This is a genomic window from Pseudomonas sp. TWI628 (genome assembly GCF_039673865.1).
Taxonomy (GTDB): domain Bacteria; phylum Pseudomonadota; class Gammaproteobacteria; order Pseudomonadales; family Pseudomonadaceae; genus Aquipseudomonas.
Genome location: NZ_JBDJMM010000003.1, coordinates 57,672 through 247,312, shown reverse-complemented (window position 1 = coordinate 247,312; position 189,641 = coordinate 57,672). Strand labels below are relative to the sequence as shown.

The 189,641-nt window shown below is 63.6% G+C and carries 181 protein-coding genes and 1 pseudogene (1 of these 182 only partly in view); 88 read left to right on the top strand and 94 right to left on the bottom strand.

Annotated features, from left to right (window positions below):
• From bamA to ABE528_RS03905, 5 genes are all read left to right on the top strand, one after another.
• The coding region (gene bamA, locus ABE528_RS03925; protein WP_346652269.1) for an outer membrane protein assembly factor BamA at positions 1-1,240 on the top strand (1,240 nt) is incomplete at its 5' end.
• 102 nt (positions 1,241-1,342) lie between these two features.
• Complete coding sequence (locus ABE528_RS03920) at positions 1,343-1,699, top strand: hypothetical protein (RefSeq protein WP_152957764.1); 357 nt, start codon at positions 1,343-1,345, stop codon at positions 1,697-1,699.
• Between the two features lie 108 nt (positions 1,700-1,807).
• A complete protein-coding gene (locus ABE528_RS03915) occupies positions 1,808-2,416 on the top strand; it encodes a hypothetical protein (protein WP_346652268.1) in 609 nt (202 codons plus the stop codon).
• Positions 2,413-2,757 (top strand): hypothetical protein, encoded by a 345-nt coding sequence (locus ABE528_RS03910; protein ID WP_346652267.1) that lies wholly within the window; start codon positions 2,413-2,415, stop codon positions 2,755-2,757. The genes ABE528_RS03915 and ABE528_RS03910 overlap by 4 nt, the downstream gene beginning before the upstream one ends.
• A 175-nt stretch (positions 2,758-2,932) precedes the next feature.
• Complete coding sequence (locus ABE528_RS03905) at positions 2,933-3,325, top strand: hypothetical protein (RefSeq protein ID WP_152957761.1); 393 nt, start codon at positions 2,933-2,935, stop codon at positions 3,323-3,325.
• An 81-nt stretch (positions 3,326-3,406) separates the two neighbouring features.
• On the opposite strand, the gene ABE528_RS03900 is transcribed toward ABE528_RS03905, so the two are convergent.
• Positions 3,407-4,177 carry a hypothetical protein gene (locus tag ABE528_RS03900; RefSeq protein ID WP_346652266.1) on the bottom strand — a complete coding sequence of 257 codons (771 nt, stop codon included), beginning with the start codon at positions 4,175-4,177 and terminating at the stop codon, positions 3,407-3,409.
• Between the two features lie 87 nt (positions 4,178-4,264).
• Positions 4,265-4,753 carry a cysteine hydrolase family protein gene (locus ABE528_RS03895; protein ID WP_152957759.1) on the bottom strand — a complete coding sequence of 163 codons (489 nt, stop codon included), beginning with the start codon at positions 4,751-4,753 and terminating at the stop codon, positions 4,265-4,267.
• Between the two features lie 119 nt (positions 4,754-4,872).
• Here ABE528_RS03895 and ABE528_RS03890 point away from each other — a divergent pair, with 119 nt between their 5' ends.
• Entirely contained in the window at positions 4,873-5,724 is an 852-nt protein-coding gene (locus tag ABE528_RS03890; protein WP_152957758.1) for a GGDEF domain-containing protein, read from the top strand.
• A gap of 85 nt (positions 5,725-5,809) precedes the next feature.
• Complete coding sequence (locus tag ABE528_RS03885) at positions 5,810-6,106, top strand: DUF3144 domain-containing protein (RefSeq protein ID WP_152957757.1); 297 nt, start codon at positions 5,810-5,812, stop codon at positions 6,104-6,106.
• A 3-nt stretch (positions 6,107-6,109) separates the two neighbouring features.
• Here the strand turns inward: ABE528_RS03885 and ABE528_RS03880 are convergent, their stop codons facing one another.
• The 7 genes from ABE528_RS03880 to ABE528_RS03850 form a co-directional block, all read right to left on the bottom strand.
• Positions 6,110-7,735, bottom strand: a complete 1,626-nt coding sequence (locus tag ABE528_RS03880; RefSeq protein ID WP_346652265.1) for a methyl-accepting chemotaxis protein — start codon at positions 7,733-7,735, stop codon at positions 6,110-6,112.
• A 153-nt stretch (positions 7,736-7,888) separates the two neighbouring features.
• Positions 7,889-9,850, bottom strand: coding sequence for a heavy metal translocating P-type ATPase (locus tag ABE528_RS03875; protein ID WP_346652264.1), 1,962 nt, complete (start codon positions 9,848-9,850; stop codon positions 7,889-7,891).
• 37 nt (positions 9,851-9,887) lie between these two features.
• Complete coding sequence (locus ABE528_RS03870) at positions 9,888-10,928, bottom strand: protease modulator HflK (protein ID WP_346652263.1); 1,041 nt, start codon at positions 10,926-10,928, stop codon at positions 9,888-9,890.
• Positions 10,915-11,937, bottom strand: a complete 1,023-nt coding sequence (locus ABE528_RS03865; RefSeq protein WP_346652262.1) for a protease modulator HflC — start codon at positions 11,935-11,937, stop codon at positions 10,915-10,917. The genes ABE528_RS03870 and ABE528_RS03865 overlap by 14 nt, the downstream gene beginning before the upstream one ends.
• Complete coding sequence (locus tag ABE528_RS03860) at positions 11,934-13,913, bottom strand: protease modulator HflK (protein ID WP_346652261.1); 1,980 nt, start codon at positions 13,911-13,913, stop codon at positions 11,934-11,936. Before ABE528_RS03860 ends, ABE528_RS03865 begins: the two co-directional genes overlap by 4 nt.
• 225 nt (positions 13,914-14,138) lie before the next feature.
• Positions 14,139-14,843 carry an SDR family oxidoreductase gene (locus tag ABE528_RS03855; protein ID WP_346652260.1) on the bottom strand — a complete coding sequence of 235 codons (705 nt, stop codon included), beginning with the start codon at positions 14,841-14,843 and terminating at the stop codon, positions 14,139-14,141.
• A 101-nt stretch (positions 14,844-14,944) separates the two neighbouring features.
• Positions 14,945-15,838, bottom strand: a complete 894-nt coding sequence (locus tag ABE528_RS03850; protein ID WP_346652259.1) for a LysR substrate-binding domain-containing protein — start codon at positions 15,836-15,838, stop codon at positions 14,945-14,947.
• A 140-nt stretch (positions 15,839-15,978) separates the two neighbouring features.
• On the opposite strand from ABE528_RS03850, the gene ABE528_RS03845 reads away from it, so the two are divergent.
• Positions 15,979-16,920: a LysR family transcriptional regulator gene (locus ABE528_RS03845; RefSeq protein WP_346652258.1), complete on the top strand. Its 942-nt coding sequence runs from the start codon at positions 15,979-15,981 to the stop codon at positions 16,918-16,920.
• Here the strand turns inward: ABE528_RS03845 and ABE528_RS03840 are convergent.
• Positions 16,917-18,107 carry an MFS transporter gene (locus ABE528_RS03840; protein WP_346652257.1) on the bottom strand — a complete coding sequence of 397 codons (1,191 nt, stop codon included), beginning with the start codon at positions 18,105-18,107 and terminating at the stop codon, positions 16,917-16,919. The two genes, ABE528_RS03845 and ABE528_RS03840, sit on opposite strands and share 4 nt — an antisense overlap.
• A 137-nt stretch (positions 18,108-18,244) precedes the next feature.
• Positions 18,245-18,688: a tetratricopeptide repeat protein gene (locus ABE528_RS03835; RefSeq protein ID WP_346652256.1), complete on the bottom strand. Its 444-nt coding sequence runs from the start codon at positions 18,686-18,688 to the stop codon at positions 18,245-18,247.
• 113 nt (positions 18,689-18,801) lie between these two features.
• Here ABE528_RS03835 and ABE528_RS03830 point away from each other — a divergent pair, with 113 nt between their 5' ends.
• The 5 genes from ABE528_RS03830 to ABE528_RS03810 all read left to right on the top strand — a co-directional run bounded on the left by ABE528_RS03830 (position 18,802) and on the right by ABE528_RS03810 (position 23,476).
• Positions 18,802-18,984 (top strand): DUF2986 domain-containing protein, encoded by a 183-nt coding sequence (locus ABE528_RS03830; protein WP_152957748.1) that lies wholly within the window; start codon positions 18,802-18,804, stop codon positions 18,982-18,984.
• A 332-nt stretch (positions 18,985-19,316) separates the two neighbouring features.
• Positions 19,317-21,038 (top strand): ABC transporter permease subunit, encoded by a 1,722-nt coding sequence (locus ABE528_RS03825; RefSeq protein ID WP_152957747.1) that lies wholly within the window; start codon positions 19,317-19,319, stop codon positions 21,036-21,038.
• A gap of 9 nt (positions 21,039-21,047) precedes the next feature.
• Positions 21,048-22,349: a nitrate/sulfonate/bicarbonate ABC transporter ATP-binding protein gene (locus tag ABE528_RS03820; protein WP_346652255.1), complete on the top strand. Its 1,302-nt coding sequence runs from the start codon at positions 21,048-21,050 to the stop codon at positions 22,347-22,349.
• A 245-nt stretch (positions 22,350-22,594) separates the two neighbouring features.
• Positions 22,595-23,086, top strand: coding sequence for a GNAT family N-acetyltransferase (locus ABE528_RS03815; protein WP_346652254.1), 492 nt, complete (start codon positions 22,595-22,597; stop codon positions 23,084-23,086).
• A gap of 36 nt (positions 23,087-23,122) precedes the next feature.
• On the top strand, positions 23,123-23,476 hold the full coding sequence (locus ABE528_RS03810) for a hypothetical protein (protein ID WP_346652253.1): 354 nt from the start codon (positions 23,123-23,125) through the stop codon (positions 23,474-23,476).
• A gap of 372 nt (positions 23,477-23,848) precedes the next feature.
• On the opposite strand, the gene ABE528_RS03805 is transcribed toward ABE528_RS03810, so the two are convergent.
• Together ABE528_RS03805 and ABE528_RS03800 are read right to left on the bottom strand one after the other, a co-directional pair.
• Positions 23,849-24,145 (bottom strand): hypothetical protein, encoded by a 297-nt coding sequence (locus ABE528_RS03805; RefSeq protein ID WP_346652252.1) that lies wholly within the window; start codon positions 24,143-24,145, stop codon positions 23,849-23,851.
• A gap of 250 nt (positions 24,146-24,395) precedes the next feature.
• On the bottom strand, positions 24,396-25,169 hold the full coding sequence (locus ABE528_RS03800; protein ID WP_346652251.1) for an alpha/beta hydrolase: 774 nt from the start codon (positions 25,167-25,169) through the stop codon (positions 24,396-24,398).
• Positions 25,170-25,258: 89 nt separating this feature from the next.
• Here ABE528_RS03800 and ABE528_RS03795 point away from each other — a divergent pair, with 89 nt between their 5' ends.
• Complete coding sequence (locus ABE528_RS03795) at positions 25,259-26,698, top strand: HD domain-containing phosphohydrolase (RefSeq protein WP_346652250.1); 1,440 nt, start codon at positions 25,259-25,261, stop codon at positions 26,696-26,698.
• Positions 26,699-26,729: 31 nt separating this feature from the next.
• On the opposite strand, the gene ABE528_RS03790 is transcribed toward ABE528_RS03795, so the two are convergent.
• Positions 26,730-27,644, bottom strand: a complete 915-nt coding sequence (locus ABE528_RS03790; protein WP_346652249.1) for a LysR family transcriptional regulator — start codon at positions 27,642-27,644, stop codon at positions 26,730-26,732.
• Between the two features lie 117 nt (positions 27,645-27,761).
• On the opposite strand from ABE528_RS03790, the gene ABE528_RS03785 reads away from it, so the two are divergent.
• Both ABE528_RS03785 and ABE528_RS03780 read left to right on the top strand, forming a co-directional pair.
• On the top strand, positions 27,762-28,091 hold the full coding sequence (locus ABE528_RS03785) for a nuclear transport factor 2 family protein (protein ID WP_346652248.1): 330 nt from the start codon (positions 27,762-27,764) through the stop codon (positions 28,089-28,091).
• Entirely contained in the window at positions 28,088-28,861 is a 774-nt protein-coding gene (locus tag ABE528_RS03780; protein ID WP_346652247.1) for an SDR family oxidoreductase, read from the top strand. Before ABE528_RS03785 ends, ABE528_RS03780 begins: the two co-directional genes overlap by 4 nt.
• A gap of 132 nt (positions 28,862-28,993) precedes the next feature.
• Here ABE528_RS03780 and ABE528_RS03775 read toward each other — a convergent pair whose 3' ends face one another.
• Positions 28,994-29,515, bottom strand: coding sequence for an AAA family ATPase (locus ABE528_RS03775; RefSeq protein ID WP_346652246.1), 522 nt, complete (start codon positions 29,513-29,515; stop codon positions 28,994-28,996).
• Between the two features lie 937 nt (positions 29,516-30,452).
• Between ABE528_RS03775 and ABE528_RS03770 the strand changes: the two genes are divergently transcribed.
• Complete coding sequence (locus ABE528_RS03770) at positions 30,453-30,758, top strand: MafI family immunity protein (RefSeq protein ID WP_346652245.1); 306 nt, start codon at positions 30,453-30,455, stop codon at positions 30,756-30,758.
• A 419-nt stretch (positions 30,759-31,177) separates the two neighbouring features.
• Positions 31,178-31,483 carry a hypothetical protein gene (locus tag ABE528_RS03765; RefSeq protein WP_346652244.1) on the top strand — a complete coding sequence of 102 codons (306 nt, stop codon included), beginning with the start codon at positions 31,178-31,180 and terminating at the stop codon, positions 31,481-31,483.
• A 186-nt stretch (positions 31,484-31,669) separates the two neighbouring features.
• Here the strand turns inward: ABE528_RS03765 and ABE528_RS03760 are convergent, their stop codons facing one another.
• On the bottom strand, positions 31,670-32,179 hold the full coding sequence (locus ABE528_RS03760) for a GNAT family N-acetyltransferase (protein ID WP_346652243.1): 510 nt from the start codon (positions 32,177-32,179) through the stop codon (positions 31,670-31,672).
• Positions 32,173-32,607, bottom strand: coding sequence for a rhodanese-like domain-containing protein (locus ABE528_RS03755; RefSeq protein WP_346652242.1), 435 nt, complete (start codon positions 32,605-32,607; stop codon positions 32,173-32,175). The genes ABE528_RS03760 and ABE528_RS03755 overlap by 7 nt, the downstream gene beginning before the upstream one ends.
• A gap of 95 nt (positions 32,608-32,702) precedes the next feature.
• On the opposite strand from ABE528_RS03755, the gene ftrA reads away from it, so the two are divergent.
• Positions 32,703-33,662, top strand: coding sequence for a transcriptional regulator FtrA (gene ftrA, locus ABE528_RS03750; protein WP_346652241.1), 960 nt, complete (start codon positions 32,703-32,705; stop codon positions 33,660-33,662).
• A gap of 135 nt (positions 33,663-33,797) precedes the next feature.
• Here ftrA and ABE528_RS03745 read toward each other — a convergent pair whose 3' ends face one another.
• The 8 genes from ABE528_RS03745 to ABE528_RS03710 form a co-directional block, all read right to left on the bottom strand.
• On the bottom strand, positions 33,798-33,923 hold the full coding sequence (locus ABE528_RS03745; RefSeq protein ID WP_346652240.1) for a GNAT family N-acetyltransferase: 126 nt from the start codon (positions 33,921-33,923) through the stop codon (positions 33,798-33,800).
• Positions 33,924-33,945: 22 nt separating this feature from the next.
• The gene (locus ABE528_RS03740) at positions 33,946-34,143 is read right to left on the bottom strand and encodes a hypothetical protein (protein WP_346652239.1); all 198 of its coding nucleotides are present in this window, start codon (positions 34,141-34,143) and stop codon (positions 33,946-33,948) included.
• Between the two features lie 43 nt (positions 34,144-34,186).
• Positions 34,187-34,630 carry a hypothetical protein gene (locus tag ABE528_RS03735; RefSeq protein WP_346652238.1) on the bottom strand — a complete coding sequence of 148 codons (444 nt, stop codon included), beginning with the start codon at positions 34,628-34,630 and terminating at the stop codon, positions 34,187-34,189.
• Positions 34,631-34,797: 167 nt separating this feature from the next.
• Entirely contained in the window at positions 34,798-35,433 is a 636-nt protein-coding gene (locus tag ABE528_RS03730) for a LysE family translocator (protein ID WP_346652237.1), read from the bottom strand.
• 53 nt (positions 35,434-35,486) lie between these two features.
• A complete protein-coding gene (locus ABE528_RS03725) occupies positions 35,487-35,687 on the bottom strand; it encodes a DUF1289 domain-containing protein (protein WP_346652236.1) in 201 nt (66 codons plus the stop codon).
• A 64-nt stretch (positions 35,688-35,751) separates the two neighbouring features.
• Positions 35,752-37,917, bottom strand: a complete 2,166-nt coding sequence (locus ABE528_RS03720) for a methyl-accepting chemotaxis protein (RefSeq protein WP_346652235.1) — start codon at positions 37,915-37,917, stop codon at positions 35,752-35,754.
• Positions 37,918-38,162: 245 nt separating this feature from the next.
• A complete protein-coding gene (locus ABE528_RS03715) occupies positions 38,163-38,909 on the bottom strand; it encodes a cache domain-containing protein (protein ID WP_346652234.1) in 747 nt (248 codons plus the stop codon).
• 42 nt (positions 38,910-38,951) lie between these two features.
• The gene (locus ABE528_RS03710) at positions 38,952-39,701 is read right to left on the bottom strand and encodes an FCD domain-containing protein (RefSeq protein ID WP_152956661.1); all 750 of its coding nucleotides are present in this window, start codon (positions 39,699-39,701) and stop codon (positions 38,952-38,954) included.
• A 215-nt stretch (positions 39,702-39,916) separates the two neighbouring features.
• Between ABE528_RS03710 and ABE528_RS03705 the strand changes: the two genes are divergently transcribed.
• The 9 genes from ABE528_RS03705 to ABE528_RS03665 all read left to right on the top strand — a co-directional run bounded on the left by ABE528_RS03705 (position 39,917) and on the right by ABE528_RS03665 (position 48,703).
• Positions 39,917-41,341, top strand: a complete 1,425-nt coding sequence (locus ABE528_RS03705; RefSeq protein ID WP_152956660.1) for a gamma-aminobutyraldehyde dehydrogenase — start codon at positions 39,917-39,919, stop codon at positions 41,339-41,341.
• A 142-nt stretch (positions 41,342-41,483) separates the two neighbouring features.
• Positions 41,484-42,089, top strand: a complete 606-nt coding sequence (locus ABE528_RS03700) for a dimethylamine monooxygenase subunit DmmA family protein (RefSeq protein ID WP_346652233.1) — start codon at positions 41,484-41,486, stop codon at positions 42,087-42,089.
• Positions 42,086-43,054 (top strand): PDR/VanB family oxidoreductase, encoded by a 969-nt coding sequence (locus ABE528_RS03695; protein WP_152956658.1) that lies wholly within the window; start codon positions 42,086-42,088, stop codon positions 43,052-43,054. Before ABE528_RS03700 ends, ABE528_RS03695 begins: the two co-directional genes overlap by 4 nt.
• A gap of 17 nt (positions 43,055-43,071) precedes the next feature.
• A complete protein-coding gene (locus ABE528_RS03690) occupies positions 43,072-44,118 on the top strand; it encodes a DUF3445 domain-containing protein (RefSeq protein WP_346652232.1) in 1,047 nt (348 codons plus the stop codon).
• Between the two features lie 72 nt (positions 44,119-44,190).
• Complete coding sequence (locus ABE528_RS03685; protein WP_152956656.1) at positions 44,191-45,396, top strand: MFS transporter; 1,206 nt, start codon at positions 44,191-44,193, stop codon at positions 45,394-45,396.
• 167 nt (positions 45,397-45,563) lie between these two features.
• A complete protein-coding gene (locus ABE528_RS03680) occupies positions 45,564-46,241 on the top strand; it encodes a histidine phosphatase family protein (RefSeq protein WP_346652231.1) in 678 nt (225 codons plus the stop codon).
• A 2-nt stretch (positions 46,242-46,243) separates the two neighbouring features.
• Complete coding sequence (locus tag ABE528_RS03675; protein ID WP_346652230.1) at positions 46,244-47,065, top strand: phosphatase PAP2 family protein; 822 nt, start codon at positions 46,244-46,246, stop codon at positions 47,063-47,065.
• Positions 47,066-47,092: 27 nt separating this feature from the next.
• Positions 47,093-47,761 carry a class I SAM-dependent methyltransferase gene (locus ABE528_RS03670; protein WP_152956653.1) on the top strand — a complete coding sequence of 223 codons (669 nt, stop codon included), beginning with the start codon at positions 47,093-47,095 and terminating at the stop codon, positions 47,759-47,761.
• Positions 47,762-47,818: 57 nt separating this feature from the next.
• Entirely contained in the window at positions 47,819-48,703 is an 885-nt protein-coding gene (locus tag ABE528_RS03665; RefSeq protein WP_346652229.1) for a DMT family transporter, read from the top strand.
• On the opposite strand, the gene ABE528_RS03660 is transcribed toward ABE528_RS03665, so the two are convergent.
• A complete protein-coding gene (locus tag ABE528_RS03660) occupies positions 48,700-49,578 on the bottom strand; it encodes a hypothetical protein (RefSeq protein WP_346652228.1) in 879 nt (292 codons plus the stop codon). The genes ABE528_RS03665 and ABE528_RS03660 overlap by 4 nt on opposite strands.
• 190 nt (positions 49,579-49,768) lie before the next feature.
• On the opposite strand from ABE528_RS03660, the gene ABE528_RS03655 reads away from it, so the two are divergent.
• From ABE528_RS03655 to ABE528_RS03640, 4 genes are all read left to right on the top strand, one after another.
• The gene (locus ABE528_RS03655) at positions 49,769-50,740 is read left to right on the top strand and encodes an aliphatic sulfonate ABC transporter substrate-binding protein (protein WP_346652227.1); all 972 of its coding nucleotides are present in this window, start codon (positions 49,769-49,771) and stop codon (positions 50,738-50,740) included.
• A 16-nt stretch (positions 50,741-50,756) separates the two neighbouring features.
• Positions 50,757-52,121, top strand: coding sequence for an LLM class flavin-dependent oxidoreductase (locus ABE528_RS03650; protein WP_346652226.1), 1,365 nt, complete (start codon positions 50,757-50,759; stop codon positions 52,119-52,121).
• A 132-nt stretch (positions 52,122-52,253) separates the two neighbouring features.
• On the top strand, positions 52,254-53,090 hold the full coding sequence (locus tag ABE528_RS03645) for a bifunctional allantoicase/(S)-ureidoglycine aminohydrolase (RefSeq protein ID WP_027918838.1): 837 nt from the start codon (positions 52,254-52,256) through the stop codon (positions 53,088-53,090).
• A gap of 91 nt (positions 53,091-53,181) precedes the next feature.
• Positions 53,182-53,781 (top strand): START domain-containing protein, encoded by a 600-nt coding sequence (locus tag ABE528_RS03640; protein WP_346652225.1) that lies wholly within the window; start codon positions 53,182-53,184, stop codon positions 53,779-53,781.
• 13 nt (positions 53,782-53,794) lie between these two features.
• Here the strand turns inward: ABE528_RS03640 and sodC are convergent, their stop codons facing one another.
• Positions 53,795-54,310 (bottom strand): superoxide dismutase [Cu-Zn] SodC, encoded by a 516-nt coding sequence (gene sodC, locus ABE528_RS03635; protein ID WP_346652224.1) that lies wholly within the window; start codon positions 54,308-54,310, stop codon positions 53,795-53,797.
• A gap of 127 nt (positions 54,311-54,437) precedes the next feature.
• Here sodC and ABE528_RS03630 point away from each other — a divergent pair, with 127 nt between their 5' ends.
• The 5 genes from ABE528_RS03630 to ABE528_RS03610 all read left to right on the top strand — a co-directional run bounded on the left by ABE528_RS03630 (position 54,438) and on the right by ABE528_RS03610 (position 58,691).
• Positions 54,438-55,301 (top strand): LysR family transcriptional regulator, encoded by an 864-nt coding sequence (locus ABE528_RS03630; RefSeq protein ID WP_346652223.1) that lies wholly within the window; start codon positions 54,438-54,440, stop codon positions 55,299-55,301.
• A gap of 99 nt (positions 55,302-55,400) precedes the next feature.
• Entirely contained in the window at positions 55,401-56,318 is a 918-nt protein-coding gene (locus ABE528_RS03625; protein WP_346652222.1) for an AEC family transporter, read from the top strand.
• Positions 56,319-56,366: 48 nt separating this feature from the next.
• Positions 56,367-56,978, top strand: a complete 612-nt coding sequence (locus ABE528_RS03620) for a cell wall hydrolase (protein WP_346652221.1) — start codon at positions 56,367-56,369, stop codon at positions 56,976-56,978.
• A 165-nt stretch (positions 56,979-57,143) separates the two neighbouring features.
• Positions 57,144-57,995 (top strand): CAP domain-containing protein, encoded by an 852-nt coding sequence (locus tag ABE528_RS03615; RefSeq protein ID WP_346652220.1) that lies wholly within the window; start codon positions 57,144-57,146, stop codon positions 57,993-57,995.
• Positions 57,996-58,079: 84 nt separating this feature from the next.
• Positions 58,080-58,691, top strand: coding sequence for a LysE family transporter (locus ABE528_RS03610; RefSeq protein ID WP_152956643.1), 612 nt, complete (start codon positions 58,080-58,082; stop codon positions 58,689-58,691).
• A gap of 4 nt (positions 58,692-58,695) precedes the next feature.
• On the opposite strand, the gene ABE528_RS03605 is transcribed toward ABE528_RS03610, so the two are convergent.
• The gene (locus ABE528_RS03605; RefSeq protein ID WP_346652219.1) at positions 58,696-59,895 is read right to left on the bottom strand and encodes an MFS transporter; all 1,200 of its coding nucleotides are present in this window, start codon (positions 59,893-59,895) and stop codon (positions 58,696-58,698) included.
• A 113-nt stretch (positions 59,896-60,008) separates the two neighbouring features.
• Entirely contained in the window at positions 60,009-60,908 is a 900-nt protein-coding gene (locus ABE528_RS03600; RefSeq protein ID WP_152956641.1) for a LysR family transcriptional regulator, read from the bottom strand.
• A gap of 118 nt (positions 60,909-61,026) precedes the next feature.
• Between ABE528_RS03600 and ABE528_RS03595 the strand changes: the two genes are divergently transcribed.
• The 3 genes from ABE528_RS03595 to ABE528_RS03585 all read left to right on the top strand — a co-directional run bounded on the left by ABE528_RS03595 (position 61,027) and on the right by ABE528_RS03585 (position 65,412).
• A complete protein-coding gene (locus ABE528_RS03595; RefSeq protein WP_346652218.1) occupies positions 61,027-61,380 on the top strand; it encodes a cupin in 354 nt (117 codons plus the stop codon).
• Between the two features lie 218 nt (positions 61,381-61,598).
• Positions 61,599-64,016 (top strand): glucose/quinate/shikimate family membrane-bound PQQ-dependent dehydrogenase, encoded by a 2,418-nt coding sequence (locus ABE528_RS03590; protein WP_346652217.1) that lies wholly within the window; start codon positions 61,599-61,601, stop codon positions 64,014-64,016.
• A gap of 127 nt (positions 64,017-64,143) precedes the next feature.
• Positions 64,144-65,412 carry a carbohydrate porin gene (locus ABE528_RS03585; protein WP_346652216.1) on the top strand — a complete coding sequence of 423 codons (1,269 nt, stop codon included), beginning with the start codon at positions 64,144-64,146 and terminating at the stop codon, positions 65,410-65,412.
• A 73-nt stretch (positions 65,413-65,485) separates the two neighbouring features.
• Here the strand turns inward: ABE528_RS03585 and argE are convergent, their stop codons facing one another.
• Positions 65,486-66,646 carry an acetylornithine deacetylase gene (gene argE / locus ABE528_RS03580; protein ID WP_346652215.1) on the bottom strand — a complete coding sequence of 387 codons (1,161 nt, stop codon included), beginning with the start codon at positions 66,644-66,646 and terminating at the stop codon, positions 65,486-65,488.
• Positions 66,639-67,316 (bottom strand): DUF1028 domain-containing protein, encoded by a 678-nt coding sequence (locus tag ABE528_RS03575; RefSeq protein ID WP_103447616.1) that lies wholly within the window; start codon positions 67,314-67,316, stop codon positions 66,639-66,641. Before ABE528_RS03575 ends, argE begins: the two co-directional genes overlap by 8 nt.
• A 293-nt stretch (positions 67,317-67,609) precedes the next feature.
• On the opposite strand from ABE528_RS03575, the gene ABE528_RS03570 reads away from it, so the two are divergent.
• Positions 67,610-68,926: an NAD(P)/FAD-dependent oxidoreductase gene (locus ABE528_RS03570; RefSeq protein ID WP_152956636.1), complete on the top strand. Its 1,317-nt coding sequence runs from the start codon at positions 67,610-67,612 to the stop codon at positions 68,924-68,926.
• Entirely contained in the window at positions 68,926-69,342 is a 417-nt protein-coding gene (locus tag ABE528_RS03565; RefSeq protein ID WP_152956635.1) for a RidA family protein, read from the top strand. The genes ABE528_RS03570 and ABE528_RS03565 overlap by 1 nt, the downstream gene beginning before the upstream one ends.
• 86 nt (positions 69,343-69,428) lie before the next feature.
• On the opposite strand, the gene ABE528_RS03560 is transcribed toward ABE528_RS03565, so the two are convergent.
• The gene (locus ABE528_RS03560) at positions 69,429-70,334 is read right to left on the bottom strand and encodes a LysR family transcriptional regulator (protein ID WP_103447619.1); all 906 of its coding nucleotides are present in this window, start codon (positions 70,332-70,334) and stop codon (positions 69,429-69,431) included.
• A 141-nt stretch (positions 70,335-70,475) separates the two neighbouring features.
• On the bottom strand, positions 70,476-71,396 hold the full coding sequence (locus tag ABE528_RS03555; RefSeq protein ID WP_103447620.1) for a LysR substrate-binding domain-containing protein: 921 nt from the start codon (positions 71,394-71,396) through the stop codon (positions 70,476-70,478).
• 151 nt (positions 71,397-71,547) lie between these two features.
• Here ABE528_RS03555 and ABE528_RS03550 point away from each other — a divergent pair, with 151 nt between their 5' ends.
• The 4 genes from ABE528_RS03550 (at position 71,548) to ABE528_RS03535 (ending at position 75,539) form a co-directional block, all read left to right on the top strand.
• Positions 71,548-72,297 (top strand): SDR family NAD(P)-dependent oxidoreductase, encoded by a 750-nt coding sequence (locus ABE528_RS03550; RefSeq protein WP_346652214.1) that lies wholly within the window; start codon positions 71,548-71,550, stop codon positions 72,295-72,297.
• Positions 72,298-72,373: 76 nt separating this feature from the next.
• Entirely contained in the window at positions 72,374-73,672 is a 1,299-nt protein-coding gene (locus tag ABE528_RS03545) for an MFS transporter (protein ID WP_346652213.1), read from the top strand.
• A gap of 23 nt (positions 73,673-73,695) precedes the next feature.
• Positions 73,696-74,544, top strand: coding sequence for a transketolase (locus tag ABE528_RS03540; protein WP_152956631.1), 849 nt, complete (start codon positions 73,696-73,698; stop codon positions 74,542-74,544).
• A complete protein-coding gene (locus tag ABE528_RS03535) occupies positions 74,541-75,539 on the top strand; it encodes a transketolase family protein (protein ID WP_103447624.1) in 999 nt (332 codons plus the stop codon). The genes ABE528_RS03540 and ABE528_RS03535 overlap by 4 nt, the downstream gene beginning before the upstream one ends.
• Positions 75,540-75,657: 118 nt before the next feature.
• On the opposite strand, the gene ABE528_RS03530 is transcribed toward ABE528_RS03535, so the two are convergent.
• Positions 75,658-75,921: a hypothetical protein gene (locus ABE528_RS03530; protein ID WP_152956630.1), complete on the bottom strand. Its 264-nt coding sequence runs from the start codon at positions 75,919-75,921 to the stop codon at positions 75,658-75,660.
• A gap of 170 nt (positions 75,922-76,091) precedes the next feature.
• Between ABE528_RS03530 and ABE528_RS03525 the strand changes: the two genes are divergently transcribed.
• Together ABE528_RS03525 and ABE528_RS03520 are read left to right on the top strand one after the other, a co-directional pair.
• Positions 76,092-76,478 carry a VOC family protein gene (locus ABE528_RS03525; RefSeq protein WP_346652212.1) on the top strand — a complete coding sequence of 129 codons (387 nt, stop codon included), beginning with the start codon at positions 76,092-76,094 and terminating at the stop codon, positions 76,476-76,478.
• A gap of 75 nt (positions 76,479-76,553) precedes the next feature.
• Positions 76,554-77,123, top strand: coding sequence for a hypothetical protein (locus ABE528_RS03520; protein ID WP_346652211.1), 570 nt, complete (start codon positions 76,554-76,556; stop codon positions 77,121-77,123).
• A gap of 63 nt (positions 77,124-77,186) precedes the next feature.
• Here the strand turns inward: ABE528_RS03520 and ABE528_RS03515 are convergent, their stop codons facing one another.
• The 3 genes from ABE528_RS03515 to ABE528_RS03505 all read right to left on the bottom strand — a co-directional run bounded on the left by ABE528_RS03515 (position 77,187) and on the right by ABE528_RS03505 (position 80,473).
• Positions 77,187-78,860: an MFS transporter gene (locus ABE528_RS03515; protein ID WP_346652210.1), complete on the bottom strand. Its 1,674-nt coding sequence runs from the start codon at positions 78,858-78,860 to the stop codon at positions 77,187-77,189.
• 189 nt (positions 78,861-79,049) lie between these two features.
• Entirely contained in the window at positions 79,050-79,484 is a 435-nt protein-coding gene (locus ABE528_RS03510) for a VOC family protein (protein WP_346652209.1), read from the bottom strand.
• A 62-nt stretch (positions 79,485-79,546) separates the two neighbouring features.
• Positions 79,547-80,473, bottom strand: a complete 927-nt coding sequence (locus ABE528_RS03505) for an alpha/beta hydrolase (protein ID WP_152956625.1) — start codon at positions 80,471-80,473, stop codon at positions 79,547-79,549.
• A gap of 174 nt (positions 80,474-80,647) precedes the next feature.
• Here ABE528_RS03505 and ABE528_RS03500 point away from each other — a divergent pair, with 174 nt between their 5' ends.
• Positions 80,648-85,522 carry an NEL-type E3 ubiquitin ligase domain-containing protein gene (locus ABE528_RS03500; protein WP_346652208.1) on the top strand — a complete coding sequence of 1,625 codons (4,875 nt, stop codon included), beginning with the start codon at positions 80,648-80,650 and terminating at the stop codon, positions 85,520-85,522.
• On the opposite strand, the gene ABE528_RS03495 is transcribed toward ABE528_RS03500, so the two are convergent.
• A complete protein-coding gene (locus ABE528_RS03495) occupies positions 85,523-88,039 on the bottom strand; it encodes a UvrD-helicase domain-containing protein (RefSeq protein WP_346652207.1) in 2,517 nt (838 codons plus the stop codon). It abuts the gene before it with no gap.
• A gap of 175 nt (positions 88,040-88,214) precedes the next feature.
• Between ABE528_RS03495 and ABE528_RS03490 the strand changes: the two genes are divergently transcribed.
• Positions 88,215-88,913: a pirin family protein gene (locus ABE528_RS03490; protein WP_152956623.1), complete on the top strand. Its 699-nt coding sequence runs from the start codon at positions 88,215-88,217 to the stop codon at positions 88,911-88,913.
• A 36-nt stretch (positions 88,914-88,949) separates the two neighbouring features.
• Here ABE528_RS03490 and pgm read toward each other — a convergent pair whose 3' ends face one another.
• The 6 genes from pgm to ABE528_RS03460 form a co-directional block, all read right to left on the bottom strand.
• A complete protein-coding gene (pgm, locus tag ABE528_RS03485) occupies positions 88,950-90,587 on the bottom strand; it encodes a phosphoglucomutase (alpha-D-glucose-1,6-bisphosphate-dependent) (RefSeq protein WP_152956622.1) in 1,638 nt (545 codons plus the stop codon).
• A gap of 86 nt (positions 90,588-90,673) precedes the next feature.
• Complete coding sequence (locus ABE528_RS03480) at positions 90,674-92,935, bottom strand: ATP-dependent DNA helicase (protein WP_346652206.1); 2,262 nt, start codon at positions 92,933-92,935, stop codon at positions 90,674-90,676.
• A complete protein-coding gene (locus tag ABE528_RS03475) occupies positions 92,932-94,581 on the bottom strand; it encodes a VRR-NUC domain-containing protein (RefSeq protein WP_346652205.1) in 1,650 nt (549 codons plus the stop codon). Before ABE528_RS03475 ends, ABE528_RS03480 begins: the two co-directional genes overlap by 4 nt.
• An 84-nt stretch (positions 94,582-94,665) precedes the next feature.
• On the bottom strand, positions 94,666-95,979 hold the full coding sequence (locus ABE528_RS03470) for an aminotransferase class I/II-fold pyridoxal phosphate-dependent enzyme (RefSeq protein WP_346652275.1): 1,314 nt from the start codon (positions 95,977-95,979) through the stop codon (positions 94,666-94,668).
• Positions 95,979-97,352 carry a hypothetical protein gene (locus ABE528_RS03465; RefSeq protein WP_346652204.1) on the bottom strand — a complete coding sequence of 458 codons (1,374 nt, stop codon included), beginning with the start codon at positions 97,350-97,352 and terminating at the stop codon, positions 95,979-95,981. Before ABE528_RS03465 ends, ABE528_RS03470 begins: the two co-directional genes overlap by 1 nt.
• A 460-nt stretch (positions 97,353-97,812) precedes the next feature.
• The gene (locus ABE528_RS03460) at positions 97,813-98,835 is read right to left on the bottom strand and encodes a zinc-dependent alcohol dehydrogenase family protein (protein ID WP_152956620.1); all 1,023 of its coding nucleotides are present in this window, start codon (positions 98,833-98,835) and stop codon (positions 97,813-97,815) included.
• A 206-nt stretch (positions 98,836-99,041) separates the two neighbouring features.
• On the opposite strand from ABE528_RS03460, the gene ABE528_RS03455 reads away from it, so the two are divergent.
• The 4 genes from ABE528_RS03455 to ABE528_RS03440 all read left to right on the top strand — a co-directional run bounded on the left by ABE528_RS03455 (position 99,042) and on the right by ABE528_RS03440 (position 101,211).
• On the top strand, positions 99,042-99,956 hold the full coding sequence (locus ABE528_RS03455) for a LysR family transcriptional regulator (RefSeq protein ID WP_346652203.1): 915 nt from the start codon (positions 99,042-99,044) through the stop codon (positions 99,954-99,956).
• A 71-nt stretch (positions 99,957-100,027) separates the two neighbouring features.
• Positions 100,028-100,267 (top strand): hypothetical protein, encoded by a 240-nt coding sequence (locus ABE528_RS03450; protein WP_346652202.1) that lies wholly within the window; start codon positions 100,028-100,030, stop codon positions 100,265-100,267.
• Between the two features lie 215 nt (positions 100,268-100,482).
• On the top strand, positions 100,483-100,728 hold the full coding sequence (locus ABE528_RS03445; protein ID WP_152958282.1) for a hypothetical protein: 246 nt from the start codon (positions 100,483-100,485) through the stop codon (positions 100,726-100,728).
• Between the two features lie 126 nt (positions 100,729-100,854).
• Positions 100,855-101,211 (top strand): hypothetical protein, encoded by a 357-nt coding sequence (locus ABE528_RS03440; RefSeq protein ID WP_346652201.1) that lies wholly within the window; start codon positions 100,855-100,857, stop codon positions 101,209-101,211.
• A gap of 58 nt (positions 101,212-101,269) precedes the next feature.
• Here ABE528_RS03440 and ABE528_RS03435 read toward each other — a convergent pair whose 3' ends face one another.
• A complete protein-coding gene (locus ABE528_RS03435; protein WP_346652200.1) occupies positions 101,270-102,157 on the bottom strand; it encodes a MerR family transcriptional regulator in 888 nt (295 codons plus the stop codon).
• Between the two features lie 151 nt (positions 102,158-102,308).
• Here ABE528_RS03435 and ABE528_RS03430 point away from each other — a divergent pair, with 151 nt between their 5' ends.
• Complete coding sequence (locus ABE528_RS03430) at positions 102,309-102,749, top strand: PAS domain S-box protein (RefSeq protein WP_346652199.1); 441 nt, start codon at positions 102,309-102,311, stop codon at positions 102,747-102,749.
• Between the two features lie 43 nt (positions 102,750-102,792).
• Here ABE528_RS03430 and ABE528_RS03425 read toward each other — a convergent pair whose 3' ends face one another.
• Genes ABE528_RS03425 through ABE528_RS03410 form a run of 4 tightly spaced genes read right to left on the bottom strand, consistent with a single transcriptional unit; the run spans position 102,793 to position 105,705 of the window.
• On the bottom strand, positions 102,793-104,319 hold the full coding sequence (locus ABE528_RS03425; protein WP_346652198.1) for a cryptochrome/photolyase family protein: 1,527 nt from the start codon (positions 104,317-104,319) through the stop codon (positions 102,793-102,795).
• A gap of 8 nt (positions 104,320-104,327) precedes the next feature.
• Positions 104,328-104,633: a DUF6482 family protein gene (locus ABE528_RS03420; protein WP_152958277.1), complete on the bottom strand. Its 306-nt coding sequence runs from the start codon at positions 104,631-104,633 to the stop codon at positions 104,328-104,330.
• The gene (locus tag ABE528_RS03415; protein WP_346652274.1) at positions 104,630-105,166 is read right to left on the bottom strand and encodes a DUF3833 domain-containing protein; all 537 of its coding nucleotides are present in this window, start codon (positions 105,164-105,166) and stop codon (positions 104,630-104,632) included. The genes ABE528_RS03420 and ABE528_RS03415 overlap by 4 nt, the downstream gene beginning before the upstream one ends.
• Positions 105,167-105,168: 2 nt before the next feature.
• Positions 105,169-105,705 carry a chalcone isomerase family protein gene (locus tag ABE528_RS03410; protein ID WP_346652197.1) on the bottom strand — a complete coding sequence of 179 codons (537 nt, stop codon included), beginning with the start codon at positions 105,703-105,705 and terminating at the stop codon, positions 105,169-105,171.
• A 96-nt stretch (positions 105,706-105,801) separates the two neighbouring features.
• Here ABE528_RS03410 and ABE528_RS03405 point away from each other — a divergent pair, with 96 nt between their 5' ends.
• Positions 105,802-106,293, top strand: a complete 492-nt coding sequence (locus ABE528_RS03405; protein ID WP_346652196.1) for a DUF1543 domain-containing protein — start codon at positions 105,802-105,804, stop codon at positions 106,291-106,293.
• Positions 106,294-106,435: 142 nt separating this feature from the next.
• Positions 106,436-106,738 (top strand): antibiotic biosynthesis monooxygenase, encoded by a 303-nt coding sequence (locus ABE528_RS03400; protein WP_346652195.1) that lies wholly within the window; start codon positions 106,436-106,438, stop codon positions 106,736-106,738.
• Positions 106,739-106,834: 96 nt separating this feature from the next.
• Here the strand turns inward: ABE528_RS03400 and ABE528_RS03395 are convergent, their stop codons facing one another.
• The 5 genes from ABE528_RS03395 to ABE528_RS03375 form a co-directional block, all read right to left on the bottom strand.
• Positions 106,835-108,688 (bottom strand): DUF1302 domain-containing protein, encoded by a 1,854-nt coding sequence (locus ABE528_RS03395; RefSeq protein ID WP_346652194.1) that lies wholly within the window; start codon positions 108,686-108,688, stop codon positions 106,835-106,837.
• Between the two features lie 174 nt (positions 108,689-108,862).
• On the bottom strand, positions 108,863-109,297 hold the full coding sequence (locus tag ABE528_RS03390; RefSeq protein WP_346652193.1) for a thioesterase family protein: 435 nt from the start codon (positions 109,295-109,297) through the stop codon (positions 108,863-108,865).
• Position 109,298: 1 nt separating this feature from the next.
• The gene (locus tag ABE528_RS03385; RefSeq protein WP_346652192.1) at positions 109,299-110,462 is read right to left on the bottom strand and encodes an iron-containing alcohol dehydrogenase; all 1,164 of its coding nucleotides are present in this window, start codon (positions 110,460-110,462) and stop codon (positions 109,299-109,301) included.
• Positions 110,463-110,505: 43 nt separating this feature from the next.
• A complete protein-coding gene (locus ABE528_RS03380; protein ID WP_346652191.1) occupies positions 110,506-112,290 on the bottom strand; it encodes an acyl-CoA dehydrogenase C-terminal domain-containing protein in 1,785 nt (594 codons plus the stop codon).
• Positions 112,287-113,525, bottom strand: coding sequence for a 3-hydroxyacyl-CoA dehydrogenase NAD-binding domain-containing protein (locus ABE528_RS03375; protein WP_346652190.1), 1,239 nt, complete (start codon positions 113,523-113,525; stop codon positions 112,287-112,289). Before ABE528_RS03375 ends, ABE528_RS03380 begins: the two co-directional genes overlap by 4 nt.
• A gap of 100 nt (positions 113,526-113,625) precedes the next feature.
• Here ABE528_RS03375 and ABE528_RS03370 point away from each other — a divergent pair, with 100 nt between their 5' ends.
• Both ABE528_RS03370 and ABE528_RS03365 read left to right on the top strand, forming a co-directional pair.
• Complete coding sequence (locus ABE528_RS03370) at positions 113,626-114,525, top strand: LysR family transcriptional regulator (RefSeq protein WP_346652189.1); 900 nt, start codon at positions 113,626-113,628, stop codon at positions 114,523-114,525.
• Positions 114,526-114,626: 101 nt separating this feature from the next.
• The gene (locus ABE528_RS03365) at positions 114,627-116,585 is read left to right on the top strand and encodes an alkyl sulfatase dimerization domain-containing protein (protein WP_346652188.1); all 1,959 of its coding nucleotides are present in this window, start codon (positions 114,627-114,629) and stop codon (positions 116,583-116,585) included.
• 32 nt (positions 116,586-116,617) lie between these two features.
• On the opposite strand, the gene ABE528_RS03360 is transcribed toward ABE528_RS03365, so the two are convergent.
• On the bottom strand, positions 116,618-117,955 hold the full coding sequence (locus tag ABE528_RS03360; RefSeq protein WP_346652187.1) for a DUF1329 domain-containing protein: 1,338 nt from the start codon (positions 117,953-117,955) through the stop codon (positions 116,618-116,620).
• Positions 117,956-118,105: 150 nt separating this feature from the next.
• Between ABE528_RS03360 and ABE528_RS03355 the strand changes: the two genes are divergently transcribed.
• Positions 118,106-119,068 carry a LysR family transcriptional regulator gene (locus tag ABE528_RS03355; protein ID WP_346652186.1) on the top strand — a complete coding sequence of 321 codons (963 nt, stop codon included), beginning with the start codon at positions 118,106-118,108 and terminating at the stop codon, positions 119,066-119,068.
• On the opposite strand, the gene ABE528_RS03350 is transcribed toward ABE528_RS03355, so the two are convergent.
• From ABE528_RS03350 to ABE528_RS03320, 7 genes are all read right to left on the bottom strand, one after another.
• The gene (locus tag ABE528_RS03350; protein WP_346652185.1) at positions 119,053-120,363 is read right to left on the bottom strand and encodes an MFS transporter; all 1,311 of its coding nucleotides are present in this window, start codon (positions 120,361-120,363) and stop codon (positions 119,053-119,055) included. The two genes, ABE528_RS03355 and ABE528_RS03350, sit on opposite strands and share 16 nt — an antisense overlap.
• 63 nt (positions 120,364-120,426) lie before the next feature.
• Entirely contained in the window at positions 120,427-121,590 is a 1,164-nt protein-coding gene (locus tag ABE528_RS03345) for an acyl-CoA dehydrogenase family protein (protein ID WP_346652184.1), read from the bottom strand.
• A 16-nt stretch (positions 121,591-121,606) separates the two neighbouring features.
• A complete protein-coding gene (locus ABE528_RS03340) occupies positions 121,607-123,154 on the bottom strand; it encodes an AMP-binding protein (RefSeq protein ID WP_346652183.1) in 1,548 nt (515 codons plus the stop codon).
• Between the two features lie 138 nt (positions 123,155-123,292).
• Entirely contained in the window at positions 123,293-123,652 is a 360-nt protein-coding gene (locus tag ABE528_RS03335; RefSeq protein ID WP_346652182.1) for a cupin domain-containing protein, read from the bottom strand.
• Entirely contained in the window at positions 123,649-124,242 is a 594-nt protein-coding gene (locus tag ABE528_RS03330) for an N-acetyltransferase (RefSeq protein WP_178120126.1), read from the bottom strand. Before ABE528_RS03330 ends, ABE528_RS03335 begins: the two co-directional genes overlap by 4 nt.
• A 193-nt stretch (positions 124,243-124,435) precedes the next feature.
• Positions 124,436-125,044, bottom strand: a complete 609-nt coding sequence (locus ABE528_RS03325) for a DsbA family protein (protein WP_346652181.1) — start codon at positions 125,042-125,044, stop codon at positions 124,436-124,438.
• Positions 125,045-125,137: 93 nt separating this feature from the next.
• On the bottom strand, positions 125,138-126,040 hold the full coding sequence (locus tag ABE528_RS03320; RefSeq protein ID WP_346652180.1) for a LysR family transcriptional regulator: 903 nt from the start codon (positions 126,038-126,040) through the stop codon (positions 125,138-125,140).
• A gap of 317 nt (positions 126,041-126,357) precedes the next feature.
• Here ABE528_RS03320 and ABE528_RS03315 point away from each other — a divergent pair, with 317 nt between their 5' ends.
• From ABE528_RS03315 to ABE528_RS03285, 7 genes are all read left to right on the top strand, one after another.
• Positions 126,358-127,626 (top strand): cytochrome c, encoded by a 1,269-nt coding sequence (locus tag ABE528_RS03315; RefSeq protein ID WP_346652179.1) that lies wholly within the window; start codon positions 126,358-126,360, stop codon positions 127,624-127,626.
• Entirely contained in the window at positions 127,623-128,096 is a 474-nt protein-coding gene (locus ABE528_RS03310) for a (2Fe-2S)-binding protein (RefSeq protein WP_346652178.1), read from the top strand. The genes ABE528_RS03315 and ABE528_RS03310 overlap by 4 nt, the downstream gene beginning before the upstream one ends.
• Positions 128,089-130,308, top strand: a complete 2,220-nt coding sequence (locus tag ABE528_RS03305; RefSeq protein ID WP_346652177.1) for a molybdopterin cofactor-binding domain-containing protein — start codon at positions 128,089-128,091, stop codon at positions 130,306-130,308. Before ABE528_RS03310 ends, ABE528_RS03305 begins: the two co-directional genes overlap by 8 nt.
• Before the next feature lie 49 nt (positions 130,309-130,357).
• Complete coding sequence (locus ABE528_RS03300) at positions 130,358-131,326, top strand: XdhC family protein (RefSeq protein WP_346652176.1); 969 nt, start codon at positions 130,358-130,360, stop codon at positions 131,324-131,326.
• 157 nt (positions 131,327-131,483) lie between these two features.
• Positions 131,484-132,596, top strand: coding sequence for an alkene reductase (locus ABE528_RS03295; protein WP_346652175.1), 1,113 nt, complete (start codon positions 131,484-131,486; stop codon positions 132,594-132,596).
• Positions 132,597-132,882: 286 nt separating this feature from the next.
• Entirely contained in the window at positions 132,883-134,286 is a 1,404-nt protein-coding gene (locus tag ABE528_RS03290; protein WP_346652174.1) for a DUF2252 domain-containing protein, read from the top strand.
• A 3-nt stretch (positions 134,287-134,289) separates the two neighbouring features.
• Positions 134,290-135,987 (top strand): SulP family inorganic anion transporter, encoded by a 1,698-nt coding sequence (locus ABE528_RS03285; protein ID WP_346652173.1) that lies wholly within the window; start codon positions 134,290-134,292, stop codon positions 135,985-135,987.
• A 56-nt stretch (positions 135,988-136,043) separates the two neighbouring features.
• Here ABE528_RS03285 and ABE528_RS03280 read toward each other — a convergent pair whose 3' ends face one another.
• From ABE528_RS03280 to ABE528_RS03225, 12 genes are all read right to left on the bottom strand, one after another.
• Positions 136,044-136,742: an ion channel gene (locus tag ABE528_RS03280; RefSeq protein WP_346652172.1), complete on the bottom strand. Its 699-nt coding sequence runs from the start codon at positions 136,740-136,742 to the stop codon at positions 136,044-136,046.
• A gap of 111 nt (positions 136,743-136,853) precedes the next feature.
• Positions 136,854-138,218, bottom strand: coding sequence for an ATP-binding protein (locus ABE528_RS03275; RefSeq protein ID WP_346652171.1), 1,365 nt, complete (start codon positions 138,216-138,218; stop codon positions 136,854-136,856).
• Positions 138,215-138,877, bottom strand: coding sequence for a response regulator (locus ABE528_RS03270; protein WP_152958250.1), 663 nt, complete (start codon positions 138,875-138,877; stop codon positions 138,215-138,217). Before ABE528_RS03270 ends, ABE528_RS03275 begins: the two co-directional genes overlap by 4 nt.
• 2 nt (positions 138,878-138,879) lie before the next feature.
• Positions 138,880-139,521 (bottom strand): hypothetical protein, encoded by a 642-nt coding sequence (locus ABE528_RS03265; RefSeq protein WP_346652170.1) that lies wholly within the window; start codon positions 139,519-139,521, stop codon positions 138,880-138,882.
• Positions 139,518-140,324 carry an SDR family oxidoreductase gene (locus ABE528_RS03260; RefSeq protein WP_152958248.1) on the bottom strand — a complete coding sequence of 269 codons (807 nt, stop codon included), beginning with the start codon at positions 140,322-140,324 and terminating at the stop codon, positions 139,518-139,520. The genes ABE528_RS03265 and ABE528_RS03260 overlap by 4 nt, the downstream gene beginning before the upstream one ends.
• Positions 140,311-140,991, bottom strand: coding sequence for an iron-containing redox enzyme family protein (locus tag ABE528_RS03255; RefSeq protein ID WP_152958247.1), 681 nt, complete (start codon positions 140,989-140,991; stop codon positions 140,311-140,313). Before ABE528_RS03255 ends, ABE528_RS03260 begins: the two co-directional genes overlap by 14 nt.
• An 8-nt stretch (positions 140,992-140,999) precedes the next feature.
• Positions 141,000-142,463, bottom strand: coding sequence for an AMP-binding protein (locus tag ABE528_RS03250; RefSeq protein WP_346652169.1), 1,464 nt, complete (start codon positions 142,461-142,463; stop codon positions 141,000-141,002).
• On the bottom strand, positions 142,453-143,130 hold the full coding sequence (locus ABE528_RS03245) for a thermostable hemolysin (RefSeq protein WP_346652168.1): 678 nt from the start codon (positions 143,128-143,130) through the stop codon (positions 142,453-142,455). The genes ABE528_RS03250 and ABE528_RS03245 overlap by 11 nt, the downstream gene beginning before the upstream one ends.
• 141 nt (positions 143,131-143,271) lie before the next feature.
• On the bottom strand, positions 143,272-143,700 hold the full coding sequence (locus ABE528_RS03240) for a DUF6691 family protein (RefSeq protein WP_152958244.1): 429 nt from the start codon (positions 143,698-143,700) through the stop codon (positions 143,272-143,274).
• Position 143,701: 1 nt separating this feature from the next.
• Entirely contained in the window at positions 143,702-144,139 is a 438-nt protein-coding gene (locus ABE528_RS03235) for a YeeE/YedE family protein (protein ID WP_152958243.1), read from the bottom strand.
• 81 nt (positions 144,140-144,220) lie between these two features.
• Positions 144,221-145,414 (bottom strand): cation:proton antiporter, encoded by a 1,194-nt coding sequence (locus ABE528_RS03230; protein ID WP_152958242.1) that lies wholly within the window; start codon positions 145,412-145,414, stop codon positions 144,221-144,223.
• Between the two features lie 128 nt (positions 145,415-145,542).
• A complete protein-coding gene (locus ABE528_RS03225; RefSeq protein WP_346652167.1) occupies positions 145,543-146,421 on the bottom strand; it encodes a universal stress protein in 879 nt (292 codons plus the stop codon).
• 162 nt (positions 146,422-146,583) lie between these two features.
• Here ABE528_RS03225 and ABE528_RS03220 point away from each other — a divergent pair, with 162 nt between their 5' ends.
• A complete protein-coding gene (locus tag ABE528_RS03220) occupies positions 146,584-147,480 on the top strand; it encodes a universal stress protein (protein ID WP_346652166.1) in 897 nt (298 codons plus the stop codon).
• A gap of 50 nt (positions 147,481-147,530) precedes the next feature.
• Here the strand turns inward: ABE528_RS03220 and ABE528_RS03215 are convergent, their stop codons facing one another.
• A complete protein-coding gene (locus ABE528_RS03215; RefSeq protein WP_346652165.1) occupies positions 147,531-148,022 on the bottom strand; it encodes a BCAM0308 family protein in 492 nt (163 codons plus the stop codon).
• A 155-nt stretch (positions 148,023-148,177) separates the two neighbouring features.
• On the opposite strand from ABE528_RS03215, the gene prs reads away from it, so the two are divergent.
• A complete protein-coding gene (prs, locus tag ABE528_RS03210) occupies positions 148,178-149,125 on the top strand; it encodes a ribose-phosphate diphosphokinase (RefSeq protein WP_346652164.1) in 948 nt (315 codons plus the stop codon).
• Between the two features lie 14 nt (positions 149,126-149,139).
• Here the strand turns inward: prs and ABE528_RS03205 are convergent, their stop codons facing one another.
• Both ABE528_RS03205 and ABE528_RS03200 read right to left on the bottom strand, forming a co-directional pair.
• Positions 149,140-150,030, bottom strand: a complete 891-nt coding sequence (locus tag ABE528_RS03205; protein ID WP_346652163.1) for a universal stress protein — start codon at positions 150,028-150,030, stop codon at positions 149,140-149,142.
• A gap of 190 nt (positions 150,031-150,220) precedes the next feature.
• Complete coding sequence (locus ABE528_RS03200; protein ID WP_110634624.1) at positions 150,221-150,475, bottom strand: outer membrane lipoprotein OprI; 255 nt, start codon at positions 150,473-150,475, stop codon at positions 150,221-150,223.
• A gap of 152 nt (positions 150,476-150,627) precedes the next feature.
• Between ABE528_RS03200 and ABE528_RS03195 the strand changes: the two genes are divergently transcribed.
• From ABE528_RS03195 to ABE528_RS03185, 3 genes are read left to right on the top strand one after another with little or no spacing between them, the layout of a single operon-like run.
• Positions 150,628-151,272, top strand: coding sequence for a BON domain-containing protein (locus ABE528_RS03195; RefSeq protein ID WP_346652162.1), 645 nt, complete (start codon positions 150,628-150,630; stop codon positions 151,270-151,272).
• Positions 151,273-151,298: 26 nt separating this feature from the next.
• Positions 151,299-153,140, top strand: a complete 1,842-nt coding sequence (ftsH, locus tag ABE528_RS03190; RefSeq protein ID WP_152958232.1) for an ATP-dependent zinc metalloprotease FtsH — start codon at positions 151,299-151,301, stop codon at positions 153,138-153,140.
• 28 nt (positions 153,141-153,168) lie between these two features.
• Positions 153,169-153,594, top strand: a complete 426-nt coding sequence (locus ABE528_RS03185; RefSeq protein ID WP_152958231.1) for a potassium channel family protein — start codon at positions 153,169-153,171, stop codon at positions 153,592-153,594.
• Between the two features lie 36 nt (positions 153,595-153,630).
• On the opposite strand, the gene ABE528_RS03180 is transcribed toward ABE528_RS03185, so the two are convergent.
• On the bottom strand, positions 153,631-154,095 hold the full coding sequence (locus ABE528_RS03180; protein ID WP_346652161.1) for a CBS domain-containing protein: 465 nt from the start codon (positions 154,093-154,095) through the stop codon (positions 153,631-153,633).
• A gap of 57 nt (positions 154,096-154,152) precedes the next feature.
• Positions 154,153-154,713 (bottom strand): Hsp20/alpha crystallin family protein, encoded by a 561-nt coding sequence (locus ABE528_RS03175; protein WP_346652160.1) that lies wholly within the window; start codon positions 154,711-154,713, stop codon positions 154,153-154,155.
• A 190-nt stretch (positions 154,714-154,903) separates the two neighbouring features.
• Between ABE528_RS03175 and ABE528_RS03170 the strand changes: the two genes are divergently transcribed.
• Positions 154,904-155,638: a hypothetical protein gene (locus tag ABE528_RS03170; RefSeq protein ID WP_346652159.1), complete on the top strand. Its 735-nt coding sequence runs from the start codon at positions 154,904-154,906 to the stop codon at positions 155,636-155,638.
• On the opposite strand, the gene fnrB is transcribed toward ABE528_RS03170, so the two are convergent.
• On the bottom strand, positions 155,607-156,338 hold the full coding sequence (fnrB, locus tag ABE528_RS03165; protein ID WP_152958227.1) for a Crp/Fnr family transcriptional regulator FnrB: 732 nt from the start codon (positions 156,336-156,338) through the stop codon (positions 155,607-155,609). The two genes, ABE528_RS03170 and fnrB, sit on opposite strands and share 32 nt — an antisense overlap.
• A gap of 181 nt (positions 156,339-156,519) precedes the next feature.
• Between fnrB and ABE528_RS03160 the strand changes: the two genes are divergently transcribed.
• Positions 156,520-157,089, top strand: a complete 570-nt coding sequence (locus ABE528_RS03160) for a GNAT family N-acetyltransferase (RefSeq protein WP_346652158.1) — start codon at positions 156,520-156,522, stop codon at positions 157,087-157,089.
• Positions 157,090-157,149: 60 nt separating this feature from the next.
• The gene (locus tag ABE528_RS03155; RefSeq protein ID WP_152958225.1) at positions 157,150-158,517 is read left to right on the top strand and encodes an erythromycin esterase family protein; all 1,368 of its coding nucleotides are present in this window, start codon (positions 157,150-157,152) and stop codon (positions 158,515-158,517) included.
• On the opposite strand, the gene ABE528_RS03150 is transcribed toward ABE528_RS03155, so the two are convergent.
• The 4 genes from ABE528_RS03150 to ABE528_RS03135 form a co-directional block, all read right to left on the bottom strand.
• The gene (locus ABE528_RS03150) at positions 158,499-159,194 is read right to left on the bottom strand and encodes a phosphoribosyltransferase (protein WP_346652157.1); all 696 of its coding nucleotides are present in this window, start codon (positions 159,192-159,194) and stop codon (positions 158,499-158,501) included. The genes ABE528_RS03155 and ABE528_RS03150 overlap by 19 nt on opposite strands.
• Before the next feature lie 64 nt (positions 159,195-159,258).
• Complete coding sequence (locus ABE528_RS03145; protein ID WP_346652273.1) at positions 159,259-159,765, bottom strand: hypothetical protein; 507 nt, start codon at positions 159,763-159,765, stop codon at positions 159,259-159,261.
• Between the two features lie 158 nt (positions 159,766-159,923).
• Entirely contained in the window at positions 159,924-161,291 is a 1,368-nt protein-coding gene (locus tag ABE528_RS03140; protein ID WP_152958223.1) for an MBL fold metallo-hydrolase, read from the bottom strand.
• A gap of 2 nt (positions 161,292-161,293) precedes the next feature.
• Positions 161,294-162,208, bottom strand: coding sequence for a universal stress protein (locus ABE528_RS03135; protein WP_346652156.1), 915 nt, complete (start codon positions 162,206-162,208; stop codon positions 161,294-161,296).
• 184 nt (positions 162,209-162,392) lie between these two features.
• Between ABE528_RS03135 and ABE528_RS03130 the strand changes: the two genes are divergently transcribed.
• Positions 162,393-162,941, top strand: coding sequence for a GNAT family N-acetyltransferase (locus ABE528_RS03130; protein WP_346652155.1), 549 nt, complete (start codon positions 162,393-162,395; stop codon positions 162,939-162,941).
• Between the two features lie 29 nt (positions 162,942-162,970).
• On the opposite strand, the gene ABE528_RS03125 is transcribed toward ABE528_RS03130, so the two are convergent.
• Positions 162,971-163,897: a universal stress protein gene (locus ABE528_RS03125; protein ID WP_346652154.1), complete on the bottom strand. Its 927-nt coding sequence runs from the start codon at positions 163,895-163,897 to the stop codon at positions 162,971-162,973.
• A 356-nt stretch (positions 163,898-164,253) separates the two neighbouring features.
• Here ABE528_RS03125 and ABE528_RS03120 point away from each other — a divergent pair, with 356 nt between their 5' ends.
• The 7 genes from ABE528_RS03120 (at position 164,254) to ABE528_RS03090 (ending at position 170,339) form a co-directional block, all read left to right on the top strand.
• Positions 164,254-164,463: a hypothetical protein gene (locus tag ABE528_RS03120; RefSeq protein WP_152958220.1), complete on the top strand. Its 210-nt coding sequence runs from the start codon at positions 164,254-164,256 to the stop codon at positions 164,461-164,463.
• Between the two features lie 2 nt (positions 164,464-164,465).
• A complete protein-coding gene (locus tag ABE528_RS03115; RefSeq protein WP_152958219.1) occupies positions 164,466-165,287 on the top strand; it encodes a helix-turn-helix domain-containing protein in 822 nt (273 codons plus the stop codon).
• Between the two features lie 195 nt (positions 165,288-165,482).
• Entirely contained in the window at positions 165,483-166,685 is a 1,203-nt protein-coding gene (locus ABE528_RS03110) for a zinc-dependent alcohol dehydrogenase (RefSeq protein WP_346652153.1), read from the top strand.
• Between the two features lie 20 nt (positions 166,686-166,705).
• Positions 166,706-168,034, top strand: coding sequence for an SDR family oxidoreductase (locus ABE528_RS03105; RefSeq protein WP_346652152.1), 1,329 nt, complete (start codon positions 166,706-166,708; stop codon positions 168,032-168,034).
• Between the two features lie 46 nt (positions 168,035-168,080).
• Positions 168,081-168,620 carry a type 1 glutamine amidotransferase domain-containing protein gene (locus ABE528_RS03100; protein ID WP_152958216.1) on the top strand — a complete coding sequence of 180 codons (540 nt, stop codon included), beginning with the start codon at positions 168,081-168,083 and terminating at the stop codon, positions 168,618-168,620.
• Positions 168,621-168,846: 226 nt separating this feature from the next.
• Positions 168,847-169,704 (top strand): glucose 1-dehydrogenase, encoded by an 858-nt coding sequence (locus tag ABE528_RS03095; RefSeq protein WP_346652151.1) that lies wholly within the window; start codon positions 168,847-168,849, stop codon positions 169,702-169,704.
• 170 nt (positions 169,705-169,874) lie between these two features.
• Entirely contained in the window at positions 169,875-170,339 is a 465-nt protein-coding gene (locus tag ABE528_RS03090; RefSeq protein WP_346652150.1) for a hemerythrin domain-containing protein, read from the top strand.
• Between the two features lie 62 nt (positions 170,340-170,401).
• On the opposite strand, the gene ABE528_RS03085 is transcribed toward ABE528_RS03090, so the two are convergent.
• A complete protein-coding gene (locus tag ABE528_RS03085) occupies positions 170,402-170,698 on the bottom strand; it encodes a hypothetical protein (protein WP_152958213.1) in 297 nt (98 codons plus the stop codon).
• Between the two features lie 197 nt (positions 170,699-170,895).
• Here ABE528_RS03085 and ABE528_RS03080 point away from each other — a divergent pair.
• Positions 170,896-170,997 (top strand): annotated as a pseudogene (locus ABE528_RS03080) (AraC family transcriptional regulator); the annotation flags it as partial.
• A 5-nt stretch (positions 170,998-171,002) separates the two neighbouring features.
• On the opposite strand, the gene ABE528_RS03075 reads toward ABE528_RS03080, so the two are convergent.
• A complete protein-coding gene (locus ABE528_RS03075) occupies positions 171,003-171,911 on the bottom strand; it encodes a LysR family transcriptional regulator (RefSeq protein ID WP_152958212.1) in 909 nt (302 codons plus the stop codon).
• A 104-nt stretch (positions 171,912-172,015) separates the two neighbouring features.
• Here ABE528_RS03075 and ABE528_RS03070 point away from each other — a divergent pair, with 104 nt between their 5' ends.
• Positions 172,016-172,459 (top strand): cupin domain-containing protein, encoded by a 444-nt coding sequence (locus ABE528_RS03070; protein ID WP_346652149.1) that lies wholly within the window; start codon positions 172,016-172,018, stop codon positions 172,457-172,459.
• 5 nt (positions 172,460-172,464) lie between these two features.
• Complete coding sequence (locus ABE528_RS03065) at positions 172,465-173,145, top strand: carboxymuconolactone decarboxylase family protein (protein WP_346652148.1); 681 nt, start codon at positions 172,465-172,467, stop codon at positions 173,143-173,145.
• A 22-nt stretch (positions 173,146-173,167) separates the two neighbouring features.
• Here the strand turns inward: ABE528_RS03065 and ABE528_RS03060 are convergent, their stop codons facing one another.
• A complete protein-coding gene (locus ABE528_RS03060) occupies positions 173,168-174,112 on the bottom strand; it encodes a GlxA family transcriptional regulator (protein ID WP_346652147.1) in 945 nt (314 codons plus the stop codon).
• A gap of 106 nt (positions 174,113-174,218) precedes the next feature.
• Between ABE528_RS03060 and ABE528_RS03055 the strand changes: the two genes are divergently transcribed.
• Both ABE528_RS03055 and ABE528_RS03050 read left to right on the top strand, forming a co-directional pair.
• On the top strand, positions 174,219-175,016 hold the full coding sequence (locus tag ABE528_RS03055) for an SDR family oxidoreductase (protein WP_346652146.1): 798 nt from the start codon (positions 174,219-174,221) through the stop codon (positions 175,014-175,016).
• 155 nt (positions 175,017-175,171) lie between these two features.
• On the top strand, positions 175,172-176,179 hold the full coding sequence (locus ABE528_RS03050; protein ID WP_152958207.1) for a zinc-binding alcohol dehydrogenase family protein: 1,008 nt from the start codon (positions 175,172-175,174) through the stop codon (positions 176,177-176,179).
• Between the two features lie 97 nt (positions 176,180-176,276).
• Here the strand turns inward: ABE528_RS03050 and ABE528_RS03045 are convergent, their stop codons facing one another.
• The 6 genes from ABE528_RS03045 to ABE528_RS03020 form a co-directional block, all read right to left on the bottom strand.
• Positions 176,277-177,752 carry a TolC family protein gene (locus ABE528_RS03045; protein ID WP_152958204.1) on the bottom strand — a complete coding sequence of 492 codons (1,476 nt, stop codon included), beginning with the start codon at positions 177,750-177,752 and terminating at the stop codon, positions 176,277-176,279.
• A gap of 50 nt (positions 177,753-177,802) precedes the next feature.
• On the bottom strand, positions 177,803-186,916 hold the full coding sequence (locus ABE528_RS03040) for a DUF4347 domain-containing protein (protein ID WP_346652145.1): 9,114 nt from the start codon (positions 186,914-186,916) through the stop codon (positions 177,803-177,805).
• Positions 186,917-187,005: 89 nt separating this feature from the next.
• Positions 187,006-187,677 (bottom strand): tail fiber protein, encoded by a 672-nt coding sequence (locus ABE528_RS03035; protein WP_346652144.1) that lies wholly within the window; start codon positions 187,675-187,677, stop codon positions 187,006-187,008.
• A gap of 45 nt (positions 187,678-187,722) precedes the next feature.
• On the bottom strand, positions 187,723-188,064 hold the full coding sequence (locus ABE528_RS03030) for a hypothetical protein (RefSeq protein ID WP_346652143.1): 342 nt from the start codon (positions 188,062-188,064) through the stop codon (positions 187,723-187,725).
• Positions 188,061-188,561, bottom strand: a complete 501-nt coding sequence (locus ABE528_RS03025; protein ID WP_346652142.1) for a GNAT family N-acetyltransferase — start codon at positions 188,559-188,561, stop codon at positions 188,061-188,063. The genes ABE528_RS03030 and ABE528_RS03025 overlap by 4 nt, the downstream gene beginning before the upstream one ends.
• 114 nt (positions 188,562-188,675) lie before the next feature.
• Positions 188,676-189,641: the 3' portion of a site-2 protease family protein gene (locus ABE528_RS03020; protein WP_346652141.1), read on the bottom strand. It continues 1,134 nt past the right edge of the window; the window shows 966 of its 2,100 coding nt (coding positions 1,135-2,100); the start codon falls outside the window, past its right edge; it ends in the stop codon at positions 188,676-188,678.

The following is a 189,641-nucleotide window of genomic DNA, read 5'->3' as shown; positions in this document are numbered from 1 at the left end:
GGCTTCGACCTACCTGATCGACCAGTCCAAGACCCGTCTTGAGCGCCTGGGCTTCTTCAAGGAAGTCAACGTCGAGACCCCGGCGGTGCCAGGCACCGACGACCAGGTCGATGTCAACTACAGCGTCGAAGAGCAGGCCTCCGGCTCGATCACCGCCAGTGTCGGTTTCGCCCAGAGCGCCGGCCTGATCCTCGGTGGTTCGATCAGCCAGAGCAACTTCCTCGGTACCGGTAACAAGGTGTCCATCGGCCTGACCCGTTCGGAGTACCAGACCAAGTACAACTTTGGCTTCGTCAATCCTTACTTCACCGAAGACGGCGTAAGCCTGGGTTACAACCTGTTCTACAGCAGCACCGACTATAGCGACTACTACAGTGACGGCGTGTCCTACTACGCCATCAACAGCTACGGCGCGGGCGTCAACTTCGGCTACCCGATCAACGAAACTTCGCGCCTGACCTACGGCCTGACCCTGCAGCACGACGACATCAACCCGGGCACCTACAGCGCCGACGAGATCTACGACTTCATCCAGCGCGAAGGCAAGAGCTTCAACAACCTCAAGGCCTCGATCGGCTGGTCCGAATCGACCCTGAACAAAGGCGTACTGGCCACTCGCGGCCATTCCCAGGCCCTGACCCTGATGGCGACCACGCCAGGCAGCGACCTGTCCTTCTACAAGTTCGACTACAACGGCCAGACCTTCCTGCCCGTGAGCAAGGACACCACCCTGCGCCTGCACACCACCCTGGGCTACGGCAACGGTTACGGCTCCACCGACGGCCTGCCCTTCTACGAAAGCTACACCGCAGGCGGCCAGGGCTCGGTACGCGGTTTCAAGGACGGCACCCTCGGCCCGCGCAGCACCCCGGCCACCGGCACCTATTCAAGCGCCGGCCAGGCCTATTACTCCGACCGCGACACCGACGTGCTCGGCGGCAACATCCTGGTCACCGGCGGCGCCGAATACATCTTCCCGATGCCATTCATCAAGAACCAGAGCCAGCTGCGCAGCTCGGTGTTCGTCGACGCCGGCAACGTCTACGCCGACACCTGTTACCTGTCCACCACCCAGGGTTGCGGCAACATCGACCTGAACCAGCTGGCGGTGTCGCTGGGCGTGGGGGTGACCTGGTACAGCCCGATGGGGCCGCTGAGCTTCAGCCTGGCGGCACCGCTGAAAAAGCCAGACAACGCCGAGACGCAGATCTTCCAGTTCTCCCTGGGGCAGACCTTCTGACTCGGCGCGGACAAATTACCGGTTTTTACCCTCGCTTAACCCAAGTTGACAGTCACCTTGCCTAAGCTGAGAGACATATGAACATGCCTTGCAGGTAACCCCATGCCCCCCTTCGCCCCCTCCGCCCTGGCCTCGGCATTGCACGAAGACAGCCATGCCTCGTTGCTCGACCTGGTGCAGCAGCGCCTCAGTTGCGTGCTGGGCCCACGCTACACGGTGATTCTCGCCGCCAGCGGCGATAACGCCAGCCACTACCACCTGGCGATCCAGCACAGCCAGAGCGGCCTGTCGCTGGAGGACAACGGCAGCATCGGCCCGGGCTGCGCCGAGCGGCTGCTGGCCCTCGGCGGGCAGGTCAAGGCCATGCTCGAGTCGCAAACCTTCGCCCGCATGGGCAGCGACGACCCGACGCGGCCACTGGTATGGCTGAGCGACATGGCAGATTCAGCCGGGGACTGATTGCATGAAACCGCCCAAAATCCTGAAAGCTTTGTAACCTTTTCAACTTGTTCCTCATTCCAGCTGCTCCCTATATTCCCTGCCGACCGCGATTCACGGAAGCGCAGAATGAACATCTTGAGCAAGGCAATCATGGCCTCGGCAGTGTTTACCATACCGCTGCTCGCAGGCTGCACGCTGAAACTGGTTCAACCGCACGATGCGCAGCTCTATACCAACACTGAGCAATTCTACAAAAGCGCAGCCAGCCTGTTGTCCAAGGGGGAGCAATCAAGCCCTGCAAACCTGCAGCAACTGGCAGCGTTGTCGGCTCAGCACGTCAACCCGCACCCTGGGCATTACAGCCAATTCCAAGCGGCCTACGAGCAGCTTGTGATCGAAAGCAATGCCCTCATCCTGCGCTCACTGGCCAACACTGGAACGCTGAGTACACCCGGCAAGCAGTTGCAGGCCGGCGTCGAGCGATTGCTGCAGCAAGGCCTCAGCACACAGTGCGACGCGCTGCAGCGCGACTTTCCCGACGCAGACCTGACCACACGCAATTACATCGACCTCAAGTGCCTGGTCGTCAAATGGCAAGGCGAGCACCGTCAGGCCAGCCAGCAAATTCTGTACAAGGCCACCTGGCAAGCGCGTAACAACACACTCTTTGACGGGATACTGGCCATCCAGTCTGCCGAAACTTCCAAGCACCGTGCGACAGGGGACAATCGATGAGCAACCTTATCAACGGTGTCGACTTCGATCGTGTCACCGCAGAGGCGATCACTGCAGCACGAGGCATTATTCGAAACGATTGGCCAAGGCTCCAGGCCTGTGTGGAAATGCTCGGTCGGGGCATGGCCAACGATGCGCGCTTTCTGAAGCGTCAGCTGGAAGCGGGCGCACTGGATCATGCCGCAGCCCGCACCTTCCTGGAGGACCGCAAGATCGTTGCGCGCCTACAACTTCGCGCCCTGGCCATTATCACGCTGCAACTGGCCGAAGACATACTCGATGCCATGACTGCGGTATTCACGTCGGCCATCAACCGGATGCTGGGCTGGGACCTGCTTTAGGCAAGTGCTCAAGGAAGCAGCGCTACAGCACCCACGGTTGCAGCTAAAGCGCTGAACGGCCTGAACTTTTCCACGGCAACTTGTCTATCTGGACATGCTCAAGCTCGCGGTGGGCGCAGCCTTACGGCGCCGCGCAACCGCATGTTCAATGACAACCTGGGGGTTGCCTACGCTCATGAAACGCCATATCCCGAGAATCCTCTTCGCCGGCCTGTTCGCCCTGGTGGCCATGGGCTCTGCAACCGCAACGCCCATGCACGCCACGCATGCGGCCTTGGCCACTGAAAGCAATGTTCAGGCGCCGGCCAAGCCCGCCCAGAGCCCGTGGCCGAACCTGGCCAGCATCGCCGATGGCCAATCCGGACCGCTGCTCGCCCATGATGATGACCGTTACTGGCGCGACGGCCGCTGGCACTACCACAGCGAGGACCGCCGCCGCGAGGAATGGCGCCGGGCCCAATGGCGTCGGGAAGAGGCGCGTCGTGAGGCCGAGCGCCGCCGCGACTGGGAACGCCGCAACGAACGCGCCCACCACTACCATGATGACCACCGCTACTACCGCCGCTAAGCGCTGGCGGCCAGTTGTGCCCGGCAGCTCAGCGATGTGCAGCACCCGGCCGCTGTCGGGCTGTGCAATGAACCGTGACGATTACGCCCGGCGGCGGTCCAGCAGTTTGGCCAGCGTGAAGGTGGCAACCACCGCCAACACCACGGCAGCGGCGATGGACGGCACGGTGCCCCACTGCGCGATGAAGCTGTTCAGCGTCAGGTAGAACCCCAACACGCCCACACCACCAATGGCGTTACCGCGCACAATCGCGCCCAGCTCGTGGTGCCCGCCCTGAACATGGGCGAACACCGCCAGGGGCCAGGCGATCACCGGGATCGGCGCCAGCAGGCCGCTGGCCACCGGCCCCAGCCATTCGGCGCTGGCGGTGATCGCCAGCAGCAGCGCGGTGGCCGTGAGCATGCGCATCGGGATCACCCAACGCGGCAGCTGCACCACCTTGGCGGTGCTGGTGGGTGCCGGTTGCGAGCTGACGACAATGATCAGGGTGAGCAGCGCCAGGGTAACCACCACCGACAACGCTACCCAGCCCAGGTGGCTCATCAACGCAGCCATGGCCGCGTAAACCGCCAGCGCGGCGATGCAACCGGGGAATGCACCGATCCGTCGCGTCACCTGGTAGTAGAACAGGTAGGTCGCCTGCACCGCCGCCAGGCCGGCCAATGCCCCGGGCACTGCCTGCAAGGCAAAGCCTGGGCCCTGTTCAAGGCTCAGGAACAGCACGACCAAGGCGGAAGTGACCGGCAGACCGGAGAGCAGCCCGCCGATTTGCGTGCCCCAGCGCTTGGCTGCCAACGAGATGGCCAGCATGAGCGTGGGGGTGATGAGAAACTTGAGGTAAAAGGCAGTCATGGGGAGCTAGAGCATTTCGACAAGGGAGGGGCCAGGTGCATCGGCGCCCCCATGCTAAACGATGCGCGCTGGCTTTTCGCGGTTTTCTCAGCCGCCCGACTGCGCGACCTCGGCCATTACCTCGGCCCGGGTGGTCACGTTGCCGAAGTGGTGCTTCCAGAGGTCGGTGCCCAACTTGCCGGAGCGGTCCAGCGATGAGCCGACGGTCAGGTCGGTCACCAGGGTTGGGCAGAGCCCGGCATCAAACAGCGCAAAGCCTGCCGCCAGCACACAGGTTTCAGTCTGCATGCCGCACACCAGCACGCGCTCCACGCCCAGTTGGCGAATGTGGGCGATGGCCTCGGCGGTCTGGCCATAGCCATGCTTGATGAACACCTGGTCCACCTCGACCAGGCACTCGTCCTCGGCTGCCGGGTGCCAGCCGAGCTGGCGCTGGAACGGCGTCACCTGCTCATCGTGCAATTCCACCGAGGCGATCGACGGAATCCTCGCTGACAACAGACGAATCCCGTCCACCAGCCATTCGGGGGGGCTGAAGGTGGATTGGACATCAACGATGAGCAGAACCTGCTGCATGAACGACTCCTGAATGCTTAAAACGACCGCGGAGTATATCTGTTTGAATGGCTGCTGGTGGAACCTGCCCGGCACTGTGTATGCTGGCCACGCCCGAGCCCGATGCACCGGAAGCCCCTATGCCCGTTGACCTGCAAGCACTTTACCCCAAGCTGATCCAGCTGATGCTGGACACCGTGTTCGTGGTCGACCGGCACAACACCATCGTGTTCGTCAGCAATGCCTGCGAGGCACTGCTCGGCTACCGCGCCGACGAGCTGATCGGCACCCCGATCACCCGCTACATGCACCCCGAAGACCTGGAAGCCACACGGGCTTCGATCATCCGGGTGATGAACGGCCAGCCCCACAGTGACTTCCGCAACCGCTACCTGCGCAAGGACGGTGGCGTGGTGCACATTCTCTGGTCGGCCTTCTGGTCCGAAGAGGTGGGCGCGCGCATCGGCGTGGCGCGCAATGTCACAGCGCTCACCCAGGCCGAGCTGGAGTTGCGCTTCCTCGCCCACCACGACCCGCTGACCCGGCTGTGCAACCGCTCGCTGTTCAACGAGCGGCTGGCCAGCGCCTTGCGCCAGGAGCGCCCATTTGCACTGCTGTTCCTGGACATCAATGACTTCAAGGGCATCAACGATGTGCACGGGCATGCCATCGGTGACCAGGTGCTGTGCGCCGTTGCACGCCGCCTGGAGGACTGTGTCGGCCAGCAGGACACGGTGGCGCGCATGGGCGGCGACGAGTTCACCGTGCTGCTGACCGGCTTGAGCGCGGCAGGCGCGGTAACCGAAAAAATGGCCCAGATCCTCACCGCCATGGCAGCGCCACTGGCCAGCGGGCCGCGTGCGCTGCCCATGCCGTCCTGCAGCATCGGCGTGGCCTGCTACCCGGCCGACGGCGCCGACATCGATACCCTGCTCAACTGCGCCGATGGCGACATGTACCGCAAGAAGCGGCGCCGTTCCGCGCTTGGGTAAACCTGCGCCGTTAATTGCTGCCGGTGAGGTAGCCGCTGTGGCATGCTTTGCGCCCCGCACGACCGGCCCACACAGGTACCCCGCCATGACCCAAGCCACCGACCAGGCATTCTACGACCGCGCCGATGCGCATATCGACCTGGCCAACCAGCAACTCGACACACTCGCCGACATCGGCAAGGTCAGCGCCTCGATGACCTTTGCCGCCAGCCGCTTCAGTGCCTGGCTCAGCGCCCGCAACTTCAAGTCCGGCGCCGAAATGGCCGCCGCCCGCGAAGAAATCCTGAAGTACTTCAGCGAACAGTACCGGATGATGCTGGAAGACAACGTCGATGAGTACATCGAGCAGTTCGACCGCTACGTGCTGGGCAAGGAAAACTAAGCTTCAGACCCTGAACCGCCCCACCAGCGCCGTCATCTCCCCGACCAACCCTGACAACGCCTGGCTGGCCACGCTGGTCTGCTGGGCACCCACCGCCGACTGGCTGGACAGCTCGCGGATGTTCAGCAGGTTGCGGTCCACCTCGCGCGCTACCTGGGCCTGTTCCTCGGCTGCGCTGGCGATCACCAGGTTGCGCTCGTTGATCTCGCCGATGGCGCTGTAGATGCCTTCCAGCAACTGGCCTGAAGCCAAGGTGACGTCGAGTGTCGACTGAGCGCGGCTGGTGCTGGCCTGCATCGAGGCGACCGCCGCCTCGGTACCTTGCTGCACGCGGCCGATCATCTGCTCGATTTCCTGGGTCGAGGCCTGGGTGCGGTAGGCGAGCGTGCGCACCTCATCGGCCACCACGGCAAAGCCACGCCCGGCATCGCCGGCGCGGGCCGCCTCGATGGCCGCGTTGAGTGCCAGCAGGTTGGTCTGCTCGGACACCGAGCGGATCACCTCAAGCACCTTGCCGATATCCCGGACCTGCCCCACCAACTGCTCAAGATGGCCGCTGCTGGTCTGGATCTCGCGGGTCATGGCCTGGGTGCCGTCGATGTTTTCGCTGACTTGCTGACGGCTTTGCTCTGCCAGCTGATTGGACTCCTGGGTCGCCTGGGAGGTCGTGACGGCATTGCGGGCGACCTCCTCCACCGCCGTGGTCATTTCGGTAACGGCGGTGGCCGCCTGCTCCAGCTCCTGACCTTGCTGGCGCAGGTTGTTGGCGCCTTCTTCGGTAATCGTGTTCAGTGCACCCGCCGCCTCGGCCAGCTGCCGGGTGCAGCTGCTGATCTTGCCCAGGGTATCGCGCTGGCTCTGCTGCATGCGCTCCAGCTCATGGAACAGCTGGCCGATCTCGTTGCGTTGCTGAGCCTGCACCGGCACGCTCAGGTCGCCACTGGCGATGCGCTGGAAATGCTGGCCAGCTTCGCGCAACGGGTGCAGCACACGCTGGGCGATAAAGGCCCAGCACAGGCCGGCGAGCAGCAGTGTCACGGCCAACAGTCCCAGGCTCAGCTGTTGCGCATGCTCCAGGCGACGGTCGGATTCCTGCATGATCTGCTGCCCGCGCTCGCTCAAGGCTGCGACCAGTTGCTGGCGCAGCGCCTGCAGCCGGCCCATGGCATTGCCGGCATCGGTGTTGACCTTGAAGTACTGCTCCAGCGAGCGTTGGCGCGTGGCTTCGCGCTGCCCGGCCACCGCCTTGGCGTACTCGCCGAAGGTGGCTTGCAGCTCGCTGGCCACTGCGTGCAGCGCCGGCTCGCGTACGTTGTCGACGAACTCGTCGACCAGCTTCTGGCTCTTGTCGTTCAGCTCGACCGACATCGCCATGCGCTTGTTTGCACTCTCATCGTGGCCGCCCAGTTGCTCGATGAACCCCGAAGACACGTTGGCACTGGCGCGGATGGCCATCAGCAGCGCATTGTTCAGCCGGTCCGACTGGTGCGCGGTCTGGTCGAGTTCGGTGATCTGCTGGTCGCTGCCCAGCGCCGCCCGCCAGGCACTGACGGTTGAAAACAGCAAGGTCAGGCTGAACAGCAACAGCACCCAGAACATTCCGGTACGGATCTTCAGGTCGGCAAACATGCGGGCGGTACTCCTTTTGTGCTTGTAGACGCCACTTCTGGTCGAGGTTTCGACGGTGGGTCAGCAGCTATCGGAGTTGCCGCCGCAGGCTTGAGTGCGCCAATGCGGCTTGTGTTCGGTAATCGAACGGTTGTTGTTGCCGCACGCCTCGCGCTAGGGCTGCAGCACCGGCACTGGGTTGCTCTGCCCGAGCCGTTCGTCATAGCGCAACAGGCGCCCCGCGTTGGTCAGCACCAACAGCGTGCTGAGGTTGTGCAGCAGCGCGGCGATCATGGCGCCCGCCGCCCCCAGCAGGCCGAATGCGGCGGCAACGACAATCGCCAAGGTCCAACCCAGGCCGATCAGCACATTCACCTGGAGTGTGCGTCGGCACTGGCGGCTAAGGCGGATACAGGTGGCCAGGCGCCGCAGGTCGCCGTTGATCAGCACGATATCCGCTGCGGCCAGGGCAATGTCGGCACCGTTGGCGCCCATGGCCACCCCGACCACACCGGCCTTCAGGGCCAGCGAGTCATTGATGCCATCGCCCACCACCAACGGGCGGAAGCCCAGCTGCAGTTCCTGGTTGACGTGATGCATCTTGTCCTCTGGCAGCGCTTCGGCCACCACACGCGTCATGCCAACCTGCTCGGCAATGGCTTCGGCGACACGGCTGCGGTCACCGGTCAGCAGCAACTGGCGCTGCAGGCCGAGCTCGCGCAACTGCTGCATGGCCTCGGCAGACTCGGCCCGCACGTTGTCGGCCAGCAGCAGCCAGGCGAGGAACTGCCCGTTCAGCGCCAGGCCGGCAATCGGGCCGTCATGCTCGGGCACGGGTGGCACCGGCATGCCCAGCTGGCGGAACAGTTCCGGGCGCCCCAGTGCCGCTTCACCCTCGGCCGTGTGCGCCACCACACCAAAGCCCTGGCGTTCGTGGATATCCAGCAAGGCCAGGTGCTGCTCATGGGGCACCAGCGCCGCCAGGGCCCGGCTGACCGGGTGGCTGCTGGCGGCGCCGAGGCTGGCCGCAAGGTTGACGATTTCGGCCTGGGGCACTGCCGCCGCAGTGCTGACCACGCTGCGCAGACGCAGGTCGCCGTAGGTCAGTGTGCCCGTCTTGTCGATCACCAGTGAAGACAAGTCGGCCAGTTCTTCGAGGAAGGCCGAACCGCGAATCAGGATGCCATGCCGGGCAGCGACGGCAATCCCCGCCACCGCCGTCGCCGGCGCCGACAGCACCAGCGCACAGGGGCAGGCAGCCACCAGCACGGCCAGCATGGCCTGGGCATCGCGGGTGATGAACCAGGTCACGGCGGCAATCAGCAAGACCAGCACCAGGTAGCGCCCGGCGTGGCGTTCGAGCAGCCGGGTGATGGGCGGTTTGGCTTGTTCGGCGCGCTGCATCAGGGCGATGACCTTGCCCAGGGTGGAGTCATCGCCAACACGGGTCACCTCTACCCGCAGCAACCCGTCCAGGTTGATCGAGCCACCATGGATGTCCATGCCGCTGGCCACCTCAAGCGGTACTGCCTCGCCAGTGATCGGCGCGGTATCCAGGCTGGCCTGGCCCTGCAGGACGCGGCCGTCGGCTGGCACACGGTCACCGGCGCGCACCTCGACCTGGTCGCCTGGCTTGAGGCTGGCGTTATTGACCTCGCGCACCTGGCCATCGGCGTCGATCAGCCGCGCATGGCTGCGGGTCAGCTGCCCCAGCGCGGCAATGGCCTCTTGCGAACCCAGCACACTGCGCTCTTCGAGCATGTGGCCGAAGATCATGATGATCGGCAGCAGCGCCGCCGTGGCCAGGTCGCCAGTAGCCCAGGCCCCCAGCATGGCCAGGGCGATCAGTTGATCGGTGAGGCCATGCAGGCTGGGGTGCAGCAGGCTGTACCAGGCCGAGCGCAACACCGGAACGGCCACCAGCAGCGAGGCGCCGCCCAGCAGCAGTTGGCTGACCCCCTCTTGCGTCGGTGCCAGCCAGCGCCAGACCAAGCCCAGCGCCAGTAACCCGAGGGCCAGCATCGCCAGGCTAAGCTGGCGTGCGGCCGTGCGCTGCTCGGCCTGGGACAGCAGGCCGGACGTGAGGTGGGTGTGGGCATGGTGATGATGCCCGTGACCACAATGATGAGTACTCATCGCGAGCAGCTCCAGAAATGGGAAAAAGGCATCGAACTCATTGTGCGGGCCCCTGCAGGATCATGTGCCCGGCGTCATCTTTGTTGACGGTGGTGACCGACCCGGCACGCGCCAGTATCGCCGGCACTCGCTCGCGGTAGAGGCGCAGCAGCAATTGCGGATCCTGTTGCTGGGTCAGGCCAATGATCGTCGCGGTGGCGGCCTGGGCGCGGGACAGCCGCTCGCTGGCTTCGGCCTGGGCCACTTGCACGGTGCGGTCGGCGGCCTGGGTGGCCTGCTGCAGTTGATGCGCGGCATCATTACGGGCCCTGGCCACCGCCTGCTCGGCCTGCTGGCTGGCAGTGAGCACGGCGTTGAAGGCGCTGACGGCCGACCATGGCAGCGATGACTGGATGTCAACCCGCACCACCTCGACACCCAGGCTGGCACTGGCCGCACGCAGCCGCGCCAGGCTGGCGTTTATGCCTTGCTGCAGGTCACCACGCAGCCGCTCACGCTGGTCAGCCAGCCCGGCGTCACCGCCGACCAGCTCAGGGCGTGCGACCAGGATCGCATCCATGTCGCGCGAGGCGCAGATCTGCACGGCGTTACGTTCCACCAGGCGGTCCAGTGCGGGCTCTACATGCTGCCCCTGGCGCGCATAGGCGTAGGGGTCACTCACCGTGTAGAACACCCGCACGTCCAGCTGCACGGCCCCGGCATCGCCGGTCAGCAGGTAACCGGAGCCCGCCGTGGCATCGCTGGCCAGCGTGCCGTCCTTGTCGGCTTTCTGCGCAAGCTCCGAGCGCAGCAGCAATCCCACCCGGCGTTCGGTGACCCGCGCTGCCGAGGGCAGCATCACCACCTGCTCGAAGGGCTCAGGCCAGGCCAGCAACAAACCTGCGTTCTGGATGCGCTCCTCGGCCCCCAGGCGCAACACAACGGCACGGTTTTCCGGGCCTATCTGACGCACATTGCCAAACAGCCAGCCCACCGCCGCCAACAGCGCCACCCCATACAGCGCCAGGAAGCCGATACGCCCCGCTTGCAGCCAGGGGCCGGCGGGCAGCCTGGCCGACAACGGCTCACGGCTGGCCATGGTCAGCCCCCGCCGGCAGCACAGGCCCCTCTACCAGAGCGCGGAACGGTGCCGCGTCGGTGCGCAACACCAGCTTGGTACCGGGGTTGATGACCGAGCCGAGGGTGTCGAGCGACCGCAGCAAGGTGTAGAGCTGCGGCGCACCGGCATAGGCCTTGGCGTAGATGTCCGCCGCCTGCACCTGCGATTGCGCCTGGATCTGCGCGGCCTTGACGCTGGCATCGGCCTGCATGATGCGGGCATCACGCTCGGCGGCCGACTGGATCTCGGCCGCCTTGCGCTTGCCTTCGGCCGTGCGCTCGGTGGCAATGGTCTCGCGTTCGGCGCGCATACGGTCAACGGTGGCTTCGAGGGTGACCTTGGGCAGGGTCAGGCGCTCGATGCCCACTTGCACCACGCGCACCCCATAGCTGTTGATCAGTTGCTGCTCGATCTGCTCACGCAGGCGCTGCTCGAAGCCATCGATGCGCACTCGGCTGGCATCGACGTTGACCAGGTCGGCCAGTTCGAAACCGCTGGCCGTGGTTTCCAGGGCCGAGCCCACCAGGGTGCGGATCTGCCGCGCCGCCTCGTCGGGCTGGTTCTGCACCGCGCGCATGAACAGCTGGATGCTCTGCGGATCGGCCGCCACCTGCCAGGCGACATAGGCCTGGACGATGATGCGCAGGCCATCCCGCGTGCCGACATCCTGCAGCCCGCTGGACGTGGTGCGCAGGCGCAGGTCGACCGGTACCGCGGCCTCGAACGGCACGGGCCAACGCCAGTTGAGCCCGGGCTCGATCAGCACCCGCGACGGGTTGCCGAAGCGCGTGATGACCGTGGCTTCGCCGACACGCACCTGTACCAGACAGGCCGTCGCGGCCATGATCAGGACCAGCAGCAGCGCGACCCCGACACGCAGCCAGGCGGGCCGGGCACGGTCATGGTTATCGGCATGATCGTGGTCGTGATGATGGTCATGATTGTGTTCGTGGTCATGGTCATGACCCTGTGCAGTATGGGAACTCACTGGTTACGCTCCTGGGTACGGCCGGATGCGGGTTTCGCTTGCGAAGGGTCGATGGGTGCGGCAAAGCTACGCAGGTCCAGGGTCGGCGCCTGGTTCGCCGCCAGCCGGTGATCGATGATCAGGCTGCTCGCGTGCGCCATGCCTTGGGCCAGCCGCTCCAGGTACTGTTCGAGGATGAACGCCTGGCCGGCATGCAGCCAGGCGGTATGCTCGGCGTCGAAGCGCAGCGCGGCGGTGTCGGCTTTGGTCTGGGTTTCATGGGCTTCGGCCATGGCCTTGTCGGTCGCCGACGTAGCGTTCTGGCGAGCCTCGTCAAGTTTCTGCGCGGCGTGCCCACGGTCACGGGCGACCAGCGCCTGGGCGGTGATCTGCGCGGCCTGCACGGCATGGTAGGCATTGGCCGCACCGGCTGGCGGGTGGATGGCCTCCACCGAAGTCGCCAGCAGTTCCACCCCGGTATCCATGCGGTCGAGGTCGGCCTGCACCGCACGGCCGATGTCACGGCCGAGCTCGGCACGCTCGGCACCCAGCAGGCCATCCAGCGAGCGACCGGCAAAATCGTGGACCAGCACGCGGTTGGCGACGCTGCGCAATAGTTGCTCGACATTGGCCGTGTGATAGGCCGCCGCCAGGGCGGCCGCGTCGCTCAGGCCGATGCGGTAGATGAAGCGCACATCCATATTGACGATCTGGAAGCCCTGGCGCCCGCCATCGGCCCCGGCAATCACCTGCGAATTCTCGCTCAGGTGCGTGGCGTCCCACAGGCGGTTGGCGGTTGCCGGCGGCGCACCGTCGGCAGCCGCCAGCGGTTCGCTGACACCCTCGGCCGTCGTGGTTGCCAGTTCATGGATGGTGCTGTTGTCCACCTGCAACACCTTGCCAAACGGCCAGGGCAAACCGACATGCAGGCCTGGCGGATACACCGCCACGGGGTTGCCAAAGCGCTCGTAGACCCCGCGATTGTTGGTCGGTACCTCGACGATGCCGGTCAGCAGCCAACCGACCAGCGCCACCAGCGCCGCCACCGGCAGGAACGCCCGGCGCATGAAGGCGAAGGCCCAGACCTGGCGCAGGTCGATGCCCAGGCGCTCATGCAGTTCGTCTTGCAGCACGGCCAATGGCCGCGGTGGCCATTGCAGGAAGTCGCCCGCCAGGCTGCGCGCCACAAGCGCTGGCTCTTCGCCTGGGCGCGAGGGGCGGAACATCGCCAGCACTGCCCGTATCAGCAGTTCGAGCGCGGCCAGGCCTGGCAGCAGGCCGATCAGCACCGCCAGGCGGGCCGGCCACAGCCGCTCGCCGTCAACCCAGACCAGACAGGCAATGGTCAGCACCTGCACCGCGATGACCAGCCGCACCGTGGCGGCAAGCGCCGTGGCCTCGGGCCAGGTCGCCTCGCTTTCAGCCATCAGGTGGCGTTCGAGCACGACCAGGCAGAACGCAAAAACGGCCAACAGGCCGATGGCAACCCAGGTCACCTGCCCTGCTACCGTCGGTATCGGCAAGTCGAAGCGCCAGGCCCCGTTGACCAGCAGCAGTGCCAGGCACGCCAGGCCAATCAGCCAGGGGGTTTCTGAGCCAAGCCTGCGCCATTGCCGTCGGCAGGCATCTGTCATGTCCCGGCACCAGCGATCGAAGCGGCTGAGCGACTCCGGCTCGGCGGTTACGCCGGCCGTGCGCCAGAACAGCAGTGGGGCCGGCACCTGGCCCATGGCAGTCGCGCGCCAGCTGGCAACCTGCCAGGCCGACTGGGCGGCGCCGGCCAACAGCAGCAGCACGGCGGCGTTGACGGCGAGCAAAACCAGCCAGTAAGAGGCAGGGCTGAATACGCCAATCAGCCCTTGGAAAAGCACGAGCAGCGCAGCAGCCGCCAGCGCCAGGTACATCAGCAGCCTCAACTTGCGTGCATGGACCAGCGCACGCTGAAAACGGGGGTAACCGTCTAGGTCGGCGGCCTCAGTGTCTAGATCGACTCTCATTAAGACTCCAGGAAATACCAGGCTTCGCACGTCTAGAGCCGAGTGAGCTGACGGCCACCGGCGACGAGCGGCGTAACGTTATAACGACAAATGTAAAAAAATTGTCGCAAAACGTAAAATTGGCATTTGGGTCTTTAAGTGTAGGCCGCAAGGCATGCAGCGCTCGATCTCGAAAGCGCTGAAAACGGCGCGCCGAACCCCTGCTGGCCTCCCCCAATAACCTGCTCAGACGCTGCGCGTGACGCCGCCATCGACCCTGATGTTCTGCCCGGTGATGTAAGCAGCACCGTCGCTGGCAAGGAAGGCGATGGTGGCGGCGATCTCCTCGCGGGTGCCGTAACGCTTGAGCGGTACGCTGTCGCGGCGCTGCTCAGTGGCCGGCAAGCTGTCGATCCAGCCGGGGAGCACGTTGTTGATGCGCACGTTATCGCCGGCAAAATTGTCGGCGAAAATCTTGGTGAAGGCGGCCAGGCCCGAGCGGAACACCGCCGATGTGGGGAACAGGTCAACAGGCTCAAAAGCCCACGCGGTGGAGATGTTGATGATCACCCCACCCTTCTGCTTTTGCATGTAAGGCGTCACCAGCCGCGTCGGCCGGATGACATTCAGCAGGTAGGTGTCCATGCCCTTGTGCCAGTCTTCGTCGCTGATCTCCAGGATCGGCGCGCGCGGGCCATGGCCGGCGCTGTTGACCAGCACGTCGATGCGCCCCCATTTCTCGACCACGGCATCCACCAGGCGCTGCAGGTCCTCGACCGACTGGTTGCTGCCGGTGACGCCGATGCCACCCAGCTCGGCGGCCAGCGCCTCGCCCTTGCCCGATGAGGACAGGATGCCGACCTTGAAGCCGTCAGCGGCCAGCCGACGTGCCGCTGCTGCGCCCATGCCGCTGCCACCGGCGGTGATGATTGCCACTTTTTCTACAGCCATGTTGCCTCCTGGGGTAATGAAACTGTGCTGTTGCAAGTGTCATCACACTAGCAGCCGCTTGCTGGGCCAGGGAGGCAGGCAATGTTTGAAAAGACAGTAGATTAACTATCGCCTACCTGGCTTTTGAGCCACGCTCTGACAAGGCCCAGCGCTGGCGCCTCCTGCGCCTTGCGGGGCCATACCAGGTAGAACGCCTTGTCCAGCCGCAGCTGCTGGGGGAACACTTGCTCCAGCCTGCCCGCAGCGATGTCGTCCTTGACGAAGGCATGGCTGGCAAGGGTAATGCCCTGCCCGCCTATGGCGGCATCAATGGCCAGCGCTGTCTGATTGAAGCGCACACTCTTCGACGTCGGCTGCGGATGATCAGGGAAGTAGGCGGCCGTGAATTGCGGCCAGAAGTTGTGCCCGTCGTGCAAGGCGACATAACGTTGCAGCGCGGCAAAGCTCTCTGGCTTGCCCATTTCAGCCAACAATGCCGGGCTCGCCACCGCGACGATACGTTGCTCCATCAGCAACTCCACGTTCAACCCGCCGCCGAACGGCGGCTGACCGTAGCGTACGGCGATGTCGACGCCATCGGTATGGAAATGCGCGAGGCGGTCGGTGGCCAGCAGGCGCAGATCGATGTCGGGGTGGGCCTCGGCGAAGTGACCAAGCCTTGGAATCAGCCACTTCGAAGCAAAGGTAGGCGTCACGCTGACCGTAAGCTGGGACGGCGCCGGGCGCAGCAACCGGGTGGCTTCATCGATCATCCCCAGGGCGCTGCGGATGCTCGCTGCATAGCCACGCCCGGCATCGGTCAGGCCAACGCCCCGTGGCAGGCGCTCGAACAGGCGCACCTGCAGGCTGGCTTCCAGCCCGCGCACCTGCTGGGCCACGGCCGCCTGGGTCACGCCCAGCTCCTCGGCGGCGAGGCGGAAGTTCAACTGACGCGCCACCACTTCGAACACACGCAGTGCATTGAGTGACGGCAACCCGGGGAAACCTGCAGGCATGGGAATGGAATTTCTATCGGCGAAGGTCTCCCGAGGCTACCGCCATCACCTCGGCTTTGGAAGCGGTGCCAGTCGACGATCCATCGCAAAGGCCCCGACTGGCGGTATCCTGTTGCATTGGTGCTCAAAGGGAGAAAGGAATGTTTTCATCGGGACGGCTGAAGGGGCTCGACGTGTTCGTCGCCGTCGCTGACCTGGGCAGTTTCACTGCCGCGGCCGAACGGTTGAACCTCACAGGATCTGCGGTGAGCAAGGGGGTGGCGCGCCTCGAGGAACGTCTTGGGGTACGACTGTTCAACCGTACCACCCGCACCCTGGCGCTGACCGAGGCAGGTATCACTTTCTACCGCACCTGTACCTCGGTACTGGCCGACCTGGAGCAGGTAGAGCATGCGCTCAGCGCCGAGGGCGACGAGCCTCACGGCAAGGTGCGGATAGACCTGCCGGCCTCGTACGGCCGCTTGCACGTGCTGCCGCTGATTCTGGATTTCATCCACCAGCATCCACTGCTGCAACCGCACATTTCGTATACCGACCGCTTTATCGACCCACAACACGAAGGCATCGACATCGTCGTGCGCATCGGCGGCCCGGATGCCTGGCCAGCCAGCCTGGGCCACCAGTTTTTCGGCGCCCAGCGCCTGATCTTCTGTGCCGCACCCGGCTACCTTGCACAGCAGGGTGCCCCGCAAAGCGCGCGTGATCTCGATCAGCATCACTGTGTCGGCTATGGGCACGGCGACGGCCAGGTCAGCCCGTGGTTCTTCAAAGGCCGCCAGCCGGGAGAGATGGAGCGGCGTACGCCACAGGCGCGCATCGCCGTCGGCGATGGCGAAGGTGAAGTGGCCGCTGTGCTCGCTGGGCATGGCATCGGCCAGCTACCAACCTGGCTGACCCAGCGGCACATCGACCAGGGCACGCTGGTCGAAGTGCTGCCTGAGCTGGCAACGGACGGCCTGCCGATGAACCTGGTCTGGCTGAAAAGCCGTGAGAACCAGCCCAAGGTCCGCGCCCTGCTGGACTACTTGCTACCACGGCTGGCGCCCCATGGCAGCCGGCCAGGCGACAGCTGCCAGCCCTAACGCTCCGGCGCGAGGTTGCGAATGACCAGCGCCAGCAGCAGCGCAAGCACCGCAACGGCAGCGGCCACATAGCCGAGGTAGCCGATGCCCAGGTTCGACACGGTCATGCCGCCGACGATGGCCCCCACGCCAATGCCGGCATTGGCCGCCGAGACATTGCTGGTACCCGCCAGCGCCTGTGCATGGTTGACCGACTGCATGACCCGCACCTGGCTGACCGGGTAAAGCGCAGTATTGGCGATGCCCCACAGCCCGAGCGCAATGCAGAACAACCAGCCCCCCTGAGCCAGCGGAACGGCCGCCGCCATGCCCAGGGCAAGCAGCGCGAGGAAGCCGATGGTGGCTTTGATCGGCGAACGGTCGACGGCCCTGCCGCCCATCCAGTTACCCACCAGGCCAATCGCGCCAAAGCCCATCATCCACCAGCCAACATCGGCCGGGGCCACGCCCACGACACGTTCGAGGATGTCGGCCAGGTAGGTGTAGGCGATGAACATGGCACTGAACACCACCACCGAAAGCAGCACGTTGGCCAGGAAACAGGGCTCCTTGAAGATGCGTGCCTGCTTGAGGAAATCCACCTTGGCCGTGCGCGCCACGCTCGGCATGAAGACCCACATGGCCACAGCCATGATCAACGACAGCCCGGCGAGCAGCCAGAATGCCCCTCTCCAGCCGAGCGCATTGGCCGCCACAGTACCCAGTGGAATGCCCAGCAGCATGGCTGCCGAAATCCCCAGGTAAACCCTTGAAACAGCCCGTCCCGCCCGTTGCGGCCCGGCCAGTTGCCCGGCAGTTTCACTGGCCGTGCCCCAGAACACGGGCAAAGCCAAAGCCGGCACCACGCGGGCCACGGCAAGCACCCAGAAACTGCTCGAAGCAGCGGCAGCCGCGTTGGCTGCGGCGAACAGCAGCAAGATGCCGATAAACAGTTTTTTCCGCTCCAGGTGCGACAGCGCCGCCGTCAGGGGCGGACCGAAGATCATCACGGTGAAGGCAAACAGCGTCACCAGTTGCCCGGCAACGGCAATCGAAATGTTCAGGTCCCTGGCCAGCGCGGGAAGCAGCCCCACGATCAGGAATTCAGTGGTAACGATGAGAAAGGCGGAAAAAGCCAGGATCGCGATGCTGATTGCTGCGCTTCTGGAAGAGGAAGCAACCTGTGCGGTTGTTTCGTAAGCAGACATTGGGTGGCTCCGGTTGATGGCCTCCCAGTTTATTCAGTCCCGATCAATCAATTATTGGCCAATTCTCATATATAAATGGAATTCAGTTCATTAATCTTGCACCGCAATGGCCTGAGCAAGCGTCCATACCGCCACGCTCATCGAGGAGCGGGCAGCCGGTCGCTTTGCCTGCCCTGGGCAGCCACTGGCACCCTGCCAGCGCCGCGAGCCTTCTGCGCGGCCTGTATCAGCTGAACGTTGCGATTGCGCAGCGCGGTGTTGCTGCCAACCCGCTGGTTGGAGCGCACCGCCAGCACCTCAGCCTGCTCATACTGCCCTTGCTCCAGGCGCAGCACGCCCAGGTAGTGCAACGTGGCAGGGTTGTTTGGCTGGATCTGCAGCGCACGCTCCAGCGTGGCGGCGGCCTGGTCCAGCTTGCCTTCCTCATATTGCCGCGAAGCGGCTTCTATCAGTTGGGTCGAGGCCTTGTTGCTGCGCATCGATGCCGAGTATGAGCCCGCTAGCGCGCCATGGCAGGCGACGGCGCTGAACAACAGGAGCAGTGCTGGCAGCAGGCGCTGGCTTGGCATTGGGGCGGGCACTCAGAAGGTTCGGGAAGCGTCAGGTGAATTCAGCGAGAGCCTACAGACCGGGCCCGCAGGATGAAGTTCCCGAGGTACAATGCGCGACCCACGTTGCACATCAGAGATGCACAATGAACCGCCAGAAGAAACTCAAACAGCTGCTCAAGGCCCACCAGAAAAAGGCCAATGCCAAGCTGGCGCCCAAGAGCAACAAGCCCAGGTACATCAGCAAAGCCGACCGGCTGAAGCTCGAGGCTGAAGCGCCAGTTGTACAGAACGATTCAGACACCCCGGCAGCTCAGGCAATCGCCTGAACCTCGGCCACTTCGATCATCGACGCTGCGTCTGCTTGTTTCATCAAAAAGGGACATCCATTTTCGTGAATTCCTTTTCATGACAATGGGATTGATCGCACACGCAGTTGCCGGCCCAGCGACATACGCCCCCTGACCGCATTGACCAGATCCCCGGTCATTCCCCTCCCGGTCAGTGGCGATTAAACAAATCTTAATATTTCTCAGGTATTTACCACCCTCCTGCCAGTTACTTGCAGCCGGCACTGCCATTGACCTGCAAGCCAACTGAACCATACTGCCTCACGTGGCGACCTCTGCCCTTCCCAGTCCCTGACGATAGAGACCTGATCATGGCCCGCCTGTTCACCCCGTCGCCAGGCCTGCGCAACGCCGTGCCCAATCGTTGGGACTGGATCCTCCTGCCGCTGGTGCTGGCGTTGCTGGTGCTTGCCGCCTACGGCGCCATGCAGATGAGCCGGCCGTTCGTGGTCGGTGAGGCGCTGCCGATTTCCCTCGACCCGGTCAACCTGCCCTACTACCTGATGCGCACCATCCTGCGGATGTTCATCGCGCTAGGCTTTTCGCTGCTGTTCGCTTTCCTCTTCGCCGCACTGGCGGCCAAGTATCGCGCCGCCGAGAAGGCCATGATTCCGCTGCTGGACGTGCTCCAGTCGGTGCCTATCCTGGGCTTCCAGGCCATCGCCATCGCGCCTTTCATTGCACTGTTCCCCGGCAACCTGCTGGGCGTGGAGTGCGCGGCGATCTTCGCCATCTTTACCTCCCAGGCGTGGAACATGGCGCTGAGCCTGTACCAGTCGTTCCGCACCGTGCCGCCTGAGCTGAACGAAGCCGCGCGGGTCTTCCGCCTCTCGGCCTGGCAGCGCTTCTGGCGCCTGGAATTGCCGTTTGCCATGCCCGGCCTGTTGTGGAACATGATGATGTCGATGTCCGGTGGCTGGTTCTTCCTGGTCGCCGCCGAGGCCATCTCGGTGGCCGGGCAGGACATCAAGCTGCCCGGCATCGGCTCCTATATCGCCGTGGCCATCGATCAGCGCAACCTTGGCGCCATCGCCTGGGCCATCGGCGCGATGCTCACCGGCATCCTGCTCTACGACCAGCTGTTCTTCCGCCCGCTGCTGGCCTGGGCCGACCGCTTCCGCTTCGAAGACACCCAGGGCGACACCGCACAGCGCTCCTGGATGCTCGACTTCGTCCGCCGCAGCCGCTGGCTTAACGCCTTCAGCGAGCACTTGGCGAAGGGCTTGCAGAACGCCATGGGCTGGTTCGCGCTGGGCAACGACGGCACCGTGCCGCGGCGCCAGTGGCTGCGCCTGCCAACCTGGTGGCCGCGCGCCTGGGACGTGATCCTGATGCTGGCCTGCGCCTTCGCCTTCTTGCGCCTGGGGCTGTTCGTGCATCAGGACGTCGGCTGGGGCGAAGCGCTGCACGTGCTCGGTCTTGGCCTGATCACCCTGTGCCGGGTGATGCTGCTGATCGCCCTCGCCTCGCTGGTGTGGGTGCCGTTGTCGATCTGGATCGGCCTGCGCCCGCGCTACTCGCAGAAGGTCCAGGCGCTGGCGCAGTTCCTCGCCGCCTTCCCGGTCAACCTGCTGTTCCCGCTGGTGGTCTTGCTGCTGGTGCACTTCCAGCTCAGCCCGAACATCTGGCTCAGCCCGCTGATGGTCTTCGGCACTCAGTGGTACATCCTGTTCAACGTGGTCGCCGGCGCCGCGACCATTCCCTATGAACTGCGCCTGGCCGCCGACAACCTCGGCCTGCGCGGCTGGCTGAAATGGAAGCGCGTGTACCTGCCGGCGGTATTCCCCAGCTTCGTCACCGGCGCCATTACCGCCAGCGGCGGCTCCTGGAACGCCAGCATCGTCGCCGAGTACGTCAGCTGGGGCGACACCTCGCTGGTGGCCAACGGCCTGGGCAGCTACATCAAGCAGATGACCGACGCCGGCGACTTCCACCGCATCGCCCTGGGCATCGGCGTGATGTGCATCTACGTGATGCTGTTGAACCGCTTCTTCTGGCGCCGCCTGTACCTGCTCGCCGAAAACCGTCGTTGAGGACCTGCCATGAAACAACCGCTGATCGAACTCAAGGGCGTGAGCAAGGCCTTCCAGGCCTCCGACGGCACCCCGCGCACCATCCTCGAAGGCGTCGACTTCCACCTGCGCGAGCGTGAAATCGTCGCCCTGCTCGGCCGTTCCGGTTCAGGCAAGTCGACCCTGCTGCGGATCATCGCCGGCCTGGTCAACACCGACCGCGGCACCGTCAACTACCGCGGCCTGCCGATCCACGGCCCGGTGGGCGGCGTGGCCATGGTGTTCCAGACGTTCGCGCTGTTCCCTTGGCTGACCGTGCAGCAGAACGTCGAGCTCGGCCTGGAAGCCCAGGGCGTGAGCGCAGCCGAGCGCGGGCGCCTGGCCGATGCGGCGCTGGAGCTGATTGGCCTGTCCGGCTTCGGCGGCGCCCTGCCGCGCGAACTGTCCGGAGGCATGCGCCAGCGCGTGGGCATCGCCCGCGCCCTGGTGATGAACCCCGAAGTGCTGCTGATGGACGAGGCCTTCTCGGCGCTCGACGTGCTCACCGGCGAAACCCTGCGCGATGACATGCTCGAACTCTGGGAAGAACAACGCATCACCACCCGCAGCATGCTGGTGGTGTCGCACAACATCGAAGAGACGGTGATGATGGCCGACCGCATCCTCATCCTCTCCAGCGACCCAGGCCGGGTGCGCGCGGAACTGCACATCGACTTGCCGCGCCCGCGCAATGCCGACTCTGCCGAAGTCCGCGCGCTGATCGACGAAGTCTACGGGCTCATGACCCAGCGCCCCGAAGCCATTGCCGCGGCGGGCGCACCGCCGGCCGTGGAGCTGGGCTACCGGCTGCCCGACGCCGACATCGCGCGGATGGAGAGCGTGCTCGAACTCATCGCCGGCGAGCCCTTCAACGGCGAGGCCGACCTGCCCCACCTGGCCGAGGAGACCGAGCTGCCCGACGAGGTGCTGTTCCCGATCTACGAGGCCCTCAGCCTGCTTGGCTTCGTCCAGGTGATCGAGGCCGACATCCGCCTCACGCGCCATGGCCGCAACTACGTGACAGCCCGCCAGGCGCGGCGCCAGGACCTGTTCGCGCGCCAGTGCAAGGGCCGCGTGTCACTGATCAGCTACATCCTCGACAGCCTCCACCTGGAGCCCGCCGGCCTGCTGGAAAAGACCGTGCTCGACCGCCTGACGGAGTACATGGACGCCGAGGAAGCCGAGCGCGTGCTCAAGGTGGCCATCGAATGGGGGCGCTATGCCGAGCTGTATGAATACGACTTCCACACACGCCGCCTGACCCTGGCGCGCGAAATCATGGGCGAACACTGATTGCGGCGTTCAGGCGTGTGCGCTCAGACCAGCAAGCCCTTGCCCCCGCAGCAACGCATTACTTCCATTTTCTTGAATTCCTTTTCATGGGCCGAGATTGATCGTAACCGCAATGGCTGGTTTTGCAGACATCCATTGTAGCCGTGGGCGAACCTTCGCCTTGAATCCCGGTGCCATTGCAAAGATGCCCGAAGCTGCCATAGGCTGCCTTCCCATGAATCGATGCCATTGACGCTGGAGAAATGATGAGCGAGTTACAAGGATGTGTGGAATTTTCCGGTCTGGAGTGCCGGCTTGTAGGCGCCTCCGACTTGGAAATGATCTGCTCGCATCGCGAGGAAATGTTTCTTGAGGCAGGCGCAGATGCTGAAAAACTACAGGTCATGACTCAGCACTTTCGCCCATGGCTGAAGGAGCGGCTCGCTGACGGCCGGTATTATGGGTTCAAACTCCTGGATGGCGAGCAACCGATCGCAGCCATTGGCCTGATGAGCATTGATTGGCCTCCCCACCCCTCGCACCCAACCTTGGACAAGCGCGGGTACGTGTTGAATGTGTACGTCCAGCCCGCCTACCGTCGCCGAGGTCTGGCCTCGGCATTGATGCAAGCTGCTGACGCCGAGTTCGCGCGTCGAGGCATCACCTTCGCGGTCCTGCACGCGACCGAGACGGGCAAACCGGTCTATGAGCAAAGCGGTTGGGCTGCAACAGCGGAAATGGCCAAGTCAATTGTTTAGCAGTGATCCTTTTCGAGCCTCCGCGGACGCACACTCATGAGCGACATTGAAATACTGTCCTTGTCCCCAGATGGTCGCTTCAAAGTCCAGGCGACCCCGTGGGAAGCAGGCAACACGCACTGGCTATTCCCGCCGCAAATCATCGATACCCAGAACGCAAGTGTGGTGTTTGCCTTCGAGGATCGTCTGTGGTCAGCAGACCGCAGCACCTGGTTAAGCCCGACCCGGGTCGAACTGAAGGTACGCAAATACCCCGGCCATCGAGCACCTCTGGGGCTCACGGTGATCATTGAGTGTGCGTTGCGTATCGCTGAGTATGGCGACGGCACGCACATCGAATTGGCCCGCCTGGAAAGTACCCTTGAGGGGATGCTTGATCTGCTTGGCTGAACTGTTTTTTCAGGATGAGTGAGTGCCCTGTCGCAAGGCTTTTTTTGTCTAAACGGAACCGCACCTGGCGCCGATTTGCCTGAAGAAAAATAATGCTCCCGAATCGCTGCGTGGCATCGGCGGACTCCAGCGAGGTGTAGAGGCTCATAAGCTGGTAGCGGCTGACCATCGTGCATATCTGATTGCTGAGGCCCTTGGTGGCAGGGCCTACTCAATGGGCCGCATCAAAGCCCATAAGGCCTTCTGCGTTGAAGCTTCAAATAACTATTGTTTGTATGTGCACTATGCCTACCAGGGATATCGAACGCTGTTTCGACGCTTTTATGATGCAATACCTGCAGGGTTCGATATTGACCACGTCTTCTCCAGAAATTAGCCGCAAGCATAAGCGTGCCATATTTGCTTCTTGCTGCTGTAGCCAAGTCGGCCAATCGCTCCCATGCGTCGGCAGAACGAAGGGGGCTGGCACCCTACGACCGACTCTACCTTGGTAACACCCTCCCCCTGGATGAACGCATGTTTCACAAAGTCATGGGGCGACGTGTAGGCGTGCGACAAAGCCTGGAAGTTGTTCGCGCCGGGTATGTAATGGGCAGCAAACATGACCACGGGCTTACCCTTGAACAATGCGGAACCTGCAATATCGCATTTGGCATCGACAGGGTACATGCTGGGCTTCCAAGCACTTTAAAACTTAGGCCTCTTTGACGGCCGATTGGATCGAAAGCGGCCGGTCGTAGATTGCTGCTTCCGACCCATAGCTGCCGGTGGTGAAGGAAAGCAATCGGCCAAGAGTGGGCATTCGGATCCAGGTCAGTCCCGGTCAACTCGAATGAGCAAGACCCGAGCGTTTTGCTGGCCGGCACGACGGGCTGCAACCACGCACCCCGTCGTGCTCAGGCGTGCCGGTGAGCAGCGTTCACTGCTCGCCAACACTGCTTACCGCCTTGAGAATCACCTTGGCCACTTCGCCAGGCTGTGACTGCTGCGGCACATGGCTGGCGCGCAGTTCGGTCAGGTTGGCGCCGATACGCTTGGCACTGGAGCGCTGGACGTCGGGGTGGATCATGCGATCGTCAGTGGCGAGCAGGTACCAGGACGGCTTGCTCTTCCAGGCAGCGACCGTGGTCCGATCATCGAAGGCCGATGCCTTGATCGGGCCTTGGGTAGCGGTCATCACTGCGGTTTGTGCCGCCGGGAGATCCTGGGCGAAGTCCTTGGTCATGCCTTCTGCCGTCAGGTAAAGGAAACCGTTGCCGTCTGCCTTGATCTGGCTGATGCCAGGCGGGGTAGGCGCGCCCTTGCCCTGTTCGCCACTGAACTGGCCTGCATCAGGTGCAAAGGCGGCGACGTACACCAGGGCGCTGACTTTCTCGTGGGCGCCGGCTTCGCTGATCACGGTGCCGCCCCAGGAGTGGCCGACCAGCACCACGTTGCCTGACTGGTTGTTCAGCACGCGCTGCGTGGCGGCAACGTCGTCGGCCAGCGAGGTCAGCGGGTTTTGCACCACCGTCACCGCCACCCCTTCAGCCTGCAAATACGGCACTACCTTGGCCCAGTCAGAGCCGTCGGCGAATGCGCCGTGTACGATGACCACCGAAGGCGTTGCCTCGGCAGCCTGGCTGACACTCACCATAAGGATGCTGGTCAGGGCGAAGGCGGCGGTGACGAGTTGCGACTTGAATGCTTTCATGGGTTGAACTCCTGTGTTGGGAGTTCAAATTCTGCGGACCCACATGCTTGGCGGGTATCGGTCATTTATCCGACCCTGAGGCTTTTTTCATGGATAGCGCGCTACGATTCGACATCTCATTGAGCGGCGCACTGGGGGCTATCTCCCAGGTCGGCGACCTCAGCATGGGCCAGCCCCTTGGCCACTCCCAACGTGTTGCCCGCCTGGCGCAGATGCTAGCCCGCGCCATGCACGGCGAAGGCGAGCATCTGATGACAGCGCAGCAGGTCGCCTTGCTGCGCTGGTCCGGCTGCACCGCCAACGCCGATGGCTTCGCCCATCTGCTGGGCAATGATGTCGATGGCCGCCGCGCGATGCTCGACCACACCCTGGGCGCCGAACAGATGAACGCCGTGCATCAAGCGGCACCGCTCGCCGTGGTGCACTGCGAGGTGTCTGGCCAGATCGCGAAAACGCTCGAACTTGGCGCAGCGGTCGAAGCCGGCTTGTGCCGGATATTCGAAACCTTTGACGGAACCGGCAGGCCGTTTGGTGTGAGCCATGTGCACATTCCGGACGCGGCCTACCAAGTGGTACTGGCCGGAGACCTGGACATCCTCAGCCGCGCCCATGGCCTGGACAGGTCGCTGAGCTGGATCAGCGAACAGGCCGACCGCCGCTACCCCGCCGCCCTCGCCGCCTTGCTGGTGCGCAATGCCAAGGTATGGTTAGCGGAACTGGAAACAACGCCCGGTGGGCTGGACGACACCCGGCTCGAACGTCCCGTGTCACTGACGCTGGTGGGTGATGTGATCGATCTGAAGTTGCCCTGGCTGGCAGGTTACTCCCGGCAGGTGGCGCAGATTGCCGTCGAGGCCGCCCGCTTGTGGGGATTACCAGAGCCCGACCAGACGGAGATTGGCAAAGCCGCGCTGATCCATGGCCTGGGGCGGGCAGCCGTCTCCAATCAATTGTGGAACACCGCGGGGCCGCTACCCTACGGCGCCACAGAACGTATCCACCTCGTCCCTTACTGGACGCACAAAGCATCACGGCAGATCACTGAGCTGAGCATCCCTGGCGAAATTGCCGCCCATGCCTACGAACGGCTTGACGGCAGCGGCTACTTTCGCGGTGCATCGGCCGATGCCCAGTGCGCCGCCTATCGCTTGCTCGCCAGCGCTGTCGCCTGGGTAGCGTTAAGAAGCGCCAGGCCCTGGCGACCCGCGCATAGCGAATCGGAGGCGGCGCGGCTGCTCAAACAGGACACTAGCCGCGGCCTGTTTGACGCTGAAATCTGCGCAGCGGTAATCGCTGCCGCACGTGGCGAACGCCGACTGCCTCAGCCGAAAAGCACGCTGCTCACCACCCGCGAGTGCTCCATCCTCATGGAGATCAGCCGTGGCGCCAGCAACAAGGAAGTGGCGCGGCGACTGGAGATCAGCCCGAGTACCGTACGCACCCACATGGAAAGCATTTTCCGCAAGCTGGGTTGCTCCACCCGCGCGGCCGCCACCTTGAAGGGGCTGACCCTGGGTTTCATCGCCTGATAGCAGGCGCTTGGGGGCAGTCGGTGAATTATCATAGCTGGTCTTTGCCCGGCAGATTGTCGCGGGCCAGGGCAGTGAATGCCTTGAGCGCAGCGGAGGGGTTGCGCCGGTTCGGGTAGTACAGGCACAGTTTGTCTCTGGGCGGCGTCCACTCTTCCAGCACCCGCTCGAACTGTCCGGCGTCCAGTTCAGTCTGAACGTCCTGCTGCATAAAAAAGCCCAGCCCCACGCCTTCCTGCACCACCGCCTTGGCGACACTAGGCTCGTCCAGGGTGAGCTGGCCAGTCACATCAAGCCGGGTCACCTCCCCCGCGCGTTCAAAATGCCAGGGGTAGATCGCCCCATTGGGTAGGCGGATGCGCATGCACTGATGCTGGAGCAGGTCCGCCGGGCTACGCGGCCGGCCGTGCTTGGCGAAGTAGGCAGGGGAGCCGACCACGGCATAGCATTGCGGCTGGCCGAGAGGAATAACGATCATATCGCTGGGCACAAGATTCGCAGAACGTACGCCCAGATCGAAACCGTCCGCGACTATGTCCACCAGGCGGCCTTCGGTCACCAGATCGATATGCACCTTCGGGTAACGCTGCAGAAACTCCAGCACCAGCGGGAGCAACGCGGCGCGGGCGGCACTGGCGAAGGCATTGATGCGCAACACGCCTGACGGCCCGGCATTGTGCGAACGCACCGCTTCCAGCGCCGCTCGCACTTCCTGCAGAGCCGGACCGACCTGCTCCAGGTACATAGCACCCGCCTCGGTCAGAGACACGCTGCGGGTGGTGCGATTGAACAGCCGCGTTTCGAGGCTCGCCTCTAGCTTGGCAATGGTGTTGCTCAATGCCGTGGTCGAAACGTCCAGATCAATGGCTGCCTGTCGAAACGACGCCCTGCGCGCCACGGCCAGTACAGCTTCCATCTCATTGAGACCAAGGCGCGAATCTGCCACGTGATTGTCCTCATATTCGGGATAGGTCGTTAATCTCTATCCCAGTTGAGCAAACTATCAACTGAGCGGCAAGATCACAGTCGTAAACCCCAACCCACTGTGAGAGGAGATCAGGCCATGAACCTGCAACTGCCTGACGCCGTACAAATCTACTTCGATGTCAGCAATGGCGGCGACCTCTCGCTCCTTGCCGCCTGCTTCTGCGCGGACGCGAGGGTGACCGACGAAAACCGCACGCACCAGGGCATTGCAGCCATCGAAGCCTGGCAACAGGAGGCCCGCCAGGCATTCACCTACAGCGTCGAACCGCTGGCGGCGACGCAGAATGACGATTCGCTGAGCGTAACGGCGCGTCTGGTCGGTAACTTCCCTGGCAGCCCGCTGCAGCTGAATCATCTATTCCTGCTGCACGACGGCCAGATCCGCTCACTGCAGATCGCGCCATGAACCTTGATCTTGGCGGCAAGCAAGTGCTGGTCACCGGCGGCACCAAAGGCGTAGGCCGCGCGGTCGTCGAGCTGTTCCTCGCAGAGGGCGCCAAGGTTCTGACCTCAGCTCGGCAGGCAACCAGCGATCTGCCGGCTGAGCTGTTCGTGCAGGCTGACCTCGCGACCCCAGAAGGCTGCGAAACACTGGTAGCCGCAGCTAAGCAACGGCTGGGCAGCATCGACATCATCGTCCACGTCCTGGGTGGTTCGTCGGCACCTAGCGGCGGCTTCGCGGTGTTGGATGACGCGCAGTGGCAACGCGAGCTCGACCTGAACCTGATGCCGGCCGTGCGCCTGGATCGCGCGCTGCTCCCATCGATGCTGCAGCGCAAGAGCGGCGTGATCATCCATGTAACCTCGATTCAGAGCTGCCTGCCCTTGCCCGAAGCCACTACGGCTTACGCAGCGGGCAAGGCGGCGCTGTCGAACTACAGCAAAAGCCTGTCGAAAGAAGTCTCGCCACAAGGCGTGCGTGTTGTACGGGTGTCGCCGGGCTGGATCGAGACCCAAGCGTCGGTCGCCTTGGCCGAGCGGCTGGCGCAGGAAGCCGGTACGGACTACGCAGGCGGCAAACGCATTATCATGGATGCACTCGGTGGTATTCCACTCGGCCGCCCTTCCACGCCGTCAGAAGTTGCTGACCTGATTGCCTTCCTGGCATCGCCTCGTGCGGCATCCATTACGGGGAGCGAGTTTGTAATTGACGGCGGGACAGTGCCAACGGCCTAGCTGTAGTTGCTTCGCATAAACGCGTCAACCACCGGAAAAGGGGAATGGAAAAGGGGACAGATTTCTTTGCTGCTGACCGTCCCCTATTAGCCGATTGCCGTCGCTTGTTTCCATACCGCAGCCGCTCGTCGATCAATCTCGCGGGCCAATCCTCGAAAGAAACACGTATGTATCTCGATTAGAGCGCAGGCGAACAACGCGGCATGTCGAGGGGGCCGTCGCCACCAGCTTTTGCATATTGACTCGTGCTGATTTTCTCGTCCGCCACATAAATCTTAAAAACGCTGGCAGATTCGCCAGCAGTTCGGGGCAGTTCGCCGGCAAATCGGCCCGAGAACGGCCGCGCTGGAGCAGCGTTCTTAGCAGTACGCGCCAAAATCGAAGCGGCGCCGAACGATCAATCCATATCAAAAGATCTGCCCGCCCCATCCGATTCGCCCAAGTAACGGAATGGCCGCCTTCGAATATCCAGCGATCACGAGCCTCGACCTCGGAACAAAGTCGCGTTTTCTCCTCCCGACTTCGTTCAACCCACCCTGGCTGCCAGTGGATAGTGTCTATATGAACGACAGGTAAGCCCGTGCGCAGACCAAGCTCACGCGCCAAAGTGCTTTTGCCCGACCCAGGTTGACCAATAATCATCACCCGCTGCACCGAAGCTCCTTCTCGCCATGCGCGCCTTTTTTTGGGGGCAACTATCTTACGCCAACCTCCTACTCCGTCAACAGCCAGCAAGCCAAACGTTGATTGTCGTGACTGTCCGCTTCGGGTCGAAAGTGGCCGGTCACGACTGTCCGGTGTCGACCCATAGCGGCCGTTCGTGCAAAACAGCAAACGGCCAGAAGCGGACAATCGCTGGAAGTTGCAGGCTTGCCTGATTCACGCCCGATGTGTGTAATCGTGATCGTTTTTACGCAAAAGAGCACAGCATGCATCGCAGCACACTGACCTTTCAGAACACTGTTCGCCCCCGAACCTCGTCAAACGGCTGTACCACTGTTGAGCGCTGCTTTTCCGATTTTCGAATCGACGGCCGTTCTTTACTGGAAATTTTGGCGACCGCTGGTGGGGGGCACTCTGACTTCATGAGCGGTTTCGTATCGGGTTTTTCAGAACAGAATCTCCGGTTCGCCAATAGCCTGCTTCGATGCGAGCAGCCTGAAGGGGAGCCTTATCGAGTGCTCATTTACATCTGCCCAGAGTGCGGCGACATCGGGTGCGGAGCCTACTCAGTGCAGATTCGCAGGCTGAGTACCGAGATTATTTGGGAGGCATTTGCGTACGAAAATGGATATGAAGAGCCTCGCGTGATCCCTGATCTTGGCCCATTTAGCTTCAGCTCAGCCCCGTATGCACGCGCTGTCAAAGCTGCGTCTGAGATGTGAATTGGCGGATGGATGAGACCGCCTCTTTCTGTCGCGTCCGCTTTGGGCGAACACATAACGTTCGTCGATGCCTCGTACGAGGAGCGTAACCCAAGAGCAGGCAGTCGAACTTAGCTCTCCAAGTGCCTGCACAAAGACTTGGTTTTGGGCACCGTCGACCAGGCAAGAACGGAACCCAGATCACCTTGATCGAAGGAATATTTGTGATGAGCCACCTTGGCAATGACTTGAGGGCCGATTTCGTTGAAGCACTTAAGGAGATCTCGACGCTGATGTCCATGGCATACGAACAGCTTGGCCCAGTACCGCAAGACCATGCATTAGCTCAAGCAGGCTTGGAGAACGGGGGTGAAATCGTTCTTGACTATGTCGATCACCACGAGGCTGGGTTAGCGTTCGAGCATCTGCTTTACATGATTGACGAACCACCGCTTGTTATTTCTGAAAAGTGCATGGCCATTCTAGACCGGATCGCAAAGTCCTTGGAGATGCCATCCAGGATGGTGACTTAGGTTCACCTACCTGAACGTCAGCTTTGGGTCGTTAGCTGCCGGTCGTAGATGGCCCTCGACCCGAAACAGTCGTAATGCAGCTTCCGAGTCATGGCTTGAACGGATCAACCCAACCAGGTCGGAGCCCTGACTCGTATTCTTGGCGTACGTAGTCGAGCGACTCTGCGCATCCCATTTCCGCTTCGAAAGCGCCTATGCATTCCCAGTAATCCCTGCCGGTATCGCCTGATAGCGGATCGTCCGGATTGTCGAGTAGGCGCGCGCAGATCGTGCAGTGTTGCGGCTTTTTGCAGTTTGTCATAATACTATTCCGATACGTTCCGTCTTAGCCTTTCCCAGGCTACCCCGAGGGGAGCAAACGGCCATAAGCGGTCTTGTTGAATACCGCAAACTATCATCAATTAAATGCAGTCGACGCCATGCTCAAGCCAATAAGCCATCTATTTGCATATGTAAGGACATTCAGTGATTTCCGGCCTGACGTTACCGCTATCGTGATTTTCGGCTTGGAGGCAACAAACGATGATCCCGTGTATCTGCTAATACGATTTGAGGACTACGAGGAACTCCGGATTGAAGGTGACCACTTGTTACTTGGATTGGATGAGGCACTGGAAAACGCCGAGTTTGAGTACGGTATTTTGCCAAGTGATTGGCGCGTAATGACCGAGGCGGAAATTCAGCGAATTGATTGGAATATCCGTTCCAGCGATTTATCTGCTTAGAATCAAGAGTGGGCTCTCACGAATGGCTCCTCTTGGCCGATTGCTGCCCCGCACGAAGGGCAGCTATGGGTCGTTAGCGGCCTGTCGTGGAGGGCCGCTTTCGGCCAGAAGCGGACGTTCGGCTTGGTCCGCTTTCGCCCCCGAAAGGTGACCCTGAAAAGGCATGACGACCCAGAGAACGGCTCGTCAATACCCGGAAAAACCACATTCCATGCCAGCGAAAGCTTTTAAGCCTTCCTCGCCCATTTGGTAGGGCATCCATTTGCCATCGGGGCAACCACCATGCTGCCGATAGAACGCCTCAGCACGGTGGTTCCCCACCATCACATCCCACTTCAACCTCGCCCCACCCCTGCTTAATGTCCAGGCTGCAACATGACGTAGCAATGCTGCTCCGACCCCATTTCCCCTGTGGCTGGCCGCCACGAACAGCTCCTTGAGCACAACGGTCGGTCGTAGATCGTAGGTGAACGTGATAGTCAGCCCAACGGCGTAGCCGGCGATGTCTTCTCCGTGCTGGGCGACAAAGATATGGCACTCAGGACATTCGCCGAACGCACGTGCAAGCAGCGCTTTCTCATCCACCCTGAATTCACCAAGGTACTCCTCGAATTCCGCCAACGCTCGCATATGCTCGATAAGCCTGGGTACATCCTCAGGTAGTGCCGGTCGCACCCTGTGCTCGCTACTCAACATGCGCAGGAAACGCCATTCCGCTGGCCGGCCACATCCGCCCCAATCAACGAAAATCCTTCATCAACCCAACCGGTAACCCCGCCAATCATCTCCTTCACCGGATAACCCAACTCGACCAAGCGAACCGCCGCCCGATGCACACCATTGCAATGGGGGCCCGCACAATAGATAACGAACAGCGTCTGGCGCGGATATTCGGCCATGCGCGTTGCAGTGATGGTACGGGTCGGGATATTGATCGCCCCCGGCACATGCCCGAGTGCAAATGCATCGCTGCCTCTCACATCCACCAGTACATAGTCGACATCACCCGACTGCTGGCTGCGTTGAACGTCTGAACAATCCGTCTCGAACGCCAGACGCCGGCTGAAATGCAGCAAGGCTTCGGACGGCTGTGCAGCAGGGTATTCGCTGACCAGGCTGGGCATCGGTTTCACTCCTCGTTTGAAAGTGCGCCCATTGTAGGAAGCAGGCCCCTACCGCTACAGTGGCGCATTCGACAGTGACCGGTATTTTTCCGCCAATGCTCAATTCCCCTGGTTTGGTCGCCGTGCTGGCCTATGACGGGCTGTGCACCTTCGAGTTCGGCATTGCTGTGGAGATCTTCGGGTTGCCGCGCCCGGAGTTCGAGTTTGCCTGGTACACCCATCGCATCGTCGCCGTCGACCCCGCGCCGATGCGCGCGGCCGGTGGCATGCAGGTGGTGGCCGAACATGGGCTGGAGTCGCTTGTCGATGCCCAGACCATCATCATCCCGGGTTGGCGCAGCCGTGATGAACGACCGCCACAAGCGCTGCTGGACGCCTTGTGCGCCGCACATCAGCGGGGCGCCCGGCTGGTTTCGATCTGTTCGGGGGTATTCGCACTCGCAGCTGCGGGCCTTCTGGACGGCAAGCGCGCCACGACCCATTGGCGCTATACGGACGAGCTCGCAGCACGCTACCCGCACATCAAGGTAGACCCCGGCGTGCTCTACGTAGACAGCGGCCAACTGATCACCTCGGCCGGCAGCGCTGCCGGCATCGACGCCTGCCTGCACCTAGTGAGCCGGGACTTTGGCACCCATGTCGCCAACACCGTTGCCCGCCGCCTGGTCATGGCACCCCAGCGTTCAGGGGGGCAAACCCAGTTCATTCCCGCACCTGTTGCGCAGAAGCCTCGCGATGACCTGGCAGCGGTGCTGGAGTGGGCGACCCTACATATCGGTAGCCCTCTTACCGTGAAGCAATTGGCGGCCAAGGCTCTGATGAGCGAACGAACCTTCCTGCGGCGCTTCAGCGAAGCGACCGGCCTGGCACCGAAAGCCTGGCTGCTGCAGGTTCGCATGAACCTGGCGCGTGAGTTGCTGGAAAGCAGCCCATTGAGCAGTGAGCAAATCGCCGGACGCTGTGGCTTCGCTTCGGCGGAAAGTTTCCGTGCCGCATTTCGCAAGGCCGTGGGCCTGGCGCCCATGTCGTACCGGGCACAATTTGGCAGGCACTGACAGTAGTCAACCTTGCATCTTTTTATTTCTAGAATCGATGCAGACGGGCCGCTCGGTACTGTGTACTCCACGGAAGGCAGCTTCGGGTCGTCAGCAGCCATTCGCAACCGGCAGCTTCCGACCGATTGCCGACACTCAAAGCCTTGCAGCCTTCACCCGGGCGAACAAACCTTGCCGGCCCGGCGCCTGCAGCTGCATCGCCACGGCCAGCAGCAGTTGCCGCCCGATGCCCTGCCCTTGCCAACTCGGCAGCAGATACAAGCCATAGAGTTCGTTGGCCTCATCAGACGCTGGGTCTCGATTCGCCCCCCCCCGACGAAAAGCCGACGATCTCTCCCGCTCCCTTGGCCACGTGGTACACCACGCCACAGCCGCCGAACAGGCTCTGGTGCCGTTGTTGCTGAGCCTCGATGGTCAATCCGGCGAGATAGGCATCCGGCAGGATGCCCTGGAACGTTGCCTGCCAGGCCTTCACCGTCACGGCCGCAATACCGGCCAGATCTTCCGGGGCTGCCGGAGCGCCGCTAGTTCACCACCAGCAACCAGACCTTGCCAATGACGACAAGCGCGGCCAGTACCAGTAGCGTGATGCTGAACCACGGTTTTGCGGGCGGCGTGCCGTCTGGAAACTCGTCTTCACGGGTGGGTGGCAGCTGGCCGATACGCTGCAGGCGCATTTCCACCAGGCGCCGACGCATGCCGCGGTGGCGCTTGCTGTTCAACACCAGCAAGCCCACCAAGGCAATCGCCAGGATGATCACCTGCAGGGTACCGGCATGCCGGCTACCGAACAGACTGACCGCCGTGAGTGCAGGCGCGATCAAGCTCGGCAGGATCAGCCATATGGCCCAGCGGAAACCGCGGATCATCGCAAACTGGCCGGCACAAAGCAGCAAGACCAGTGCAACACCGGTACTCAGTGCATAGCCCCCACTGCCTGGCTGATTACGCAGGTAGCTACTCTGCAACAGGCCAATACCTGTTCCTGCTGCCACCATGCAGAGCAATATGCCCAAACCGAAGACTGGGCCATAGCGTGTCATGAACGCTTCGTGCTGATCGGGTGTGAGTCTTCCTGGGTACTTCATTGCAACGCTCCATGTCAGTCTCCAACCAGTGCGCCCGAGAACGCTCTTTAACCGGCCTGGCGGCGCATGGTGAGAATGGCCGCACCAAAGCCGATGAACGTCGTGCCGACTATCCGGCTCACCCAACGCGACAGCGCCGGCCGGGTCAGCACACCCTTGGCCCGCGATGCCAGCGCCGCATACAGGCTCAACGACGCAAGCGACAACGCCACGAAGATCCCGGTCAGGGTCAGGAACTGCGGCAGCAGCGCCGCGCCCTGGTCGATGAACTGCGGGAACAGCGCGGTGAAGAACATGGTTGCCTTGGGGTTGGTGACGGCGGTCAGGAACGCCGACTTGTACAACTTCAACGGGGTCGGCTTGCTGACCTGCGCAGCCGCCGGGTCCACCAGCATCGGGCCTTTCCTGAGCAACTGCCGGGCACCGAGGTAGAACAGGTAGCCGGCACCGATCAGCTTGACCGCGTTGAACAGCATCTCGGAACTGGCCAGTAACGCGCCCAGCCCGAGCATGGCCGCCGCCGACAGGCAGAACAGGCCCGTACCATTGCCCAGTGACGACCACACGGCGCTGCGCTGGCCATGGTTGAGGCTGTTGTTGATGGCCATCAGGGTGGCGGGCCCTGGGCTGGCAATGGCGATTGCAGCGACGAGGGTGAAGGCGAGAAGCGAGTGGGTATCCATACGGTAGGCTCTGCAGCGTTTCGAAGCCTGCATCTTACACAAGCGCAGCGGCTTCAGTCGTTACCTTGGCGCTTGGCGTTCTTCTTGGTGAGCGCCTTCATCCGCGTGGCCGCGCGTTGCACGGTGGCCATCTTCTCCGGGCGCTTCATGCCGCGCCACTTGCGGATTTCCTCACGGGTGCGGCCGCAGCTCACGCACAGCTCGCTGTTGAGCCGGCAGAGCGAGACGCAGGGGTTTTCGATGTCTTTGGCCATGGCAGGCTCCAGTTGCGGGCGCGAATCATACCCTGTATGAAACCGCGCCCAAACCTGAGGCTGCTCAAGCCGCCACGGCACGCCCGTCATCACTGCTGACTTCGAACTGCCCTACCAGCTTCTGCAGCTTGCTGGCATTGACCTTCACCGTCTCGGCACTGCTTTGCAACTCCACCGCCGTCTGGCGCATTTCGCTGGAGGACTGGTTGACCTGCTCGATGGTCTTGCCGTATTCCACGCTGCGCCGGTTGAGCTGCTGGATGATCGCGAACATCGCCTCCACCGCCTGATGCAGCTGCACGTTCTCCGACGAGGCATCCTCGGCCAGGCGCAGGCTGTTATCGACATCCTGCACGCCGGCCTCCATGAAGCTCACGGCCTGCTGCGTTTCGCCTTGCAGGCCTTCGACCATGTGCTGGATGTCTTCGGCGGCACGCGCGGTCCGCGCCGCCAGGCTGCGCACCTCGTCGGCCACCACCGCGAAACCACGGCCATGCTCGCCAGCACGCGCTGCCTCGATGGCGGCATTGAGGGCCAGCAGGTTGGTCTGGTTGGTGATGTCGCTGATCAGCCCGGTGATATTGCCGATCTGGCCCATGCGGCTGTCGAGCAACTGCACGCTGGACGACGAACGCGCCACCACGTCGCGAATCGACTGGGTGCCCGCCTGCACCGCCAGGAACTGCTCGCGGGCACGGCTGACCACCTCGTCCATGGCCTGCTTCATCTGTTCAGCGCTGACCGAGGCCTGCTGCAATTCGCCCAACTGTTCCTCCATGATGATCATCATCTGGTGCACCGCGTCGGCCACATCGGCGGAGGTCACGCTCGCCTCCTGGCTGCGGCCCAGCATCATCTGGTTGGTGGTGCCAACCGTGCGGCTGGCCTTGACCACCTGCCCCACCACCGCGTCCAGGCGGTCGATGAAACTGTTGATCCAGCGCGCCATGTCGCCACTTTCGTCGTTGGCCATGACGCTGGTGTCCAGGCGCTGACGCAGGTTGCCTTCGCCCTCGGCGATGGTGCGCAACACGCCGCTCATGCCGTTCAGGCGTGCGGCCAGCCGTTTGGGCCCGAGCACGCTGAACAGCAACGTGGCGGCGAGCATGCCGAGCGCTTCGAGGGCGTCGTTAAACCCCTGTGGCAAACCGGCGTAGTGCTGCACCAGGTAGTTGCAACCGAACAGCCCGGCCATGGTTGCCACGTAGGGTTTCATCAGCCCGTAGCTGAGCGAGCGGCGACGATAGACTTCTTCCAGGTCGGCTTCGCACATCATCCCCCAGCGGTCTGGCGAGCCGGGCAACTGGAACGTGACGCCCTTGCCGACCACCGGCACATGGCGGTAGTCCGAGTAGCCTGGGTAGGTCACGAACAGGTTGGCGCCGCGGCGGATGGTCTCACGCACGCCGGGGTGCAGTTCGCGCGTGGACGGGTCAGTGAAACGCAGCTCCAGCTCGGTGTGGCGCTGGATCTGCACCGTGGTCCAGGGCGTGTGCACACCGCTCTTGAGGTTCTCGCCATGGGTGAAGGTGCCGTCCTCGAAACGCGAACGGGACAAGGCAGTGCCTGGCTGGATGGTGCGGTCGAAGTGCGATTGCGCCATGAACAGGTAGTTGTCGCCGGACTCGGCAAAGATATGCCCAGCCTCACGCTGGATCAGGTCGCCGAGCACATCGTTGGGAACCCGCCCGCACAGGCAACCGACGGTTTTGCCATCGCGCTTGAGCGGCTGGTAGAACATCAGCGTCACCTCATCGTGGAAACGCGACGATGATGGGCCGATCTGCAGGGTCAGCGCGTCACTGTAGGGGCCATGCAGGAACGGCGCCTTCAGGCCCTGCGCCAAAGCCTGCATCTGGTCGCTCCGGGTGTTGCTGCGCTTGGCCCAGGTAGAGACGATCACATTGCCAACGGTGTCGATCACGCACAGCTCGGAAAAATCTTCCGCCTGGGCCAGCTTGTCGAGCAGGAGCGATCGGTCGGCTTCGCTGCAACCTGGGGCCATGTGCTGCGCAAGCTCTGCCAGGTGCTCCCACTGCTGGCGGGCCCAGTTGTGCAGCAACTGCACGCGGGTCTGAGCGATGGCTTCGAAGGTTTGTTCGATCACCGGATAATGCGCGCGGTTGAGGCGGCAGGCCCACCCCATGCGGACCTTGCCGGTTTTACCGAACCAGGGCAGCCAACCCTTTTCGCTCGATGACAACTGCATGGAACTGCTTGAAAGCGACATTGTTTTCACCATACACGACATCAGATGGCAAAGTGACAGCAAGTTGCACGCCAACTCGTATGCAAGCTAACTATTCGCGCGTTCCAAGGTTCGACGGCCCCGGCAAACGCACCGACAGGGTGCGCCTGGCCAGGCGCGCCCCATCACGGGGCAACCGCTCCAGCGCTGGCATGCCTGGCTGGACAATGACGTTGCCGGCCAGCGGCCAGCGGCCAGCGGCCAGCGGCCAGCGGCCAGGCAGATGATCACTTGCGCCTGAGCACCGGCAAGCGCACCAACGACCACCCAGCCTCGGACTCGGCCAACGCCAGGCGAATGCCATCACGCGGCAAGGTGTTCAACAACGCCTGGGCCAGGTCACCGACCATCCAGTTTGCCGTGTTCGAGGCAATCACCCGCCCGTCCGCCGAGATCAGCACCGCCTCATGCTCCAGACGCATCAGGCTGCGCACCAGCAGGCGCTCGACGTTGTGCAACGACAGGTCCAGCCCGGCCACGCCGATGAACCGGCCCTGCACCTCGATCGGCATGGTGAAGGTCAGCACATACATGTTGGTGCCGTACAGGTCCACGTACGGCCCTTCGACCACGCTCTTGCCGGTTTTCATCGGCCGGCTGTACCAGGGCATTTCGGTGTAGTCGTAGTAATTCTCGCGGCGCCGGTCGAAGTTCGGCCGCAGCGGCAGGGTCTTGCCGCCGTCGGCCAGGTACCACCACTCCAGGTGCATCTCGCGGTCGGCCAGGCCGTTGGGCTCGACGATGACGCCGCCGCCACAGCCAAAGGCACCGGTGGTGAGCAATTGCTGGTCGATGGCCGGGCGCAGGGTGGCCAGGTCCTTGGCACTCGGCTGGCGGCCTTCGGCCAGTACCCGCTCCCATAGCGCTCGGGTTTCTTCCACCAGCTGGCGAACCTGGCCGAAGATGGTCCCCAGGGTGTGGTCCAGCTGTTGGGCACAGGCTGACAGCGGGTCGTTGTCGCTCAGGGCAAACATGGCATTACCTCACGCAGGTACAGCTTTGTTGTTATGGACGGCTCAGTCCTGGCCGTCGGCCAGCAGCTCAAGACGCAGGCTGATCAGGCGCTTGATACCACGGCTGACATGGGCTTCGGCCAAGGCGCCAGCCAGCACCGCATCACCGGCCACCAGTGCTTCGAGAATCGCCCGGTGCTCGTGCTCGACCACCGTCACGTCACCGCCGCCGGCGGCCTCCATCCACAGCAGTTCGCCGACTTCCGACTGCAGGCGCATTTCCGCACTGGTCAGGCGCAGCGACTGGGCCGCGGCGGCCACTTCGATATGAAAACGCGCATCGGCGCGGTGCCGGGCCAGGCGCGAAGTGGCCTGGCTGAGGGTTTCGATATGCTGGGCGATGCGCGCCTGCTGCTCCGGCGAACTGCGCTTGGCGGCCAGGCGCGCCGCGGTACCGGAAATCGCGGTCTGTTCATCGCCCAGGTCGCGCAGGTCGGGGCCGCTCATGTCGCGCAGGCGTTGCAGCAGCAGTGCTTCGGGCAGTTCTACCGGGGCGCAGACAAAGCTGCCGCCATTGCGCCCGCGACGGGTCTCGATCAAGCCACGTTGGCGCAGCACCACCAGCGCTTCGCGCAGGGTTACCGTGGCCACGCCCAATTGCAGCGCCAGTTCCGACTCGCTGGGCAGTTGCTGCCCTTCAGCGAACATCCCCAGCTCGATGGCTTCCACCAGGCGGCGCGCCACTTCATCGGTCCGCCCTTCCTGGCGCAACCGGATGAAGGCGGTGTTACGAGCACTATTCAGGGCAGTCATTGCCTCTCCCTATCGAGCATTGCCAGGCTTGCGCGGGCCTCGGCTAAAAAGTTCAGTTTCGCATCTTATAGCGAACGGGCCAGCGCCCGATACCGATTGACGGGCCATTCTACCGCTTGGAAGTGGGTTTTCGCAGTGGTTGGCAAACTAAAAATATTAAGATATGGTTTCATAGGTTTAGATTTCTACCAATAAGACCGACCAAGGAATCCGCCATGCAAACCAAACTCCTGATCAACGGCCAGTTGGTCGACGGGCAAGGCAGCCCGTACGCCGTGTACAACCCGTCCGAAGGCACGGTGCTGGTGCATATCGCCGAAGCCAGCGCTGCCCAGGTGGATGCCGCCGTTGAGGCCGCCGACCAGGCCTTCGAGGGCTGGTCGCAGACCGCACCCAAGGACCGCGCCCAGTTGCTGCTCAAGCTGGCCGACCGCATCGAAGCCGAAGCCGCCACCCTCGCCCGCCTGGAGTCGCAGAACTGCGGCAAGCCTTACCAGGCAGCACTGAACGACGAAATCCCGGCCATCGCCGACGTGTTCCGCTTCTTTGCCGGTGCCAGCCGCTGCCTGTCGGGCTCGGCCGGCGGTGAATACCTGCCGGGCCACACCTCGATGATCCGCCGTGACCCGCTTGGTGTGGTCGCCTCCATCGCGCCGTGGAACTACCCGCTGATGATGGTCGCCTGGAAGCTCGCCCCGGCGCTGGCTGCCGGCAACTGCGTGGTGCTCAAGCCCTCCGAGCAAACCCCGCTGACCGCCCTGGCGCTGGGCCAGATCATGGCCGAGCTGTTCCCGGCCGGCGTGGTCAACATCCTGTTCGGCCGCGGCCCGAGCGTCGGCGAGCCGCTGGTCAACCACCCCAAGGTGCGCCTGGTTTCGCTGACCGGTTCCGTGGCCACCGGCGCACGGATCATCGCCAGTACCGCCAGCAGCGTGAAGCGCACCCACATGGAACTGGGTGGCAAGGCGCCGGTACTGATCTTTGACGACGCCGATATCGATGCCGCCGTCGAAGGCATCCGTGCGTTCGGCTTCTACAATGCCGGCCAGGACTGCACCGCAGCCTGCCGCCTGTATGTCCAGCAAGGCGTCTACGAGCAGTTCGTGAGCAAGCTGGGCGAAGCCGTGGCCAGCCTGCGCATGGGCCTGCAGGACGACCCGCAAACCGAACTCGGCCCACTGATCACCCGCGAGCACCTGGAGCGGGTCGAAGGTTTTGTCGAACGCGCCAAGGCGCAGCCGCATATCCGCCTGGTCACCGGCGGCCATCGGGGGGCAGGTGATGGCTTCTTCTTCGAGCCGACCGTGCTGGCCGATGCCCGCCAGGACGATGAGATCGTCCAGCGTGAAGTGTTCGGCCCGGTGGTCAGCATTACCCCCTTCACCGACGAAGCCCAGGCCCTGGCCTTCGCCAACGACTCCGACTACGGCCTCGCCTCTTCGGTGTGGACCCGCGACGTCGGCCGCGCCAACCGCCTGGCTGCGCGCCTGCAATACGGCTGCACCTGGGTCAACACGCACTTCATGCTGGTCAGCGAAATGCCCCATGGCGGCATGAAGCAATCGGGCTATGGCAAGGACATGTCCCTGTACGGCCTGGAAGACTACACCTGCGTGCGCCACGTGATGTTCAAGCACTGATTGTCGACTTTGGTCATAAAACATATAAAACCATAGGCAATATGGCATGGGTTCTGCTTTCACCCGTGCCCGAGCCTGAAATCAGCCGTCAACGTTACCTTCCGGCACAGCCCGGGGGTTCGGGCTTACGAGGTGTGTCACCATGCTTATCACCGGCATCAAAAGCCGCCCGGTCTATGACCAGCTGCGGCCCATGGCAGGCGGCCTGCGCCACCTGATCGCGGGCCAGGGCAGCGGCGGCGCGGCCATGCTGCGCCTGATCGCGGACATGTCCCCCGCACAGCGCGCGCACAGCACCCTGCTCTATTCCACCGAGTCGTTCTCCGGGCACGACCACCTGCAGGCCCTGCAAGCCGCAGAAGCGGCCGGGCTGGAGGTGTTCCCCAGCAACCAGGCACTGATCGCCGCCCTGCGCGAACGGCTGGGCCAGGCCCACATGGGCACGCGCCTGTACCTCAGTGGCTCGGAAAGCTTCATCGGCACCGCCATGCAAGCCGCCAATGCGGTCGACCTGAACCGCGACGAAGTGCTGCGCGAACACAGCGGCACCTTGGTCCGCCGCGTGTGGTGCGCGCACTGCGACACCTACACCGAGAACGTCACTCAGCGCGTATTCAGTTGCCCCGGTTGCCAGCTCGACCTGGTGGTGCGCGACCACTATTCCCGCCGCCTGGCCGCCTTCCAGGGCATCAAGGCCGATGGCGAAGTCCCGGGCGAACTGCCAGCAGCCGAGGAGCTCGACACATGAATACCCATAACGGCACCCTCAGCGTGCGCGTCGCCCGCATCGAAGCGCTCACCCCGGAAATCACCCGCTTTACCCTGGTCGATCCGGCCGGCAAGCACCTGCCGGCGTTTTCCGGCGGCAGCCATGTTGTGGTGGTGCTCGAAGACGGCGACAAGACCCACCGCAACGCCTACTCGCTGATGAGCTCGCCCTACGACTCCAGCGCCTACCAGATCGCCGTGCGCCGGGTAAGCGAAGGCCGGGGCGGCTCGCGCTACCTGCATGACCGGGTCGCGGAAGGCGACCTGCTGCAGATCCTGCAACCCGCCAACCTGTTCCCGCTGGCCAAGCATGCCCGCCAGCACGTGTTCATTGCCGGCGGCGTGGGCATTACCCCGGTCTATTCGCAACTGGAAGAGCTGCAACTCAAGCAGGCCACCTTCGAGCTGCACCTGGCCGTGCGCGGCCCCGAACACACCGCCCTGGGCCTGGAGCTGCAGGCACGCTACGGCGAGCGCGTGCATTTATATGTGCAAGGCGTCGATGCACGCATGGATATCCGCCACATTCTCGCTGACCGCCCGTTGGGCAGCCACGTGTATGTCTGCGGCCCGGACAGCATGATCGACGACACCCTCGACAGCGCCCACGCCCTCGGCTGGACCGACAGCCACATCCACTATGAGCGCTTTGTCGAGCAAGGCTCCAGCGGCCAGCCGTTCAGCGTCACCCTGGCCCGCCAGGGCGTGACCATCGAAGTGCCGGCCGAACAGTCGTTGCTCGAAGCCGCCGAACAGGCCGGCTACAAGGTGCCCTACCTGTGCCGCGGCGGTGCCTGCGGCTACTGCGAGACCGAAGTGCTGGACCTCGATGGCGAACTCGACCATCGCGACGACTGGCTCAGCGAGGAAGACAAACTGAGCCAGCGCAAATTCATGCCTTGCGTATCCCGCGCCAACTGCAGCCGCCTGGTCGTAGACCTCTGAAACAGGAAAACAACAACATGACCGTATTCAAGCCGATCGAGACCTACGCCGACGCAGGCCAGGGCCACACCTACAAGAACAGCCGCGAAGCCGTACTGCGCCTGCCCTTCCCGTATCCGGAAGACCAGTACATGTACTCGATGAACGTCGAGCCACACGTGCCGTTCGGCACGGGCGCGCTGCGCGGGCAGTTCGACATAGACGAGCACTACATCTCCGAATGCCACCACCGTGCGCACACCCTCGACAGCCAGCCGGGCGTGCACTACGCCGCCCTGCCGCACATGATGGAAGCCCAGTGGGACCTGCTGGAACTGCTGATGGAGTCGTACTCGCGCGACTACCCCGAGCACTTCACCCTGGAGAAGAAAGGCAGCCAGTGGCACTGGGTCAACCGCCCGCTGCAGATCGACCAGACCTTCACCTTCGGTGACGCCAGCACCCTGCCGATGGAGCCGATGGAATACATCACCCGCCAGGCCCAGGGCGAGTTCATTCTGCTTGAGGAGCGTGACGACACCCTGGTGATGGGCGCCGGCATGGCCACCCAGCGCGCCGACTACTCGCTGCGTTTCAACCTCGGCATGAGCTTCATGGAATTCCACGGCCCGGTGCCCAAGCTGCATGAAATGAGCATCCTGCAGCGGGCGCTGAAGTTCCTCCTGCGCCTGCGCCCTGGCCACCCGGTGCGCCGCACCAACTGGTCGATCACGGTCAACCCGCGCCTGGAAACCTCCGCCGAAACCCTGCCTGACTGGGCCCCGGAGCGCACCACGGTGACCGCCGAAAACGCCGGCGAGCTGGTCAACCTGCGCATCGAGCTGCAACCGCTGCACCGCCTGCCGCGCAGCAACGCCGTGCTGTTCCCGGTGCGCACCTACCTGGTCAGCCTGCAAGAGCTGGCCGAGTTCGCGCCACAGTGGGCCAAACGCATGCACCGGGTGATCCGCGACCTGGACCAGGAACTGGTCGACTACAAGGGCTTCACCCGTTACCGCGATGCGATGGTCAGCTGGCTGTCGCAGTACGACGACGGCACCCCGGTCGACGAGAGCCAGCAGTAACACTACCCTGCGCGCGCCAACCACCGGCGCGCGTCTACCCAACGCTGTGCCTGCCATTCAGGGGTTACCCCAATGAAAACAATAAAACACTGCTTGCCCGAGAGCTGGAGCCTGGTGTTCTCCGCCGCCGCGTCTGCCTACGGCGTCGGCCTGCTCGGGCTGTGGGCCTTGCCGTTCCTGATCAGCGCCATCATTCACGATTTGCAACTCAACGAAGCCCAGGCCGGGCTGCTGATGTCGGCCGAGTTCGGCTTCACCATGCTCGCCTCGCTGCTGGTCGCCCCGTTCATGGGCCGCGCGCCCCGGCGCACCCTGGCGCTGGCCGGCACCCTGCTGGCGATTGCCGCCAACCTGCTCAGTGCCAATGTCGACAGCCTCTATGCACTCGCGGCAGTACGCTGTGTTGCGGGTATTGGCGCCGGCCTGGCGCTGGCCTGTGGCAATGCTGCCGTGTCCAGCGCCAAGCACCCGGACCGGGTAGCCGGGCACATGAACGTGCTGTCGGTGGTGCTGATGATCGTGGTGATGCTGGGTTACGCCAAGGTCATGGCCGCCCATGGCCTGCACGGTTTGTATTACGCGATGGCAGCGACCATGGCGGTGATGCTGCTGGCCATACCGGCGATGGCGCAGCGCGCACCGGTTGCCGAACCTTCAGCTCAAGCGCCAGCCGGCCAGCCAGGGGCAGGCAATGTCCTGCTGAGCCTGCCGGCCATCTGCATGATGCTGGCGATGTTCGTGTTCCAGGCCCGCGACACCATGGGCTGGGCCTTTGTCGAGCGGATCGGCACCTTGGTCGGCTACAGCGGCGATGAACTGGGCGTGCTGTTGTCGTTCCAGTCGTTCGTCGGCCTGATCGGGCCGCTGATCGCCGCCATGGTCGGCAAGCGCTTCGGCATGAGCACACCGGTAATCCTGGCGATTCTGCTGACCGGCGCAACCAGCCTCAGCTATGTGCTGGGTGAGCACTCCAAGACCTTGTACACCGCTGGGGTGATGACCATCTGCATCACCTACTTCTACGCCCTCAGCTACCTTACCGGGTTGGCCGCAGCGCTGGACCGCGAGGGCCGCGTAGTGGCTGCCGCCGGCAGCTTCCTCAGCCTTGGGCTGGCGGTAGGCCCGGCGATCTCCGGCGGGTTGATTTCGCTGGGTGGCTTCAGCCTGGCGGCCTGGGGCATCGGCGTGACGGTAGTGCTGACCTTGCTGCTGGTGGCGGTGCCGCTGGCCAGCATTCGTCGCGAGCAACCCGCGTTGCCGGTTGCCGCAGCAGCCTGATTCACTCCCCGCAGGGCGCGGGCCTCAAGCTGCCCAAAAAACCGCGCCAGCCAGCACAGGACGTTCGGCGGCAGCTGGCAGGGATAAGACAATTTTCACATCCGCTTCACTATTGGGCCACAAAGCCGAGGATAAGGTGCTGCCAGCCTTGTCCTCGGAGTGGCAGCATGCTGGAAAATGTAATAGCGACGCACCCGCGCCTTCTGCGCCTGAAACGCCGGAGACTGCCCGTTGTCTGGCTGCTGGCCTTGTTGCTGGCCTTCACGGCATTCGGCCTCTGGCACGTGCTTCGTACGCATGTCACCAACCTGGGCAGCGCGCAACTGATGAGCGAGCATGGCGTGTACAACGCCTGGAGCAGCGGCAAGGTGATTGTCCTGATCCGCCATGCCGAACGCTGCGACCGCTCCAACCATGCCTGCCTGGGCGACCCTGCCGGCATCACCGTGGACGGCAACCAGGCCGCAACCGCCGTTGGCGACGGCATCCGCCGCCTGGGCCTGGCCAATGCCGATATCCTCAGCAGCCCGGAAGTGCGCACCCAGCAGACAGCATCGTCCATCTTCGGCAAGGCTATCGAAACCCAAGACTGGCTGGCACGCTGTGACAGCACCTTTGCCGACGCTGCCCTGGCCCACAAGCGCGAAGGCCACAACCTGGTGCTGGTCACCCACAGTGGCTGCATCGACCACCTCGAACGGCAACTGCGCGTAGCGGGCGGCGAACGCGTTGCTGGCTATGCCAGTGCACTGTTCATCAGCAAAGACAGCAACGGCAAGGCACACTTGCTCGGGCAACTCAACGCCAACCAATGGCAGACACTCAACAGCAGCACAGGGAAGTAAGCATGCCCGGTTCTTCACGCACCACGTTCTACGTCAACAATTTGCTATTGCCACTGCTGCTGGCAGCGATCACGTTCCTGCTGTTCGACCTCACCACGCTGGACCGCTGGATCAGCAACCTGCTGCTTGACCCGGTCACCGGGCAGTTCCCGCTGTTGCACGACCAACTGTTCGAGAAAGTGACCCACAAATGGCCGCGCATCCTGCCGAACTGGACCGGCGAGGCGGCGATCATCGGTTCGCTGCTGTCGTTCATCTGGCCACGCCTGGCCAACCACCCCGACGCGCTGATCACCCGCGGCCTGAATGCCGCCAGAATCAGCCCGGTGCTGCGCTTCACCAGCCGTCATCGCCGCGACTTCCTGTTCGTGGTGGTGGCATTTGCCCTGTGCACCACGGTCATTCATTACCTGAAAAGCCACACCAGCGTGTATTGCCCGGTGGAAACCACCCTCTACGGCGGCCCTGAGGCGCACGTGGAGTGGTACGAGAACTTCAAGTGGTTCAGCAAGGCCGGTGAAGGCCGGTGCTGGCCAGGCGGCCACGCGTCCAGCGGCTTCACCCTGCTGGCGCTGTACTTCGTGGCACTGCGTTACCGCTGGCAGCATGCGCGCAAGCTGCTGGTGGCCATCCTGCTGATCGGCTTCGTCTACGGCACCACTCGCGTACTGCAAGGCTGGCACTACATGTCGCACACCTTCTGGGCCGGGATTTTCGTGTGGTTGACCACCTGGGCCACTGCCTTGGGCTTCTATGGGCGCGAAGCGCTCCAGGCTCCTGCTCGGTCTCCCTCGGACAAGGCGTCGGTGAACGCCTATGCTTGAGCAGTCCCACTGCTCAGGATCACCGACATGCCCAACCCCGAAGACGCCCTGCTGCACAGCTGGCAGCACAATGCTCGGGCGTGGATAGACGCCGTGCGTGGCGGCGCTATCGAGAGCCGCCTGCAGGTCACCGACCAGGCGATCCTGCTGGCGATCCTCGGTCGCCAGCCTGAGCGGGTGCTGGACCTGGGTTGCGGCGAAGGCTGGTTGCTGCGGGCGCTGGCCGATCGTGGCATCGAGGTGACTGGCGTGGATGGCGACGCCGCGCTGGTCGAAGCTTCGCGGGCCGCAGGCTCGACGCAGGTGCACCAGGCCAGCTATGCGCAGCTGGCCGAAGGTGCAGTGGACATCGGCAGTGGCTACGAACTGATCTGTGCCAATTTCGCCCTGTTGCAGCAAGACATTATTCCCTTGCTGGCGGCCATGAAAGCACTGCTGACGCCCGGTGGCGAACTGGTGATCCAGACGCTGCATCCCTGGAGCGTGGCGGGCGGGGACTATCAGGACGGCTGGCGTGAAGAGTCATTTGCTGGCTTTGCGGGAGACTGGCGGCCGATGCCGTGGTACTTCCGGACCTTGGCCAGCTGGCTGAATGCTCTGGACATGGCAGGGTTCCGGTTGCTGAGCCTGCAGGAGCCGCAGCATCCGCAGAGCCCGGTGCCGCAGTCGTTGCTGTTGGTGGCTGGGCAGGCTTGAAAAGCTTTGCGACAACCCGCTAGCCTGCGCTCCTCCTTTCTGGATGGACCTTGCCGCATGCAACCCCGCGATATCGCCGCCTACCTGTTCCTGGCCATCGCCTGGGGCTTTTCCTTCCTGGTGGTGCTCAAGGTGGTGCACGCCTTTGGCTGGGTCGGCGCGGTCAGCCTGCGCGCCTTCATCGCCGGCGGCACCCTGGCCATGCTCGCCGCCCTGCTGGGCCGTGGCCTGCGCCTGCGCCCGCTGCTCAAACCTTTGCTGGTGGTCGGCGCCACCACCGTCGCCGGGCAGCTGATCGGCCTGTCCTACGCCACCCCGCGCATCGGTACCGCGATGTCGGCCATTCTGGTTGCCACCATTCCGCTGTTTTCGATGATCATCGGCCGCCTCTGGGGCATCGAAAAAATCACGCCACAAGGCCTGCTAGGCCTGCTGCTGGGGGTGCTGGGCATCGTCATGCTGGTGGGCTTCCCGGCGCAGCCGGTCACCGAGGACTTCATCCACGGCTGCCTCGCCTCGGTGTTCGGCTGCCTGTGCGCAGCCTTCGGCAGCAACTACGCCAGCCTGCGCCTGCGCGGGCAAGACCCCTGGACCGTCACGGGTGGCGCCTTCCTGGCAGGCGGTGTGCTGACCTTGCCGTTGCTGCTGGTCGTCCCGCTGCCCAGCCTGCCACAGGCCAGTGACTGGCTGTACCTGCTGCTCAGCGGCAGCGTGATGAGCGCCACCACCTATGTGCTGTATTTCGGCCTGGTGGCGCGCATCGGTGCAACGCGCACCATCAGCGTCGAGTTCGTGGTCACCCTGGTGGCGGTGCTGGTCGGCGCGCTGTTCCTTGGCGAAGCCTTGAGCCTGCTACAGGCCGCTGGCGGCCTGGTGATCCTGCTCGGTTGCATGCTGGTGCTGGGCCTGCTGCCAGGTCGCAAGCGGCGCCTGCCCAGTTAACGCTGGGCAGTGGCCTCGTCGGCAGGCGGGCTCAGTTGCAGCACGCGATTGCGCCCGCCTTCGGCGAGCAGGTAGCCACCCTTGCCATCGGCGATGATCGATTGCGGCGCCTTGAGGAAGGTCAGCACCACGTGCTGGGTACCATCGGCGTCCACCCGCAGCAGGCGCGCGCGGTGGGTGTTGTCTTCGCTGATCCACAGGCCGCGCTGGTCGCACAGCAGGAAGGTGGGATGGCGCAGGCCCTCGACCACCACCGGGTCTTTACCGTCGTCGGACAACGCACGAACGATGCCGGTGCCTTTCTCGGTGTACAGCAGGCGGCCGTCGGCGCAGCGGGTCAGGCCTTCGGTTTCGGTCAGCCCCGCGCGCAGCACCTCGAGCTGGCCGCTGGCCCACTCATAGCGCATCAGGCGCCCGTTGCCCTTGCGGTCTTCGATGGCATACAGGTGATCGCCATCGTTCCACAGCCCCTGCACGCTGTCGCCGTCGAACAGGCGGGTGACCTGGCCATCGCGGGACAAGCTGACCGGCGCGTGGCCGCCTTCCTGGCTGAACACCCAGCCACCCTGTGCCGCGACCATGCCGTCGGGCTTGGACAGGTTGTCGATCAGCACCACGCGGTCGCCGCTGGCAGTGATCTTGAGAATGCTGCCTTTGCCGTCATCCAGCTCACGGCTGACCAGCAGGCTGCCGTCGGCCTGGGGCAGCAACGAAGCGGCCTTGGCCACGTCGCGGTGCAGCACCTCGACACGCCAGCCACTGGCAGCCTGCACCGGGTAGAACGATTGCCAGGCGAAAAAACCCAGGGTGGCGGCGACCAGCCCGGTGGTGGCAGTCAGGGCGATACGGGTACTGCGCCGGCGCAGGATGGGCATGAACAGGGCTCCTTTTGATGGGTTCGAATCCTAGCAAGAGGATGTGAAAATTTCGACATCAGACGACACAGCAACAAAAGGATATAAAAAGAACAAAACAATCTAACAAAATGGAATTAAGAAATTGAAAGCCAAACGCCTCCTCCTTAGGCTGGGTACACCGTTTCCCACCCCTCAAGGAGCGACGCCCATGCCCTTCTCCCCCCTTCGCCGCCTGCTGGTCGGCGGCCTCCTGGCGACTGTCGCCAGCAGCCTGCTGCCCTGGTCCAGTGCCTTCGCCGAAGACACCAAGACCCTGCGCATCGGTTATCAGAAGTTCAACAGCATCAACATCCTCAAAGGCAGCGGCGCGCTGGAAAAGGCCCTGGCGCCCCAAGGCGTGAACGTCAGCTGGCACGAATTCGCCGCCGGCCCGCAGCTGCTCGAAGCGCTGAGCACCGGCGCCATCGACCTGGGCCACGCTGCCGACGCGCCATCGGTATTCGCCCAGGCCGCCGGCAAGCCGGTGGTCTACCTCGCCGCCGAACAACCCTACCCGCGCGGCATCGGCCTGGTGGTGCGCGAGCAGGATCACCTCACCGCGGTGCAGGACCTCAAAGGCAAGCGCGTGGCCACCGGCCGCGGCTGGAACGCCCAATACTTGCTGGCGGTGGCCCTGGAACAGGCCGGCCTGAGCTATCAGGACATCACCCCGGCCTACGTCAACAACGCTGCCGATGCCGTCGCCGCCCTGCAATCGGGCAGCGTGCAGGCCGTGACCCTGTGGGACCCGTTCCTCGCCGCGGCCGAAAGCCAGCCGGGCCTGAAGAACCTGCGCGATGGCAGCGGCCTGACCAACAACCGCACCTTCTATCTGTCTACCGCCACCTTCGCCGACCAGCACCGCGACCTGCTGAAGACCTTCTTCAGCGAGCTGGGCAAGGTCAGCCAGTGGGCCAACGCCAAGCCCGCCGAAGTCGCCGCACTGCTGGCACCGCAACTGGGCATCAGCGCCAATGTGCTGGAGGTGGCCAGCGAGCGGCGCAACTATAACGCCGTGGCCATCACCCCGCAGATCGTCGCCGAGCAGCAGAAACTGGCCGATACCTTCCAGGGCCTGGGCCTGATCCCGCACAAGTTGCAGGTCGCCGATGCCATCTACCCGGCTTCTGTATTGCCGTGACCAGGGAGTGAAGGCAATGCCCCGCCACATCCGCTTCAACGCCTTCAGCATGAACGCTGCCAGCCACCAGTCCCCGGGGCTTTGGCGCCACCCGCGCAACACCAGCGTGGCGTTCAACCGCCTGGACTACTGGACCGACCTCGCGCGCCTGCTGGAGCGCGGGCTGTTTGATGCGCTGTTCATCGCCGACGTGCTGGGTATCTACGACGTCTACCAGGGTGGCCCGCAAGCCGCCCTGCGCGGTGGCGTGCAGGTGCCGGTCAACGACCCGCTGCTGCTGGTCCCGGCCATGGCCGGGGCCACCGAGCACCTGGGCTTCGGCGTAACCTTTTCGCTGACCTATGAACACCCTTATCCATTCGCCCGGCGCATGTCCACACTCGACCACCTGAGCAATGGCCGGGTCGGCTGGAACATCGTCACCGGCTACCTCGACAGCGCCGCGCGCAACCTGGGCCTGGCCCGCCAGCTGGGCCATGACCAGCGCTACGACCTGGCCGAGGAATACCTGGAGGTGCTGTACAAACTCTGGGAAAAAAGCTGGGAAGACGATGCCGTGCAACTGGAGCGCGAAAGCGGACGCTACATCGAACCGTCTAAAGTGCATGCCATCAACCATGCCGGCGAGCACTTCCAGGTGCCCGGCATGCACTTGTGCCAGCCTTCGCCCCAGCGCACCCCGGTACTGTTCCAGGCCGGCGCCTCGGCGCGTGGGCAACAGTTCGCCGCCCGGCATGCCGAGTGCGTGTTCATTAGTGGCCCGACGCCCACCGTGCTGCGCCGCTACGCCGACGGCATCCGCCAAGCCAGCGAAGTGGCCGGGCGTGGCCGTGATGAGGTGCTGATCTATGCCCAGGCACTGCTGATCGTCGCGCCTACGCCGCATGAAGCCCAGGCGCGCTTTGCCGAATACCGCCGCTACGTCGACCTTGACGCCGCCCTTACCCTGCTTTCGGGCTGGACCGGTATCGACTTCGCCGGCCTCGACCCGGATGCCCCCATCGAATATGTCGAGAACGATGCTGGCCGTGCCGCCCTGGCGGCGTTCACCGCCGCCGACCCGAACCGCCGCTGGACCGTGCGTGAAGCCGCCGAATTCGTCGGCCTGGGCGGGCGTGGCCCGGTACTGGTCGGCTCACCCGGCGAGATTGCCGACCAATTGGAACACTGGCTCGACCAGACCGGCATCGACGGTTTCAACCTCACCTATGCTGTGCAACCGGACGACCTGGCCAACGTCGTCGATCTGCTGGTGCCGGAACTGCAACGCCGTGGCCGCTACCCGCTGAACTACACCGACGGCACCCTGCGCCACAAGCTGTTCGGCCGCGGCGACCGGCTGCCGGAAGCCCACGCGGGGCGCCAGGTTCGCATTCAGTAACTGAATGTCGAGTATTTCAACATTTAATTTGTGGATGATGCGGACTGCCCCCTATGCTGTCCGCACATCCCCTGCACGCACCGGCCGGTGTGGTCCAAGGCACGGGGAGAGAACAACAAGTCGAGACCGCTCATGTCGAACCACTCCTACTTCGCCCCCCACGGTGGGCACCCAGCTCAGACCGAGCTGCTGACTGACCGTGCCATGTTCACCGAAGCCTATGCCGTCATCCCTAAAGGCGTGATGCGTGACATCGTCACCAGCCACCTGCCGTTCTGGGACAAGATGCGCATGTGGGTCATCGCCCGCCCGCTGACCGGTTTCGCCGAAACCTTCTCGCAGTACATCGTCGAAGTGGCCCCGGAAGGCGGCAGCGAGCGCCCTGAGCTGGACCCTAATGCCGAAGCCGTGGTGTTCATCGTCGAAGGCGAGCTGGACATCACCGTCGAAGGCAAGCATCACACCCTGACCCCAGGCGGCTATGCCTTCCTGGCCCCAGGCGCCGAGTGGAGCCTGCGCAACAACAGCAAGGCCAACGTCACCTTCCACTGGCTGCGCAAGCACTACCAGAAAGTCGAAGGCCTGGCCGTGCCTGAGTCGTTCGTCACCCACCGCGACAACGCCACCGTCATCGAGATGCCGGGCACCGAAGGCCGCTGGGTCACCACCCGCTTCGTCGACATGGCCGACATGCGCCACGACATGCACGTCAACATTGTCACCTTCCAGCCGGGCGGCGTGATTCCGTTCGCTGAAACCCACGTCATGGAACACGGCCTGTATGTGCTGGAAGGCAAGGCGGTGTACCGCCTGAACCAGGACTGGGTCGAAGTGGAAGCCGGCGACTTCATGTGGCTGCGCGCCTTCTGCCCGCAAGCTTGCTACGCCGGCGGCCCAGGCAAGTTCAGCTACCTGCTGTACAAGGACGTGAACCGTCACGTGCACCTGACCCTCAACCCACAGCGTTGAGTTCAGGCTGATGCCCGAAAGCCCGCCTCCTGGCGGGCTTTCTGTTTGCCGCTCATACTGACTAGCCCTGCCCCCTAGCGCGGTACTTGCCATGAACCGCTGCCTGATGCTTGCCGTACTGCTTTGCTCCAGCGTCAGCCTGGCGGCTGATGAATGGAAAATTGCCTACGACCGCGAAGGTATTCGTGTCTACCTGGCCCCGGCCCCAGACTCGCCCTACCAGCAGTTCCGCGGCATCAGCACCATGAAAGCCAGCGTGCGCACCCTCACCGACCTTCAGGAAAACCTGCGGGTGGCGTGCAAATGGCTGTATGCCTGCGACCAGATGCGCCTGCTGGATGTGGTAGGCGACACGTCCTGGGTCTACCTGACTACCAACCTGCCGTGGCCGACCCTGCCGCGCGACATCATTCTCAAGGTCAGCACCGAGCGCCGGGCTGACGGGACCCTGGTGCGGCACCTGAGCGCCGAACCGGGCCGCCTGCCCGAAGAGCCTGGGCTGATCCGCGTGCAGCACCTGGCCGGTGAATGGATCATGAAGCCACTCGGTGAGCGGGAAACCGAGGTCACCTACCAGTTGCAGGCTGACCCTGCCGGGGACGTGCCGGGCTGGCTGGCCAACCGCTTCGTGGTCGATGCCCCGGTGGTGACGCTGCGGACATTGCGTGCGGTAGCCGAGCGCCAACCCTGAGCAGCCCTGGGGCCTACTGGACCACTGCACACGCCACACGGGCACCACCACCGCCCAGCTTCTGCGGGTGATCGCTGTGGTTATCGCCACCGGCATGCACCATCAGCGCATGGCCCTTGAAGTCTTCGGCCTTCAGCCGTGGCGCCAATACCGGGTAGGTGGCCATGCCATCAGCACCGACATACAGCGCTGGCAGGTCGCCGCGGTGGCCGCTGTCGTCGTAGGGGCCTTTGTGTGCGTTGGTGGAATCAGGGTCCCAGTGCCCACCTGCCGCGCCCGCCGGTACCGGCTTGCCGTTCTCCTCTGCCGCCGCGCACGAACCCTTCTGGTGCAGGTGGAAGCCATGCACACCCGGCGGCAGGTCCTTGAGATCGGGGGTGAGCAGCGTGCCGTACTTGTTCTGCTCGATGCTGATGGTACCGATCGACTTGCCCGGGCCGTCCGCTCCGGCCAGCTTCAGTTCGACCGTTTGCGCGGCCTGGGCGAGACCGGCCGAGGCCAGCAATGCGGTGAAGACTACTGCTTTCATGTCGTTTCTCCATGACTTGGGATAGGTGGGTTTCGTACCCGCGTAACACGTGGGACTGCGCAGCTTGCCAGGCATTCCATTCAGCCACAGACTGAAACACTTCCCCTGCCGCCCGGAGCCCGTTCGCGTGTCCCTCAAAGCCCTGCGCACCCTGGTGACCATCGCCCGCCACGGCACCTTCGCCCGTGCCGCCGACCTGCTCAGCCTCACCCCTTCGGCCGTGAGCCTGCACATCAAGACCCTCGAGGACGAACTCAAGGTCGCGCTGTTCGACCGCAGCCGTCGCCAGGTGGCGCTCACCGAAGCCGGGCAACTGGCGGTGGCGCGGGCCGAGCACATCCTCGGCGCCTACGACGAACTGGCCGATGCCTTGGCCAGTGGCCCGAGCCTGCGTGGCCGATTGCGCCTGGGTGCGATTCACACGGTCCTGGCCCGACGCCTGCCCAAGGCCCTGGTATGGATCAAGGCGCATCACCCGGAACTGCACATCAGCGTGAACTCCGGGATGTCGGCCGAACTTGCACGGCGCGTCGAAGATGGCGAGCTGGATGCGGCAATCACCACGGAACCGGTCAGTCCCTACCCGCAGAGCCTTGACTTCACAGCGTTGTTCGAAGACCGCTTCTGGGCTATCGCCAGCCCCGAACTGGCGGGCCAGAGCCTGCCGCAGCTGCTGGCCAGCCAGCCGTTCCTGCGCTTCGACAAGCGTGCCTGGGCCGGGCGGCAGATCGAGCAGGAGCTGCGCCGCCAGCATTTGCAGGTCAGCGAACAGATGGAACTGGACAGCCAGGAAGCACTGGCGCGCATGGCAGTGATGGGGCTGGGGGTGGCGATCATCCCTATGGCCGATGACGACCTGCAACGCTTGCCACCTGCCACCTGCCTGCCCTTTGGTGAGCCACAGTTGGTGCGGCGGGTGGTGTTGCTGGAACACGAAAAGAGCCAGCGGCGGCACCTGAGTGCTGTATTGAAGACTGCCATGGACGCCTGAGTGTGCAGTTTTTCTCAACAGTCACTGCAGAAATCAACGTTTTTACCAACCAGTCAGCCACGCTAACCTGTGCCCGTCCCCGACCACGGAACGATCACCATGCTTCACCTGCTGCTGACCACCCTGGTGCCCATCATCCTGCTGATCGCCCTGGGCACCTTCCTGCGCATCCGCGGCTTTCTCGCCGAGTCGTTCTGGCCGGGCGCCGAACGCCTGAGCTATTACGTGCTGCTGCCCTCCCTGTTCCTCCATGGCCTGGCCACGGCCAATCTTGATGGCGTGCCGGTGCTGGGCATGGTCGGCGTACTGATGCTTTCGACCTTGCTGGGCGCCGTGCTACTGGTGCTCTACCAAGGCGCGGTAAACCACGACGGTGCCGACTTCACCTCGGTGTTCCAGGGTGGCGTGCGCTTCAACAACTACATCGGCGCCACCCTCGCCGCCGGCATCTACGGCAGCGCCGGGATTGCGCTGGCGGCCGTGGCCAACGCCGCCATCGTGCCCTTGGCCAATCTGCTCTGCGTGCTGGTGTTTGCCCGCTTCAGCGCACGCCACAGCTCCCCGACGACCGTGTTGCGGGCCATCTTCGCCAACCCGTTGATCGTCGGCTGCGCCGGGGGCTTGTTGCTGCGGGTCACCGGCCTGGGCCTGCCGGCGGGCCTGGAACCCACCGTCAAGGCGCTGGGCCAAGCCGCCCTGCCCCTGGGCCTGCTGTGCGTGGGGGCGGCGCTGGGTGGCGCCAGCCTCGGCCAGCAGGTGCGGCCACTGCTGGCAGCATCGGCGTTCAAGTTCCTGGTCATGCCGCTGACCACCTGGGGCCTGTGCCGCCTGCTTGGGCTCGGTGGCCAGGCAGCGGTGGTGGCCGTGCTGTTCCAGGCTTTGCCGACTGCGTCGTCGTCTTACGTGATGGCGCGGCAGATGGGCGGCAACGCACCGCTGATGGCCACCATCATTGCCCTGCAGACCGTGCTGGCGGCCGTGACCTTGCCTTTGATGCTCATGCTTGCGCTCAAGTGAAGCCGCTTGGCTAGACTGTGATTCAGCCCACACTTCGGAAACTCGACCATGCGCCTGTCGTGGATGTTGATCTGCTTGACCTCGGCCCTGCTCGCCAGCCCTTTGCATGCCGCTGACAGCGCCAAGGCCGCGGTGGCCGAAGACAAAGCAGAGAGGCTGGAAAAAAAGGTGGTGGAAGATGCCCCGCCGCCGAAAAAACCGGAAACCATCACCCCAGGCGAAGTGCAGGCGGTAGACCCGGCAGGCCAGGCACCGATGGACGACAGCATCACCTGCCTGGCCCGCACCATCTACTGGGAAGCCAAGGGCGCCGACGCCCAGGACATGAGCGCGGTGGCCAGCGTGGTACTCAACCGGTTGGGCCACGAGGGCTTTCCCGACACCATCTGCGGCGTGGTCAAGCAGGGCGTGGAAACCAAAGCCTGCCAGTTTTCCTGGTGGTGCGACGGGCGCTCCGACCAGGTCGAGGAAGCGCAGCGCTACGACGTGGCCAAGGAGATCGCGCGCAAGGCACTGAACCAGCAGCTCAAGGACCCGACCAGGGGCGCGCTGTATTTCCATGACCGCAACGTGCACCCGGACTGGGCCAAGGCCTATCGCAAGACGGCCGAGACCCGGCACTTTCTGTTCTACAAACCGAACCAGGCGCTGGCCCGCTGACGCGCCATCGCACTTTTCTGGCGTTGGCCGGTCTACTCCCTCTTTTGCCGCCCGCAAGTCATTGCTGGCGTTTTCTTTGCTTTGCACGAGACCGGGCCAAACGCCTCGCGCTTGTGTAGGATGAGCAGCGCATACCAAGACGCTGCCAGTCACAGGGAGATCCACATGCGCGTCCTGTCATCCGTTGCCGCCTTGTCGCTGGGCCTGGTCATGTCGACCGGAGCCCTGGCCGTCACCGGCGAAGAGGCGCAGCTGATCGATTCGATCAATACCTACCGCAGCCAGGCCCAGCGCTGCGGGGACGAGGTGTCGGTGGAGCTGCCGCCGCTCAACAGCGACACCCGCCTGGCACTGTCGCCAGAAGGCACTCGCGATCTGCAGCAGGCCATGAGCCGCGCCGCCTACCCCATGGTCAATGTCCAGGCCATCAGCCTGTCCGGCCCACGCGATGCCCGGGCGGCCATGCATGCCATCGAGGAGAGCTTCTGCCAGGTCGTGCTCGACCCGCAGTTTGTCGACATCGGCGTCAGCCAGGAAGGCCGCGACTGGCGCATCGTGCTTGCCCGGCCCTTGCTCAGTGGGCGCTTGGGCGATTGGCAGGCCGAGGGGCAGAAGGTGTTGCAGGCCATCAATGACGCACGCAAGGCGCCCCGCCAATGCGGTGGCCAGCCGTTCGCCGCAGCGCCTGCGCTGAGCTGGAGCACGGCGTTGGCGGGCGTGGCCGCCAGCCACACGCGGGCCATGGCCAACCAGAACTTCTTCGACCATATCGACAAGGACGGGCGCACGCCCGGTGACCGGGCGGAACTGGCCGGCTACCTGTACCAGCAGATCGGCGAAGACATCGCCGCTGGGCGCGACACCGCGCAGAAGGTGGTGGATGGCTGGCTGGACAGCCCTGGCCACTGCGCCACCCTGATGAACCCGGACTTCCGCGAAATGGGCGCGGCCTATGCGGTCGACCCGAAGAGCGATGCGGGCATCTACTGGACCGGCCTGTTCGGCACACCGCAATGACCCTTAAGGAGCGCTGCCAGCTGTAGTCCTCGACGGCTCAACCGTCGCTTGGTCTGGCCGCACCTGATTACCGAAGGCCCCATCATGACTCTGGATACCTGGCTCATCTACCTGCTGGCGAGCATCGGCCTGTCGCTGACGCCCGGCCCGAACAGCCTGCTGGCACTGACCCACGGTGCGCTGTATGGCGCGCGCCGCACGCTGTTCACCATCGTCGGCGGGGTGTTCGGCTTCAGTGCGCTGATTGCGCTGGCGATGTTCGGGCTGACGGCGCTGCTGCAGACGTCAGCCTCGGTGCTGACTGTGCTCAAGTGGGTCGGTGGAGCCTATCTGGTGTGGCTGGGCATTCAGCTCTGGCGCAGCCCTGCCCTGCATCTGCAGGTGAGCGAGCGTGCAGCCCGCCTGAGCAACCAGGGTATGTTCCGCCAGGGCCTGCTGTCTGCGCTCGCCAACCCCAAGGTACTGTTGTTCTACGGCGCCTTCCTGCCGCAGTTCATCGACCCGCAGCGGGGGCTGTTGCTGCAGTTCATGATCATGGCGGTGACCTTTGCCAGCGTGGAATGCGTGGTCGAATACGTGCTGGCGCGCCTGGCATTTCGTATCCGGCCATGGCTGGCCAAGGGCGGCAAGGGTTTCAATCGCTGCTGCGGGAGCCTGTTCGCACTGATTGGCGTCGCCTTGCCGCTGAGCCGGTAATTGCCTAACCTCGCCGCGAAGCCAGCAGGTAGGCCACCAGAGCCAAGCCCGGCAGAGCTGCCCCCACCAGCGCCACACCGTGCCACCCCTGCTGGGCAAACACCGCGCTGGCCACCGCCGAACCCGCTGCCCCACCAAGGAAGATGCTGGTCATGTACAGCGCATTCAGCCGTCCGCGGCTGGCCGGGTCGAGTGCATAGACCTCACGCTGGCCGATGACCATGTTCATCTGCACCGCAAAATCCAGCAGCACCCCGGTCAGCCCCAGACCGATCACGCTGTAGCCGGGAGTGGTCAGGCCCAGCAGCAGTGCCAAGGGCGCCAGCACCAGGGCCAACAACGAACCGGCACGCGCATGGCCGGCGTCGGCCAGGCGGCCTGCCATCGGTGCGGCGATGGCGCCGACCGCGCCGACCAGGGCGAACAAGGCGATCTGGCTTTGCGACAGGCCATGTTCAGTGGCCAGAGCCAGCGGCACGGCGGTCCAGTAGAGGCTGAACGCTGCGAACATCAACGCTTGGTACAGCGAACGCTGACGCAGCACCGGGTATTGGCGCAGCAAGGCGACCAACGACAGCATCAGCCCGGCATAACTTGCCTTGTGCTCCGGTACTCGGCGCGGCAAGGTCAGCGCCAGCAACAGGATGATTGCCAACATCAGGCCAGCAGCGCCGATGAATACCGTGCGCCAGCCAAAGTGGTCGGCGACCAGGCTCGACAACGGCCGCGCCAGCAGGATACCCAGCAGCAGGCCGCCCATGATGTTGCCGACCACCCGCCCGCGCTGCTGCTCAGGCGCAAGGTGCGCGGCCAGCGGAATGAGCATCTGCACCGCCACCGAACTGAAACCGATCAGCAAGGCATAGACCAGGAACAGTTGCCCCTGGCCGCTGCTGCTGGTCCCCGCCAGCAACAGGCTGACGCAGGCCAGCACGGCGGTGATGATCATCAACCGGCGGTTCTCCACCAGGTCCGCCAGTGGCACCAGCAACAGCAGGCCCAGTGCGTAGCCCAGCTGGGTCAGTGACACGATCAGGCTGGCGCGCTCGGTGGACAGCCCCAGGTCCGGGGCGATCAGCCCGACGATGGGCTGCGCGTAATAGATATTGGCGACGATCGCGCCACAGCAGAACGCCAGCAGCGCGACCAGGGCACGGCTCAGGCCGGCATGGGCTGGCTGGGCAGCAGCAAGGGAAGGATTCATGCGAGGTACCTCGGCATCGGGTTGGAATATGCCAGGCACCTTACCGAGCGCTTGCCTGCGAGAGAATCCGGCCCCGGCGCAACGGGGCTTTGCGCCAGGCGCAACGGCAGGGCTCAGCGCTTGAGCAGGCCCTCGCAAAAGCCGATGAACGCGTTGACCCGCCGTGAGCCGCGGTGGTTGGGCAAATACAAGGCATTGATGCTGTCGTTGGCCGTGCCGGGGCTGACTTGCCAGTCGGCAAACAGCCGCTGCAGGCGCCCGGCCGCGACATCCTCGTGCACCAGCCAATCGGCCAGCAAGGCGATGCCGCTGCCGGCCAGCGCCGCTTCACGCAACAGGTCGGCGTTGGCGCTGCGCAACGGCCCGCTCACTTCCAGCTCCAGCGCCTCATCGGCCCGCTGCAGGCGCCAGGGGCGCGCCTTCTGCCCATAGCGAAAACGCAGGCAGGCCTGTTGCAGCAATTGCTCAGGGTGCAGCAGTGGGTCACGACTGGCCAGGTAATCGGGGCTTGCCACCAGCCAGCGCTGGAAGCGGCCAAGTGGCCGGCACACCAGTTCGTCGTTCGGTGACGGATCGCCCAGGCGAATGGACAGATCGTAGCGGCCGTCGAGCAGGTCATCGAGCCGATCGCTCATGTCGATGTCCAACTCCAGCAACGGGTGGCGGGCCAGGAATGGCCCCAGGTGCGGAGCGATCACGCGGCGGCCGAACTCCACCGGCAAGCACAGGCGCAACACGCCGACCGGCTCGTCGCCACGGTCGGCGACGCTGGCATCGGCCTCGTCCAGCGCATCGAAGATTTCCTTTGCCCGGGCGTAATAACGTGCGCCCGCTTCGGTCAGGCTGACCTGGCGCGTGGAGCGGTTGAGCAGGGTCGTGCCGAGTTCCGCCTCCAGCGCATCGACCAGCCGCGTCACCGACGAGGTGGCCACGCCGAGCCTGCGCGCCGCTGCAGAAAAGCCCTGGGCATCGACGGTCGCGGTAAACATCTTCATCGCCAGGAGCTTGTCCATAGCTACTCCAGTTTCTTGGTTTCGGAACACTCCTACAATCCGCAAGGCCGGTCAAGAAGCGCACAACAGAGCGTTCAGGTCCATAGTGGAAGCATCTCCATCAGCGCGAGAACTCCCCATGCCCCTCAGCAATCTGCTCAACGCCCTGCCCCATTGCGACCCTGCCGCTGCCGAGCGGGTCGACGAACTGCTGCAACGCCCTGGCTTGCGCATCGAACGCATCCTCTCCTGTGGCCAGGCCAGCCCACCCGGTTTCTGGTACGACCAGGCCGAAGGCGAATGGATCCTGTTGCTGACCGGCAGCGCCGGCCTGCGCCTTGAGCACGAGGACTACACCCGTTTGCTGGTGCCTGGCGACTGCCTGGACATTCCGGCGCATTGCCGGCATCGGGTGGAATGGACTGCCCAGGGGCAACCGACCCTCTGGCTTGCCGTGTTTCATGGCATCGACACGCCGTGGCCGAGCCATTGAGGCACCCCTCGTGCATGCTACAAACGTCTGAGCCGTCACATTCATATACCAACCAAAAACCGTGTTTACTGCAAGTTTCAGTGCGTGATCTAAACTTTTAGCCACATCTTCGCAAGTTCAGCCCTGCGACAATCAGCCTCAGAAAATTATGTACCAACTTGTTAATTAGCAAGCTAAGGGCTTAAACTGCGCACATTCCACCCGCTGAGATCCCTGGCATGAACGAAACACCGCGCACCTCTGGCGCCACAAACATCATCCTGGTCGGCTTGGGCGTGATCGTCGCCCTGCTCGGCCTGCTCCTGGCCGCTGGCGGCGTCAAGCTCGCCGGCCTGGGCGGTTCCTGGTACTTCCTGATCGGCGGCCTGGCCATGGCCATCGCCGGTATCCTCATCGCTCGCCGCAAGCAGGCCGGCGCCTGGCTGTACGCGGCGTTCCTGGTCGGTACCGCGATCTGGGCACTGATCGACGCTGGCCTGGTGTTCTGGCCACTGTTCTCGCGCCTGTTCATGTTCGGCGCGATCGGCATGGTGGTGGCGCTGGTCTACCCGATGCTCGCCCGCGCCAACGGCGCCAGCGCCGGCCGGGGTGCCTACGGCATCGCTGGTGTGCTGGCCGTGGTGCTGGTGATCGCTGCTGGCAAAATGTTCGTCGCCCACCCAAGCGTTGCCCCCACCGGCAAAGGCCCGGGCATGACCCCGGTCGAGGCCGGCAAGGAGCAGAAGGACTGGGCCCACTACGGCAACACCGAAGGTGGCAGCCGCTTCGCCGCGCTGGACCAGATCAACCGCGACAACGTCAACAAGCTCAAGGTGGCCTGGACCTACCACACCGGTGACGTCGCCATCAGTGACGGCAACGGTGCCGAAGACCAGCTGACCCCGCTGCAGATCGGTAACAAGGTGTTTATCTGCACCCCGCACAACAACCTGATCGCCCTCGACGCCGATACCGGCAAAGAGCTGTGGAAAAACGAGATCAACGCCCAGTCCAAGGTCTGGCAGCGTTGCCGTGGCATGGCCTACTTCGACGCCACCGCCGCGATCGCCCAGCCGACCCAGCCGAACAGCTCGCCGATCACTGGCGGTAGCGTCGCGGCCGGTGCCAACTGCCAGCGTCGCCTGCTGACCAACACCATCGACGGTCGCCTGATTGCCGTCGACGCTGACACCGGCGAGTTCTGCCAAGGCTTCGGCAACAACGGCCAGGTCAACCTCAAGGCCGGCCTGGGTGACGTGCCGGACTCCTTCTACCAGCTGTCCTCCGCACCGTTGATGGCCGGTACTACCGTGGTGGTTGGCGGCCGTGTCGCCGACAACGTCCAGACCGACATGCCAGGCGGCGTGATCCGTGGTTTCGACGTGATCACCGGTGAAATGCGCTGGGCCTTCGACCCGGGCAACCCGGAAGACCGCAAAGCGCCAGAAGGTGACAACACCTACGTGCGCAGCACCCCGAACAGCTGGGCACCGATGTCCTACGACCCGGCGATGAACACCGTGTTCCTGCCAATGGGCTCGTCGTCCACCGACATCTATGGCGTTGAGCGCAACACGCTGGACCACACCTACGGCGCTTCCGTACTGGCCCTGGACGCCACCACCGGCAACCAGAAGTGGGTATTCCAGACCGTGCACAACGACCTCTGGGACTTCGACCTGCCGATGCAGCCGAGCCTGATCGACTTCACCAAGGACGACGGCAAGTCCGTGCCTGCCGTGGTGATCGGCACCAAGGCCGGGCAGATCTACGTGCTCGACCGCGCCACCGGCAAACCGCTGACCCAGGTCGACGAAGTACCCGTCAAGCCAAGCAACATCCCGAATGAACCGTACTCCCCGACCCAACCGAAATCGGTAGGCATGCCACAGATCGGCGCGCAGACCCTGACCGAGTCGGACATGTGGGGTGCCACTCCGTTTGACCAGCTGTTGTGCCGTATCGACTTCAAGAAGATGCGCTACGACGGCCTGTACACTGCGCCGGGCACCGACCTGTCGCTGAGCTTCCCGGGCTCGCTGGGCGGCATGAACTGGGGCAGCCTCTCCACCGACCCGGTGCATGGTTTCATCTTCGTCAACGACATGCGTCTGGGCCTGTGGATCCAGATGATCCCGTCGCAGAACAAGGGTGGCGCCGCTTCCGGCGGTGAGGCACTGAACACCGGCATGGGCGCCGTACCGCTCAAGGGCACCCCTTACGCGGTGAACAAGAACCGCTTCCTGTCGGTGGCCGGCATTCCGTGCCAGGCGCCGCCATTCGGCACCCTGACCGCCATCGACATGAAGACCCGCCAGATCGCCTGGCAGGTACCGGTCGGTACCGTGGAAGACACCGGCCCCCTGGGCATCCGCATGCACCTGCCGATCAAGATCGGCCTGCCGACCCTCGGCGGCACCCTGTCGACCCAAGGTGGCCTGGTGTTCATCGCCGGCACCCAGGACTTCTACCTGCGCGCCTACGACAGCAGCAACGGTAACGAAATCTGGAAAGCCCGCCTGCCTGTGGGCAGCCAGGGCGGCCCGATGACCTACGTTTCGCCGAAGACCGGCAAACAGTACGTGGTGGTTACCGCTGGCGGTGCGCGCCAGTCGACCGATCGTGGCGACTATGTGATTTCTTACGCCCTGCCGTAAGACCGCGTCGCTGCATTCGCGGGTGAACCCGCTTCCACAGGACCTACACTGCCCATGCTGATGGCGCAGTCCTTGTGGGAGCGGGTTCACCCGCGAATAGGCCCCAAAAACAACACGAGACACAGCAATGCCATCCGTTATCCGCATCACTCCAACCCTGCTGCTGGCCCTGGCCAGCACCCCTGCCCTGGCCGACGGCGACCTGCTCAACCGCAGCACCATGACCGGTGACTGGGGCGGCCTGCGTCACCAGCTCGAGGAAGACGGCGTCAAGATCACCGGCGACTACAGCGGTGAAACCGCCTACAACGCCCACGGCGGCCTGCACCGCTCGGCGCGCTACTCGCAGAACATCAAGCTCGGCGCACAGTTCGACCTGTCGAAACTGTACGGCCTGGAAAACGGCGGCAAGGTCCAGCTGACCATCAACGACCGCCGCGGCAACAGCGCCTCGGAAGACCTGGTCGGCAACCGCCTGCCGATCCAGGAAAACTACGGTGGCCTGTACACCCGCCTGACCGAACTGAGCTACGAGCGCACCCTGTTCACCCCGGCACTCAACGTCAAGCTCGGCTACATGGCCATGGGCAACGACCTCGGCGGCCTCGACAGCGGCATCCTGTGCAATTTCATGAACGCCGGCTTCTGCGGCCACCCGCTGAACATGTCCGGCGGCAGCGGCTGGACCAACTACCCCAACGCCCACCTCGGCGTGCGCGTGAAGTACGACCTCTCGCCGTCCTGGCAGCTGCGCGTGGCGGCATTCAATGTCGACCCGCAAAGCAACGGCAACTCCAGCCGCGCCTGGCACCTGGGGCCCAAGCACACCACCGGTACCGTGGTGCCGGTGGAACTGGTGTACAAGCTGCAGGGTGAACTGCCGGGCGAGTACAAGCTGGGTTACTACTACGACAGCTCCGACGTGAAGCGCGTCGACAGCAGCAAGGAAGTGTCCGGTCGCGGTGGCCACTACCTGCTGGTCGACCAGGCCGTGTGGAACGACGCCGGCTCGCCGGGCCGCAGCCTGCACGCCTTTGGCCAGTACTCGGCAGCGAGCGAGGCGGCCTCGCCGTTCACCAAGTGGTATGGCGCCGGTGTGGTGCTGTACAAGCCGTTCGACGGCCGCCCGCGCGATACCGTGGCCCTGGGCTATGGCCGCGCCGTGCCGAACCCGCGTAGCCGCGATGTGCTGGAAGACGCCGCGCTCAATGCCGGGCAGCAGTTCCCCAACATCGACAACGCCGAGCAGCTGATCGAACTGAGCTATGGCTACCAGGCCACGCCGTGGCTGAACCTGCGCCCGGATGTGCAGTACATCATCGAGCCGGGGGCGTTCTCCGGGAAGGACATCGACAACGCGCTGGTGCTTGGCCTGCAGGTCAAGGCAACCTTCTAAGCGGCTGGGGCCGCTCTGCGGCCCCTTCGCGGATAAATCCCTGCAGGAGCGATCCGCGAAGAAGCCAACACCATCATGCCTGCCTGAGGTAATCCGCCAGCCTCAGCAACATCGCATCACAACCCTGCATCTGTTCGATACTGACGAACTCATCCGGCTTGTGCCCTTGGTCCATGCTGCCCGGCCCACAAACCACAGTCGGAATCCCCACCTGGTCGAACAGGCCGCCTTCGGTGCCAAATGCCACAGTGCCGAACTCATCCGACCCACTGAGCAATGCCACCAACCGCGCAGCCTCGCTGTCAGCAGGCGTGGCCAGCCCCGGATACGCACTCAACGGCTGCAGGCGAATGGCACTGCCCGCATTGACCTTGCGCATGCGTGGCAGCAGCTGCGCCTCGGCATAGGTCTGCAACTGGTCCGCCACCGCCTGCGCTTCAAACCCCGGCAAGGCGCGCACTTCGAAGTCGAACGCACATTCCTCCGGCACGATGTTCAGCGCCCTGCCCCCTTTGATCACCCCGGTCTGCACCGTGGAAAACGGCGGGTCGAAGCGTTCGTCGTGATGCGCCGGCAGCGCCAGGGCATCACCGATTTCGCCCAGCTTGCCGATCAGCTTCGCGGCGTACTCGATGGCATTCACCCCGTAAGGTGCGTACGCCGAGTGACACGCCGCGCCATGCACTTCGCAGCGCATCGCCAGCTTGCCCTTGTGGCCGAGCACCGGCTTGAGCTCGGTAGGCTCGCCGATCAGGCACAAACGCGGCTTGTGCGGGCGTTGTTCCAGTGCGGCCAGCATCGAGCGCACGCCCAGGCAGCCAACTTCTTCGTCATACGAAAACGCCAGGTGCACCGGCATGCGCAACGGTTGCGCCAGGAACGCCGGTACGGCAGCCAGCACCGAGGCGATGAAGCCCTTCATGTCAGCCGTGCCGCGGCCATACAGGCGCCCGTCGCGTTCGGTCAGGGCGAAGGCCGGCAGCGTCCAGGCCTGGCCGTCCACCGGCACCACGTCGGTGTGCCCGGACAGCACCACACCGCCGACATCCGTGGGGCCGATGGTGGCGAACAGATTGGCCTTGGTGCCTTCCGGGTTGTGGAACAGCTCGCACTCCACCCCCAGCCCGGCCAGGTAGTCGCGGATAAAAGCGATCAGCTCAATGTTGGAGTCGCGGCTGACCGTGGCAAAGCCGATCAACCGCTCCAGCAAGGCGCGGCTGCTGAATTCACTCATCGCCCGGCACCCCGTAGCTAGGCGCGGCGGTCGGGTCGAGGGCGCGGGTAACGTAGTCTTGCATCTGCGGGCGGTACGCCTGCCACAGGCCGTCGAGCACGCCGATCGGGTCTTCATCGGCCCAGTCCACACGCAGGTCCACCAGCGGCCAGGTCAGCTCGCCAGCGATCTTCAGCGCCGCAGAATGCACCGGGCCAGCTTCACCACCAGCCGCCATCGCCGCATGCATGGCCGCCAGCAGGCGGTCAGCCAGATGCCCACCGGCCTGCTCAAAGGCCTGCACCATGGCTTCGATCACCTGAAGCGAGGACAGCAGGTTGCCTGCGGCCGCGCACTGCTCGCCCGCCACGGCGTTATGCACGCCCAGCGCCTCCTTGCCGGTGAACAACGCTACCTGGCCCTGGCTGTCGATTACCGTGACCTGGCGATACTCGCTCCAGCCATTGGCGCTGAGTACCCGGTCCAGTGCGGCGGCAGGCGGCAGCTGGCCCTGCTCCAGAGCATCGAGGATCTGCGGGCCGAGGGCCGGCAAGGTGATGTTCTGGGTGGACACGGCGCCGACGCCGGCACGCACCCATGGGCAGCGGGCGCCCACGGCGATGCTCGACGAGCTGATGGCGATACCAACCTGGCCGGTTTCCTGGCAGCGACCGATGATGGAGAAGGTCATGGTGGAGCTCCTGTTGTTCTGTGTGATGCCCAGCATTCTGGGCGGAACCTTCAGGGCTTTGAAACCAACATTTTCCTGTGCCTTGAACAGGAAAAAACTAAGGCCGGCCAATACCGCAGGAGAAGCCCTGAAAACCCCGGGCAAGCCCAGGCAAATCGGGGCCTTCGCCGTTTTATCGGCAAGCCCCAGCTAAATACTATTTTCGCGATTTTCCAGGCATCCCTAGTCTGGCCCCAGGCAATGGCGGTCCTCCAAACCGACCTGACAAAAACCGCCTGAACAAGGGCTCGGACATGACACTGAACAACATCGAAATCGACACCCTCGTGGTTGGCGCCGGCCAGGCCGGCGTGGCCATGAGCGAACACCTGAACAAGCTCGGCGTGCCGCACCTGGTGCTGGAGCGCAATCGTATCGCCGAGGCCTGGCGCACCGGCCGCTGGGATTCGCTGGTGGCCAACGGCCCAGTCTGGCACGACCGCTTCCCGGGGCTGGAATTCAACCTCGACGCCGACGCCTTCGCCGGCAAGGACCAGGTCGCCGACTACTTCGAACAGTACGTACGCAAGTACAACCTGCCGGTACGCACCGGCATCGAAGTGAAGAAGGTGGTACGCAACGCCGACCGCCCCGGCTTCACCGTCGAGACCAACGAAGGCGTGATCCGCGCCAACCGCGTGGTGGCCGCCACTGGCCCGTTCCAGAAACCGGTCATCCCGGCCATCGCGCCGAAAGATGCCAACCTGCACCAGATCCACTCCGCCGCCTACTACAACCCCGAGCAGCTGCCTGAAGGCGCCGTGCTGGTGGTGGGCGCCGGTTCCTCCGGTGTGCAGATTGCCGAAGAACTGATGCGCGCCGGGCGCCAGGTATACCTGTCGGTCGGCGCCCACGACCGCCCGCCACGGGCCTACCGCAACCGCGACTTCTGCTGGTGGCTGGGCGTACTGGGCGAGTGGGACGCGGAAATCGCCAAGCCGGGCCGTGAACACGTGACCATCGCTGTCAGCGGCGCGCGGGGCGGCCACACCGTGGACTTCCGCGCCCTCGCCCACCAGGGCATGACCCTGGTCGGCCTGACCCAGTCGTTCGAAAACGGCGTGGCACGCTTCCAGGACAACCTGGTCGACAACATCAACCGCGGCGACGAGAACTACCTGGCCCTGCTGGATGCCGCCGATGCCTACATCGAGCGCAACGGCCTGGACCTGCCGCAAGAGCCTGAAGCACGCAAGCGCCTGGCTGACCCGGACTGCATGGTCAACCCGCTGCAGCAACTGGACCTGGCCCAGGCCGGCGTCACCAGCATCATCTGGGCCACCGGCTACGGCGTGGACTTCAGCTGGTTGCAGGTCGACACCTTCGACGCCAACGGCAAGCCCCAGCACCAGCGCGGCGTAGCCCGTGAGCCGGGCGTGTACTTCCTCGGCCTGCCCTGGCTGTCGCGCCGTGGCTCGTCGTTCATCTGGGGCGTGTGGCACGACGCCAAGCACGTCGCCGGCCATATCGCCACGCAACGCACCTACCTGGCCTACCGCGACCGCGAGCAGCGCGACGCGGATGAGCAAGCAAACCCGATCAGCAACGTCAGCACCTTTGGAGCCCACTGATGCCTACCCATACTCGCATCCGCATGTTCAACACCAAGGAAACCTACCCCAACCAGACCCTGGACAACGACCTGTGCCAGGCGGTGCGGGCCGGTAACACCATCTACGTGCGCGGCCAGGTCGGTACCGACTTCGAAGGCAAGCTGGTTGGCCTGGGTGACCCTCGGGCGCAGGCCGAGCAGGCGATGAAAAACGTCAAGCAGCTGCTTGAAGAGGCCGGCTCCGATCTGTCGCACATCGTCAAGACCACCACCTACATCACCGACCCGCGCTTCCGTGAGCCGGTGTACAAGGAAGTCGGCAAGTGGCTCAAGGGTGTGTACCCGATCTCCACCGGGCTGGTGGTGGCCGGCTTGGCCCAGGCCGAGTGGCTGATGGAAATCGACGTGATTGCAGTGGTGCCGGATCAGCAGTGATCCATGTGGGATAGCTGGGGGCGCTCTGCGCCCCTTTCGCGGGGAAACCCGCTCCTCCAGGGAGCGGGTTTACCCGCGAAGCTTTTTCAGAACTTGGCCAGTTCTTCGCGGCAAAACTCGACAAACAACTGCGCGGGTTTGGTCAGCTGCACCCGCTTCAGGTGCGCCGCCGCCAACCCCGACAACGCCACCGGCTCGGCGATGTCGATCATCACCAGCTTCTGCCCGTCATACGTGCATTCCGAATGCGGCCGGGTCACCAGCAATGAAAACCCGAAGCCCTGCCCCACCATCCCGCGCACCATCTCGATCGACGGCGAACTGAAGACGATATTCGGCGTCAGGCCCATTTCATTGAACAGGCTGACGAAGTAGGTCCGGCTCGGCGCCACGTCCAGCAAGATCATCGGCTCCGGGCACAGGTCCCGCAGCGACACCTGCGCCTGGCCGGCGAAGCGGTGCTTCTCGGGCAACAGCACGTAAGGCTTCTGCGGCGGCATCAACGGTTCGGCCTCGATGGTGCCATCCAGGTCGTGGTCGTAGAGAAACGCCAGGTCGAACGTGCCGGCAGTCAAACCCTGGATCAGGTCCTGCTGCTCGCCATCGCGCAAGCGAATATCCACGCCCGGATAGCGTTCGCGAAAGCCGGCGATCAGCCGCGGCAGGTACAGCGGCGCCACGGTTTCGAAGCAGCCGATGTCGATCTGCCCGGCCACCGTGTCGTTGTCGGCCAGGGCGTTCTGCTCGAACTCGTGGGCCATCTGCAGCAGCGATTTGGTCTTGGCGTAGAAGCGCTTGCCGCTGGGGGTCAGCGACACGCCCTGGGCGTGGTGGCGGATGAACAGCTGCACACCGAAGCTTTCTTCCAGGCTCTTGATGGCCGTGGAGATCGATGGCTGGGCGATGTACAGCTGCCGCGAGGCCTCGGCGACGCTGCCGGCCTCGACGGTGGTGACGAAATACTTCAGTTGTCGCAGGGTGTAGGAAGCCACAGGCACCTCGTTGGCGCCGTTCGCGGGCGCCTTGGAATTTTCCTGCCACTTTACCCTGTGGCCTGATTCAGCGGGCTGCCGGGTGATGAAGGATTTGCCTAAGGCTTGAACATAGTTTTCTTGTGTTGCCGGTGCGGGCACTCAATAACTGAAATCATGCCCCAACTGCCCCTGCATCCATGCCAGAAACCGCCTCACCCGCGGCAGCTCGGCATGCCCCCGCGGAAACACCAGGTGATGGGCACTGACCGGGCTTGCCTGCTCGGCGCCGAACACCGGTACCAGTTGCCCACGCGCCACATAGTCCTGCGCCAGCAGCGAACTTTCCAGAATGAACCCGTAGCCATGGCTGGCTGCCTCCAGGCTCATGTACGAGCGGTCAAAGCTCAAGGCAAACGGTGCCTGTGGCAGCGACACGCCCTGCTGGGCGAACCACAACGGCCATTGCACCAGCGCCGACTCGGAGAGGATCAGGTTCTGTCCCAGCAAATCGGCCGGTTGGTCGATCGGCTGGCGTGCCAACAGCGCCGGCGACGCCAGCACCGTGGCGCGCTCGTGGCGGATGGTGCGTACCTCCAGGCTCGGCCAGTTGGGGTAGCCATGGCGGATATCGACGTCGATCTGGTGGCGGCCAAAGTGCAGCGCTTCATAGGAGCACGACAGGTTGATCTGGATATCCGGGTGGCTGGCGCGAAACTGCTCCAGCCGCGGCAACAGCCAGAGCAGGCCGAAGCTCGGCGCCGAATGCAGGCGCAGGCAGTCGAAGCCGACCGCGCTACCGGCCCGCTCGGTGGCGGTGGCCAGGCTTTGCAAGATGCCGGAAACCTCGCGCAGGTACTGATCCCCCGCCGCCGTCAAGGTCACCCCCTTGGCCGTACGCAGGAACAACGGCCGGCCGATCAGTGCCTCCAGGTTGGCGATCTGGTGGCTGACCGCCGACGGGGTCAAGTTGAGCTGCTCGGCGGCGCGCGCGACGTTACCAAAGCGTGCGGCCTGCTCGAAGGCCTGAATCGCTTTCAGCGGCGGCAGTTGCAAGGGCTTCTTGCCCGGATCGTGATTCATCGTATTCCTTGGGTGTCACGGGCCTCGAACGTGATCACGCCCCTGCCCTGTGCTGAATTTTTTTCAGCATAGGCTGAAGCGCACTGCGTTGCCCAGCCCTCGTCCGGATACCAAGCTGTTGCCCACAACAACAAACATCCGGAGTACACCCATGCTGCTCGAAGGTAAAATCGCAATCGTCACCGGCGCCGCCTCTGCCCGCGGTATCGGCCGCGCCACCGCCCAGGCCTTTGCCGCCCACGGCGCCAAGGTGGCCATCCTCGACCTCGACCTGCAAGCCGCCCGCGACGCCGCCGCGCAGCTGGGCGATGGCCACCTGGGCCTGGCCGCCAACGTCGCCGACGAAGCCCAGGTGCGTGATGCGGTGGCCGAGGTCCTGGCGCATTTCGGTCGCATCGATGTGCTGGTCAACAACGCGGGTATCACCCAACCGGTGAAAACCCTGGACATCACCGGCAAGGACTATGACCGCATCCTCGACGTAAACTTGCGCGGCACGCTGCTGATGTCCCAGGCCGTGATCCCGTCCATGCGTGCCCAGCGCTCAGGCAGTATCGTCTGCATGTCGTCAGTGTCGGCGCAGCGTGGCGGCGGCATCTTCGGCGGCCCGCACTACAGCGCCGCCAAGGCCGCCGTGCTGGGTCTGGGCAAGGCCATGGCCCGCGAACTGGGGCCGGACAATGTGCGGGTCAACGCCATCACGCCCGGCCTGATCCATACCGAAATCACCGGCGGCCTGATGCAGGACGAGCGCCGCCACGCCATCATCGACGGCATCCCCCTGGGCCGCTTGGGCGAGGCCCGCGACGTGGCCAACGCCGCCCTGTTCCTGGCCAGCGACCTTTCCAGCTATCTCACCGGCATCACGCTGGACGTCAACGGGGGCATGCTGATTCACTGACGCCCCCACGCACTATGTATCGCATCTGAGCCCCGCCACGGCAGGGCAATCGATAACAACAAGAGATCAGATCGACATGACCACCCTAACCCTCGACGCGGCCACGGCCGCGCGCAGCAATGCCTATCGCAAGACGGCCTGGCGGCTGATGCCCTTTCTCATGCTGTGCTACCTGTGCGCCTATCTCGACCGGGTCAACGTCGGCTTCGCCAAGCTGCAGATGATGGATGACCTGGCCCTGTCCGAAGCGGTCTACGGCCTGGGCGCCGGGATGTTCTTCATCGGCTACTTCCTCTGCGAAGTGCCGAGCAACATCATCCTGCACAAGGTCGGCGCTCGGCGCTGGATCGCCCGCATCATGATCACCTGGGGCCTGATTTCGGCGCTGTTCGCCTTCGTCGAGACAGCCTGGCAGTTCTATGTGCTGCGCTTCTTCCTCGGCGTCGCCGAAGCCGGGCTGGCACCAGGCCTGCTGCTGTACCTGACCTACTGGTTCCCGTCGTACCGGCGGGCGAAGATGACCGCCCTGTGGTTCATCGCCATCCCGCTCTCGGGCATGGTCGGCGGGCCGCTGTCGGGCTGGATCATGGAGCGTTTCGCCGGCGTGCACGGCTGGGCCGGCTGGCAGTGGATGTTCGTGCTCGAAGCGGTGCCGACCGTGCTGGTAGGCATCCTGGTGCTCAGTTACCTCAAGGATGGCGTGCACCAGGCGCACTGGCTCAACGACGAGGAAAAGGCCCTGCTGCGCAAGGAGCTGGCCGAGGACGAGCAGCACAAGGTGCAGCATGGCTCGGTGGCCGACTTCATCCGCGACCGCCGCCTGTGGCTGCTGGCCGGCATCTACTTCTGCGTGGTCATGGGCCAGTACGCGATCACCTTCTGGTTGCCGACCCTGGTGCGCAATGCCGGCGTCGCCGACCCGCTGCACATCGGCTTGCTGACCAGCCTGCCCTACCTCTGCGCCATCGGCGCCATGCTGTTGGCCGGACGCAGCGGTGACCGCCACCGCGAGCGGCGCTGGCACCTGGCGATCCCGATGCTGGCCGGGGCCCTGGGCCTGACCCTGGCGGCAGTGTTCGCCAGCCACCTGAGCCTGTCGATCCTCAGCCTGTGCCTGGCGGCGTCCGGCATCCTCTCGGCCTCGTCGCTGTTCTGGATGCTGCCGACCACGCTGCTTGGGGGGGTGTCGGCCGCCGCCGGCATCGCCGCAGTCAACAGCTTCGCCAACCTGGCCGGGTTCTGCTCACCCTTCCTGATCGGCTGGGTCACCAGCACCCTGGGTAACAACGCCATTGGCATGTACCTGATCAGCGCCGTGCTGATCGTCGGTGCAGCACTGGTGTTCCGCGTACCTGCGAGCCTGGTCAACCGTTAATTACCCTAGTAAGGAGCTACCCCATGAATGCCGTACCCGCTACCCCGGGTGCGCGGCCTCTGGCTGCGCGCGCCTACAACATCCGCCGTAACGCCCTGCGCATGGGCCAGGTCCAGGGCCAGGGCTATATCGGCCAAGCCCTTGGCGCCGCCGACTTGCTGGCCGTGGCCTACTGCCACGCCCTGCGCTTGGACCCGGCCAACCCCGAGTGGGAACAGCGCGACCGTTTCTACCTGTCCATCGGCCACTACGCCATCGCCCTGTACGCCGCGCTGATCGAAGCCGGGGTAATCGCCGAGGATGAACTGGAAAGCTATGGATGCGACGACAGCCGCCTGCCGATGTCCGGCATGGCCGCCTATACCCCCGGCATGGAAATCACCGGCGGCTCGCTCGGCCACGGCCTGGGCATTGCCGTCGGCGCCTGCCTGGGCCTCAAGCGCAAGGGTTCGACCAGCTGGGTCTATAACCTGCTGTCCGATGGCGAGCTGAACGAAGGCTCGACCTGGGAAGCGGCGATGTCCGCCAGCCACTGGCAGCTGGACAACCTGATTGCCCTCATCGACGTCAACAACCAGCAGGCCGACGGCCATGCCAGTGAAATCCTCGCCTTCGAACCCATCGTCGACCGCTGGCAGGCCTTCGGTTGGTTCGTGCAACGGGTCGACGGCAATGACCTCGACGCCCTGGTCAAGGCGTTCGACCTGGCCCGCGCCCATACCGGCGCGCAACCGCGGGTGATCGTCTGCGACACGCGCATGGGCAAGGGCGTGCCCTTCCTCGAAAACCGCGACAAGACTCACTTCATCCGTGTCGACGAACACGAATGGGACCTCGCCCTGCAAGCACTGGACGCCGGGAGCCGCGCATGAACAACCCGACCGTAGCAGCAAAACGCCTGACCACCTCGGCGATGATCGCCTCGATTGCCGCCGAAGGCCAACCGACTCGCCCTGCGCCGTTCGGCCATGCCCTCGCCAGGCTGGCCGAGCAGCGCCAGGACATCGTCGGGCTGAGCGCCGACCTGTCCAAATACACTGACCTGCATATATTCGCCAAAGCCCACCCGGAGCGCTTCTACCAGATGGGCATGGCCGAACAGCTGCTGATGAGCGCCGCGGCCGGTATGGCCCGCGAAGGCTTCACTCCGTTCGCCACCACCTATGCGGTGTTTGCCTCGCGGCGCGCCTATGACTTCATCTGCATGGCCATTGCCGAAGAAAACCTCAACGTCAAGATCGTCTGCGCCCTGCCCGGCCTGACCACTGGCTATGGCCCCAGCCACCAGGCCACCGACGACCTGGCGATCATGCGCGCCATGCCCAACCTGATGGTGATCGACCCGTGCGACGCCCTGGAGATCGAACAGGCGGTACCGGCCATCGCCGCCCACCAGGGCCCGGTGTACATGCGCCTGCTGCGCGGCAACGTGCCCTTGGTGCTGGACCGCTACGACTACCGCTTCCAGCTGGGCAAGGCCCAGGTGGTGCGCGGTGGCCGTGACGTGCTGGTGATTGCCAGCGGGCTGATGACCATGCGCGCACTGGAGGCCGCCGAACAGCTGCACAAGGATGGCGTGGATGTGTCGGTGCTGCATGTGCCGACCATCAAGCCGCTGGACGAAGCGACCATCCTGGCCGAGGCCCGCAAGCCGGGGCGGCTGGTGGTGACGGCGGAGAACCACTCGATCATCGGCGGGCTGGGTGAAGCGGTGGCCGGCGTGCTGCTGCGCAATGGCGTGACCCCGACCTTCCGCCAGATCGCCCTGCCGGACGCGTTCCTCGATGCCGGGGCGTTGCCGACCTTGCATGACCGCTATGGCATCTCCACCGAGGCGGTGGCGCGGCAGATCAAGGGCTGGCTGTAAGCAGCAATGTCCCAGTCGCCGGCTTCCCGGTGACTGGGACATTTCAGTCAACACACTGCTGTAGTCGCAGAACTGCACACCAACGTGCCTAGGCCCATAACCCTATTTTCGATCGTCGTCACTCGAAGGGGATGTTGGCGACTACACAATCATCGCCAATCAACTTGTACCCGTGCTCGCACAGCATTCCCACGACCGGGGCAACGCCGCGTTTCTTTCGGGATAGTTTTTCCATCGCATCAGCATCTCTGCCATCGACGGCATCCGCCTGGAATGTTTTCAAATCGTCGATCTGGCTGCCGCCGTCACGGGTATTCAACTGCTGTTGTGCTTGCGCGAGGCCCGTAGCGATCAGAAGTACAACCATAACCCTGAACTTCATATGCATTACTCCTTGCTGAGATGGGATTGCTGGCCAAGGCTATTGCCGAACAACCTATGCCCCCATCTGGAAATGCAGCAACGTAAAGGAGCCGGGCCAGGCCTCGCTGGTGAATTGGGCCAGAGCCGTCTTTACTGGTAGGTAACGACCCGCAGGTACGGTGTGCGCCTATGAAGATCGTTGTTACCAGCATCCTCGTCGACGACCAGGCCAAGGCCCTGGCTTTCTACCATTACGTTCTCGGCTTCGAGCCCAAGCACGACATCCCCATGGGCCAGCATCGCTGGCTGACGCTGACCTCACCCAACGACCCCAATGGTGTCGAGTTGCTGCTGGAGCCCGATGCGCACCCGGCGGCCAGGATCTACAAGCAAGCGCTGAAACAGGACGGCATTCCGGCCACCTCCTTCGGCGTGCGTGATATCCAGGCCGAGTACACCCGCCTGTGCAAGGCTGGCGTCGTGTTCATCAAGGAGCCCACGCGCCTCGGCCCGGTCACCGTCGCGGTGTTCGACGACACCTGCGGCAACCTGATCCAGATCGCCCAGACACACTGAGCAACGCCAATGGCAGCCAATGCTGCCATTGGCTACATTGCAGCTGTATCCCGTGCGCCACAACAAGGAAAACAGATGCGCCACGAATTCAGCGAAGTGCTCAACGACCTGGTCGACTATTTCCTGCTGGGTGATATCCAGCTGCTCGATCGTTTCAAACACGAAAATCACCTGTCCGACGACCTGGCCCGCGAGTTCACCAGCAACGACAGCGGCGACAAGGCCGTGGCCGAAGGCGTGGTGGTACCGCTGGCGGGGGTCGACAACCTGCCCTATCACATCGTGTTCACCCTCGATGGCCACACGCCGGCTTTGCTCGAACCCGGCAGCCGCCTCAAGCACCGACGCAACGGCTATGTGCTGCAAGTCGAGAACCGTCAGGTGATGCTGTACACCTGGCGCGTCCTGCAGCACTTCACCCCCAAGACGCTGGGTGACCTGCTGGCCCGCTATCAGGTGCCGGGGCGGCCGATGATCGAGCTGGACAACGGCTGGTACGACGTCGAGGTGCTGGCAGGGGCGCTGATCAGGGACGGGCTGTACGAACCGGCTTTTGAATTCGTGCTGAAGAAGCGCTGGAGCCGGGGTGAGGCCAAGGGAGTGGATACCGGGTATGCCTTCAGCCTGCGGGGCTATTTCGATTGAGGTGTACCTGTACCGGCCTCTTCGCGGCTGTAGCGGCTTTAGCCGCGAAGAGGCCAGTCCTGCCTAACTGATATCCCGATCCTTGGTCTCGGGCAGGAAGCAGATCCCCAGCACCGCCGTCATCAGCGCAATCATGATCGGGTACCACAAGCCGTAATAGATATCCCCGGTCGCCGCCACCATGGCGAACGCCACCGTCGGCAGGAAACCCCCGAACCAGCCGTTGCCGATGTGGTACGGCAACGACATCGAGGTGTAGCGGATGCGCGCCGGGAACAATTCAACCAGCCAGGCGGCGATCGGCCCGTAGACCATGGTCACGTAGATCACCAGGATGGTCAGCAGCAACAGCACCATCGGGTAGTGGATCTTCGCCGGGTCGGCCTTTTCCGGGTAGCCCGCCTCTTTCAAGGCGCCGCCCATGGTCGCGGTGAAGGCATCGCTCTGGGTCTTCAAGTCGGCGGCCGCCAGCTTGCTGCCATCGAAGCTCGGGATCACCCGTTCACCAATGCGCACCTGCGCCACGCTGCCAGGTTCGGCCACCTGGTTGGTGTAGGGAATCGCCCGCTTGGCCAGCAGGCTCTTGGCGATGTCGCAGGAGCTGGTGAATTTGGCCTTGCCCACCGGGTCGAACTGGAACGAGCACTGGCCAGGGTCGGCGACCACCACCACCGGGTTCTGCTCCTGGGCGACGAACACGTCCGGATTGCCGTACTCGGTCAGCGCCTTGAAGATCGGGAAATAGGTCAACGCGGCGATGATGCAGCCAGCCATGACGATTTTCTTGCGGCCAATGCGGTCCGACAGGCTGCCGAAGAAAATGAAGAACGGCGTGCCGATCAGCAACGACCCGGCGATCAGCAGGTTGGCGGTCTGCGGGTCGATCTTGAGCATCTGCAGCAGGAAGAACAGCGCATAGAACTGCCCGGTGTACCACACCACCGCCTGCCCCGCCGTACCGCCGAGCAGCGACATGATCACTACCTTGAGGTTGTCCCAGCGGGCGAACGACTCGGTCAGCGGCGCCTTGCACGCCTTGCCTTCGGCTTTCATCTTCATGAACACCGGCGACTCGTTGAGCTGCATGCGGATGTACACCGAAATCGCCAGCAGCAGGATCGACAACAGGAATGGCACCCGCCAGCCCCAGGCCTCGAACACCTCGGTGCCCATGACGGTGCGGCAGGCCAGGATCACCAGCAGCGAGAGGAACAGGCCAAGCGTGGCGGTAGTCTGGATCCACGCCGTGAAGTAGCCGCGCCGGCCCTTGGGCGCGTGCTCGGCGACATAGGTGGCCGCACCGCCGTACTCACCGCCCAGTGCCAGGCCCTGGAGCAGCCGCAGGGTAATCAGGATGATCGGTGCCGCCACGCCAATCGCCGCGTAGCTGGGCAATAGCCCCACCACCGCGGTGGACAGGCCCATGATGACGATGGTGATGAGGAAGGTGTGCTTGCGCCCGATCATGTCGCCCAGGCGGCCGAACACGATAGCGCCGAACGGCCGCACCGCAAAGCCGGCGGCGAAGGCCAGCAAGGCGAAGATGAACGAGGTGGTTTCATTGACGCCGGCGAAGAAGTGCTTGGCGATGATCGCTGCCAGCGAGCCGTACAGGTAGAAGTCGTACCATTCGAACACGGTACCTAGCGAGGAGGCGAAAATAACCTTGCGCTCCTCCTTGGTAATGCCCCGTTGGGGCGCGCTACTGCCCGAGGACGCGCTGTCGAGAACCGCCATGGTGTGCCTCCGTCTTGTCGTTATCGCAGGCCGGAGTACCTCACACCCATTTCACCGTCGCACCCAGGCCCTAGGGCTAGCATTGGTTGCGCGAAGCACGACGAGGTCAGCTGCCTCGGATCGCAGCAAGGTAATTGAAGCATAATCGGCTTTGCCGCAATATCCACTTGCCAGCATCGCCAGATGCCATCACCCCAGAAACCGCTGCACCTCGGCCTCGACCGGGCCCTTGAGCTCGACCTGATTGCCATCAGGGTCGAAGCAGTACAGCGACAGCCCTTCGCCTTCGGCGCCATAGCGTTTCTCGGCCGCTTCGACCGACACCCCTGCCGCCTCCAGGTAGGCTGTAAGGGCCTTTTCATCGAAGGGTTCGATACGCAGGCAGAAGTGGTGCAGGTTGCGCCCTTCGGCCCCCGGCGCCGCACCACCCGGCCGGCCTAGTGGGCCGTCGAGCGTCACCAGGTCGATCATCGCCGTGCCGGTCGCCAGGTGAACCATGCCCAGGTCCGGGCGCTCACGGCTGACCGTGCAGCCCAGCAGGTCGCGGTAGAAGGCCACGCTGCGCTGCAGGTCACTGACCCGCAATACCAGGTGGTCGATGTGCTTGATGGCGAACGGTCGCATGCCAGCGCTCCTTGAGGTGTTCGTCACCTTAGCGCAGGAGCCGGCAGGCTGGCCATCACTCGCTATTCGTTCACCAGGCGCTGCAGCAGCCCTCCCTCATGGCGGGCCAGAATGCGCAGGATCTGATCGACCAGTGCCCGGTCCGGCGCCTCCAGGTGGAAATGGTGCCCACCGGGGTGCCAGGACACCTTGGCATGGCCCGGCAGCGCCGCCTGGCGCTGTTCGAAACCGTTGCCGGTGAATGCGCCCTGCCTGCCGAACATCAGGTACAACGGGCAGCGGATTTCCCGCAGCAGGTCACACGCCTCACGCTCGGTCAGGGGCATCGGCTCGGGCAGCACCAGCCGTGGGTCGTGGCGCCAGCAATAGCCATCGGCCAACTGCAACAGGTCGCGCAGGGCCAGCAGCCGTGCGGCATCCTCCGACAGCTCACCCTCCAGGCGCTTGCGCCGTTGTTCGAGGGCGGTTTCCAGGTTGTCGAACCGGCTGCCATCAGGCTCGCCAAAACCTTGCAACTGGCTGCGCTGGACCATCTTTTTCAGCCGATAGGCGCGCGCCAGGTGCTGCACGCGATCATCCTCGGCCACGGTGAACGGCGCGCCGATGCCATCGAGGAAGATCATGCTGGCGATGCCACTGGTCATGGCGGCCAGCAGCGAGGCGATGCCGGTGCCCATGCCGTGGGCGAGCACGTGAAACTGGGACAGGCCCAGGCTGTCGGTGACCGCCAGCATGTCCTCGGCGTGCTCCCAGAGGTAATAGCCACTGTCATGGCGGCGGTGATCGGAGCGACCATGGCCGACCAGGTCGGGGGCCACCACGAAGCAGCCTTCCAGCAACGGCCCCAGGCGCTCGAACGAGGCCGCATTGTCCAGCCAGCCATGCAAGGCCAGCACCGGGATGCCGTCTTCTGGCCCCCAGGTGCGTACCGCAATTTCAATACCATCGAGGTCCAGCAAATGATCCTTGGGACTGCACAGCGAATGCATTGGAGTTCTCCCTGACAACATGCCGTTCCCCACCATCCCTCAGTCGGCCTGGCCACGCTGGCCTCTCCCCGACCCTTGCATGCACAGGACCGACCCGTGCAAGCAACTAACTACCACCCTCTGCTGCCGCGCAGGCTGCCGAATGGCGCTTCTTTCGACAGGAGTACCATCAGCATGACAACCCCACCCACGCCCTACCATCAAGCCCAGATCGACCGCAGCCTGCCCCTCTGGGCGCGCACGATGCATCCTGAGCATACTCGCCGCATCGTGCAGGCCGTACGCAAGGACTACCTGGATGAAAATGGCGCGCCGTACAGCTGGTACGCTGCAGCCAGCCAGGACGACCAGGCGCTTGTGCGGCAACTCATTGGCGAACGCGATACTCAGTTCAAGGCGTTACGCGGCGCGCTCAAGGGCTTCAAGCAGATCCATGAGTTCTGCAAACCGTTGCTGAGCCAGCAATTGGGCCTGGATGTCGAGGTGGACCAGGCCCAATACATCCACCAGCCCTACAAGGTGTTCATTGAGCAAACAAACCCGCCCGGTCTGGAGATTTCACTGGACCAGCCCCAACCCTTCATCACCGAACCCGACGGGCCGCCGCAACCACGCTCCCTGCTGGAAGCCGCCCTGCATAATTTTGCCGGGTCTGAGCAAGTAGGCCCCTATGACACCTTGACCCAAGGCCCTGGCAGCAACAAAAGACCCCGCGGCCTCGCGCCACAGATGTTCATCGATCAATGCCGAGCGCTGGACCTGGGCCAGCGCTATCAAGACCACCTGCAAGCCATCTACGAAGGGCCTGGGCAAGCAGAGATCGAACAGCGATGGATTGACGCAAGCCGCCAGGCGCTGAAAACCCAGGCAATGATTGCCTACCTGAAAAACCTCGTGACGCTGAAGGGGCGTGATGCGTTGACCCAGCTGTGCGATAACCACCCCACACCGCGCTATGCCGACGACTCGCTGCACTGCTGGCGCTTCAGCCTGTTCGGCATCCCGCTGAATGATGTCCTGGTGATCGGCCCGGATCGCACCGACCAGGCCAACCCGTGCATGCTCTACATGCCTCAGGATCAGGAGCAACCACTCAGGGAATTCCCCTCGTTACAGAAGGCCGGTGCGCATTTGCGCCAGCGCTTGCTGCAAAGCACGTTTCGCCGCCTCCTGATCGCATTCGCTGACCAGGACAAACAAGCCGAACTCAGCGACAAGCTGGATAACGCCCTGTTCGAACAAACCCCATCCGGGCGCAAGCCCGCTGTGAATCCCAAGGTGCAGTTCGACTCTGCCAAGCTGGCGCTGCCCATCTGGCCGGTGCTGTACCGCAACCACACGCGGCGCCTGAAAGCTGATGCCCGAACAATCGCGGTTCCCACCGCCGATGTCGATGCCAAAGCACGCAAGGAACGGCTTGCGCGGTGGCTTGACGCCGGCATGAGCGTGCTGAATGTGGCTGCGTTCTTTGTGCCTGGGCTAGATGTCGTCATGCTCGGCGTGTTCGCCTACGACATCATGGATTCGGTGTTCACCGGCTTTGAAGCCTGGGAGAACGGCGATACCCATGAAGCATTGCTGCAACTGGAATCGCTGGCCATCAATGCGGCCACGATCGGCGGCTTTGCCGTCGGTGCAAAACTGCTCAAGGCGTCGGGGTTTGTCGATGCACTGCAAAGCGTCTGGAAAGATGGCCGGCAAAGCCTTTGGCAGCCCGATATGCGCGCTTATGTCAGCGAAGAAGTACTGCCCGCAGACGCGCAAACCAACGACCAGGGACTCTACGTCATTGGTGGCAAAGACCATGTGCTGCTTGAGGGGCAGTTGTACGAAGTGTTCGAAGGCATGGATGGAAAATGGCGCGTCCGCCATCCTCACACCGCCGACGCCTATAGCCCGGCATTGCGCTACCTGGGTGACAAACGTTGGCAGCTGGAACATGACGACCCGCTCGCATGGGACGACAGCAAACTGCTGAACGGGCTTGGCCCGTTCAGCGACGGCCTTGAACCCTCGGAACAACTCACGGCCCTGCGCATTGCCGGTGGCGATGCAGACAGCCTGCGCCACAGCCAGATCAGCGGCGCACGCCCACCCGCGTTGCTGGCCGATACCTTGCTGCGCCTGCGCCTGGATAACGAAACCCAGAGCATCATCACCCGGGTGCGCCACGGCCTGCCCCTGGCAGCCTACAAGCATTTCGCGCTGCCGGAACTGACCAGCATGCCGGGCTGGCCAGCGCGTTACCGGTTGAAGGTGTTCACGGGGCCTGAAAAGTGGGGGGAGGCCGTCTACTTCGGCGCTGAAGATGCCCCCGATGCATTATCCATCGAGATCGGCCGGGAAGACCTCGACTCAGGTAACCTGAGCAGCGTCGTCGTGGAGCAGATGGATGAGCAAGCCTTGCAACAGTTGCTGCCAGGCATTGCGCCGCAACAGCGCGCACGCGCTCTGGATGAGCAATTGGCGAAGCGTTTGACAGAACGCCGCAGCGACATCTTCGACAGCATGCTCAAGCGCCAACAAACGTCTCCCGGCGCCGCCGCGCAGACGCTCGGCAGCCAGTTTTCCGGCTTGCCCGCTAGCGCACTGGAAGAGCTGGTAGCCCATGCCGGCAGCAGCGAACGGCAGCGCATGGCGAGTGGCCGCGTGCCCTTGCGCATGGCTGAAGAAGCCCGCTACCTGCAAGCCCGCGCCCGCCTTGACCGTGCCTTGCTGGGCCTGTACCGGCCCAGCCTGGCCAATGCTGATAGCCAGTTGCTGGGCGAAGCCCTGCAAACTGCACATCCGCACGCGAGCGAAGCCCAATTGCTGGATATCGCGCTTGCCGACCGCCCCGGCTGTGCCACGCTGCTTGGCCAGCAACCGATCAAGCCCGGTTTTCGCACGCCCATGCGCCTGGCCCATGGGCGTATCGGTTACCCGCTCAGCGGTCGCGGCGCAGCCAACCTCAGTGCGAGTGTTGCTGCGCGGCGGCTGCGCTCACTGTTCCCTGACTTGGACAGTCGCCAGTTTACGGCCTTGCAGGCCGAATTGAGCGAGACCGGTGACCTCGGAGCCGCTATTGGGCGGTTGCAAACAGAGTTGCGCAATCTCGAGCATGACCTGAACGAATGGGTCGCGAATGCGCAGGGCCTGGACGATCGTCTGGACAGACAACAATGTGCCGAGCAACTCAAACGGGCCTGGCGTCGGGAAGGTGGGAGCAACCAGCTGGAGCTGGAACGCATGCGTCTGGCGGATTTACCCGCAATCAGCGCCCGCATGCCGCACATCCAGGAACTGAAACTGACCCAGTTGGAACTGCAGCATCTGAATGAACAGTTCCTTTCCTGCTTCCCCAACCTGCAAAAGCTGGAAGTGACCGGCAACCCGGAAATAAATGCAGAGGCGCTGTATCAGGCGCTCGGGTCAGTGCCCAAATTGCGCTCGCTGGACCTGACCAGCAATGCCCTGCAATCCCTTTCACCCACTGCGCAGCGGGTGCTGGCCGCGATGCCGGACCTGCGCCAGCTGAACCTGCGTCGCAACCGGCTGACACTTGACGAAGACACATTGGCCTTCCTGAGCAAGTTGCCGCTGGATGTGCTGAGGCTGGGCAGCAACCGCATCACGCTCGATGAAGGCCTCGCTGCAAAGTTCCAGGATCTGGTCCATCCGCAACAGCTGGACCTGGACTTCAATCCCTTGCAACACGCACCCGATGTCAGTTTCATGGCTCGGCTCCGGCATCTGAACTTGAACAACAGCGAGTTGCAGGCATGGCCCAAGGGCCTCACCACCTTGATGAGCCAGCCACAGTATCAGTTGCGTTATCTGGACCTGTCGTTCAACCGCATCCACCATATCCAGGACCTCGCCAACATACTCCGCAGCCCGTATGCACGCGATGTCGCCGCCCGGCTGCCTGAACGCAACTGGCTGTTCAACTACAACAATATCGAGGCCGAATCATTAAGGCGCTTGCGCGCCAGCGGTGTGAACGCCTTCGAGCACACGCCCGAGCGGCCTGAATGGCAGGGGTTTTGGCGAGACTCGGCGAGCAGCCAGCAGGATCAGCTCTGGGCCGACCTGTTCGACGAGGACGAAAATGGTGACCTGCAAGCCGTGTTCGAACGCCTGACCTACTCGAAGGAAGCGCAACGCGATCCACACGGCCTGCGCACGCGGGTATGGTCACTGCTGGAGCAAGCCGGTGAAGACACTGCGCTGCGAGAGCGCCTGACGGCGGTGGCGAGACTCTTCCCTCCCACCTGTGGCGATGCCGGCGCCGATGCCTTCAGCGCTTTGGAGGTCGAATTGCTGGCCGATCGGGCAGCGGGCCAGGCACAGGGCAGCGCCAAACCGCTTGTCGACTTGTATCGCCAGCTGTATCGCCGGGAACAGGTCAACCACCTGGCAGATCGCATCAGCCTCCAGCGCAATCTGCGCAAACAGGCGCTGTTGAACAATGCCCTGGACGATGAATTACCGCCCTACGACGCGTTGGACTACCCTGCAGCCTACCCTGATGTGGACCTGCAAACGGGCGCGGTCGATGACATTGAGGTCCGCCTCGCCCTGCGACAGTCCCTGGCCGAGCACCTCGACTTTCCCGAGCCCAGCCGCGGCATGCTTTATCGAAGTGCTGCAAGGATCAACCAGACGATCATCGACAACGTAGGCGCGGCCGTGCTCGAACGCGATGCCGACGTTGCGGCCCGGCAGCGTTGGATGATCGGGGAACCGGTCTGGGTTGACTACCTAAAAGCCAGATATGCCAGCCAGTTCGAAGCTATAACCGATTTCTGGCGGCCCGGCGTCGACTACCTGTTCCATTGCTGGGATGAACAATACGACCCCGTCCCCCGACTTGACAGCGCCATAACCCGGGTGCTGAGCGCAGCCATGCCGGATTCGCCTTTGGACGCAAGCGGCATGCTACGGCGCGTGCCACTCGAGGAGGCAGCGTTCAAGGATGCCATGGACGCCTTGACGCGCGCGCAGCAAGAGGTCGAGGACGGCCTGCTGCTGAGCCTTACCCGGCAAGTGGAAACCTTGGACGCGTGATCACTGGCCGCGCAGGTCTTCGAAGAAGGCCTGCCGCCCATCCACCTGGCTCGACGCCCGCGGCACGCCCATCGCTTCTGCGTTGGCCGCCTCCACATGCCAATAGCAGTGCCTGACCGCACGGGTCACCGCGACATAGGCCAGGCGCTGCACCTCTTCCTTCTGCGCCGTGTCGAACGGCTGGGCATCGCCGGCCTTGCCCAGGCCAGCCTGGCGGTACACCTGGTTCTTGTACGGCGAGCTGGTCAGGTACTGGCAATCGCCTAGCATGAACACCGCGTCGGCCTGCAGGCCCTTGGCGCTGTGGTAGGTCAACTGGCGCAGGCGCCGTTGCTCGGCCGGCAACTGGGCTTCGGCGTGCAGTACGCTTTGCAGGTGCTCGCTCATCAGGGCTTTGTCGCTGCCCTTGCGGTACAGCATCATCACCGACTCCCCGCGCTGGTAATGCTCGATCAGCGTCTCGCCCAGCGCCGCCTCATCCCGGTCGAAGACCCGCACCGGGGCACCCGGCAGCTCGGCGGCCGGCCCACTGGCACGGGCCTTCTTGCCGGCAATGGCCGGTGTGCCTTTGACCAGGTGCTCGGCGGCATCGATCACCTGCTGCTGGCAGCGGTAGTTGTCGACCAGCATCACCCGGGTATTGGCCGGTGACGGGAAGGCCTTGGTGAACTCCATGAAGTACTTCGGCGAACTGCCGCGCCAGCCATAGATCGACTGCCAGTCGTCGCCCACGCACATCAGCGAGGCATGCTGGGCATTGCGCCCAGTGTGCATGGCCGGGCCACGGCGGCGGATTTCCGCGAGGCTGGCGCGCAGCCAGCTGACGATCTGCGGCGAAACGTCCTGGAACTCGTCGATCATCAAGTGCGCCAGTGGCCGCAGCAACGGATCGGGCAGCAGCCGCAGGTTCTCCGGGTTGTTCTCGCCGAACAGGGCGAACATGCGGTTGTAGCTCATCACCGGTGGCGACTGGTCGAGCAGGTGCGCTTCCAGGGCTTTCCAGTACAGGGCCAAGGCCTCGAAGAACAGCGCGTCGGGGTCGCCGGCCGGAAAGCTCATGGCCGCCACGGCCGGGTTTACCTCCAGGCCAAGGTTCTCGATGAAGTTGGCGGCGCCGACGAAGGCGTCGAGCAGCGGCGCCGCGGCCAGCTCACCTTTGACCTTGTACTCGAAACCGGGCCCGGCCACGGCATCGCCGGCCAGCGATGCTGCCAGGCGCCGGGCCATGGCGTAGTTGTCGAGCCAGATCAACGGTTTGTCGCAGAACGCCTGCAACAAGGTGCGCTTGACCGCCCACTCGGCTCGCACTGCCAGCTTGGCGCCGGGGCGTTGGTACTGGGCGCTTTCCGCCGGGTCGAAGCCCAGCACCACCCAGGCATCAAGGCCTTGCAGGCGGCCATGCACATGGAACCGGCTACCACGGATCTCGACGGTTTCGCGGCAGGGCTCGATTCCCTTGATCGGCCAGGCGCCAGCGGCGAACCACAGGTCTTCGATCACGTCGCACAATTCTTCGTCACGCTGGGCGGCCAGCTGGGTGACCTGCACCCGCTTCTGCACATCCGGGTGGTCCGGGTCCAGTGGCTTGAGTTGCAGGGCCTCGCGGCGCAAGGTGGCGACAATCTCGGCGAAGCGCGGGCTGGCGCCGAGCAACTGGCTGTAGCACTGGTTGAGCTGTTGGCGCTGGGCATCGTTCAGGCGCAGGTCGAACGGGTTGCTGTCGGCCTCCGCCTCGCGGCCAGCCGGCATCTCGTTGCCCAGGGTCTCGAACGCGCGCACCTGGCCGAAGCCCGGCAAGCTGCGCACCAGCGGCAGGATCCGCGAATGGAAGGTCCGCACCAGCTCGCGGGCCTTGGCTGGCTGCAGGTCGAGTTGCCACAGGGCGAAAACCTGCACCAGGCGCTTGATGAAGTCCTTGCGCGATTCGCGGGTGAAGGTGACCACGGTCATCGCGTCCAGCTCGTAGCCCAGGTAGTGACGCAGCAGCAGGATGCGCAGCACCAGCGAGGTCGACTTGCCCGCCCCGGCGCCGGCCACCACGCAGGTGGACGGCGTGTCGCTGAAGATCAGCTTCCACTGCGCCGCACTGGGTTGGGCCTCGGCGGGCAGGCGCTGGGCAACGTCGGCCTTGAAGCGTTTTTTCAGCTCGGCGCTCAACGGCAGGCGCCAATCATCGAATAAGTTGTCGTCCTGCCCGGGCACGGCGGCGGTGGCCGGGCGGGCGTCGCGGATCACCAGCACCTGGCGCCCGGCCTCGTAGCCTTCCACTCGGCCACGCTCGAAGCCTTCGCGCAGGCCATCGGCATGGCCGCTGCGCTGGCCGGTGACGTGGCCAAGGAACCAGGAGTCGCGGTGTTGGGCCTGCAGTTGGGTCAGGCCACGGCCCAGCAGGCGGGCAGCCAGGCGGCGCAACCAGGGCAGCTGGGCGGGCGGGGTCAGTTCGGCGGGGGCCTGGGGTTGCTCGTGGGCCACGGTCACTCCGTTGAAAATCAAATCAGCGGGCCATGTTCGCCGCATCTGCCGAAAATCGCCAGCGAATGCTTGCAGATCAGTGGATTAGGCGATGAATCGCATAATCCACATCGCCACTATCAATCTATTTTTATGATCATAATTAGCCGATATTTACGCTTATTTTCGATCTATTTTTGCCGCATCATGGCTTCATTCCACTGATTCAAGGAGCACGACCATGCTGCAACTGCGACCCTTCGAAGGCCTCGGCCACGCCAACCACGGCTGGCTTGACGCTCACCACCACTTCTCGTTTGCCGAGTACTACGACCCGGCGCGCATGCACTGGGGCAACCTGCGGGTCTGGAACGACGACCTGATCGCCGCCGGCAGCGGTTTCCCGCCGCACCCGCACCGCGACATGGAAATCATCACCTATGTGCGTGAAGGCGCCATTACCCACCAGGACAGCCTGGGCAACAAAGGCCGTACCGAAGCGGGCGACGTGCAGGTGATGAGTGCCGGTAGCGGCATCGTGCACAGCGAGTACAACCTGGAAGAGGTCGATACCCGCATTTTCCAGATCTGGATCGTGCCGGAGAAAGTTGGCGATGCGCCGTCGTGGGGTGTGCGCCCATTCCCCAAAGGTGAACGTGGCGAAGGCTTCGTGACCCTGGCCAGCGGCCGTGCGGGGGATGAGGACAGCCTGCAGATCCGCGCCGATGCGCGCTTGCTGGCAGCCACCTTGCGTGCCGGTGAAACCGCCGAGTACCGCTTCGAAGCCGGGCGCCGGGGTTACCTGGTGCCGGCCAAGGGGCTGGTGGAAGTCAATGGCCTGCGAGCCAAGGGCCGGGATGGCGTGGCGATCGAGCAGGAAGCAGTGCTGCGAGTGACCGCGATCGAGGACAGCGAGATCGTCCTGGTCGATGTTGCATAAGTGAAAGGGGCCGCACTGCGGCCCCCCTCATGTCAATCAGGCAATTGCCGCATCCACCAGCACCTGCGCCTCTTCCACCAGGCGCTTGAGGTGCGCCTCGTCGACAAAGCTCTCGGCGTAAATCTTGTAGATGTCTTCAGTGCCCGAAGGCCGCGCGGCAAACCAGCCATTGGCTGTCATCACCTTCAAGCCACCAATCGCCTGGCCATTACCCGGCGCCTGGCTGAGGATCTGCACGATCGGCTCACCCGCCAGTTCGGTCGACTTCACCTGCTCCGGTGCCAGCTTGCTCAGGGCCGCCTTCTGCCGGGCATCGGCCTTGGCCTCGACGCGGGTGGCGTATGGCTTGCCCAGCGCGGCAGTCAGGTCGTTGTAAGCCTGGCTCGGGTTACGACCGGTGCGGGCAGTCATCTCGGCCGCCAGCAGCGCCGGAATCAGCCCGTCCTTGTCGGTGGCCCAGACCGTGCCGTCCTTGCGCAGGAACGAGGCACCGGCACTCTCCTCACCACCGAAGCCGAGCGAGCCGTCGAACAGCCCCTGGGCGAAGAACTTGAAGCCCACCGGCACTTCGTACAACTCACGGCCCAGGCGCTCGGTAACACGGTCGATCAGGCCGCTGGACACCACGGTCTTGCCCACGGCGGCGTCGCTGCGCCATTGCGGACGGTTGCGGTACAGGTAGTCGATGGCCACGGCCAGGTAGTTGTTCGGCTGCAGCAGGCCATCGGCGGTGACGATGCCGTGGCGGTCATGGTCCGGGTCACAGGCGAAGGCCACGTCGAAGCGATCGCGCAGGCCGATCAGGCCTTGCATGGCGTAAGGCGAGGATGGGTCCATGCGGATCTGCCCGTCCCAGTCCACGCACATGAAGCGGAAGGTCGGGTCGACCTCGCTGTTCACCACCTCCAGGTTCAACTGATAGTGCTCGGCGATCGCCGACCAGTAGCGCACCCCTGCCCCGCCCAGCGGATCGACGCCCAGGCGCAGGTTGGCGCCACGAATGACGTCGAAGTCGATGACGTTTTCCAGGTCGGCCACGTAGTTGGCCACGTAGTCATGGCGCTGGGTGGTGGCCGCCTGCAGCGCCTGGGCATGCTCCATGCGCTTGACCCCGGCAAGGCCTGCGGCCAGCAGTTCGTTGGCCTTGGCCTCGATCCACTTGGTCACATCGCTGTCGGCCGGGCCGCCGTTGGGCGGGTTGTACTTGAAGCCACCGCTCTGTGGCGGGTTGTGCGACGGGGTAATGACGATGCCATCGGCCAGGCCCTGGCTGCGGCCACGGTTGTAGCAGAGGATGGCATGGGACACCGCTGGCGTCGGGGTGTATTCGTCGTCCTTGGACAGCATCACCTGCACGCCATTGGCAGCCAGCACTTCCAGCGCACTGGCCGCGGCCGGCGCGGACAGCGCGTGGGTGTCGGCGCCGATGAACAGCGGGCCGTCGATGCCTTTTTCCTGGCGGTACAGGCAAATGGCCTGGGTGATCGCCAGCACATGGTGCTCGTTGAAGCTCAGGTCGAACGAGCTGCCCCGGTGCCCCGAGGTGCCGAAGGCCACGCGCTGGGCCGCCACGGCGGCGTCGGGGCGGCCGGTGTAGTAGGCGGTGAGCAGGCGGGGAATATCGACCAGCACGCTGGCCGGAGCCGGCTTGCCTGCCAAAGGACTGAGCGTCATGCAAAAACCTCGAGTTCAACAGATGTTGGTGTTGGAACACGCAGTGTACTGGGAGTTGCAATGCCGTGCGATGGGGCCACCGAGGATTATTTAACGGCCACCTGCCACCATGCGGGAAACATCTGCTGCACCCGTGGTTCGGCAAAACGTTCGTCGATCAGCACCAGCACGCCGCGGTCCTGGTCGCCACGAATGACCCGCCCGGCGGCCTGGATGACCTTGCGCACACCGGGGTACAGGTAGGCGTAGTCGAAACCGGCGCCAAACTGCCGGCCCAGGCTCTGCTTGAACTGTTCGTTGACCGGGTTGACCTGGGGCAGGCCGAGGGTGGCGACGAAAGCCCCGATCAGGCGCGTGCCAGGCAAGTCGACGCCCTCACCGAACGCCCCGCCAAGCACGGCAAAGCCCACCCCCTGCCCGTCCGCCACGAAACGATCAAGAAAGGCCTGGCGTGCACCTTCGTCCATGCCCGGGGCCTGGGCCCAGAGCGGGATGCCCGGATAGCGTTCGGCGACCAGGCTTGCCACCTGCTGCAGGTATTCGAAACTGCTGAAGAACGCCAGGTAGTTGCCTGGCTGGCGCTGATACTGGTCGGCAATCAGTTCGCTGATCGGCGCCAGTGAAGCCTGGCGTTCGCGGTAGCGGGTCGAGACCTGGCTGGCGATGCGCACCTCGAGTTGCTCGGCGCGGAACGGCGCCGCCACTTCCAGCCAGGCGGTATCGGCCGGCATGCCAAGCAGGTCGGTGTAAAAAGGCCGCGGGCTCAAGGTCGCGGAAAACAGCGTCACACTGCGCGCGGCCTGCATGCGCGGGGCAAGCAGCCGGGCCGGGGTGACATTGCGCAGGCACAGGCTGGCTAGGCGCCGCTTGCGCGGGCCCTCGCGCAGGCTGATGTCGAACAGGAAATGCTCGTCGAACAGTTCCGCCACCCGGCTGAACTGTAGCGCCTGGTAGAAGAACTGCAGCACCTGGGCATCGACCTCGGCAGGCTTCTCATTCATGCGTTCCTGGATCAACCCGATGCATTGCTGCAGGGCACGCAGGAAGGCCTCCGGCAACTGGTCGCTGGCCTGGTACGGCGCGTGCTGCGCCTTGTACAGCGCATTCCACTGCCGATTCAGCCGGTCCAGGGCACTGCCGAGCCCGTGCGGCTTGCTCTGACGCAAGGCGAGCAACTGGCCCTGGTCGAGGCTGGCGCTGTACATGCCACGGCCACGCTCGACCAGGTTGTGCGCCTCGTCCACCAGCACCGCGACCCGCCACTGGTTGAGCTGGGTCAGGCTGAACAGCATGGCGTGGGCGTCGAAATAGTAGTTGTAGTCGGCCACCAGCACGTCCACCCAGCGGGCCATTTCCTGGCCGAGGTAGTACGGGCACACCTGATGCGCCAAGGCCACCTCGCGCAAGCCGGCGCGGTCGAGCATGGGCCGCAAGGCCGCTGCCTCGCGAGCGGCTGGCAGGCGGTCGTAGAACCCCTGGGCCAACGGGCAGGACTCGCCATGGCAGGCTTTGTCCGGGTATTCGCAGGCCTTGTCCCGGGCAATCAGCTCGAGGGTGCGCAAGGCCGGCTGCGGCGTACCTGCGCTGATCTGGCCCAGCGCGTCCAGCGCCAGCGCCCGGCCGGGGGTCTTGGCCGTGAGGAAGAACACCTTGTCCAGTTGCTGCGGGACCATGGCCTTGAGCAACGGGAACAACGTGCCGAGGGTCTTGCCGATGCCGGTACTGGCCTGGGCCATCAGGCAGCGGCCGGTACTGACAGCCTTGTACAAGGTTTCGGCCAGTTGCCGCTGGCCCTGGCGAAACTGCGGGTAAGGAAAGCCCAAGGCCTGCAAGCCCAGGTCGCGCTCGGCAAGGCGCTGTTGCTGGGCCTGGGCCCAGGCGAGAAACCGCTGGCACTGGGTTTCGAAAAAGCCCTGCAGTGCTTCGGCGCAACAGTGCTCGCTGATCAGCGTCTGGCTGTCGTTGTCGACATCCAGGTAAACCAGCGCCACCTCGATGGCCGGCAACTGCCGCGCCTGGCACAGCAGCCAGGCATAGACCTTGGCCTGGGCCCAGTGCAGCTGGCGGTGATTGGCCGGCTGGCGTGCCAGGTCGCCGCGATAGGTCTTGATCTCTTCCAGGCGATTGGCGGCCGGGTCATAGCCATCGGCACGCCCGCGCACCTGCAGGCCCTGATACTCGCCCTCAAGGGCAATTTCCGCCTCGTAGCCTGCTGCGCGCCGGGCAACCACCCGGCGATGCCCTTCGATACCTTCCTGGGCCGTGGGGGATGGGGTAAAGCGCAGGTCCAGGTCGCCGACCTTGGCGCTGAATTCGCACAAGGCCCGCACCGCCACGCGATAGCTCACGGTGAGTCGCTCCAGCGCACATGGCAGACCGCCACCGGCAAGCCATGCTCGGCGCAGAATTCCAGCCAGCGCAGCTGGTTGTCCTGCAAGCGATCACCCGGGCCCTTGACCTCGACCATTCGATAGCGCTGCTGCTCCGGCCAGAACTGGATCAGGTCGGGCATGCCGGCGCGGTTGTTGCGGATATCCTGCAGCAGGCGCAGGAAGCACTGCTTCAAGTGCGCGGCGGGCAGGCACGCCAGGGCCTGATCGAGCAGCGCTTGGCTGAGCATGGTCCAGAACACGAACGGCGATTGCAGGCCTTGCTTGGCCGCGTAGCAGTCGAGGATGGCCTGGCGGTGGGAACCATCGTCCAGACGGCCCAGGCAGGCCGCGAACTGCGCCGCCCGCCGTTGCTGGAAATCGCAGTCGTGCAAGTCCTGGGGCGCCGCCTGGAACGGGTTGAAAAAGGCCCCCGGAACCGGGGCGAAGATTGCCTCCCAGCACAGCAGACCAAACAGGCTGTTGAGCAGCGTGTTTTCCACGTAATGCGCCTGCCCTCCCGCTTGCGCCAAGTGTTGGCGCACGGCCTCTTCGACACCCAGCGCTGCCTGCTCGCGCGGCAGCTCCAGTTCGATCAGCTCCAGGGGGGCTGCGCGCCGTCGGCGCTGTGCGGGCCCGCCGAGCTTGCGGGCCAACCGCGGCAACATGCGCTCCAGGGCCTGCACCTCCAGGGCGTTGGCCGGTGCGCTCGCCAGCTCCCGGGCAAATGCGTGGGCCTGCTCCCAACGCGCGCTGCGCTCGAACACGCGAACCTGGCGGATACGCGCTTGCGCATGGCTGCTGCGGGCATACACCGCCAGGGCCTGGTCCCAGTCGCCCAGGCGCTCGCACTGCTGGCCGACGGCGAACAGCAGCCGCCCATGGCGCCGCGCCAGCCATGGGTTGTCGATACTCAAGCCGGCCAGTGTCGCCAGGATCGATGCGGGATCCTCACCCAATTCCAGACGCTCGGCACACTGGTGCAGCGCCATGGCCTGGTTGACCTCACCGCGCTGCTGCAGGGCACGTGAGTCGGGGCTGAACGCTACCTGCTCGAAACGCAGCAGGCCCAAGTCGGCCAGCACGAAGTCCGACCAGTCCTGGTACAGGTTGCCGAAAAACAACAGGCGCATGCGATCGCACAGCGGTTGCAGGCACCATTGCACGATCCCCACCGGGGCCTGGGCAAACCACTCGCGCAAAGGCCTGGGGCCCAGCGATAGAGGCCGCAGTTGTTCGTACAGGTCGCCCTTGGCCGCCCGCGGGCGGCTCAACTGCCCAGCGAAACCCACCGCGAGTTCATCTTTGCGCAACAGCGCGAACAGTTGCTCAAGGCTCAGGGCCTCGGGCTCGCGCACCCAACCCAATGCCATCAGCGGTTGCAGGGCAGCCAGGCTGTCACCGATTTCGGCATAGTCCAGGCGGTCACAGCGAAACAGCTCGCCCTTGCGCATCACCATGCGCACCATCAGCGCCTGGGACGGCTGCGCCAGTTCGGCAAAGGCATGAAGAAAGGCCAGCTCCTGCTCGTCGAGCAGGTCGGCATAACGTGACTCGACCCACAGCAGCACCTGGCGGAAGTTGTGCAGGTAATACAGCGGGTCATCGACAGAGTGGGCGATCACAAGAGGGGTCGGGCAGCAAGAGTGAGCACTGTTTATACATACAGACCGCACACTCAGGCAAGTACCCTGGGCCATTGCGCCGGGCTACCGACGAATGGCATCAAACGCCAAGGCCCGCGCCAGGCTTTTCAGCGCCTCGATCAGCGCTCCGGGCTGGTCACCCAACCAGGTCAGCGCCAGACATTGCCGATAACGCCCGTGTACGCTGAATTGCTCACCCGCCAGCACCTGCAATGCCGAGCCCGCTGTCGCCACCACGGCTTGAGCACCCAGCATTTCCGGTGACAGGCGCACCCACAAGGCGCACCCGCCCTCAGGCATGTCGAAGTCCACCTGCCCACCCAACACCGCGTCCAGATGCTGGCAAAGTTGCACCATCCGCCCACGCAGTGCCGCCCGCATGTGCCCCAGGTGCTCGTCGATTTCGCCTGAAGTGATCATCTGTGCCAACGCCTGCTGACGCATCGGGGCAAGCTGGAAGGCACGCAGGGCGAACGCATCTGTTAACGCCGGATGGCCCCCCAGCAGGTAGGCATAAGGTGCCTCGGCCCCGACTGTCGCCTCCAGCGAGCCCAGTACCAGCAGCCAGCGCGGGTCTACCCGGTCGCGTAACCGAGACCCCGCCGGCGTGGAAAAACACAGTTCGCTGTCCAGATCGTTCTCCAACAGCCAGACCGGGTGCAAGGCCAGCAGGTCAGCGATCTGCTGCTGGGCGCGCGCGGGCATCAGGCGCCCCACAGGAAAACCCAGGCAAGAAGGCATGATCATCATGCGCACCGGCTCACAGCCCAACAGCCTGGTCAGGTTGCCGATATCCGGGCTGCCGCCGCTGTCCAGCGGCAACTCGAGGACCCGCATGTCACAACGTTGCAATACCCGCAAGATCCGCCAACAGCACGGTGAAGCGACCAGTACGGTACTGCCACGCAGCGCCAGTGCCAGCAGCAGCGTTTCCAGCAGTGCCTGCACATCCGGGCCCAGGTGCACATCCTCAGGTCGCCAATACTGATGCGAAGAGCGCGTGTAGCGCTCGGCCAGGGCATCCCGCAGGCGCGGCACGCCCAGCCCCCGCGCCAGCTGCATACGCAGCCGGCCCAGGCGCCGCTCATGGGCGAACAGTGCACGCTCCAGCAACGGCTGCGCGGGCAGTGCACGGGCCACATCGGCCCGGCCTGCTTGCAGGCCAACCTGGGCGAAGTAGCCAGACTTTGGCACCGACTGCACTCGCCCTTCATGCTCGAGCAGGCTGTAGGCGGCCTGCACCGTGGCCAACGAAACACGCAGGCGCCTGGACAAGGCCCTCAGCGAAGGCAAACGTGGCTGCCCGCCCCGCTCGGCTTCCTCGATCAAGGCGACCAGGTAGCGGTACACCACCTGATAGGCAAACTCACGCCCCATCAGGATGGGGCCTTGCATGGCGCAGTGCGGCCCAGCAACCGCAACTGCACATCGCGCCGCGCCAGGTTGGCGAGCAAACGCCGTACCCCCGGCGCCAGCCGCCCCTTGTAGACCATGCGTAGCTGTGCCAGCGGCAGGCCGCTGGTGTTGACCATCCAGTCCTTGACTGCGTCCGGGCAGGATTTGCCCTGCAAGGCCCGATGCAGGTATGGCAGCGCAACCAGCATGTCGGCGTGACACGATTGCAGAAACCGCTCCAGCTCCGCGCCCTGGTTGCAAAACGGCCGGTGCAACATGCAGGCAAGCTGGGTCTGCTCAAGCCCGTAGGCCTTGGCGAGGCGCCCCGGCTGCGGCGCCTGCGAGCTGCTGGCTGGACCGTTCTGACTGACCAGGCGCAAGGCATGCGCCGGTGCAGCGGGCGACTCGCTGCGACCCCTTGTTTCATCTAATTGCGCCAGCGCCACAGGGTCGACAAACGCCGTCAACGGCGAGCCTTCTCGCGCCGCCTCGAAGCTCCACCCCATGACCAGGTCCAGATGGCTGTCACTGAGCAACTGGGCCAGCAGATCATCGATCGCGATGACCCGCAGCGGCAATGCCCGTGTGCGGGTGCTATCCGGCGCAGCGACTGCTCCACCCGGTAAATCGGCAACGGCATGCAAATGGCCCAGCCATCTGGCCAGGCTATCGACGCAGTGATGCAGCGAGTCAGGGCTGACGACACCTGCCAGGCGCAGGCTGCGCCGGGCCCAGGCCACAAAGCGCCGGCGCTGGCGCGCGGGCACGGCGGTTACCAACGCATCGGCTCCCGGGTACTCGGCCAGCGCCCGGCGAACGGCATCGGCCAGCGCCAGGTGCGTGCGACTGCCCAGCAGTGCTTGCGGGCGCGCATCGACGAGGTGGCCGAACAGGAGCAAGGCTTCACCACCTGTCAATGGCAACTGCCGCGCGGTGGTATCGGCGCGGCGACAGAAAGGCACCACTTCAGCGCCCTCGACCATCTGCAGCAGCACCCGTGGATCATCATGCATGAACAAGGCGCTGAAGGCGCGCTCATGCTGCTCCAGCAGCGCGCTGCTGGTGATCGGCAAACAGGTCACCAGCACGCGTAACTTGAAGGTCACCGGTGCTCGCAAGGCGATGCTCAACTGAGCGGCCCGCAACATCGCCAATAGCCGGGCGCTACGGCGATCCGCCCCCTGAACCACCAGCAACCTGAAGGTACCGATATATTCCGGCCCACCCGCGGCCACCAGCAAACGCTGTATCAACAACTGCAGGGAAGCGCGTTGCTCCTTGGACATATGACTCAACAGGCGCTCCAGCACCTGTTGATAGATAAAGTGCATAGCCTGGTCGTGAACAATACTCACGGCATCACCTCACAACTTCATTCACTGCAAAAATTCGCCGCACATGAATTAACGCAGCGGATTTAATTTGAAGAAATTTCCTACAACAAACCGGGAAACTTAGAAGTTGCACACCGCTGTCGCCAAACCATCGAAAAATATGAGCCCGCCCATGAACTTACCAACGCCTTCAACCGCGCACTGCTGCGCCTGCTCTTCTCCACCGCACGCTCCTTGCGCCAACTATCAATGCGCCATTATCGAGCGTTGAATAAGGATTAAAAGATACAGATCCTGATGAAAAAACCATTCAGAAATCGGCAAACACACCATCCGCAGAGCAAAAACGTCATTTGAAAATCTTGCAAGGGCTCTCTGGCAACATCAACTTACAAACCTCATAACTCCCGCCCCTTGAATATAGCCAGCCATAATGCAAAAAACCGGGCATCAGCCCGGTTTTTCGTTACTTGACATGCTGTCAGGCCGACGCCATGTCCAGCACCACCCGTCCACCACAGGGGCATTCGTCCATATACCGATGGGCCTCGACCACCTCGGCGAATGGATACACCTTGATGATCTGCGGCGTCAGCAACTGATCGGCGGTGAACTGGTTGATATCGCGCAAGGCCCGTTGCAGTGCTACCTGGTCCTGGCTGATGCCCAGCTCCGGCTTGCCGGTGAAGTTGCCGATACAGTGCACGTAGAACTGGATGTTCTTCTGGAATGCCGCACAGGCCGGGAACGGCGTCTGGTTGCCGCCCTGCAGGCCATACAGCACCAGGCTGCCACGCGGCGCCAGCACATCGCCGAGCAGCGACATCTGCGGCCCGCCCATGCCATCGAGGACCATGTCCACGCCGCGGCCATCGGTGTACTTGCCAACCTGCATGAGCAGGTCCTGCTCTTCGGTGACGATCACCTTGTCAGCCCCCAGGCCCAGCAGGTATTCACGCTGCTCGGGCTCCTTGGTGGCGGCGAACACCTTGAGGCCGAGCGCCTTGCCCAGTTGCACGAAGGCCGGCCCTGCGCAATGGCTGGCATCGGTGACCAGCGCAGTCTGCCCGGCCTTGGCGCGCGCCAGGTCGACGTAGGCGAAATAGGCGATCAGCAGCGGCGTGTAATGCACGCTGGCCTCGATCGGCGTGAGGATGTCGGGGTAGCGGGTAATGGCAATGCGCGGCAGGACGATGACGTCGCCATACACCGGGTGATCGTTGGCGCTGGTGGCCGGGAAGCTGGCAACCCGGTCGCCCACCGCGATGTCATCGACGCCTTCGCCGACTGCCGTCACCACACCGGCCATCTCGTGGCCGATCCCTGCGGGCAGACGGGCCTGAGAGGGCGCCAGGTTCTGCCGCCAGAGCACGTCATACCAGCTCACGCCGATTGCCTCGACGCGGATCTGCACCTCGCCGACGGCAGGTGACGGTTCGGGCTGCTCCTCGCAACGGAGCACATCGGCAGCGCCGAACTTGTGGAAACGGATCATGCGGGACATCGCATACCTCGCCTGTGTGAATCTCGTATTACCACGGACTTTATCCGGGCTTTTGCCGTTAGACCATCAGTGGCTATTAATAGTCGACATGCCTGTCATTGATTGGGCACCTGACTTTCCTGTGCATTGGCCCCCGGAAAACGGTGCAGGGTAACAGCCTTTGGCCTTAAGATTCACCCCTGCCCCACTTTAGGCGAAGCGCACCGATGAATCGAAACGACCTGCGTCGCGTAGACCTCAACCTGCTGATCGTGTTCGAAACCCTCATGCATGAGCGTAGCGTGACCCGTGCTGCCGAGAAGCTGTTCCTCGGCCAGCCGGCGATCAGCGCGGCCCTGTCGCGCCTACGCAACCTGTTCGACGACCCGCTGTTCGTGCGTACCGGCCGCAGCATGGAGCCGTCGGCACGCGCCCATGAAATTTTCGCCCTGCTGTCACCGGCGCTGGATTCGATCTCCACCGCCGTCAGCCGCGCCGCCGAGTTCGACCCGGCCACCAGCAACGCGGTGTTCCGCATCGGCCTCTCGGACGACGCCGAATTCGCCCTGCTGCCACAGTTGCTCAAGCGTATCCGCGCCGAAGCCCCCGGCATCGTCCTGGTGGTGCGCCGGGTCAATTACCTGTTGATGCCGAGCCTGCTGGCCTCGGGCGAGATTTCCGTGGGCGTCAGCTACACCAGCGAACTGCCGGCCAACGCCAAGCGCAAGGTGCTGCGGCGCAGCAAGCCCAAGCTGCTGCGCGCCGACAGCGTGCCGGGCAGCATCACCCTTGACGACTTCTGCGCACGGCCGCATGCGCTGGTGTCGTTTGCCGGGGACCTGTCGGGTTTCATCGACGAGGCGCTGGAGGAGATCGGCCGCAAGCGCCATGTGGTGCTGGCGGTACCGCAGTTCAATGGCCTGGGGAGTTTGCTGGCGGGGACCGATATCGTCGCCACGGTGCCGGACTATACGGCCGATGCCTTGACCTCGGCGGGAGGCTTGCGGGCTGAGGACCTGCCGCTGGAAGTGCGCTCGTTCGAACTGCATATGGCCTGGCGCGGGGCGCAGGACAACGACCCGGCGGAACGCTGGTTGAGGTCGAGGATACAAATGTTCTTTGGCGATCCCGATAGTCTGTGATCATGTTCTATTGAGTACGCGCTGTTTTTTTTGCGCCGCTGAATCCTGAGTTCGGACGAGCCATCCGGACGATGAGCATCGTCCGATTACAGCAACAAAATCGCCTGGCCATGATCAATGCAGGGAACAGGTATCACATCGCGCCGGGACATCAGCCATTGCCGCATCCGCTCGGCATCAAAAATCTGACCCTCTTCCATCATTCGCAGAATGAGGGATTGGGACATCCGGTAACAACCACACTGGGGGCAGCGCCGCTCTTCCCAGCCGCTGCCGCATTCGACGGACTCAGCCTGTCCGGCGCAGATTAAACAACTCATGTAAGCCCCCTTTGTTCTTGTTCAGTTGAGGGTGGGTAGAGGGATCAGGAGGATCCTATAGTTTTCGCGTTACATGAGATTTCCATGCCAATCCGATATTCCTTCTACCATGATTCTGGCCACCGTGACTGTCGGTAAAGCGATGTGAACCTGAGTGTGCGCTCGCCAGTCCCACATCGAAACGCAATCAGTTTGGGTATCGCGTGATGAATGACTGGATCGACTTTCTCGAATGGCCCGCCATGGTCCTTACCGTGCTGGCCGCCTGGTGCATCGGTTCAAGGCGCCCGGACAGACGCAAGCTGGGCTTCTGCTGCTTCATAGGCAGCAACGTGCTGTGGGGGTTGTGGGGATGGCAGGCGCAGGCCTGGGCGCTGATCATTCTGCAGGTCTGCCTGTGCGTCATGAACCTGCGGGGCTGGAAGAAAAACACCGCAATGGAGCCGGGCTAATGGGGCGTGCCTATGTGCGCCGCAAAATGTGGCGCCTAGTCCGTTCGTTCCGCTCGTCAGCGCCATCGCACAGGTCGCCACCCGGGCAGGACAAAGAAATGGTGAACATCCCAACGGAGATACACCATGAAGATCATCAAACCCCACTCGTTGTTGTTGGCACTGTGCCTTGGCGCCAGCGCGCCGCTTGTGCTGGCGGCCACCGACATGAACGACCAACGCGCTCCAGGCACGCAAAAGCAAGACAGCAGCCACATGAATGGCAATGGCGGCGCTACAGGGGCAGGCACGCCTGGGGATGGCATGGGCTCTGGCGATACCGGTAGCAATGGCACCGACAATACCGGCGGTGATGGCACCACCCATGGCTCAGGGACGGATAGCGGAAGCGGCAACGATACAGGGACGAACCCTGGCGGTGGCGCTGGCGGCTCGAGCGGCTCCGGCACGGGCGGCTCAGGTGGTGGTGGTTCCGGTGGTTGAAGGCTGAGTGCCCGCAATGGGTAAGGAGTGAGTGCCATGGGCGCCGCACGGCCATCGATCAAAGGTCGAGAGCACCACGGTGCAAGGCGTTCAGCATGCGCGCGGCGTCAGCGCTAGCCTCGTCCAGCAGAGCTAGCGGGATTTCACTCAAGGCGGGTTGAATATCGGCAAGCCCCTCGCCAACCAAGGCCAGCGGGCATTCGATTTCCATCTGCAACGCGCGCAAGCGCCTGATCAAGGCGGGGCTCAACGGGGCCTGGACTTTTATCACCAGTGCCGCAGGCCGCATCGCCGCACACACGATAGGGAGCTCTTCCAGCGGCTGCCCGCAACCGAGCACTTCGATACGCTGCTGCGCACTGCTCAACAGTAGCCCGGCGCACAACACCTTGAGTTCGGCTTGCCCCTCGGTAGCGGCCAGCAACACGCGCGGCGCATCGGCCTGGTTCATGTGCAGACGCAGCAGCAAGCGTGCGCGCAAGAACGTGTCGAGAAACACCCATTGGCTGCGCTCGCCTGGCGCAGCCCCTGCAGCCAAGTCGTGCCAAACCGGCATCAGCACTTCCCGCAGGACGATGGCCGTGGGGAAAAGTGTGCACAACTGTCCATGGATGCCTTCAAGCGCCGTTGCATCGAAAGCCTTGGCGGCGCGCGCCACGCTGGCGCGCCATTGGTCAAAGGCCGAGAGCTGCTGGGCAGAGACCTCAGGCTGGCCTGCGAGCCTTTCACCGACCTTGCTGATCGGCACGCCGTTGCCAGTCCAACGCAAGATGTCGCGTATGCGCTGGACATCCCGCGCCGTGTACAGGCGATGGCCGCCCTCGGTGCGCTGCGGGCTGATCAAGCCATGGCGCCGCTCCCAGGCACGCAAGGTCACCGGGTTGACGCCGGTCAAGCTGACCACATCGCGCATCGGTAGCAGGTCGGGTGAAATGGCGTCAGTCATAACCAGGGGCATCCAGAGGGTGAAACATTCTAAACCCATATGCGCCTTCTGCTGAGCCGCCTTGGTTCATGATGCAACACACGTCGCCGAAACCTTCTGCATAGAAGCTACGCTGCGCATATCGCATACGAAACGCCTGTAGGTGGGCCCCATGATAAACGCGAAACTCCTGCAACTGATGGTTGAGCATTCAAACGATGGCATCGTCGTCGCCGAGCAGGAAGGCGATGACAGCATCCTTATCTACGTCAACCCCGCTTTCGAGCAGCTCACCGGGTACTACGCGGACGACATCCTTTATCAGGACTGCCGCTTTCTTCAGGGCCAGGATCATGACCAGGAGAGCCTTGCAGTCATCCGCAAGGCGATCCGCGAAGGCAAGCCCTGCCGCCAGGTGCTGCGCAACTACCGCAAGGACGGAAGCCTGTTCTGGAACGAATTATCGATCACGCCCGTGCGCAACGAGGCGGACCAGCTGACGTACTACATCGGCATTCAGCGGGACGTCACAGCACAGATTTTCGCTGAGGAAAAGGTACGCGAGCTGGAGGCCGAAGTGGCTGAGTTGCGCCGGCAACTGGGGGTAGGCTGAGCGCTGACTGAACCTCCATACCCGGTCAGGCCAATTCGCTTTTTCATATCAGTTGCGCGGCATCGAGCCGGGCCAACAGTACCTGGCCACGCTGCCACACCGCATCGCGACGGCTGGCCGACATCTGATCGAGGCTACGATAGACCAGTGCCAGGCGCGGATTGGCCGAGAGCAGAGGCCGATGACGAATGAGGAAATGCCAGTAAAGGGCATTGAACGGGCAGGCATCTTCCTCGATCACCTGGTCGACCCTGTAGCTGCACGCCTTGCAGTGATCGGACATGCGCTGGATGTAACGACCACTGGCGCAATAGGGCTTGGACCCCAGGTAGCCGCCATCGGCATGCATTACCATGCCGAGCGTGTTGGGCAACTCCACCCAGTCGAAGGCATCCATGTAAACCGCCAGGTACCATTCACAAATCGCGCTAGGCACAATACCGGCCAGCAATGCGAAGTTGCCGGTCACCATCAGCCGCTGGATATGGTGAGCGTACCCCAATCGCAGGGTCTGCCCGATAGCTTGCTCCATGCAGCGCATGCGGGTGCGCCCGGTCCAGTAGAATGCCGGCAGCGCACGCTCGTTGCCCAGGTGGTTGAGCCCGGCATATTCCGGCATGCGCAGCCAATAGATGCCCCGCACATATTCGCGCCAGCCGATCAACTGGCGGATGAAACCTTCGGCTGCATTGAGCGGCACCCGCCCCTCGCGCCAGGCGTTGTCGACCTCTTGGCACAGGCCACGCAGATCCAGCAGCCCGATGTTGAGCGCCGCGCTGATGCGCGCATGGAACAGGTAGGGTTCGCCTTCGGCCATAGCGTCCTGGTAGTCACCAAAGGCCGCCAGCCCGAAGTCCAGAAAATGTTGCCAGAGCTGACGTGCCTCGGCATGGGTCACCGGGTAGTCGAAGCCGTCGATGGCTCCATAGTGGTCGCTGAAGCGCTGACGTACCAGGGCGACCACCGCTGCCGTGATCCCGTCCTGCGCGAAATGCGCAGCGAACGGCCCGCGCAGCTGGCGCGGTAACGGCTTGCGGTTGTCGCCATCAAAATTCCAGGCCCCACCTGCCGGGCTGCCATCGGCCTCCATCAGCAGGCCGGTTCGCTTGCGCATGCCACGGTAAAAGTGCTCCATACGCAGCTGGCGACGCCCGTCGGCCCAGCGCGCGAAGGCTTCGCGGGAGCATAGAAAACGCGTATCCCGATGCCACACAAGGGGCAAGCCGGCATCGCGCAAAGCCTGCTCCAGGCGCCACTCCCCGCACTCGGTCAGGTGAATGTGGGTGGCGCCCAAGGCGTGTTGCCAGCGCCGCAACTCGCCAACGATGCTACCGCTGTTGCCGTCAGCATCGAGCTCGACATAATGCACTTGCCAACCCCGCTCCCGCAGGGCCTGGGCAAAATGCCGCATGGCACTGAAGACAAGCACGATCTTCAGCGGATGATGCGGCACGTACCGGGCCTCACCCTCAACTTCCGCCATCAGGATCGCATCGCAGGCAGGGTCAAGCGTGGCCAGGCTTGCCAGGTCGAACGACAGCTGGTCACCCAGCACCAGGCCCAGGCGCATCGCTCAGGCTACCACTGGCTGGCGAGCGATATCGGCAGGCGCAGCGGCGCAATCGGGCCGTCACGTTGCCCGCACATCTCATCATGCACCACCTGTTGTACCAGCATGCACGGCACGGGGGGCAGGCCACCGAGCAAATGCCTCAGTTCAGTAGTGGAGCGCACGCGAACGGGCTGCCCGAGGGCATCGCTCAAGGTCACGGGGCCTACGTCAGTCAAGGCGCGCAGGAGGTAGAAGCCCCCTTCCAGCGACAGCAGTTCAAGTTCCTTTGCCTCGCCGGTCGAAACCAGTTGAGTGAGCGCGATCAAGTTCATGGTGTGCCCTCCGGCAGACGGCGGAAGAACAGGGTGATCTGCCCTATCTCCACGCCCAGTTTGCTCATGCTAGAGCGGTTGATCAGGGTGTCGTCATCCATGAGGTACATCCAGTCGTCCAGGTCTACTTGCCAGTGCTTTCCGTCAACCGGCAGGTCCAGCTGGTAACGCCATCGCAGCGCGTTGCCCGCCACTTCGCCTCGCGCCTCACCGATCACATCCCGCGCCGTTCCGCGCCAGCGGCCAGGGCCGTCAGGCACCAGCGTCCAGGTACGTCGCTGGCGTGTGCCATCGCTATAGACAAACTGCTCGTCGAGAATCAGACGCTCACCTTCGCGGTGGCTGTCGATGCGCACGTGGAAGCGCTTGACCACCTCCCCGGAACGCTTCTGGAACATCCCCCAGGCCTGCACCGGTCGCGAAAAGAACGCAGCCAGGTCCAGTTTGGGTTGCTGCTGGGCATACTGCTCGACACCGACATTGCCACAGCTGCCCAGCAGCACACAGAAAGCCAGCAACAGCGCCTTGTACATGTTCATGGTCCTCGGTCGTTGCCAGCCAGCCCAAGCAGGCGCTGGCGCAGTTGGGTATCCCTGGCGCGGGGGTCGAGCCAGATGGCGAAGAACTGGCGGGCAAAGACCGGGTCGGCAACTTCGCGGCTGAGCGTGCCGTCGACGTAGAAGCGACAGCCCTGCCCCGGCAGGTACAGGCCAGTAATGCGCGTACCGGCATGCACGTCGACAAATGCCTGCTCAATCGCATGGGTCCACGCGGCACGTTGCTGCGGCGTCATGCTGCCCGCGTCGAGGCGGCGCATTTCCTGGAGGCTGGCCTGCACCAAGGTGTCCCTGGACAGCGAGCGGTGGTAGAGCAGCTCAAGGGCGAAAGGCTGGTTCCAGTCATGAACAGGGCCTACTGCCCACAATTGAGCTGTGTAAAGACGCAGGCCAAACCAGGTGAACTCACCGGCACCCAGCCGTCTTGCCGCCGGCAGCTCCGCACGCCAGTCCGCCGCCGCAGACAGGGCAACCAATAGCAGGCAAAGCGCGGTCCAACGAGCAGGGTGCGCCATACTGACCTCGAACACGCGAAAATACTGTACAACACTAGTACAATGTACAGATATTTTAGTGGCCTTGTATAGATTCTAACCTGGAAGGAATGACTCATGCTGTACGTAGTCATGCTCGGTGGCCGCCATCCACGCGCCAGTATCGAAGTGCACGATGTGGTGTTCGCCCAAGCCGAGTCACTTGAGCAGGCGTACCCGCAATTGCGCCAGGCGTGGTTCGGCAGCCTTACGGGCCTGCATATCGACTCGTGGATGGAGGTCAATGGTGTGGACCGCTACCGTGTCGAATTCAGTGATGTGGCGCCAGGCCCAGGTGACCCACGTCTGTTCTTCATCAACCTGGGTGGCTACGAGGAAGGGGTATTTGGCGAGGCCCACCGCTACCTGCTGCTGGTGGCCAGGGATAAGGCCCAGGCCAGGCAACAGGGTAAACAACGCCTGCAGGCAAGCTGGCTCAAGCCGCATACCGATGCGGTGCTGGATGTCGACGACTGCTTGGCGATTGACTGGGTGAATGGCCGCTACGTGCATTTGACGGAAGGCGCCCATAACGGCTTGCGGCAGTACAGCGACTATATTCTCCTCTGATGGCGGCGCCGCATGAGTGTCGCCGCCAGCCTGGACTGGGGATGCGCCACTGGGCCGAAAGATCATTAACGTTCTTCATCGCGTTGGGCTTACTGCCAAGCACGGCGCATAATGATGTCGTCGTAACAACAGGAGACAGGTCATGGTCAGTGTCGCGTTGTTCGTTCGACTGCAAGCAAAACCCGGAAAAGAGAAAGAGGTAGAGCGCTTTCTCTTGGACGGCCTGCCAATAGTGGAGGAAGAGCCAGCCACCACGGCTTGGTTCGCAATCCGCCTGGGGCCTTCCACCTTTGGCATCTTTGACGCCTTCCCGGATGAAGCAGGCCGGCAGGCTCATCTTTCGGGCAAAGTCGCAGCGGCACTTATGGCGAAGGCTGCCGAGCTGTTTGCCGAACCGCCGTCAATTGAGAAGGTTGATGTCCTTGCGGCCAAGTTACCTGGCTAAGCATGCCCGACAAAGCGCTCCACAGCAGAGCCCCCTGCACCTCAACCCGCCAGCGCCGCTAGCCTCGATCGATTCATTGCCATCGTTCTTCTTGGCTCAGAAATTGGCGCCCACGCTGAACGCGACATAATCGCGGTCACCGCGGGTGCCGTAATCGCCGTCGATGAAATCGGTATAGGCCAGGCTCGCCCAGTACTGGCTGGCCAGGCTGAGGTCCACACCCAGGCTGATCGAACGCGAGCCTTCGTTGAAGGCCGAGCCGTCTGCAGGCGAATAACCCTTGACGTCATGGGCCCAAGCCAGGTTTGGACGGATGTCGAGGCCCGGTACAAGGGTCGGGTAGCTCCAGGTGGCGCGCAGCCGGTAGCCCCAGGAAAAGGGCGTGACGAAGCCTTCGCCGTTGCAGTCGCCCGGGCTTCTCGAGATCGCCAGGCACAGGCTGTTGTCAGCCAGTTCACCGTTGCCGTAGGCACCGGAGCGCCCGTAGCGCGGGCCGAAGCGCCCCTCCAGCCCGCCGACATAGGTGGCCCCCACCTCGCCCATCAGCACCAGCTGGTTGGCGCCCATGACCTGGCTGAACGCTTGCACGGCTGACACCTGGGCCTGGGTCACCTCCTTGCGCCGGTAACCGTCGAACGGCGTGTTGTCGGTTGCCGGGCGCAGGCCATCGGCGTTCAGCGGGCTGCGACCGGGCGCGTTGAGCAACGATTGCAAGATGTCGTTGCCGTTGAGTTGCACCGGCATGTTCGGGCGGTAACTCAGCTCACCTTGCACAGCGGTACCGTTGCGCAAGGTGGTGGCGAAGGTGACGCCATACAGGCGGATGTCTTCAGGGTATTGCGCTCGATACTGCGATGTCCCCATGCGCAGGGCACCGGCAAGGGTCTGCCCATTACTGGAGGCCAGAAAGGCGCCGCAGTTGGCCAGCGCCACGCCGACATTGCCGCACAGTTGCCTGGCGAAGCCCGCGTTGGCGTAGTAGCGGCTGCTGACCGTACCCAGGTAGGGAGAGCGGCTGTGGTAATTGGCGGCGAACAGGCCGAACTCGGTATCCAGCGGTTCGACGTACCAATGCAGCGAAAAGCCCCATTGGCCGCTGTTGCGCGCATCCTGGTCGGCCCCCCGGGGCACTCGCACGCCCTCCTCCGCCAGCATCACACCGAAGGGGGCCAGGGCCTGCGAAACCGCCGGGTTGGTCACCATCTGCCCGCCAACATCCAGGCCCGTGCAGCCTTCGGGCATGAAGTCGTTGCCGGAAAAGAACGTCGCGCAGTTCTCCAGCCGAGCCTGCTCCCAATCTAGCTGATAGAAGGCGTCGAAAGACAGCGCCGGGTTGAGGTTCTGGGTGACATACACCAGGTTGACCGGCGCCAGGGCGTCTTTGACCTCCGAACCTGGCCGGCGCAGCGCGGCTTGGTTGAAGGGGTTGATCACGTTCAGCCCGCCCTGGATGAACAGACTTTCGCCCCAGTTGACCACCTGCTTGCCCACGCGCAGCGAACCGGGTTCACCGTCGATGTCATAGAGGGCATAGGCAAAGGCATCGAGCAGCTCCGCGCCAGCCGTTTTCGCCGATACCAGGCGGTTGCGGTCGTCGATATCGACCGCCCGCTGGCTGTGGTCACGCTGTGCGGTGTCGTACCAGTAGCTGCCGCGCAGCAACACACCGACGTTGTCGAGTTGCAGATCCAGGTCGTGGGTACCTTTGAAGACTGCCGTAAACACATCGCCTGCGCGGTAGTTGCGCCGGCCGTCGTTGCCGTTGGCATTCTGCAACTGCTGTTTGTCGGGGTTGGCAGTGCTCACGGCAGTACCGAACGAAAGGGCCGAGTCGAAGCGCCCCTGCAAGGGTCCGGCCTCGAACTGCACACCGGCAACCGGTGTGGCAAGCAGGCAGCACAGCGCCGCCAACGGCGCGCGGCGCCGGCAGAAAATAAGGGTTGCGCTCACTCTTAACCTCTTGTTGTTTTATTAGAGAGGGAAATGATGGGTTCAGCGCGCAAGCGCCGGCCGCCCAGGCCGGCGGTGTCGGTGATGAGGAGTATCAGGTAGCGGTTACGGCCCTCACAAATAGCGTCTTCAGATCAACGCCATGCCGATTCGTTATGGCGCGGTAAGGGGCAGTCAAACCGACAGCAGCTGTTCGTAGGCACTGCGCAACTTCACGGGAATGGCGACCGGGCGATTACTGCTGCGGTCGACGAATACATGATTGAAACGGCCGGCCGCGCAGGCTTCAGGTTCGCCCTCGACGAACACGGCCAGGGCGTATTGCACCGAACTGTTGCCCAGCCGCTCCACGGCAATGCCCACTTCGATGCGTTGCGGGAAGGCGACGGCGGCGAAATAGTCGCAGGCGGACCCCGCCACGTAAGCCACCACCGGGTCGCGGTGGATGTCCAGGCCGGCATGCTCGATCAACCAGGTATTCACGGCGCTGTCGAAAAACCCGTAATAGACAACGTTGTTCACATGCCCATACAAGTCGTTGTCGTGCCAGCGCGTGGTGATCGGCTGGAAGTGGCGGTAGGCGCCGCGCAGCGGGCGCTCCCTGGCCATCTCAGAACGCCGCCTGGTAGAGGGCCAGGGCATCGGCCAGGGTGACCTTGCGTGGGTTGTTGACCAGCAAGCGTTGCTGTTGCAGGGCGTCCTCGGCCAACAGCGGCAGGCTGTGGCGCGGCACACCGACATCACGCAGCCGGCTGGGCAGGCCACAGCGTGGTGCCAGTTGCTCCAGCTCATCGATGAACTGGCTGCACAGCTGGTGCGGATCGCCAGGCACCAGCCGCTCGCCCAGCAGTGCTGGCGCCAGCGCCGCATAATCGGCGAAGGCCTCAGGCCGGTTGAAACGCATCACATGGGGTAGCACCAGGGCGTTGGCCAGCCCGTGCGATACGTGGTAACGCGCCCCCAGCGGGTAGGCCAGCGCGTGCACCGCCGCCACCGGCGCATTGGCGAAAGCCTGCCCGGCCAGGCAGGCCCCCAGCAGCATGGCCTGGCGCGCCACCAGGTTGCCACCGTTGTGCACCGCCTGGTCAAGGTTGCCGGCCAGCAGCGCCAAGGCTTCGCGGGCCAACAGGCTGGACAGTGGGTTGCGTTTGAACTTGCTGGTGGTGGCCTCGATGGCATGGACCATGGCATCGATACCGGTGGCGGCCGTTATCGCGGGCGGCAGGCCCAAGGTTCGCTCGGCGTCGAGCAGTGCCAGGTCAGGCAACAGCAGCGGTGAAATCACCGCCATCTTGGCCGCCTCGCCGGTGGTGATCACAGCGACGGGGGTGACCTCCGAACCGGTCCCGGCGGTAGTCGGCACCTGGATCAGCGGCAAGCGCTGGCCCCTCGCCTGGTCGATGCCGTAGACCGCCTCCAGGGGCTGGTCACAGGCAGGGTGTGCCAGCAGTGCCACCAGCTTGGCGACGTCCATCGAGCTGCCGCCACCGAAGCCGACGATCAACTCGGCGCCTATGTGGCGCGCCCGTCCGACCGCCGCCAGCACACAGGCGTGACTGGGGTCGGCGCTGACCTCGCTGAAAATCGCCGCGCTCAGGTGCACCTGGGAAAAGCCAGGCAACACATCGTCGAGCATGCCCAGGTTGACGATGCCCGGGTCGGTTACGATCAGCACGCGGCGCACGCCGCGTTGCTGGCAAAGCTGGGCCAGGCGGCCAGCGGCGCCGGTTTCGCACAGCAGCTGGGGGGTGGTGGCAAAACTGAAGGGCTGCATGTTCATGTTCCTCTTGTTCTTGTGGGTGAACGACGGGGCAAGCTCAGAAAGCGAAGTGCGCTTCGTCGAGACTCATCAGGCACTGGGCGCCGCCGCGCAACGCCTCGCAGTGGGCACTGGCACGCGGCAGCACTCGCCGCCAGTAGAACGCGGCGGCCTGCAACTTGGCCTGGTAGAAGGCGCTGTCCTGGCTGCCTGCAGCCAATGCCGCACTGGCCGTTTCGGCAGCCCGCAGCCACAGGGCGGCCAGCAGCACGTAGCCTGAGTAAGCGAGAAAATCCACCGACACTGCGCCGATCTCCTGCGGGTCGCAGCGGCAGGCGTCAATGACCTCGGCGCTCAGGTTTCGCCACTCCTGCAGCCGCTGGACAACTGCCTGGGCCATCCCGGCCAACGCCTCGGCGCGGCAGTTGCGTGCCGCATCGAGCAACTCATCGATCAGCAGGCGCAACTGCTCGCCGCCGTCGCCAAGCAGCTTGCGGCGGATCAGGTCCAGTGCCTGAATACCGTTGGTGCCCTCGTACAGCTGGGTGATCCGGCTGTCGCGCATCAGTTGTTCCATGCCCCATTCGCGGATGTAGCCATGCCCGCCGTAGAGCTGCACACCGAGGCTGGCAGCCTCCTGACCGACATCGGTGAGAAACGCCTTGACGATGGGAATCAGCACAGCCGCCCGGCGCCCGGCAGCCGACCGCACCTCAGGCTGCGCAGCGCCGTGCTCCAGGTCCAGTGCCTGGGCAGCCAGGGCCGCAAGCATCCGGCAGCCCTCGCTGAGGGTTTTCTGGGTCAGCAACATGCGCCGCACATCCGGGTGGCAGATGATCGGGTCGGCATTGCGCTCGGGCGCTACCGGCCCGGCCAGGCTACGTGACTGCAAGCGTTCGCGCGCATAGGCCAGGCCCCCCTGAAAGGCCGCCTCGGCAATGCCCAGCCCCTGCAAGCCAACCTGAAAGCGCGCATCGTTCATCATGGTGAACATGCAGGCCAGGCCTTGGTTGGCCTCCCCCACCAGCCAACCGCGAGCGCCATCGAAGTTCAGCACGCAGGTCGCCGCCCCCTTGATGCCCATCTTGTGCTCCAGCGCGCCACATTCGACCGCATTGCGCGCACCCAGGCCACCGTCACCGGTGCATTCGAACTTGGGCACCAGGAACAGGCTGATGCCACGCACCCCGGCCGGCGCATCCGGCAGGCGCGCCAGCACCAGATGGACAATGTTGTCGGTCAGGTCCTGGTCGCCGCCGCTGATGAAGATCTTGCTGCCGCTGATGCGGTAGCAGTCGCCGTGCGGTTCGGCGCGGGTGCGCAGCAACGCAAGGTCGGTGCCCGCCTGTGGCTCGGTCAGGCACATGGTGCCGGCCCATTCGCCGCTGACCAGCTTGCCCAGGTAGTCGCGCTTGAGCGCCGCGCTGCCATGACGATGCAAGGCCAGCACGGCGCCTTCGGTCAGGCCCGAATAGATGCGAAACGACAGCGACGCGCCCATCAGCATTTCGTGAAAACAGGCCGCGACCATTTTCGGCAGCCCCTGGCCATCGTGGTCCAATGGGCCGGTCATGCCACCCCAGCCCTGCTCCACGTATTGGCGGTAGGCCTGAGGGAAGCCATCGGGCGTGCGCACGCCACCTTGCTCCAGGCGGCAGCCCTGTTCATCGCCCTGGCGATTGAGCGGCGCAACCACCTCGCCAGCAAAACGTGCACCTTGCTCAAGGATGCCATCGATGGTTTCGCGGTCCAGCTCATTGCCCAGGCGAGCACAATGCGCCGTTACATCGAACACTTCGTGCAGCACGAAATGCATGTCACGCAGGGGGGCTCGGTAGTTCATGCGCGGCCCTCACGGACATCCGCCAGCTGTTTGCCGGCGGCCACCAGACGCACCAGCAGCCCGGCTGGCCGCCAATGCTCGCCGAACAGGCCCTGCAGGCGTTCGAGCCGCGCCAGCAGCAGGCTCAACCCCTGCTGGTCGGCCCAGCGCATCGGCCCGCCAATCGCTGCCGGGAAGCCATAGCCATGCAGGTAGACCCGGTCGATGTCGGCACTGCAACTGGCTACGGACGCCTCGAGAATCCTCGCCCCCTCGTTGACCAGGGCCAGCAGGCAGCGCTCGCGGATTTCCTCGTCGTCGATGTCGCGCCGGCGCACGCCCAGGTCCTGGGCGACCTTGAGCACCAGCGCATCGACCTCGGGGTCATGCTCAGCTTCGCGGCTGCCAGGGGCATAACGGTAGTAACCCTGGCCGCTCTTCTGCCCGAAACGCCCCTGCGCGCACAGGGCATTGTCGACCTGGGCCAGCGGTGCTTCCATGCCCTTGCCGGCCAACTGGCGCGCACGCCACTCCAGGTCGATGCCGACCACGTCATACATGCGAAACGGGCCCATGGCCATGCCGAATGCCTGCAGCGCCTCGTCCACCTGCCGTGGCGTTGCGCCTTCGAGCAGCAGGTTGCGCGCCTCGGCCACATAAGTGGCGAGCATGCGGTTGCCGATGAAGCCCGGGCAGTTGCCGGCCACCACCACTTCCTTGCCCATGCGCTGGCCGAGGGCCAGGGCCGCATCGAGCACGGCGGGCGAGGTGCGCTCCCCGCGCACGACTTCCAACAGCTTCATCACATGGGCCGGGCTGAAGAAATGCAGCCCCAGCACCTGTTCTGGGCGACGGGTCACGGCAGCGATGGCATCGATGTCCAGGGCCGAGGTGTTACTGGCAAGGATGGCTTCGGCCTTGAGCGTGCAATCCAGCGTACGGAAGATCTGCTGCTTGAGCGCCAGATTTTCATAAACCGCCTCGATCACCAGGTCGACGTGCGCGAGGTCGGCGTAGTCCATCACCTGGCGCACCCGGGCCAGGCAGGCATCGGCCTCGGCCTGGTCGATACGCCCCTTGGCCACCTGCTGTGCCCAGGTCTGCGCGAGCAGCGCCAGGCCGGCTTCGGTGGCGCTGGGGTCGTTATCCAGCCACAGCACCGCAAGGCCGGCTCGGGCCAGGCTGATGACGATGCCGCGGCCCATGGTGCCGGCGCCGATCACCGCCGCCTGCTGAAGGTTGTAGGGAGTACTCACGGGTGACGCTCCTGATCGATGTTGGGAAGGCATTGCCCCCACCCTAGTCAGGCGCCTACTATTTTTGAAATTCTCATTTTCCATCCCATGTATTTTTCGCATGAATATAGCCAACTTCGATCTCAACCTGCTGCGCGTGCTGGACATGCTGCTGCGTGAACAGAACGTCTCGCGTGCTGCCGAGCGTCTGGCCCTGACCCAGCCAACCGTGAGCAATGCCCTGGCGCGCCTGCGCGACCTGCTGGGCGACCCCCTGCTGGTGCGCGTGGGCCGGCGCATGCGCCCCACCCCGCGCGCCTTGGCCCTTGAAGGCCCGATCCGCGCGGCCCTGCAACAGATCGAGCAGACCCTCGGCGGCGGCGACCGCTTCGATCCACAGCTCAGCCACCGGCAGCTGCGTATCGCCCTCACCGACTTCGCCGAACAGCTGTGCATGCCCGGTTTGCTGGCCACCCTGCAAACCCAGGCGCCCCATTTGCGGGTGGACGTGCAGCACCTGACACCCAACCTGCCGGCCGAAGCCCTGGACCGTGGCGAGCTCGACCTGGTGCTGGGGCGCTTCGACGAAGTGCCCGCGCGCTACGAGCGGCGCCACTGGCGCAGCGAAACCCTGCACGTGGCCGTGCGCCAAGGGCACCCCGACGTGGCGGGCACACTCGACCTGCAGGCCTTTCTCGCCCTGCGCCACCTGTGGGTGCACGGTGGCCAGACCCGGGGCATGGTCGATCAATGGCTGGGCGAACAAGGCCTGGCCCGGCGCATCGCCTACACCACGCCCAATTACCTGCAGGCTGCGCACCTGGCGGCAAGTTCCGACCTTTGCGTGGTACTGCCCACCGCCCTGGCGCGCCATTTCGCCCGGCTGCTGCCACTGCAAGTGTTCGACCTGCCGTTCGCCCTGGAGCCGTTCCAGCTGGAGCTGGTGTACCTTGCCCATCGCCAGCACGACCCGGCACTGGCCTGGCTGGTGGCGCGGATCATGGACGTTGGCGGCGGCTGAGCCATCGCATTGCAGCATGGCCAGCCATGCAAGAGTGGTATTGGTTCGCCGGCAAGCTCTGTCCTTAGAGTGTTCGCCCTAAGAACAACAAGGACCTTTCCATGCGCCTACGAACACTGCCTTACCTGCTGGCCCTGGCGTTGCCCTTCCCGGCGCTGGCCGAAGCGCCGGCCAAGGACGCCACCGAGCTCACTCGCCAAAGCAATCAGCAATGGTTGCAGCGCCTGCCCTTCGCCGACCGCAGCGACTTCGACAATGCCCGCCGGGGCCTGCTGGAAGCCGTCGACCACGCCGTCGTCAATGCCGATGGCAAGACCGTCTGGGACCTGCAGCGCTATGCCTTCCTCAGCGGCGAGGCGCCGGCCACGGTCAACCCGAGCCTGTGGCGTATCGCCCAGCTCAATAGCATTGCCGGCCTGTTCAAGGTCACCGACGGCATCTACCAGGTTCGCGGCCTGGACCTGGCCAACATGACCCTCATCGAGGGCGAGCATGGCCTGATCGTGATGGACCCGCTGCTGTCGGTGGAAACCGCCAGGGCCGGGTTGGCGATGTACTTCCGCCATCGCCCGCAACGGCCGGTGGTAGCGGTGATCTATACCCACCCGCACGTCGATCACTTCGGTGGCGTGCGCGGGGTGATCGACGAAGCCGAGGTCAAGGCCGGCAAGGTCCAGGTCATTGCCCCGCAGGGGTTCTTCGAGCATGCCGTCAGCGAGAACGTGCTGGCCGGCCCTGCCATGAAGCGCCGCGCCCAGTACATGTATGGCGCACCGCTGCCACGCGGGCCCCGCGGCCAGGTGGATGCCGGGCTGGGCAAGGGCGTGCCGGCCAATGCGACGGTCAGCCTGATTGCCCCGACCCGGTTGATCGAACAACCCTTCGAGACCCTGCGCATCGACGGCGTCGATATCGAATTCCAGCTCACCCCCGGAACCGAAGCCCCCGCCGAGATGAACCTGTGGCTGCCCCGGTTCAAGGCCCTGTGCATGGCCGAGAACGCCTCCCACGTGCAGCACAACGTGCTGACCCTGCGCGGCGCCCAGGTGCGCGATGCCAAGGTGTGGGCGCACTACCTGGACCAGTCGCTGTTGCGTTACGGCGAGCAGGCCGAAGTGGTGTTTGCCCAGCACCACTGGCCAACCTGGGGCGGCGCGGCGATCCGCGAGTACCTGGCCGATCAGCGCGACATGTACGCGTTCATCGACAGCCAGACCCTGCGCCTGATCAACCGCGGCCTGGGCCCCACCGAGATTGCCGCAGAGCTGACCACCTTGCCGCCACGGCTGGCCAGCAAATGGTACAGCCGCGACTACTACGGCTCGCTCAGCCACAATGTGCGGGCGGTGTATCAGCGCTACATGGGCTTCTACGACGGCAACCCGGCGACCCTCAACCCGCTGCCGCCGAGCGACGCGGGGGCGCACTATGTCAAGGCCCTGGGCGGTGCCGAGCGGGTGCTGACCCTGGCTCGCGAGGCCTATGGCACTGGCGATTACCGCTGGGTCGCGGAGCTCACCCGGCACCTGGTGTTCGCCCAGCCCGACAACAGCGCGGCGCGCGAGCTGCAGGCCGATGCTCTGGAGCAACTGGGCTACCAGAGCGAGAATGCCACCTGGCGCAACGCCTACCTGACCGGCGCGCAGGAGCTGCGCAACGGTGTCGCGCCAGCCGCCAGCAAGGGCGGCAGTGCGGATGACCTGGTGCGCGCCCTGACCCCAACGCTGTTCTTCGACTACCTGGGGGTACGCGTGGATGCCGCCAAAGCCGCCGCGCAGGATCTGACCATCAACTGGCACTTCACCGACCTGAACGAAGACTACGCCTTGACCCTGCGCAACGGTGTGCTTACCCACCGCGACCTGACGCGCCATGGGCAGGCCGATGTCGAGGTCAGCATGAGCAAGGCCACCCTGGACCGCATCGCGCTCAAGCAGACCGGTTTTCTCAAGGAAGCGACCGTGGGCGATATCGACATCAGTGGCGAGCGCATCCAGTTCATGCGCTTCATGGCGGGGCTGGACGAAGCGGACGGGCGCTTCAATATCGTCACGCCCTGATCCAGGCCAGCCCCACCCTCACCGCCGCGTCGTCAGCGCAGCCCTTGGCTGCGCAGCGCGCCGGGAGAGAAGTAGGACGCGCTGGTGCGCACATCGAAGGTGTACGGCCTTGGCTGCTCGTTGGTCAGGCCCGACAGCTGATAACGGCCACTGCGCAAGTCGTAGATCGCCTCCATGGCATTGACCAGCGCCTGCCCCGCGACGTGGTAGTAGCTGTGGGCCTGGGCCGTGCGCCACAGTTGCCCCTGCCGGTCAAAGAAGTCCGCCTCGACGATGGCCCAGCTGTCCTCGTCCAGGTAATAGCGGCGGCTGGCATAGATATGCCTGGCCCCAGGCTTGAGCGTACCCACCACTTCCCACACCCGGTGCAACTCATAGCGCGTCGGCTGCGGATTGACATGCCCCGGGCCGATCAACGCGGCATAACCGAGCAGCGGTGATGCCAGGCGATAGCTGTTGTACGGCACGTGCAGGGCCTTCTTGCCCACCAGGGTCCACTCATAGAGGTCCGGGGCACCATTGAACATGTCGCGGCTGTCGGCAGTACGCAGGCCGGCCGTGCCCGGGGTGATGCTGTCATAGGCCAACGCCGGGGCGCGCCGCACCCGCCGCTGGCTGCTGCTGTACAGCCACAACAGGCGTGGCTGCGCCACCTGATCGAGGGTTTCGTGCAGCACCACGGCATCACCCGCCAGGCGCGACGGCGCGGTCATGCGGTAGCTCAGGTAATACAGCACATTGCTCGCATGGCCATCGTGCAGCACGTCGGGGCGGGCAAACGTCTGCTGCAGGCTCATCGTGACGTAACGCCCATCGCCACGCGGGGTAATGCTGTCCGAGGCCAGGCTGAAGCTGCCATTGCGCGGACGGGTAAGGTGATTCCACAGCACCTGCAAGCCATTCTGCGGCCGTGGAAAGGCCAGCACGCCGGTAAAGCCCTGTACGCCATTGCCGTCATTGACCAGCCGGGCACTGACAGCATTTTGCCGGGCCCACTCATCCACCTGGGGCGGCACCGCGACACTGCGGTGCGATGGGTACACCGGCAGGCGAAACGACTGCGGGTAACGCTTGAGCAAGGCCACCTGCCCCGCCGTGAGCTGCTCGCGGTACTGGGTGTAATTGTCGGCGGTGATGACATACAGCGGCTGCTCATCGGCGTACGGGTCCAGGGGTGTGCCGTTGACCGCCAGCGACACCTGCCCCGCCTGCAGACCGCCGCTCCAGGCCGGAATGCGGCCGTCGCTGCTGGGCCCGCGTTCGGCGCCCACCGGCGTCAGGCCAGCAGGCATCGGCGTGGCCCCCACGTGCAGGGCCAGCAGGCTGGCATTGATGAGCAGGATGCTGCGCAGCAGGTCGGCAGGTTTCATCGGGTTTGGCCTCTTGTTGTTGTGATGTCGCGGCCGGGCTTGCCTTGGCCCGCCCTTTCGGGGTGATACTAGGAGCCGCGCTTCGAACCCCACAAATAACGTGTTCGGATACGTGCCATATCAGTTCGGCATACCCTTGGAACCGCTGCAATGACCCTGAAACAGCTCCGCTACCTGATCGCCATCGTCGAGGCTGGCAGCTTCTCTTCGGCTTCGCGCCGCGCCTACATTGCCCAGCCGGCGCTGAGCCGGCAGATCAGCCTGCTTGAAAGTGAACTGGAAATGCAGCTGCTCGACCGCCAGCACGACGGCATTGCCCTGACCGATGCCGGGCGCCAGCTCTACGAAGTCGCCCGCCAGGTGGTGCAGAAGCTCGACTCGGTCAAGGACGAGCTGAAATCCAGCCGCGGCGACCCCAAGGGCCATGTGGCCATTTCCATCCCGGCCACCGCCGCCGACCTGCTGCTGCCGGAAATCGTCAGGCGCGCCGAACAGCGCTTCCCCGGGGTGATCCTGACGGTGTGGGACGGCCTCAGCCGCGAAGGGGGCCAGGCCATCGAACTGGGCAAGGTGGACTTCGGCGTGGTGCCCAATGCCGAGGAGCTCGACCATGTCGAGGCCGAGCCGATCTTCACCGAGGCGCTGTACTGGGTGGGTGCATCAGCTCCGGACGCCCCCGACACCATCACCCTGGCCGAAGCCACCGCCACCCGGCTGGTGCTGCCGCCGCGGGCACTGCACTTGCGGCGGCGCATCGAGCAAGCCGCCATGCAAGCCGGCGTGCCACTGAGCGCAGCCTACGAACAGCAATCGGCGCCCGGTATCGCCAGCCTGGTGCGCGCCGGCCTGGCGGCGACCATCAGCAACTGGCCGCCGCTGAGCGAACTGCTCGAACCCACGGCAGCACGGCGTATCGTCGAGCCACGTATCAGCCGCACCATCGCGTTGGCGCACTCACGGCACAAGCCGTTGTCGTTCGCCGCCGGTTGCCTGCGCGACCTGGTGCGCGGGGTGCTCATCGACCTGGTCAACAGCGGCCGCTGGCGTGGCGAGCTGATCGGCAAAGAGGCGGAGCCGCTGGAGTCCGTACTGGGTGTTCAGCTGGCGGTCTGAGCGTGCGCCTGGCGGCCAACTGCAACCGCCCCACGCAAGCGCTGCAGCGTGCGTTGCGGGTTCAAGGTAGCCAGGCCGACCAGCCCGGCCACGACCAACACCGCGCCGCATACCGCAAACCCCTGGGCATAGCCCACCGGGTGCTCAGCCCCTGCACCTTGCACCAGCAAGCCGGTCACCACCGGCGCGGCCAACCCGGCCAGTGAAGCGATGCCGTTGCCCATGGCGAGAATACCGCCGCGCTGGGCCGCCGGGGTGAACTCGGCGAGCATCGCCGGGCCAACCGAATACATGACCAAGGCCAGCCCACCACTGAAGGTCAGCGCGGCCACACGCACGGCGGTACTCAGCCCGGGCAGTATCAGCGACGCCGACAGCAGCCCGCCCAGTATCAGGCACACCGAAACGAACACGCCGCGTGCCACCCGCGAAGGGTGGCCACGCCGCATGAGGCGCTGGGACAACCAGGCCAGCAGCAAGCTCAGCGGCGTGGTCACGACCACGAACATGACGAAGATGCGCCCGGTCTGCAGCGGGTCGATGCCCAGGCCCACCTGCAGGTAACTGGGCACCCAGGTCAGGGTCAAGGCCAACGACCAGTTGGCGGCGAAGTGGCACAGGTAGTTGCCCAGCACACTGGGGTCACTCAACAGCCTGCGGTAGGGGACTGTTGCGTCATCGGTCTTGTGCTGGCTGGCGCGCAGGCGCTCGAGGGTACCCTCCTTTCCGAGCCGCCACCACAACAGGCACCAGACCAGGCCGATCAGCGCCAGGATGATGAAGTTGCTACGCCAGCCGTAATGCAGGCTGACCCAGGGGATCATCGCCCCGGCCACCAGCAGCCCCATGGCACTGCCGGCATGCAACAGGGCCACCGGCAAATTGCGCCGGTCGTTGGGGAACCACTTGTAGAGCGCATGGGTGGCAACCGGCGAGGCCGGCCCCTCGCCGATGCCCAGCAGTACCCGGCAGGCGACGATGGCCCACAGCGAGGTGGCAAACAGCATCGGTAGCTGGATCAGCGCCCAGAACAGGCCCATGCCCAGCAGCAAGGTGCGGCTGGGGCGGCGGTTGGCCATGAAGCCACCGATCACGGCGGAGACGGCGAAAAACCAGTGCAGCGCGCCGCCGATCAGGCCGAACTCGGTGGCCGTGAGGCCCAGCTCGGCACTCATCGGCACCGCCACCAGGCCGATCACCACTTTGTCGAGAAAATTGACCAGCATCAGCAGCGCCAGCAGCGCGGCCACCAGCCAGGCAGTCCGGGGGTTGGGCAGGGAGGAATCCGCAGTCATGGCGAGTACTCTTGTTATTGTTTTGGGTAGTGCCAAAAGGCCGCTGCAACAGCGGCCTGTCGGTCAGGCAGGCATCAGCACGCCTTTGGCGATGGTGTTGCGCTGGATCTCGCTGGTGCCGGTGAGGATACGCATCATCCGTGTGGCGCGGAAAATCCATTCCACAGGGTGGCCCTGCATCAACCCGGCGCCGCCATGCACCTGTACTGCCTTGTCGGCGATGCGGAAGGCGGCCTCGGAGACAAACAGCTTGCACATCGGCGCCTGGGTGCGGATATCGCCGCCGGCGTCGTTCACCTGCGCCGTGGCGTACACCATGCTGCGCGCAGCGTGCAGTTCGGTGGCCATGTCGGCGATCATGTGGTTGACCGCCTGGAACATGGCGATCGGTTGACCAAACTGCTTGCGGCTGCGCGCATGCTCGATCGACAGGTTCAGCGCCAGGCCGGCCATGCCCAGCAATGTCGGGCAATGCAGCAGGCGGTTGAGGGTAATGCGCCCCATCGCCAGCTTGAAGCCCTGCCCTTCTTCACCGATCAGGTTGGCCACTGGCACCCGCACCTGATCGAGCACGATGTCAGCATGGGCCCCACCACCGGACATCACCGCATAATCGCTTTCGATTCGCACACCGGGGGCCTTGAGGTCGACGAAGAACGCTGAAATCCCCTGGGCGCCCTGCCCCGGCCCGGTCACCGCCAGCAACACCGCCAGGTCGGCGTAGGTGGCGCCGGAGATGTAACGCTTGCTGCCGCTCAGTACATAGTGGTCACCGTCGCGGCGAGCCTGCGTGCCAATGGCCGTCGCATCCGAACCGGCCTCGGCTTCGGTCAGCGCAAAGCACACGGCTTTTTCGGCCCGACACACCGGTTTCAGAAAGGTCTCGACCTGATAGGGGCTGGCCACCTTGAACAGATGGCCGACCCGCGGCGGCCCCGACAGCTCGCCCAGCACATGTGGCGCGAGCATGGAGCCGGTCAGCACCGTTGCCTCCTTCACTGCGCACAGGTCGGCCACGTTGAGGCCGGCCCCGCCCATGCTCTCGGGCAACATGACGGTGTACAGGCCTTGCTCGCTGGAGCGCTTCCACACCTCTTGCAGCACCGCCTGCGGGTGCGGGCGCGCCCAGTCCAGCTGCTCCTGGCGTTCCAGCGGGCGAACCTGGTCGCGGACGAAACCCTCGATCGCTTCGATGATCTGCGCAGCCTTTGCACTTGGTTGATACATGAGTAATGCTCCCTGGTCAGATACGACGTTCGCTGTTTTGCCAATAAGTGTCCCGAACCAGGCGGCGCACCACCTTGCCATTGGGGTTCTTCGGCAGTTCGCTGACAAAGTCGACGCCGCGCGGCTTCTTGAAACCGGCCAGCGCGCGCCCGCACCGCTCGATGAGTTCAGCGGCCTCCAGCTGCGCGCCTGGCTTGAGCACCACCACCGCACGCACCGCTTCGCCCCACTGCGCGTCGGGCACGCCGACCACCGCCACCTCGAACACTTCGGGGAAGCCATGGATCACCTGCTCGACTTCGCTGGGGTACACGTTGAAGCCACCGGAAATGATCATTTCCTTCTTGCGGTCGACGATGAACACGTAGCCCTGGGCATCGACCGTGGCCAGGTCACCCGTGAGGTAGTAGCCGTCACGCATGACTTCGGCGGTGAGCTCCGGTGCGCGCCAGTAGCCCTGCATGACATCCGGCCCCTTGACCACGATTTCGCCGACCTCGCCGGGCGCCACATCCTCGAACGCCTCGTTGACCACCCGCAGGTCAGTCTCGAAATAGCAGCGCCCGCAGGAGGCCAGGCGCTGATAGTCGCCGTCTTCCACCAGGTGGTCCTGCTCGGTCAGCACCGTCACCAGCGAGCACGTTTCACCCGCGCCATAACCTTGCGCGAGAATCGGCCCGAACAGTTCGATGGCTTTTTTCACCAGCGACGGCGCCATCGGTGCGGCGCCGTACATCACCAGTTTCAGGCTGGACAGATCGAAGCGTTCGACGCCGGGATAATTGACCAGCCGGTTGATCATCGCCGGCACCAGGAACAGCCGCGTGACCCGTTCACGCTGGATGGTCTCGAGCAACAGGCGGTCGTCGTAACGGTCCAGCAGCAGGTTGCAGGCGCCCACCGCCAGCAGCGACATGATCTGCATGCCGCTGGCATGGGTGATCGGCCCGACGTGGGCCATGACGTCGCCCGGCCCGGAACGCCGCGTGGGGCTGGCAATGCTTTTTCGCACCAAGGCCTTGCGGTTGCCGAACGACAGCATGGCAGCCTTCAGCACGCCCGAGCTGCCGGAGGTGTAGTGCAGCACGGCCAATGCGTCGTCGGCCGGGTCCAGCTGCAGCGGTGCTTCGCTGCCGCGCTCGAGCACCGCGCCATAGCTCAGGTCGCCTCCCTCGCCGTCCAGCACGATCAGCTGGCGCAGCAGCGGCAATTGCCCACGCCGCGTGGCCAGGGCCTGGGCAAAGCTGGCGTCGGTGATCACGGCGACGCTGCAGGAGTCTTCCAGCACCCGAACCACTTCATCCACTGACAGCCGCGCATTGATCGGCACCTTGACCATCGCCGCCTTGTACAGCGCGACTTCCGCTTCAACCAGCTCCACGCGGTTGCTGGCGAGGATCGCCACGTGCTCGCCTGCGGCCACGCCCAACGTACCCAGCCCTGAGGCCAGGCGGTTGCTGCGGCGTTCCAGCTGGGCGTAGGTCACACGGTTGTGGCTATCGGCCACGGCGATGTGGTCCGGCCAGTAGTGGGCACTACGGGTGATGATCGTTCCAAGGTTCACGTTGTTGTTCTCGTCGACAGGAAGACTTCGACGATGCTAAACAGCCGTGCGCGGGCAGGCCTAATACAGGATTCAGATGCCGGCCATACCGTTATTAGCTGGCGTGATGCAGCCAGCTGTCTACCGAGGTGAACGGTCCTAGTTCGTGGGCACGAGGATCACGAAGTTCTTTTTCATGTCTTCCAGCACGGTCCATTTGCCCTTGGCGCCCGGTTCGATGATGAACGTGTCGCCAGCGGCCAGTGTGACGGGGGCGCAACCCTCAAGCTCGATGACGCAGCAGCCACTGAGGACATGGCAAAACTCCCAGACTTTGTAGTCGATGCGCCACGCTCCGGTAGTGGCTTCCCATTCGCCGGAAATGCGACCTTGCTGTTCATCGTGATAGTACTTGGACGTCAGCGTATGGGGGCTGCCTTCCACGACCTCTGCAAAAAAAGGAAGGTCGCGCACCGGTTGGATATCCAGTTCGCGGAACACGGTGAGTTTCTGGTTCATGGTTTTTTCTCGAGCACGTGGTGGTTAGGGCGATACATCAAATAGGCGTCACCGGTGACGCCCAGCATGGGGTGCGCAACGATCTGGCAGGTTTTCACAATCTGAAAACCGTGACGCTCGTAGAAGCGGCGTGCACCGTGGTTTTCTGCATAATCGATCAGGCACAGCCCATTCAGGCCAGCGTCCTCGGCGCGCTGCTGGGCATGGCGAAGAAACTGGGCGCCCAGCCCCTGGCTGCGCCAGCCCTCATCCAGGGCCAGGCTGGATATGTACAAGGTGTCGGGTATTTCCATGTCGGAATAAGGCGCAAGGACCGGGTCTGTCTCGACAGGCCGGCCAGGCGCCTCGCGCAAGGCATAGCTGTGCATCATGCCGATCACGCGCCCTTCGGACGTGGCCATCAGGCAGTTCTTATAGGAGAAGTCGCCCTGCTCCCTGGCATAGCGAGACGCACCGACACTCAGCAATGCTTCTCCAGGTGCGGCAAGCTTGCTCCATATGTAATCGGCCATGCCCTCCGATGTCAGTTGAAAGAAGCGCGCAATATCGTGCGCGTCCGAGGCTTGGGCAGGTCTGAAGTCGATGGGCATGAACAGTGCTTCCATGGAATCGGGTGGCTGGTTTCAAGGATTACGCCTTTGACAGGCAGGCAGGGTAGCCAGGTTGAACGGTTCCCATCATGCTCGGGGCGAACACTGTCAGCACAGCGTGCGACGCCGGGGCTCAGTTCAAAGGGCCGCAAGTGGGTGATTGCCGTGCCAGAAAGCCGGTTCTCAATGGCTGCTAGGCAAACATACGGGCCAATATGCCAGGCGGCTGCGCACCGAATACCACGGTACCTTCAATGCGCAGAGAGGGGATCACCCGCCCTGCCCAGCCTGATACAGCGTTTTCGCTGCGCTGAAGCGCCTCGCTGAACGCGTCGCTGTGCATGAACGCCTTCAGCTCGCCGAAAGACACCGTCTCCTGGCTCAGCAGCCGTTGCAGAACGGCCTCGTCACCGATGTCCTGACCTTCGCAATACAGCGCCTCGAACACGCGTTGCACGAACGCCTGGGCAGGCCTGGCGCTATGCTGCAACCACAGCACAGTGGCAAGGGCGGGACGGGTGTCTGGGACGCTTCGGATTTCACTGAACGCAGGCTCGACGCCCAGTTTTTGCATCTGCGCTGCCACGAGCGATTGATGAACCACTGCGTGAGTCCCGAAGCGCAGCGCCAGGAATTCGGTGTAGGCCGTTCCTGTGGCTGTTTGCCCCTGTGCAGAACGACAAGGCTGGAACGTGACCTTGAAGTCCTTTCCTGCCATGGCCATCGCTATCGCCAGGCGGCGCAACGCGACCCATCCCCAGGGATCGAGGAAGTCAAACGCCAATATCGGTGGAGTGTGCATTTCAGGCCCCTTGAGGTTTCGTTCCTCCAAGGGTAGGGAGTTGCCCACGCCGACAGAAGTGCCATGCCACGCAAGGGAGCGTTGCGTCAGTGGCTATGCAATGTTCAGCAGCTCTTTCATGAATTGCGCAAAGACCCGAATGCGCGTCGACTCGCGATTGATCGGCAGGTAGATGATGTTGATCGAGGCATTCACCGAGGTCGGGTTTACCTCGTATTGCGGCAGCAAGCGGGTGAGCCGCCCCTGCTGCACATCCTGCGCAACCAACCAGTCAGCCAACAGTGCTATGCCCTGTCCCGCGACCGCCGCATGCCGGAGGATGTCGGCGTTGTTGCTTTGCATCCGGCCCTTTACCGCAACGGGCACAGTCTCGTCTTCGACCTCAAAATGCCAGTCCCTCATGGGGCCACCATAATCGAAGCGCATGCACGAATGGTTGGAGAGCTCGCTGGGGTGCCCTGGCGCGCCATGTTGCTCCAGGTAGGCAGGGCTTGCCACCAGCCAACGCTGAAAATGACCGATAGAGGTGCAGATAACCTCTTCGCTGGAGACCGTTGACCCCAAGCGGATGCTCAGATCGATGCGATCCTTGTAGAGATCGACCATTTCATCGCTCAGGTTCAAGCTCACTTCCAGCTCCGGATGGGCTGCCAGGAACCGCCCAAGGTGAGGCGAAATCAAGCGCCGACCGAACTCGACAGGTGCGCTGACCCGCAGCTTGCCTTTCGCTTCGCTGCCCCTGTCGGTGACCATGCTGTCTGCCTTGGCAAGCGCATCAAGGATGGCGACGGCATGGTCGTAATAGGCTTGGCCGAGGTCGGTCAGGCTGTGCTGGCGCGTGCTGCGCGTGATGAGCGTGGTGCCAAGCTCGGATTCAAGCGCGGCGACCTGCCGCGCTACAGACGAAGTGGCCACGCCAAGCTTTCGCGCTGCCGCGGAGTATCCTGCGCAACGAACGGTCTCTACAAACATGCTCAAGGCGAGAAACTTATCCATGTATTCGACTCAGCTGGTAATCGGCAATGGCGACCCTTGCCGCCACCCATCGAGGTGCCAGTCTGGATCATAGTCTCCTGCAAGGCCTCAAGATATGACAGGTGTGCTGTCGATACGCACCGGTTGCAAATTGCGCAAACCGGCAGCGTTGCGTGACAAGCAAAGCTTCGTTGCGTGAGGTACTTATACCCCTACCGCTCATGCTCCTCTAGGCTCCCCCCATCCAATCGGCACCCATGAGTCGAGGCAAAAGATGAGGAAAACGCTGATGAGTCCGGGCCAGTCGGCGCGTTGGTTCAAGCGCGAGGAGGGTATCAATGTCCGCTAGGAAGCTTTGGAGTGCGGCAGCGGTTGCTCTGGGCATCGGCGGCTTGGCTGTAGCTACCGGCCTGATGTGGCGACCTGCGATCGGCGCGATTGAAAGGCCTGCGGCCTTCGACCCCGCGCAGGTAGCGCGCGGCGCCGTTGTCGTAACAGCCGGCGACTGCGCAGTGTGCCATACGCGCCCTGGCGGCAAGTACCTGGCAGGCGGCCTGCCACTGGTGACGCCGTTCGGTACGCTCTACAGCACCAACATCACGCCCGATGCCACCACCGGCATCGGCACGTGGTCGCTCAAGGCATTCAAGCGTGCCATGCGCGACGGGGTTTCCAGAGACGGTCATTTTCTGTATCCGGCATTTCCCTACAAGCACTACCGCCTGCTCAGCGAAGAAGACCTGGCCGATGCCTACGCCTACCTCATGAGCGGCCCACCGGTGTACGAGCCAGCCACACCCAACCGCATGAAGTTCCCCATGAACATCCGCCCCTTGGTGTCGGGTTGGAATCTGCTGTTCCTGCACTCGGCGCCTTTCGCGCCGACGGCCGAGCAGTCGCAACCGTGGAACCGTGGTCGGTACCTGGTCGAAGGTGCAGGCCATTGTGGGGGCTGCCACACTCCCTTGAACTTCCTCGGCGCCGAAAAAGACAGCCTGGCACTCTCAGGTGGCGTGGTCGATGGCTGGCAAGCCCCTTCCCTGCTTGGCCTGGCCAGTCGCGAGAAGCCTTGGTCCGAGGCCCAGCTGGTGGATTATCTGCAGGCCAAGGTCGCAGACAGCCACGGCACGCCGGCCGGCCCGATGCGCCCGGTCAGCCAGGAGCTCGCACGGCTGCCGCAGACCGACGTCGAAGCCATCGCGCACTATTTGCTGAGCCTGCCCGCGGGCGCTGCCAGGCGGAGCGCCGGTGGCGTCAGCACTGCGCTACCGGCGCAATCGGCCCGCCTGGGTCAGGACCTTTTCCAGGGTGCCTGCGCCGGCTGCCACGGCGCCGCAGCGCCGATGCGTGCCATCGATGGCAGGCCTGCACTGACCGCCACGTCTGCGGTGCTGGCCGCTGAACCACGCAACTTCATTAAGACGGTACTCGAAGGCATCGCGCCCATGCCCGGTGAGCCGGGCCCTGCCATGCCGCCGTTCGCTGCCAGCCTGAACGACCAGCAACTCGCAGCACTGGCCCAATTCATCCGCCATCAGGCGAGCCCGGACCAGCCGTGGCTCGATGTGGACGCCACTGTTCGGGCACTGCGCCAGGAGACCCCATGAGTAACGTCAATCTCACCGTCAACGGCCAGGTGCACAGCCTGGATATCGATCCGGACATGCCGTTGCTCTACGCCTTGCGCAACCACCTGGCACTCAATGGCGCCAAATATGGCTGCGGGCTGGGCCAGTGCGGCGCCTGCACCGTCATCGTCGACGACAAACCGGTGTTTTCCTGCGTGACACCCTGCGCAGGTATGCAAGGGCGCAAGGTGCGCACCCTCGAGAGCCTGGGCACGGCAGAACGCCCCGGCCCCTTGCAGCAGGCCTTCATCGATACCCAGGCCGCCCAGTGCGGTTACTGCATCGCCGGGATGATCACGCGCGCCCAGGCCCTGCTGGAGAAAAATCCGCAGCCCGATGAGCAGACCCTTCGCGCCCACATGGCGACCAACCTGTGCCGCTGTGGTACTCACCTGCGGATCATCGAAGCCATCACCCGCGTCATCGAAAACGGTGGCCTGCATGGCTAACAGCGAATTCAGCCGCCGCGCGTTCCTTCAGGGCAGCAGCCTGCTGATGGCCTTCACGCTGATGCCGGCAGCACGCAAGGCTCTGGCCGATACCGAAGTGGATACGCTAGGTACTGTCGTGCTCGCCCCCGACCTGCCGGGGAGCCTGCGTACCAACCCTTATCTCGACGCCTGGATCAAGGTTGGCGCCGAAGGCATCACGGTGTACACCGGCAAGGTGGAGTTGGGCACCGGGGTGAAGACCGCGCTGCTGCAAATTGCGGCTGAGCGGCTGGACGTTCCGCCTGCCGCTATCACTTTTCTCACCGCCGACACGGCCCTGACCCCGAACGAAGGCTATACGGCCGGCAGCCATACGATCTTCGACAGCGGCACGGCGCTGTACAATGCGGCCGCGCAGGTTCGCCAGATGCTGATGGCGTCCGCCGCACGCACGTGGGGGGTGGACGTCGCCGCGCTGAGCACCGGCGATGCGATGGTCACTGCCCCGTCCGGTGCGCGCATGAGCTACGCCGAGGCGGTGGCCGGGGTGGACCTGCACCAGTACGCCACTGCCAGCTCGCCAGACATTTCACCCGAACAGTTCAAACTCATCGGCCATGCGCTGCCGCGGCTGGATATCCCTGCAAAGGTCACCGGCGGCGCAGCCTTTGTCCAGGACATGCGCTTGCCGGGCATGGTCCATGCCCGCTTGATCCGCCCCCCGCGCCCAGGCAGCCAGCTCACCGGCTTCGACAAGCGGGCCATCGAAGGCCTGCCAGGTGTGGTCAAGGTGATCGAGGACGGCAACTACCTCGCCGTGGTGGCCAAGGATGAGTGGCAAGCCGTCAAGGCCATGCGAGCGGGCTACGAGGCCGCGACCTGGGCCGGTGGCGACGTGATCCCCGACCAGGCCGTGATTCACCAGGTGCTGCCAAGGCTGCAGTCCAGGCGCTACCCGATCAAGCATGCCGGCGTTGCAGCGCCTTCCAGCGGCAAGACCTACCGTGCACGCGTCACCAAGCAGTACCTGATGCACGGCTCAATTGGCCCGTCCTGTTCGGTTGCCTGGCTCAAGGACGGCCTGCTGACGGTGTGGACCCATACCCAGGGCGTGTTCCCCCTGCGGGCCGGCATCGCCGAGATGGTCGGCCTGCCGCCAGCCGCCGTCCGCTGCATCCATGTTGAAGGCGCTGGATGCTACGGGCATAACGGCGCCGATGACGCTGCGGCCGATGCAGCGCTGATCGCCATGCGCCTGCCAGGCGTACCCGTACGGGTGCAGTGGATGCGTGAACAGGAAAATCTCTGGGAGCCATACAGCTCGGCCATGCTCGCAGAACTGGAGGCCAGCCTGGGCAGCGACGGTCGGATCAACAACTGGACGTACCAGTTGTGGACCACCCCGCACAACGAGCGCATCACCAATGCCGGCCGCCTGGTGCCGGCGCGGATGCTGGCCCGGCCGTTCACCTCGATGCCGTCCGTGCCGATTGCCCAGCCCGAAGGGGATGGCGACCGCAACGCGATCCCCCTGTACGAAACGGGCGCAACCAGCATCGACATGAACTTCATCACCCAGATGCCGTTCCGGACTTCGGCGATGCGCTCGCTGGGGGCGCATATCAATGTCTTCGCCATCGAGGCCTGCCTGGACGAGCTGGCAGATCAGGCGGGGGTTGATGCCGTCGCGTTCCGCCTCAGCCACCTCACCGACCCCAGGGCTCGAGCGGTGGTCGCAAGGGCTCGGGACGAATTCGGCTGGCCACGCCGGTCGCCGGCTCCGGGAACCGGCATCGGCATGGGCTTCGCCCGCTACAAGAACATCATGGGCTACTGCGCAGTGGCGGTGGAAATCCAGGTGCATCCGCAAACCGGCGAGATCGAGATCCAGCGGGTGGTCACGGCGGTGGACGTGGGCCAGATCGTCAACCCCGACGGGCTTCGCAACCAGGTCGAAGGCGGCATCGTCCAGTCCAGCAGCTGGACGCTCTACGAAGCGCTGAGTTACGACGCCGGTGGGGTACGCAGCTACGACTGGAGCGGGTATCCGATCCTGCGCTTCCCGCAGCTTCCCAGACAGGTAGACGTGTACATGATCGATCAGCCGGGGCAGCCGTTTCTCGGCGCTGCGGAAATCGTCCAGGGCCCGATGGCAGCAGCCCTCGGCAATGCGGTGGCCGACGCCACTGGCCACCGCCGGCTTGCCTTGCCCCTTGCCCGCAAGGCGTGAGCAGGGGCAGCAGACGACCCGGGGCCAGCGCTTGAGAGGGTAACGTTAGATGCAACATCTTGATGTGACAGTGCTTGAGCAGGCGCTGGCCTGGGCTGACGAAGGGCAAACGGTATGGCTGTGCACGGTCCTGTCGACTTTCGGATCGGCGCCCAGATCACCCGGTGCAATGCTGGTGGCGGTGCAGAACGGCGCGCACAGCGGCTCGTTATCCGGCGGCTGCGTCGAGGAGGCGTTTCTCGAAGCACTGGGCCGTGGCGAGCACGCTGCCAACGTGCAAGTGGTCAGTTACGGGCGTACCGCTGAAGAGCGCAGCCGCCTGCAACTGCCCTGTGGCGGCAGCCTGGATGTGCTGGTCGAGCACAGACGGCCCACCGAGCAATGGCGCGCCCACTTGGGCCAGTTGCTGGATGCGCTGCGTGGCCAACATCGGATGACACGGGTGATCGACCTTGAGAGCGGCTTGTGCAGCACCAGGCCCTACGCTGGCGGTGCCGACACCGTGGTGCGCAGCGCAGGCCATCTTGAGATCAACCTGGGCCCTGCCCTTCGCTTGCTGCTCGCCGGCCTTTCACCCGTGGCACAGGCTTGCGGGCAGTTCGCCAAGGCCCTGGGCTTCGAAGTGATCGCTTGCGATCCGCGCGAAGAGGCGGCCGCGATGCCGATCGAGGGGGTGACGCTGATTCCCGTATTGCCCTCGCTGTATATCGCCAACGGCGGTTGCCACGAGGCCACTGCGGTGGTTGCGCTGACCCATGACCCGAAAATCGACGACCTCACGTTGCTGGAGGCTGTGCACACCCCTGCTTTCTACATCGGTGCCATGGGCTCGAAGCGGACCTCGGAAAAACGTGCAGAGCGACTGCGGCGGATCGGCGGCTTGTCGCCTGCTGACATAGAGCGCCTGCACATGCCCATTGGCCTGGATATCGGCTCCAGGACCCCGGCCGAAATCGCCTTGTCGGTGATGGCCGATGTGCTGCGGGTCTACCGAGGTAAAGCGCGACGCGCGCTTTAGGTTCAGGCCCGATGTTTTGCGAGTTGCGCAATGCACTTGCTCCGGTTCTGCCGATTATCAGATTCGGCCCTGGCCATTAACCTCGTTTCAGCAAACAACCGCGACGCCGCTTCATCTCCAGGCAGCATTCACTGTCAACTTTAAAAGGAACCGAGCAATGACTGGCTATCTGTTCAATCCCATTCGCGTGGGCGCTGTGCAACTTCCCCACCGCATCGCGATGGCCCCACTGACCCGCTCGCGTGCCGGGCAACCGGGAAATGTGCCGACATCCATGGCTGCTGAATATTATGCTCAGCGCGCAAGCGCAGCCCTGATCATTACCGAGGCCACGCAAATCTCCCAGCAAGGGCAAGGTTACGCATGGACCCCGGGTATCCATACGCCTGAACAGATCCAGGCCTGGAAGCGGGTAAGCGATGCGGTACATGAACACCATGGCCGCATCTTCATGCAACTCTGGCACGTCGGGCGCGTTTCGCATCCCAGCTTTCAGCCAGGCAATGGGCTGCCTGTGGCCCCCAGTGCCATCGCAGCGCCTGGCAAGACATTCATCGTCGATGAAGCCGGCAATGGGGTCTGGGGTGATGTGCCGGTGCCGCGCGCCCTGGAGGTCGAAGAAATCGCCGGGATCATCGATGACTACCGCAACGCTGCGCTCAACGCCATCGAGGCCGGTATGGACGGTGTGGAAATCCATGCGGGCAACGGTTATCTGCTCGACCAGTTCATCAACAGCAACAGTAACCAGCGCAACGACCCATACGGCGGCACCTACCAGAACCGGGCGCGCCTGCTCCTGGCGATCGTCCAGGCTGTGGCGCAGGAGATCGGTGCAGACCGCGTCGGTGTGCGTCTTACCCCGATGGGGCGTTTCATGGGCATGGGAGACGACACGCCCATCGAGACCTTCAGCTACATCGTGGAATCATTGAATCGGTACGGGCTGGCCTATCTCCACCTGGTGGAGCCTGCAGTCGTCGGTACGGTCAGGGATGACGACTACGACCCTCGCTGGGACGAGATCATCCTCACGTTGAGGGACGCCTGGAAAGGCGTGTTGGTCATCGCCGGCGGCTATGACGCTGCGTCCGCAGAGAAAGCCATTCGGGACGGGCGTGCGGACGTCGTGGCGTTTGGTCGGCCGTTCCTGGCAAACCCGGATCTGCCACGGCGTATCCGGGAGGCTTTGCAACTCAACACACCCGACCCCAGTACATTCTTCGGCGGCAGCGAACACGGCTACATAGACTATCCGGCCCATCCGTAGGTGTGGAGACGGTAGGCGAGCGCCCCGCCGCCTACCGACAGGTTAGCGTTCAAGGCCGAACATGACTTCGGCACTGACCGCCTTGATACCGTGACCCGTCGACGGGCGCCTGATCGACGGTTTTTTGATGTCGATCAAGTTAGTGCAAGGCAGGTCCTTTTCAATGATTTAAGTGTGAGCCATTCCAACCATGGGTAGTTGGCGAGCAGCGAACACCCTGCGAATGCTGTAGCACGCAGTGAGTGCGCGGCCTCCACGTCCACATCACTTCGGGGATGAAAGCATCATGGGCTCCGACAAAAAGGCCTCCATCAATCGACTCGCGAAGGCCGAACCTGCCTCGCAGTTCCGCACCCGCGAAGAGCGCATCGCCAACGGACAACAGCTGCGTAACGACACCCCTCGCGAAACACATGCCATCTGGAAATCGCCCGGCCGCCAGCGCGATGTCATGGCCATCCTGGAAAAGTCCAACCGTGGCCGCCTCAAGGAACTGGTGCCAATCCGCTACGGACGCATGCTGCGCAGCCCCTTCACCTTCCTGCGCGGCTCAGCCGCGCTCATGGCCCATGACCTGGCCAAGGGGCCCAATATCGGCATCAAGGTGCAGGCCTGCGGCGATTGCCACCTGCTCAACTTCGGCCTTTTCGCCACCCCCGAACGCAACCTGGTGTTCGACCTCAACGACTTCGACGAAACCCTGCCGGCGCCTTGGGAATGGGATATCAAGCGCCTGGCCGTGAGCTTCGCGGTGGCCGCGCGCGACAATGGCATCTCCGACACCGTTGCACGCGACTCAGCCATCGCCTGCGTTTGCGCCTACCGCGAGAATCTGCGCGTCTATTCGAAAATGAGCCCGCTGGAGGTCTGGTATTCGCGCCTGGACACCCAGACGCTGCTGGAGATGGCGCCAGACGACAAGGTCCGCAAGTTCCGCCAGCAGTTGATCGACCGCGCCCACGAGCGGGTGGTGGAAAACACCTTCCCGAAAATCGCTGAGCAGGTCGCCGGCAATCCACGCATCGTCGACCAACCGCCGATCATTCACCATGTCGCCGAGGCCGACTTCATGGACCGCGTGCAGGAGAACCTGGCCGACTACCGTGGCAGTCTTTCCGACAAACGCCGCGTACTGTTCGACCGCTACCGCATGGTGGACGCTGCGCTGAAGGTCGTGGGCATCGGTAGCGTCGGCACTCGCTGCTTCATCGTGCTGATGTTCTCCGAGGGCAATGCCCCACTGATCCTGCAGTTCAAGGAGTCCTGTCGCTCGGTGCTGGCGCCGTACGCGGGCAGGAGCCAGTACCACAACCAGGGGCAACGGGTGGTCATGGGCCAGCGCCTGATGCAGTCCTCCAGTGACATCTTCCTCGGCTGGACGCGCAGCCACCGCGGACGCGACTATTTCGTCCGCCAGCTACGCGACATGAAGCTGTCCGTGCCGGTCGAGAGCGTCACTGCCCACCAGCTGGAGCGCTACGCCGACATCTGCGGTTTGACCTTGGCGCGCGCACACGCCAAGTCCGGCGACGCCGCAACCATCAGCGGTTACCTGGGCAAGGGCGATGCCTTTGACCGGTCCGTGGGCGACTTCGCCCTGCTGTATGCAGACCAGACAGCCCGCGACCATGCGCTACTGGTCAAGGCAGCGCACTCCGGACGCGTGCAAGTGCTGGTCGAGGAGGAATGAGAAATGGCCGAAACCACTGCGCGCAAAAGATTCCACCTGCCCATTCTGCAAGGCTTGCTGCCGTTAGACCTGAAGCAGATTCCCGCTGAAGTTGTCGCCGGTCTCACCCTGGCAGCATTGGCGATCCCAGAGGTCATGGGTTACACGAAGATTTCCGGTACACCCGTCGTTACCGGGCTCTATACCATGCTCATCCCGACGGTGTTGTTTGCCCTGTTTGGCTCGTCACGACATCTGGTAGTTGGCGCCGACTCGGCGACCGCTGCAATTCTTTCGGCAGCACTGGTCGGACTCGCAGCGACTGGCACGGATGAATACCTGGCGCTTGCCCAATTGCTTGCACTGATGGCTGCCGGCCTGTTGATTCTGGCCCGACTGGTGCGCCTGGGATTCATGGCGGACTTCCTGTCGCGCACCGTGCTCGTAGGCTTTTTGACAGGCGTAGGCATTCAAGTCGCGCTCGGACAGTTGGAGGGAATGCTTGGCTTGCCGGAAGCGGGCCATGGTGTGCTGGGTAAGCTCTGGTCAACGTTGCAACGGCTGAATCAGCTCAACGGACAGGCAATTGCCGTGGCCCTGCTGGTGCTGGTCGTGATTCTCGGGAGCCGGAAACTGTCCCATAAAATTCCTGGAGCGCTGATTGCCGTCGTTGGTGCGATTACGCTCAGTTGGCTGCTGAATTTCGCCGCCTATATGCCAGTCCTTGGCACGGTACCTGGCGGGCTTCCGCACATCGGGATACCCAATGTGCAATGGAGCCTGGATCTGCTGAGCCGGCTGCTGCCAACGGCCTTTGCCATGTTCGTGGTGATTCTTGCGCAAAGCGCTGCCACCTCGCGCGCCTATGCCAGCCGCTATAACGAGGCCTTCAGTGAGGATACCGATTTGGTCGGTTTGACGCTGGCCAATGTAGGGGCCGCGCTGTCGGGGACTTTCGTGGTCAATGGCAGCCCGACCAAGACGCAGATGGTAGATAGCGCAGGCGGGCGCAGCCAACTGTCGCTATTGGTGACCGCGCTGATTGTACTGATGGTGCTGCTGTTCCTTACGGCGCCCTTGGCTTACATGCCGGAATCGGTCCTGGCAGCCGTCGTGTTCATGATCGGCATCGAGCTGACCGACTTCAAAGGCCTGAAGAATATCTATGTGGAGCGCCGCAATGAGTTCTGGGTTGCCCTGATTACCCTCTTGACTGTGGTGTTCGTCGGGGTGAAACAGGGCATCATTCTGGCGATGGTGCTGTCGATCATTGACCATCTGCGCAGAGGCTATCATCCGAAGAACGTGCTGCTGGCATCTACCGATGCAGGCAAGCTGCACCCCGAAGTCTTGTCCAGTGGCGCCCAGGCACGACCTGGCCTGCTTATCTACCGCTTCACCCACAGCATGTACTACGCCAATACCCGCCAGTTGGCTGAAGAAGTCACCCAACTGGTCGCCCAGGCAGTATCTGGATTGCGCTGGTTCTGCATCGACTGTTCGGCGGTCGATGATGTCGACTATTCGGCAGCCGAAACGATCCGCAGCCTCGCTGCCACGCTGAAGGCTCAGGGCGTACGCATGGTGCTCGTCAACGTCATGCCGGATGTTGCAAGCAGTTCGCAATACAACATCAAGCAACTGCTGGGTGAGGATGCAATATTTTCGCGGTTTGACGACCTGCTGAGTGCGTACGAGCTGCAAACCCAGGCATCCCGGTGACCTTCACCTCACTTGCAACGTGAGATTTACCGTAAACGGTCGACAGTCGCTAAGCGCTACTGAACCGAAGGCGACGGGTAGAGACCGGCAAGCCGGGCGATAAGGACGCCAACGTAGAAAACGCCTGTGAACTCTTCGACCATGACTAATGAACGGGCGTTATTGGTCAATGGCACAACATCACCGAACCCAGTGGTGGTCAGGGTCGTGAAGCTGAAATAGATCAGTTTGAAAAGCGTGCCGGGCTGCGTGAAATCGAGCAGGCCAGGGCCGAATGAAGAGGTCTTCGAAAGCTCGGTCACAGCGTATATGAAGGACCAGGCCAACGCGATCATGATATAGCCCGCGAGCGCACCGTGCAGTTTGTCAGCGGTAATTTGCCCCCGCTTGAGCACATAGCGAAGAACCCCGGCGATCGTGATGATCAAAGACACCGCATACGTTATCCCGGCAAGCTTCAGGATGGTCAGATTCACCGTGCACAATGCCGTCCATTGAAGGCTGATACCCAGCACTGCCAGGCCCAGTTTGAGGCTGAATGCTCGCTGAGTCTGCGGGGTAGCGAAAGCGCCCACGAGCAATACACTCGAGAACAAGATACCGAGCAGCGTACGCGCTATCAGCCCTTCCTCCAGGTATGGGAACACGAGGATCAGGCCAATCAAAAGAAGCAACAGTTTGGTGCACGGCCCCACACCCAGGATCATCTGGGCCAGGTCTGCGTCAGACGCTGTCTTGTCTTTCGGATTTTCCATACAGTCTTCCTGGCGCACGTAGCACCGCTCGCAACAGGGTGAGGTGCGGTGGCCCAGATTTGAAAGGGCAGGTGCAAGTGAGTCTAGTCAGAAGTGAGCGCGCCGGTTGCCTCAGGCCAGGGGCAGCGACAAGGTGGCAGCCAATCCGCCAGTGACACGGTTTTCGAGATGCACGTGGCCGCCAAGCCGGTCGATGATGGTGGTCACGATGGACAATCCAAGGCCGGCCCCATTGGGGCTGTTACGGCTGTAGAAACGCTCGAAAACGCGCGACAACTGCGCCTCTTCGATACCCGGCCCCTCATCTTCGACGATCAGTTCGAAGCGATTGTCCAGACGCCTGAGCAGCACCGTGATGCGCCCACCGGGTGGCGAGTGCTCCACCGCGTTGGAAACCAGGTTCTGCAGGGCGATCGTCAGCGCACCGGCATCGATGGCCAGATGATGATCCCCTTCGCCAATATCCAGCGAAGGCTCCAGGCCACGGTCCAGTATCCAGGGGGTGAGCTCGGCCATGGTCTCGGTCACCACCTCGGCAAGGTCGACCGGAGCGGTAGCGCGTTGCCCCAGGCGAGGCTCGACACGGGCCAGGGTCAGCAGTTGATTGACCACCCGGGTCAAGCGGTCGACCCCGCCAATGACAAAACCCAAGGCCTTGTGGCGCTCCGCCTCGTGGCTGGCCTCGAGCGCGTTCTGCGCGTGCAGGCGCAGTACCGCCAGCGGCGTACGCATCTCATGGGCGGCATCGGCAATGAAGCGATGCTCACGCCGCAGCAAGTCCTCGATCTGCGCCAACAGGCGGTTGATGGCCGCCTGCATGGGCTCAAGCTCCGATGGCAGAGGTACCAGTTGCAGCGGTTCCAGCGAATTGGCGTGCCGCCCACGGATGACATTGGCCATGTTCTGCAACGGCCGCAGCCCCCAGCCAATGGCGGCCCAGACCAACAGCGCCAGGGCCAGGCTACCAAGCAGGAACGGGAACAGGGTGTGGCGAACGATCCGGTCGATCAGGTCGTAACGCACATCGTCACGCTCGCCGACCCAGATCACCCAGTTCTTTTCCGGTACCGGCAAGACGAAACCGCGCCATTGCTTGTCGCCACTGGCAAAGTCGTAGAAACCCGGGGCGCTCGGCAACGGATCAAGCCGGGGGGCACTCGGCGTATGCACCAGCAGCACACCACCCTCCCCCCAGACTTGAAATGCCAGCTTGCTTTCGTAAGGGTGGCCGACCCGACTGCGACCGGCTTGCCCCAACGCTTCGTTGAACGCGCGGAACATGGCGTCACGCGCGTCATCCTGCACTGGCATGCTCATGACACCCTGCAGCAAACGCGCGTTCTGAGCGAGGTGCGCGTCATACACTTCGTTAATTTCATGGCGGCTGTCGTGGTAGTTGTAGAGCACCAGCAGGCCAGTGCCGACCAACAACAGGAACATCACCCGCCAGAGTGTGCGTTGACGCAGCGAACTCATGCCTTGCCCTCGACCAGATAGCCAATACCGCGGACCGTGCGGATCAGGCCATTGAAGAGTTTCTTGCGCAGGTGGTAGATGTTCACCTCCAGCGTATTGCTCTCGGGCTCCTCATCCCAACCGTACAGCAGCTGAGTCAGGCGTTCGCGGGTGAAGACCTTGCCGGGTTGGGCCAGCAACTCATGCAGCAGTCGATACTCCTTGGGGGTCAGGATGACTTCCACACCGTTGTAGTGCACTTGCTGGGTGGCAGGGTCGAGACTGACACCGGCATGTTCGATCAGCACCGTCGCACGCCCGGCGCTGCGCCGCAGCAAGGCCCGCAAACGGGCCTTCAGCTCGTTGAGGTCGAAAGGCTTCACCAAGTAATCATCGGCGCCTGCGTCCAGCCCGGTGATGCGATCATCGAGGCTATCGCGCGCGGTGAGGATCAACACCGGCAGGCTGTTGCCCCCTGCCCTCACCCGGCGCAGCAGTTCGATGCCATCCAGGCGCGGCAAGCCAAGGTCCAGAATGACCAGGTCGAACACCTCATGCTGCAACGCATGCAAGCCACTCACGCCATCACGCAGCCAATCGAGCGTGTAGCCCGCCTGGCGCAAGCCGTCGCAGATGCCCTCACCCAGCGCGGTATCGTCCTCAACCAGCAGCAGCCGCATGTTCAGTCCTGTTTGTCCTTGATGGCCTTGAGTAAAGCATCGATATCGGCACGCCGGCCTTGGTCAGCAAGCTCACGCCCTGGCCGGGGCGGCGCCTGCAAGGCTTTGTGCAAGGCGGCTGTGGCTTCAGGGTAGCGCTTTTGCCGATACAGATGATCGCCCCAGAAGTAGTTGCTGTCGATCCCGTTGGGGTTGATCTGCAGGGCTTGGCGCAGCATCTTGTCGGCCATTTCACTGTCACCAAAACCGATCGGCCAGCCTGGCACCTGGTCGTAGAGCGTGCCCAAACTGGTGTAGGCCGAGCCTTGCAGGGCGTTGGGGTCCAGCTTCATGGCCTGCTCCAGGCTGGCTTTGGCCGCCTTGACCTTGCCCAGCGCGCCCAGGCCGCCGACGGCGCCTGCCCAGCTGCTGTTGATGATGCCCTCCCAGATCAGGGGCTCAGGCGTGCCGGGGTACTGATGCACGAACGCCGTGGCATCAGCGGCCAGCTTTTCGAATGCATCGGCACGTTTTTCCTTGGGTAACTGGTACTGGATCTGCGCCCAGCGCTGTTGCAGATCGCTCAGGTGTTGCGTGCCGGCGGTGTCCAGTGCCCAACTGAAGGGGGCGAATGCCAGCAAGCTGGCGATGAACAGACGCTTCATTTGTTCGACTCCTTGGAATGGCCACCGATGTAGCGGCGAATAACCGGCAGTTGCTTGCGCAGCGCACGGTCGACAACCCCCGGCAACATGCCGTTGATGCGAACGAAGAGCTTCTCTGGCCAACCCAGATACAGTTCGCTGCGCTCGGACTGCACGGCCTGGAGCACGGCACGGGCGACATCGGCAGGATCGTCCATGCCGACTTTCAGCGCTTGGTTGAGCGCCGTTGCGGCACTGCTGTTCATGGCTGTGCGGGTGGCCCGCGGCGCGGCATACAGCACATTCACCGTGGTGTCGGCCAACTCGCGCCGCAGCGCTTCGGAGAACCCCCGCAGGGCAAATTTGCTCGCGCAATAGGTGGCGTAACCGGGGTAGCCGATCGAGCCATAGGTGGACCCGACATTGACCACCAGCGCCTTGGGTTGCTCGCGCAGCAGCGGCAGGCAGGCGCGGGTCAGTTGCAGGGGTGCCTTGAGGTTGATGTCCAGCAGCTCGTCCAGTGCGTGTTCATCCAGCTGGTCGAGCAAGGCGAACCGGTTTACCCCGGCGGCGTTGATCAACACATTGAACCCTCCCATCTCCCGGGCCCGGCTGACGACCTGCTCGCGGCCTTGTGAGGTACGCAGGTCGGCGGTCTGCCAGCGCAGGCGGTCCGGGTAACGGTTCATCAGGCCCGCCAGCTTGCCCAGGTGCCGGCTTACCGCCAGCACCCTGGCCCCGGCCGCGCACAGTTGCTCGGCCAGCTCCAGCCCGATGCCACCACTGGCGCCGGTCAATACCACCACCGACTCAGGCAAGCGCATGTTGCACCTCGGCCTGGCCCGCACGCGGCAAGCCTTCGAACATCTCGGTGTACAACCGGTACACCACCTTGGCGGCGTGTATCACCGCCTGATGGTCATCGACTTCGTCCAGCCGGTCCATCAGCCGCTTGTAGGTGACCATGTGCTCCTGGTCCAGCGCACCGTGGGAGCTGAGGTAGCTGAACGCGCTGTCCGGCAGCCCCAGGCTGCTCTGGATCGAGCCTGCGGCATGGGTGGCCAGGGCGATGCTGGTGCCCTCGAGGACGTTGACCATGCCGAACAGCCCCACCGGGTTGCCCCGGGCAATGAGGTCGTACAGGTAGGCGACCATCAGCTCGATCGGCAATGCCGGCCGGCCGTCACGCACCGCCTCCCAGTCACCGCCACAGGCCTTGATATCGTTGAGGATCCACTGCTCGTGGCCGTATTCCTCCTCGATGTACTCGCAGACGGCGCCGCGCAACCATTCCAGGCGCGAGGGCAAACGCGCGCCGCAGGCCATCATCAGCGGCACGGTGTGGCGCACATGGTAGTAGGCCTGGGTCAGGAAGGCGATATAGCTGTCCCGGCTGACCTGGCCGGCCAAGGCTTCACGAATCACCGGCACCGCGAACAGGGCCTGGCGTTCGTGGCTGGTTTGCAACTGCAGGGTGTCGAAAAATGACATGACGGACCTCACAACAGAATGTCGGACAACAGGGTGTGATAACGCTGCAGGATCGCCTCGCGTCGCGGGCGGCCATTGGCGGTCAGGGTGCCTTCGCCGGGCGTCAGCGGGCCTGGCAGGCGCCGCCAGGCATGCACCCTGGCGTAGTCAGGCAAGGTGGCATTGCTGCACTGCACGGCCTGCTCGATGGCCTCGTCGCAGGCTTCGGGGTCAAGCGGCCAAAGCAATGCCAGGTTGCGTGCAAGCCCTTCGCCGTGCACGAACGCCTGGGCAATCACGCCACTCTGGGTCAGCTCGGCTTCCACCCATTCGGGGTTGACGTTGCGCCCGAAGCTGGTGATGAACTGGTGTTTCTTGCGCCCATTCAGATACAGATAACCGTCGTCATCGAAGTAACCCAGGTCTCCCGTGGCCCACCAGTCCGACGAGGCAGGGGCTTCCCCCAGGTAGCCAAGCAGCACGGAACCGTTAACCAGTACCTCGCCATCCTCGGCGATGCGCACCTGAACATGGGGCAATGGCCGGCCGACGCTGCCTCGGCGCATCGCCCCCGGGCGGTTCAGTGCCACCACTGAGGCACACTCCGACAACCCATAGCCCTCGAAAACCGGCAAGCCGATGGCCTCGGCCCGCGCCAGCAGGCTGGGCGATACCCGTGCCCCGCCGACCGCGACGAAGCGCAGCGGGCCAACCCGCGTCAGCCCCCGCTCGATCGCCGTGACCAGGCCCATCAACAGCTGCGGCACCAGGATCAGGCTCTGCGCGCCGCTCAAGGCAATGGCCCCGAGCAAGCGCTTGAAATCGACCTGGCTGGCGCCACCCATACCCAGTTGCGCCTGCGGGTAGAGCAACACGCTGGCGCCTGCCATGAGTGCGGCGTAAACGCCCAGGTTCTCCAGCAGGACGCCCAGCGGTAACACTGCCAGGTAGCGCTGGGGCTCGGTAGGCCGGCTGGCCAGCTGCAGTTCATGCGCGACGCGCAGCATGGCATCGGCGCCCAGGCAAACGCCTTTGGGCGTACCCGTGCTGCCAGAGGTATAGGTGACCTTGGCGGTGCCCTCAGGCAGCACCACCGGCGCTGCCAGATCGCGCGTCCAGAATGCCTCCTGCTGCACAAAGCCCAGCTGGCTGAACACACCCTCCCAGGCAGGCTGGCAAAGCACCAGGCTTGCGCCGCACTGTTCGATGCAGTGGTGCACCTGCGCCGTACTGAAGAACGTTGGCACGATCACGCAGGCGCGCGCCGAAACCAGTGCCGCCAGGTCCCAGAACAGCAGTTCAGGGCCGTTATCCAGCGCCAGGGCCAACACGCCAGGGGGGTGCGCGCTCAAGGCCTTGGCGCGCAGCCAGACCTCGGCCAGCAATTGCTTGTAGGTGAACCGCTCATTGACGCCCTCCACGGCCAGCGCATCGCCGCGCTCACGGCCGAGGGCAAGCAGCAACTGCTTGAAACGCTCCAGCTCATGCGGCATGGCCGGCCTCCTTGTTCAGCGCAGGCAGCCCGAGGCGCCGGAACACGCCTGCCGACTCCAGGCGCTCGAAGCCATGGTGGATATTGCCGACGAACACCTGCGGATGCTGGTCGTAATAGTGCCCCCAATGCTGCGCCGACTCGTCCAGGCGGGCGGGGTCGGCCTGGGCCACCACCGTCGGCACCAGCCCCAGGCGCTGGAAACTGTTGATCAGTGTCGATGCGCCGGTGAACGCCACCCACTGCAACCCCCGAGTGGCAAGCAGCCAGGTCACGGTGGTGATCATGATCCGGGCGCTGCCGGCGCTGAGCGAGGCCAAGTTGCCAACCTCGACCATGCACTCGCGCCCCAACGTCACGCCCGCCACTCTGGAAACCGCGTTTTCCAGGGGCTCATCCAGATAGCCCTCGAGAAACAGCGGCCCGCTACTGGCTGGGCGCATCCCGGCCGCCGCCATCAGCCGCCCATGATGGTCGCGCAGGGCCAGTAGCTCCGGCAGGTAGTGGTGGACGTCGGCCTGGTGTACGTTGGCGAAACACTGGTGAATGAAGTGCTCCAGCTCGCCACGCCCCTGATCGTCCTGCAGGTGCAGGGATAAATGGGCGTGGTGCTCAGCATGGGTGCCGATGGGTAATGGGAGCAGGCTGCTCCATAGGGTTTGAGTCATGAAGCTCCCCCCGACTGGGTTGGTCAGGGCGAGTATCCGTGGCGAATCTGAAGGGAATCTGAAGGGAATCTGAAGACCGATGCAAACAGGCAGGCCGCCTGCAGACGCGGGCGCATCGATCAACATCAAACGCCGGCCGTTTCAAGCCTGGCGGCTTTTGCCAAGCGCCTCCAAGCCATTGAACAACGCCATCCCAGCCAGCATCGCAGCGACGAACAGCCAGCCTTGCCAAAAGCCGCCGGCCAGCAGCACCAGGGCCGGCCCCGGGCACACCCCGGCAAGCCCCCAGCCTATGCCAAAGACCAGGCTGCCGCCGACCAGGCGACGGTCGATATCACGCCGGGCAGGCAACTGCATTGCGCCGCCGAACAAGGCCACAGGGTGCCGACGCGCCCAGGCCATGGGCAGCAAAGCAGCTCCGATGGCGCCCACCATGACCAGTGCCAGCGACGGGTCCCACTGCCCGGCGAGGTCGAGAAACCCCAGTACCTTGGTGGGGTTCGCCATGCCCGACAGCAACAACCCCATGCCGAACAGCAACCCCGCGATGAATGCGCTGATGCGGGTCATTTCAGGCTCCTTGGAAAAGGTGGCGAACCACGAAGACGGTGGCAAAGCCGGCCACCATGAAGCACAACGTCGCCACCGCCGAGCGCGGGGACAGGCGAGACAGGCCGCACACCCCATGGCCACTGGTGCAGCCACTGCCATAGCGGGTACCCAGGCCCACCAGAAGCCCCGCGACCATGAGCAACCAGGGGCCCGTACTGAAATGCACCGGCGGCATCGCCGAGAACACTCGCCACAACAGTGGCGCCGCAATGATGCCCAGCAAGAACGACAGCTTCTCGCCTCGCCCTTCCCCCTCGCGCTGCAACAGCGAGCCAAGCAGGCCACTGATGCCGGCAATGCGCCCGTTCGCCACCACGAACAGCCCGGCGGCCAGGCCGATCAGTCCTCCGCCTGCCAATGCCGACCACGGCGTGAAGGCAGCCATATCAACAAACATCCCAGTGCTCCCTATCGAACTGCAGAAATGAACCGACTCTATCTTAGCGCTGTGCTTGCCGGTCGCTCGCCTGTCACACCCTCATTCTCGAACGCGTTGTCCCAGCCGCCGCGCCCCCGGCAAGGCACTCACGCCGTGCAATACCACGCTGAGCATGACGCACGCGATGGTGCAGGCGATGATCGTAGCCCCCTCTTGCAACGGCGTATCCAGTATCAACACCGCGAAAACGATGGAAGCCAGACCCCGCGGCCCGAACCAGCCTATGAACAAGCGGCTCTCGGCGCTGAGTGTACTCCCCGCCAGGCTGATCCAGACGGGCAGCATGCGCACCAGCGACAGGCTTGAGAGTGCGTAAAACCAGACGGAGGGCGCCATGATCTGCGAAGCCTTGGGCGCCACGTAGGCACCGAACACCACCCAGGTCAGCAGCGACAGCGCTTCACCGCATGACTCAGCGGTGGCCAGCAACGGCCGCGTTTCCCGGTTGAACAGGTAACCTGTCAGCAACCCTGCGCAAAATGCGGCGATGAAGCCGCTACCCCCCAGTGCCTGGGCGCAGGCGAAGCTCAGTAATGCCAGCGCGGGCATCACCAATTGCTGCCAGGCCTCGATCTGCAGGCAATGGCGTTGCGACAGACGTAACAGCCCGCCCACCAACAGCGCAAGCGCCGCCCCCGTGAGAACACCGATACCCAACTCCTCCAGGAAGAAATAGCCCGCCAAGGCAAAAGGCATCGTCGAGTGAGCCTCCATCAACAATGCCAACAGCAAGAGCAGTACCGGCACGCAGATGCCGTCATTCAACCCGCTTTCGACATTCAGGCTCTCGCGCACATTGGCCGGCACCTCGGGGTTGCTCACAACCGCCTTGCCAAGGGCGGCATCGGTCGGCGCCAGTATCGTCGATAACAGCGCCATCTCCAGCCAGGGCATCTGCGGGAACAGCAGCCAAGCGGCAAGCCAGCCTGCAATCAACGTCAGCGGCAGCCCCAGGGTCAGCAGGCGCAGCGGCAGGCTACGGGATTGACGCAATTGGGCCAGGTCGGCCTTGGCGGCATCGTTGAACAGCACGATTGCGAGGGTAAGCTCGGCCAGCAAGCGAAGATCGTTGCGGTCCAGCGAAAGGTTCAACAGCCCAAGCCCGGAGGGACCTGCCGCCAGGCCCGCCAGCAGGAACAACAGCGGCCCATTGACCGGTTTGGATTCAAGCGCGCCGGCCAGGCTGGCGTACAGCACCAGCAAGGCGGCCAGAACAGCCAGGTTCTGATACATGGCCACGCCTCCGGATCAAAAGCGTATGTACGAACGCTATCACTGCACGTGCAACGCGACGATCTGAAAGGCGGCAGAAGTTATCCTAGGTCAACAACGCAAGTAATAAAGATCCGATACCGCCTGATTCAACTGCCGGGTGCGGGCCTGATGGTCAGGATGCTGCACGGTGCATGGCTGACAAGCCGCTCGGTGGTATCGCCGATCAGCTTGGCCCAACGCCTGGCCTGCACGGCGCCGACCACCACCACGTCGGCTCCCAGCGCAGCGATATGGGACTTGATGACGCGCAACGGCGCCCCTTCGCTGAAAAACCGATGACTGTGGACGATGCCATGGGCATCGGCCAACGCATCGAACGGCAACTGCAGTGATTCACGCACTTCGTCCGCCCACGGGCCGGCGAGGTCAGGGTTGGCCAGCATGGCGATTGGCAGGTCGTACGCCGAAAGCAGGTGCAACTGGCCCTGGCATTGCATCGCCAGTTGCTGACCGGCAACGACCAGCGCGTCATTGAGCGGCGAGGGTTGCGAGACATCCACCGCAACCAGCACGTTACCTGGCATGGCCGGGGCATTCGCTGGCACGAACATCAACGGCACCTCGCTCGCATGCAACAGCACCTGGTCAAGCGAGGTCCGGGCCAGCTGATCGATCAGGGAACAGCCCGGGCAGGCCTTGATCACCAGGTCAGGCGCGTAGCGGGCGATGCAGGCTGGCACCAGGTCGCGGGGATCGGCGGTTTCCACGGCCTCGAAACCTGGGCGTGCCCCCCTTGCCGGCTGTTCGTCGAGCAGCGCCTTGAGCTCTGTGCTGAAGTGCACGAAGGAAACGGAAGGCAGCGGGGTTGCCTGCAACTCGTGGCGCAGACGCAGTTCGCCGGGTTCATGGACACCCAGCACCTGCAGGGCGGCACCAGACGCCGCCGCCAGGGCCATGGCCCGGGACAGCGCGGCATTGGCCTGGGCCTCGGTCATGATCAGCAGGATCCGGCGATACGGGTTCATCGGGCACCTCCCGGCGCGGCTGCAGGTATGCGTATGCATGCCATTATCGGAGCCCGGGCTGGTTCGTTCTTGATAAAAATCAAGGCCCCCTGGCGCCATCGCGGCACCCTACGCCTGAGCCCGTATGCCTTCCCGGCGAGGGCCATCGCTGCGGAGGCCATCATGAACGCTTTGACGCGACTGCTACTGATCTGCCACCCGGACCTGCACCCCTCGCCAGCCATGGCGCGCGCCCAAGCGCTGGCCAAGGCCACAGGCGCCACCTTGCACCTGGTGGTGCTGAGCCAACTACCGTCACGCCTGATCACCCTTGACCAAATGCTGCGCAGCAGTGCCCGCAAGCAAGACGCCGAGCACCGCAAGGCATGGCTGCACGAGCAGGCGCAAGCGCTTGGCGAACAGGGCATTACCGCCTACCCCGAAACACTGGATGAAGATGACCCACTGAAGGACCTGATCCGCCTGGCACAGCTGCACCATGTGGAAATGCTGATCAAGGATATCCGCCACGAGACCGCCGTCAGCCGTGCCCTGCTCACGCCACTGGACTGGCAGTTGCTGCGCCGCTGCCCGATACCGTTGCACCTGGTGGCTCAGGCTGAGTCGGCGCTGCCTGCGCGGGTGCTGGCCGCCGTGGACCTGGTCGAGCACGACGCTGCGGTACACAGGTGCAACGACCATGTCCTGCAGGCTGCACAGGTGCTGGCGCAGCGCTGCAAGGCACAACTGCATGTGCTCCAGGCCTATGAACCGAGCCCTAGCTTCATGGCCTACGCCGCCGCACCGGTGGCATGGACCGATGAGGTGGTCGAAGAAGTGACAGGCAGGGCACGGGAACGCCTGACCCGCTTCGCGGACCACTACGGCATCAAGCCGGACCATTTGCACCTGATACGCGGGGCTGCCCGCAGTGTCGTCAGCGAATACGCCAACCAGCATGGCTTCGATGTGGTCGTCATGGGCACGCTTTACCATGAAGGGTTGACCAAGGTCATCGGCAGTACCACCGAGCAGACCCTGCACAAAGTGCATTCGAGCCTTCTGGCGATCCACGGTTGATTGACCGCCGGGTTGCCAGGCTCCGTGCTTGGGCAGACCGGCGGCCCACCTCAATCGCGATGCCAATCGACGCTCAGGTATCGCTCACTGTCGCTGTAGCGATAGCTGCAGGTGCCGTCATAAGCGGCTTCCAGGTCATGTCCGATACGGTTGGCCAGGTGCGTGCCAGTGGTGGTTGCCACCAGTTCGTCATCCTTGCAGTCGATGGCGATCAGCCGTTCGAGCACGTGGGTCTGGCGCTCTTGCTGTTCGGCATGGAGCATGAGCTGGCGAATCTCCTGCTCATGGGCCGTGAGGAAACGGCCCGACACGCGCACCTGGCCCGCTGCGGCATGGTCTTCGATGCGTCGGCAGGCTGGGCATACGGTCGACTCCAGCGGCCCGAGGCCGTTGGCGCCGTGCGGGTGCCATTCACCCTCGTGATAGACGGCGCCACATTGCGGGCAAAGCGCGTTGCCACTCGGGCGAAGGGGTATGGCGTAGGGGTCGAAGGGACGGGTTTTGAACAATTTGTCCTTGTGGCTTTTCTGATACTTGTCCATCGGCGTGCTCGCTGTACGGATTGTGAAGATCGCAGCCATTGGCATGCGCTGACCTGCACAGTGTCCGCCCATGGGCCACGCTGTACTTGATAATCGTCAAACCCAGCGGTGCCACGCCGCTTATGTTGCCGATAACGACCCGGGGAGTACCGCGCATGAACACCACAGCGCCATTGATGTTTGCTTTGCAAGGGAGCGAGGGCTATGGCGATGCCGTTGCCCGACGCCTGGGCGTCACGCTGTCGGCACATGAAGAGCGAGACTATGAGGACGGCGAACACAAGTGCTGGCCCATGGACCCGGTCGAGGGGCGAAACGCCGTCGTTTTCCACTCACTTTATGGTGACACGCACCACAGCGCTCACGACAAACTGTGCCGGCTACTGTTCTTCTGTGGTGCGCTCAAGGATGCCGGCGCCAGCCAGGTGACAGCCGTGACGCCCTATCTGTGCTACGGACGCAAGGACCGCAAGGTGGAATTTCAGGATTCGACCATTACCCGTCACGTGGCACGCCTGATGGAAAGCTGCGGCATCGACCGGGTGGTGGCGCTGGATGTGCATAATCCCAGCGCGTTCGACAATGCCTACCGGATCCCGGCCTGGAACCTCACCTGCGCGCAGCTGTTTGCCGAGCGCCTGGCGCCGCTGCTTGCTGAGCAGGTCATCACGGTGGTGTCGCCGGACATGGGCGGTATCAAGCGCGCCGAACAGTTTCGCCAGGCACTGGCCCATTTGCTCGCGCGCCCGGTGGCCATGGCCATGGTGGAAAAGCACCGGCAACACACGCAGCTCAGCGGCGAGTGCCTGGTGGGGAATGTGGCTGGCAGCACGGTCGTGCTGTTTGACGACATGATCAGTACCGGCCAGACACTGTTGCGGGCCGCACACGCCTGCCATCGAGCTGGCGCATCCCGCATTCTGGCTGCTGCCACCCACGGTCTGTTCACCGCCGCAGGAACGCTGTTCGAAAGCGCGATGTTCGACCGCATCCTGGTCGCCGACAGCATCACGCCCTTTCGCCTGCCCGCCGCTTGCCGGGCCCAGCTGGACATCGTCGACAGCAGCGCCCTGGTCGCTGAGCGCCTCATGCCCATGGCGTAGCCAGCCGCACAGCCCTACACCACCAGGATATTGCAAGGCACCTGGTACAACACATGCTCGGTGGTGCTGCCGAACAGACGGTCCAGTCCCCGTGCGATGGGCCGGCCCATGACCAGCACGTCCACCGGCTGTGACTCGACGTATTCGCTGAGCACCGCGACCGGGCGGCCCAGCACGAAGTGGCGGCGTTCCGGTGGCGCGCCGAAGCGCTCGGCCAGTTTCTTGAAATCGTCCTCCAGCGCTTGGCGCAAAGGCGCGGCAATGTCACCGATGGCCCAGGCGGCATAGCCCATGTCGCCCATGTAGGCCATCGACAGATCGCAGGCGTGCAGCAGGTCCAGTTGCGCCCCTGTCTGCAAGGCCAAGGCACTGGCCTGCTGGACGATGCTGTCATTTCGGGCCTGCCCCTCAGCCGAGGTGTCGGCCACGTCCACCGCCGCCACGACCTGGCGCGGCAACGCCGGCCGGCTGGCACCGAGCAAGTAGACCGGGACCGGGCAGTGGCGCAACAGTTGCCAGTCCAGCGGCGTGAAGAACGCGCGCTTGAGCGCGGGCTCATGTTCGACCTGCTTGAGCAGCAGGTCCGGTTGCATCTCCATGACGTGCTGCAGGATGTCATCCTGCAGGTCATTGCTCCAGGCCACCTCGGTCGTCACCTGCACGCCAGAGGCGCGCAGCGCGTTCGCCTGGGTTTCCAGCTGTCGCTGCTGAGCAAGCCGGTAAGCCTCCCGCTCCGTTTGGTGCTTACCGGACTCCAGCAGCCAGAGTTTGTCCAGTGATTCGAGCAAGGCGACGATGTGCAGGCTGGCCGATGCGGATCGGGCCAGTGCAACGGCCTGCTCAAGGGCGACCGCCTGGTGCAGCATCGGGCGCATGATCAGCAACAGGCGTTGATAGTGACTCATGATTGCCTCCAACGGTGGGCCGGCCTCATCACTCAGGCAGCGGGGGTTGCATCAGGAGTAGGTTGTTCTCGCAGGGCAGCGCGATTGACTGGTATAGCCAGCATCCGGTTCACGCCGGCCTGGGCGCTTGATTTTTATCAAGCGTGCGAACGCCAGCAGCGTCGCTCAATGTTCGACGTGGCATGGCGGGCTACTTGCGTCTGGCCTGCTGGCGCAGTTGCTGCACCTCGTCCTGAGCCTGGGTTGCCCGCCGTAGTGCCTCGTTGGCAGTCTGCTCGACCAGATCGATGCGGTAACACACCTGATCGGCGCGCAACCTCGCGGTGGCGGCATTGTTCTCCGCCGACTCCAGGCGCGCATCGTATTCCTCGGCGCGCCACGCTGTGCAGCCTGAAACAGTAATCAGCAGCAGGCTTGCCCACCCGCAAAGCACATAACGTCGCATATCCGTACCCTCATGCATGCCCAGGACACGCTGAGTATCGATGGCGGCGTGCGCCGCAGCCTGACATTTGTCAATCGCGTTGGCCGGCACAAGGGTAGAAACAAGGACTCAGGGCACTTGAGCCCCTCCCCTGTCCGCTACCGGAGCCGATCATGAACGACCTTGACCTGCGAGACCTTGTGCTCGAAGAGCTGGAATTCAAACCTGATATCAATGCCGCCAGCATCGGCGTGACGGTGCAGGACGGTGTGGTGACCCTCTCCGGGCACGTCAACAGCTACGCCCAGAAAGTCAGTGCCGAGCGCACGGTCAAGGCCATGAAAGGCGTGCGCGGCCTGGCCGAGGAAATCGAGGTACGCCTGAACAAACTCGAAGGGACCGCTGACGACACGATTGCCAGCCGTGCCCTGAACATCATCGCCTGGAGCTCGGACGCCAACGTGGAGGGCATCAAGGTCACCGTGCAAAAAGGGACGGTAACCCTGGAAGGTCAGCTCGATTGGCAATACCAGAAGGAAGTGCTCGAACAGGTCTGGCGCCTGTCGGGCGTGGTGGGCGTGCACAACCGCATCACCCTCAAGGCCCGCGCCGACGCGGTCGATATCAAGCGCCACATCGAGGACGCACTCAAGCGCAGCGCCGAAATCCAGGCCGAAGGCATCCGCGTCACGGTCAACGGTGGCGTGGTCAAGCTGGAAGGCAAGGTGCATTTGTTACGCGAGCGAGAAGTGGTCGAACGTGCGGCCTGGTCGGTGCCGGGCGTCAGCAAGGTCGAAGATTATCTGTTGATCGCCTAGCGCCGCCGCGCCGAGGAGAGATGGCCATGAACAAGGATCAGCCCTGGAAGCTCTACTTCCTGGCAGTCGGCCTGGCGGTGCTGGCTGCCGTGCAGTTCGGCCTGTTCAACCAGCCAGCCGTGCAAGCCATCCCTTACAGCCAGTTCCTGCAATTGCTCGATCAGCAGAAGGTCAGCGACCTGCATATCGAGCACGACCGTATCCTCGGCAGGCTGCAGGAACCGATCGATGGCCATTCGGTGTTCTCCACCGTGCGCGTCGACCCGGCACTGAGCGAGCAGCTGGGGCGCTCTGGGGTGGCCTTCTCTGGCGTCGTCGAGGACAGCACGCTAGCGACCGTGGTGGGCGCGTTGATGCCGCTGCTGATGATGTTGGTGCTGTGGTACTTCCTGTTTCATGGCCTGGGGCAGAAACAAGGGCTGGGCGGGTTGATGGGGGTGGGCAAGTCGCGCGCGCGGGTCTATGTCGAACATGACACCCAAGTGACCTTCGCCGACGTGGCCGGTATCGACGACGTCAAGGGCGAGCTGACCGAGATCGTGTCCTTCCTGAAAAACAAGGCGTGGTATGCGCGCCTTGGCGCCCATGTGCCCAAGGGCACGTTGCTGGTAGGCCCACCCGGCACCGGCAAGACCCTGGTCGCCAAGGCCATCGCCGGGGAAGCGGCGGTGCCGTTCTTCTCGATCTCCGGCTCGGAATTCGTGGAGATGTTCGTCGGCGTGGGTGCCGCGCGGGTGCGCGACCTCTTCAACCAGGCCCGCCAAGCCGCACCTTGCATCATTTTCATCGACGAACTGGATGCCCTGGGCAAGATGCGCGGCATCGGCAGCTTTGGCGGCAATGACGAGAAAGAACAAACCCTCAATCAGTTGCTCGCCGAGCTCGACGGCTTCGACCCGCGTGAAGGCGTGGTGCTGCTGGCAGCGACCAATCGCCCGGAAGTGCTGGACCCGGCGCTGCTGCGTGCCGGGCGCTTCGACCGGCAGATCCTCATCGACCGGCCCGACCGCAAGGGCCGCCTGGCGATCCTGAAAGTCCACCTGCACAAGATCATCTACAAGAACGACCTGGACTGCGAGCGGATTGCCGAGATCACCCCGGGCCTGACCGGCGCCGACCTGGCCAACCTGGTCAACGAGGCGGCCATCGTTGCCACCCGGCGCTCCAGCCAGTGGGTCGAGTTGCAGGATTTCACCGCGGCGGTCGAGCGCCTGGTGGCAGGCGTCGAGCGCAAAGGCAGCGTGTTGCGCAGCGACGAGCGCCAGGTGGTGGCCTACCACGAAATGGGCCATGCCCTGGCCGCCAGCAGCCTGCCGGCGATGGACCCGGTACACAAGGTGTCGATCATTCCCCGCGCCGCGGGTTCACTGGGCTACACCCTGCAACGGCCAACCGATGACCGCTACCTGATCAGCACCCAGATGCTGCGCGACCGCCTGGTCGTGCTGATGGCCGGGCGCGCCGCCGAACACCTTGCATTCGGCCAGGTCTCCACGGGTGCCGCCGACGACCTCGGGCGCGCCACCGACATCGCCCGCCAGCTGGTCACCCGCTTCGGCATGAGCCCGGCGCTGGGCCAGGCGGTGCTGGAGCGCCAGCAAGCCGGCTATCTGGGCGATTCGGTGTTGCGCCAGGAGCGCAAGGACTACTCGGAGCAAACCGCGCGCGAGATCGACCTCGCTGTCCGCGGCTTGCTCGAAGAAGCCTATGGCCGGGCGCGGGCTTTGCTGGAGCAGCGCCGCAACGACCTGGACGCAGGCGCGCGTCTGTTGCTGGCCAAGGAGACCATCACCCCCGAAGAATTCCCGGCGTTGCAACCGCAGGCCAATGAGCCCGCCACCTATGTGTTGGTCGATGTCAGCAAATGAACCGTCAATCCTGGCCAGGTTACCCGCCATGCTCTCTGTGACACTGATCAACATGCTGGTGGTGATCCTGGTGGTGATCATTCACTACGAATGCCTGCTGCGCCTGAATGACTGGCTACCACAGCTCAAGGTCTGGAGCCGTTTTCGCATCGTGGCGGGTGTATTCGGCGCACTGCTGGCGCACGCCCTGGAGGTGTGGTGCTTCGCCCTGGCCTATTACCTGATGGCGCATGCCCCAGGCTGGGGCACGCTCAGCGGCAATTTTGACGGGAGTTTGCTGGACTGCGTGTATTTTTCCTTCACCACCTATACCACGATAGGCTTCGGCGACATCGCGCCAACCGGCCATCTGAAATACCTCACCGGCCTGCAGGCCTTGACGGGCCTGGTGCTGATCACCTGGACCGCCTCGTTCCTGTTCCTCGAAATGCAGAAGTACTGGAAGGCCAAATAGTGGCCGAGCGGCCAGGTGCCTATGCGCAGCATCAGATCAGAGAGCTTCGCCGCGAAGGTCCTCCTCGCGCCGACTCTGCTGACGGATCAGCAACGACAACTCATGCAGGTGGTCCGCCAGCAGCCCTACCAGATCGTCCGCCGTGACAATCCCGACCAGCAGGCCGAAGTCATCGACCACCGGAATGCGTCGGATGTTGGCGCGTCGCATGTTCAGGATGACATCGAACAGGTCCTCGTTCTGGTTGGCGGTGATCAGAGGCCGGGGCAGCACATCGACTGCCTGCAGGTCTTCCTGATCCGGTGGGTTGCGCGCAAGGATCCGCAACGCCAGGTCGCGGTCGGTGATCAGGCCGATGGGCCGGCAACGGTCGCGGTCGACAGGTTCGGCCAGTATCAGGTCGCCGACATGGTACTGGCTCATCATGCGTGCGGCGGCGTTGATGGAGATAGACGGTGGCGCGGTGACCACATCACGGTTGCAGTATTTGCCAATGGACATCGTGCTCTACCTCTAGAAGGCGGAGCATCCATGCTCCTGAATGGGGGATCGATTCGATCAATTGCTGTTTTTGATCGGTATGACCTTTTCCGGATGGATGGCTTCGGCGCGTTTGGGCAGGTGCACCAGCAGCACGCCCTTGTTGAACTGGGCGTTGATCTTCTCGGCGTCGACTTCACGGGGCAGCTGGAAGACCCGCTCGAAGCTGCCGTAATGGCGCTCGGAGAGGTGATATTCCTTGCGCTTTTCGTCCACTTCTTCGTGTTTCTCGCCGCGGATCACCAGGTTGCCGTTGGCGAGCTTGATCTCGATGTCCTTGTCGTCAACGCCGGGCAACTCGGCGCTGATGCGGTACTCCTCGGCCAGTTCGCTGATGTCCATGGCAGGCATGCCGTGGGTGAACAGGTCACGCCGCCAGAAAGGTTCAACATCGAACGGCGTGTGGCTGAACGGCATACGCATCGGCCGCCGGCCAAAATCTTCGAACAGGCTGTCGATCTGACGGCGCAATTGCTGGAAGGGCCGCCACAGATCCGAAGATTCGACGCTGGGCGGCGACCCTTTGGCGGGCTGGGTGGCAACTGGGGTGACAGGCACTTTCTTGGCAACTTCTGACATGGCGACCTCCTAGAATGAGTAATGCCTCCCAGGGAGACGTCACGAGCATGTGCCGCGGGGCAGCCCCCCGTTTGACCTTTATCAACAGCGTGGCGCTCCTTCCGCCCGCCGGTTTGATCCTGGTCAAAATGCCGCACTGGCCACGGCCTAGGCTGATATCAGCAAGACATAATTACCGTGCGAGGCAGCCATGAACCGGGAGGGTGGTGCCAGCGTCCGCTTGCTGCAAACGTTGCCGGGCCCGGGCATCCAGCAATTCCTGCGCCTGGCCCTTGGCAGCCAGCCATGCAGCGAAGCTATGGCTGGCCAGTACTGCGTGCTCAGCCGTCGCGCCGAGTGCTGGCCATGCAGCTACGTGAGCCTGCCTGGCGTGACCGGGCAATTCATCGTCAGCACCCACAGTACGCAGCCCTTGGGTCGGGCGGGGGACCTGTTCGACTATTCCGGGCCGCTTGGCAGCGCCTGGCCGCTGCCCCTGCAAAGTTCAAGGTTGCTGGCCATCAGTCGCGCCGATGGCCTGCTGCCCTTGCTGGGCGCGCTGGATGAGATTCGCTGCTGGCTGCCCTGGGTACAATTGCAGCTGTCACATGACGGTATTGCGGCTGAAGTGCTGCCTGACGATTGTCAAACCTGGCTGACGGCACTGTCGCCACTGCCGCGTGACAGCGGCGGCGGGTGGCAAACCAGGCGCTTGCTGACCACCTTCCACCCGGACACGGTGTACTGTTGCGCACCGCCACAGGTGGCGCGCCAAGTCGCCCGGCTGTGCTGGCAAACAGGCGTGGCCGCGCAGCGCATCTGGATACGCACGGATCATCTGCCACGCCCGATCTGGGTTGGGCACAACCCCGAGAGCTGGCCTGTGCAACGCTATGACCGGGTGCTTGCCGCACTCAAGTGGGTTCCTCCAGGCGGGTCAGGTTGACCAGGCCTTGCATGTCGACGAGCCTGACCTCACGCCCAGCGCATTGCAGGAAACCTGAATGGACGAAGCGGCTGAACAGTCGGCTGACCGTTTCCAGCGTGAGGTCCAGGTAGTTGGCGATATCACCACGAGACATCGGCAGGTTGAACACATCCGCCCGCAATCCTCGCGCCTGGTAACGCGTCGACATGCCCAGCAGGAAGATCGCCAGCCGCTGGTCGGCTCGCCCGTGGCAGCAGCGCAGGTGCTCGTCCTTGCCCTGGATCCCCAGGCTGAGCATGTGCAGCAACTGGTAGCGCAGCCCCGGAATCTGGCCGGACAGGTCCACCAGCTGGTCCAGCCTGATGGAGCACACCAGCGAGATTTCCAAGGCCATGGCATAGCTTCGGTAATGACTGGCACCAATAGCGTCCAGCCCCAGCATTTCCCCCGGCAGGATGAAGCCGCTCACCCGTTCGGTGCCCTCGGTATCGAGCAGAAAATTCTTGATCGCCCCGGAGCGCAGGGCAAATACGTGCTCCATGGGCTCATTGGCCTTGAACAGGTACTCACCCCGCTTCAACGGGCGGTTACGGCGGACGATTCGTTCCAGTTTGTCCACTTCGTCAGCACTGAGGCTGGCGGGCAGGCAAAGCCGGCTCAACGAGCACGCAAGGCACTTCACATGGGGCCTTGCCCCCATTTCCGCAGAGCCTGACATGACGATGCCTCCGCTTTTTTGCAGGTGGGCATCTATTCAAGTTAGCGGCTCCACTAAAAGTTGGCCGCAAGACCGACCAAGGGTCGGACGCACGCGTGAAGCAATTGACAACGGTCAAGTCAGCGCAGGGCCCGGTGCCGAAACTGGACTTCCTTGTTCATTCGACACAGAGGACATTGCCATGGCGCCTACCGAGACTTCCCGAGTACATATAACGCCTTCGTTTCCCAAGCCTTCGGGTGAACACTGGATCGAAGCCCTTGATAACGGCGTTCACGTGTTGATCAGGCCCTTGCAGGCCCAGGACCGAGAACGAGAAAAAGCCTTCATTGAACGGCTGTCGCCCGAGTCGCGGCATTTCCGCTTCCTGTGCCAGCTCAGGGAGCCCGGTGAAGCCATGCTCGACCAGCTGATGAAGGTCGACCAGGATCGCCAGGCGGCCTACGTCGCCCTCGCCCACGTGGATGGCGAATTGCAGGAAGTGGGCATTTCCCGCTACGCCACCGCCAGCGGCAAGGATGAGTGCGAATGCGCCGTTACCGTCATGGACAGCTGGCAGCACCATGGCCTGGGGCGCCTGCTGCTCAAGCACCTGACCGACCATGCCCGGGCCAAGGGCTTGCGGCAGATGTATTCAATCGACGCAGCAGCCAACCAGGCGATGCGCGATCTGGCCAAGGCGGCGGGGTTCACCACCGCCGCTGACCCGGATGACCCCAGCCAAGTCATTCACCGGCTCTCCCTGATCTGACCCTGGGCCGCCGCACCCTGACGGGTCAAGGCGCGGCGGCCCGACTACGGAAGCATCCCCATGAACGGCCCTTCGAAGAAATTGATGGAAAAACTCTACGGCAAGCAGTATCAGGTCGACACTGCCGATATTGCCCCGGTGCTTCATCAATACGCCGAACCCTTGCCGGACCTGGATACACCGGCATTCGCAGCCCTGTTCGACCGCTACGCTGACGCGCGGGTCATCCTGCTGGGCGAGGCGAGCCACGGCAGCAGCGAGTTCTATCGGGCGCGAGCGGCGATCACTCGGCGCCTGATCGAACAGCATGGTTTCAACATCGTCGCCGTCGAGGCCGACTGGCCGGATGCCGGGCATATCGATCAGTACGTTCGCGGCTTGGCGCATTCGGCGTGGAAACGCCATATTTTCAGCCGTTTTCCGACCTGGATGTGGCGCAACAGCGAAGTCAAAGCCTTCGCCCATTGGCTGCACGGCCACAACCGCCTGCTGCCCACCGACCATCGCGTGGAATTCCGTGGCCTGGATGTCTATAGCCTGCGCAACTCCATCCATGAAGTGCTGGCGTATCTGGACCGGGTCGATCCGCACCTGGCCCATGAGGCTCGCCGCCGCTATGGTTGCCTGACGCCTTGGCAGGACGACCCCGCACTGTATGGGCACTTTGTCGAGCGCGGTGGCGTCATGCCTTGCGAGCAACCGGTGATCCAGCAGTTGAATGTGATGCTCGCCGAGCAACTGTCAGGGCTTGTCCGCAATGACGAAGCCTTCTTCAACGCAACGCAGAACGCCCGTGTCATCATCGCCGCGGAACAGTACTACCGCGCCATTTACCGAGGTTCGACGGCTTCCTGGAACCTGCGCGACCGGCACATGTTCGATACCTTGCGTGCGCTGCTGGAGCACCGTGGGCCCCATGCCAAAGCGGTGGTCTGGGCACACAACTCCCATATCGGCAATGCCGGTGCCACGGAAATGGGCTGGAAAGGCCAGTTCAACATCGGCCAGCTTTGCCGCAGCGCTTTCGGGCATGACGCGGTGCTGATCGGCATGGCCACCGACCGCGGCCAAGTGGCCGCCGCCGATGACTGGGACGGCGACATGCAGATCAAGGACATCCGGCCTTCGCGCAGCGACAGCTGGGAGCACCAGTTCCGCCTCGCAGGCGTGCCGGCCTGCCTGAGCGACTGGCGCGACCCACAGCGCAAGGAGCTGCGCCATGTGTTGTCCACGGCGCTACTCGAACGCGCCATCGGTGTCATCTATCGCCCCGAGAGCGAACGGCTGAGCCACTACTTCGAAGCGGTGCTGGCCGAGCAGTTCGATGCGCTGCTGTGGTTCGAGCAGACCCAGCCAGTGACTGCCCTGCCCTTGCCGAAACAACAGCATCTTGAGCCTGAGGACGAAACCTATCCATTTGGTGTTTGAGGGGGCCGAGGCTCGGCGAGCTCTGCAGCGTGCAGCAGTGCCAGCACTTGCTCGTCCGACGTCTGCGGGAAATCCTGATACCAGTAACCCACCGAAACCATCTGCTCGGGGACCAGCGGGCACACCAGCTCATCCACTTCACCGTACAGCGCTTCAAGCGTTTCTGGCGGTGCGACCGGGACAGCGACCACGATCCGCGCCGGTGACTGGGCGCGTGCCGCCTGGACAGCTGCCCTCATCGAGGCCCCGGTCGCCAGGCCATCATCGATGAGAATCACCACCTGACCCTTGAGTTGCAGGGCTGGCCGCCCTCCCCGGTAGGCCCGCTCGCGCCGGGCCAGCTCCTGGGTTTCCCTGGCAACCACGGCGTCGAACAACGCGGGGTCTACCGGATAGGCCCGCAGCATGTCGTCATTGAGGAAGGTTACTCCGCCGCTGGCGATCGCCCCCATGGCGAACTCGGGGTGAAACGGCATGCCGAGCTTGCGCACCACCAGCAGGTCCAGGCGGACGTTGAGGGCGGTCGCGACTTCGTAGGCCACCGGAACACCACCACGCGGCAGTGCGAGCACGATCACGTCGGGCCTGCCCGCGTAGCGGGCCAGTGGCTCGACCAGGCATCGGCCAGCCTGGGTACGGTCGGCAAACAAGGTTGGCAAGGCAAGATCATGGGACATGAACACCTCCCGCGCCGTAATGGGCGCCTGACATTTCAGCTGCCGATGGGGGCCGTTGATGGCTTCAAGGCGTGACTGCACGCCCCGCCTCGGGCACCAGGTCGAACTGCGCGAGGCAACGCTGCTCATCAGCGGGGGTCAGCGCCTTCAGGCCGCTCACTTCCTGCATGGGCGTTTCGAACAGGGCCAGGCGCAACACCCCATTGCGCTGCAGAAAGGTCTGAGCCAGGCACGTGCACACGGGTTTGCCGACCAGCGCAGCGAGCTTGTCATCCTCGGGTACGTCGACCTGGGCCTGCAGGTTGGCAGTGCAATTTTCCACGATCTGCGCCACGGAGCGCCCCGCCAGCCACACAGTGCCAGCACCGAGCAGGACCAGGAGCAGCAACACACTCATCAACCTGTTCGATTCCTGGGTGATTGAACGGAGCAACGCCAGCCTGGCCTGCCAACCCGTCTGCTGGCCATTGAAAATGACCTTGCCGACCGTGCGTTTGACGCCCCGCTGCACCGCCCACCCCAGCGCCACACTCAACGCCAGCAGGCCCAGGAGCACCGCCGGATCGCGCATGGGCATGCGCCAGCTCGCGCTCAAGGCGCGATAGACGGACGCGGCGACGAGTAAAGCGACGATAGTCACGATCCAACCCAGGCTGCCCCTGGGCCTGTGCAACCAGGCCCGCAGTTTGGCCCTTGCTTGCGTACTCATGATTCACCTCCCGCACCCGGCTAGCGCACAGGGTCGATGGCGACGGTTTCCTGATACTCCGGCACGCAAACCTGCCAGCCAAGTTCGAGGCTGATGCGCCGTCGCAAGGTGTCGGCGGCGTGCGGCTCGCCATGAATGACGTAGGTCTGGCGAGGCGGCCGGCTAAACCCACGCAACCACTCCATGATCTCGTCGGCGTCGGCATGCGCGGAAAGGTTCTCCATGGCATGCACCTGCGCCCTTATCGGCACGTCTTCGCCGTGCAAGCGCACGCTGCGGGCACCGGCGACGATATCGGCACCCCGCGTGCCGCCAGCCTGAAAGCCCGAGAACAGGATGCTGTTGCGTGGGTTGGGGGCCAGCGCCTTGAGGTGGTGCAGGACCCGGCCACCGGTGGCCATGCCACTGGCGGCAATGATCACCGCCGGTTCGCGCAGCTGGTCCAGGTGCCTGGACTCATCGACCGTTCGCACGATATGCGTGCCTTGGCACATGGCGGCGCACTCGGCGGCCGACAGCCGATGTTCGCTGCGGTACTGCTGGTAGAGGGCGGTGGCGTCGGTGGCCATCGGGCTGTTCAGGTAGACCGGAATATCCGGGATCAGCCGGTCGCGCTTGAGCGTGTACAGGTAGTACATCAGCAGCTGGGCGCGGCCGACGGCAAACGATGGCACCAGGGTGATGCCATGGCGCAGCAGCGTTTCATTGATGACCTTGGCCAGGTACTGCGCGGTCGATTCGTCAGGGTGCTGGCGATCACCGTAAGTCGACTCGATCAACAGCACGTCCGCCGTCCTGACCAGTTCAGGCGCACGCATGATCGGGTCCTGAGGGCGGCCCAGGTCACCTGAGAACAGCACGGTCTGGCCTTCGGCACTGATCTGCACCGTTGCCGCGCCGAGGATATGCCCGGCGGTGCGCATCAACAGCTCCATGCCGTCGGCAATCGGCAACGGGTGATGCAGTTCCACAGGCTGCAACAGGGCCAGGGCCCGTTTCGCATCCTGCTCGGTATAGAGCGGGCGCGCTGGCGTGTGCTTGGAGTAGCCGTGGCGGTTGGCATGCTCGGCCTGCTCTTCCTGCAAGCGCGCACTGTCCAACAGCAAGATCTCTGCCAGGGCACAGGTCGCCGGGGTGGCATAGATCGGCCCGCTGTAGCCCTCCCGCGCCAGCACCGGGAGATAACCGCTATGGTCAAGGTGGGCGTGGGTCAGCACCACGGCATCGAGGGCGCGCAGAGCCGGTGGCAGCGGCTCCCAGTTGCGCAGGCGCAATTGCTTGAAGCCCTGGAACAGCCCGCAGTCAACCAGCACCCGCGTGCTGTCGCGGGTCAACAGGAATTTGCTGCCGGTCACGGTGCCTGTACCGCCAAGAAAGGTCAGTTGCATGGCTATGGCTCCCAGGTTTCGGCTACGTCAGGGTGCACTGCGAGGACGCTGCAGGGTGGATGGCTGACAATTCGTTCGGTGGTATCGCCCAGCAGCTTGTCCAGCCCTTTGGGCTGCACGACGCCCATCACCAGCGCATCGATATCCAGTGCGGCCACCTGTTCGCGGATCACCTGTAGCGGGCCGCCTTCCATGAAGTGCCGACGCTCGGGCGCGACGCCCTCGGCGTCGGCCAAGGCGTCGAATGGCTCCTGAAGCGCTTCGCGCATCTCGTCGATCCAGGCCTGGGTCACATTCATGTCCGCGGCGAACACGCCGGCCAGGTTGTAAGCCGACAACAGGTGCAACGGCGCATCACACTGCAGGGCCAGTGCCTGGGCGGCGCGGATGAGCCCACGGTTGAAGTGCTCCTGCACAGCGGGTGTTTCGCTGAACGCGGTATCCACGGCAACCAGAACGCGCCGGGGCAGCGTGACGGACGACTTCGGCACAAACTGGGTGATGCCCTTGAACCCCCGCATCAAGGCGCAGTCCAGCGGCGTACTGAACAGCCGCGCCACGGCCGAGGCGGTTTCGCTGTCCTTGATGACCATGTCGGGCTGCAGTTCACTGATGTAGTCGAGCGCCGTGCTGCGGATGTCGTCTGCATTCAGGGTGTCGACCGTCAGCGTGATGCCACTGCCGCGATGCCGTTCGACCAAGGCGCTCAGCGTGGCCCGATAGTGTTCGTACTGGCGTTTGAGGTCGGCTTCATTGAGCCGTTCCTCACGCAGCAGGTGCTCCTCGCTTGGTTCGAACAGCCCCAGCACATGCACGCTGGCGCCACTGACGTGCGCCAGGGCCAGGGCCCTGCGCAGCGCGGCGGAATGCGCATCGACCTCGCTGAGCAGCACCAGCAGTTGTCGGTATTGACCCATGATGAACCTCCGGGCTTGCGCCACTGGGGTGTGATGCAGGCGATATTCCGCGCACCGCCTCGATGGCGCTTGATGCAGATCAGAAAACTGCCATCCGCGCTGAACTTGACCATTGTCAGAACCGAACCGCTTGGCCACGTTACAACGGCTGCACCAGGCACTGATCAAGTCACCGGGAGGCAACATGAACGGGCAGCAAACTGAACAGGTGCAAGCCTGTGAGCACTGGGTCGAAACGCTTGACGACGGTTCAGCCGTGCTGATCCGCCCGCTGCGCGAGGAAGACCACGAACGGGACAAGCGCTTCCTGAGCACGATCGCCTACGAGGCCAGGCGTTTTCGCTTCATCGCCGGGCTCAGCGGCGCAATGCCCAGCCTCGACCCGCGGTGGATGCCGGTCGATCAGCATCAGCGCATGGCCTATGTCGCACTGGTCCATGTGGACGGCAAGTTGCAACAGGTCGGTGTCAGCCGCTATGCCGGCATAGCGGGCAGCCTGAGCTGCGAATGCGCGCTGGCGGTCAGTGAGGACTGGCAGCGCAAAGGCCTGGGCAAGCGCCTGTTGCAGCACCTGATCGAGGCGGCTCGGCGCAATGGCTACCAGTGCATGGTCTCCCGGGACCTGGCAAACAACTACGCCATGCACCGGCTGACCAAGGCGCTAGGCTTCAGCTCACGCTACCTGGGCGGTGACGTCAGCGAAATTGTCCATGAACTGGACTTGAGCGCCTGAATGACAAGGCCCTCGCGGGCCTCGTGCATTTACCCCTGGGAATGCTCGGGCGAGATCACCAGCACACTGTTGGACAACCGGTGCAAGACACGCTCCGCGGTACTGCCGATGAACCAGCCGATATCATGGTGGTGATAACTGCCCATCACCAGCACGTCGATGTCATGGCTGTCCATGAACAGTCCCAAGACCTTGGCCGGATCGCCCATGTGCATGTGGCGGTGCTCGCTGGCGATGCCATTGCGCTCGGCCAGCGTCTGGAAGGCCTCGCTCTGGGCTTCATGAAGGGTCTGGGCGAGGTTGGAGTCGAACAGGTACGAATGCTCACGGCTGCCCCCGGCGTCGCGGTACATCGACCCCAGGTCGTAGACGTAGAGCAATTCGATCTGGGCGTTGCACTGCAAGGCCAGTTTCAGCGCTTCGCTGATGATCTGGTCATTGAAGCCTTCATACTGATCCTCGGGCCTGGACAGGTCCACGGCCGCGAGTATCTTGCGGGGCAAGGCGTGGCTGGCGTTGTGCACCAGGTGCAACGGTATGCGCGTGTCGCGCAACAGCTGGATGTCCAGCGACGTGAACATGGCGCGCATCCACCAGGGCTCGTGCTCGAACTCCTTGATCAGCATGGCGACGGGCTGCTCGCGCAAATGCACCAGAATCTCGTTCAGAGGGTGCAGCGCCCAGACCACTTCGGTGGTCACCGTGACGCCATTGCGCCGCATGGGTAGCGCCTGGCTTTCCAGCCATTCACGGTGTTGCCGCACGTAGCCGTCGCGCATCACCGCCAGTGCCTGGTCATTGACCAGGCCCGCCGTGGCCAGCCCCTCCAGGTAATCGAAAGCGACGATGTGCAACGCCATGCCCTTGGCCTTGGCCATCGCCGCAGCGCGGTCATAGACCGGGGTTCGGCGCATCAGGGGCGACGCGATCATCAACAGTCTTTGCGGGTTGTCCATGGCGCACCTCTGCAGTTGGGAAGCGTGTTTCGATCATCTGCCACCGGCGCACGCGCGGCTTGATGTTTGTCAACTCACGCAGCGTGCAGACGAACGGCGATTCGGCCCCTGTGCAAACTTGATGCGGATCAATGATTGATGGCAAATCCGGCGCACGCTGACCCTAGATCAAGAACAATCACGCAGTGCCTCGGGAGACATGCCATGGCGCTCATGAAAGCAGCAGTTTTCGTTGAGAAGAACCGTATCGTGCGCGAGGACAAACTCATCTGCGCCCTCGGTCCGCTGTCGGCAGGGACGCCTTCGTTTTGCACTGTCACGCAGTTGTCTTGCTGATGCAGGCTTTGGAGGCTCCGATGAACGTCTACGTCGAGAAGAACACCGAACACAACCGCTGGTGGGTACGCCTGGATGACTGCCGGGTAAGCTTCACCTCGTCCGCTGAGGCCGAACAATTCGTCGAGCGCTTGCTTGCCCGCCTCAACGCCCCCCACTCGTTCGACAGGTTGGCCAATTGCCCACCCCGTAGCGGGTCGGCCGAACGTCGATGCGCGAAGGAGGCCTGACGATGTCCGGGCAACTGAAGGTCACGCTGCTTGATCATGCCGATATATCGCACGCGGCCAATCCGATTCACCTGAGACCGCTGGCGTCCATGTGCAAGGAGTGCCGCGTCAGCGGCCTGTGCCTGCCCACCGGCCTGCCCCTTCACGACAACAGCTGCCTGGGCGCCCTGATAGGGCCACGCATGCGCATTCGCAAGGGCGCCGCGCTGTTCAATGCCAATGACCCACTGACCATGCTCTATGCAGTGCGCTGCGGCAGCTTCAAGACCAGCCTCAACAGCGTCGAAGGCCAAGGCGTGGTGATCAATTTCTGGATGCCGGGTGACGTGCTCGGCCTCGATGCCATTGCCACCGAGCGCCATGTCTGCGACGCCATTGCCCTGGAAGACAGCGAAGTCTGCCCGGTGCCCTACCACCGCCTGCAAACCCTGGCGCGCGACTTTCCCGTGCTGCAGCAAAGCCTGAATCGCTTGATGAGCCGGGAGATCGTACGTGAGCACGAGCGCGTGCTGATGCTCTGCAACCTCACCGCCGAGCAACGCCTGGCCAGCTTCCTGGTGGGGCTGTCCAAACGCTTTGTCAGCCGCGGTTACTCTGCCCATGGCTTCGTGCTGCGCATGTCCCGCGAGGACATGGCCTCGTACCTGGGCCTGCGCCTGGAAACCGTGTGCCGTTCCGTCGCTCGCCTGCGCGCACTGCGTATCGTCGGCCTGCAGGGCAGGCTGGTGGAAATACTCGACATGCCTGCGCTGATGGCGCTCGAACAGGGCGGCGATGAGGGCGTACACAAGGACAACCCGAAGGCCCCCTGCTCGACACCGTGAATACAGGCCATGGGCCATACTGCCCAACCTCGCCAGCATCAGCCAGTTCGCCTGGGTATTGGGTATCGTCGACTAGCGCTTGCTGGCCCTTTCAGTATCCACGATCACCACTGAACAAGTTGCTCTGAACTTTGCCCGCCCACGAGGCTTCCCCTGCATACCCCCACGATTTTTTGTGATGCAGGAGCGAGCAGCATGAGAGCACTGACTTACCACGGCGCTAACGATGTCCGGGTCGATACCGTCCCGGACCCCATCATCCTCGACGCGGACGACATCATCCTGAGGGTGACCGCTACCGCCATCTGCGGGTCCGACCTCCACCTCTATCGAGGCAAGATACCGGAAACAGAGCACGGCGATATCTTCGGCCACGAGTTCATGGGCATCGTGGAAGACGTCGGCAAAGACGTGACAAACCTGCAGGTTGGCGACCGCGTCGTGGTCCCGTTTGTAATTGCCTGTGGCAGTTGCTTCTTTTGCCAGCACGATCTGTTTGCTGCCTGCGAAACCACCAACACCGGGCGCGGAGCGATCATCAACAAAAAGGGCATTCCACCCGGCGCAGCTTTGTTCGGTTACAGCCATCTGTATGGCGGCGTCCCTGGAGGCCAAGCCGATTATGTCAGGGTGCCCAAAGGCAACGTCGGGCCATTCAAAGTGCCGACGACCCTCGCCGATGACAAAGTGCTGTTCCTGTCCGACATCTTGCCTACTGCCTGGCAAGCAGTCATCAACGCAGAAATCGGCCAGGGGGCATCGGTGGCGATCTACGGCGCGGGCCCCGTGGGGCTGTTGAGTGCGGCCTGTGCACGGATGCTGGGCGCCTCCACCCTCTTCATGGTCGATGACAACGACTACCGGTTGGCCTATGCCCAGGATGCTTACGGCATCATCCCGATCAATTTCGCAAAGGATGACGATCCTGCCGACAGCATCATTCGCCAGACCCCAGGCATGCGTGGCGTGGATGCGGTCATCGATGCGGTCGGATTTGAAGCCAAAGGCAGCACTACTGAGACCGTGATGACGGCCTTGAAGCTGGAAGGCAGCAGCGGCAAGGCCCTGCGCCAGAGCATTGCGGCTGTGCGACGTGGCGGTGTAGTCAGCGTACCCGGGGTCTATGCGGGGTTCATCCACGGTTTCATGTTCGGTGATGCCTTCGACAAAGGCCTGACCTTCAAGATGGGCCAAACCCATGTTCAAAAATACCTTCCCGAGCTACTCGAGCATATCGAAGCAGGACGCCTGCAGCCCGAACTGATAGTCACCCACCGCCTTGCATTAGAGGAGGCAGCCATGGGCTACAAGCTGTTCGATCAGAAAGAGGACAACTGCCGGAAGGTGATCCTTGTTCCAGGGGCGGCATCAGGAACGTTGGGCCCTGACTACGTATAAACCTCACGGGAGCTTGCACCATGATTGATCAATCGACAGGTATGAAGCCGGGTGAACGGTATAGCGTTGAAAACCTTGAACGCGCCCATCAATTCCCTGGCTTCTTTCAGGATGGCAAGTATTACCTGGGCCCGGAACTTTTGACGGCTGTAGGATGGCTGGAAGGTGACCAGTTCATTTACGACAGCCTCGATGCTGAAGGAGAGCCCGTGTTCCCTGATCGGGTGGCCGGCACCATCAGCAACTTGACCTTGAATCTTGTGGACGGCACCTCCCTCCAGCTCTCACCCATTGAAGTCAGTGAGACTTTCACGGCGCCGATAAACGCACCCCTTTCACCCGCCGATGAACCACCGCCGTTGACTGGCTCGCCGATCACAGGCCCGCTGCGCGGCAAGGTGGTTGTAATCACCGGAGCGTCCAGTGGCATAGGCCGCGCCGCAGCCCATGCATTTGCCTGCAAAGGCGCGCGTCTGGTGCTGGCGGCACGGGATGAGCAAGCGCTATTCGAAACGCTGGATGAATGCACAGACTGCGGCACCGATGCTGTAGCCGTGACCACCGACATGACCCAGAGCGATCAGGTACAAGCCTTGGCAGCCCGTGCTGCCGAGTTCGGCCATGGACGAATAGACATCTGGGTGAACAACGCCGGCGTAGGTGCCCTGGGTAGTTTCGAGGAGACACCGCTCGAAGCCCATGAGCAGGTCATCCAGACCGACTTGGTGGGCTACCTTCGAGGGGCCTACGTGGCGCTGCCCTACTTCAAGAAACAGGGCAGCGGCACGCTGATCAACACCTTGTCCCTGGGAAGCTGGATTGCACAACCCTATGCCGCAGCTTATTCAGCAAGCAAGTTCGGCTTGCGTGGGCTCACTGAAGCACTGAGGGGCGAACTCACTGAGTTCCCCAACATCCACGTCTGCGACATCTACCCCGCCGTCATGGACACCCCAGGCTTTCGTGATGGCGGCAACTACACCGGCCATGCACTCAAACCGCCTGGGCCTCTCTACGACCCTGAGCTCGTGGCCCAGGCCATGGTGGCCTGCGCGATCTCACCTCGCGCTAACACCACCGTGGGCGCAAGCGCTCGTCTGGCGCATTTAGCCAGCTATCTGCTGCCCGGTCTGCCTACGCTCTCGGGATGGCTTACACGGTGGGGGTTGAACCGCAGCCCTAGCGCAGAGTGGTCTTCCGGCAATCTGTTCGCACCGCCAAGTGGCCGACGAAGTATCGAGGGCGGTTGGCGAACCCCGAAAAGTAAAGCACCCCTGTTGTTGAGTGCCGCGGTTATCGGCTTTCTTGCCGGCTTCGTCATCACCCATTCACAACGTCGGCGCCGATAAACGTTTCCCAGCCAACCCCAGGACTATAGAGAACGGAGAATTAACGATGAGCATGCAATTGAATGGCAAGCGAGTGGCCTTTCTGGTCACCGATGGCTTTGAACAAGTAGAGCTGACCGGGCCCCGTGAAGCCTTGGAAAAAAACGGCGCTGTGGTCGATATCCTGAGTGACAAAGAAGGAACTGTACGCGGCTGGAATCACGACAAACCCGCCGACGCGTTTGAGGTGGATGCAACGTTCGACAGTGCCCAGCTCGATCTATACGACGCCATTGTGCTGCCTGGCGGCGTACAGAACTCCGACACGATTCGGATGATTGGCGGGGCGCAGAAGCTGGTGAAAAGCCACAACTCGGCAAGCAAGCCGCTGGCGGTGATCTGCCACGGTGCCTGGCTGCTGGTGTCGACGGGCCTGGCACAGGGCAAGCGGATGACCAGCTACAAGACGTTGCAGGACGATATTCGCAACGCTGGCGGTAACTGGGTGGATGAAGAGGTTGTGGTGGATGGCAACCTGATCAGCAGCCGCCAACCGGACGACATCCCGGCCTTCAATGAGCAATTGATCAAGGCGTTGGCCAGCTAAGCGCTGCACCTGCCCCTTTGTCGTGCGTTGTGTGCGTCGATAAAGGGGCCTTGCCCCGCTGAGTCAAGCAAACTGAAGCATCCCTCAGGTAGAACTGCACCTCACTGAAATTCAGTGCCATTGGTAAAATACTCCGTCCGTCGCTGCGAGCCCCAATTACGTCCAACACTTTGCTTGTCGCTCTTTCAAACGGGTATGTCCGTTCGTCAATGCAGGAGCTATTACCATGAGCGAATATCCCACCCCTCCCTTCCCCTCACAGCCGCAACCGGTTCCCGGTTCGCAGAGCAAGATGGACCCGTATCCGAACAGCGGCGAACAGACCTATGCAGGGCATGATCGGCTTGCAGGCAAGATCGCGTTGATCACCGGCGCCGACAGCGGTATAGGCCGCGCTGTGGCCATCGCCTATGCGCGTGAAGGTGCAGATGTTGCCATTGCCTACCTCGACGAGCATGAAGATGCTCAAGAAACTGCCCGCTGGGTGGAGGCGGCGGGTCGCAAATGCCTGCTGCTTCCCGGCGACCTGGCGCACAAGCAGCATTGCTATGACATCGTCGACAAGACCGTCGAGCAGTTCGGTCGCATCGATATCCTGGTCAACAACGCTGCGTTCCAGATGGCTCACGAAACCCTTGATGAAATCGACGACGATGAATGGTTGATGACCTTCAACGTCAACATCACCGCCATCTTCCGCATCTGCCAACGGGCTTTGCCATCAATGCCCAAGGGCAGTTCGATCATCAATACCAGCTCGGTGAATTCAGACGATCCTTCGCCCCAGCTGCTGGCCTACGCCACTACCAAAGGTGCCATCGCCAACTTCACGGCTGGCCTGGCCCAGCTACTCGGCAAGCAGGGAATACGGGTGAACTGTGTGGCGCCTGGCCCCATTTGGACACCGTTGATCCCGGCGACCATGCCTGATGAAGCCGTCAAGAACTTCGGCTCCAGCTACCCCATGGGACGCCCCGGCCAGCCGGTCGAAGTCGCGCCGATTTACGTGCTGCTTGCCTCGGATGAAGCCAGCTACATCAGCGGGTCACGTTATGCCGTCACGGGTGGCAAACCCATCCTCTAGCGCAAAAAAGGGCTCGTCTCGCGGCGAGCCTGCCCCTCTACCCTCCGGAGAATGTCACTGGCCGGACACTTCCCGGCCCGTGCGCTGATCAACTGCATTGAACCTCGCCGCTTGTGGCCCACTCCATCGAAGGCAACCGTGATTTTTCCCAGCCCCTGAAGAGGTGTCCCATGAACGCAATCGAACTGCTGATCCAGGACCATCAACTGGTGAAGAAACTGCTTGAGGAACTGTCCTCGACCACCGAGCGTGCCGTGAAGAAGCGGGCCGAATTGCTTGAACGCATCAAGCAAGAGGTAAGCATCCATACGGCTTTGGAAGAACAGATCCTGTACCCGGCGATCAAGCAGGCCGGCGGCAAGGAAGAAGCAAAGATGTATTACGAGGCCAAGGAGGAACACCGTACGGTCGACTCGCTGGTGATCCCCGACCTGCTGGCGACCGAGGCCGGTACCGTGGAATTCGCCGGCCGGGTCAAGGTGATGAAAGAGTTGCTGGAGCACCATATCGAGGAGGAGGAAAGCGAGTTGTTCCCCACCGCTCGCAAACTGCTGGGCAAACAGGCACTGGAAGACATGGGTCAAGCCATGCAAGCCCAGAAGAAACTGCTCAAGGGCGAACAACGCGCCGCCTGACCCTCCCCAGCGCGCCTGCCCGGGCGCGCTGGCCCAGGCTTACCGGGCAGGCAGCTCAGCGCTCAAGGGCCTGCCATTTCGACACCCGCCGACTCGTCATTACTTGCGACACGCCGGGCATGCTCGACACCCCATACCATCGCCCGGCTCATGGTTTCACCGGGGCGTTGGCGATAGAACCGTTCATACAATACCGATCCGTCTGCGCGATAGACGCCGATGAACAACTGGGTGGCGCCCGTGCGTGACAAGCGAGACTGCACCTCAAGGCAGGCCCCGTTGTCGAGCGCCTCCTCATGGGTTTGGTGGTGCAAGATCGGGTCGCACCACTGTCGATAGGTTTCGCCTCGTCTTTTCATCGGCCTGCCCTCTGCAAGGTTGTCAGCGGTAGATCACCGTCCATGCGCCAACAATCCAAATCAAATGACAGTGTCGGACAGCCGGCCAAGGGTTCCGGTGCAGCACCCTCCAGAACTACACGCGCCTGCAGGATCGGCGCATCGCTTTCGAGTTAGGCCCACCCTGCGACGCGCCCACCTGCGCGGTTTCGGCGCAATATGAAAGCCCGTCTCAATTCAGCCGCGAGTATGGCCGCCAGTTCGGCACCCCGGCCAAACGCGACATCGCCGATTTGCGCCGTGGTGCCAGCATTGATTGAGCGCCTCAATTAACGGGTAAATCGAGGTCGCCGCGCAGTGCGTCCAGAACCACCTTGAAAGCAGCGGTTTGCTGCCGCCGCGTCGGGTAATAAAGATGATAGCCAGGGAAACGCTCCGACCACTGCCCCAACACCTCCACAAGCGCCCCGCTACGCAGGTACGCCTGCGCATGGACATCGGTCACCTGGGCCAGCCCAGCCCCGGCCAGGCAGGCATCGAGTATCTGCAGTGAGCTGTTCATGATCAGTGGCCCTTGCACGCGGACACGGAACTCGTTGCCATCGTGGGTGAACTCCCAGGGGTAAAGGCCTCCGTGCGTAGGCAAGCGCAAATTGATGCAGCGGTGGCTCATCAATGCTTCAGGCCGCTGGGGGATGCCGTATCGCTTCAGGTAGGCGGGTGACGCGACGGTGACCATGCGCATGGGTGGGCCGATGGGTACCGCCACCATGTCGGCATCGATGATGCCGCCCAGTCGCACGCCCGCATCGAATCGCTCGGCAACGATGTCTGTCAGGCCGTAGTCGGTCATCAACTCGATCGTGATGTCAGGGTAGGACTCGATGACCGGCTGCAGCTTTGGCCAAAGCACATGACGGGCGGCGAATTCGTCAGCGGTGATGCGCACCGTGCCTGACGGGCGTTGCCCGAATTCCGTCAGCGCACCCAGGTGCCCTTCGATCTGATCCAGCAGGGGCGCGATCTCTTGCAGCAGGCGCTCCCCCGCTTCAGTGCGGGTGACGCTGCGGGTGGTACGCGTCAGTAGTCGCACCCCTAGGCGCTCCTCCAGTCCGCGAATTGTCTGGCTGACAGCCGATGGGGATACCCCCAGGCAGGCAGCCGCCCGGGTGAAATTACGCTCCCTGGCCACCGCGACGAAAACCACCAGATCGCTCAAGTTGTCTGCTTTCATTATTAAGCCCAGCTTCAAACCGCTTTCTGTATTTTGCCGATACTCGAATTAAAACGCGGTCGGTACAGTTCTCTCAACACGTATTTTGAGGGGCTGCCAACGCCATGACTGACAACAATCTTCACGACGCCGATATGCAGGTTCACCGCGCGGGTTCAGCCAAAGCGATCCAGGGGCTCGCTGACTGGTTCACGGGACGCGTGCGAATCGACCGTGTATTCATGGCCCCGGCCCCAGCCCGGATTGGCATTGCGGTGGTCAACTTCGAGCCGGGTGCCCGAACCCACTGGCACACCCATCCTCTGGGCCAGGCCTTGCTGGTCACCGATGGCGTGGGTTGGACGCAATGCGAGGATGGGCCAAAGACCGAGATCCGCGCGGGCGATCTGATCTGGTGCAACTGTGGCCGACGTCACTGGCACGGCGCGACCGACACCACGGCCATGCAGCACGTTGCGATCAATGAGTTGCTGGAGGGCAAGGCCGTGGACTGGCTGAAGCCCGTCACTGACGATGTGTTCCTTGGCATACCCACCAAAAGAGACTGAGAAAAATGACCTCAACCACTTTGCTTCAATCGAGTTCGACTTCCCTCAGCGAACAACAGCAAGCAGTTGTCATCCTGGCCGCGCTCGCCGCCGCTGGCGACATGCCGCGCTTGTACACTGCTCTGGACCAGGCCCTTGAAACAGGTCTGACCATCAGCGAACTGCGCGAAGTGCTCGTGCAGCTCTACGCCTACGCCGGCTTCCCTCGCTCTCTCAATGCGCTGTCTGAGCTGATGCAGGTACTCGAATCACGCAAGCAGCGCGGCATCACTGACGCTCCAGGCCACGAGCCCAGTCGTCCGATCCCTCAAGGCGATGCCTTGCTGGCTGCTGGTACAGCCAATCAGACGAAACTTTCGGGATCACCGGTTGAAGGCCCCTTGTTCGACTTCGCCCCGATTGCCAATCAGTACCTGCGTGCTCACTTGTTTGGCGACATCTTCGAGCGAGACAACCTGGATTGGCAAACGCGAGAAGTGGCTACCGTGGGCATGCTGTGCGCGCTGGTGGGTGTGGAGCCGCAGCTCCAGGCACACATGCGCATTAGCATGAACACCGGGATCACGCGAGGGCAGCTTGACCAGCTGTGCCAGACTCTGAAGGCGGGCGTCGACGATCAGACGGGCCAGCGAGCGGCGAGCGCTTTGCAGAAGCATTTGGCAAGTACGGCAAAAGCCTCTGGCTAGCCAGCGGATCAACCCCTTGTCATCACTCCACCAGCCTGGCGTCCCTTCGCACCGCTTGCGGGGGTACGCCATAGCCGCGAATGAAGACCTCGCGCATATGCCGCCGATCCCTGAACCCGGCTTCCTTCGCCACCACGTCCAGGCTGTGCCGGCTCTGCTCGATCATCAGCCTGGCAGCTTCGAGCCGCAAGTTTTCCACGGCCTTGGCAGGTGATTGTCCGGTCTCGGCAGTGAATACGCGAGTGAATTGCCGGGGGCTCAAATGCACAGCTTCAGCCAGCTCCTCGACACTCAACGGACGACTCAGGTGCTTGCGCGCGTAATCCAGGGCGCTCTGAATCCGGTCCGACTTCGGCGAAAGGGCCAACAGCTCGGAATGTTGCGATTGCCCGCCGGAACGACGTTGGTGCATCACCAGCTTTCGCGCCACTGACCTGGCCATCTCGGTCCCCAGATCCTTTTCCACCATGCCAAGCGCCATATCCAGGGCTGCGGTCATGCCAGCGGAGGTCCAGATCTGCCCATCGACAATGAAGATCCGATCATCTTCCACTTCAATGTCCGGATGCAGTTCACGCAGCTTTTTCGCATAGGCCCAGTGCGTCGTGGCTCGCCGGTTATCGAGGACACCCGCCTGGGCCAGGATGAAACAGCCGGTACACAGGCCTGCGGTACGTCGAGCACCGTCGACAAAACCTCGGACGCTGGCCAGCACCTTCTCACTCGGCGGCGTCAGCGGGGTCAAAGTCCCCGTGACCATCCAGGTGTCGGCCAGACCAGGAGCGCCCAACGGCAGGGTGTCCATGTACATCCCCAGAGAAGAGCGCACTGTGCCACCCTCGATGGAGAAGTTCTGGATCTTGTAGACCGCTTCGCCGGCGACGATGTTCGCGAACTCGAATACGGCCTGCGTTGCCAGCGACATGATCTGGAAACCTTCGGTGATGAGGTAGCCGACCCGGTGCATGGTTGGAGCTCCTTGTTCAATGTCCTAAAAACGTATCATATGCGTCGTTTAAGACGAAAGCGACCTTCTGCATCATGGCTTCACACCCCAACCACGGAGCATGATCATGACCCAGCCATTCAAAGGCACGGCTCTCATCACCGGCGCCTCCACCGGCATCGGTTCCATCTACGCGGAACGTTTGGCACGTCAAGGTTACGACTTGGTGCTGGTCGCGCGAAATCGCGAACGCCTCAACACGCTGGCCAGCCGGCTCACCACGCAAACCCAACAGAACGTGGAGGTGTTCCCGGCCGATCTGGCCAACGCAGAAGACCTGGCCAAGGTAGAACGCAAGCTACGTGAGGACGCCAGCATCAGCCTGCTGGTAAACAACGCGGGCATTGGCACTCACACCACGCTGCTGGAAAGCGACGTCGAGCGCATGGCCGAAATGATCGCCCTCAACGTCACCGCCCTCACCCGCCTCACTTATGCGGCCGTTCCAGGGTTTGTGGCTCGCAAGCAAGGCGCCGTCATCAACATCTCCTCCATCGTCAGCCTGGCGCCGGAGCTGCTCAATGGCGTGTACGGCGGCAGCAAGGCCTATGTCACCGCCTTTACCCAGTCCCTGCACAAGGAGCTTGCGGATACAGGCATCAAGATCCAGGCGGTGCTGCCAGGGGCCACTGCCACCGATCTCTGGCAGATCGGCGGCTTGCCGCTCGAGAACCTGGACCCCGCCATCGTCATGTCGGCCCAGGACCTGGTGGACGGTGCCTTGCAGGACTTCGACGACGATGTAGCGATCTCCATCCCCTCGATGCACGACCTGCAGTCGTTCGAACGCTATGAAGCCAGCCGCAAGGCCCTGTTCGGTCAGCTGTCCAGCAACCAGCTTGCTCCCCGCTACAACGCCAGGTGATCCCCGTTCGCTGGGTGGAGCTAGCCAGCCCGGTCATGGCTGCTTCACCCAATTTTCATCGCAGCAGATAAAGTCTTACTCCATTCAGGCTGTATCTTGAATGAACCGAAACAAATAGCCTGCACCCACTTTTGAATTCACTGGAGGTAGCGCCAATGAAAGCCGTCGTTTATACCCAGCCCGGTTTGCCTATCGATGACCCGCAATCGCTCTATGACGCGGAACTGCCCGCGCCCAAACCGGGTGCCCGGGACCTTCTGGTGGAGGTCAAGGCTATTGCTGTAAACCCTGTCGATACGAAAATCCGCGCAAGCCGTGGAGGTGAGCAGCCGCAGGTTCTCGGCTGGGATGCTGTCGGTGTCGTCCGCGAAACAGGCGCTGAGGTGACGTTGTTCCAACCGGGCGATGAGGTGTTCTACGCTGGCGCGATTGATCGCCCCGGCAGCTACAGTGAGCTTCATGTAGTCGATGAGCGCATCGTTGGGCACAAGCCCCGCAGCCTGGATAACGCAAGCGCTGCGGCCTTGCCGCTTACCGCCATCACCGCCTGGGAGTTGCTGTTCGACCGCCTGGGCATTGAAGAGCATGCCGGCAAGGGTCAACGTCTTCTGGTTATCGGCGCTGGCGGTGGTGTCGGTTCAATCCTGGTTCAGCTTGCCAGCAAGCTCACGCAACTGACCGTCATCGGCACCGCCTCACGGCCTGAAACCCAAGGCTGGGTGAAGGAACTGGGCGCCCATCACGTCATCGACCACACCCAGTCGATCCCTCTTCAGCTGGAAGCGCTCAAGCTCAATCCGGTCGACTATGTGATCAGCCTGACGCACACCGATAGCTACCTTACCCAGCTGGTTGAAGTGCTTCGTCCACAAGGCAAGCTCGCACTGATCGACGACCCCGCGCAGCTCGATGTCATGCCGCTCAAGCGCAAGTCGCTTTCGTTGCACTGGGAGCTCATGTTCACGCGTTCGCTGTACAAGACCGAGGACATGATCAAGCAACACCAACTGCTCGAGCGTGTTTCGCAGCTGATCGATGCGGGTGTTCTCAAGACCACCCTTGGCGAGCACTTCGGTGCGATCAACGCCGAAAACCTCAAGCGCGCCCATTCGGTCATTGAAAGCGGTAAAGCGCGGGGGAAGATCGTTCTGGAAAATTTCTGATCGGGGGTTCAGCGTAGGGCCCAACCTCATCGGCGGCTACGCCGGCTCTCACAGAGCCGACGTTGCCGACAATGAGGTCATCAGCTCCACAGCAAACTCAACGGTTCCAGTTGTCCTCGCTAGCCTGCAAGGCATTGGCGATGGTCTGCACCTTGTCATCCGCCAGCGCGTTGGGCAGCGGATCCGCCCCCGTGCTGACGAACACTTGAGAGTAGGCATTGCGCATTTCAGCGTAGGACAGGTCGCGCTTGAGCTGGGTCTGCAGATTGTTCAGCTCGCCCTGGATCAGCTCCAGCTCACCGATATTGTTGGTCTTGAAGCGGTTGCGCAGTTGCTCGGCGATCTGCCCGTCGAGGTTGGCCATCTCTTCGCTGGTCTTGAACTGATGGCTGGCTTCCTCGAAGTTGGCCCGCGCCACGTACAGTTGCGCCATGACCGCCACGGACATCGCCTGGCGGCGTGCATCGGCGACGTTTTCCCCGGCCTTGGCGACCTTGATCGCCGTCGGCGCGGACATCACGTTGAACAGGTTCCAGGTAACCTTCAGGCCGTAGTCGGCCCAGCTCTGATTGGTCAGGAAGGTGTTGCTGTCGTAGTGACCACCGGCCGAGAACTCCAGGCCCGGCAGCATGCGCAGCATGGCCTTGCGGGTTTCGGTGGCGCTGATGCGCGACTGGTAGTCCTGCTCGCGCAGTTCCGGGCGGCTGGCCAGGGCCTGCTGCTCCAGCTTGGCGAAGTCGGCGTTCAGCTGCGGCACCGCATAGTTGTCATCCAGCGCCAGGGTGTAGGGCTTGTCCATCGGCTGGTTGATCAGCGCCGCCAGTTCGGTCTTGGCCAGGGTCAGCGCGCGGCGCTGCTCCTGCAGTTGGCGCGTTGCCTCGATCAGGGCGCGCTGGTAGCTCAGGGCCTGGACCGGGTCACCGATTCGCTGGGCGCTCATCAGTTGGCTGTTGATACGGGCCTGCTCGATGCGCCCCATCAGGTTATCGATCTGGCTCAGCAGGCGCTCCGCCGCCACGGCGCGCCAATAGGCCGAACGCACGTCCTGGGTGATGGTGTGGATCACCTTGCGCTTGCGTTCCTGGAGGATGTAGCGCTGGTCGGACTGCTGCTTGGCGCCCAGGTAGCTGACACCGAAGTCCAGCACGTTCCAGACCATGGTCAGGTCGGCCACGTCGCGGTCACGGTCCTGCGAGGTCGAAGGTTCGAGGGACTGGGTACCGGTGCGGATGCTCTGGCTGCTCGACGCACTGACGTTGTTACGGCCGGCATAGCCCGCCGACAGGGCCATGCGCGGCAGCATGTCGAACTGGGCGAGGTCCAGCTGACGCTGGCCCAGGGCTTCTTCCATCACCTTCAGGCGAGCTTCGAGGTTGTACTTGACCGCACGGGCCATGGCCTGGTGCAGGGTCAGAGGTCCGTTGAGGGGTTCCTGGTCCTTGTAGATCTGCGCCAGGTCAGCACGGGCACGCGCTTCGCTGGCACTGCGCTCGATCGGGTCGGTCTTGACGGCGCAGCCGCCAATGGCCAATGCCAACAGACTGGCGGCAAACAGTGTGTGTTTCTTGTTCATCCTTGGGCCGCCCCCTGGTACGGCTCGATTATCAAAAGTTGTGCTGCCTTTCATGCCCGCTGGCCGATCTCTGCCGGTTTTGCCAAGGCCTTGGCCAACTCACGCACCTGGCGCTGGTCGGCTTCGTGGATTTGCTGCAGTTGCTGGCCGAAGGTTGGTACGCCGAACACCCCGCGCAGCCCCTGGTTAAGCTCGCTCTGTTTCCACTGGCCGGCGCTGAACACGTTCAGCTCGGTGACGCCGGGTACCTCGCGACCGAAAAGGGTGGCGAAGGTGCTGGCGCCGAAGACGCCGCCGTTGCCCCCGCCGAAGCCCAGGAAGCCCTGGCCGTCGCCGCCACCGAGGCCGCTGTCGCTGCTGCCGAACACCTGGGCGATAAAGCTCGGCGCACTGCCGGCCTGGCCGAGGAAGATGGTGCCCAGCGGTTTCAGGTCGCCGCCCACGGTACGCACGTCAAACAGGGGGCCGGGAACCAGCGGCGAGAGGCTCTGGTTGATGACGATGCCCGGCACCTGCGGCTGGATCACCGAAGGTTGTATGACAAGCGAGGTGTCCGGCGGGTTGATGCGGTATTCCAGATCACCGACATCCTGGGTCTGCTGGGCCTGGGCGGCGCTGGCCAAGGACTGCACCAGCAGGTTGCCGGCGCCATCCTGGATGCCACTGTTCAGCGCGTTGAGGCTCAGGGACAAGGTGCCCTGCCCGCGCAGGTCGCCGACCACGATGCGGTAGGTCTGCGCGTCGATACGCTGCACCGACTGCACCACACCGCTGGCACTGGCAGTGCCCAGCACGCTGAAGTCGTTGGCATCGACACCACTGACCGCCTCGTCGAAGGTCAGGGTGAAGCTCAGGCTGCGGTCGGTCGGCAGCACCGGCCCTTCCACGACGATGCTGCTTGGCTGCGGTGCACGGGCATCGACCAGGATGCCACGGGTATTGCCGACATTGTGCAGGCCGGTATTGGCGTCGTTGCCGATGGCATCACGCAGGGTGCCGCCATTGCTGTCGATACTCGACGCCACGGCGAAGGTGCTGTTGCCAGCCATGCCATTGGTCACGGTCAGGCGGAAGGTCAGCGCCGTGCTGCCGGAGCCGGCCAGGTAGTCGGCGTAGACCACCCGGCCGTTGTCCAGGGTAACGGCCAGGCGTGGATTACCGGTGCTGCTGTCGACCAGTACCGCTTCATCGGTGTTGACGGTGAAGTCCAGGGTTTGCCCGGCGGTGTAGGTGCCGCTGGCCGGCACACCGACGCTGGTCACCGATGGCGCGACGCGGTCGATGCTGTACACGCTGCCGGCCAGGCCGCCGCTGACCGGGTTGCCGGCGACATCGACGATACCGGTGTTGCTGCCGTTCAGGTCCAGGCGCACGTTGCCGGCGCCGGCCAGGTTATCCACCAGCACCTCGTAGGTACGCCCGTCGATGCGGGTGATCGAGGCGATGCGCCCGTTGGCGCTGCCGGTGAAGGCAAGGCTGAAATCGGCGCTGTCCACACCGCTGACGTTCTCGTTGAAGGTGACGGTGTAGTGCACGCTGCCGGCATGGGTCGGTGTGACTTCGACGCGGGCGATGTTGGCGATTTCCGGCGCCTGGGTATCGACGATCACCCCACTGGCGGTGCCAGGGGCGTTGAGGTTCAGGTTCATGGCGTTGCCGGCCAGATCACGCAGGGTCGCGCCATTCAGGTCGATGCTGCCCGGCAGGCCGATGCCACTGTTGGCGGTGTTTGGCGAGACGATGGTGTACTCGAACACCAGCGCCGAGCTGCCGCTGCCGGAAACGTAGTCCGCGTAACGGGTCACGCCGCCGATGTTGAGGGCCAGGCGTGGCGTACCGTTGACGTTGACGACCTCGCTGGCATTGACGGTAAAGCGCAGCACATCACCAGCCTTGTAGGCACCGCTGGCTGGCAAATCGAGGCTACTGACCGTTGGCGCCACGGCATCGACCAGGATAGCGCTGGTGTTCGGCAGGCCGTTGAGTGCGGTGTGCGCATCGTTACCAATGGCATCGCGCAGGGTTGCGCCATTGAGCTGGATCGCGCTGCCGATGGCAATGCCAGTGGTATCCAGCTGGCCGGTCGCCACGGTCAAGCGGAACACCAGGGTGCTGCTGCCAGCGCCGGACAGGTAGGTCGCATAGGCGGTCTGCCCGTTGTCCAGGGTCACTTCAAGGCGTGGCGAACCGTTGCTGGTATCGAGCAGCACGGCTTCGTCCATGTGCACGGTGAAGTCGAGGTTCTGCCCCGCCACATAGGTGCCGCCATTCGGCACATCGACATGGGTCACGCTCGGCGCGACGCGGTCGATGCTGTAGCTGGCGCCGCTCAGGCCGCCGACCAAGGCGTTGCCGGCGGCATCGGCGATGCCGGTACCGCTGGCATTGAGGTTGAGCTGTACGCTGCCGATACCCGCCAGGTTGTCGACCAGCACGGTGTAGGTGCGGCCGTCGACGCGGGTAACGCTGGCGATGCTGCCGGCCGCCGAGCCGCCCAGGGCCAGGGTGAAGTCACTGACATCAACCCCGCTCACATCCTCGCTGAAGGTCACGGTGAAACTGGCCGAGCTGCTGTTGCTCGGGCTGGCGCCGACGCGCACGATATTGCTGGCGATCGGTGCAGTGGTGTCGACCAGCACGCCCGGCAGGTTGCCGTTGCCCAAGGCCGGATCGATCGCGTTGCCGGCCAGGTCGGTCAGCTGATCGCCGCGCAGATCCAGGCTGCTGACAGCGATGCCATTTGCGTCGTTGTCACCGCTCAGCACCACGTACTGGAACACCAGCCTGTCGGTACCGCTACCGGACACGTAGCTGGCGTAACGGGTCACCCCGCCCACATCCAGCGTCAGGCGCGGCGCCAGGCTGCCGATCTGCACGGCTTCGCTGGCATTGACGGTAAAGGTCAGTACATCACCGGGCTTGTAGCTGCCATCCGCCGGCGGCGTCACGCTGGCCACGCTCGGCGCGATGCCGTCGACATTGACGCCTGCCGTGCTGGCCACGCCGTTCAGGGTGGTCACGGTGGCGTTGCCGGCCAGATCGGTGATCGCCCCACCATTGGTGTCGATGCTGCTGCCCAGGGTGATGCCGTTGCTGTCCAGCTGGCCGCTGGTGACTACCATGCGGAACACCAGGGCGCTGCTGCCGCTGCCGGAGACGTACTCGGCCCAGACGGTGCCGCCGGTATCCAGGGTCACGGCGATACGCGGGACGCCGGTGCTGGTATCAACCGTCATCGCTTCGCTGAAGTTGACGGTGAAGTCCAGGTCCTGGCCGATGATGTAGGTGCCATCCACGGGTGCGGAGACACTGCCCACTACCGGCACTACGCCGTCGACCACGATATTGCTGCGCCCGCCGAGAGAATCGGCGCCACCTATGGTCGGCAGGGTCAGGACTGCCAGGTCGCTGGTGTTGTTGCTGATCACCGCGCCGTTCATCTGCAGCGCCGCCGTGCTCTGGAAGTCCAGGTCGGCGCTGATATCACCTGCCTGCACGGTGTACTTGAAGACCAGGGTGTTGCTGCCGCTGCCGCTGACATACTGCGCGTTGCGGTCCACCAGGCCGGTTTCCAGCAGCAAGGTCGGGCGGCCACTGCTGAGATCGACGTTGACCACCTGGTCCCAGGTCATGCTGATCAGCACTTCGTCGCCGACCTTCACGGTACGGTCCAGGCCTTGTGCCGAGACGTTTATGACCTTCGGGTTCATCGGAATGACGTTGATCGAGATGGTGTCGACGTCGGACTTGGCTCCACCGGTACCGGAGTTGCCGTTGTCGTTGGTCTCGATAGTCACGCTGGCAGCGCCGAGGAAGTTGTTCGACGGCCTGAAGGTGAGGGTCTGCAACGCCGCGTTGATGTTGCTGCGGGTGCCCTCGAAGGTCATGGTGATGTTGTTCAGGCCAGTACCGGTCACCAGGCTGATGCCGCTGAGGCTGCCCAGGCTGAGCAGGCCGTTGGTGGCGGTCAGGGTCACCGTCATCAGGCCGTTGCCGGCATCCACGTCGCTGATCGAGATGGCATTGCCATTGGCGGTGTTGAAGCCAAGGACGACGTTTTGCGAGGCGGTCTGGCTACCCGGCACGTTGTTCACCGGGGCATCGTTGACCGCCGTGACGTTGAGGGTCACGGTCCTGGTGTCGGTCTGCTCGCCGCCGCTGCCGCTGGCGCCGCGGTCGTTGATTGTGACCGTCAGGATCACACTGGCAGTGGCGTCCTGGGCGGTCTTGAAGGTCAGGCTGTTGGCAGCAATGAAGACGTTGATATTGGCCAGGCTGCCCGACAGGGTCAGCAGGCCGCTACCGGAACCGACCACGGACACCCCCATGCCCGAGGTAGCGCTCAGGGTACCGCTCGGTACCGAGAAGGTCGCGGTTACGGTGTTGCTGTCGGCATCGACGTCGGTGAAGCTGATGCCGGTGATCACGCTGGACACATCTTCGGTCACGCTGATGGACGGCGGCACGCTGGCCACTGGCGCATCGTTCACCGCCTGCACCTGCAGGGTCATGGTGCTGGTGGCATCGGAAACGCTGGTGGTATTGACGTTGATGGTCAAGGTCACATCGCCGCTGGCGTTGGCCGCCGCGGTGTAGACCAGGCGGTTGTTGGCGATGAACTGGTTGATGTTGGCCAGGGTGCCGCTCAGGGTCAGCGCCGTCGCGGTGCCGCCCACGGTCACGCCACCGGCAGCGGTGGCGCTGAGGGTACCGCTGGCGACGGTGAAGGTGACGATGCCCAGGGTCGAGTCGACATCACTGAAGGTGATCGAGCCGAGCGCCGTCGGGACGTCCTCGATGATCTGCTGCGAGGCCGGGGCGCTGATGGTCGGCGAGTCGTTGACCGCTACGAGGGTGATGTCACGGGTGACCGCGATGGAGGACAGGCCATCACCGTCGGTGACCTGGAACTGCACGGTACGGCTCGTGGTATTCGGGGTGTCCGAGGCGTTGCCGTAGGTCACTGCCCGCATCGCGGCCTGGAACTCTGCGGCGGTCGCGGTGTTGCCGGCGGACGTCAGGGTCAGGATGCCGGTGCCGGCGTTCCAGGTGCCGACGATATTGCCCATGCTCAAGCCGTCGTTGGCGAAGGCCAGGCTGTCCTGAGAGCTGTAGTAGGTCAGCAGGCGCACGGAAGCGGTGAGCGGGTTCGGGCCGTCCGGGTCGGATAGGCTCACCCCGGAGTCCACCACGATACGGTCGGAAACGACGTTATTGCCTTCGGTCCAGATAGCCGCAGTGCCGGTCACCGTCACTACCGGGCGATCATTGACAGCAGAGACCACCACGGTGGCGGTGTCGACCTGGCTGGAATAAGCCGAGGTGCCGCCGGAGGTGGTGGTATTGGTCTTGGTGCCCTGCAGGCCGAGGGTGGCGTTGGTCTGGTCCCAGGCCTTGTAGGTGATGGTCGCGGTTTCACCGTGGATGCCGTCCGGCACGAAGCGCACCAGGTTCTGCGCGGTGAGGATCAGCGCGGAAGTAGCGGAGACAGTGCCGACGTCGCTCCAGGTGCTGCCGGCGTTGGTGCTGTACTGCCATTTGCCGTAGCTCGAGGTCAGGCCGGTGATCGCCATGCCCTTCAGCGCGCCGGTGTCGACGTCGGTGACACCGCCCAATAGGGTGCTGACCAGGGTGCCGGCATCGTTGGTCGAGCTGTCGGTGAGCCCGGGCAGGGTCGGTGCGACGCCGATCATGATCGGTGCATCGTTGACCGAGGTCACCACCTGATTGACGGTACCGGTACCGGTGGAGAACGCGCTGGTGCCGCCATTGCTGGTGGTATCGGCCGTGCTGCGGATGCCGTTGACGGAAGCGGTGCCGGTGGTCTGGTCCCAGCCACGGAAGGTCAGGGTAGCGGTCTCGCCATTGGCGGCGTCCGGGACGTAGCGGATATAGGTGGTGGAGGCGATCAGCAGCGCGCTGCTACTCGAGACGGCGCCAAAGTCGGTCCAGTTGCTGTTGTCGGTGGAGTACTGCCAGGTGCCGCTGCCGGTCTTGGCGATGATCGCGACACCGCGCAGGGCGCCGACATCGGGGTCGACCATGGTGTGGTTGGCCAGTACGGTCGAGATCCGCACGCCAGTGGCCGTGGTGTCTTCGTTGATGGTCGCGAAGTTGTATGGCCCACCGCTGAGGACCGGCGCATCGTTGATGCCGACCACGGTCACGGTGCTGAAGATGCCCACGGCAGTGGTCGGGGTGCCCCCGTCGTTGCTCCCGCCGTTGTCGCTCACAGTGCTCAGGTACACGACCCGGTTGGCCGTGGTCGGGCTCTCGCTGTCATTGCGGTAGGCCATGCCGTTGAGGACGGTCTGCGCCGTCGCCGTCGACAGGCCGCCGGCCTTGTCCAGAGTGACGGTGGCCGTGCCGCCGCTCACCGACACACTGACGCTGATGCCATTGATCGAGGTCGTCACCGAGGTGCCCTGCACCAGGGTCACGTCGGTGCCGTCGATTACCAGCTTCTCCGCCGCGCCGTTGGCCACGCCGCTGACGGTGAAGACCATCTGCAGCACCGACTGCCCGGACTCGACGGTGTTGATGGTCGCGCCGCTGAACAGCTGGACCGCCGCGGTGTTCTCGGTGTAGGTCGGGTTGGTCGCGGTGATGTTGACCACCGGTGCATCGTTGACCGCCTGGACGGAAAGGCTGACCACGGACGTCGTGCTGCTGCCGCCGGCACCGTCATCCATGCTGATCGACACGCTGCGCGCGGTGGTCGACGGCTCGCTGCTGTTGGCGTTGCGATACGCCAGGTTCTGCACCAGCGCGGAAACCGTGGTCGGGTTGGCGTTGCTGGTGAAGGTGATCACCAGCGGGTTGCCGTTGCTGCCGCCGGTGAAGGTACCGACCACCAGGCCGTTGTAGATGATCGAAGCGCCGCTCACGAAAATCAGGTTGGCCCCGTTGCCCTGGTCGCGGATGAACAGCACGTCTTCGCCACTGGCAAGGCCAGTGGTGATCTGCACGGTCATCTTGCCGCCGCTGAAGTTGGCCGAGTCGGCGTCGGTGACGGTGGCGTTGCTGCCCGAGTCGAGCAGCACATAGGCGGCGTCTTCGGCGTAGGTGACGGCGTCGCCATTGACGTTGCTGATCACTGGCGCAGCAACGGCGACTACGCTGAAGTTCAGCGCGGTGTTGTTCTGGATGCCCTTGTAGACCTGGCCGTTGGCATTGGCGAAGGTCTTGTTGTCGATACGCACGGCATAGGCCACGCCGTCGATCAAGTCGGCTGGCGGGTCGATGGTCCAAGTTGTGCCGCTGCCGGTAACGGCGCTGCTGCTGACGGCGATAGTCTGGATGATCGTGTTGTCGCTGGTGCGCACGATGTAGATGTTGCCCGTGCCCTTGGTCACCGACTGGTCGAAGGTCAGGGTGATATTGGCGCTTGGGGTGACGCCCAGGCTGTTATCGGCCGGGGTCGAGCTGACCAGCTTGGGCAGGCTGCCGCTCTGGTAGAAGATGCTGGTGCTGTTGGCCGAGGACGAGGTGACGACAAGATCGAGGTCGCCGTCGCCATCAATATCGCCAACGCGGAACTGCTGGGAGCTCATGTCGGGCAGGACCACGTTGGCGAACGGCGAGCTGGCCTGGTCGACATCGACAAAAGTGCCGTTGTCGTTGCGCACGTAGCGGAAAACCGAACCGTTGCCGTTGGTCTGGTAAAGGATATCGGCGTCGCCGTCGCCGTCGAAGTCGGCGACGATGGCCCGGTTCACGTTGGTCGTCGGCAGGCCCGCCGAGGAAGTGATATCGACGAAGACCCCGCTGTTGTTGCGCAAGTACTTCATCTGCGCCCCGGCAGCAACGTAGATCAGGTCGGTATAACCATCGCCATCGACGTCCGCCGCCTTGTAGTTGTAGGCGCTGAAGTCGGGCATGGTGATACCGCCGAACGGCCAGATGCCGTCCGCGCTGGTCACGGTGGTGAAGCTGGGTGTGGCGCTGCCGTTGTTCAGCGCCAATCCCCAGGGAGAGGCGCTGCCACTGGTCTGGTAGAGGATGTCGAGGGCCCCGTCGCCGTTGAAGTCGCCCACCAGGGTACGAACGCCGAAGCTCGGACCGGCCACGTCCTGGCTGCTGAAACCGCTGCCGTTGTTGAGGTAGAGCTTCATCGTCGTGCCACTCAGGGGCGCGGCGAGCAGGTCGATGCGCCCGTCACCGTTGAAATCCGCGGCATGAAAGTTGGCACCGCCAGTTGCCGCATCACCCAGGCTCAGGCCGGCGAAGATCGAGCTTGCCTGGCTGAGGATGGTGAAAGTGCCGTCACTGTTGCTCTGGGCGAAACTCCAGAGCCCGTTGCTGCCTGCGGCCTGGAAGAGAATGTCGGCACGGCCGTCGCCATTGAAGTCGCCAACCACGTACTTCATCAGGTTGCCGGAGGAGCCCAGGACCGGCGCACTGGAGACGGTACCACCTGAGTAGCTGGCGACCATCAGGCTGTCATAGCCGCTGATGCTGAGCGTGGCGGACTCGATGCTGCCGCTGTTGCGTTCCAGGGTCCAGTTGCCGCCCAAGGCTACAGAACCGGTTTCATCTACCGAGGCGGCGACATCGGCGCCGGTGATCGCCGCCAGTTCGTCGATGAACGCCTGGCCCTTGTCGCCCTGCCCCACATCGCAGCCATAGATCATCAGGTCGCCGTCGGCCTTGAGCGCGGCACCGATGCTCTCCAGGGCCGCGCGGTGCTCGGCAAGGTTGTTGCTGGCCAGCCAGACATTGCCCAGTTGCACCGTACCGTCTGCACCATGGGACAGCAGATGAATGGCGTCGAGGTTCTCACGGCCCTTGAGATAGTCGGCCATCTGCTGCAGGCCGTCCTTGTCCGGATCAAGGACCACCACTTCGGCATTCGCCGGCAGGCCTTCGAGCAACTGCCCGACATTGTTGACCTGACCATCAACGAATACCACTTCCTGGCGCTGCGTGGCCTGTTGCTGGCTCGCCGTCTCGCCGGCGGAGGCTGGGGCCTGGCTGTCGCTGCTGGAGGTGCTGTCCTTGGCCGCGTCGGCCGTGGTCTGCGCGGCGGCATCCTCGGCCACCACGGCCACCGAGGCATCGAACATGATTCGCGGCTCGAGGGCCATCAACAGCGGAGCCTGGCCGGGCTCAGCGGGCTGCGATGGCTGGACGGACTTGCGCGAGAGTCGTTCGATGAATTTCAAGGTGCACCTCCTGGTGTGCCACCGCAGTGCCCGCTCCGGCAGTGCAGTCGAAAAAGTGGCGGTGCCCTGGGGCGCCGCCGGCTGTTGCGTTAGTTGCGGCTCGGGAAAACACCCTGCAGCGCGATGATGAAGTTCAACGCGAGGTACGGGCTCAACAACGAGGACGGGATACCGTTGCCGGTCGTGGAAGCTGCCCCGGACACGTTGATGGAGCCGCTGATAGCGGTAGTACCGGTCACGGTGAGTGCCTGCGTGGCCAGGTTGACGCGCGGCAGCGGGTTGCCGGCGTTGTCCTTGCCGCTGTGATAGATCTGGAACGTGGTGCCAGTACCATCGTTGGCGATGCCCAGGCAGCCGCCGGCGATCGGCGTTGCGCTGGTGGCTTCGGCATTGACCACCTGAGGCACGGTGGTACCGCCCAGGTTGTTGGTTGCGGTCAGGTTGTTGGCCGCGGTCAGGTTCAGCAGGTGCGTATGCGGCGGCAAGTTGAGTGGGGTCTGGGTGAGATTTTCGGTACCGCCCTGCTCGCCCAGCTCATAGTTCGACAGGCCAACACCCTGGCCCCAGCCCACCGGCGTGCGGCTGCGCAGGTCAGGCAGGGCGAAGGTATTTACACCATTACCGCCATACACGGTCCCCAGCAGCGCGAACAGCGCCGAGTTCTGGTTCACGGCCATCATCTGGCCCTGGCACAGTGCCCATCCATAGGGGTTGAAATTGAACCCCACCATTCTGATTTCACCCAGGAACGGATCAGCCATCAGACTCTTCCTTATGTTGACTTGCGTGGTTTGGATTTCCGTGAATCAGACTGCATCCGCGGCCACTTGCCGCTGGCGATGGATAACCGCTTCAAGTACATGACGACCATCGGGCTCGGGGAACACCGGGACCATCATCAAGGTCCAGGGCTGCTCACGCCCCGGTCCGAACAGATTGAACACCGCCTGCGGCAGGCTGACCCCAAGGGGCAGCGCCACGGCCAGCGAATAGCATTCGTAGTCCTGGTTCATGGCCACACCTTCGCGTACGGATAGCAGGCTGACCTTCAGGCCCTGTTCCGGCGTGATCTGCAGCACGAAGCCTTCGGGGTTGGCATCGCGCAGTTCCTGCAGGCTGGGAATGGCGGCAAAGGTTGGGTCGCTCATGAGACTTTCCTGGAATCTATGCGAGCGTCGCGGCGCAGTTTCAGGTAAACCCCGGAATCGCCGCAGACGTAGAAGCCCAAGCGGCCATACAGCCGCTGCGCCGGGTTATAGGTTTCGACGAAGAGTTCAACTTTCAGGCCTTGCTGGTCGGCCCGGCGCAATTGCGCTTCGATCAGGGCCGAGCCAATACCCCGGCCCTGGAACTCGCTCAGCAGGGTTATATCGATCACGTTGAGGGTGGTCGCCCCCCAGAACATATAAAGACGGCCAATCGGCCGCCCTTCAAGTTCGATGATCAATAATTCCCCATCGGAATAATGGGCTAGATAGTAATTATGCTGAGCATTGAATTGCTGGCTGAGAAATGCGGCGATCTGCTCGGCGGGCCAGCCACTGCGGGACATCTCCTCGGCGCGCGAGCCGGCATACAGGCGCTCGATAAAGGCCATATCGTCCGGATGCAGGGCACGGAGGGTCACAGCATGCTTCGATATCATGCGAACATCCCTGTAGTCATGACTTTGCGTATTAGCTTTTATTGTGACGCGTGCCACGCTTACTTGCATGGCTAATTGACAGCAGGTTACCCCAACCGTCTTCCAATCGCACGACTAAAATCCACTTTCTCTTACCCCGATCGCTGCCAGACGTCGCCATACGGCGGACAACAGCGATTCGCCCTTTCCGTCCAGCACTACCAGGCCGCGAACAGGGTGTGAAAGTTGTTTTGGCGCACTGTTTTCGAGCATGAATTGCGCCCCGTACTGCGCTTGCAACGGCTGCGCCCTCTTCTCTTCGTCACGGCGGATCGCAATTGGCCCGTGATGGTCGGAAATCAGCGCTTCCTGGTCGATATAGGCCACGCCATTGGCATCCACCGAGGCCAGGCTGACCGCAAGAGAGTCGCGTAATACGTCGTCGGCGACGAAATGCCCGACGGTACCCGGCGCCACCCGCCACAGATCGGCCTCGGCCACGTAGCCGCGCAGACGCAGGCCGCCCTCGGCAATCTGTGCCAGTGGCAACTCGGCACTGACCCAGCGCCCCGGCGCCAGGTTGTCCGCCAGATCGCGCACGGTACCGGTGTGAGGGGCTCGCAGCACCAGGCGCTCGCGCTGGGCCGCCAGGCCACGGTATTCGGCCACGGCCTCGGCCAGGCGCTGCTCGAGAATACCGCTGTCGGCAGCGGTTTCGCTGCGCCCGGACTGACGCCGCAACTGCAACTGGAGAATCTCGATCTCGCGCCGGCCGATGGCCATGCGCGCTTCGAGGTCAGGCGAGTCGAGGGTTATCAGCACCTGGTTGGCCTCGACCTGCTGACCATCCTTGACCTGCACCTTGCGGATCCGCGCCGCAGCCGGCGCATGCAAGGCACTCAAGCGCGAGGCTTCGAGCATCGCCGGCACTTCCACGCCGCTGCGCCATGGCACCACCAGCAAGCCCAGCACCAAGGCCAGGCCAGCGCCGAGCAACAGCACCTTGCGTGGCTGGGCCTTGTCCCGGTGTTGCCACCAGTGTTGCCATTCGCGCCAGATCGGCAGGCCAATGAACCAGACCAGTTCGACCATCATCAGGAA

What these genes read in the sequence shown, in the direction of transcription:
- ABE528_RS03525 (WP_346652212.1), top strand. Translation starts at nt 76,092, where the DNA reads ATGAAGATCGTTGTTACCAGCATCCTCGTCGACGACCAGGCCAAGGCC.
- ABE528_RS03225 (WP_346652167.1), bottom strand. Translation starts at nt 146,421, where the DNA reads ATGAACCCGTATCGCCGGATCCTGCTGATCATGACCGAGGCCCAGGCC.
- ABE528_RS03915 (WP_346652268.1), top strand. Translation starts at nt 1,808, where the DNA reads ATGAACATCTTGAGCAAGGCAATCATGGCCTCGGCAGTGTTTACCATA.
- ABE528_RS03910 (WP_346652267.1), top strand. Translation starts at nt 2,413, where the DNA reads ATGAGCAACCTTATCAACGGTGTCGACTTCGATCGTGTCACCGCAGAG.
- ABE528_RS03520 (WP_346652211.1), top strand. Translation starts at nt 76,554, where the DNA reads ATGCGCCACGAATTCAGCGAAGTGCTCAACGACCTGGTCGACTATTTC.
- ABE528_RS03755 (WP_346652242.1), bottom strand. Translation starts at nt 32,607, where the DNA reads ATGCCCAGCCTGGTCAGCGAATACCCTGCTGCACAGCCGTCCGAAGCC.
- ABE528_RS03285 (WP_346652173.1), top strand. Translation starts at nt 134,290, where the DNA reads ATGGCCGAAACCACTGCGCGCAAAAGATTCCACCTGCCCATTCTGCAA.
- ABE528_RS03245 (WP_346652168.1), bottom strand. Translation starts at nt 143,130, where the DNA reads ATGACTCAAACCCTATGGAGCAGCCTGCTCCCATTACCCATCGGCACC.
- ABE528_RS03120 (WP_152958220.1), top strand. Translation starts at nt 164,254, where the DNA reads ATGAACGTCTACGTCGAGAAGAACACCGAACACAACCGCTGGTGGGTA.
- ABE528_RS03370 (WP_346652189.1), top strand. Translation starts at nt 113,626, where the DNA reads ATGAATATAGCCAACTTCGATCTCAACCTGCTGCGCGTGCTGGACATG.
- ABE528_RS03470 (WP_346652275.1), bottom strand. Translation starts at nt 95,979, where the DNA reads ATGGGGCGTGAGTTTGCCTATCAGGTGGTGTACCGCTACCTGGTCGCC.
- ABE528_RS03685 (WP_152956656.1), top strand. Translation starts at nt 44,191, where the DNA reads ATGAAAACAATAAAACACTGCTTGCCCGAGAGCTGGAGCCTGGTGTTC.
- ABE528_RS03690 (WP_346652232.1), top strand. Translation starts at nt 43,072, where the DNA reads ATGACCGTATTCAAGCCGATCGAGACCTACGCCGACGCAGGCCAGGGC.
- ABE528_RS03250 (WP_346652169.1), bottom strand. Translation starts at nt 142,463, where the DNA reads ATGCCGCATGAGCTGGAGCGTTTCAAGCAGTTGCTGCTTGCCCTCGGC.
- ABE528_RS03670 (WP_152956653.1), top strand. Translation starts at nt 47,093, where the DNA reads ATGCCCAACCCCGAAGACGCCCTGCTGCACAGCTGGCAGCACAATGCT.
- ABE528_RS03905 (WP_152957761.1), top strand. Translation starts at nt 2,933, where the DNA reads ATGAAACGCCATATCCCGAGAATCCTCTTCGCCGGCCTGTTCGCCCTG.
- ABE528_RS03220 (WP_346652166.1), top strand. Translation starts at nt 146,584, where the DNA reads ATGAACGCTTTGACGCGACTGCTACTGATCTGCCACCCGGACCTGCAC.
- ABE528_RS03145 (WP_346652273.1), bottom strand. Translation starts at nt 159,765, where the DNA reads ATGCGCGATCCGGCGGTGCTCCTGGGCCTGCTGGCGTTGAGTGTGGCG.
- ABE528_RS03360 (WP_346652187.1), bottom strand. Translation starts at nt 117,955, where the DNA reads ATGAAACCTGCCGACCTGCTGCGCAGCATCCTGCTCATCAATGCCAGC.
- ABE528_RS03880 (WP_346652265.1), bottom strand. Translation starts at nt 7,735, where the DNA reads ATGTTTGCCGACCTGAAGATCCGTACCGGAATGTTCTGGGTGCTGTTG.
- ABE528_RS03400 (WP_346652195.1), top strand. Translation starts at nt 106,436, where the DNA reads ATGGTCAGTGTCGCGTTGTTCGTTCGACTGCAAGCAAAACCCGGAAAA.
- ABE528_RS03420 (WP_152958277.1), bottom strand. Translation starts at nt 104,633, where the DNA reads ATGAACTTGATCGCGCTCACTCAACTGGTTTCGACCGGCGAGGCAAAG.
- ABE528_RS03760 (WP_346652243.1), bottom strand. Translation starts at nt 32,179, where the DNA reads ATGTTGAGTAGCGAGCACAGGGTGCGACCGGCACTACCTGAGGATGTA.
- ABE528_RS03605 (WP_346652219.1), bottom strand. Translation starts at nt 59,895, where the DNA reads ATGAATCCTTCCCTTGCTGCTGCCCAGCCAGCCCATGCCGGCCTGAGC.
- ABE528_RS03695 (WP_152956658.1), top strand. Translation starts at nt 42,086, where the DNA reads ATGAATACCCATAACGGCACCCTCAGCGTGCGCGTCGCCCGCATCGAA.
- ABE528_RS03155 (WP_152958225.1), top strand. Translation starts at nt 157,150, where the DNA reads ATGAACGGCCCTTCGAAGAAATTGATGGAAAAACTCTACGGCAAGCAG.
- ABE528_RS03090 (WP_346652150.1), top strand. Translation starts at nt 169,875, where the DNA reads ATGAACGCAATCGAACTGCTGATCCAGGACCATCAACTGGTGAAGAAA.
- ABE528_RS03185 (WP_152958231.1), top strand. Translation starts at nt 153,169, where the DNA reads ATGCTCTCTGTGACACTGATCAACATGCTGGTGGTGATCCTGGTGGTG.
- ABE528_RS03495 (WP_346652207.1), bottom strand. Translation starts at nt 88,039, where the DNA reads ATGCGGCGAACATGGCCCGCTGATTTGATTTTCAACGGAGTGACCGTG.
- ABE528_RS03765 (WP_346652244.1), top strand. Translation starts at nt 31,178, where the DNA reads ATGCTCAAGCCAATAAGCCATCTATTTGCATATGTAAGGACATTCAGT.
- ABE528_RS03295 (WP_346652175.1), top strand. Translation starts at nt 131,484, where the DNA reads ATGACTGGCTATCTGTTCAATCCCATTCGCGTGGGCGCTGTGCAACTT.
- ABE528_RS03860 (WP_346652261.1), bottom strand. Translation starts at nt 13,913, where the DNA reads ATGAGAGTCGATCTAGACACTGAGGCCGCCGACCTAGACGGTTACCCC.
- ABE528_RS03325 (WP_346652181.1), bottom strand. Translation starts at nt 125,044, where the DNA reads ATGCACACTCCACCGATATTGGCGTTTGACTTCCTCGATCCCTGGGGA.
- ABE528_RS03055 (WP_346652146.1), top strand. Translation starts at nt 174,219, where the DNA reads ATGACCCAGCCATTCAAAGGCACGGCTCTCATCACCGGCGCCTCCACC.
- ABE528_RS03575 (WP_103447616.1), bottom strand. Translation starts at nt 67,316, where the DNA reads ATGACCTTCTCCATCATCGGTCGCTGCCAGGAAACCGGCCAGGTTGGT.
- ABE528_RS03645 (WP_027918838.1), top strand. Translation starts at nt 52,254, where the DNA reads ATGTCGAACCACTCCTACTTCGCCCCCCACGGTGGGCACCCAGCTCAG.
- ABE528_RS03085 (WP_152958213.1), bottom strand. Translation starts at nt 170,698, where the DNA reads ATGAAAAGACGAGGCGAAACCTATCGACAGTGGTGCGACCCGATCTTG.
- ABE528_RS03875 (WP_346652264.1), bottom strand. Translation starts at nt 9,850, where the DNA reads ATGAGTACTCATCATTGTGGTCACGGGCATCATCACCATGCCCACACC.
- ABE528_RS03625 (WP_346652222.1), top strand. Translation starts at nt 55,401, where the DNA reads ATGCTTCACCTGCTGCTGACCACCCTGGTGCCCATCATCCTGCTGATC.
- ABE528_RS03315 (WP_346652179.1), top strand. Translation starts at nt 126,358, where the DNA reads ATGTCCGCTAGGAAGCTTTGGAGTGCGGCAGCGGTTGCTCTGGGCATC.
- ABE528_RS03045 (WP_152958204.1), bottom strand. Translation starts at nt 177,752, where the DNA reads ATGAACAAGAAACACACACTGTTTGCCGCCAGTCTGTTGGCATTGGCC.
- ABE528_RS03540 (WP_152956631.1), top strand. Translation starts at nt 73,696, where the DNA reads ATGAATGCCGTACCCGCTACCCCGGGTGCGCGGCCTCTGGCTGCGCGC.
- ABE528_RS03675 (WP_346652230.1), top strand. Translation starts at nt 46,244, where the DNA reads ATGCCCGGTTCTTCACGCACCACGTTCTACGTCAACAATTTGCTATTG.
- ABE528_RS03585 (WP_346652216.1), top strand. Translation starts at nt 64,144, where the DNA reads ATGCCATCCGTTATCCGCATCACTCCAACCCTGCTGCTGGCCCTGGCC.
- ABE528_RS03265 (WP_346652170.1), bottom strand. Translation starts at nt 139,521, where the DNA reads ATGAAGCGTCTGTTCATCGCCAGCTTGCTGGCATTCGCCCCCTTCAGT.
- ABE528_RS03920 (WP_152957764.1), top strand. Translation starts at nt 1,343, where the DNA reads ATGCCCCCCTTCGCCCCCTCCGCCCTGGCCTCGGCATTGCACGAAGAC.
- ABE528_RS03170 (WP_346652159.1), top strand. Translation starts at nt 154,904, where the DNA reads ATGAACCGGGAGGGTGGTGCCAGCGTCCGCTTGCTGCAAACGTTGCCG.
- ABE528_RS03180 (WP_346652161.1), bottom strand. Translation starts at nt 154,095, where the DNA reads ATGTCCATTGGCAAATACTGCAACCGTGATGTGGTCACCGCGCCACCG.
- pgm (WP_152956622.1), bottom strand. Translation starts at nt 90,587, where the DNA reads ATGACGCTCAGTCCTTTGGCAGGCAAGCCGGCTCCGGCCAGCGTGCTG.
- ABE528_RS03565 (WP_152956635.1), top strand. Translation starts at nt 68,926, where the DNA reads ATGCCTACCCATACTCGCATCCGCATGTTCAACACCAAGGAAACCTAC.
- ABE528_RS03065 (WP_346652148.1), top strand. Translation starts at nt 172,465, where the DNA reads ATGACCTCAACCACTTTGCTTCAATCGAGTTCGACTTCCCTCAGCGAA.
- ABE528_RS03335 (WP_346652182.1), bottom strand. Translation starts at nt 123,652, where the DNA reads ATGAACCAGAAACTCACCGTGTTCCGCGAACTGGATATCCAACCGGTG.
- ABE528_RS03795 (WP_346652250.1), top strand. Translation starts at nt 25,259, where the DNA reads ATGGATAGCGCGCTACGATTCGACATCTCATTGAGCGGCGCACTGGGG.
- ABE528_RS03215 (WP_346652165.1), bottom strand. Translation starts at nt 148,022, where the DNA reads ATGGACAAGTATCAGAAAAGCCACAAGGACAAATTGTTCAAAACCCGT.
- ABE528_RS03135 (WP_346652156.1), bottom strand. Translation starts at nt 162,208, where the DNA reads ATGGGTCAATACCGACAACTGCTGGTGCTGCTCAGCGAGGTCGATGCG.
- ABE528_RS03770 (WP_346652245.1), top strand. Translation starts at nt 30,453, where the DNA reads ATGAGCCACCTTGGCAATGACTTGAGGGCCGATTTCGTTGAAGCACTT.
- ABE528_RS03530 (WP_152956630.1), bottom strand. Translation starts at nt 75,921, where the DNA reads ATGAAGTTCAGGGTTATGGTTGTACTTCTGATCGCTACGGGCCTCGCG.
- ABE528_RS03235 (WP_152958243.1), bottom strand. Translation starts at nt 144,139, where the DNA reads ATGTTTGTTGATATGGCTGCCTTCACGCCGTGGTCGGCATTGGCAGGC.
- ABE528_RS03435 (WP_346652200.1), bottom strand. Translation starts at nt 102,157, where the DNA reads ATGACTGACGCCATTTCACCCGACCTGCTACCGATGCGCGATGTGGTC.
- ABE528_RS03705 (WP_152956660.1), top strand. Translation starts at nt 39,917, where the DNA reads ATGCAAACCAAACTCCTGATCAACGGCCAGTTGGTCGACGGGCAAGGC.
- ABE528_RS03355 (WP_346652186.1), top strand. Translation starts at nt 118,106, where the DNA reads ATGACCCTGAAACAGCTCCGCTACCTGATCGCCATCGTCGAGGCTGGC.
- ABE528_RS03535 (WP_103447624.1), top strand. Translation starts at nt 74,541, where the DNA reads ATGAACAACCCGACCGTAGCAGCAAAACGCCTGACCACCTCGGCGATG.
- ABE528_RS03410 (WP_346652197.1), bottom strand. Translation starts at nt 105,705, where the DNA reads ATGGCGCACCCTGCTCGTTGGACCGCGCTTTGCCTGCTATTGGTTGCC.
- ABE528_RS03300 (WP_346652176.1), top strand. Translation starts at nt 130,358, where the DNA reads ATGCAACATCTTGATGTGACAGTGCTTGAGCAGGCGCTGGCCTGGGCT.
- ABE528_RS03035 (WP_346652144.1), bottom strand. Translation starts at nt 187,677, where the DNA reads ATGGCTGATCCGTTCCTGGGTGAAATCAGAATGGTGGGGTTCAATTTC.
- ABE528_RS03280 (WP_346652172.1), bottom strand. Translation starts at nt 136,742, where the DNA reads ATGGAAAATCCGAAAGACAAGACAGCGTCTGACGCAGACCTGGCCCAG.
- ABE528_RS03350 (WP_346652185.1), bottom strand. Translation starts at nt 120,363, where the DNA reads ATGACTGCGGATTCCTCCCTGCCCAACCCCCGGACTGCCTGGCTGGTG.
- ABE528_RS03385 (WP_346652192.1), bottom strand. Translation starts at nt 110,462, where the DNA reads ATGCAGCCCTTCAGTTTTGCCACCACCCCCCAGCTGCTGTGCGAAACC.
- ftrA (WP_346652241.1), top strand. Translation starts at nt 32,703, where the DNA reads ATGCTCAATTCCCCTGGTTTGGTCGCCGTGCTGGCCTATGACGGGCTG.
- ABE528_RS03150 (WP_346652157.1), bottom strand. Translation starts at nt 159,194, where the DNA reads ATGTCCCATGATCTTGCCTTGCCAACCTTGTTTGCCGACCGTACCCAG.
- ABE528_RS03700 (WP_346652233.1), top strand. Translation starts at nt 41,484, where the DNA reads ATGCTTATCACCGGCATCAAAAGCCGCCCGGTCTATGACCAGCTGCGG.
- ABE528_RS03390 (WP_346652193.1), bottom strand. Translation starts at nt 109,297, where the DNA reads ATGGCCAGGGAGCGCCCGCTGCGCGGCGCCTACCGCCACTTCCAGCCG.
- ABE528_RS03365 (WP_346652188.1), top strand. Translation starts at nt 114,627, where the DNA reads ATGCGCCTACGAACACTGCCTTACCTGCTGGCCCTGGCGTTGCCCTTC.
- ABE528_RS03445 (WP_152958282.1), top strand. Translation starts at nt 100,483, where the DNA reads ATGAATGACTGGATCGACTTTCTCGAATGGCCCGCCATGGTCCTTACC.
- ABE528_RS03870 (WP_346652263.1), bottom strand. Translation starts at nt 10,928, where the DNA reads ATGGCCAGCCGTGAGCCGTTGTCGGCCAGGCTGCCCGCCGGCCCCTGG.
- ABE528_RS03810 (WP_346652253.1), top strand. Translation starts at nt 23,123, where the DNA reads ATGAGCGACATTGAAATACTGTCCTTGTCCCCAGATGGTCGCTTCAAA.
- ABE528_RS03845 (WP_346652258.1), top strand. Translation starts at nt 15,979, where the DNA reads ATGTTTTCATCGGGACGGCTGAAGGGGCTCGACGTGTTCGTCGCCGTC.
- ABE528_RS03130 (WP_346652155.1), top strand. Translation starts at nt 162,393, where the DNA reads ATGAACGGGCAGCAAACTGAACAGGTGCAAGCCTGTGAGCACTGGGTC.
- ABE528_RS03105 (WP_346652152.1), top strand. Translation starts at nt 166,706, where the DNA reads ATGATTGATCAATCGACAGGTATGAAGCCGGGTGAACGGTATAGCGTT.
- ABE528_RS03380 (WP_346652191.1), bottom strand. Translation starts at nt 112,290, where the DNA reads ATGAACTACCGAGCCCCCCTGCGTGACATGCATTTCGTGCTGCACGAA.
- ABE528_RS03650 (WP_346652226.1), top strand. Translation starts at nt 50,757, where the DNA reads ATGCCCCGCCACATCCGCTTCAACGCCTTCAGCATGAACGCTGCCAGC.
- ABE528_RS03600 (WP_152956641.1), bottom strand. Translation starts at nt 60,908, where the DNA reads ATGGACAAGCTCCTGGCGATGAAGATGTTTACCGCGACCGTCGATGCC.
- ABE528_RS03855 (WP_346652260.1), bottom strand. Translation starts at nt 14,843, where the DNA reads ATGGCTGTAGAAAAAGTGGCAATCATCACCGCCGGTGGCAGCGGCATG.
- ABE528_RS03405 (WP_346652196.1), top strand. Translation starts at nt 105,802, where the DNA reads ATGCTGTACGTAGTCATGCTCGGTGGCCGCCATCCACGCGCCAGTATC.
- ABE528_RS03195 (WP_346652162.1), top strand. Translation starts at nt 150,628, where the DNA reads ATGAACGACCTTGACCTGCGAGACCTTGTGCTCGAAGAGCTGGAATTC.
- ABE528_RS03070 (WP_346652149.1), top strand. Translation starts at nt 172,016, where the DNA reads ATGACTGACAACAATCTTCACGACGCCGATATGCAGGTTCACCGCGCG.
- ABE528_RS03800 (WP_346652251.1), bottom strand. Translation starts at nt 25,169, where the DNA reads ATGAAAGCATTCAAGTCGCAACTCGTCACCGCCGCCTTCGCCCTGACC.
- ABE528_RS03175 (WP_346652160.1), bottom strand. Translation starts at nt 154,713, where the DNA reads ATGTCAGAAGTTGCCAAGAAAGTGCCTGTCACCCCAGTTGCCACCCAG.
- ABE528_RS03455 (WP_346652203.1), top strand. Translation starts at nt 99,042, where the DNA reads ATGAATCGAAACGACCTGCGTCGCGTAGACCTCAACCTGCTGATCGTG.
- ABE528_RS03550 (WP_346652214.1), top strand. Translation starts at nt 71,548, where the DNA reads ATGCTGCTCGAAGGTAAAATCGCAATCGTCACCGGCGCCGCCTCTGCC.
- ABE528_RS03160 (WP_346652158.1), top strand. Translation starts at nt 156,520, where the DNA reads ATGGCGCCTACCGAGACTTCCCGAGTACATATAACGCCTTCGTTTCCC.
- ABE528_RS03890 (WP_152957758.1), top strand. Translation starts at nt 4,873, where the DNA reads ATGCCCGTTGACCTGCAAGCACTTTACCCCAAGCTGATCCAGCTGATG.
- ABE528_RS03825 (WP_152957747.1), top strand. Translation starts at nt 19,317, where the DNA reads ATGGCCCGCCTGTTCACCCCGTCGCCAGGCCTGCGCAACGCCGTGCCC.
- ABE528_RS03490 (WP_152956623.1), top strand. Translation starts at nt 88,215, where the DNA reads ATGCTGCAACTGCGACCCTTCGAAGGCCTCGGCCACGCCAACCACGGC.
- ABE528_RS03715 (WP_346652234.1), bottom strand. Translation starts at nt 38,909, where the DNA reads ATGTTTGCCCTGAGCGACAACGACCCGCTGTCAGCCTGTGCCCAACAG.
- ABE528_RS03725 (WP_346652236.1), bottom strand. Translation starts at nt 35,687, where the DNA reads ATGGCCAAAGACATCGAAAACCCCTGCGTCTCGCTCTGCCGGCTCAAC.
- ABE528_RS03425 (WP_346652198.1), bottom strand. Translation starts at nt 104,319, where the DNA reads ATGCGCCTGGGCCTGGTGCTGGGTGACCAGCTGTCGTTCGACCTGGCA.
- ABE528_RS03655 (WP_346652227.1), top strand. Translation starts at nt 49,769, where the DNA reads ATGCCCTTCTCCCCCCTTCGCCGCCTGCTGGTCGGCGGCCTCCTGGCG.
- ABE528_RS03805 (WP_346652252.1), bottom strand. Translation starts at nt 24,145, where the DNA reads ATGTACCCTGTCGATGCCAAATGCGATATTGCAGGTTCCGCATTGTTC.
- ABE528_RS03500 (WP_346652208.1), top strand. Translation starts at nt 80,648, where the DNA reads ATGACAACCCCACCCACGCCCTACCATCAAGCCCAGATCGACCGCAGC.
- ABE528_RS03450 (WP_346652202.1), top strand. Translation starts at nt 100,028, where the DNA reads ATGAGCATCGTCCGATTACAGCAACAAAATCGCCTGGCCATGATCAAT.
- ABE528_RS03030 (WP_346652143.1), bottom strand. Translation starts at nt 188,064, where the DNA reads ATGAGCGACCCAACCTTTGCCGCCATTCCCAGCCTGCAGGAACTGCGC.
- ABE528_RS03255 (WP_152958247.1), bottom strand. Translation starts at nt 140,991, where the DNA reads ATGTCATTTTTCGACACCCTGCAGTTGCAAACCAGCCACGAACGCCAG.
- ABE528_RS03780 (WP_346652247.1), top strand. Translation starts at nt 28,088, where the DNA reads ATGAACCTTGATCTTGGCGGCAAGCAAGTGCTGGTCACCGGCGGCACC.
- ABE528_RS03110 (WP_346652153.1), top strand. Translation starts at nt 165,483, where the DNA reads ATGAGAGCACTGACTTACCACGGCGCTAACGATGTCCGGGTCGATACC.
- ABE528_RS03140 (WP_152958223.1), bottom strand. Translation starts at nt 161,291, where the DNA reads ATGCAACTGACCTTTCTTGGCGGTACAGGCACCGTGACCGGCAGCAAA.
- ABE528_RS03260 (WP_152958248.1), bottom strand. Translation starts at nt 140,324, where the DNA reads ATGCGCTTGCCTGAGTCGGTGGTGGTATTGACCGGCGCCAGTGGTGGC.
- ABE528_RS03330 (WP_178120126.1), bottom strand. Translation starts at nt 124,242, where the DNA reads ATGCCCATCGACTTCAGACCTGCCCAAGCCTCGGACGCGCACGATATT.
- ABE528_RS03290 (WP_346652174.1), top strand. Translation starts at nt 132,883, where the DNA reads ATGGGCTCCGACAAAAAGGCCTCCATCAATCGACTCGCGAAGGCCGAA.
- ABE528_RS03270 (WP_152958250.1), bottom strand. Translation starts at nt 138,877, where the DNA reads ATGCGGCTGCTGCTGGTTGAGGACGATACCGCGCTGGGTGAGGGCATC.
- ABE528_RS03665 (WP_346652229.1), top strand. Translation starts at nt 47,819, where the DNA reads ATGCAACCCCGCGATATCGCCGCCTACCTGTTCCTGGCCATCGCCTGG.
- ABE528_RS03830 (WP_152957748.1), top strand. Translation starts at nt 18,802, where the DNA reads ATGAACCGCCAGAAGAAACTCAAACAGCTGCTCAAGGCCCACCAGAAA.
- ABE528_RS03115 (WP_152958219.1), top strand. Translation starts at nt 164,466, where the DNA reads ATGTCCGGGCAACTGAAGGTCACGCTGCTTGATCATGCCGATATATCG.
- argE (WP_346652215.1), bottom strand. Translation starts at nt 66,646, where the DNA reads ATGAGTGAATTCAGCAGCCGCGCCTTGCTGGAGCGGTTGATCGGCTTT.
- ABE528_RS03610 (WP_152956643.1), top strand. Translation starts at nt 58,080, where the DNA reads ATGACTCTGGATACCTGGCTCATCTACCTGCTGGCGAGCATCGGCCTG.
- ABE528_RS03720 (WP_346652235.1), bottom strand. Translation starts at nt 37,917, where the DNA reads ATGTCGCTTTCAAGCAGTTCCATGCAGTTGTCATCGAGCGAAAAGGGT.
- ABE528_RS03615 (WP_346652220.1), top strand. Translation starts at nt 57,144, where the DNA reads ATGCGCGTCCTGTCATCCGTTGCCGCCTTGTCGCTGGGCCTGGTCATG.
- ABE528_RS03460 (WP_152956620.1), bottom strand. Translation starts at nt 98,835, where the DNA reads ATGTCCCGCATGATCCGTTTCCACAAGTTCGGCGCTGCCGATGTGCTC.
- ftsH (WP_152958232.1), top strand. Translation starts at nt 151,299, where the DNA reads ATGAACAAGGATCAGCCCTGGAAGCTCTACTTCCTGGCAGTCGGCCTG.
- ABE528_RS03545 (WP_346652213.1), top strand. Translation starts at nt 72,374, where the DNA reads ATGACCACCCTAACCCTCGACGCGGCCACGGCCGCGCGCAGCAATGCC.
- ABE528_RS03570 (WP_152956636.1), top strand. Translation starts at nt 67,610, where the DNA reads ATGACACTGAACAACATCGAAATCGACACCCTCGTGGTTGGCGCCGGC.
- ABE528_RS03515 (WP_346652210.1), bottom strand. Translation starts at nt 78,860, where the DNA reads ATGGCGGTTCTCGACAGCGCGTCCTCGGGCAGTAGCGCGCCCCAACGG.
- ABE528_RS03060 (WP_346652147.1), bottom strand. Translation starts at nt 174,112, where the DNA reads ATGCACCGGGTCGGCTACCTCATCACCGAAGGTTTCCAGATCATGTCG.
- ABE528_RS03620 (WP_346652221.1), top strand. Translation starts at nt 56,367, where the DNA reads ATGCGCCTGTCGTGGATGTTGATCTGCTTGACCTCGGCCCTGCTCGCC.
- ABE528_RS03710 (WP_152956661.1), bottom strand. Translation starts at nt 39,701, where the DNA reads ATGACTGCCCTGAATAGTGCTCGTAACACCGCCTTCATCCGGTTGCGC.
- ABE528_RS03595 (WP_346652218.1), top strand. Translation starts at nt 61,027, where the DNA reads ATGCCCCTCAGCAATCTGCTCAACGCCCTGCCCCATTGCGACCCTGCC.
- ABE528_RS03440 (WP_346652201.1), top strand. Translation starts at nt 100,855, where the DNA reads ATGAAGATCATCAAACCCCACTCGTTGTTGTTGGCACTGTGCCTTGGC.
- ABE528_RS03125 (WP_346652154.1), bottom strand. Translation starts at nt 163,897, where the DNA reads ATGGACAACCCGCAAAGACTGTTGATGATCGCGTCGCCCCTGATGCGC.
- ABE528_RS03095 (WP_346652151.1), top strand. Translation starts at nt 168,847, where the DNA reads ATGAGCGAATATCCCACCCCTCCCTTCCCCTCACAGCCGCAACCGGTT.
- ABE528_RS03640 (WP_346652225.1), top strand. Translation starts at nt 53,182, where the DNA reads ATGAACCGCTGCCTGATGCTTGCCGTACTGCTTTGCTCCAGCGTCAGC.
- ABE528_RS03100 (WP_152958216.1), top strand. Translation starts at nt 168,081, where the DNA reads ATGAGCATGCAATTGAATGGCAAGCGAGTGGCCTTTCTGGTCACCGAT.
- fnrB (WP_152958227.1), bottom strand. Translation starts at nt 156,338, where the DNA reads ATGTCAGGCTCTGCGGAAATGGGGGCAAGGCCCCATGTGAAGTGCCTT.
- ABE528_RS03895 (WP_152957759.1), bottom strand. Translation starts at nt 4,753, where the DNA reads ATGCAGCAGGTTCTGCTCATCGTTGATGTCCAATCCACCTTCAGCCCC.
- ABE528_RS03415 (WP_346652274.1), bottom strand. Translation starts at nt 105,166, where the DNA reads ATGTACAAGGCGCTGTTGCTGGCTTTCTGTGTGCTGCTGGGCAGCTGT.
- ABE528_RS03785 (WP_346652248.1), top strand. Translation starts at nt 27,762, where the DNA reads ATGAACCTGCAACTGCCTGACGCCGTACAAATCTACTTCGATGTCAGC.
- ABE528_RS03430 (WP_346652199.1), top strand. Translation starts at nt 102,309, where the DNA reads ATGATAAACGCGAAACTCCTGCAACTGATGGTTGAGCATTCAAACGAT.
- ABE528_RS03230 (WP_152958242.1), bottom strand. Translation starts at nt 145,414, where the DNA reads ATGTATCAGAACCTGGCTGTTCTGGCCGCCTTGCTGGTGCTGTACGCC.
- prs (WP_346652164.1), top strand. Translation starts at nt 148,178, where the DNA reads ATGAACACCACAGCGCCATTGATGTTTGCTTTGCAAGGGAGCGAGGGC.
- ABE528_RS03815 (WP_346652254.1), top strand. Translation starts at nt 22,595, where the DNA reads ATGAGCGAGTTACAAGGATGTGTGGAATTTTCCGGTCTGGAGTGCCGG.
- ABE528_RS03275 (WP_346652171.1), bottom strand. Translation starts at nt 138,218, where the DNA reads ATGAGTTCGCTGCGTCAACGCACACTCTGGCGGGTGATGTTCCTGTTG.
- ABE528_RS03075 (WP_152958212.1), bottom strand. Translation starts at nt 171,911, where the DNA reads ATGAAAGCAGACAACTTGAGCGATCTGGTGGTTTTCGTCGCGGTGGCC.
- ABE528_RS03885 (WP_152957757.1), top strand. Translation starts at nt 5,810, where the DNA reads ATGACCCAAGCCACCGACCAGGCATTCTACGACCGCGCCGATGCGCAT.
- ABE528_RS03660 (WP_346652228.1), bottom strand. Translation starts at nt 49,578, where the DNA reads ATGCCCATCCTGCGCCGGCGCAGTACCCGTATCGCCCTGACTGCCACC.
- ABE528_RS03200 (WP_110634624.1), bottom strand. Translation starts at nt 150,475, where the DNA reads ATGCGACGTTATGTGCTTTGCGGGTGGGCAAGCCTGCTGCTGATTACT.
- ABE528_RS03310 (WP_346652178.1), top strand. Translation starts at nt 127,623, where the DNA reads ATGAGTAACGTCAATCTCACCGTCAACGGCCAGGTGCACAGCCTGGAT.
- sodC (WP_346652224.1), bottom strand. Translation starts at nt 54,310, where the DNA reads ATGAAAGCAGTAGTCTTCACCGCATTGCTGGCCTCGGCCGGTCTCGCC.
- ABE528_RS03840 (WP_346652257.1), bottom strand. Translation starts at nt 18,107, where the DNA reads ATGTCTGCTTACGAAACAACCGCACAGGTTGCTTCCTCTTCCAGAAGC.
- ABE528_RS03205 (WP_346652163.1), bottom strand. Translation starts at nt 150,030, where the DNA reads ATGAGTCACTATCAACGCCTGTTGCTGATCATGCGCCCGATGCTGCAC.
- ABE528_RS03305 (WP_346652177.1), top strand. Translation starts at nt 128,089, where the DNA reads ATGGCTAACAGCGAATTCAGCCGCCGCGCGTTCCTTCAGGGCAGCAGC.
- ABE528_RS03590 (WP_346652217.1), top strand. Translation starts at nt 61,599, where the DNA reads ATGAACGAAACACCGCGCACCTCTGGCGCCACAAACATCATCCTGGTC.
- ABE528_RS03320 (WP_346652180.1), bottom strand. Translation starts at nt 126,040, where the DNA reads ATGGATAAGTTTCTCGCCTTGAGCATGTTTGTAGAGACCGTTCGTTGC.
- ABE528_RS03680 (WP_346652231.1), top strand. Translation starts at nt 45,564, where the DNA reads ATGCTGGAAAATGTAATAGCGACGCACCCGCGCCTTCTGCGCCTGAAA.
- ABE528_RS03850 (WP_346652259.1), bottom strand. Translation starts at nt 15,838, where the DNA reads ATGCCTGCAGGTTTCCCCGGGTTGCCGTCACTCAATGCACTGCGTGTG.
- ABE528_RS03345 (WP_346652184.1), bottom strand. Translation starts at nt 121,590, where the DNA reads ATGTATCAACCAAGTGCAAAGGCTGCGCAGATCATCGAAGCGATCGAG.
- ABE528_RS03730 (WP_346652237.1), bottom strand. Translation starts at nt 35,433, where the DNA reads ATGGATACCCACTCGCTTCTCGCCTTCACCCTCGTCGCTGCAATCGCC.
- ABE528_RS03900 (WP_346652266.1), bottom strand. Translation starts at nt 4,177, where the DNA reads ATGACTGCCTTTTACCTCAAGTTTCTCATCACCCCCACGCTCATGCTG.
- ABE528_RS03240 (WP_152958244.1), bottom strand. Translation starts at nt 143,700, where the DNA reads ATGACCCGCATCAGCGCATTCATCGCGGGGTTGCTGTTCGGCATGGGG.
- ABE528_RS03555 (WP_103447620.1), bottom strand. Translation starts at nt 71,396, where the DNA reads ATGAATCACGATCCGGGCAAGAAGCCCTTGCAACTGCCGCCGCTGAAA.
- ABE528_RS03025 (WP_346652142.1), bottom strand. Translation starts at nt 188,561, where the DNA reads ATGATATCGAAGCATGCTGTGACCCTCCGTGCCCTGCATCCGGACGAT.
- ABE528_RS03505 (WP_152956625.1), bottom strand. Translation starts at nt 80,473, where the DNA reads ATGCATTCGCTGTGCAGTCCCAAGGATCATTTGCTGGACCTCGATGGT.
- ABE528_RS03510 (WP_346652209.1), bottom strand. Translation starts at nt 79,484, where the DNA reads ATGCGACCGTTCGCCATCAAGCACATCGACCACCTGGTATTGCGGGTC.
- ABE528_RS03050 (WP_152958207.1), top strand. Translation starts at nt 175,172, where the DNA reads ATGAAAGCCGTCGTTTATACCCAGCCCGGTTTGCCTATCGATGACCCG.
- ABE528_RS03820 (WP_346652255.1), top strand. Translation starts at nt 21,048, where the DNA reads ATGAAACAACCGCTGATCGAACTCAAGGGCGTGAGCAAGGCCTTCCAG.